This window comes from Flavobacterium sp. MMS24-S5 (genome assembly GCF_050320125.1).
Classification (GTDB): domain Bacteria; phylum Bacteroidota; class Bacteroidia; order Flavobacteriales; family Flavobacteriaceae; genus Flavobacterium; species Flavobacterium tyrosinilyticum.
The window spans coordinates 576714-807399 of record NZ_CP190016.1 but is presented as its reverse complement, the minus strand read 5'-3'; the positions used below and the strand labels follow the sequence as shown (position 1 = coordinate 807399).

The 230686-nt window shown below is 34.4% G+C and carries 182 protein-coding genes, 1 tRNA gene and 17 pseudogenes (2 of these 200 only partly in view); 120 read left to right on the top strand and 80 right to left on the bottom strand.

Going from position 1 to position 230686, the window contains the following annotated elements; genetic code table 11:
- The 9 genes from ACPWTF_RS03450 to ACPWTF_RS03410 all read right to left on the bottom strand — a co-directional run.
- A protein-coding gene (locus ACPWTF_RS03450) for a M16 family metallopeptidase (protein WP_427874415.1) crosses the window boundary here: on the bottom strand, positions 1–2227 show its 5' portion. It extends 587 nt beyond the left edge of the window; 2227 of the gene's 2814 nt are visible here — the first part of the coding sequence; the start codon lies at positions 2225–2227; its stop codon lies beyond the left edge, outside the window.
- An 11-nt stretch (positions 2228–2238) separates the two neighbouring features.
- Positions 2239–3534 carry a Gldg family protein gene (locus ACPWTF_RS03445; protein ID WP_427874414.1) on the bottom strand — a complete coding sequence of 432 codons (1296 nt, stop codon included), beginning with the start codon at positions 3532–3534 and terminating at the stop codon, positions 2239–2241.
- 41 nt (positions 3535–3575) lie between these two features.
- Entirely contained in the window at positions 3576–4505 is a 930-nt protein-coding gene (locus ACPWTF_RS03440; RefSeq protein WP_427874413.1) for an ABC transporter permease, read from the bottom strand.
- A gap of 11 nt (positions 4506–4516) precedes the next feature.
- A complete protein-coding gene (locus tag ACPWTF_RS03435; RefSeq protein ID WP_427874412.1) occupies positions 4517–5464 on the bottom strand; it encodes an ABC transporter ATP-binding protein in 948 nt (315 codons plus the stop codon).
- A 64-nt stretch (positions 5465–5528) separates the two neighbouring features.
- Positions 5529–6899 carry a RagB/SusD family nutrient uptake outer membrane protein gene (locus ACPWTF_RS03430; protein ID WP_427874411.1) on the bottom strand — a complete coding sequence of 457 codons (1371 nt, stop codon included), beginning with the start codon at positions 6897–6899 and terminating at the stop codon, positions 5529–5531.
- A gap of 11 nt (positions 6900–6910) precedes the next feature.
- Positions 6911–7387 (bottom strand): hypothetical protein, encoded by a 477-nt coding sequence (locus tag ACPWTF_RS03425; RefSeq protein WP_427874410.1) that lies wholly within the window; start codon positions 7385–7387, stop codon positions 6911–6913.
- Positions 7377–10292: a SusC/RagA family TonB-linked outer membrane protein gene (locus ACPWTF_RS03420; protein ID WP_427874409.1), complete on the bottom strand. Its 2916-nt coding sequence runs from the start codon at positions 10290–10292 to the stop codon at positions 7377–7379. Before ACPWTF_RS03420 ends, ACPWTF_RS03425 begins: the two co-directional genes overlap by 11 nt.
- Before the next feature lie 179 nt (positions 10293–10471).
- Positions 10472–11515: a FecR family protein gene (locus tag ACPWTF_RS03415; protein WP_427874408.1), complete on the bottom strand. Its 1044-nt coding sequence runs from the start codon at positions 11513–11515 to the stop codon at positions 10472–10474.
- Between the two features lie 222 nt (positions 11516–11737).
- Entirely contained in the window at positions 11738–12325 is a 588-nt protein-coding gene (locus tag ACPWTF_RS03410) for an RNA polymerase sigma factor (RefSeq protein ID WP_427874407.1), read from the bottom strand.
- 340 nt (positions 12326–12665) lie between these two features.
- On the opposite strand from ACPWTF_RS03410, the gene ACPWTF_RS03405 reads away from it, so the two are divergent.
- Complete coding sequence (locus ACPWTF_RS03405; RefSeq protein ID WP_427874406.1) at positions 12666–13868, top strand: M28 family metallopeptidase; 1203 nt, start codon at positions 12666–12668, stop codon at positions 13866–13868.
- A complete protein-coding gene (locus ACPWTF_RS03400) occupies positions 13852–14139 on the top strand; it encodes a M28 family peptidase (protein ID WP_427874405.1) in 288 nt (95 codons plus the stop codon). The genes ACPWTF_RS03405 and ACPWTF_RS03400 overlap by 17 nt, the downstream gene beginning before the upstream one ends.
- Positions 14140–14232: 93 nt before the next feature.
- Here ACPWTF_RS03400 and ACPWTF_RS03395 read toward each other — a convergent pair whose 3' ends face one another.
- Positions 14233–14979, bottom strand: coding sequence for an NrtR DNA-binding winged helix domain-containing protein (locus tag ACPWTF_RS03395; protein ID WP_427874404.1), 747 nt, complete (start codon positions 14977–14979; stop codon positions 14233–14235).
- A gap of 397 nt (positions 14980–15376) precedes the next feature.
- Here ACPWTF_RS03395 and ACPWTF_RS03390 point away from each other — a divergent pair, with 397 nt between their 5' ends.
- From ACPWTF_RS03390 to ACPWTF_RS03345, 10 genes are all read left to right on the top strand, one after another.
- Positions 15377–15571: a hypothetical protein gene (locus ACPWTF_RS03390; protein WP_427874403.1), complete on the top strand. Its 195-nt coding sequence runs from the start codon at positions 15377–15379 to the stop codon at positions 15569–15571.
- An 80-nt stretch (positions 15572–15651) separates the two neighbouring features.
- Positions 15652–15924: a hypothetical protein gene (locus tag ACPWTF_RS03385; RefSeq protein WP_427874402.1), complete on the top strand. Its 273-nt coding sequence runs from the start codon at positions 15652–15654 to the stop codon at positions 15922–15924.
- Positions 15882–17633: a TonB-dependent receptor gene (locus tag ACPWTF_RS03380; protein ID WP_427874401.1), complete on the top strand. Its 1752-nt coding sequence runs from the start codon at positions 15882–15884 to the stop codon at positions 17631–17633. Before ACPWTF_RS03385 ends, ACPWTF_RS03380 begins: the two co-directional genes overlap by 43 nt.
- 12 nt (positions 17634–17645) lie before the next feature.
- Positions 17646–19958: a glycoside hydrolase family 3 N-terminal domain-containing protein gene (locus tag ACPWTF_RS03375; protein WP_427874400.1), complete on the top strand. Its 2313-nt coding sequence runs from the start codon at positions 17646–17648 to the stop codon at positions 19956–19958.
- A 126-nt stretch (positions 19959–20084) separates the two neighbouring features.
- Positions 20085–21125, top strand: a complete 1041-nt coding sequence (locus ACPWTF_RS03370; RefSeq protein ID WP_427874399.1) for a nucleoside hydrolase — start codon at positions 20085–20087, stop codon at positions 21123–21125.
- 13 nt (positions 21126–21138) lie between these two features.
- On the top strand, positions 21139–22029 hold the full coding sequence (locus ACPWTF_RS03365) for an alpha/beta hydrolase (RefSeq protein WP_427874398.1): 891 nt from the start codon (positions 21139–21141) through the stop codon (positions 22027–22029).
- A gap of 121 nt (positions 22030–22150) precedes the next feature.
- Positions 22151–23725 carry a glycoside hydrolase family 3 N-terminal domain-containing protein gene (locus ACPWTF_RS03360; RefSeq protein ID WP_427874397.1) on the top strand — a complete coding sequence of 525 codons (1575 nt, stop codon included), beginning with the start codon at positions 22151–22153 and terminating at the stop codon, positions 23723–23725.
- Positions 23722–24600 (top strand): glycoside hydrolase family 3 C-terminal domain-containing protein, encoded by an 879-nt coding sequence (locus tag ACPWTF_RS03355; protein ID WP_427874395.1) that lies wholly within the window; start codon positions 23722–23724, stop codon positions 24598–24600. The genes ACPWTF_RS03360 and ACPWTF_RS03355 overlap by 4 nt, the downstream gene beginning before the upstream one ends.
- Before the next feature lie 214 nt (positions 24601–24814).
- Positions 24815–25330 (top strand): hypothetical protein, encoded by a 516-nt coding sequence (locus ACPWTF_RS03350; protein ID WP_427874394.1) that lies wholly within the window; start codon positions 24815–24817, stop codon positions 25328–25330.
- Positions 25308–25556, top strand: a complete 249-nt coding sequence (locus tag ACPWTF_RS03345; RefSeq protein ID WP_427874393.1) for a hypothetical protein — start codon at positions 25308–25310, stop codon at positions 25554–25556. The genes ACPWTF_RS03350 and ACPWTF_RS03345 overlap by 23 nt, the downstream gene beginning before the upstream one ends.
- A 222-nt stretch (positions 25557–25778) precedes the next feature.
- Here ACPWTF_RS03345 and ACPWTF_RS03340 read toward each other — a convergent pair whose 3' ends face one another.
- Complete coding sequence (locus tag ACPWTF_RS03340; RefSeq protein ID WP_427874392.1) at positions 25779–27083, bottom strand: MFS transporter; 1305 nt, start codon at positions 27081–27083, stop codon at positions 25779–25781.
- 352 nt (positions 27084–27435) lie between these two features.
- Between ACPWTF_RS03340 and ACPWTF_RS03335 the strand changes: the two genes are divergently transcribed.
- Entirely contained in the window at positions 27436–28167 is a 732-nt protein-coding gene (locus ACPWTF_RS03335; RefSeq protein ID WP_427874391.1) for a hypothetical protein, read from the top strand.
- A gap of 117 nt (positions 28168–28284) precedes the next feature.
- On the opposite strand, the gene ACPWTF_RS03330 is transcribed toward ACPWTF_RS03335, so the two are convergent.
- Positions 28285–28698 (bottom strand): winged helix-turn-helix transcriptional regulator, encoded by a 414-nt coding sequence (locus ACPWTF_RS03330; protein WP_427874390.1) that lies wholly within the window; start codon positions 28696–28698, stop codon positions 28285–28287.
- Between the two features lie 101 nt (positions 28699–28799).
- Here ACPWTF_RS03330 and ACPWTF_RS03325 point away from each other — a divergent pair, with 101 nt between their 5' ends.
- The 30 genes and pseudogenes from ACPWTF_RS03325 to ACPWTF_RS03180 all read left to right on the top strand — a co-directional run bounded on the left by ACPWTF_RS03325 (position 28800) and on the right by ACPWTF_RS03180 (position 73638).
- The gene (locus ACPWTF_RS03325; protein ID WP_427874389.1) at positions 28800–29435 is read left to right on the top strand and encodes an SDR family oxidoreductase; all 636 of its coding nucleotides are present in this window, start codon (positions 28800–28802) and stop codon (positions 29433–29435) included.
- A 147-nt stretch (positions 29436–29582) separates the two neighbouring features.
- The gene (locus tag ACPWTF_RS03320) at positions 29583–30350 is read left to right on the top strand and encodes an SDR family oxidoreductase (RefSeq protein WP_427874388.1); all 768 of its coding nucleotides are present in this window, start codon (positions 29583–29585) and stop codon (positions 30348–30350) included.
- Positions 30351–30433: 83 nt separating this feature from the next.
- Entirely contained in the window at positions 30434–31192 is a 759-nt protein-coding gene (locus tag ACPWTF_RS03315; protein WP_427874387.1) for an NADP-dependent oxidoreductase, read from the top strand.
- Positions 31177–31434: a zinc-binding dehydrogenase gene (locus ACPWTF_RS03310; protein ID WP_427874386.1), complete on the top strand. Its 258-nt coding sequence runs from the start codon at positions 31177–31179 to the stop codon at positions 31432–31434. The genes ACPWTF_RS03315 and ACPWTF_RS03310 overlap by 16 nt, the downstream gene beginning before the upstream one ends.
- A gap of 1073 nt (positions 31435–32507) precedes the next feature.
- The gene (locus tag ACPWTF_RS03305) at positions 32508–34679 is read left to right on the top strand and encodes an alpha-N-acetylglucosaminidase (protein WP_427874385.1); all 2172 of its coding nucleotides are present in this window, start codon (positions 32508–32510) and stop codon (positions 34677–34679) included.
- A gap of 278 nt (positions 34680–34957) precedes the next feature.
- The gene (locus tag ACPWTF_RS03300) at positions 34958–35548 is read left to right on the top strand and encodes a carboxypeptidase-like regulatory domain-containing protein (protein WP_427874384.1); all 591 of its coding nucleotides are present in this window, start codon (positions 34958–34960) and stop codon (positions 35546–35548) included.
- Positions 35532–37970 carry a SusC/RagA family TonB-linked outer membrane protein gene (locus tag ACPWTF_RS03295; protein ID WP_427874383.1) on the top strand — a complete coding sequence of 813 codons (2439 nt, stop codon included), beginning with the start codon at positions 35532–35534 and terminating at the stop codon, positions 37968–37970. The genes ACPWTF_RS03300 and ACPWTF_RS03295 overlap by 17 nt, the downstream gene beginning before the upstream one ends.
- Positions 37971–37989: 19 nt before the next feature.
- Positions 37990–38823, top strand: a complete 834-nt coding sequence (locus tag ACPWTF_RS03290; RefSeq protein WP_427874382.1) for a RagB/SusD family nutrient uptake outer membrane protein — start codon at positions 37990–37992, stop codon at positions 38821–38823.
- Positions 38792–39604, top strand: a complete 813-nt coding sequence (locus tag ACPWTF_RS03285; RefSeq protein WP_427874381.1) for a RagB/SusD family nutrient uptake outer membrane protein — start codon at positions 38792–38794, stop codon at positions 39602–39604. Before ACPWTF_RS03290 ends, ACPWTF_RS03285 begins: the two co-directional genes overlap by 32 nt.
- 320 nt (positions 39605–39924) lie before the next feature.
- On the top strand, positions 39925–42225 hold the full coding sequence (locus ACPWTF_RS03280) for a GH92 family glycosyl hydrolase (RefSeq protein ID WP_427874380.1): 2301 nt from the start codon (positions 39925–39927) through the stop codon (positions 42223–42225).
- Positions 42226–42351: 126 nt separating this feature from the next.
- Positions 42352–44616, top strand: coding sequence for a GH92 family glycosyl hydrolase (locus tag ACPWTF_RS03275; RefSeq protein ID WP_427874378.1), 2265 nt, complete (start codon positions 42352–42354; stop codon positions 44614–44616).
- A gap of 14 nt (positions 44617–44630) precedes the next feature.
- Positions 44631–45197 (top strand): hypothetical protein, encoded by a 567-nt coding sequence (locus ACPWTF_RS03270; RefSeq protein ID WP_427874377.1) that lies wholly within the window; start codon positions 44631–44633, stop codon positions 45195–45197.
- A gap of 397 nt (positions 45198–45594) precedes the next feature.
- Positions 45595–46368, top strand: coding sequence for a DUF4861 family protein (locus ACPWTF_RS03265; RefSeq protein ID WP_427874376.1), 774 nt, complete (start codon positions 45595–45597; stop codon positions 46366–46368).
- A gap of 15 nt (positions 46369–46383) precedes the next feature.
- A complete protein-coding gene (locus ACPWTF_RS03260; RefSeq protein WP_427874375.1) occupies positions 46384–48216 on the top strand; it encodes a metallophosphoesterase in 1833 nt (610 codons plus the stop codon).
- Positions 48217–48268: 52 nt separating this feature from the next.
- Complete coding sequence (locus tag ACPWTF_RS03255; RefSeq protein ID WP_427874374.1) at positions 48269–49126, top strand: ligand-binding sensor domain-containing protein; 858 nt, start codon at positions 48269–48271, stop codon at positions 49124–49126.
- A 14-nt stretch (positions 49127–49140) separates the two neighbouring features.
- Positions 49141–50235, top strand: a complete 1095-nt coding sequence (locus ACPWTF_RS03250; protein WP_427874373.1) for a ligand-binding sensor domain-containing protein — start codon at positions 49141–49143, stop codon at positions 50233–50235.
- A complete protein-coding gene (locus tag ACPWTF_RS03245; protein ID WP_427874372.1) occupies positions 50232–50861 on the top strand; it encodes a triple tyrosine motif-containing protein in 630 nt (209 codons plus the stop codon). Before ACPWTF_RS03250 ends, ACPWTF_RS03245 begins: the two co-directional genes overlap by 4 nt.
- Positions 50845–52305 carry a hybrid sensor histidine kinase/response regulator transcription factor gene (locus ACPWTF_RS03240; protein WP_427874371.1) on the top strand — a complete coding sequence of 487 codons (1461 nt, stop codon included), beginning with the start codon at positions 50845–50847 and terminating at the stop codon, positions 52303–52305. Before ACPWTF_RS03245 ends, ACPWTF_RS03240 begins: the two co-directional genes overlap by 17 nt.
- A 490-nt stretch (positions 52306–52795) precedes the next feature.
- The gene (locus tag ACPWTF_RS03235; protein WP_379795746.1) at positions 52796–53683 is read left to right on the top strand and encodes an inositol oxygenase family protein; all 888 of its coding nucleotides are present in this window, start codon (positions 52796–52798) and stop codon (positions 53681–53683) included.
- A 177-nt stretch (positions 53684–53860) separates the two neighbouring features.
- On the top strand, positions 53861–56998 hold the full coding sequence (locus ACPWTF_RS03230) for a glycoside hydrolase family 2 TIM barrel-domain containing protein (RefSeq protein WP_427874370.1): 3138 nt from the start codon (positions 53861–53863) through the stop codon (positions 56996–56998).
- A gap of 108 nt (positions 56999–57106) precedes the next feature.
- A complete protein-coding gene (locus tag ACPWTF_RS03225) occupies positions 57107–58249 on the top strand; it encodes an acyltransferase family protein (protein ID WP_427874369.1) in 1143 nt (380 codons plus the stop codon).
- 57 nt (positions 58250–58306) lie between these two features.
- Positions 58307–59947: a sodium/sugar symporter gene (locus tag ACPWTF_RS03220; protein WP_427874368.1), complete on the top strand. Its 1641-nt coding sequence runs from the start codon at positions 58307–58309 to the stop codon at positions 59945–59947.
- A gap of 146 nt (positions 59948–60093) precedes the next feature.
- Entirely contained in the window at positions 60094–61623 is a 1530-nt protein-coding gene (locus tag ACPWTF_RS03215; RefSeq protein ID WP_427874367.1) for a glycoside hydrolase family 28 protein, read from the top strand.
- Between the two features lie 214 nt (positions 61624–61837).
- Entirely contained in the window at positions 61838–63277 is a 1440-nt protein-coding gene (locus ACPWTF_RS03210) for a glycoside hydrolase family 28 protein (RefSeq protein WP_427874366.1), read from the top strand.
- 18 nt (positions 63278–63295) lie between these two features.
- Positions 63296–65274: pseudogene (locus ACPWTF_RS03205) on the top strand (alpha-L-arabinofuranosidase C-terminal domain-containing protein).
- Between the two features lie 28 nt (positions 65275–65302).
- The gene (locus ACPWTF_RS03200; RefSeq protein WP_427874365.1) at positions 65303–65536 is read left to right on the top strand and encodes a glycoside hydrolase N-terminal domain-containing protein; all 234 of its coding nucleotides are present in this window, start codon (positions 65303–65305) and stop codon (positions 65534–65536) included.
- A complete protein-coding gene (locus tag ACPWTF_RS03195; protein ID WP_427874364.1) occupies positions 65506–67770 on the top strand; it encodes a glycosyl hydrolase family 95 catalytic domain-containing protein in 2265 nt (754 codons plus the stop codon). The genes ACPWTF_RS03200 and ACPWTF_RS03195 overlap by 31 nt, the downstream gene beginning before the upstream one ends.
- Positions 67771–67855: 85 nt before the next feature.
- Complete coding sequence (locus ACPWTF_RS03190) at positions 67856–70225, top strand: sugar-binding domain-containing protein (protein ID WP_427874363.1); 2370 nt, start codon at positions 67856–67858, stop codon at positions 70223–70225.
- Positions 70226–70335: 110 nt separating this feature from the next.
- Complete coding sequence (locus ACPWTF_RS03185) at positions 70336–71706, top strand: glycoside hydrolase family 27 protein (RefSeq protein WP_427874362.1); 1371 nt, start codon at positions 70336–70338, stop codon at positions 71704–71706.
- Positions 71707–73638: a family 43 glycosylhydrolase gene (locus tag ACPWTF_RS03180; protein WP_427874361.1), complete on the top strand. Its 1932-nt coding sequence runs from the start codon at positions 71707–71709 to the stop codon at positions 73636–73638.
- A gap of 332 nt (positions 73639–73970) precedes the next feature.
- Here ACPWTF_RS03180 and ACPWTF_RS03175 read toward each other — a convergent pair.
- From ACPWTF_RS03175 to ACPWTF_RS03150, 6 genes and pseudogenes are all read right to left on the bottom strand, one after another.
- A tRNA-Tyr gene (locus ACPWTF_RS03175) sits at positions 73971–74051 on the bottom strand.
- Positions 74052–74490: 439 nt separating this feature from the next.
- Positions 74491–74877: pseudogene (locus ACPWTF_RS03170) on the bottom strand (TlpA family protein disulfide reductase); the annotation flags it as partial.
- An 18-nt stretch (positions 74878–74895) separates the two neighbouring features.
- A complete protein-coding gene (locus ACPWTF_RS03165; RefSeq protein ID WP_427874360.1) occupies positions 74896–75411 on the bottom strand; it encodes a hypothetical protein in 516 nt (171 codons plus the stop codon).
- Positions 75365–75658, bottom strand: a complete 294-nt coding sequence (locus ACPWTF_RS03160; protein WP_427874359.1) for a DUF4369 domain-containing protein — start codon at positions 75656–75658, stop codon at positions 75365–75367. The genes ACPWTF_RS03165 and ACPWTF_RS03160 overlap by 47 nt, the downstream gene beginning before the upstream one ends.
- Positions 75659–75920: 262 nt before the next feature.
- On the bottom strand, positions 75921–76361 hold the full coding sequence (locus tag ACPWTF_RS03155; protein WP_095931645.1) for a KTSC domain-containing protein: 441 nt from the start codon (positions 76359–76361) through the stop codon (positions 75921–75923).
- A 354-nt stretch (positions 76362–76715) separates the two neighbouring features.
- On the bottom strand, positions 76716–76961 hold the full coding sequence (locus ACPWTF_RS03150; RefSeq protein ID WP_095931666.1) for a hypothetical protein: 246 nt from the start codon (positions 76959–76961) through the stop codon (positions 76716–76718).
- 87 nt (positions 76962–77048) lie between these two features.
- Between ACPWTF_RS03150 and ACPWTF_RS03145 the strand changes: the two genes are divergently transcribed.
- From ACPWTF_RS03145 to ACPWTF_RS03090, 12 genes and pseudogenes are all read left to right on the top strand, one after another.
- Positions 77049–77591 carry a hypothetical protein gene (locus ACPWTF_RS03145; protein WP_427874358.1) on the top strand — a complete coding sequence of 181 codons (543 nt, stop codon included), beginning with the start codon at positions 77049–77051 and terminating at the stop codon, positions 77589–77591.
- Entirely contained in the window at positions 77591–77737 is a 147-nt protein-coding gene (locus tag ACPWTF_RS03140) for a hypothetical protein (RefSeq protein WP_008467810.1), read from the top strand. The genes ACPWTF_RS03145 and ACPWTF_RS03140 overlap by 1 nt, the downstream gene beginning before the upstream one ends.
- 88 nt (positions 77738–77825) lie before the next feature.
- Entirely contained in the window at positions 77826–78059 is a 234-nt protein-coding gene (locus ACPWTF_RS03135) for a hypothetical protein (protein WP_427874357.1), read from the top strand.
- On the top strand, positions 78031–78429 hold the full coding sequence (locus tag ACPWTF_RS03130) for a YchJ family protein (RefSeq protein WP_427874356.1): 399 nt from the start codon (positions 78031–78033) through the stop codon (positions 78427–78429). Before ACPWTF_RS03135 ends, ACPWTF_RS03130 begins: the two co-directional genes overlap by 29 nt.
- A gap of 106 nt (positions 78430–78535) precedes the next feature.
- Positions 78536–79654: a vWA domain-containing protein gene (locus ACPWTF_RS03125; RefSeq protein ID WP_427874355.1), complete on the top strand. Its 1119-nt coding sequence runs from the start codon at positions 78536–78538 to the stop codon at positions 79652–79654.
- 191 nt (positions 79655–79845) lie between these two features.
- The gene (locus ACPWTF_RS03120) at positions 79846–81309 is read left to right on the top strand and encodes an AAA family ATPase (RefSeq protein WP_427874354.1); all 1464 of its coding nucleotides are present in this window, start codon (positions 79846–79848) and stop codon (positions 81307–81309) included.
- 106 nt (positions 81310–81415) lie between these two features.
- Positions 81416–82270 (top strand): EamA/RhaT family transporter, encoded by an 855-nt coding sequence (locus tag ACPWTF_RS03115; protein WP_427874353.1) that lies wholly within the window; start codon positions 81416–81418, stop codon positions 82268–82270.
- 450 nt (positions 82271–82720) lie between these two features.
- Positions 82721–83047, top strand: coding sequence for a Glu/Leu/Phe/Val dehydrogenase dimerization domain-containing protein (locus ACPWTF_RS03110; protein WP_427874352.1), 327 nt, complete (start codon positions 82721–82723; stop codon positions 83045–83047).
- Positions 83001–83154: pseudogene (locus tag ACPWTF_RS03105) on the top strand (Glu/Leu/Phe/Val dehydrogenase dimerization domain-containing protein); the annotation flags it as partial. The gene ACPWTF_RS03110 and the pseudogene ACPWTF_RS03105, both read left to right, overlap by 47 nt.
- Positions 83155–83166: 12 nt before the next feature.
- A complete protein-coding gene (locus ACPWTF_RS03100; RefSeq protein WP_427875727.1) occupies positions 83167–83721 on the top strand; it encodes a Glu/Leu/Phe/Val family dehydrogenase in 555 nt (184 codons plus the stop codon).
- Positions 83681–84007, top strand: a complete 327-nt coding sequence (locus ACPWTF_RS03095) for a hypothetical protein (protein ID WP_427874351.1) — start codon at positions 83681–83683, stop codon at positions 84005–84007. Before ACPWTF_RS03100 ends, ACPWTF_RS03095 begins: the two co-directional genes overlap by 41 nt.
- Positions 84008–84140: 133 nt before the next feature.
- Positions 84141–85364: a sterol desaturase family protein gene (locus ACPWTF_RS03090; protein WP_095931636.1), complete on the top strand. Its 1224-nt coding sequence runs from the start codon at positions 84141–84143 to the stop codon at positions 85362–85364.
- Between the two features lie 286 nt (positions 85365–85650).
- Here ACPWTF_RS03090 and ACPWTF_RS03085 read toward each other — a convergent pair whose 3' ends face one another.
- Positions 85651–87249, bottom strand: coding sequence for a DUF6377 domain-containing protein (locus ACPWTF_RS03085; protein WP_427874350.1), 1599 nt, complete (start codon positions 87247–87249; stop codon positions 85651–85653).
- Between the two features lie 483 nt (positions 87250–87732).
- Here ACPWTF_RS03085 and ACPWTF_RS03080 point away from each other — a divergent pair, with 483 nt between their 5' ends.
- From ACPWTF_RS03080 to ACPWTF_RS03050, 7 genes are all read left to right on the top strand, one after another.
- Positions 87733–88254: a DUF5004 domain-containing protein gene (locus tag ACPWTF_RS03080; RefSeq protein ID WP_095931634.1), complete on the top strand. Its 522-nt coding sequence runs from the start codon at positions 87733–87735 to the stop codon at positions 88252–88254.
- An 8-nt stretch (positions 88255–88262) separates the two neighbouring features.
- On the top strand, positions 88263–89345 hold the full coding sequence (locus tag ACPWTF_RS03075) for a hypothetical protein (protein WP_427874349.1): 1083 nt from the start codon (positions 88263–88265) through the stop codon (positions 89343–89345).
- A gap of 28 nt (positions 89346–89373) precedes the next feature.
- Positions 89374–92388, top strand: a complete 3015-nt coding sequence (locus tag ACPWTF_RS03070) for a SusC/RagA family TonB-linked outer membrane protein (RefSeq protein WP_427874348.1) — start codon at positions 89374–89376, stop codon at positions 92386–92388.
- 28 nt (positions 92389–92416) lie between these two features.
- Positions 92417–93928, top strand: a complete 1512-nt coding sequence (locus ACPWTF_RS03065) for a RagB/SusD family nutrient uptake outer membrane protein (protein ID WP_095931631.1) — start codon at positions 92417–92419, stop codon at positions 93926–93928.
- A 293-nt stretch (positions 93929–94221) separates the two neighbouring features.
- Positions 94222–94542, top strand: a complete 321-nt coding sequence (locus tag ACPWTF_RS03060; RefSeq protein WP_427874347.1) for a hypothetical protein — start codon at positions 94222–94224, stop codon at positions 94540–94542.
- Positions 94543–94570: 28 nt separating this feature from the next.
- Positions 94571–95467, top strand: a complete 897-nt coding sequence (locus tag ACPWTF_RS03055; RefSeq protein WP_427874346.1) for a glycoside hydrolase family 71/99-like protein — start codon at positions 94571–94573, stop codon at positions 95465–95467.
- 25 nt (positions 95468–95492) lie between these two features.
- Positions 95493–97511 carry a glycoside hydrolase family 97 protein gene (locus ACPWTF_RS03050; protein ID WP_427874345.1) on the top strand — a complete coding sequence of 673 codons (2019 nt, stop codon included), beginning with the start codon at positions 95493–95495 and terminating at the stop codon, positions 97509–97511.
- An 850-nt stretch (positions 97512–98361) separates the two neighbouring features.
- Here the strand turns inward: ACPWTF_RS03050 and ACPWTF_RS03045 are convergent.
- Complete coding sequence (locus ACPWTF_RS03045) at positions 98362–99273, bottom strand: hypothetical protein (RefSeq protein WP_427874344.1); 912 nt, start codon at positions 99271–99273, stop codon at positions 98362–98364.
- 173 nt (positions 99274–99446) lie between these two features.
- On the opposite strand from ACPWTF_RS03045, the gene ACPWTF_RS03040 reads away from it, so the two are divergent.
- From ACPWTF_RS03040 to ACPWTF_RS03030, 3 genes are all read left to right on the top strand, one after another.
- Positions 99447–99923, top strand: coding sequence for a MarR family winged helix-turn-helix transcriptional regulator (locus ACPWTF_RS03040; RefSeq protein WP_427874343.1), 477 nt, complete (start codon positions 99447–99449; stop codon positions 99921–99923).
- Positions 99924–99983: 60 nt separating this feature from the next.
- The gene (locus tag ACPWTF_RS03035; protein WP_427874342.1) at positions 99984–101405 is read left to right on the top strand and encodes an MATE family efflux transporter; all 1422 of its coding nucleotides are present in this window, start codon (positions 99984–99986) and stop codon (positions 101403–101405) included.
- 569 nt (positions 101406–101974) lie between these two features.
- Entirely contained in the window at positions 101975–103141 is a 1167-nt protein-coding gene (locus ACPWTF_RS03030; protein WP_427874341.1) for a hypothetical protein, read from the top strand.
- A 174-nt stretch (positions 103142–103315) separates the two neighbouring features.
- Here the strand turns inward: ACPWTF_RS03030 and ACPWTF_RS03025 are convergent, their stop codons facing one another.
- A complete protein-coding gene (locus ACPWTF_RS03025; RefSeq protein ID WP_427874340.1) occupies positions 103316–103750 on the bottom strand; it encodes a DUF6526 family protein in 435 nt (144 codons plus the stop codon).
- Positions 103751–104050: 300 nt separating this feature from the next.
- Positions 104051–104536, bottom strand: coding sequence for a DNA-deoxyinosine glycosylase (locus ACPWTF_RS03020; RefSeq protein WP_427874339.1), 486 nt, complete (start codon positions 104534–104536; stop codon positions 104051–104053).
- Between the two features lie 160 nt (positions 104537–104696).
- Between ACPWTF_RS03020 and ACPWTF_RS03015 the strand changes: the two genes are divergently transcribed.
- Entirely contained in the window at positions 104697–105722 is a 1026-nt protein-coding gene (locus ACPWTF_RS03015; protein ID WP_250836514.1) for a helix-turn-helix domain-containing protein, read from the top strand.
- A 445-nt stretch (positions 105723–106167) separates the two neighbouring features.
- A complete protein-coding gene (locus tag ACPWTF_RS03010) occupies positions 106168–107121 on the top strand; it encodes a bifunctional helix-turn-helix transcriptional regulator/GNAT family N-acetyltransferase (protein ID WP_427874338.1) in 954 nt (317 codons plus the stop codon).
- A 76-nt stretch (positions 107122–107197) separates the two neighbouring features.
- Here ACPWTF_RS03010 and ACPWTF_RS03005 read toward each other — a convergent pair whose 3' ends face one another.
- The 11 genes and pseudogenes from ACPWTF_RS03005 to ACPWTF_RS02955 all read right to left on the bottom strand — a co-directional run bounded on the left by ACPWTF_RS03005 (position 107198) and on the right by ACPWTF_RS02955 (position 117881).
- A complete protein-coding gene (locus ACPWTF_RS03005; RefSeq protein WP_379801497.1) occupies positions 107198–108397 on the bottom strand; it encodes an NAD(P)/FAD-dependent oxidoreductase in 1200 nt (399 codons plus the stop codon).
- Positions 108398–108404: 7 nt separating this feature from the next.
- Positions 108405–108908 (bottom strand): low affinity iron permease family protein, encoded by a 504-nt coding sequence (locus ACPWTF_RS03000; protein ID WP_427874337.1) that lies wholly within the window; start codon positions 108906–108908, stop codon positions 108405–108407.
- A gap of 2 nt (positions 108909–108910) precedes the next feature.
- Positions 108911–109333, bottom strand: a complete 423-nt coding sequence (locus tag ACPWTF_RS02995; protein ID WP_427874336.1) for a hypothetical protein — start codon at positions 109331–109333, stop codon at positions 108911–108913.
- Positions 109282–111729, bottom strand: coding sequence for an AsmA family protein (locus tag ACPWTF_RS02990; protein ID WP_427874335.1), 2448 nt, complete (start codon positions 111727–111729; stop codon positions 109282–109284). Before ACPWTF_RS02990 ends, ACPWTF_RS02995 begins: the two co-directional genes overlap by 52 nt.
- Before the next feature lie 84 nt (positions 111730–111813).
- The gene (locus tag ACPWTF_RS02985; RefSeq protein WP_427874334.1) at positions 111814–112746 is read right to left on the bottom strand and encodes an MlaD family protein; all 933 of its coding nucleotides are present in this window, start codon (positions 112744–112746) and stop codon (positions 111814–111816) included.
- Between the two features lie 23 nt (positions 112747–112769).
- A complete protein-coding gene (locus ACPWTF_RS02980) occupies positions 112770–113546 on the bottom strand; it encodes an ABC transporter ATP-binding protein (protein ID WP_371611641.1) in 777 nt (258 codons plus the stop codon).
- A gap of 4 nt (positions 113547–113550) precedes the next feature.
- Positions 113551–114309: an MlaE family ABC transporter permease gene (locus ACPWTF_RS02975; protein ID WP_250836507.1), complete on the bottom strand. Its 759-nt coding sequence runs from the start codon at positions 114307–114309 to the stop codon at positions 113551–113553.
- 264 nt (positions 114310–114573) lie between these two features.
- Positions 114574–115206 carry a hypothetical protein gene (locus tag ACPWTF_RS02970; protein WP_427874333.1) on the bottom strand — a complete coding sequence of 211 codons (633 nt, stop codon included), beginning with the start codon at positions 115204–115206 and terminating at the stop codon, positions 114574–114576.
- Entirely contained in the window at positions 115184–116845 is a 1662-nt protein-coding gene (locus tag ACPWTF_RS02965) for a glycosyltransferase (protein ID WP_427874332.1), read from the bottom strand. The genes ACPWTF_RS02970 and ACPWTF_RS02965 overlap by 23 nt, the downstream gene beginning before the upstream one ends.
- A pseudogene (locus ACPWTF_RS02960) lies at positions 116826–117683 on the bottom strand (pesticidal protein Cry7Aa); the annotation flags it as partial. The pseudogene ACPWTF_RS02960 and the gene ACPWTF_RS02965, both read right to left, overlap by 20 nt.
- Positions 117684–117713: 30 nt before the next feature.
- Complete coding sequence (locus tag ACPWTF_RS02955; protein ID WP_427874331.1) at positions 117714–117881, bottom strand: hypothetical protein; 168 nt, start codon at positions 117879–117881, stop codon at positions 117714–117716.
- Positions 117882–118154: 273 nt separating this feature from the next.
- Here ACPWTF_RS02955 and ACPWTF_RS02950 point away from each other — a divergent pair, with 273 nt between their 5' ends.
- Positions 118155–118316, top strand: a complete 162-nt coding sequence (locus tag ACPWTF_RS02950) for a DUF1328 family protein (RefSeq protein ID WP_008467744.1) — start codon at positions 118155–118157, stop codon at positions 118314–118316.
- A 158-nt stretch (positions 118317–118474) separates the two neighbouring features.
- Here the strand turns inward: ACPWTF_RS02950 and ACPWTF_RS02945 are convergent, their stop codons facing one another.
- The 13 genes and pseudogenes from ACPWTF_RS02945 to ACPWTF_RS02885 all read right to left on the bottom strand — a co-directional run bounded on the left by ACPWTF_RS02945 (position 118475) and on the right by ACPWTF_RS02885 (position 132308).
- Positions 118475–118942: a DUF1440 domain-containing protein gene (locus ACPWTF_RS02945; RefSeq protein WP_427874330.1), complete on the bottom strand. Its 468-nt coding sequence runs from the start codon at positions 118940–118942 to the stop codon at positions 118475–118477.
- 29 nt (positions 118943–118971) lie between these two features.
- On the bottom strand, positions 118972–119478 hold the full coding sequence (locus ACPWTF_RS02940) for a DinB family protein (protein WP_427874329.1): 507 nt from the start codon (positions 119476–119478) through the stop codon (positions 118972–118974).
- 181 nt (positions 119479–119659) lie between these two features.
- The gene (locus ACPWTF_RS02935) at positions 119660–119869 is read right to left on the bottom strand and encodes a hypothetical protein (RefSeq protein WP_379801489.1); all 210 of its coding nucleotides are present in this window, start codon (positions 119867–119869) and stop codon (positions 119660–119662) included.
- 13 nt (positions 119870–119882) lie between these two features.
- Positions 119883–120263 (bottom strand): DoxX family protein, encoded by a 381-nt coding sequence (locus ACPWTF_RS02930; protein WP_095931610.1) that lies wholly within the window; start codon positions 120261–120263, stop codon positions 119883–119885.
- Positions 120264–121138: 875 nt separating this feature from the next.
- Positions 121139–121870 (bottom strand): GNAT family N-acetyltransferase, encoded by a 732-nt coding sequence (locus tag ACPWTF_RS02925; RefSeq protein WP_427874328.1) that lies wholly within the window; start codon positions 121868–121870, stop codon positions 121139–121141.
- A 75-nt stretch (positions 121871–121945) separates the two neighbouring features.
- Complete coding sequence (locus ACPWTF_RS02920) at positions 121946–122551, bottom strand: Crp/Fnr family transcriptional regulator (protein WP_427874327.1); 606 nt, start codon at positions 122549–122551, stop codon at positions 121946–121948.
- Between the two features lie 232 nt (positions 122552–122783).
- Positions 122784–123245 carry a hypothetical protein gene (locus ACPWTF_RS02915; protein WP_427874326.1) on the bottom strand — a complete coding sequence of 154 codons (462 nt, stop codon included), beginning with the start codon at positions 123243–123245 and terminating at the stop codon, positions 122784–122786.
- A 409-nt stretch (positions 123246–123654) separates the two neighbouring features.
- The gene (locus tag ACPWTF_RS02910; protein WP_427874325.1) at positions 123655–125073 is read right to left on the bottom strand and encodes a TolC family protein; all 1419 of its coding nucleotides are present in this window, start codon (positions 125071–125073) and stop codon (positions 123655–123657) included.
- Positions 125074–125397: 324 nt separating this feature from the next.
- Positions 125398–128560 (bottom strand): annotated as a pseudogene (locus ACPWTF_RS02905) (efflux RND transporter permease subunit).
- Between the two features lie 12 nt (positions 128561–128572).
- Positions 128573–129790 carry an efflux RND transporter periplasmic adaptor subunit gene (locus ACPWTF_RS02900; RefSeq protein WP_427874324.1) on the bottom strand — a complete coding sequence of 406 codons (1218 nt, stop codon included), beginning with the start codon at positions 129788–129790 and terminating at the stop codon, positions 128573–128575.
- Positions 129791–130037: 247 nt separating this feature from the next.
- Complete coding sequence (locus tag ACPWTF_RS02895; protein ID WP_427874323.1) at positions 130038–130631, bottom strand: TetR/AcrR family transcriptional regulator; 594 nt, start codon at positions 130629–130631, stop codon at positions 130038–130040.
- Between the two features lie 1160 nt (positions 130632–131791).
- Positions 131792–132091 carry a type II toxin-antitoxin system RelE/ParE family toxin gene (locus ACPWTF_RS02890; protein WP_427874322.1) on the bottom strand — a complete coding sequence of 100 codons (300 nt, stop codon included), beginning with the start codon at positions 132089–132091 and terminating at the stop codon, positions 131792–131794.
- Complete coding sequence (locus ACPWTF_RS02885) at positions 132081–132308, bottom strand: DUF2683 family protein (protein ID WP_427874321.1); 228 nt, start codon at positions 132306–132308, stop codon at positions 132081–132083. The genes ACPWTF_RS02890 and ACPWTF_RS02885 overlap by 11 nt, the downstream gene beginning before the upstream one ends.
- A gap of 124 nt (positions 132309–132432) precedes the next feature.
- On the opposite strand from ACPWTF_RS02885, the gene ACPWTF_RS02880 reads away from it, so the two are divergent.
- The gene (locus ACPWTF_RS02880) at positions 132433–132870 is read left to right on the top strand and encodes a cupin domain-containing protein (protein ID WP_427874320.1); all 438 of its coding nucleotides are present in this window, start codon (positions 132433–132435) and stop codon (positions 132868–132870) included.
- 83 nt (positions 132871–132953) lie between these two features.
- Here the strand turns inward: ACPWTF_RS02880 and ACPWTF_RS02875 are convergent, their stop codons facing one another.
- The 10 genes from ACPWTF_RS02875 to ACPWTF_RS02830 form a co-directional block, all read right to left on the bottom strand.
- A complete protein-coding gene (locus ACPWTF_RS02875; protein ID WP_427874319.1) occupies positions 132954–133298 on the bottom strand; it encodes a dimethylsulfonioproprionate lyase family protein in 345 nt (114 codons plus the stop codon).
- Positions 133299–133318: 20 nt separating this feature from the next.
- Positions 133319–133741 (bottom strand): DoxX family protein, encoded by a 423-nt coding sequence (locus ACPWTF_RS02870; protein WP_427874318.1) that lies wholly within the window; start codon positions 133739–133741, stop codon positions 133319–133321.
- A 260-nt stretch (positions 133742–134001) separates the two neighbouring features.
- Positions 134002–134796, bottom strand: coding sequence for a helix-turn-helix domain-containing protein (locus ACPWTF_RS02865; RefSeq protein WP_427874317.1), 795 nt, complete (start codon positions 134794–134796; stop codon positions 134002–134004).
- Positions 134797–134880: 84 nt separating this feature from the next.
- Positions 134881–135216, bottom strand: a complete 336-nt coding sequence (locus ACPWTF_RS02860) for a hypothetical protein (RefSeq protein ID WP_250836490.1) — start codon at positions 135214–135216, stop codon at positions 134881–134883.
- Positions 135217–135481: 265 nt separating this feature from the next.
- The gene (locus tag ACPWTF_RS02855) at positions 135482–135922 is read right to left on the bottom strand and encodes a hypothetical protein (protein WP_427874316.1); all 441 of its coding nucleotides are present in this window, start codon (positions 135920–135922) and stop codon (positions 135482–135484) included.
- Positions 135923–136122: 200 nt separating this feature from the next.
- Entirely contained in the window at positions 136123–139227 is a 3105-nt protein-coding gene (locus ACPWTF_RS02850; RefSeq protein WP_427874315.1) for an efflux RND transporter permease subunit, read from the bottom strand.
- Between the two features lie 32 nt (positions 139228–139259).
- Complete coding sequence (locus tag ACPWTF_RS02845; protein ID WP_427874314.1) at positions 139260–140348, bottom strand: efflux RND transporter periplasmic adaptor subunit; 1089 nt, start codon at positions 140346–140348, stop codon at positions 139260–139262.
- Positions 140349–140373: 25 nt separating this feature from the next.
- On the bottom strand, positions 140374–141660 hold the full coding sequence (locus ACPWTF_RS02840) for a TolC family protein (protein WP_427874313.1): 1287 nt from the start codon (positions 141658–141660) through the stop codon (positions 140374–140376).
- Between the two features lie 97 nt (positions 141661–141757).
- Positions 141758–143116, bottom strand: a complete 1359-nt coding sequence (locus ACPWTF_RS02835; protein ID WP_427874312.1) for a sensor histidine kinase — start codon at positions 143114–143116, stop codon at positions 141758–141760.
- Complete coding sequence (locus tag ACPWTF_RS02830; RefSeq protein WP_427874311.1) at positions 143113–143790, bottom strand: response regulator transcription factor; 678 nt, start codon at positions 143788–143790, stop codon at positions 143113–143115. Before ACPWTF_RS02830 ends, ACPWTF_RS02835 begins: the two co-directional genes overlap by 4 nt.
- A gap of 594 nt (positions 143791–144384) precedes the next feature.
- On the opposite strand from ACPWTF_RS02830, the gene ACPWTF_RS02825 reads away from it, so the two are divergent.
- Together ACPWTF_RS02825 and ACPWTF_RS02820 are read left to right on the top strand one after the other, a co-directional pair.
- Positions 144385–144933 (top strand): type 1 glutamine amidotransferase domain-containing protein, encoded by a 549-nt coding sequence (locus ACPWTF_RS02825; RefSeq protein ID WP_427874310.1) that lies wholly within the window; start codon positions 144385–144387, stop codon positions 144931–144933.
- An 801-nt stretch (positions 144934–145734) separates the two neighbouring features.
- Complete coding sequence (locus ACPWTF_RS02820) at positions 145735–145968, top strand: hypothetical protein (protein ID WP_427874309.1); 234 nt, start codon at positions 145735–145737, stop codon at positions 145966–145968.
- A gap of 56 nt (positions 145969–146024) precedes the next feature.
- Here the strand turns inward: ACPWTF_RS02820 and ACPWTF_RS02815 are convergent, their stop codons facing one another.
- The 9 genes and pseudogenes from ACPWTF_RS02815 to ACPWTF_RS02775 form a co-directional block, all read right to left on the bottom strand.
- The gene (locus ACPWTF_RS02815) at positions 146025–146876 is read right to left on the bottom strand and encodes an IS3 family transposase (RefSeq protein WP_427874308.1); all 852 of its coding nucleotides are present in this window, start codon (positions 146874–146876) and stop codon (positions 146025–146027) included.
- 14 nt (positions 146877–146890) lie between these two features.
- Positions 146891–147319, bottom strand: a complete 429-nt coding sequence (locus ACPWTF_RS02810) for a helix-turn-helix domain-containing protein (protein ID WP_320493932.1) — start codon at positions 147317–147319, stop codon at positions 146891–146893.
- Positions 147320–147424: 105 nt separating this feature from the next.
- On the bottom strand, positions 147425–147835 hold the full coding sequence (locus ACPWTF_RS02805) for a type II toxin-antitoxin system RnlB family antitoxin (RefSeq protein WP_427874307.1): 411 nt from the start codon (positions 147833–147835) through the stop codon (positions 147425–147427).
- Between the two features lie 2 nt (positions 147836–147837).
- On the bottom strand, positions 147838–148872 hold the full coding sequence (locus ACPWTF_RS02800) for a type II toxin-antitoxin system RnlA family toxin (protein ID WP_427874306.1): 1035 nt from the start codon (positions 148870–148872) through the stop codon (positions 147838–147840).
- A 44-nt stretch (positions 148873–148916) separates the two neighbouring features.
- Positions 148917–149786: a hypothetical protein gene (locus ACPWTF_RS02795; RefSeq protein ID WP_427874305.1), complete on the bottom strand. Its 870-nt coding sequence runs from the start codon at positions 149784–149786 to the stop codon at positions 148917–148919.
- A gap of 214 nt (positions 149787–150000) precedes the next feature.
- Positions 150001–151089, bottom strand: coding sequence for an efflux RND transporter periplasmic adaptor subunit (locus tag ACPWTF_RS02790; protein ID WP_320495829.1), 1089 nt, complete (start codon positions 151087–151089; stop codon positions 150001–150003).
- A pseudogene (locus ACPWTF_RS02785) lies at positions 151079–154362 on the bottom strand (efflux RND transporter permease subunit). Before ACPWTF_RS02785 ends, ACPWTF_RS02790 begins: the two are co-directional and overlap by 11 nt.
- Positions 154363–154374: 12 nt before the next feature.
- Positions 154375–155421 (bottom strand): TolC family protein, encoded by a 1047-nt coding sequence (locus ACPWTF_RS02780; RefSeq protein WP_427874304.1) that lies wholly within the window; start codon positions 155419–155421, stop codon positions 154375–154377.
- On the bottom strand, positions 155366–155761 hold the full coding sequence (locus ACPWTF_RS02775) for a hypothetical protein (RefSeq protein WP_427874303.1): 396 nt from the start codon (positions 155759–155761) through the stop codon (positions 155366–155368). Before ACPWTF_RS02775 ends, ACPWTF_RS02780 begins: the two co-directional genes overlap by 56 nt.
- A gap of 174 nt (positions 155762–155935) precedes the next feature.
- On the opposite strand from ACPWTF_RS02775, the gene ACPWTF_RS02770 reads away from it, so the two are divergent.
- The 3 genes and pseudogenes from ACPWTF_RS02770 to ACPWTF_RS02760 all read left to right on the top strand — a co-directional run bounded on the left by ACPWTF_RS02770 (position 155936) and on the right by ACPWTF_RS02760 (position 158272).
- On the top strand, positions 155936–156973 hold the full coding sequence (locus ACPWTF_RS02770) for a sensor histidine kinase (RefSeq protein WP_427874302.1): 1038 nt from the start codon (positions 155936–155938) through the stop codon (positions 156971–156973).
- Positions 156970–157675: pseudogene (locus ACPWTF_RS02765) on the top strand (LytR/AlgR family response regulator transcription factor). The gene ACPWTF_RS02770 and the pseudogene ACPWTF_RS02765 overlap by 4 nt, the downstream one beginning before the upstream one ends.
- Before the next feature lie 123 nt (positions 157676–157798).
- Entirely contained in the window at positions 157799–158272 is a 474-nt protein-coding gene (locus ACPWTF_RS02760; RefSeq protein WP_250836471.1) for a hypothetical protein, read from the top strand.
- A gap of 556 nt (positions 158273–158828) precedes the next feature.
- Here the strand turns inward: ACPWTF_RS02760 and ACPWTF_RS02755 are convergent.
- The 7 genes and pseudogenes from ACPWTF_RS02755 to ACPWTF_RS02725 all read right to left on the bottom strand — a co-directional run bounded on the left by ACPWTF_RS02755 (position 158829) and on the right by ACPWTF_RS02725 (position 166763).
- Positions 158829–159594: pseudogene (locus ACPWTF_RS02755) on the bottom strand (SDR family oxidoreductase).
- A 284-nt stretch (positions 159595–159878) separates the two neighbouring features.
- On the bottom strand, positions 159879–160601 hold the full coding sequence (locus tag ACPWTF_RS02750; RefSeq protein ID WP_427874301.1) for an SDR family oxidoreductase: 723 nt from the start codon (positions 160599–160601) through the stop codon (positions 159879–159881).
- Between the two features lie 212 nt (positions 160602–160813).
- Complete coding sequence (locus ACPWTF_RS02745) at positions 160814–161737, bottom strand: helix-turn-helix domain-containing protein (protein WP_202004485.1); 924 nt, start codon at positions 161735–161737, stop codon at positions 160814–160816.
- A 201-nt stretch (positions 161738–161938) separates the two neighbouring features.
- On the bottom strand, positions 161939–162499 hold the full coding sequence (locus tag ACPWTF_RS02740) for a 2'-5' RNA ligase family protein (RefSeq protein ID WP_427874300.1): 561 nt from the start codon (positions 162497–162499) through the stop codon (positions 161939–161941).
- Between the two features lie 14 nt (positions 162500–162513).
- Entirely contained in the window at positions 162514–164775 is a 2262-nt protein-coding gene (locus tag ACPWTF_RS02735; RefSeq protein WP_427874299.1) for a CocE/NonD family hydrolase, read from the bottom strand.
- A 113-nt stretch (positions 164776–164888) separates the two neighbouring features.
- A complete protein-coding gene (locus ACPWTF_RS02730; RefSeq protein WP_427874298.1) occupies positions 164889–165203 on the bottom strand; it encodes a hypothetical protein in 315 nt (104 codons plus the stop codon).
- A 528-nt stretch (positions 165204–165731) separates the two neighbouring features.
- Positions 165732–166763, bottom strand: a complete 1032-nt coding sequence (locus ACPWTF_RS02725; RefSeq protein WP_427874297.1) for a helix-turn-helix transcriptional regulator — start codon at positions 166761–166763, stop codon at positions 165732–165734.
- Between the two features lie 191 nt (positions 166764–166954).
- On the opposite strand from ACPWTF_RS02725, the gene ACPWTF_RS02720 reads away from it, so the two are divergent.
- The 3 genes from ACPWTF_RS02720 to ACPWTF_RS02710 all read left to right on the top strand — a co-directional run bounded on the left by ACPWTF_RS02720 (position 166955) and on the right by ACPWTF_RS02710 (position 172024).
- Positions 166955–169261, top strand: coding sequence for a TonB-dependent receptor (locus tag ACPWTF_RS02720; protein ID WP_427874296.1), 2307 nt, complete (start codon positions 166955–166957; stop codon positions 169259–169261).
- A gap of 24 nt (positions 169262–169285) precedes the next feature.
- On the top strand, positions 169286–170518 hold the full coding sequence (locus tag ACPWTF_RS02715) for a DUF4374 domain-containing protein (protein WP_427874295.1): 1233 nt from the start codon (positions 169286–169288) through the stop codon (positions 170516–170518).
- A gap of 135 nt (positions 170519–170653) precedes the next feature.
- Positions 170654–172024 (top strand): PepSY-associated TM helix domain-containing protein, encoded by a 1371-nt coding sequence (locus ACPWTF_RS02710; RefSeq protein ID WP_427874294.1) that lies wholly within the window; start codon positions 170654–170656, stop codon positions 172022–172024.
- Positions 172025–172108: 84 nt separating this feature from the next.
- Here the strand turns inward: ACPWTF_RS02710 and ACPWTF_RS02705 are convergent, their stop codons facing one another.
- Entirely contained in the window at positions 172109–172642 is a 534-nt protein-coding gene (locus tag ACPWTF_RS02705) for an alpha/beta hydrolase (protein WP_427874293.1), read from the bottom strand.
- Entirely contained in the window at positions 172609–173046 is a 438-nt protein-coding gene (locus ACPWTF_RS02700; protein WP_427874292.1) for an alpha/beta hydrolase, read from the bottom strand. Before ACPWTF_RS02700 ends, ACPWTF_RS02705 begins: the two co-directional genes overlap by 34 nt.
- A 409-nt stretch (positions 173047–173455) precedes the next feature.
- Here ACPWTF_RS02700 and ACPWTF_RS02695 point away from each other — a divergent pair, with 409 nt between their 5' ends.
- The 8 genes and pseudogenes from ACPWTF_RS02695 to ACPWTF_RS02660 all read left to right on the top strand — a co-directional run bounded on the left by ACPWTF_RS02695 (position 173456) and on the right by ACPWTF_RS02660 (position 183479).
- Positions 173456–174925, top strand: a complete 1470-nt coding sequence (locus ACPWTF_RS02695; protein WP_427874291.1) for an MFS transporter — start codon at positions 173456–173458, stop codon at positions 174923–174925.
- Between the two features lie 98 nt (positions 174926–175023).
- Complete coding sequence (gene kduI / locus ACPWTF_RS02690; protein WP_427874290.1) at positions 175024–175863, top strand: 5-dehydro-4-deoxy-D-glucuronate isomerase; 840 nt, start codon at positions 175024–175026, stop codon at positions 175861–175863.
- Position 175864: 1 nt separating this feature from the next.
- A pseudogene (locus ACPWTF_RS02685) lies at positions 175865–176655 on the top strand (gluconate 5-dehydrogenase).
- A 24-nt stretch (positions 176656–176679) separates the two neighbouring features.
- A pseudogene (gene uxaC, locus ACPWTF_RS02680) lies at positions 176680–178081 on the top strand (glucuronate isomerase).
- 187 nt (positions 178082–178268) lie between these two features.
- Positions 178269–179291 (top strand): PfkB family carbohydrate kinase, encoded by a 1023-nt coding sequence (locus tag ACPWTF_RS02675; RefSeq protein ID WP_427874289.1) that lies wholly within the window; start codon positions 178269–178271, stop codon positions 179289–179291.
- Positions 179292–179304: 13 nt separating this feature from the next.
- A complete protein-coding gene (locus ACPWTF_RS02670) occupies positions 179305–179973 on the top strand; it encodes a bifunctional 4-hydroxy-2-oxoglutarate aldolase/2-dehydro-3-deoxy-phosphogluconate aldolase (RefSeq protein WP_427874288.1) in 669 nt (222 codons plus the stop codon).
- 220 nt (positions 179974–180193) lie between these two features.
- The gene (locus ACPWTF_RS02665; protein WP_427874287.1) at positions 180194–181639 is read left to right on the top strand and encodes a tagaturonate reductase; all 1446 of its coding nucleotides are present in this window, start codon (positions 180194–180196) and stop codon (positions 181637–181639) included.
- Between the two features lie 217 nt (positions 181640–181856).
- Positions 181857–183479, top strand: a complete 1623-nt coding sequence (locus ACPWTF_RS02660) for a UxaA family hydrolase (RefSeq protein ID WP_427874286.1) — start codon at positions 181857–181859, stop codon at positions 183477–183479.
- A gap of 251 nt (positions 183480–183730) precedes the next feature.
- Here ACPWTF_RS02660 and ACPWTF_RS02655 read toward each other — a convergent pair whose 3' ends face one another.
- The gene (locus tag ACPWTF_RS02655) at positions 183731–184759 is read right to left on the bottom strand and encodes a LacI family DNA-binding transcriptional regulator (RefSeq protein WP_427874285.1); all 1029 of its coding nucleotides are present in this window, start codon (positions 184757–184759) and stop codon (positions 183731–183733) included.
- Between the two features lie 288 nt (positions 184760–185047).
- Between ACPWTF_RS02655 and ACPWTF_RS02650 the strand changes: the two are divergent.
- The 19 genes and pseudogenes from ACPWTF_RS02650 (at position 185048) to ACPWTF_RS02560 (ending at position 207366) form a co-directional block, all read left to right on the top strand.
- A pseudogene (locus tag ACPWTF_RS02650) lies at positions 185048–186489 on the top strand (glycoside hydrolase family 28 protein).
- 30 nt (positions 186490–186519) lie between these two features.
- On the top strand, positions 186520–189648 hold the full coding sequence (locus tag ACPWTF_RS02645) for a SusC/RagA family TonB-linked outer membrane protein (RefSeq protein WP_427874284.1): 3129 nt from the start codon (positions 186520–186522) through the stop codon (positions 189646–189648).
- Between the two features lie 13 nt (positions 189649–189661).
- The gene (locus ACPWTF_RS02640) at positions 189662–190660 is read left to right on the top strand and encodes a RagB/SusD family nutrient uptake outer membrane protein (RefSeq protein WP_427874283.1); all 999 of its coding nucleotides are present in this window, start codon (positions 189662–189664) and stop codon (positions 190658–190660) included.
- A 127-nt stretch (positions 190661–190787) separates the two neighbouring features.
- Positions 190788–191336, top strand: coding sequence for a RagB/SusD family nutrient uptake outer membrane protein (locus ACPWTF_RS02635; protein WP_427874282.1), 549 nt, complete (start codon positions 190788–190790; stop codon positions 191334–191336).
- A gap of 99 nt (positions 191337–191435) precedes the next feature.
- Entirely contained in the window at positions 191436–192374 is a 939-nt protein-coding gene (locus ACPWTF_RS02630) for an alpha/beta hydrolase fold domain-containing protein (protein WP_427874281.1), read from the top strand.
- A gap of 424 nt (positions 192375–192798) precedes the next feature.
- A complete protein-coding gene (locus ACPWTF_RS02625; RefSeq protein WP_427874280.1) occupies positions 192799–193989 on the top strand; it encodes a glycoside hydrolase family 88/105 protein in 1191 nt (396 codons plus the stop codon).
- A gap of 9 nt (positions 193990–193998) precedes the next feature.
- On the top strand, positions 193999–195204 hold the full coding sequence (locus tag ACPWTF_RS02620) for a glycoside hydrolase family 88/105 protein (protein ID WP_427874279.1): 1206 nt from the start codon (positions 193999–194001) through the stop codon (positions 195202–195204).
- 22 nt (positions 195205–195226) lie between these two features.
- Positions 195227–196446: pseudogene (locus ACPWTF_RS02615) on the top strand (glycoside hydrolase family 88/105 protein).
- 188 nt (positions 196447–196634) lie between these two features.
- A pseudogene (locus ACPWTF_RS02610) lies at positions 196635–198225 on the top strand (glycoside hydrolase family 43 protein).
- 7 nt (positions 198226–198232) lie between these two features.
- Positions 198233–200233, top strand: a complete 2001-nt coding sequence (gene pelA / locus ACPWTF_RS02605; protein WP_427874278.1) for a pectate lyase — start codon at positions 198233–198235, stop codon at positions 200231–200233.
- 82 nt (positions 200234–200315) lie between these two features.
- Entirely contained in the window at positions 200316–201671 is a 1356-nt protein-coding gene (locus ACPWTF_RS02600; RefSeq protein ID WP_427874277.1) for a glycoside hydrolase family 28 protein, read from the top strand.
- Positions 201672–202037: 366 nt separating this feature from the next.
- Positions 202038–202693: pseudogene (locus tag ACPWTF_RS02595) on the top strand (rhamnogalacturonan acetylesterase).
- 224 nt (positions 202694–202917) lie between these two features.
- Positions 202918–203451, top strand: a complete 534-nt coding sequence (locus ACPWTF_RS02590; protein ID WP_427874276.1) for a YcxB family protein — start codon at positions 202918–202920, stop codon at positions 203449–203451.
- Positions 203452–203558: 107 nt separating this feature from the next.
- On the top strand, positions 203559–204047 hold the full coding sequence (locus ACPWTF_RS02585; RefSeq protein WP_427874275.1) for a hypothetical protein: 489 nt from the start codon (positions 203559–203561) through the stop codon (positions 204045–204047).
- Positions 204048–204248: 201 nt separating this feature from the next.
- Positions 204249–205196 carry a DUF4861 family protein gene (locus ACPWTF_RS02580; protein ID WP_427874274.1) on the top strand — a complete coding sequence of 316 codons (948 nt, stop codon included), beginning with the start codon at positions 204249–204251 and terminating at the stop codon, positions 205194–205196.
- Positions 205153–205539 (top strand): DUF4861 family protein, encoded by a 387-nt coding sequence (locus ACPWTF_RS02575; RefSeq protein ID WP_427874273.1) that lies wholly within the window; start codon positions 205153–205155, stop codon positions 205537–205539. The genes ACPWTF_RS02580 and ACPWTF_RS02575 overlap by 44 nt, the downstream gene beginning before the upstream one ends.
- Before the next feature lie 25 nt (positions 205540–205564).
- Complete coding sequence (locus ACPWTF_RS02570) at positions 205565–206386, top strand: glycoside hydrolase family 28 protein (protein WP_427874272.1); 822 nt, start codon at positions 205565–205567, stop codon at positions 206384–206386.
- A 160-nt stretch (positions 206387–206546) separates the two neighbouring features.
- Complete coding sequence (locus ACPWTF_RS02565; protein WP_427874271.1) at positions 206547–206882, top strand: hypothetical protein; 336 nt, start codon at positions 206547–206549, stop codon at positions 206880–206882.
- Positions 206883–207189: 307 nt separating this feature from the next.
- Positions 207190–207366: a histone H1 gene (locus ACPWTF_RS02560; protein ID WP_427874270.1), complete on the top strand. Its 177-nt coding sequence runs from the start codon at positions 207190–207192 to the stop codon at positions 207364–207366.
- A gap of 204 nt (positions 207367–207570) precedes the next feature.
- Here the strand turns inward: ACPWTF_RS02560 and ACPWTF_RS02555 are convergent, their stop codons facing one another.
- On the bottom strand, positions 207571–208326 hold the full coding sequence (locus tag ACPWTF_RS02555) for a response regulator transcription factor (RefSeq protein ID WP_427874269.1): 756 nt from the start codon (positions 208324–208326) through the stop codon (positions 207571–207573).
- Positions 208327–208548: 222 nt separating this feature from the next.
- Between ACPWTF_RS02555 and ACPWTF_RS02550 the strand changes: the two genes are divergently transcribed.
- Positions 208549–209727, top strand: a complete 1179-nt coding sequence (locus ACPWTF_RS02550; RefSeq protein WP_427874268.1) for a serine hydrolase domain-containing protein — start codon at positions 208549–208551, stop codon at positions 209725–209727.
- A gap of 135 nt (positions 209728–209862) precedes the next feature.
- Here ACPWTF_RS02550 and ACPWTF_RS02545 read toward each other — a convergent pair whose 3' ends face one another.
- Positions 209863–210903 carry a GntR family transcriptional regulator gene (locus tag ACPWTF_RS02545; protein WP_250837173.1) on the bottom strand — a complete coding sequence of 347 codons (1041 nt, stop codon included), beginning with the start codon at positions 210901–210903 and terminating at the stop codon, positions 209863–209865.
- A 389-nt stretch (positions 210904–211292) separates the two neighbouring features.
- Between ACPWTF_RS02545 and rhaT the strand changes: the two genes are divergently transcribed.
- The 7 genes and pseudogenes from rhaT (at position 211293) to ACPWTF_RS02510 (ending at position 220485) form a co-directional block, all read left to right on the top strand.
- Positions 211293–212342: an L-rhamnose/proton symporter RhaT gene (gene rhaT, locus ACPWTF_RS02540; protein WP_379799150.1), complete on the top strand. Its 1050-nt coding sequence runs from the start codon at positions 211293–211295 to the stop codon at positions 212340–212342.
- 26 nt (positions 212343–212368) lie between these two features.
- On the top strand, positions 212369–214513 hold the full coding sequence (locus tag ACPWTF_RS02535) for a bifunctional aldolase/short-chain dehydrogenase (protein ID WP_427874267.1): 2145 nt from the start codon (positions 212369–212371) through the stop codon (positions 214511–214513).
- Positions 214514–214715: 202 nt separating this feature from the next.
- Entirely contained in the window at positions 214716–215990 is a 1275-nt protein-coding gene (locus ACPWTF_RS02530) for a TIM barrel protein (RefSeq protein WP_427874266.1), read from the top strand.
- 138 nt (positions 215991–216128) lie between these two features.
- Positions 216129–217490 carry an FGGY-family carbohydrate kinase gene (locus ACPWTF_RS02525; RefSeq protein ID WP_427874265.1) on the top strand — a complete coding sequence of 454 codons (1362 nt, stop codon included), beginning with the start codon at positions 216129–216131 and terminating at the stop codon, positions 217488–217490.
- 96 nt (positions 217491–217586) lie between these two features.
- A pseudogene (locus ACPWTF_RS02520) lies at positions 217587–218326 on the top strand ((Fe-S)-binding protein).
- Between the two features lie 179 nt (positions 218327–218505).
- Positions 218506–219905 (top strand): annotated as a pseudogene (locus ACPWTF_RS02515) (lactate utilization protein B).
- Entirely contained in the window at positions 219898–220485 is a 588-nt protein-coding gene (locus tag ACPWTF_RS02510; RefSeq protein WP_427874264.1) for a LutC/YkgG family protein, read from the top strand. Before ACPWTF_RS02515 ends, ACPWTF_RS02510 begins: the two are co-directional and overlap by 8 nt.
- A 69-nt stretch (positions 220486–220554) precedes the next feature.
- Here the strand turns inward: ACPWTF_RS02510 and ACPWTF_RS02505 are convergent, their stop codons facing one another.
- On the bottom strand, positions 220555–220887 hold the full coding sequence (locus ACPWTF_RS02505; protein ID WP_379799164.1) for a YegP family protein: 333 nt from the start codon (positions 220885–220887) through the stop codon (positions 220555–220557).
- 145 nt (positions 220888–221032) lie between these two features.
- Positions 221033–221782 carry a DUF1349 domain-containing protein gene (locus ACPWTF_RS02500; protein ID WP_427874263.1) on the bottom strand — a complete coding sequence of 250 codons (750 nt, stop codon included), beginning with the start codon at positions 221780–221782 and terminating at the stop codon, positions 221033–221035.
- 134 nt (positions 221783–221916) lie between these two features.
- Here ACPWTF_RS02500 and ACPWTF_RS02495 point away from each other — a divergent pair, with 134 nt between their 5' ends.
- The 4 genes and pseudogenes from ACPWTF_RS02495 to ACPWTF_RS02480 all read left to right on the top strand — a co-directional run bounded on the left by ACPWTF_RS02495 (position 221917) and on the right by ACPWTF_RS02480 (position 225056).
- Positions 221917–222660: a helix-turn-helix transcriptional regulator gene (locus ACPWTF_RS02495; RefSeq protein WP_320493754.1), complete on the top strand. Its 744-nt coding sequence runs from the start codon at positions 221917–221919 to the stop codon at positions 222658–222660.
- A gap of 61 nt (positions 222661–222721) precedes the next feature.
- Positions 222722–223192: a copper resistance protein NlpE gene (locus tag ACPWTF_RS02490; protein WP_427874262.1), complete on the top strand. Its 471-nt coding sequence runs from the start codon at positions 222722–222724 to the stop codon at positions 223190–223192.
- 148 nt (positions 223193–223340) lie between these two features.
- A pseudogene (locus ACPWTF_RS02485) lies at positions 223341–224464 on the top strand (XdhC family protein).
- Positions 224439–225056: a nucleotidyltransferase family protein gene (locus ACPWTF_RS02480; RefSeq protein WP_427874261.1), complete on the top strand. Its 618-nt coding sequence runs from the start codon at positions 224439–224441 to the stop codon at positions 225054–225056. The pseudogene ACPWTF_RS02485 and the gene ACPWTF_RS02480 overlap by 26 nt, the downstream one beginning before the upstream one ends.
- Positions 225057–225448: 392 nt before the next feature.
- Here the strand turns inward: ACPWTF_RS02480 and ACPWTF_RS02475 are convergent, their stop codons facing one another.
- Positions 225449–226600 carry a cysteine desulfurase family protein gene (locus ACPWTF_RS02475; RefSeq protein WP_427874260.1) on the bottom strand — a complete coding sequence of 384 codons (1152 nt, stop codon included), beginning with the start codon at positions 226598–226600 and terminating at the stop codon, positions 225449–225451.
- A 338-nt stretch (positions 226601–226938) separates the two neighbouring features.
- Here ACPWTF_RS02475 and ACPWTF_RS02470 point away from each other — a divergent pair, with 338 nt between their 5' ends.
- The 4 genes in view from ACPWTF_RS02470 to ACPWTF_RS02455 are tightly spaced (at most 7 nt apart) and all read left to right on the top strand, a layout consistent with a single transcriptional unit that may run on beyond the window.
- Positions 226939–227577, top strand: a complete 639-nt coding sequence (locus tag ACPWTF_RS02470) for a 2Fe-2S iron-sulfur cluster-binding protein (protein ID WP_427874259.1) — start codon at positions 226939–226941, stop codon at positions 227575–227577.
- Positions 227574–228134: an FAD binding domain-containing protein gene (locus ACPWTF_RS02465; protein ID WP_427874258.1), complete on the top strand. Its 561-nt coding sequence runs from the start codon at positions 227574–227576 to the stop codon at positions 228132–228134. The genes ACPWTF_RS02470 and ACPWTF_RS02465 overlap by 4 nt, the downstream gene beginning before the upstream one ends.
- Positions 228109–228555 (top strand): FAD binding domain-containing protein, encoded by a 447-nt coding sequence (locus ACPWTF_RS02460; protein ID WP_427874257.1) that lies wholly within the window; start codon positions 228109–228111, stop codon positions 228553–228555. The genes ACPWTF_RS02465 and ACPWTF_RS02460 overlap by 26 nt, the downstream gene beginning before the upstream one ends.
- 7 nt (positions 228556–228562) lie before the next feature.
- Positions 228563–230686 carry the 5' portion of a xanthine dehydrogenase family protein molybdopterin-binding subunit gene (locus ACPWTF_RS02455; protein WP_427874256.1) on the top strand. Its footprint extends 81 nt past the window's final position, so the window shows 2124 of its 2205 coding nt (coding positions 1–2124); its start codon is at positions 228563–228565; the stop codon falls past the right edge of the window.

Here is a 230686-nt window from a genome sequence, read left to right as displayed (position 1 = left end):
CAATATTATGATCGATAAAAGTTTCTTTTAAAGCTGGATTTGATTTTAAGTTTCCAATATATTTCTGAATTAGATCTAAAGCTTTTTCAGGAATGTTTCCGACGAATACAAAAGTAAAATCAGATGCATTTTTGAATCGATCGCGGTAAATGTTTTCTGCTTTTTTAAGATCAATCGTTTCGAGGAATTTTTCGTTGAAAATAAAAGTACGTGGACTGTGATTTGAATTTGCAAGATCGATTGAATCTTTAAAAGCGCTTCCATTATCTTTTTTAATGGTTTCTAAACGATTTTTATATTGTTCTTTTAGAATATTAAAGATATTAGGGTCAAAACGAGGCGCTTCAAAAGAAAGATAAAGCAATTGCAGCAGGGTCTCGAAATCGGCTTTATTAGAACTTCCTTGAAATCCTTGTGTGTTTTCGCCAATAAATGGGGCAGACTGTGCCACTTTACCGGTAAGTTTTTCTTTTAAACCAATATTATCAAAATTTCCCAAACCTGACGATCTTGCAATTGTCGTAGCGATTTCAGCAGAAGTTAGATCTTCTGTTTTAATTAATGATTTACCGCCCTTTGCAAATGCAGAAAATAGAATCTGATCCTGTGAATGCGTTGTTGGCAAAACTATTACATTGGCTCCATTTTCCAAAGTATATCCTTTTGCATCAGCAATTCCTGTAACTTCAAATGTCTTTTTGATCGCAGCAGGTTTTAATTCTTTGTCTATTAAAGGGGCATTGTTTTCTTTTTTAGTATAAGGTTCTAAAGTCATGCTTTCAACCTTTTTCATTACATTGACAACAGCTTCCTTATTTGGAAAATCATTTTTATCCTGATCGGCTCCCGTAACCAAAACTACCTGATTTGTTGGTTTTTGAATAGTTTTAGCATACGCATTCAATTCCTCCAAAGAGATACTTTTTATAATACCAACAATTAATTTGTAATCATCTTCAGGGGAAAGGAATGGTTTTGCTTTTAAGAAATAATTGGTCAAATTATCTGCCCAGCTATCGTTGTCGACTTTGTCTTTATTGCTTAGAAAATCATCATATGAGCTTATAAAAATCTTTTTTGTTCGGTCTAATTCGGCTTGTGCGGCGCCAAAACGTTTTAGGCGTTCTGCTTCCGTATAGGCCTCTTCAAACGCCTGAATTGTTTTTCCTTTTTTGGCTAAAGCCGAAATATTAAACGAAGTATTTAATCTCGAAATCGGTTCAAAATAAGTTTTGAAATTTAATGCCGAACCTTGATTTTTTAAGATTAATTCTCGAAAACGATTATTTAAAATACTCGTGTAAAAAGAGTTCAGTACATTTTTTCGAGTAACACTACTGTCTTTTACCAAAGGCTCATCTAAAACATATTGAAGTGTAATTGATGTTGAGGACGCTTCTTTGTCAGACGCCGTTCCAAAATACAATTCGTCATGTTTCGGAATTTCGGAATACGTTCTTGCAGCTACTTTTTTGGCTAAAGGAATACCAGAAAATATTGCTTTTACTTTTTGCTCCATAACCTTCACATCAATATCTCCCACAATAATTACGGCTTGTAAATCTGGACGATACCATTTTTTGTAGTAATTGCGCAGTTCAGGATATTTGAAGTTATTGATGATGTTTAAATCACCAATAACATCTCTTTTACTGTATTTTGAACCTTTGTATAAAACAGGATCAGTCTGCATTTTTAAACGAAAATCACTTGTTCTTCTCGTTCTCCATTCTTCTCTAATAACGCCTCTTTCTGCATCAATTTCTTCATTGGTTAAAGAAAGAGAACCAGACCAATCGTGTAAAACCCAAAGAGTAGAGTCAATAAGTTTTTCGTTGGCGACAGGAACCGAACTAATATTGTAGACCGTTTCATCGTGAGCGGTGTAGGCATTGATGTCTTTACCAAAAGTAACGCCATTTTTTTCCAGCATTTTAATGATTCCTTTTCCTTTAAAATGTTCTGTTCCGTTAAATGCCATGTGTTCCAGAAAATGCGCCAATCCGTTTTGATTGTCATCTTCTAAAATAGCACCCACATTTTGAACAAAATAGAAACTTGCTCTATCTTTTGGTTCTTCGTTATGCAGAATGTAATACGTTAATCCGTTTTTTAATTTTCCGGTTGTTACGTTTTTATCCAGCGGAATGTTGGTTTTGAACTGTGAAAATGCGCCTTGAAACGACAAGGCGAGAATCCCAATAATGATATTTTTTTTAGTATTCATTTTTTGTTTTTTTATCTTCTATTTCTTCTAATTAGGATAAAAGCGGCGCTTAGGATAATCAATAAAGGAAACAGTCCTATGAAGACAATTTTACTTATAAAAACTTGATTAGCAGTAAAAGTTATTTTCTTATCGGTATTTTCGGGACGAGTGGTATCGATTGGAAATTCGTAATTGGTAAACCAGCTGAAGATGTCAGTTACAAACTGGAATGTTCCGGAACCGCCTCGGCTTAATTCGGCATTGCCCATAAAATCGGCATCTCCGGCTACAATTATTTTTTGTGTTTTACCATTCACATTTCTTGTTAAAGCAACAGCAAGCGGAACAGAAGTTACTGCAGGTTGTTTTTTCAAATCTTCAGGAATTGAAGTAATGCCAGTCTGCGCTTCCCAAGCCGGCTGTGCATTTGTTTTTAAAAGCGGTGTCACTTTAAAGCCAGTATCTTTTACTGTTTTAATCCCGCTGCTTCCTAAAAATGGGATTGGATAATTATTTCTGGTTTTACTGAATTTAATTACAGTCGGATCAAGATTTTTTGAAATTTCGGTAACCAAGTAATCAGGAGAATTGATTTCGCTTTCCTGTACCAATGCTTGTTTGGTAAAACTCAAGCCTAATTTGTCTGTAACTGCCGCTAAAGCAGAATTAGTTTCCGGTTCAGCCAAAAGCATTAGATTCTTTCCTTCGTTAATGTATTTGTTGATGCGGTCTATAGCACCCTGGCTCAACTGCGTTTTAGGGTCAGCAATAATCAAAATAGTAGTTTGCTCAGGAATATTCTGGGCATTAATGTCTACAGAAGAAACATCAAATCCTTGATTGATAAGTGAATATCTAAAAGTAATTTCATTAAATCCTGTTTTATAATTTTTATCTCCAACTTTATCTACACTTCTTTCCATGTTTCCGGTCGCAAAAACAATTTTAGGACTTGGAACGACCAAACGTTTTAAAGAGGCAGAAATTTCTTTTTCCATCGGAACTTTAAACATATCGTCGTACATCCTTAAGAATGTTTTCTTTCCGTTGTATTCCACAGTTCTTACCACTCTGTTCTGTTCAGATTTTAGATCTATAACCTTTTTAATCTCTTCAGGAGAATATAATTTTTTTAGCTTTAAATCCTGCGTTTCGATCATTTTTTCTGCCAGCTGTTTGTCGTTCAAACCAGGGTTTTGGGCATACAAAGCTTCATTGCTTGAGGTATCATAATAATACACATATTCCATTTCCATCTGGGGTATAAAACGAGTGTATTTTTCAAAACTTGCTATATCCGAATTTTGAGAATAAGGCATCGCCATATAGTAGTTGATATCTAATAAGTTTACATAAGTCGTTAACTTTATTGGCCGTCTATTTTTTTGACAATATCTAAACTGGTTTTGGTTAACGTTCTGTCTTTTGTGCGAGTCATATCGTGATATAACGTAAGTGGAGCTCTAGATGTAATGTACCCAAGTGCCAAAACAACTGTGATCAATAAAGTATATTTCAAAACTCTTTTTGAGATTGTTTGTGCATCTCTCCCAGTTTGCAATTTGTAGATACTCAATACAATAAAAAGACTGCTTACTAAAACGAAGTAAAATACATCTTTACTAATGATAAGTCCTTCAAGCATTTCGTTTGCACGCCCGGCGATGGAGAGGAAATAGGTAATGTCTTTTACAATTTCAACATCTTGCCAAAGCTTTCCAATGAAATTTAAACCCGCCAAAACGACCAATGTACTAATGGCAGCAACGACCTGATAAGAAGTTAAACAAGACATAAAAAGTCCGATTGCAGCATACGTGCAAACTAACAAATACAACCCAATAAGTCCTGAAATAGCAAATTTTAAATCTAAATTTTCAATAGAGAAGTAGGCAATACCAACCTGCAATCCTAGTATTACAATGAATAAAAGGCAATAGGCTGCAATAGCTAAATATTTACCCAGTACAATATCTTTAATTTTAATTGGGGAAGAAAGTAACAGTTTGATCGACCCGCTGTTAATTTCACGGCTTACTAATCCCATTGTTAAAAGCGGAACGTATAAGTATAGATAATTTTGCATTTCGGTATATAAACCGCTGAAGCCTGAAAATATCGTTTGAGTAAGGTTGCCAAGACCTTCGCCAATTTTTTGTGCTTTTTCATAGCGTTCAACTGTACCGAAGAATTTCCAGCTGGACTGGATCGAAAATATTACTAAAACTACCCATGCCACCGGCGAATAAAACATGGTGTTAAGTTCTGTTTTAGCAATTCTATATATTGTTTTCATTTGTTTAGTTTTTAAGAAGGAATAGCGTTTTTAGATGGGGCTTTTTTAGATAATTGGGCGAAGATTTCGTCTAATGAAACTTTTTCGAATTGAATTTCACGTAATTTCCAATTGTTATGAACGCTTAACGAAACGATTTTTTCTGCCACTTCCTGCGTTCCTTCAAATGTTATCTGCACTTTTTTAGGAGAAAGAAATACAGCATTTGTTACTTCCGGAATAGCTGTTAAAGATTCCAATTTTGGCGGATTTTCAAAACTTGCTGTTAATTTATCTGCTTCGATATAGTTGTTGAAAGCATCAAGCGTATCAGCAAAAACCATGTGTCCGTTTTCAATCATTCTGATATCCTGACAAGTTGCTTGAACTTCAGAAAGAATATGTGAAGAGAAAATAACCGCTTTATCTTTGGATATTTTTTTGATTAATTTTCTAACTTCTAAAATCTGGTTAGGATCAAGTCCGTTTGTTGGTTCATCTAAAACTACTAATTTAGGTTCGTGAATAATAGCTTGAGCAATGCCTACACGTTGTCTGTAACCACCAGATAAATTTCGAATTAATCGATGGCTGAAATGTGAAATGCCGCACTGTTCTTTGGCTTTCTCTAAAGCATTTTTTAAATCTTCTTTCTTTACATGACGCAGTTCTGCACAGTGAATTAAATATTCATCTACTGTTAAATCTAAATGTAAAGGTGGTGTTTGTGGTAAAAAGCCAATTAATTTTTTGGCTTCAACTGGGTTTTCTTTCAGGTTAATTCCATCAATAAAAATGCTGCCGCTGGTCTGGTTTAAGACACCACAAAGAATATTCATTGTAGTAGATTTTCCTGCACCATTAGATCCTAAAAGACCTAAAATTCTATTTTCTTTAATTTCAAAACTAATATTTTGTATTGCCCAATCCTTACTGTATTGATGCGACAAATCCTCAACTCTTACAATTGTTGTTTCCATAGTGTTTTTAAAATCGCAAGAATGTATTTTTACTGAAAACACATTCTTGCGTTATTTTTAATTTTTAGTATCCTGAATTTTGGGTTAAAAAGGGATTAGAACGAATAGCAGGTTCTGGAATAGGATATAAACTATCTGTACTTTTCCAGATTTTATCAGATAAAACGGAGAGTGTTTCATCTAGTTTTCCAGTTCTCTTAAGGTCTAGCCATCGGTGTCCGTTTTCTGCAAAGAACTCGCGTTGTCTTTCTAGAGCAATTAAATCTAATAACTGATTGGTATCTGTCAGAGAGGTATTACCCAATAAAGCTCTATTTCGAATAACATTAATATCCTGCTGTGCTCCCGTAATATCATTAGATCTTACTCTAGCTTCGGCTCTAATTAAATAAAGTTCTGCCAATCTCAGGACGGTAGAGCGTTCTACAGGAGAATCTCCAAATCCGTTTTGATATTTATAAGGTGCAATGCCTAAAAATACGCCTAATCTATCTCTAATGTCTACTGTCCAATTTGTTTTTCTAGCATCCCCAGTTTCAAAAAGTGAATTTCCTTTTCTTAATAAAAAAGTACCGCCAGTTGTAAATACAGAAGATCCTTCATAAGTGTACGAAACATTAAAATAAGGTATTTGCAAGATTGCTTCGTCATTATCAGCAATAAACGGACTGTTGTCATCTCCCAAATCAGTAATTATTTTATAAGTTGCTGTCTGGTTTATTACTGTAGTTGCATGGGCTGCGGCCTCGCTCCATCTTCCTAAATAAAGATTTACCCTTGCCAATAAAGCTTCTGCCGCCCATTTTGTAGCTCTGATTCTTTCCTGATCATAATTTTTATAATCTGTTGGAAGATCTTTTGATGCATCTGTTAAGTCCAGCAAAATCTGGGCATAAACAGTTTCTTGAGAAGATTGGGGCAATAGAGCCGACACATCTACATTTGTAGTGAGTACTAGAGGAACATTCCCCCAAAGATTAGTCAGGTAAAAATAAGAATATGCTCTTAAGAATTTGGCTTCTGCAATCCATTGTCTGCTTTTAACTGCACTAAGAGAAGTACTTTTAGAAACTCCTTCAATAACATTATTAGCATTATAAATCGTTTTATATAATTCACCCCAGTTAGTGTTTATCGTTCCATCAGTTTCTGGGATTTCATTCGAACTGTACAAATTGGCAATACCAGTTCTAGGCACTAATTCGTCTGCGGTTTGTCCGAGAAGAGAATGAACTCTGTTATAAAAAAAATCGGTAACCATACTTTGGTAAATTCCATTTACAGCTGCTTCAGCTGTTGGATCTGAGGCATATACGGTTTCTGATGACAGCTGATTACTTGGAAGATCTACATCTAGAGCATCATCACAGCTCGTAATTCCTAATAAAAGAAAAAACGAAAATATATAGGTATATTTAGTTGAAATATTTTTCATGATTTTAAGATTTAAAATGTAAACTGAGTTCCAAATGTGATTGTACGTAATGGAGGCAATGCCAATCCCTGCGTTTCAGGATCAAGACCTTTGTATTTAGTAAAAGTGACTAAGTTTTGTCCTTGAATAGAAAGGCGGATACTCTGCAAGTATTTCTTTGTTGCCTCATCTAAAGGAATTTGGTAAGAGGCACTTACATTTTTAAGTTTAATGTATGATGCATCAACAACAGAAGCAGTTGATCCTAAATAATTGAAAAAACTATTTTGATATCCTGAACTTAAAACATTTCCTTGTGCTAAATAATCATTATACTCATCCACTTGAAAATTTGCAGTACCGTAAGGGTAACCTGGTTGTGCTCCGGTACTTGACATCAGGGTGGTACCATCTTGTTTTACGAATTGAAATAAAAAGTCAAGGGTAAAGGCTTTATAGCTAATGGTGTTAGAAATACCGCCATAATACTGTGGATAGTTACGGACCATAATATTTTCTATCGCCTCTACCAGTATCAGCGTATCCAGTTGAGATTCTTCCGTCTCCGTTTACGTCTTCAAACTGCGCAATACCAGCAGCATTGACACCTGTAAAATTATATAGATATCTAGATCCTAAAGGTCTTCCAACAACGTATTGAGAGTAATAACTGGTGAATTCTATACCTGGAAATGATACTAATTTGTTAGAATTGGTTGAGATGTTAAACGATGTTGACCAATTTAAATTCTTAGTATGAATATTGGTTGTACCAAGGGTAAATTCCCAACCTTTATTTTCAACTTCAGCTGGTAAATTTGCTGTATAAGTTGTAAATCCTGCTTGTGCACTAAGCGTATAATTTACCAATTGATTGCTCGACGTATTTTTGTAATAGGCCGCCGTAAAAGAAATACGGTCATTTAGGAAACTTAAATCAAGTGCTGCTTCAAATTTCTTAGTTAATCCCCATCTTATGTTAGGGTTTGCAATTCTAGCGGCAGCCATAGAAGCATTTCCGTTACCGTAGTTACGCGTGTCAAAAGTTTCGGCATATTGATAATCTCCAATCTCGTCACTTCCAATTTCTCCATAACTCGAACGTAGTTTTCCAAAACTTAACCATGAAAGATTATTTAAGAATTTTTCCTGAGTAAATACCCATGCAGCACCTACAGAACCAAAATTTCCGAAACGATTATTAGCTCCAAATCGGGAAGAACCATCTCTTCTAAAGTTAACATTTAAAATATATCTATTTTGGATATTGTAGTTAAGTCTGCTGAAAAGTGATATATATTTGTATTCTACACTTCCGTTATTAGCCGTTATACTTTCTGCAGTTCCAAGATTTCCAATTAAATTGTCTGCGCTGTAACCACTTGAATTAACATAAGAAGGCATTTCTGATTTTCTATTTTGCCATGAACCTCCAACAAGTGCTGTTAAGTTTCCTTTCCATAATTCTGTTGTGTAATTAAGCTGAGGTTCAACAGTGAAATTATTCGTATTATTGGTTGAAACAGTATAAGATCTTTGAAAGTTTAAACTCTGGTCATTTGCTTCAGCATAAGCATGATTGGTTGCAGATCCTGGCATAAATTGCTTGGTTTGCATTTGAGCTCTTCCGTATCCTAAATCTGTTTTAAAAGAAAGTCCCTTTGCAATTTCATATTGAAGACTAAAACTAGTAATTAAGTTAAGTCCTTTGTCATCTACTCTTTTTTCTAAAGCAGCAAGAGGATTTATATCACTAAAATAGTCTGGTGACCAGTAGTAACTTCCATCCGCATTGTATAACGGACGGTTAGGAGCAGTACCCACAGCATAAGTTGTGATATCAAAAAATGGAAGTTTATTATTGTCTACTGCAAAAATTACAGAAGCGCCTATTTTTAATTTTCTGTCTAAGGTACTGTGATTGACATTAAAGTTAGTAGAGAATTTATCGTAGCTGAAATTCCCAGGTACAACAGTAGTTTCTTTATGATAAGCACCACTTAAAAGAAAACTCGTTGTTTCGTTTCCGCCTTTTAAGGAAGCCGAGTAATTATTAAAATTAGCTGTTCCTCCAATTAATTTTTTCTGCCAATTTGTATAAGCATTCGGGTCCCAATCTGTAATAGCGATACCATTACTATCAACATCAGCAACATCGCCATTATTGTTTAAAGCCGTTTGAAGCATGTTTAGATAAGTAGGAGTATCTAGAGTTTTGGCCATATGTGCTACTTCCGAAACTCCAGAGTTGGTAGTGATAGTAAATTCTGTTTTACCGCCTTTTCCTTTTTTAGTAGTGATAAGAACAACGCCATTGGCACCTCTGGAACCGTAAATTGCTGTTGCATCTGCATCTTTTAAGATTTCGATACTTTCTATATCATTTGGATTAATGATGTTTAATGGGCTTGTTGATTTTTGAGCACCTCTAATAACATTTTGATCTTGCACTTGTTCTTTAATGTCATCTCCAATATATGGTACGCCATCAACAATATAAAGTGGGAGGTTATTGCCTGCAATGAAATTTCTACCACGGATACTGATATTCATATCACTTCCTGCATAACCAGAAGTCTGCGTTACAAATACTCCGGGAGTTCTTCCTTGTAGGGTTTGTAGAATATTGGTTACGGGTTGTTTTTCAATATCTTCAGAAGTGATCTTTACTACAGATCCTGTAGAAGTTCTTCTAGTTGTTGTACCATAACCAATCACGACTATCTCATCTAGTTTAGCTAGATCGGGCTGCATTTTGATAGTAATGGAAGTTTGATTCTGTACCGTCACTTCTTGCGTTTTATAGCCCAAATAAGATACTTTCAAAACGTGTTTTCCTGAAGGCAATTCGATGTAAAACTGGCCATCAAAGTCTGAAACACCTTGTTTATTACCTCCAACTAAAGCAATAGATACTCCAGGCAAAGGTTGTCCGTTTTCATCTAGAACCTTACCGCTAAGCATGTAGTTTGCTTCGCTGTCATCTTCTTTTGCAATGGCTTTAGGAGTTTCTTTTTTGTAGATCACGACATTTTTGTCTACTTGTTTGTAGACTAAATTACTGCCTTGAAATACGGTATTCAAAATATCACTAACACTTCGGCGTCCTCTCGGTGTAGTCACTTTTGGAAAATCTTTTATGATTTGCGGCTGATAAGCAAATAGTAATCCCGTTTTACTCTCTATTGTTTTAAATAAAGTTTTAATATCCTGATTATGAAGTTCAATATCAACAGATATAGACTCTAGATTCTGGCCGCTCATCTCGGTAGCAAAAATCATATGAGTACCGCACGTCAGCAAGAAAATGTGGAATAAACTGATTCGCATAATCATAATGGTTTTTTTTGACAAGTGAAAAAAAGACGAATTCTTTTCACTGTCAAACATGGTTGTTTTACAGCGTAATTTCATAAATTTGCTTGTTTTTTAATGGTTACTGGATTAATTGTTAAAAATCTCGGCCATCTGGTGTAGGAGCTGGATGGCTTTTTTAATTTAGTTTTGGTTAATGGTTCTGTTTTTAAAGGTTAATATTTAATTTTAAGAAGCTTTCTAAGTAGGAGGTTAGTCGGCTTTTTCTCTATCTATTTTTATTCGCAGCCTTTTCCATCAATAGTGATAAATCCAGCTTTGTTATATCTATATTCGGTTTCAATAACACTGCAGATTACTTTTAGAACATGATCTAAATCTTCTTCATTTAAGAAACTTGCAGTTATTCGGCAGTTTTTAATCTTTTCATTATCCAATAAAATCGAAACTTTGTATTTCTGAGAAATTAAAGAAACCGCTTCAGCCATATTGATATCGTCCAAAATCAGATAATTGTTTTTCCATTCGGTTACAATGGCGGCACTAATCGTATTTTGCTGATAGTCTAGAGTAGTTTTATTGACTTTAATCTGCTGGTTAGGAGTAATCACACCATAAATCTTTTCTGTGTCTCCAACTTGAACTTTACCGCGGGAAACCGTAACTTCAATATTATTAGAAGAATTTCGAGCATTGATGTTAAAAGCCGTACCTAAAACTTTAGTCTGCACTTTTCCAGTATGTACGATAAATGGCTTTTGGTCATTGTGTTTAATATCAAAAAAAGCTTCTCCAGTCAAGGTTACTTCACGAGTTTTACCGTTAAAAGAAGTTTGATCGTATTTTAGACTACTGTTGTCATTTAAAAGAACTGTACTGCCATCAGGAAGATGAACTAATTGCTTACCGCTGAAGTCAATTAAAGCATTTTCTGCTATAACTTCTTGTTGAATAGTTGGAGCAGGCAGAGGTGTTTTTTGTTTAAAAAGAAACGAATTACCAATAGCGATCAAAGCGATAATACTAGCTGCGGCAAAGACAAATTTCACAACTGTTTTGCGGCTTCTTTTCTTAGGGTTTAAATTCAAAACTTTAGATTCGCTTTGCGGTTTAGATAAAATGTAATTTAGAATATCATCTCCTTGTTTTTTATCCATTACTTCAGTAACGTAATCGTTTTTCAGCATATCATGAAGTTTTTCTTTTAGAAAATCATCATGGGTTCCCTGCTGAATTATTTCCATCATTTGCTGCTGCTCTGCATCAGATAGATTATTCTGCAGATAGCCTTCAAATAACTCTTCGAATTTTTTTTGCTGCATTGGTTTAGTAAATTAAATTAGTACTTGTTTGTAAACGGTAGATTGGGTTATCTTTTTTTTTTTTTCAGCCCTTCTGATTTTAGGGATAAGAACGTGTTTTAATATGTCTCTTTATTATAAAGACCATTTAAAAAAGGGGAGGGAGTAGTGAAATGTGAAAAAAAGGTAAAAAAAAGGTAAAATAATAGCCAATGAGGCCTTTTTGAGAGAAAAAACTTTAATCTAAAATTTAAAAAATAGAAGAAGCGTCATGAACATATTCATGTACGGAGAAATTTTAAGACGTATAAATTTTAGAGCTTGAGCCATATGTTTTTTAACAGTATCGGTAGAAATGCCTAAACTTTCGCCAATTTTTTGATGACTTAAACCATCCAGTTTAGCCATTTTATATACTTTTTGCTGCTGCGGAGGAAGCTGCTCAACAATCTGATTTAAAATAGTATTGTACTGCTCATCTTTAATTGAAGTATCGGTATCAATAAAGCCGGCATCTTTTAGATTAATTTCTGATGCGAAATTAGTTTCTCTTGCAATTTTTTTGATAGAATTAAACAAATGATTGCGTGAGATAATATAAATGTAATTTTCAAAATGATCTATTTCTGCTACACTTTCACGATTTTGCCATATCTTCAAGAAAATATCCTGAACGGCTTCTTCTGATAAAATTTTTGATTTGGTAATTCTTAAAGCAGTAGAGTAAACAATATTTTTGTACTGGTTGTATACCGTTGTAAAAGCAAGCTCACTTCCTTGAGATAACTCAAAAAGAAGTTTTTTTTCGTCAATATTTGAATTTTGAGCCATGTTTAAGTAACAATCAATTCAGCAATATTATTTATTTTTTTTCAAACAAAGATTATTTATCTATAATATGCCTTCAAAAATACTGTTTTACTATTTTATGAATAAAATATTAAATTATTGTAAAAATAAACGTTTCAATTTTGCATAAGATTCAATCCTGTTTCAGAACTGTATTTAAATTATTGTAGGTTAAGTCTTGTTTTAATTGAGAATTGAATAAAATACAATAAAAAAAGTATTTTATATTAAAGGATATTTATAAAAAGTATAGATTTGTCTTTTTTCAAGCCCTTCTTTTTTTGCAAGAAAATTATCTTAATTCTTTAATTTGATTTTAATTATGAAAAAGAAGTTATTTATATTACTTAGTTTATGTTGCCATGCGGTTTTTTCGCAGACAGTAAAAAAGCCATTAGTTGATGCAATTACGGTAAAAGATCTTAAAACAGATATGTACCAAATGGCAGGAGACCATTTTAATGGACGGGAAGCCGGCACTTTAGACGAATTAAAGGTATCTGTTTGGCTGGCAGAAAAAGCAAAACAAGCCGGAATGTCTCCCGCAGGAGATGATGGCACTTTTTTTCAATTTTTCGATTTGTATAGACATCAGGTTACCAATTACACCAAATTTAAAATTGGACAAAAAGAATTTAAATTATGGACTGACGTTTTAGTAGCCGAAACCACAACCAATAAAGTTGAAGCACCATTGCTCTATTTGGGAAAAATTTCTACAGAAGAAATTAGGAAAATAGAGGTAAAAGGAAAAGCTGTTGTTTTAATAGCTTCGAAAGATGGAATTTCAGATAATATTTCGCTTTTTGACCGACGTTATCCTGGGTTTGTCAAACAGAAATATTATGAAGATTTAGCTCAAAGGGGAGCTGCGGCTTTAATTATAATTGCAGATCAATTTGGTGAAGAATGCTGGTCTCAAGTCGAACCACAGATGAAGAGAGGAGTGTACGGAATTGAAGGTTATCGTGAAAAAATGCCTGTACCTGCTAGAATGCCTGCCTTTTGGGTTCATAATGATCAAATTGATTTTCTAAAAAACACAAAAGATTATTTGTCAGCTGAAGTAATTTCTGAAACTTACAAATACCCATCTGTAAATGTTGTTGGAAAAATAGACGGAAAAGACCCTGCATTAAAAAATGAGTATGTTCTTTTTAGCGGCCACCAAGACCACGACGGTGTACGACAAAAATACGGTCAGGATTCTATTTACAATGGAGCAGATGATAATGCAAGTACCTGTGTGGCAATGCTCGCGATTGCAAGAGCATTTAAAAAACAGCCCGGAAAAAGATCTGCTTTATTTGTATTTCATGGTTCAGAAGAACGCGGATTATTAGGTTCAAACTGGTATGCATCACATACGACAGTGCCTGAAAAAGATATTATTGCAGTATTAAATGGAGATATGATTGGAAGAAATGATATTAATCAAGCAGCACTTTTAGGTTCTACTGATCCGCATCAAAATTCTCCTGATTTGGTAAATGCTGCCAAAAAAGCGAATGACGAAGGTACCTAAATTTGAATTCGATAAACTTTGGGATAGACCAGAACATCCTGAATTCTTTTACTTTAGATCTGATCATGTTCCTTATGCGCAAAAAGGAATACCTGCCGTTTTTTTTACCAGTGTACTTCACAGTCAATACCACACCCCAATGGATGAATCTGAAAATATAGATTTTGCAAAACTGCATAAAATGACAGAGTGGATGTATCGAACAGGATGGATACTATCTAATAACCCAGAAAGACCTAAATTTTTGCCGCCTAAAAAATCAAAACAATAAATTTATTCCAATTTCAGTATCGAAATAAATCATAAAAAAAGTCCTAATTTGATTAGGACTTTTTTTTGTGAAATAAAAGAGGAAAGAATGTGATTACCAGTTTCCTTGTAATCCTTCTTTAAGAGCACTATTATATTTCTCCAAGTCAAAACTATACAAATCGGGCGCTTTATGTGCTCCGCCTTTTCGCGATTCATCTAATTTTGTTAGAATATCATAACGCAAAATTTTTCTATAAAAATTGCCTCTATTTAATTTTTTACCTAAAATACCTTCATATAATTTTTGAAGTTCAGGCATTGTAAATTTCTCAGGGAGAAGGTTATAGCCAATAGGATGATTGTTCAATTGCTCGCGAAGTGTAATTAATGCTTTGTCAAAAATCAGTCTGTGATCCATCATGAATTCAGGAAGATCTTCTATAGAACACCATTCAACGGTACTAGAAAACTCATCAATTACCAATTTTACTTGCGAATGTTCTGCCAAAGCATAATACCCAATTGATATAAAACGCTGTTTGTACCAAATATCATCAGCATATTCAGCGAAAGCGTCTTCAGAACGATTGCGATCTCCAAAAGTATGAAATTGGTGCAGGTAAATATTTTCAGTTCCTGTTCTGTCTTTCAATATACGAACTGCTGCCTCATCGACATTTTCTGTTTTTTTTACATAACCGCCAGGAAGTCCCCAAGATTCCATGTCTTTCATTTTTAAAAGCAAAACATGAAGAGAATTTTGGTGAAAACTAAAAATAACGCTGTCAATAGAAAGTGTCGGAATATATTTTTTCCAAGCCTCTTTAGACTCATTTTCGAGAAACTTTTTAAAATCCATAAGGGTACAATTAGCTTCAAATTTAAACCTTTTAATAGTTACAAGTCAAATTGTTTAAATTTTTTCTGACAGTTTTGGCATCGTCACAAAAAATTAACTATTGGTGATATTTTTTTAAAATTTCTTTTAAAATCATTTTCAAGTCTTTTCTTCTCTTCGATCATTTTTTTCAATAACTACGGCTCTTTACGCAAACGAGGTAGTTTGTTTTAAGTGTTTATTTGACAATTTATGCATATCTCTTTATTTGTTGTTTTTATGGAATTTATAGGCGGGTTTTAATGCGATAATGAAAATAATAGCATCATTAATTTGCTGATTTGAGAAATTGTATTTAATATTGCTTCATTATGAAGCAATGAAAATTTCATAACAAAAAACCTAACTTAAACTACTCATGAAAAAATTAATTATTGCCACAATTTGTTTGGCATTTTATCCAGCTTCTGAAGCTTTTTCACAAGAAGATAAAAAACAACAAGCCACAGATTCGATTAAAAAGACGACCAAAATTGTAGAATCAGACACCAAAGAAGAAAAAAATAGAAACGTAATGCTAAACGCAGCCAACAATACGGGCCGCGTGATGTAAATATTGGTTTACCTTCGACAGTTGGAGGAATTACCATTCAAGAAAATGATTTACCAGTAGTATATTATTTCTGGCCAGAGTTGCCAAACCGTACTTGGAGACAAAGTACAAGTTTGGGGCGAACAGGTTTATTAAAAATCGGAGAAGCTGCAATTACAACCGGAGATTTAGGTTTTGCCGTTAATTCTTATACCAAACTCGGAACAGATAAACTGGAAGTCGTGGGGAATTTTTCAGGTTCAAGTTTCGGATGGATGAAAGGCGACCTAAATGTTTCTGGGCAGCTTTGGCCAAAGGATGGTCGTACACAATGGGCGCCTATGCCAATTTTGATCCAAATTCATTTGATTTAAAATTTGCTAAGTATTCAGACAGAACACAAATTTACAGAGCAGGTTTAACCAAGAAATTCAATAACGGAAAAGGACAGATCAGCTTTTTATATAAATATGCCAACTCAGCTTCTTTAACCAATTATGCTGTTTTTAGATACAAAGAAGGAGGAAAAGTAGAAGAATACAATGACTTTAAAATCGGACGTGATTCGTATATCGTTAATGACGGAATCATGAAGTTTAAAGATATACTAACGGGAGAAACTAAATTTGCTGATATGGGAGGAAGTGACGCTGCATCAACTTCGCATACCTTCGACATTTTAGGAAATTATGATCTGGCAAATGATTGGAAGTTAAATTTCTCGACTCGTTTTCGTTATGCAGAAGCATCTCAGTTAATCGCAATTCCGCTTGGGATTTTTCAAGCTACTGCAGCAGATAATTTCACTTACAAATCAAACGGGAATGCATACGTTGGTAATGTAAACTCAATGTTGGGATTATACACAGACGGAACGCCTACAAAAACGGCTTTATCTCGATTTGAAATTACAAAAAGCGTAGAAAAACACAAATGGAGATTTGGTATTACAGAATACTATTATCAAGTTGATGACTTCACATCGAGTAGATCATTCTTTAACCAAACAGTTAGTGCAAACCCAGATAAATTGGTTCGTAATACGCCAGGCGGCACTTCAAATACAGACGCCGACGGATTTTACAATTACAACGTTGGAGGTGAATACCACAATGGTTTTGAAAATAAATTATCTGGATATTTCTCTGATAACTGGGCCGTTAATGATCGTTTTAGTTTGGCTTATGGTGTTAATTTAAGATACCACAAATTAAAAGGAGACTATTATTTAACACCAAGAACGCCAGATTTAGTATTTGACCCAAGTCAGAAAACCTATTTTGATAACAATTGGTTTCATTTAGGAGGGTCTATAAATGCAGTTTACAAAGTAACCAAAAGAGCAGGAATTCTTGCAGACTTTACCTATACAGAAAAAAATGGACAGTTAGAGAGTTATTCTGGAGCTGTGGAGCCTAATTTGGCAAAAACTAAAAGCCCTTTAGGAGCTTTTGGATTATATTTCAATCATGAAAAATTCAGTGTTGTATCGCAGGCAACTTATTTGACAAGAAATAATTATCAGGCAAGATTAAATTTAGTAAATCCATCAAATGCAAGCCAGTCAGAAGTAGCAACAGTTTTCTATGATATTCAGACTATAGGCTGGACAACAGACATTGTGACTTCACCGTTCAAAGGATTTAATCTGCATTATTTAATTACGTTTCAAGATCCTGTTTATAAAAATTACGATTTCAATGCTTTTGGAAATAGCTATTCTTACAACGACAAAAATGTTCTAGAAATCTCTAAAGTATTAATGGAAATCGATCCGAGTTATACGTACAAAGATTTCAAATTCTGGGCTAGTTTCCGCTATTTCAGTAAACAATATGCGAATCAAACTAATGCTTTGTTTTTCGCACCAAGATGGGAAACTTTTGGAGGTGTAAACTACAAAATAAACAATCATTTTGATATTGGTCTAACTGCGGTAAACTTCTTAAATCAAACAGGAGCAAAAGGAACAATCAATGGAGCGGAGTTAATTACAGATGCTTCGGCTTATTACGATCAGCTTTTGGTTGGATCTTACATCAGACCATTCACTTTAGAAGCTTCTCTTAATTTCAGATTCTAAATTTTATTTCGCATGAAAAAAATAATCATAACTGCCGGTTTCGCTTTTTTTCTAAGCGTTACTATGCAGGCACAGCAAGGAAACTTTACGATTGTAAAAAATAACAAAGGTGCAGATTTGGGATATTCTTCCGAATCTGGCATCAAAATTCTAACCGTTAACGGAAAGAAATTTAAAGATTTAAATAAAAACGGAAAGCTTGATAAATATGAAGATTGGCGCCTTTCGGCAGATGAAAGAGCCAAAGATTTAGCTTCAAAAATGTCGGTGGAACAAATCGCAGGATTAATGCTTTACAGTCGTCATCAAGCACTTCCTGCTCCTGCAGACGGATATAGAGCAGGGCATTATAATGGAAAAGTTTTTGCTGAAAGCGGTGCTAAACCTTGGCAGCTTACAGATGAGCAAAAGTTATTTCTGAAAGATGATAATCTTCGACATGTATTGATTACCAGTGTCGAAACGCCAGAAATAGCCGCTTTATGGAACAATGAAATGCAGGCTTTTGTAGAAGGAATTGGATTTGGAATTCCAAGTAATACCAGTACAGATCCGCGTCACATGGCAAATGTTACGTCTGAGTTTAACGCAGGAGCGGGAGGAACAATCTCGATGTGGCCAGACGGTTTGGGAATGGCATCCACATTTGACCCAAAAATTGTAGAACAGTTTGGACAAATTGCCGCAAAAGAATATCGTGCGTTAGGAATTGCAACGGCTTTGTCTCCTCAAATCGATTTGGGTTCTGAGCCAAGATGGTACAGAATTTCGATGACTTTCGGCGAAAGCCCAGCTTTAACCAGAGATATGGGAAGAGCTTATATCGACGGATTTCAAACTTCATACGGAAAAGACGAAATCAAAGACGGTTGGGGTTATAAAAGTGTAAATGCCATGGTAAAGCATTGGCCAAGTGGCGGTGCTGAAGAAGGCGGACGCGATGGGCATTGGGCGTACGGAAAATTTGCGGTTTATCCAGGAAATAATTTACAACAGCACATTGATCCGTTTATTAATGGCGCTTTCAAATTGAAAGGAAAAACCAGTAAAGCTTCGGCAGTAATGCCTTATTACACGATCACTTTTGATCAGGATAAAAAATACAATGAAAATGTAGCCAACGGTTACAGCAAATATATCATTACCGATTTATTGAGAGATAAATACGGTTACGATGGCGTAGTTTGTACCGATTGGTTAGTAACGGGTGACGAAGGAAAAACACCAAATTTATTTGCAGGAAAACCTTGGGGAGTTGAAAATCTTTCAATCGATCAAAGACATTACAAAGCGATTATTGCCGGAGTAGATCAGTTTGGCGGGAACAATGATAAGAAACCAGTTTTGGCTGCTTATGAAATGGGAGTTAAAGAATTTGGAGAATCTTTTATGAGAGCCAGATTTGAAAGATCAGCAGTTCGTTTATTGAAAAACATTTTTAGAGTTGGACTTTTTGAAAATCCATATTTAAATGTTGAGGAAACAAAAGCGGTTGTCGGAAATCCTGAGTTTATGAAAGCAGGTTATGATGCACAGTTAAAATCGGTTGTGTTGTTGAAAAACAAAGCTGCGGTTTTGCCAGTAAAAGAAAAGAAAACCGTTTTTATTCCGAAAATCTATACGGCTTCAACCAAAGACTGGTGGGGCGTTGCGAGCCAGCCAAAACTGGAATATCCAGTAAATCTAGAATTGGTTAAGAAATATTACAATGTTACAGAAGATCCTTCGAAAGCCGATTTCGCGATTGTTTTTGTAACAAGTCCGCAGAGTTTAGAAGGCGGTTATGATTTAAAAGACAGACAAAACGGAAGCAACGGTTATGTGCCAATTTCACTTCAATACGGAACATACACAGCAACCGAAGCCAGAACAAAAAGCATCGCAGCCGGAGATCAGGTAATTGATCCAACGATTAAAGACAGAACTTATAAAAACAAAACGGTTACCGTTGCCAATACTATGGATTTGAGAACGATTCTCGATACCAAAGATATGATGAATGGAAAACCGGTTATTGTTTCGGTTACGGCATCAAAACCTATGATTTTCAATGAATTCGAAAAACAGGTTGACGGAATTGTGTTGAATTTCGGAGTTTCTTCTCAAGCTGTTTTAGATATTATTTCAGGAAAATCAGAACCTTCAGGATTACTTCCAGTTCAAATGCCAGCGAACATGGAAACGGTAGAAAAACAATTTGAAGACGTTCCTTATGATATGATTCCGCATAAAGACAGTGAGGGAAATATCTATGATTTTGCTTTTGGATTGAACTGGAAAGGGGTTATCAAAGATGCCCGTACTGAGGTTTATAAAAAGAAGTAATTGATTTAATCTCGCAAAGACGCAGAGGCGCAAAGTTTTTTTCTTTTAAGTTTTTAAACTTGGCGTCTTTGCGACTTTGCGAGAAACCACACAAGAGGCATAATCACTTTATTAAAAAGAACTTTTATGAAAAGATACAGACATTTACTAATCCTGATATTCTCATTATGGACAGGATTCGTTTCACAAGCCCAATCAACAGCTAAAAATTCATTTTCAAAAGATTTGGTAGTGCCTAGAATGCGTGTTATTGTCGACAATGATTTTAGCGGAGATCCCGACGGATTATTTCAATTGGTGCATCAAATCTTATCGCCTTCGGCAGAAATTAGAGGAATAATTGGTTCGCATTTAAAACCGGGAGATGGTTTTGATTCTTCTTCAGAAACTGCCACAAATGCGGTTAAAAAAGTAAAAGAACTTTTGGAAGTAATGAAACTTCAAAACGCTTTTCCAGTTTATGAAGGTTCCAATTTACAATTGAAAGATACTAAAACACCAAATATTTCAGAAGGCGCAAAGGCAATTGTAAAAGAAGCTATGCGCGACGATGTAAAAACACCGCTTTATGTACTTTGTGGTGCAGGTTTAACAGAAATTGCAAGCGCTTATTTACTAGAACCTAAAATTGCAAATCGTCTTACTCTGGTTTGGATTGGTGGTCCGGAATACACAGATTTAGCAACGCCACCGCCGGGATATACGCCGCTAGAATACAATTTAGGAATTGATATTACGGCAGGACAAGTCGTTTTTAATGACTCAAAAATTCCAATTTGGCAAATTCCAAGAAATGCGTATCGCCAGACTTTATTGTCGTATTCTGAATTGTTGCTAAAAGTAAAACCGCAAGGAAAAACGGGAGAATATCTTTCAGAAAAAATAGAAAGTCTGATGAAAAGAGTACAGCAATTCAATCTTCATATTGGCGAAACTTACATTATGGGAGACAGTCCGTTAGTTTTATTAACGGCGCTGCAATCTTCTTTTGAGGCAGATCCGAGTTCGAGCTCTTATGTCTTAAAATCTTCACCATTAATTAATGCGCAGGGTCTTTATGAAACGAATCATAACGGAAGAAATATTCGGGTTTACAATCAATTAGATACACGATTGATGTTTGAAGATTTCTTTGCCAAACTGCAACTGTTTAAAACAACTAAATAACAATCAAACTATTATGAAATTAATATACACATTTTTAGCAACGGGATTTCTATTATTAGGAACTTCTGTTACAGCACAAGAAACCATAAAATTATACCAAGGAAAAGCGCCTGGATCTGAAAACTGGACACAAAAAGAAGCTCAAATGTATTCCGATCTTTTTAAAACTGAAGTTGTTTACAATGTAACAGATCCCTCCTTATTAGTTTATCAAGTTCCAAAAGGAGTTAAAAATACAGGAACAGCCATTGTCATTGCTCCAGGCGGAGGTTTTCAAAGTTTATCCATCAATAGGGAAGGAAAAGAATTAGCAGAAATTTTAAGCAAAAAAGGAATTACTGCTTTTGTTTTAAAATACCGTCTTAATAAAACCGAAACCAACGATCCTGCAAGAGAAATGATGGACAAATTGAAAGACAGAGCCGCTTTTGAAAAAAACTCTTTGGCAACTATTCAATTGGCAGCTCAAGACGGGAAAAATGCGCTGAATTATGTTCGAACAAATGCTTCTAAATATGGCATTGACACTAAAAAAGTCGGTATAATCGGGTTTTCGGCAGGAAGTACGGTGGCGATGGAAACCGTTTTGGATAATAAAGCAGAACAGCTTCCAGATTTTGTAGCGAATATTTACGGCGGACCAAGACCAGAGCTTTTGAGTGTTCCGGCACCAGAAAAAAAGATTCCAATGTTTGTATGTGCCGCGAGTGATGACCAATTAAAACTGGCTCCAAGAAGTATTCAAATGTATAATAAATGGCTTGAAGCAGGACAGACTGTTGAGCTTCATATATATTCAAAAGGCGGACATGGTTTTGGAACTGGAAAACAAAATCTGCCAGTTGATTCATGGGAAAACCGTTTTGAAGAATGGCTTTCTTTAGAAGGATTTTTATCTAAATAAATATTGAAGGTTTCACGCAGATTTAAAAGGATTTAAGCAGATAAAGGCAGATTTTTTTAATTAAATCTGCTTAAATCTGTCTAGATCTGCGTGAAAAAAAAGACTTTAAAAACTATATATTATGAAACATAAAATTATAAAAACAGGAAAAATTACGCTTTTGACGGCGTTAGTGCTTTCTAATTTGTCTTGGAAAACTGTTCCGAATGACGAAACAAATCCACCGCTTTTAACTATTAAAGGATTCACATTTACCGATTATAACAGAAACGGGAAATTAGATATTTGGGAAGATACACGTCTTTCGGTTAATCAAAGAATTGATGCCATCATCAAAGAAATGACCAATGCAGAAAAAGTGGAACTTTTGATTGGAACCGGAATGCCGGGAATCGAAGTTTTGACTGGTCCTGTTGGAGATTCTAAACAAGGTTTGGTTCCTGGAGCAGCGGGAGGAACGGCTGCTTTCGAACGTTTCGGAATTCCTGCAACGGTTGTTGCCGATGGTCCAGCTGGATTAAGAATCGCACCAACAAGAGAAAATGATTCTAAAACGTATTATGCAACGGCATTTCCAGTTGGAACGGCTTTAGCTTCAACTTGGAATAAAGCGCTTTTGGAAGAAGTTGGAAAAGCAATGGGGAATGAAGTAAAAGAATACGGTGTGGATGTTTTATTAGCGCCAGCTTTGAATATCCACCGAAATCCATTAAACGGAAGAAATTTCGAATATTATTCTGAAGATCCTTTAATTTCAGGAAAAACTGCTGCGGCAATTGTAAATGGAATTCAGTCGCAAGGCGTTGGAACTTCAATTAAACATTTCGCTGTAAATAATGAAGAAAGTAACCGTTTAACCATCAATGCTCATGTTTCTGAAAGAGCAATTAGAGAATTGTATTTAAAAGGTTTTGAAATCACGGTTAAAGAGTCGCAGCCTTGGACAGTGATGTCTTCTTACAACAAATTAAACGGAACTTACACGTCTGACAGAAAAGACCTTTTAACTCAAGTTTTAAGAGACGAATGGGGTTTTAAAGGAATTGTAATGACAGATTGGTTTGGTGGTTTTCCAGGTTTTGAATCGATTTCGAAAGGTTCAAACTCTGATGTTGTACAGCAGATGATTGCGGGAAATGATTTATTGATGCCAGGAATTCCAGTTCAGAAAAAAGCGTTGTTGGCTGCCTTAGATTCTGGCAAATTATCTCAAGAAGTGGCAAATGTAAACGTGAAAAGGATTTTAGAATACGTTTTCCGTACGCCGACTTTCGCTAAATACAAATACAGCGATAAACCAAACCTGACTAAAAATGCTGAAGTAACCAGAAATGCGGCTGCAGAAGGAATGGTTTTACTTAAAAATACCAACAATGCTTTGCCTTTTGCAGACAAACAAAAAGAGGTTTCGGTATTTGGAGTTACTTCTTACGCTTGGATTACAGGAGGAACAGGAAGCGGAAGTGTGAATAACAAACACACTGTTTCTCTTTTAGAAGGTTTAACTGCGGCGGGTTACAAACTAGATAAAGAGTTGGTTGATTTGTACAAACCGCATGCTGAAAAAGAAGTGGCAGCTGAACTAGAAAACAGAAAAGCAAGAGGAATTTTGGCTTTGCCAGAAAGACTTCCAGAACTAAAAATGGACGATGCTTTTATTGCTAAAAAGCAGCAAGTTCCGAAATTGCTTTCGTGACTTTAGGAAGAAATTCTGGAGAAGGCGGGGACAGAGTTGTCAATAATGATTTTAATATGGCTGATGAAGAAATTCAAATGCTGGATAAAATATCAAAAGCTTTTCATGCTAAAGGAAAAAAAGTAGTCGTTATTTTAAATATTGGCGGAGTTATCGAAACAGCTTCTTGGAAAGATAAAGTAGATGCTATTTTATTAGCTTGGCAGCCAGGTCAGGAAGGCGGACATTCTGTTGCAGATGTAGTTTCTGGAAAAATAAATCCTTCTGGAAAATTGACGATGACTTTCCCAGCGAAATATTCAGATACGCCTTCAGCGAAAAATTTCCCAGGATTTCCAGTTGATAATCCGAAAGAAGTAACTTATGAAGAAGGCGTGTATGTTGGATACCGTTATTTCAATACGTTCAACATTAAACCTTCTTACGAATTTGGATTTGGAAGTTCGTATACAACTTTTGAATATTCAGGAGTTAAATTAAGTTCTCCAACTTTCAAGGATAAATTGACTGTTTCTGTTACGGTAAAAAACACTGGAAAAGTGGCAGGAAAAGAAGTAGTGCAGTTGTATCTTTCTGCACCTTCAAAATCAATTGATAAACCGAAAGAAGAATTGAAATCTTTTGGAAAAACAAAAGAATTAAAACCGGGTGAAAGCCAAACGTTGACTTTGACTTTATCGCCAAAAGATCTGGCTTCTTTCTTAGAAAACAGAAGTGCTTGGATTGCAGAAGCAGGCGAGTATAAAGTACTTGTAGGAGCTTCTTCTTTAAATATTAAACAAACAGCATCGTTTTCGGTTGAAAAAGAAATTACAGTGGAGAAAGTGAAGAAAGCTTTTGAATTAGATTCGAAGTTTACAGAGCTTAAACCATAAATTTTAGTTAGTTATTTCTGAAAGCCGTCTTGATTTTTTCAAGGCGGTTTTTTTTATTTGGTTGAAGCGGGCTTGTATTTTATAATGATCCCGATTCTGTTTTTGTGAATCTCTTCTATCATTTATAACATTTGTTTTTCTATATTTGAAACTCAGCATACAAGAAAAGGAAGTTTTGCATTGGCTGATAGTGAAATCTAAATTTGGTACTATTATGAAATTTAAACTTTTTTCTGCTATTGCGATTTTGTGGATAGCAGGCTGCTACGGACAAGAGATTTCTTCAAATAAAATATTTAAAGAAATCGCTTTGGTGAACGGAATCGAATTTATAAACCCGAAATATGACCAGCCAAAATTTAGTTGTGGCTTTCTTATAAAATATAACAATGAAACATTTGCTGTAACAGCAAAACATATACTTAAGATTATTAAGCCCGAAAAAATGACAACCCTGTCGTTGGAGAGCTATATTAAAAATTGGATATTATACCCATTAAACAATAAGTCCGAAATTGTAATTTGTGATAAATTATTAAATGAAGACAAGTCTGAGTTATTGGAAGCCAAGTCAACTTATGATAATGATTGGCTGGTATTTTCCATAAAGCAAAATTCTTCCAGTATTATACCTTTGGAAATAAGAAATACTCCTTTAATTCAGGGAGAAAAATTATATGTTGTGGGTTGGACCAGAACGATGGAAAATGGAACCTCAAAGGGTATATGAATTTGAATATTATAAAACAATTTCAAATCGCATTTTATTAAAAGATATTCTTGTGCCAGAGAAATTCGGAGGACTTAGTGGGGCTCCATTAGTAGATGAAAATGGTTTACTTGTTGGGATTGTCTCAAATGGAACAGTTGATCCAGATTCAGATAAGAAGTTTTTCTCTCCATGCTCAATAACGAATTTAGTATCTTTTATGGAAAACAGAAAACATGATAAATAGAAAGCCTTTCCTGTAAAAAGGGGGTAGCGCGAGGCTGTTGTTTTTTGACAAACCCGATTGTCAAAATACAACTAAAAAGTGGAAGCTGGCAGTATTCTAGAATAGGTGTTTTTATAAAATAACAAGAGACGGCCATCAGGTCGTCTCTTGTTATTTTAATTAGTAAGAATGATTTTGGCTTACCTTATGTTTAAAATTAGGTTATTATAAAAGAATGTAATTTTATTTAATTTCCAAATTTGTCTCTTTTTTAGATTGAAACCCTGTCGCTTCACTCTCATCAATCATATCAATAGTTTTTGGATGAAGGCTCACCAGCTGTAAAACGATGGCAGTAAGCACTACAAATAACAGTAGAACAAAAACGTGTCTCATTCCTCCATTATCAGCGGCTTTTCCTAAAAACTCTGTAATAATAGCTCCGGCTGAAATACCTGCAAAATTCATAATTCCATATCCCGTAGCCCTGTATCGGGGAGCAACAAACTGACAAAGAATAGGCATATTGTTGGTGTCGTATATTCCAAATCCAAGTCCAAAAAGGACAGCGCCAAAAACAATAGCGGTTATGTCACAGCAATAGCCAAATAAAAATAATGCCGGGATGGTAAGAAACAATCCAATAGCGCTAGTGTAAATTCTTCCTTTAAGATGTTTCATCACCCATCTGTCTGAAATGGCACCTCCAATTAAAACGCCAAAAAAGGAAGACATGGAAATGGTTACCGTTGCAATTGGCCCCGCCAGAGACATGTCCAAATGTAAAGTTTCAGTAAATAAGGTGGGTAACCAGTTTTTGGCCGCCCAGCCTGGTAAACTTGGTGCAGAAAAATAAAAGAGCAAAACCCAAAAGGAGATATTACCGAATAATATTCCCAATCCTTTGAACATCTGCTTGAATTCAAAGCGGACAGATGACTTTTCTCTAGGATCTAAAAAGTAAGTTTTCTTTTCTTGTATAAAAAATATCAGTATTAAACTGTAAAGCACACCGAATAAGCCTACGGAGTGAAAGCTGAAATGCCAGGAAAAATACTTAGAAATAGTGGCTCCAAAACCACCGAGCGCCTGTCCTAAATAAATTCCAGTGGTATGAATCGCAATTGCAAAAGAGCGTGTTTTTTCTTGATGGTAATCTGCTATTAAGGATAAGGCAGCCGGAATATAAAAGGCTTCACTAAAACCCATAATGCCGCGCAAAATATAAATCTGATTGAAAGTTGTGGCATAACCCATTGCCATAGTCACCCCAGACCAAATAAAAAGACTGCCTATAATGATTCTTTTTCGGTTAAACCGATCTGCTATAATTCCAGAAACAGGACTCATAAGCGCATAAATCCAAAGGAAAACTGCCATCAAAAGTCCGAAATTTTCAGCTTTAGCCAATTCAGGAATGTCATCCATCATCGCTGATTTCATAGTGGAGAGCATTTGCCGGTCTAAATAATTCAATAAAGCAACAAACCATAGCAGGCCGACAACAATCCATGGATAGGATTTTTTTTCATTCAATTTTGCAATCATTCTCTTTTTTCAAAATAAAGGCCGAATATACGAATTCAAAAGCAACAGGAAAGAATTGTTTTTCCAGTTAAATTGTTTTCCGTCTGCGTTCATAAGTAAGAATGAATAATCAATATATAACTTTTTCACTTTGCTGAGCATTTTTAAACGGGTAAGCCACAAAATAAAACGGATAAATGTCGAAGCACGTATTGACTTTTCAAATTCTGAAGTGGTGGCCCTGAAATTAAGATTGTTTGGCCCTAGGTTTACTATGTTTAGTGATTTTTATGTGTTATTATAATAGATTAAAAATCAGCCTGCTGTAACATTTATTCCTTTTCGCACACCAACTAACATAAAAATATTCTATATGAAATTTATGAAATCCTTATTTCTTCTTTATGCAGGCCTTTTTTTATTATGTTTTACTGCAAATGCCCAAGAAAAAACACAGTCCCCTGATCACAATGAAATTATTAAGAAACTAATTAAAAATGAAGAGTATGAAATGAATTGGTTTGCAGTTCGTGATACTGCAAAAATTGAAATTGGAAAGGTATTTACTAAAATCGCTAAAACAAAAAACACAATAAAAGTAACCACGACGGTAAAAATGAAAAATATGCCGGACTGGGTTGATGAAACTGTAGCGGAACTTCCTAACTTAAACCCTGTAAAACATACTTCTGTCAACACCCAAAGAGACATAGAGCTTAATTTCGGGAAACAAACAACTGGTTATTATCTCGATAAAAAGGATAACAAAAAAATAGATATTAAAGAAGAAACAATAGGAAGCTTTTTTGACAGCAATATTTATCCTCAAATAATCCGCTGGCTTCCGCTAAAAGAAAATTATAAAACAGAAATAACTATTTTTGACTATAATCTTGTCACAAAAGCTGCAATTCTTAAAGCAAATATAACGAACACCAAAAAAGGTTTCCTTGCTGGAAAATCGGTGTGGATTGTTACTGTCACAGATGGTATTTCGCAAAACAAAACGATAAATACTTATTATATTGATTCCCAAACCAATCAATTTTTGAAACAGGAAATTGATATGGGAAAAAATAAAATGATAATGGAAAAAGTAAATTAATTTCTAATGTTCAATAGTAATCATCTCAATATTTGAGCTGGGTCATTTTTATGCCCCAGCTCATTTAGTATTTTGCAATATAATTGCAGTCAATTCCAATTGCTGATTTTCTTCAAATTAAACCAGAGTTTTCAATTTTTTGGAAAACATTTTTATATACCCTTCCTTATCCTTTTTCACCTCTTGGATTAGTGCCTTTCTTTCAGGCGTGATGCTGCAGTATTTTTCCGCCCATAAATTGATTTCAATCATCAGCGGCAAAAGGTCGATACCTTTCGCAGTGAGTTTGTATAAAACTTTGGATTTACTTTCTGGATGAGGCTCTTTTTTGATAATCCCGCTTTCTTCCAGCATTTGAAGTCGTGAAGCCAATATATTGCTGGCTATTTTCTCGTCTGATTTCTGAAAGTCGCCATAAGTGCACTGTCCAGCAAACATTAAATCCCTCACAATCAGCAGTGACCATTTGTCTCCCCAAATATCCAACGACTGGCTTACGGGACAGTCGGAACGCTTCTTATTTTCTGCCATAAAAAAAAATTTAAAAAATTCGCTTGCAAAACGAAAGTGGTTTTGTATATTTGTACTTGCAATTTGCAAGCAAATTTACAACAATTTAAAGAAATATACAAATGCAGACAAAAGGGAATACAGTATTTATAACTGGCGGAAGTGCCGGAATTGGTTTGGCCATCGCTAAAAAATTAGCCGCCGAAGGCAATAGCATCATCATCAACGGAAGAGACGAAGAGCGTTTGCAAAATGCATTAAAGGAACTGCCCGGTGCAGTCGGAATTCAGGGTGATTTTGCATCTGAGGCAGACAGGATCCGTGTTGCAGATGAATTAAAAAACTATCATTCCGATGTCAATATCATAATCAATAATGCAGGTGCCGCTTTTGCCTATTTATTGAGCGAAACCGCCAATGCCCACGAAAAGGCAAAAATTGAGATGAATGTCAACTATATTGCTATTATTCATTTTACAGAATTGATGATGCCTCATCTGCTGGAAAAAGAAGCTGCGGCCGTTGTGAATATTTCTTCGCTTGCGGTTTATGGAAGCCATAAATTTCTGCCTACCTATGGTGCTACCAAAGCAGCTCTGCACAGTTACACAATGGCTTTGCGATACACCTATGAAGAGCAGAAAAATGTTCAGATCTATGAAGTGTATCCGCCTTTGGTAAATACCGAATTTTCTGCCGAAATAGGCGGGGCTGATGGTATTCCGGCATCAGAAGTAGCCGACGAGCTTTTCTGGTAGAGAAAAACCAGTTTGACATACCAGTAGGCGAAACAAAAAAGTATGCTGCTGCCATAGGCGAGGCAATGGCTAAACTGGCTCAGTAAAAAAAGGATAAGCCGAAATCATTGAAGATTATCCACTTTTTAAGCCATTAAACGTATCAAAATGAATATTCAAAATAAAACTATTCTGATCACTGGAGGAGCATCTGGTATAGGATTGGAAGCTGCAAGACAGTTTCTGGACGCTGGTGCCAGAGTGATTGTTACAGGAAGAAATCAATCAAAGTTGGATGAAGTGTCAAAACGTTATCCCTTAATTAAAGCCATCCAAAGTGATGCGGCAGATGAAACTGATGCAAAAAATCTGTATGACGAAATAGTAGCTTTAGGAGGCATCGATATTTTGTACCATAATGCCGGTGTAGGGGTTCCGCCTGCGAATTTAGGAATTCCGGATAAAAAACATCTGCAAGGTGCAGTGTATGAAATGGATGTGAATTACTTTGGCGTCATCAGGCTCAATAATCTTTTTATGAGTATGCTCAAAAGCAGATCAGAAGCAGCTATCATTCACACGACATCCATATTGAGTATTGTTCCTTCAGCAGCCGAAGCCACCTATAGTTCATCAAAAGCGGCATTGGCATTTTATACGGTTTCACTGCGCAGGCATCTGCAGGTAATCAACAGCAAAGTGAAAGTTTTTGAACTGCTGCCGCCTCTAGTGGATACCGAGATGGTGGCTGGCAGAGACGATAAAAAAATCAGCCCTAAGGAATTGGTAGAGGGTTTGATTAAAGGCATTAAGAAAAATACGCTCACCATTCGGGTTGGTGACAGCAAAGCGGTTTACCTTATCAATAGGCTGTTTCCAAATCTAGCCTATGGGCTTGTAAATAAAAAGAAGGCAGATAGGCTATTACTGTCTTAATCATATTGCATGTTATGTAACTCATTTTTTAATAGATTAGTCTTTCAAGCATGCAGCCATAATTTTAAAAAAAATTAAATATAATGAAAGCATACACTATTAGCCGCTACAGCAAAAAAGACCTTTTAAAGCTGAGCGAAGTAGACAGGCCTGCTATAAAACCAAATGAGGTTTTGATAGAAATTCATGCCGCAGGAATTAATCAGCTCGACGCCAAAATTAAAAGCGGGGAGTTTAAAATGATGCTCAAATACCAGATGCCCTTAGTTTTAGGTCACGATGTGGCAGGCGTTGTGATTGAGGTTGGGGTTGATGTAAAACGTTTTAAAGTAGGAGATGAAGTGTACAGCCGTCCTTCTGATTACCATATCGGCGGATTTGCTGAATTTATAGCGGTTGATCAGGCAGATGTTGCCCTGAAGCCGAAAAACATTTCCATGAATGAAGCAGCGTCTCTACCCTTAGTCGCGTTGACGGTCTGGCAGGCTTTTATGGAAAAAGCACATTTTACAAAGGGACAAAAAGTTTTTATTCAGGCTGGTTCAGGCGGTGTGGGCACGATTGCCATTCAGCTGGCAAAACATCTGGGCGCTACGGTTGCAACCACTGCGAGCAGAGGTAATTTTGAACTGGTCAAAAATCTTGGTGCAGATGTAGCGATTGATTACAGAACTCAGGATTTTGAGAATCAGCTGAAAGATTACGACTTGGTGCTCAACAGCCAGGATAGTAAGACCTTGGAAAAATCCCTTCGCATTTTGAGACCGGGCGGTAAAGTGGTCTCTATTTCAGTTCGCCAAATCCTGCTTTTGCCAATGAAATGGGTATGCCATGGCTATTGAAACTGATCATAGGCTTTATCAGCAGAAAAGTACGAAGACAGGCAGAAAAATTAGGGGTTGGTTATTCCTTTTTATTTATGAAAGCCAACGGACAGCAATTATCCGAAATTACCAAGCTGGTGGAACAGGGAGTTATAAAGCCAGTATTGGACAAGGTTTACCGATTTGAGGAAATGAATCAGGCTTTTGATTATGTGAACAGCGGAAGAGCCAGAGGAAAAGTAGTGGTGCAGGTAAAATAAGCATCCTGTTTAACGCCCGATTTTAATTATGAGCCGGTAACTCTAGCCGAAAATGATGATATTGGAATGGTGCACCGACGTTTTTCTAATATTTAAAAGCCGTCTTCAACTTTTTGTGGGACTTTTGGAGGGAATTCCAACTTAAAAGTGTCACGATTTGCCACAGAAATTTTGTTCGGGTTTAAAAAATATGAAAAGCAGTGTAAAATAGAAAAGCCTACAAATTTTAGGATTTGTAGGTTTTGTTTTTTTAGGAAAAAAAAGTCCTAACCATTAATTAGGACTTTTGTGGGGAGAGCAGGATTCGAACCTAAGGTTTGAAACCGCTTATTTCCTGCATTTTTATTTTATAAAAAACTATAGTGCCACGATTTTGCCATAAAAATAAAACTACTTAGTTTTTGGTGTGTAATGTCTTGATTTTTAATTTATTGAAGTGTTTTTTGATGCTCTAATTCTCTTTGCTGGAAATTTAATGACTTTTTTATTAAAGTTATTGTTTTGTCCTGTTTATTTTACCTGTATTCTCTCTCGAAATAATTAAGTGTTGATTGTATTTCTTTTGAGCATGGATACCATGAAATATTCCTTTGCATTCTTCTATTCCTCAAATCCTCTGTAATAAATAGGTTCAACTATTCATCTATTACTGATGGTATATATTGTTGGCTGGGCACTCTTTGAAAAATAAATAAGCGACATGATTCTGTTATCGGCAATTTTATGCTAAAAAGTTAGTGTAAAAACATCTTTTTTTGCCGATAGGATAAATAATATGCTATTGCAAACTCTTGTTCAAAGTAAATTGCACAAGGATTTTGAAATCTTTCAAACCTTCCGAAAGAATATGTCTATATTTTTGATTGATTAATCCATCCTGAAAAAAAACATTCTCTATAATTTTATTTTCTATAGAAGATACAATTGCTTCTTTGAGTTTGTTAAATAAGATTGTTGGTTAATTAATAAATTTTTTGTTTGTTTTTATTTCAAAGGGAGATTAATGATCTATTTATTCTCCCTTATTTTTTGTTCAAAGTCAGTTAATATAATTTAATAAATATACTATTTATATGAAAAGAGAGAATTTTAGCATAAAGAGAAAAAGTTCTTTAAAGAATGTTATATCGATTTTTATTCTGTTGTTTTTTTGTGTCGTTAAGGGGTATTCCCAAAACAATGAAAATACAAGAAGTGCTTTTGAGGTAATAGAAAGATTAGTAGGCAACCGTGCAGCCGATTTTCAGTTGAGCTTGGTTAAAAGTAAAAATAATCAAGCAGATTGGTTTGAAATCAAAACTACAAACAATGTTGTAAAAATTAAAGGGTCAAACAATACTGCAATCTGTTACGCGGCTTATAATTTTCTTCGCGATATTGGAGCTGCTTTAGCAAGTTGGGAAGGGAATAGAGTGGCTCTTCCTAAAGTTTGGCCAAAATATAGTAAAAAAGGAAATACACCTTTTGAATACAGAGAATATCTAAATGCCTGTACTTTCGGCTACACAACACCTTGGTGGGATTGGAAACGCTGGGAACAGGAAATTGATTGGATGGCTTTGCACGGAATTAATCTTCCAACTGCTATGGAAGGGCAAGAAGCAGTATGGCAGGAATTATGGAAAGAATATGGCTTAACCAATTCGCAATTAGAAGCACATTTTGCGGGACCAGCATTTTTGCCATGGCAGCGTATGGGAAATATCAATAGTCTTGAAGTGCCGCTTCCTCAAGAATGGTTTTTGAAAAAAGAAGAACTTCAAAAGAAAATCTTAGAAAGAATGCGAGCATTAGATATGCATCCTGTTGTGCCTGCTTTTAGCGGTTATGTACCTAAGGCTTTCGCCGAAAAACATCCTGAAGCTAAGATAACAGAACTCAAGTCATGGTCAGGAGGAGGTTTTGCCAGTACTTTTCTACTAGATTCAAAAGATCCACTATTCAAAAAGATAGGGAAACGTTTTATTGAAATTTACACCAAAATATACGGAAAGTCTGATTTTTATCTGGCAGATTCTTTCAATGAAATCGAACCTCCAGTTTCGGAACAGAATAAATATGAAGAACTTTCCAACTACGGAAGCGCTGTTTATGAAACGATTAATGAAGCAGCTCCGGGCGCAGTCTGGGTTATGCAAGGTTGGCTTTTTGGAGACAATAAAGAATTTTGGACAAAAGAAGCTACAAAGGCTTTTTTAAGTAAAGTTCCGAATGAAAAAGTGATGGTTCAAGATTATGCCAACGACAGATATAAAGTGTGGGAAAATCAGGAAGCTTTTTATGGAAAACAATGGACGTACGGTTATGTGCATAACTATGGAGGATTGAATCCTGTGTACGGAGATCTGAATTTTTACAAAGAAGAGTTGACAAGTTTATTGAAAAATCCACACAAAGGAAATATTGTCGGCTATGGAGCAATGCCTGAGGGTTTAAATAATAATTCAATTGTTTACGAATACATATATGATCTTGCATGGAGCAAAGGAGAACAGCCTATAAACGATTGGCTGACAAAATATTTAAATGCAAGGTACGGTGGGACAGTTTCAGAATCTGTTTTTCAAGCCTGGAAATTATTATTGGAGTCGGTTTACAATGTAAAATACTGGGAAACTCGCTGGTGGAATGATAGAGCAGGAGCGTATTTGTTATTTAAACGTCCAACTGCTACAATTACAGAATTCAAAGGAAATCCTGGCGATAAGAAAAAATTGAAAGAAGCTTTGGATCTTTTAAGTAAAGAAGCTAAAAAGTATGATCAAAAAGATTTTGTCCAATATGATTTAATCGATGTTTCAAGACATTATTATTCATTATGTATAGATGAGGATTTAATGGAATGTGTAAAAGCCTATCAGCAGAAAAATATTGAAAAAGGAGATCAATTATTTAAAAAGATAGAAAAACAAGCATTGGATATTGATAAAATAATGGCAGGCCAGCCATTAAACAGTTTAGACCAATGGGTTAAATCGGCTTCAGATTATGGAAGTTCTCCAGAAGTGTCCTCATTATATGTAAAGAATGCCAAAACATTAATTACGCTTTGGGGAGGAGAAGGACATCTTAATGATTATGCTTCGAGATCATGGAAAGGAATGTATAAAGGATTTTACTGGCCAAGATGGAAAATGTTTTTAGAAGCTTTAAGAAAAGCATCAGTTGACAACACTCCTTTTGATGAAAATAAAGAAAGAGAATCAATTAAAAATTGGGAAATTAATTGGACAGAAAGCAAATAAAATATCCAACGATTATAATTACTTCGTATATAAACATAATTTAACTTAATATTTATAAAATAACTTAAAACCAAACCATCTATATGAAAAAGAAAATTCCCGAAAACGTTTTATTAGTAAGTTTTTAATGATATAATTTTCGAAAAAAAACTTTGCAAAGGCTTACTATCATTGACTTTATAGAAATTATCCATGTTTATGAATAACTTGTCCATTTCTTAACATTTCATTAGCACTAATTTCGTCAACACTATTTAACCAATTAACCAAATATCACAATGGAAAAACTTAAACTTTTATTATTAGCCTTCTTCTTTGGCTTCTCAATTAATACCTGGGCACAAAAAACAGAAGTGTCTGGTGTGGTATTAGATGACAAAGGTCTTCCTCTACCAGCTGCGAATGTACTTGAGAAAGGTACAACTAATACTGTAACAACAGATTTTGACGGAAAATTTAAATTTACGGCTTCAAACAAAAATGCAATATTGGTATTTTCTTTTATTGGATTTGAAGATCAGACTTTAAAATTAGATGGGACAAAAACAAATTATTCGATAAAATTACAGTCTACCACAACCAACTTAGAACAAGTAGTTGTAGTAGGTTATGGTAAAGGATCTCGTAAAAACTTAACAACTGCTGTTTCTTCTGTTAAAGCTGAAGATTTGAACAGAGGAGCAATTAGCGATGTGGGACAGCTTTTACAGGGTAAAGTTTCTGGTTTGAATATTTCTTCAAGCGGTGACCCTACAAAAACAGCTTCTGTAGTTTTGCGTGGAGCTTCAACATTAAATAGTTCGCAAGTGACCATTTTATGTAATCGACGGTATTCCTGGTGTAGATATCTCTGTGATTGCACCAGATGACATTGCAACTATTGATGTCTTGAAAGATGCCGCTGCAACGGCAATTTATGGTAACCGTGCTGCAAATGGGGTTATCATGGTGACAACAAAAAAAGGAAGTAAAGGCAGAACGCAAATAGCATACAATGGATATTTTGGTTTAGAAGAAGTTTCAAATAATCTGGATATGATGAATGCAGATCAGTTAAGAGATTTTACAACTAGAAATAATTTGAACTTTACGCCAGAGAATGATAAAGGAGCTAACACGAACTGGCAAAAAGAAATTTTAAGACAAGGACGTGCAGCATCAAGTAGCCATAACTTATCTATGAGTGGTGGTGGAGAACATGGAAATTATACAGCAAGTATTACTTCGATTAATAAAGAAGGGGTAATGTTAAAAAGTAATTTCTCTCGTATTATTGCTCGTTTGTCTGTTGAACAATTTGCTTTTGATGACAAAGTTAAATTTGGTTTAAACGTAACTAACTCTACTACAAAATACCAAAATGTACCACAACGTAACACGGTACTTTTGCAAGCAGCAAGTTACCTTCCGATTTCTCCAGTAAGAAATCCTGACGGAACTTTTTTTGAAAATTTTGTGAGTACGGGATATTTTAACCCAGTAGCTTTAATTGAGCATGGTACTGATGAGACTAAAACGGATAACTTGGTAGGAAATCTTACTACAGAGGTAAAACTTCCGTTTGGAATCACTTATAATTTGAATTTAGCGCATCAAAGATTAACGGCGTCTCATGGAGAGTTTTATGATAGTTATTATTCACAATACAATAGTGCCAACTTTTACAACAATCCAGATCCGCCTTTGACAAAAACATTGGTTAACTTTGGGGTAAATGGTTCAGCATTAAGAAATGCTTACGAAACTAGAAACAACATTATCGAAAGTTTCTTTACTTGGGATAAAACATTTGGAGAGCATAAAATAAAAGCAGTTTTAGGTTATTCATGGCAGGAAAATACTTTAGGAGACGGTTTTCAAGCTACAACGACAAACTTTCCTGTAGACAATGTTGGGTATAACAATTTAGCTTTAAGCAATTATACTTCGGTTAATGGTTATGTTGTAAATTTTGGCGATAGTAAAGCGTATCAAAAAACTCGTTTGATCTCTTACTTTGGTCGTTTAAACTATAATTATAAAGACAAATATCTTTTACAAGGATCCCTTAGAAGAGATGGAGGATCTATGTTTGGAGAGAATAACCAATGGGGGTATTTTCCATCTGTAGGGGGAGCATGGAGATTGGATAAAGAAGGTTTTATGAAAAATCAAAGTTTCTTTAGCGATTTAAAATTAAGAGGAAGCTGGGGAATCACAGGAAACTCTTCTGGATTTAATGCTTACACGGCTCAATTTATATCTGGAAGTTTAGGAACTTTCTATTACAACGGACAACAGATTGGAGCTTATGAACCTAACCAGGCTGCAAATCCTGATTTGAAATGGGAAAAAACAGCTACAGGAAATATCGGTCTTGATTTCACAATCTTAAAAGGAAAACTATCTGGATTTGTTGATGTTTACAACAAGAAAACAACAGATATGATCTTCAACTATAATGTTAATCCAGTATTGGTGCCAGTAGGAACTATTGTAGCCAACGGAGGAACAATGTCTAACAAAGGTATCGAGTTGAGTTTAAATTCTACTCCAGTAAAAACAGCAAATTTCACATGGAATACAAACCTGAATTTGGCTCATAATAAAAATGAGATTGTTAAATTAACTAGTCCATTTTTTGTTGGAGGAGATTCTATTCGTAGAGTACAGCCAGATGGAGGCGGACAAACAGGAAGTACTTTACAGATTTTTAAAGAAGGAAAACCTCTTGGTCAATTCTTTACTCTGAAATATGCAGGAAAAAATGCTAATGGGGTTTCGCAGTATTATGATAAAAATGGAGACTTGACTACTGCACCGCAAATTGGAGTAGATTATCATTATGCAGGAGATGCACAGCCAAAATTATTAATGGGATGGGCGAATACTTTCCAATACAAAAAATTTGATTTGAATATTTTCTTCAGAGGTGTTTTTGGAAATAAAATTTTTAATGCAACTCGTGCCGATTTATTTAGACCAAGCACTGCAATGACTACTAATATATTGGTTGATGCAGGACAAGAATCTCCAAATGACTTAAACGCTTATAAATATTCAGATCGTTTTATAGAAGACGGCAGTTACATAAGATTAGACAACATGACTCTAGGGTACAATTTTGGTAAAGTAGGAAGATACATAAGCAGTGTTCGTCTTTACCATACGATCAACAATGTATTTGTGATTACCAAATACACAGGAATTGATCCAGAGGTAGAACAAGGAGGAACAGCTCCAGGTGTAGATTCAAATAACTTCTATCCAAAAACAAGAACATATTTGTTCGGTTTAAATGTGATCTTCTAAAAACTTAATGCTAAAAATTATGAAAAAGATATTAAAATATTTAGGGCTTCCAGTACTTTTAGCTGGTATGGTATGGTCTTGTGATGATCTAGAGGTGCCTATTACAACACAATTGACACCTGAAGTATTTCCTCAAAACTCAACACAATATATTCAGGCTACAGGCCCAGTTTACGTAGCTTTCAGAGGTGAATTCTCATTTGCTTGGTGGTGGTCACAATCTTTATCAACAGATGAAGCTATTTTGCCTGCAAGAGGAGGAAACTGGTTTGATAATAGAAACTACATTGCTATGCATTACCACGATTGGAATGCTGACAACGGAATCATAGGAAGTCTTTGGGATTGGTCGTCTAAAGTAATTGGAACAAGCAATCAGACGATATCAATTTTAAGACAGACAATGCCAGAAGGGGCGGAGAAAAAAACGCTGATTTCAGAGATTAAAACAATGCGCGCGATTTCTTATTTCATGTTAATGGACAGTTACGGAGATGTGCCTTTGGATACTTTATATGGAGATTTTACTTCTAAGGCTAAAACACCGAGAAAAGAAGTTTTCAATTTTATCGAAAAAGAATTAAAAAGCGCTATTCCTAATTTAAATCCAGCGTCTGGAGTTACTACTTATGGAAGACCAAACAGACAAACTGCAAATGCAATGTTGGCCAAATTATATCTGAATGCTGAGGTATATACAGCAACAGCACGTTATACAGATTGTATTGCGGCTTGTGATGAAGTTATTAATTCTGGATTGTATTCTGTTGAACCAAGAGCGACTTATCTTCAAATGTTTTATCCAAATAACGGAACCGCAGATGAAAGAATTCATTTTTGCTGTTCCTTATGATCCAGCAGCTGTTACAGTTGGTTACAACGGACAAATGTATCACGCACGTTATGATGTGCCACGTTCTGAAAGAGCTAAGTTCGGTCTTCCTTTTACGCCAAGTGCACCTAGAAGTACGCTGCCAGAATTCTATGCTTATTTTAATGATGCTAATGATATTCGTAACAAACAATGGTTAACAGGTCTTCAATATATGAATGACGGTGTTACTCCTGTTATGGTGACGACAACTAAAAAAGGATACGACCAGTTTTATACAGGATCTGATGGAGGAGCAAGCTATACTTATCAAGTAAATTTGACACCAGCTATTATACCTCGTCAAAGTGAAGCTTTATTTGATCTTGGAAATGACGAAATCGCATGGAACATGGGATATAGAAATATTAAATTCTATCCAGACGCGACTTCAACAAATCGTAACCAAAAGAACGACGTTCCTTTCTTGCGTTATTCAGATATACTTTTAATGAAAGCGGAGTCAATTCTTCGTGGAGGAGCTGTAACCTTAGGACAAAGTGCAGATGCATTAGTAAACATGGTTCGTTCTAACCGTACAACATCTGCAATTTTAAGCGGAGTAACTTTAGAAGAACTTTACAAAGAAAGAAGCCGTGAATTTACTTGGGAAGCATGGCATAGAAATGATATGATCCGTTTTGGAAAATATGAAGGATCTTGGGGCTACAAAACAAATACTGATACTTATCGTCGTGTTTTCCCAATTCCAACCAATGCAATGGTTTTAAATCCAGCTCTAATACAAAACGATGGATATTAAACATAAAGTTAGTTAAGTGCTCATGGTAGCAAGTTTTAGTTTGAAAAGGGGAAGAACCTAAAAAATCTTCTCCTTTTTAATAAAAAAGAAAACAGATTGGTTAGTTGCTCAATCATTAGTTTTAGTTTTCATTTTTTGAATGCATACAAAGTTTAATCGAATGCGGTTATTGAAAATCAATGAAAGATTAAGCTTTGTGCCATTCTTTTTATTTTAGAATATTTAACCCGATAATTCTTGGTTAAATCTTGCAAGGTCTTCAATTTAATTACCACAAAAAATCGTTGCCTAATCTTGTCCCCATCAATACAAAAAGCATAATGGAACTGAATAAAATATATAAAATAGGACATATTGCCATAAGTTTAACCCTTATTTTTTTAGTGTCGTGCAATGCGCAACAAACCATTTCTTTACAAAAGAAAAAATTATCAGATATGGTTTACCCGTTGTTGGACACCGAAAATTCAAGATGGTTTTACTTTTCATCAGCAAGCCGTCCGTTTGGTATGGTTAATTTAAATCCCGACACAGAGATTAAAGGCGATTGGGGAGGCGGTTATAAATATACTACAGATACAGTTAAAGGTTTCAGCCATGTTCACGAATGGCAATTATCAGGAGTGTCTATAATGCCAGTAACAATTTCGGAAGCTAATAAAAGTACTGTTTTCAAAGATTTTTATTCCAAATTCAGCCATCAAACCGAAATCATTACACCAGGATATCATTCGTTACTATTAGACAGATATGAGATAAAAGCAGAATTGAGCAGTACGCCTAGAGTCGGGTTTCATCAATATACTTTTCCTAAAAAAGCACAAAAAGCAATACTTTTTAATCTGAACACTATTTTAGGGCCTTGTGACAATTTCGAAGGAAAATTAGAAAAAAACAATGATTATGAACTTTCAGGATCATTAGTTTTAAGTACCAATTTTAGACGCCCTAAACCATTGACGGTTTTCTTTAAAGTCAAAACAAATCAGCCTATTGCTTCTGTCGAAAAAGATAATGCAACAGGCAATTATTTAGTCAATTTTAATGGAAAGAATTCCCGAGTTCTGATGAAAGTTGGTATTTCGTACACGTCAATTGAAAATGCTAATAACAATATTGAAACCGAATTAACCCATTGGGATTTTAGTAAAACGGTTGAAGATTCCAGAAACGAATGGAGTAATTTGTTGGGAAGAATAAAAATAGAAGGCGGATCAGAAACCGAACAAAGAAGATTTTACACTGATCTATGGCATGCTCTGCAAGGGAGAAAAATGATCAGTGATGCAAATGGATCTTACCCTGACAATACAGGGGAAAAATTCAGGGTAGGGCACTTGCCCTTAAACGCAAATGGAAAACCTAAGTTCAATCACTATAATTCTGATGCTTTTTGGGGTGCACAATGGACAATCAATAATCTTTGGGGATTGGTATATCCTGAAATTATGGAAGAATTTGTGTATTCGTTAATGCAGTATTACAAAGATGGCGGTTCTATTCCGCGCGAGCCATCGGGAGGAAATGACACCTATGTAATGACAGGAGCTTCGGCAACACCTTTTATTGTAAGCGCCATTCAAAAAGGAATTGTAAAAGAAGATTTGGAAGACATTTATGTTGCGCTTAAAAAAGGGCATATGACAGACGGAATTATGTCAAAAGCCGGTTATGAGCACAAAACCAATATTGGAGGGGGGTTAAAATATTACTTAGAAAAAGGATATGTTCCGTATCCGCTTCCAGAAGGCAATTTTGGAAGCCATGAAGACGGAGCCAGCCAGACTTTAGAATATGCTTATCAAGATTGGACTTTGGCACAATTGGCGAAAAAATTAAACCATGAAGAAGATTATAATTATTTCATGAAAAGGTCAAAAAACTATCAAAATGTTTTTGATCAAACCATTGGATGGATGCGCCCAAAAAATGTAGATGGAAAATGGAGGGAAAATTATGATCCCTATCAATATGAAAACGGATTTATTGAGTCAAACGGAGCACAGTCAACATGGTTTGTACCGCATGATATTGAAGGTTTAGCGAATTTAATGGGAGGAAGAGAAAAAGCCGTTACAAAATTAAATCAGCAATTTGAAACGGCTAAAAAGCAAAATTATACCTCTGGCACATCTCACGATGCCGAATTGCATCCAGAGTTTAGCCGAATTCCGATAAATTTTGGAAATCAGCCTTCCATGCAGACTTCAAACATTTTTATCGTTTTAGGAAGACCAGACTTAACCCAGTATTGGACGAGAAATGTAGTTAAAGAAACCTTCAGCGGATTGTCTCCATCAACTGGTTATAACGGTGATGAAGATCAAGGATTAATGGGAAGTTTGAATGTTTTGCTAAAATTAGGTATATTTCAAATGAATGGAGGAACAGATAAAGATGCTGTTTATCAAATAGGAAGTCCGATATTCAATAAAATAACAATAAACTTAAATCCGAAATATTATTCAGGAAAAACATTCGTAATAAAAGCTAATAACAACAATCCTGAAAATGTGTATATAAAAGACATTAAATACAACAATAAAGCTGTAAAAGATTTTACACTTTCGCATAAAGAAATTACTAATGGAGGTGAATTGATTTTAGAAATGTCTAAGTAAATATTTGCAATAAGTTTTTTTTGCCACAGATTTAAAGATTAAAATGATTTAAAAAATAATCCAAATAATCTGTGAAATCTGTGGCAAAAAAAAGAGTTCGTAGTTCTTAAAGAAATAAAATAAATAATGAAAATATCTGGTAAAAATATACTTTTAGGAATATCATTTTTGTTTACAATAGCCCTAAATGCTCAAACTGTACACCAATATGTTGACCCAATGATAGGTTCAGAAGGAGTTGGTAGAGTTTTTATCGGGCCGTCATGTCCGTATGGAATGGTGAAACCAAGTCCAGATTGTACTTCGAGTCCCAATAGTGGTTGGCTTCCAATGCCAAAAGAAGTAACAGGATTCAGTCAGGTTCACGTAAGCGGAACAGGCGGAGGTCCAAAATATGGAAACATCCAAATTATGCCGTTTTCAGGAGCTTTGGATAAAATGGATCAGACTTCATTCAGAACCGAGGAAAATGTAAAACTGGGTTATTATGAAACGGTTTTTAAAGAAAATAATATTAAAACAGAGATTACGACAGGAGAGAAAGTATCTTTTTACCGTTTTACTTACCCTAAAAACAAATCAAGAGAATTAAAAATCGATCCAGGATTTTTTCTTGGAGAAGAAAAGATTCCAGAGGCGAGAGAAGCGCAGCAGTTTGTAGGTTCTCAGATTGAAGTCGTTTCAGAAACAGAAGTCAGAGGTTACAGCAGAATTCGAGGAGGCTGGAACAATGGACGTGCTTATACCGTTTATTTCTGGGCAGTTTTTGACCAGCCGATAGCAAAATATGTCACTTTTAAAGACGGAAAATTTTATAATGACAAAGCGCAGTTTGATTCAGGAAAAAAGACTGCAGCTCTGCTCTCTTTCGGAAATGGGAAAGAAGAACTGAAAGTCAAAATAGGAATTTCATTTTTAAGTGAATTAAAAGCAAAAAATAATATAGAAATGGAAGTTCCGCATTGGAATTTCGATGAGGTTTTAAAGACTTTAGAAAGCAAATGGGAAAACCTGCTAAGCAGAATCCAGCTTTCTAAAGATACATCAGAAGACTATAAGAAAATGTTCTATACAGGTTTGTATCACACCATGATTATGCCTGTGAACCGAACTGGGGAAAACCCATTATGGACAAATGACGAGCCGTATTATGATGATTTTTATACCATCTGGGATACTTTTAGAACGTCAAGTCCTCTAATCACTTTAATTGATTCTAAACGAAAAGTGGAAATAATTAATGCCATGCTAAATATTTACAAGCGTGAAGGTTATCTTCCTGAGGGTAGAAGTGGAAACGATAACGGAAGAACACAAGGAGGATCAAATTCTGAAGTTGTAATTGCAGATGCTTTTGTGAAAAATTTAAAAGGAATAGATTACGAATTGGCTTTGCAAGCTATGTTAAAAGATGCTGAAGTGCCACCAGGAGGAAATGAAGAAAGAGAAGGCAGAGGCGGACTTATAGATTACCTAAAATTAGGATACGTTCCGTATGGCACCGACCGCGCAGGAAATCGAACTATTGATTATGCCTATAACGATTATAATATTGCAATCGTGGCAAGAGGACTTGGCAAAACAGATCTTTATGAAAGATACATAAAACAAGCCGACAGCTGGCAAAATTTGTGGAGAGGAGACTACGAAAATAATGGTGCAAAAGGATTTATCATGCCGAAAGATAAAGATGGAAAATGGCTAGATGATGTTGTTTTCGGAGAGTCAAAAATCCAAAAGCCAACTTTCAAATATACACCTGTAATCATTGAGTCTCCTTGGTATGTATGCCATTGGTGCGTTTTCTTTTACGAAGGAAATTCATGGGAATATTCATTAAGCATTCCGCATGATGTGCCAGAATTGGTAAAAAAATCTGGAGGAGAAAAAGCCTTTGAGAGCAGATTGAATACTTTCTTTGATTCAGAACTGTATAATGTTGCCAACGAACCTTCATTTTTGACTCCGTGTTTATATCACTGGATTGGCAAGCCCTATTTAAGCAGCGATAGAATCAGAGCAATTATAAAAAGAAGTTTCAATACTTCACGAGAAGGTTTACCAGGAAATGATGATTCTGGTGCAATGTCTTCTTGGCTTGCTTTTCATATGATGGGATTATATCCAAATGCTGGGCAGCCTTATTATTTGATTAATACACCTTTCATAAAAGAAACAGTTGTAAAATTAGAAAACGGTAAAAGTTTTAAAATCACTACTAAAAAAATGAGTGATAAAAACATATATATAAAATCAGCGCTTTTGAATGGAAAACCGTATGATAAAGCGTGGATTATACATGATGATATCAATAATGGTGGAGAATTGATTTTAGAAATGGATTCTAAACCTTCAGCTTGGGGAACCGTGATTTTACCGCCAAAAAAATAAAAAGGATAAGCAAAATGAAAAATATGATTTTAATGTTTCTTTTCTGCATTGTTTATCAGAATGGAACAGCACAGAATTACGTACCAACAATTAAGAATAATACAGAACTTAATTATGTCTGCAAGCTTCACGGCCAGACTAGGACTTTGACTTTGACAGCTCAAACCGTTGGTGATGGACTAACTTTTAAACTGGAGACGAGAGGTGTAAAAAGTAGTATTGTAATGCTTCCAGAAGCGATAAAGAATGGGACAGAATTGAGTTTCAATCAAGGAGAATACGCTCCAGTCTTAAACTTAAAACCAAGTGAAACTTTTTTTATGATTTCTAGATCGGCTTATCAAGATTTATTAAAGAAAGGTTCGTTTGTTTATAATAATACGACTTACATTTTAGATAAAAGCGAAGATAAAAATAGTGTTTCAATTGACGGAAAAACGATGGAAACGTTACATGTGATTGCTCAGATTGATGAAACGGAAATGTGGATTATCAAAAATCCCGAGTTCCCTCTAATTTGTAAAATCATCAAGAATCCGTTAGGGATAAATCCGACCTTAGTAAAAGTAACAGATAGGTAATATGGATTTATCATAAACACATAGAAACATAGGTTTGTCTAAAAGAGAGTTTTTCAGAAAAACCAGTTTTTACACATAGCTATGTGCATTATCGCAAGTGAAACGCCATTTAAAAGCATTTAAATCTATGTTTCTAGGTGTTAAAGATAATTATAAGCAAAGTTTTTGCAGATAAAGAAAAGGAAGATATCAATTTAAAAAAAATCACATTTTCAGTATAAAATGATAATTTCAGAACATTAGGCAAAATTCTTGGTAAATTGTTGAAAGTTGTTTTTAAATTTACAGGAATTACACTTAAACTTTATTTTTATCAATTATGAAATTATCTATCTTAACCTCTTTACTTTTTTGCTGCATTTGTTTCGGACAAAATAATACAGATACCAGTTTGTATATGAAGTCTGATAAAATTACTTATTTAACAGATATTGGCTCAGAATCAGGAGATTTATATAAAACAATTGGTCATCACGGTTCAGCAGTTGAAAACGAATGGATGGCATTGCGAATTTATTTCAGCGACAAAGTAGCAATTGACGTTTATTCTAAAGCGAAACCAGGTTTAGAATTGAGAAAAGCAAATTGGTACCCAACACCGCAACAACAAAAAGAAGGATGGGGAGCCGATTATTATAAAGTGGCGTCAACTGTAGGATTAGGCGGTGTTAAGCTTTGGGACGGAGATAAATTAGTTCCTTTAAATCCAGTGACAAATCGTTTAGCGCGCGTGGGCAAAACAGATACAACTTCTTGGATGGAAATGATTTCGAGAGGTGTTCCATATAAAGGAAAAAAAGTTGACATTTTAGTTCGTGTTACGGTGTTTTCTGGAAAAAGAGAAGCAAAAGTAGAAGCGGTTTCTTTAACTGGAGAAAAAGTGCAATTTGCAACTGGAATCAATTATTTTAAAGATTTTGGAACTAAAAAAGGGTCTAATTATATCGCAGTTTGGGGAAAACACCCAGAAGACGTAGCAGCAGAAATTGTAGAAATTGGTGCAGCAATTATGTATAATCCAAAAGATTATGAAAAAACTACAGACGACGGAACACAATATTTATTGATTTCAAAACCTGCAAAAACTTTAGAGACTTCAATTATATCTTCGAGTGCGAGAGAAACAGAATTAAACACTTTAGATAAATTGGAGGCATATATTAAAAAATAAACGCATACAAAATACATGTTTAGAATATCGGCTATATTAGTAATATTACTTTCTTTAAATTCCTGCAAATCACAGCAGACTTTTAAAAAAGAAGTTCAAATTGCTTTTATAGCCGATGCTCATTTACAGGATATTTACGCCAAATTTGAAGACAGCGACTATAAAGGCATTCAAAATCCGGTAACGGGCGAATATGCTAATATCAGAACTATGAATGCGCAATTGCATTCTACACGAATTTTCAACGAAAACTATTTTGCTTTTTTAGAAGCCTTAAATGACATTGTAAAAAGAGGCATTAAACAAGTAGTGCTTCCAGGCGATTTTAGCGATGACGGACAGCCTGTCCACGTTCGCGGATTGAGAAAAATTCTTAATGAATATTCCCAGAAATATGGCATTTCGTTTTTTGTGACCACAGGAAATCATGATGTAGTAAAGCCGTTTGCTCAAGATGCTGTCAAAACCGATTTTCTAGGAAAAGATGGAAAGGAACAGATTATCAGCAGTTCTCCAAATAATTTTAGCAAAAGCAAAAGTGAGCTCGAGCCCATTATAACAGCCGATATTAAAAATTGGGGTTACAAAGAAACAATTCAAGAAATGCGCGATTTTGGTTTTTTTCCAAAAAAGACCGATTTATATTGGGAAACACCATTTTCTGATTATACCTATGAACAATATAATTTCGAAAAAGCTCAAAACGAATCTGTTTTAGAAAAAAGAAAGTACCTCATTAAAAACACCAATTTGTCTTTGCCGGATGCCAGTTATTTGGTCGAGCCAGTAAATGGAATTTGGCTTTTGGCTATTGATGCCAATGCATATGTTCCGAATGAGAAATTATCGGGTCAGTCCAATAATCCAAATGATTTTTCAGGAGCTAATATAGGTTACAATAATGTTCTAATTTACAAAAGCCATTTAATTAATTGGGTAAAAAAAGTTGCCTCAGAAGCCAAACAAAGAGGAAAAATTCTGATTGCTTTCAGTCATTATCCACTGGTTGAATTTAATAATAATAATGCTTCATCAGAACTAGAACAGCTTTTTGGTGCTAATAAAATGCAGTTGTCAAGGGTTCCAAGTGAAGAAGTGGCGCAACAATTTGCAGATGCTGGAATTCAGGTTCATTTTGGCGGACACATGCACATTAACGATACAGGCATTCGAACGACAGCAAAAGGGAATACGCTTTTCAATATTCAGACACCATCGCTTGCGGCTTATATGCCAGCTTATAAAATCTTGACGATTCATTCGGATTCAGATCTTGAGGTCGAAACGATTGTCATCGGAAAAGTGGCTAAATTCAATAGTTTATTACCTTTTTACGAACAAGAATATGCTCATTTAAAAGAAATTAATAGCAAAAACATTTGGAATAAAGATATTTTAAAAGCAAAGGATTATGCAGCATTTACAAACTGGCATTTAAAAGAATTAGTTCGATTGCGATTCTTACCTGAAGATTTTCCGGCTGATTTCTTAAAGTCGATAGAAAAACTTTCAGGAAAAGATTTGCTAGAAATAGGCAAAGACACCAAAGAAATTACCAAGGATTTAAAGGAAAATTCCCTTGTGTTTTCTGAATTTGAATCTTGGACAGGATTTGATATGATTTTCGATTTTTACAGATTAAAGAACGCTGATGAACTTGCTATTCCAGAAATTGGAAAGAAAAGATTAAAGGAATACGAGTTAGTATGCAGGCAGTTAAAAAAATCAAATGATGCAAAACTGATTTTATGGGCAGAAATATTTCTTAAAATCATGTTCGGTCAACCTTCAGATCATTTTAAAATTGACTTAAAAAATAGTAAAATTGATAATTTGTCTGTTAAATAATTCCGATATTTATTAATTCAAAAAGATTAAATTGCATTTATAATTTATTTTCATGAGACAAAAATTCTTTTTAGTATTCTTATTATCTGCCGTTTTTTATCATTCTTATTCACAGAGTATAAAATTCGCGCATTATAATGACAATAATGGATTGTCTCACAACTCAGTACGCCATATTGTACAAGATAAAAAAGGTTTCATGTGGTTTGGAACATTTTCAGGACTAAACCGTTTCGATGGTTATCAGTTTAAAAACTACATGAGTTCAACTCCTGGAAAAAATAAATTATACAATGATGATATCACAGCTTTAGAACTTGACGAAGCTTCTAATCATTTGTGGATTGGTACGCGAAAAGGATTGACGCTTTTCAAAATGGATACACATGTTTTTACCACTTTTTTTCATAAAAAAGATGATCCAAACAGTTTGCCAGATGATGAAGTAAGATCGGTTTATGTAGATAAATTCAAAAGAGTTTGGGTTGGTACGAAGACAAAAGGAATGTATCTGTTCTTTTTGAATGAAAATCGATTTGAGAGAATTAAATTAAAAGGGTTTGATTACGTTAAAGAAATTTTCGAAGATAAAAAAGGAAATGTCTGGATTGGAAGTTATGAAAATTCATCTGTTGCCAAAATTACAATGGATGCCAAAGGTGCCATTGTCAGAATTACCAATTATACGCTTTCTGTTCCTTATTCCAATATAAAAAATCCGTACATCAACTTTATTTATGAAGATGCAAAACAGGATATTTTTGTTGGAACTCGTGAGGGATTATACAAATTAGATAAGACTACAAATCAGTTTGTTAATTTATATATTGAAAACAAACAGGTTAGGGGTGCATTAGGCAGCCTTATTTTCTATCTGTTGCTCGTGCTCCAGATGGTAAATATTGGGTAGGAACTTTAGGAGGATTGTTGGTTTGCGACCAGTTAGAAAACATTCAGAATGGAAATTACAAATGGTATTATTCTATTTTGTCTGATGATACTTCGCTTGTCGATAATTTAATTTCAGCTCTTTATTTTGATAAATCTGGCGTTTTATGGATTGGAACTGAAGACGGTTTGGACAAATATGATCCGTACGAAAATCAGTTTACATTAAACAAAGATATTTCGCGTTCTATTGGCAATCAGGCGCCAAGAATTAGAGGATTTGCAAAAACGTACGATCAGAAAATTATTGTCGCGACGTACCACAACGGACTTTTTATCTCGAATACAAAAAGCTCAACTCCTTTGCACAATACTGGAAAAGATATTGCCAGCATTTATTCAGATGATGGAAAGATTTTTTACTGTGGTCTTTGGGATGGAAATGTTTTGGTTTACAATTATGTTGCAAATTCCTCCAGAGAAATTAAAGTTGGTTTTGAAAAGTCGCCTGTTTTTGCTTTTAGCAAAATTGGTAACGACTTAATGATCGTAGGTTCATTTGGCGAAGGTGCCGTAGTTTTAAATACTAAAACACTTCAAGTGCAGGCTTCTAACGAACTTTTGCCTGGTTTTCAGATTAATGCTATCGAGAGAGATGCCAAAAATAATGTTTGGTTTGCTACTGAAACTGGTGTTGTAAAATATAATATTAGTTCAGGAAAAATAGAAACCTATTCGTCGCTTTTCATAAAAGAAAAAGGAGTTCCGCACGACGAAAATGTAAGTGATGTTTTGGTAGACGTTAAAGGTAAAATTTGGGCTTCAACGCGTTTTGGATTGTGTTTGTACAATCCGAAGAAGAATGAATTTGAACCTGTTAAAAATCTAAAAGAGCTTTCTGGTAAATGGATTACCGATATTTTATCTGATGCAAGTGGAAATCTCTGGCTGAATATCAACAACAATAATATTGCTTTTGTCAAATCGAATTTAAAAGATATTAGCATTTATCATGTAAATAGTGGAAACCGATTGGATGTTTTTAGCGCTAGCGGCTTCTTTTATTTTAATAATTCTAATATTTTTCTAGGGGAAAAAACGGAATTATTTCTTTTTCTCCACCCGCAATGAAAAGAAATAATTGGTCGCCATTACCAGTGATTTCAGAGTTTAAAATTCAGAACGAAGAAGTTTTTCCAGAAATGGAAATAAATGGAGAAATTCCGCTTTCAAAAGATCTCAATTATGGAAAAGAAATTGAATTAAGCCATAAAAATCGCAACTTTTCTCTTCAGTTTTCAGCTCCTTCTTTTGCAAACGAAAAATTAAATAAGTTTCAATACATGTTGGAAGGGTTTGATAAACATTGGATTACAGCCAATAGCACTTCAAGAATTGTGCAGTATACGAATCTTTATCCGGGCAATTATACTTTTAAAATCAGATCAAGCAACAGCGATGGATATTGGAGCAAAATAGTTTCTTATAAAATAAAAATCCTGCCTCCATTCTGGCTAACGCCGACTTCTTTTTTAATGTTTTTTGCCATTTTGTTTGGTGTTTTCTATTTTGTTAGGAAAGAAATCAAAAATCGAATTCGCTTAAAGCAAGAACTGCTTACCGAAAAAGTAAATAGAGAGCATGATATCAAGCTGAATAATGAAAAACTGCGTTTCTTTACCAATATTTCTCATGAATTAAGAACGCCTTTGACTCTGATTTTAGGCTCGTGCGAAACAATTGCTGGAAGAAAATAGCCATGCTACAGATTACGAAAAAAGCAGATACAATCTGATTTATCAGAACGCAAGCCGACTATTGAATTTGGTAAATCAAGTATTAGATTTTAGAAAAGCGCAATCGGGCGAATTGAAATTGAAAGTTACGGAGACCAATATTTTGACGTACTCAAAAAATATTTTTGATTCGTTTAAAGAAATGGCTTATAACAAAAAGATTAAACTCAATTTTATCTCTGAAGATGATGAAATAAACGGTTGGATTGATAATGATAAGTACGATAAAATCTTGTACAATCTTTTATCAAATGCTTTAAAATTTACCAACAAAAACGGAAATGTCGATTTGTATATCAGATTAAAAGACACCGTTGAAGATATTTTGGTTATTGAAGTAACTGATGATGGAATTGGTATTCCGTTAAAAAGTCAGGAGAAGATTTTCAAGCGTTTTTATCAGGCTTCAAACAGTAAGGCCAATAATACAGGATCGGGTATTGGTTTATCTTTGGTGAAATCTTTGGTGGCGATTCACAAAGGAAATATTGCTGTAGAAAGCACTCAAGGAAAAGGAAGTACATTTAAAGTTGAACTTCCTATTGATCGTGCTTCTTACGTGCACAAGGAAGTGTTTGAATATGCTATTAAAAATGATAATTTAAGTATGCTTATTCCTGAAAAAGCGGCTAAGAAAATTATTCAAAACACCGATTTAAAAGAGAAAATTCTTGTAATTGAGGATAATAGCGAACTTAGAAAATATCTGGTTGATTATTTGTCGGATTATTATAAAGTGTACGATGCAGAAAATGGTGAGGAAGGTCTAAAAATCTGCCGACAAATTAAACCGATTGTATGTGTTACTGATGTCATGATGCCAATTATGGACGGTTTGGAATTTTGTCGACAGCTTAAAAATGACGAGTTCATTAGCCACATTCCAGTGGTTATGCTTACGGCACTTTCAGAAAATATGGATAAAGTAAAAGGCTACGACACAGGAGCTGATGCTTATTTAGTAAAACCTTTTGAGCCATTGTTGCTTAAAACGGTGATTGAAAACATGATCAAATCAAGATTGGAACTTAAGCAAAAATTCTCTGGAGAAGTTGAAAGCAAAGTAAGTATGCTGACGCATTCTCCTATTGACGAAGAATTTATGGAAAAAGTAACCAATTTGATCAATGATAATTTAAGCGAAGTAGATCTTTCTACCGAATTTCTTTGCGATAAGCTTGGAGTGAGCTCTTCTAAACTCTACAGAAAGATTAAGGAATTAACAGATTTAGCTCCAAACGAATTTATTAGAACGATTCGTCTTAAAAAGTCTGCGGAATTGCTTAAAAGTAAAAAATACAATGTTTCTGAAGTAACCAATTTAGTTGGGTTTAATGATCCATTGTATTTTAGCAGGTGCTTCAAAAAACAATTTGGTTTCCCACCTAGTAAACTGATTAATTAGTTTTTTTTGCCACGACTCGAGCGATAGCGAACTGGCGAAGCAATTACACTAATTTTAACGAATTTATAGGAGATTAATCTTTGTCAAAGTTTAAAACTTTGACAAAGATTTTTTTTAGATTACCAAAAACATAACCCGTGGTTTCAACCACGGGGACACAATGCATATCGACAATCTAATTTTCCTTACAACGTTTCCCGTGGTTGAAACCACGGGCTATATTTGAAATACAAATCTTCAATCTTGTCATCCTGACGAAGGAAGGACCACATTCGAAAATCGACCAACATTGGCAATTTCCTATATAGAAAGTCTAATATAATTTCGACTTCCATAAAATGACAAAAAACAAATATTCAGGTTTTTAGATTTTTTTTTAATGTAAAAATCCTACAATAACAAGAATTATCCATGTTTTTGATGTATTAATCCATTTTGAACGGAATATGTAATTCTATTTTTGTCTTGTAACTTTTAACTATTTATCATTATGAAAAAACATATAGATACAGACAATCCGTTGAACAATTTAGATGACTGGGAAGATGATTTGCTGATTCGATATCCTGATCCTTCTGAAGAAAATGAAAGTGTAAAAGAAAAGCAAAAGGAAGAATTTAGGAATTATGTCGATTCAGAAAGAGTAGAAACAGTTAAGGAATTTTACAGAATAAATCATACTTATCAAACCTATGATTTTGTATGCAGTAAAGAACAAGATTTTCTGCAATTTAATAGAAAAGAAATGTCAATCTGGGAAGCTGTTGATTTTTTGAATACGCTTGTAGACGACAGCGACCCAGATATTGACTTAGATCAAACACAGCATCTTTTACAGACTTCAGAAGCTATCCGTGCCGATGGTCATCCAGATTGGTTTGTATTGACAGGTTTTATTCATGATTTAGGTAAAGTTTTATGTTTGTTTGGAGAGCCGCAGTGGGCAGTTGTAGGAGATACATTTCCTGTTGGCTGTGCCTATTCAGATAAAATCGTGTATTCAGAATTTTTTAAAGAAAATCCGGATTTTACAGACGAACGATTTAATACCAAATTTGGAGTTTATACAGAAAACTGCGGACTGGATAATGTAAAAATGAGCTGGGGACATGACGAATATTTGTACCAGATAATGAAAGATTACCTTCCGGATCCGGCTTTATATATGATTCGTTATCATTCATTTTATTCACAACATAAAGAAAATGCCTACTCGCATTTAATGAACGAAAAAGACATTGAAATGTTTGACTGGGTTAGAAAATTTAATCCATACGATTTGTATACAAAAGCTCCGGTTAAACCAGATGTGCAGGCACTACTTCCTTACTATAAAGAATTAGTTGCTAAATATTTACCAGAGAAATTGAAGTTTTAAAAGTTTATTTTAAACACATAGAAACATAGTTTTTTCTTTTGAGTGTGAAAGATTTATAGAAGAAACTAGTTTCCACGCATAGCTATTTTTTGAAATAATTGAAGCGCTTTTTGATAAAAGAAAAACTATGTTTCTAAGTGTTAGAATAATAATTGCCAGCTATCTAAAACCAAAATAATGCAGAATATCAAAACCAAAATACTTTTATTAAGCCTGCTTGTACTTTCCAATACATTGGTTTTTGCTCAGGAAAAAGTCCGTAACGATTGGGAGAATCCAGAGGTTTTTCAAATTAACAGAGAACCGGCCCGCGCTGCTTTTCTTCCTTTTGCAGATGAAAATTCTGTTATATTGGATAAATATGAAAATTCACCTTGGTACTTTTCTCTAAACGGGAAATGGAAATTTTCTTGGTCGCCAACACCAGACGAGCGCCCAAAGGATTTTTACAAAACGGATTTCAGTACGCTGCATTGGAAAGAACTTCAAGTGCCTTCCAATTGGGAACTTAACGGATACGGCGTGCCAATTTACACCAACATTACATATCCATTCGAAAAAAATCCGCCATTTATCAATCATTGGGATAACCCGGTTGGATCTTATAAAAGAGATTTTGTGCTGCCAGAAAAATGGAAAAACCGTCATGTTTTTCTTCATTTCGAAGCAGGAACGGCAGCAATGTATATTTGGTTAAATGGAGAAAAAGTTGGTTATACGGAAAACACTAAAAGTCCGGCAGAATTTGATATTTCGAAATATCTAAAACCTGGAAAAAATGATATAGCGATTGAAGTTTACCGATGGAGCGATGGTTCTTACTTAGAAGATCAGGACATGTGGAGACTTTCAGGAATTGACAGAAATGTGTATTTGTACAGCACAAATAATGTTCGTGTTGCCGATTTTTTTGCCAAACCAGATTTAGATGCCAAATATAAAAACGGAAGTTTAAGTGTTGATGTAAGTTTGAAAAACCTGACTTCAACTTCGGTTAACAATCAAAAATTAGTTGCCAAACTGGTTGACTCTTCTGGGAAAAATGTATTCGTAAAAGAATTGAATGTCAATTTAGAAGCTTCAAAAAATCAGAATTTAAATTTTACTCAAAATGTATCGAGCCCAAAATTATGGAGTAGTGAGGCGCCTAATTTATACACGTTGATTCTAACTTTAAAAAATGAAAAAGGAGACCTTGTAGAAAGCGTTGGAACACAAATCGGATTCAGAAAAGTAGAATTAAAAGGCAGTCAATTATTGGTAAACGGAGTTCGGTTAATGGTTCATGGTGTCAACATCCACGAACACAATCCAGAAACGGGACATTATCAGGACGAAGCTACGATGATGAAAGATATTAAAATGATGAAGCAGCTGAATATCAATTCAGTTCGTTGCAGTCATTATCCGAACAATATTTTATGGGTTAAATTATGTAACAAATACGGTTTGTTTTTGGTGGATGAAGCCAATATCGAAAGCCATGGAATGGGAGTAGAAGGACAGCCTTTAAAATGGATGAATCCCAAAACGAATCCGGGTTATCTTCCAGAATGGAGAGAAGCGCATTTGGACAGAATTTATAGCCTTGTTGAAAGAGATAAAAATATGCCGTCTGTAATTATCTGGTCATTAGGTAATGAAAGTGCCAACGGACCTGTTTTTCACGAAGCTTACAAATGGATTAAAAAAAGAGATAATTCCCGTTTGGTTCAGTTTGAACAGGCAAAAGAAAATGAAAATACAGATATTGTTTGTCCAATGTATCCAACGATTGAATACATGAAAGAATATGCGGCAAGAAAAGAAGTGAGTCGTCCGTATATTATGTGTGAGTATTCGCATGCAATGGGAAACAGCAGCGGAAATTTTCAAGAATACTGGGATATCATTCGCGGGAGCAAAAATATGCAGGGCGGTTTTATCTGGGATTGGGTAGATCAAGGGTATAAAAGAAAAGATGAAGCGGGCAGGGAATACTGGGCTTATGGCGGCGATATGGGAAGCCAGAATTATTTAAATGATGAAAATTTTTGTCACAATGGTTTAGTTTATGCCGATAGAACACCGCATCCAGGCGCTTTTGAAGTAAAGAAAGTCTATCAGAATATCTTGTTTAAAGCGATTGACATTAAAAACGGTGTAATTGAAATTAATAATGATTTCGGATTTACAAACCTGAATAAATACAACTTTAGATATGAAGTTTTAGAAAATGGAAAAGTAATTAAAGACGGAACTTTTAATGTTGTATTAGATCCGAAAACAAAAAAACAGTTTAAACTTGATTTACCAAAATTAAAGTCAAAAGAAGGAACAGAATATTTGTTGAATGTTTTTGCTTACACGAAAATAGGTTCAGAATTATTGCCTCAGAACTTTGAAATTGCTAAAGAACAATTTGTAATCGAAGACGGGAAATATTTCGAAAAATCAGAAAAATCAAATACAGCAAAAATTCAAGATGAAAAAGATCAGTTTGTTTTGACTTCGGATAATGTTACGGTTAAAATTAGTAAAACGTCTGGATTGATTTCATGCTATAGCTTAAAAGGCGAGGAATATTTTAAACAGTATCCTGAACCAAATTTCTGGAGAGCCCCAACCGATAATGATATTGGAAATAAAATGCAGATTAGAACAAATGTTTGGAGAACGGCTGGGAAAAATACGTCGCTGGAAAGCATCCAGCAAAGCGAAGAAAACGGCAAGAAATACATCATAGCCAAATTAAAATTGAATGATGTTGCTTCTGATTATACCATCAAATACGCATTAGGAAATGATGACGCTTTAGAGATTCAGGCTTTTTATAAAAAAGGAAATAATCTGCTGCCAGAGTTACCGCGTTTCGGAATGATTTTTACTTTAAAAAACACATTAGAAAATCTGGATTATTATGGAAGAGAACCGTTGGAAAATTATCCTGACAGAAAAACATCATCATTAAAAGGAATTTATACCAGTAAAGTTGCAGACCAATATGTGCCTTATACACGCCCACAAGAAAATGGATATAAGACAGATGTACGCTGGTTTAAATTATCAGCGAATAAAGGAAACGGCATTGAAATAAAAGGTCTGCAGCCTTTAGGTATGAGTACTTTAAATAATTATCCGAGTGATTTTGATGGTGGAATTTCTAAAAAGAATATTCATTCCAGCGACATCACACCAAGAGAAGAAGTAGTAGTTTGTGTAGACTTAACCCAACGCGGATTAGGAGGAGACAACAGTTGGGGCGCACCGCCACACGAACAATATACTTTAACCCAAAGCGAATACAGCTACGGATTTATTATTAAACCACTTTAACTTAAATAAGTTCAGTTTTCAGTCTCGGTTTTCAGTCACAGTTAGAACTGAAAACTGCGACTGCGACTGAAAACTAACTGAAACCGAGACCGAAAACTTAAAACTAAAATGAGTAACCCTACAAGCGGAAGATTAATTTCTTTAGATGCACTGCGCGGATTTGTGATGTTTTGGATCATGAGTGGCGAACATATTGTTCATGCTCTGGCTAAAGCGGCTCCAATTCCAATTTTTGTCTGGATGTCATCACAACTCCATCATGCGGAATGGAATGGTATTACCTTCTATGATATGATTTTTCCTGTTTTTCTGTTTGTTGCCGGTGTTTCAATGCCATATTCTTTCGAAAAGAAAATGCAATTGGCAGGTGTGAAATCTCCAAAAGATTTACCGTCAAGCGAAAAGCAAAAAATATATTTATCAATGCTTAGAAGAACTTGTATTTTACTAGTTCTCGGATTTGTAGTAAATGGATTGTTGCGATTTGATGGTTTTGATCAAACGCGTTTTGCGAGTGTTTTAGGAAGAATAGGATTAGCTTGGTTTTTTGCTGGAATCATCTTTCTGAATTTTGATTTTAAAAAACAGCTAATTTGGTTTTTCGGTATTCTGATAGGTTATTACGCAGCGATGAAATGGATTTCAGTACCAGGCTTTGGAGCTGGGGTTTTAACCAAAGAAGGCTCTTTGGAAGGCTACATAGATCGTTTGCTTTTACCAGGAAGACTACACAGTACAGTTTACGATCCTGAGGGAATATTTTCAACTCTTCCTGCTATTGCAACCGCTTTGTTGGGCGTTTTTACTGGCACATTTTTAAAAGCAAAATGTCCATTTTCAATCAATGTAAAATTGCTTTTGATGACTTTAGCAGCTGTAGTTTTAATTGTAACTGGTTTGATTTGGGATATCAGTTTTCCAATAAACAAACATTTATGGACGAGTTCTTTTGTCTGTTTTGTTGGCGGATTCAGTATTTTGTTTTTTGTCCTTTTTTATGTGATAATCGATTTATTTGGTTTTCAAAAATGGGCATTCCCATTGATTTTGATTGGTTCAAATTCTATTCTAATTTACATCGCTGCTGAAGGTTTAGTCGATTTTAAACATACCGCAGATTATATTTTCGGCGGACTTATAAATTTTACACCGCTTATATGGCAACCTTTTTTTGCTGCTTTATCCGTAACAGTTGTACAGCTCACTTTACTGTACTTTCTATATAAACGAAAATGGTTTCTCAAGATTTGATATCAATCAAATTTTGAAATACATCTTACTATCTAACCACACAATAACCACACAATTATGAATGTATTACAAACCGCAGATTACATTGTTTTCTTTATCTACTTTGTTATAGTAACCACCTATGGAATGTATATTTACAGAAGCAAAAAAACTGCAACAACGAGTTCTAACGAATATTTTCTGGCCGAAGGATCGCTTACTTGGTGGGCAATTGGAGCTTCTTTAATTGCTTCTAATATCTCAGCAGAGCACTTTATTGGAATGAGCGGTTCGGGTTTCGCTATTGGACTGGCAATTGCTTCTTACGAATGGATGTCTGCCGCTACTTTAATTATTGTGGCAATGTTTATTCTGCCAATTTATTTGAAGAATAAGATATTTACCATGCCTCAATTTTTGGCTAAAAGATATAGCGGTACAGTAAGTGCAATTATGGCAATCATCTGGCTTTTAATCTATGTGTTTGTTAATCTTACTTCAATTATTTATTTAGGTGCTTTAGCCATTTCTTCTATCGCTCCTGTTAGCTTTCAGTTTTGCGTAATTGGTTTGAGTTTGTTCTCTGTAATCGTGACTTTAGGCGGAATGAAAGTAATTGGATACACAGATATGTTTCAGGTTATTGTTTTAATTTTAGGAGGTTTGGTAACAACTTATTTAGCTTTGACATTACTGTCAGATCAGTTTGGTTTTGGGAAAGATATTCTAAAAGGGCTGGCCGTTATTGCTAAAGAAGCGCCAGATCATTTGCACATGATCTTAGACAAATCCAGTCCGCATTATAATGAATTGCCAGGAATATCCGTTTTAGTGGGCGGAATGCTGATTAATAATTTAGCTTATTGGGGATGCAATCAATATATCGTTCAAAGAGCTTTGGGAGCAGATCTAAAAACAGCTCGAAAAGGAATTTTATTTGCTGCTTTTCTAAAATTATTAGTTCCGATTATTGCTGTTTTACCTGGAATTGCCATGTTTGTAATGCATGAAAACGGAATGTTTCAACAGGAAATGGTTGATGCAGCGGGAGTTTTAAAACCAGATCATGCTTATCCTACTTTAATGAATTTGCTTCCTGCGGGATTAAAAGGTGTTGCGCTAGCGGCTCTTACGGCAGCAATTGTAGCTTCTTTAGCAGGAAAAGCAAATAGTATTTCGACCATTTTTTCTTTAGATATTTATAAAAAATACTTCAATTCTCAAGCATCAGAAAAAAAGCTGGTTCGTACAGGAAGATGGTGTGTTGTGGTTTGTATGATTATTGCAGCTTTTGTAGCTCCAGCATTAAAATCATTAGATCAGGCGTATCAATTTATCCAAGAATACGTTGGATTTTTTTCTCCGGGAGTTCTCGCGATTTTCTTGTTGGGAATGTTCTGGAAAAAAACAACTCCAACAGCCGGATTGGCTGGTGCATTGCTGACAGTGCCAATTGCAGCAGTTTTGAAATTCTTGCCAATGTGGACAGAAGGTGCTTTTCCTGATTATCCGTTCTTAGACCGAATGACTATCGTTTTCTTCATCATCGTATTTATAATGGTTGGAATTAGTTTAGCGAAACCAGTTTTTGAAGAAGAAGAAGCAGAAAAACATCAGATAGAAGTTGACAAATCAATGTTTAAAGTTTCTTCAGAATTTATAGTCGGTTCTTTTATCATTAGCGGAATATTAGTGGCTTTGTACACTGTTTTCTGGTAAGATTTTGTAATTGCCACAAAGGCGCGAAGTCGCAAAGTTTATTGAACGAAAAAGACTTAAAAAAAACTTTGTGTCTCTGCAATATTGAAAGAATAAATAAAAAACTTAGTGTCTTTGTGCCTTTGTGGCATGAAAAAATAAAAAACATGAAAAACAAAATTATAATTACACTGTTTATTTTCTGTATTTCATTAACCGTTTCGGCGCAAAAGATTTTTGATATTAAAAAATACGGTGCAGTTGGAGATGGTAAAATATTAAATACAAAAGCCATTCAGAAAGCAATTGATGCCGCAAATAAAAGTAAAGGAGGAAGAGTTGTTTTTTCTAAAGGAACTTTTCTTTCTGGAAGTATTGTTTTGAAGAATAATGTTGAATTGTTTTTTGAAGACGGAGCCGTTTTGTTAGGAAGCACTAATCCAGATGATTATCCTAAATTTAAAGGAATTAGAGCTTTGATTTTAGCTTACGAATCCAAAAATATTGCGGTAAATGGAAAAGGAATTATAAACGGGCAAGGAAGGGAATTGGCTTTGGCAATTGACAGTCTGCATCATACAGGAGTTCGAATTGATCCAAAATACAATTATAGAAGAATGCGTCCAGAAGATGGAAGAGGAAAACTGATTTCGTTTGTAAAATGCGATTCGATTACCATGAAGCATATTACCTTAAAAAATAGTCCAGGCTGGACACAATGCTTTATAGAATGCAAAAATATTGTTATTGATTTTATGAAAGTGGAAAGCAGAGCATACTGGAACAATGACGGAATTGATGTTGACGGTTGTGAAAATGTTAGAATAACCAATTGTAATGTAAATGCTGCAGATGATGGAATTTGTTTAAAATCGGAAGAACCGGGATTACACAATAATACTATTTATATCGGAAATTGCACTATTAGATCGAGCGCCAATGCAGTGAAATTTGGCACAGGTTCTTACGGAAGTTTCAAAAATGTGACAATCGAAAATATTAAGGTTTTTGACACTTTCAGATCGGCAATTGCAATTGAATCTGTGGATGGAGCAGAAATAGAAAATATTAAAGTTTCAGATATTACGGCTGTAAATACAGGAAATGCAATTTTAATTCGTTTAGGGCATAGAAACGGAGATAAAGTGGGTTATATCAAAAATGTATCGGTTAAAAATGTAAAAGCACAAATTCCGTTTGGTCGACCAGATATTGATTACGATATGCGCGGACCAGAAGTAGATTATTTCCATAATCCGTTTCCCTCTTCAATTGCTGGAATTCCGGGCCATTTGATTGAAAATGTGACCTTAGAAAATATTGAAATCGTGTATCCGGGAAGGGCTTCTAAAGGAATGGCCTATCATCCACTAAGCAGATTAAAAGACGTAAATGAAAACATAAAAGGTTATCCTGAATTTACCATGTTTGGCGAATTGCCTTCTTGGGGATTTTACGTTCGTCACGTAAACGGAATAGAAATGAAGAACATAAAATTGGTTTTAGACAAAGAAGATTTCCGTCCCGCATTTGTTTTTGATGATGTAAAAAATCTGACTATGAATGCTATTGATATTCCTTCGGATAAAATCAATCAGATTATTTTTAAAGATGTTTCATCAAGTAATTTGGACAGCGAATTCTTAAAAAGAAAAATAGAACCAGAGCAAAATAAATTTGAATTGCCAGCACACTAGTAGTTGGCCACAAAGGCACAAAGACTAGAAGTTTTTTTGCCAATAATTGTAAAATTTGTTTCACGCAGATTTAAAAAGATTTAAGCAGATTCAGCAGATTTTTTTAAAGAAATCAAATAAAATCTGCCCAAATCTGCAAGATCTGCGTGAAAAAAAACTTAAAGAAAAAAACTTTGTGCCTTTGAGTCTTTGTGGCATTAAAAAAATAAAAAACATGAAAAAGAAATCTATAATAGCGATACTTATTTTCTGTATTTCCTTAACTGTTTCGGCACAGAAAATCTACGACGTTAAGAAATATGGAGCGAAAGGAGACGGAAAAACAAATGATGCAGTCGCAATTCAGAAAGCAATTGATGAATGCAGCAAAACAGGTGGAAGAGTTTTAATTCCAGCGCCATTTACTTTTCTATCAGGACCAATTGATGTAAAATCAAAAGTAGATTTACATATTGAAGCTGGAGCTAAATTATTGGCAAGTCCAGATGAAAAATTGTATACAAAAAGCGCCTTCAGAACCAATCCGGGAGAAGGAACGATTTGGATTGGAGGAGAAAATATAGAAGATTTTACCATTAGCGGAAGCGGAAAAATAGACGGAAACGGAATTTCTTTTATGGGAGCAGAAGAAGATGATGCTTATGTTTTGAAACCATTTAATGTATTAGATCCAAGACCTCATGTTTTGAGTATTATTGGAGGAAAAAATATCCGAATCAAAGATGTGCATATTGGAAATTCGGCTTATTGGACCGTTCATCTAATTGGCTGTAATGATGTTGTAATTAGCGGAATTACTTTATTGAACAGTTTAAAAGTGCGTAACAGTGACGGAATCGATTTGGATCATTCTAAAAATGTTAGAATTAGCGATTGTTATATTGAAAGTGGCGATGATTGTATTTGTTTGAAAAACAGAAGAGAATTTGAAGAATTTGGCGCCTGCGAAAATATTACGGTTACCAATTGCACCATGACAAGCAGTAGCTGTGCAATTAAAATTGGTTCAGAAAATATGGATGCGATTAGACAAGTTGTTTTCAATAATTGTATTATTAAAAACAGCAATCGCGCTTTAGGAATTCAGAACAGAGATGAAGGAACGGTAAGCGATGTTATTTTTTCTAATATCATTATAGAAAGTAAATTAAACACAGATACTTGGTGGGGAAAAGCAGAACCAATTTATGTTACAGCTTTCAGCAGAGCAAAAGGGAATCATAAAGATGCGAATTGGCGTTTTCCAAAAGGAGCAACAGAAGGAAAAGTGGGAGAAATTAGAAACATCTATTTTTCTAATATTCAATGCACAGGAGAAAACGGTGTGTTTGTAAGCGGCGAATCTAAAGATAAAATCAAGAATATTGTTTTTGATAATGTGAGCGTTTTTATAGATAAAACAACTTCTTTTCCTGGCGGATTATATGACAGACGCCCAGCAAATGTTGAAGGTTTTGTAAAAGGAAGTACTTCTGGATTTTATTTTGATTCGGCAGAAAGCATTAAAGTTCAAAATTGCACTGTTCAATGGGGAAAAAACAGACCAGATTATTTTAAACATGCTGTCGAAAGCAAGAATGTTGATGTTTTAAAAGTGATTAATTTAGATGGAGAATCGGCTTTTCCTGCTAAATTAGAGGCAGTAAAGAAATAACTAGTTCATTCCAAAGCTATGAAAAATACCACCCTTAAGAAATTTACCATTTGCAGTCTGATGTTGAGCAGTTTTTATATGAATGCTCAGAAAACGACCTTAGAAGTTGATGCTTCAAAAACGATTACTAAAATTCAGTCAACGATGTTCGGTTTATTTTTCGAAGACATCAATTTTGCTGCAGATGGAGGATTATACGCCGAAATGATTAAAAACAGATCTTTTGAATTTGATAAACCTCTCATGGGGTGGGAACAGCCAAATACCAAAAGGTCTTCTATGAACAAAGACTCGGGTAGTGCTGTGCCAATTAATTTAGCGGCCAATAATACCAATTTCTGTCGAGTAGAAATTAACAATGACAAAGGTTATGCTTTAATAAATGAAGGGTTTAGAGGAATGGGAGTGAAGAAAGATGCCAAATACAATCTTTCTTTGAAAGCTGCGAATCCAAATGGAGCAATAAAAAAAATTATTGTTCAATTAATAGATAAAGATCAAAAGGTAATTGGAGAAACGAGCATTGTTCCAAAATCGGAAAAATGGACAAATTATACCGCGCAGATTATTGGTACTCAAACAGAAGCAAAGGCAAAATTAAAATTAACTTTTGAAGGAACAGGAACGATTGATTTGGATATGATTTCGCTGTTTCCTGAAGATACATGGAAAGGCAGAAAAAATGGACTTAGAAAAGATCTTGTTCAGCTTTTATATGATGTAAAACCTGGATTTTTACGTTTTCCAGGAGGCTGTATTGTTGAAGGGAGAACACTTTCTGATCGTTATCAATGGAAAAAATCGGTTGGAAATGTTGAGGAGAGAAAAACCATGATGAACCGTTGGAATGTAGAATTCAATCACAAACAAACACCTGATTATTTCCAAAGTTTCGGATTAGGATTTTACGAATATTTTCAGCTTTCAGAAGATATTGGTGCAGAACCTTTACCAATTTTAAGCTGTGGAATGGCTTGTCAATACAATACAGGAGAATTAGCTCCAATGGATGAACTGGATCCATACATTCAAGATGCTTTAGATTTGATTGAATTTGCCAATGGCGCTGTTACGACAACTTGGGGAAAAATCCGTTCGAATATGGGACATCCAAAACCATTTAATTTAAAATATATTGGAGTTGGAAATGAGCAATGGGGACCAGATTACATCGATCGTTACAAAGTTTTTGAAAAAGCAATAAAAGCAAAATATCCCAATATTATCATAGTTTCTGGGAGCGGGCCTTCGCCAAAAGGGGAGCATTTTGATTATGCGATGGCAGAACTTAAAAAGCTGAATGCAGAATTGGTTGACGAACATTATTACGAAAGTCCGAAATGGTTTAGAGAAAATGCCGGTCGTTACGATAATTATGATCGAAAAGGCCAAAAATATTTGCAGGAGAATATGCGGCGCAAAGTGTTTCAGGAGCAAATCCGAATAATAGAAACAATTGGGAATGTGCATTTTCTGAGGCTGCTTTTATGACAGGATTAGAAAGAAACTCAGAAGTAGTTCAGTTATCGTCTTATGCTCCTTTAATGGCTCATGAAGATGCTTGGCAATGGACACCAGATATGATTTGGTTTAATAATTTAGAATCTTATGGTTCAGCCAATTATTATGTGCAACAATTATTTTCGACAAACAAGGGAACAGATCTTTTAAGCATTACAAAAGATGGTAAAGCTTTAATCGGTCAGAATGATTTGTATGCATCGGCTGTAAAAGATGTGAACAGTAAGGAGATTATTGTGAAATTGGTTAATACGGCAGTTTCAAGCCAAGAAGTTAGTCTGGATTTGAAAGGAGTGAAATTAGGATCAAAAGGTACAATTGTAAGACTGGCAAGCGAAAGTACACAAGACGAAAATACTTTTGCTAATCCGAAGAAAATCACTCCAAAACAAAGCGAATATAAAATTACAAAAGGGAAACAAGATTTGAATCTTCCTGCTTATTCGGTAACGGTTTTAAAGCTGAAAATGAACTAGTTAATTGTGAATTATTAATTTAAATAGCATGTTTCATTATTTTTTAAAAAAGACTTTTGTATTTCTTTCCATAATTACTGGGATTTCTAATTATGCGCAGGATTTAAAACTGCAATACAACCAGCCAGCCGTAGAATGGACAGAAGCGCTTCCAATTGGAAATGGTACATTGGGTGCAATGGTTTTTGGAAGAGTAGATTCTGAGTTAATTCAGTTAAATGAAGCTACTTTATGGAGTGGCGGCATGTCCAGAAAAATGTAAATCCGGACGCATTTAAAAATCTTGCTTTAATCAGAGAAGCGCTTACGAAAGAAGATTTTGAAAAAGCCTACAAGCTTACCAAGAATATGCAGGGAGCATATAGTGAAAGTTTTATGCCTTTGGGTGATTTGATTTTAAAACAAGATTTTGGAGGAAAGAAACCAGATTCTTATAACAGAAGTCTTGATTTACAAACGGGATTAGCCGTAACTAATTTTAATGTTGATGGCGTAAATTACAAAAGAGAAATCTTGGCTTCAGCACCTGCACAATGCGTTGTAATTAAACTTTCGGCAGATCAAGTAAAAAAGCTTTCAATAACAATTGATGTAGCGAGTCTTTTGCGAAGCGAAAAATCAATAAACGATAAGTCTTTGGTTTTAAAAGGAAAAGCGCCTTCACATGCAGATCCAAATTATATTGATTACAATAAAGAACCCATTATTTATGAAGACCCAACAGGATGCAGAGGAATGCGTTTTGAATTGATTATTAAACCAATTGTAAAAGATGGAGAAATAACTTCTGAAGGAAATAATTTGGTTATAAAAAACGCTTCTGAAATCTTGCTTTTTGTTTCGGCTGCGACCAGTTTCAACGGATTTGATAAATGTCCAAATAGTCAAGGAAAAGACGAGCATCAATTAGCAGAAAATCCAATTAAAAAAGCTAGTGTCAAAAAGTATAATAATTTAATAAAAGAGCATATTACTGATTTTCAAAAATTATTCAATAGAGTTTCATTGCAATTAAATGAAAATGAAACCAGTAAATCTAATTTGCCAACAGATGTAAGATTAGAACAATATGCAAAAGGAGAAAAAGATGCTGGACTAGAGGCTTTGTTTTTTCAGTTTGGGCGATATTTATTGATTTCTTCTTCACGTACACATAATGCACCAGCGAACTTGCAAGGAATTTGGAACAATAAACTTCGCGCGCCTTGGAGTAGCAACTACACCACAAACATCAATTTGCAGATGAATTATTGGCCAGTAGAATCTGGAAATTTGTCTGAATTGTTTTTTCCGCTAGATGAATTCATCCAAAATGTTGCAGTGACAGGAACAGAAACAGCCAAAAGTTATTACCACGCTAATGGTTGGGTTCTGCATCACAATTCAGATATCTGGGCTACAACAAATCCGGTTGGAGATTTTGGAAAAGGAGATCCGATGTGGGCAAATTGGTATATGGGTGCCAATTGGTTAAGCAGACATTTATGGGAACATTATGAATATACTGGAGATATAGCATATTTAAAGAAAGTATATCCGATCATGAAAGGTGCGGTCGAATTTAGTTTAGACTGGCTTCAAAAAGATAAAAACGGTTATTTGGTAACCATGCCTTCGACTTCGCCAGAAAATAAATATTTATATGATGGAAAAAAAGAGGGAATTGTAACAACGGCTTCTACAATGGATATTGGCATTATAAAAGATTTATTCGAAAATACCATAGAAGCTTCTAAAATTCTAAATAGCGACGCTGATTTTAGACAAGTTGTAAGTGAAGCAGAAAGACAATTATTGCCCTTTAAAATTGGAAGCAAAGGACAATTGCAAGAATGGTACAAAGATTTTGAGGACGAAGATCCGCATCATAGACATACTTCACATCTTTATGCTTTACATCCTGCCAATTTAATTTCGCCATTGAAGACTCCCGAACTAGCGGATGCTGCAAAGAAAACATTAGAATTGCGTGGTGATGACGGAACTGGCTGGAGTTTGGCTTGGAAAGTAAATATGTGGGCAAGACTTTTAGATGGAAGTCATGCATACAAATTATTTAAAAATCAATTAAGGTTAACAAAAGATAACGATCCAAAATACAAACGTCAAGGAGGATGTTACCCGAATTTGTTTGATGCACATCCACCTTTTCAGATTGATGGAAATTTTGCTGGAACAGCAGGAGTTATAGAAATGCTATTGCAAAGTCAGAACAAAGAAATTCATTTGCTTCCAGCTTTACCAGACGCTTGGACAGACGGAGAAATCAAAGGCATTAAAGCAAAAGGCAATTTTAGCGTAGATATAAAATGGAATAATGGTAAAATGAGTCAAGCTAAAATTTTGGCTAACAAGGGAGGGACTTGTACAATAAGATCGGCAGAGCCTTTTATTGTTGAAAAACTGAATGTAAAAAGCGAGATATCGTCTATTGGTTACACTGCAACTTTTGATGCTAAAAAAGGAACGGCTTACAACGTAAAGCCTTTGAAATAGAAATTTATAAAACAAATAAAACGAAAATATTGTGTTTACAAATAAGATTATATTACCCGCACTTCTCTTCTCGTGTTTCTCTGTTATGAGCCAAATTTCGTTTGGAGATTCAAATAAAATCAATGACAATTGGAAGTTTAATCTTCAAGATATTGCTGATGCCAAAAATATTTCTTTCGATGATAGCAAGTGGAAGCAGGTAAATGTACCGCATGATTGGAGTGTCAAAGGACAGCTAAGTCCAACTTTAGCAAGCTGTACTGGATTTCTGCCTGGCGGAATTGCATGGTACAGAAAATCGATTGCTGTTCCGCAAACGAAATCAGGAGAAAAAGTCTATTTATATTTTGAAGGAGTTTACAATAGAAGTGAAGTTTTCATCAATGGACATTCATTAGGGAAACGGTCTAACGGCTATATTTCTTTTGCTTATGATGCTACTGAATTTATAAAATTTGGAGGTGAAAATATAATTTCAGTTCGAGTAGACCATAGCCAGAGTGCTGATTCAAGATGGTACAGCGGGTCAGGAATCTACAGAAATGTTTGGTTGGTTTATGCAAATCCAGTTCATATAGCGCAATGGGGCGTTTACGCTTATCCACAAGTTACAAATGGAAACGGGATTTTGAATGTCGAGGTTGATGTTGAAAACAAATCAAAAGGAAAAGCAAACCTTACAGTTGTAAATGAACTTTTCTCAAAAGGCGGAAAATTAGTTGGTAAATCTTCTTCTAAATTGGATGTTGCCTTAAATGCAAATGGAAAAATTTCAACAAAGATAAGCGTTAAGAATCCGCAGTTATGGGATTTGGATAATCCAAATTTGTATGAGCTGAGAACGACGGTTTTTCAAAATGGAAAAGAAATAGACAAAACAGTTACTCAAACAGGTTTTAGAACTTTTACTTTTGATCCAAATAATGGTTTTGCCCTTAACGGGAAGTGGATGAAAATGAAAGGTGTTTGTCTGCATCATGATGCTGGAGTTTTGGGTTCTGCAGTCCCTAAAGAAGTTTGGAAAACTAGATTAGAAACATTGAAGGAGATTGGAGTAAATGCCATTCGTACAAGCCATAATCCGCAAGCGCCTGAATTTTATGAGCTTTGCGATGAATTAGGTTTATTGGTTTTGAACGAAGCTTACGATGAATGGGAATTTCCAAAACGTAAATGGCTTGAAGGCTGGAATTACGGAACTCCAGGATTTGAAGGTTCATTTGACATTTTTGCTGACTGGGCAGAAAAAGACTTGGAAGATTTTGTACGCCGTGACCGAAACCATCTTTCTGTTTTTGCTTGGAGTATTGGCAACGAAGTAGATTATCCAAACGATCCTTATTCGCATCCCGTTTTAGATCAAGGAAAAAACGGATTTGGACAAGCGGCTTACGGAGGATATAAAAAAGATGCTCCAGATGCAATGCGTCTTGGAGCAATCGCAAAACGTCTGGTTGCGGCTGTTAAAAAATATGACAAGTCACGCCCGACAACAGCTGGTTTAGCGGGAGTTGCAATGTCAAACGAAACCGAATATCCGGGCGCTTTAGATATTACAGGCTACAATTATACGGAAAGCAAATATGGTTCAGATCACGAAAAATATCCTAAAAGGGTAATTTACGGAAGTGAAAATACGCATGATATGCAACCTTGGCTTGCAGTAAAAAACAACAAACATATTTTTGGTCAGTTCCTTTGGACAGGAATTGATTACTTAGGAGAATCGGGAAGATGGCCTTCAAGAGGATTCTATTCCGGTTTAGTTGATTTTGCTGGTGTTATCAAGCCTAGAGGATATTTTCGCCAGTCGCTTTGGTCAGATAAACCAATGGCTTATTTAGGAACGTATCCATTAACAAATGAAAAAGATATTTCCAAAGATGCCTGGGCAATCTGGAATTACGAAGAAGGACAAAAAATACGAGTGGTTTGTTATACCAATGCCTCAAAAGCACGTTTAGAATTGAATGGTAAAGTAGTTGGCGAAACGAAATTATACGATGAAAAAACCGGCATTATCTATTGGGATATTCCGTTTGCATCTGGAAAATTAGAAGCAGTTGGATTGAATAAAAATGATAAAGAAGTAAGTCGTTACACAATTAATTCTACACAACAGCCTTTTGAATTAACGATTGCAGATAAAAATAGTATCATCAGCAAAGACAAAGGGGTTGCAAAAATTATGGTTCAGGTAAAAGACCAAAACGGACTTCCAGTTATGCTTTCAGATAACGAAGTGACTTGTACTATTACCGGCGGAGGAACTTTATTAGGATTGGAAGCGGGAAATAACAGCGACATGACTGATTATACTGATAATGTACAAAGAGTTTTTCACGGACATATTGTTGCGTACATTCAGGCAAATGGAGATTCGATAGCTCCAATAAAAGTAAAATTTACAAGTCAGTGGTTAAAACCTGTAGAGGTTACTATTAATGTGAAATAGCCAAATAAACAAAGGCTCTTCTTGCTTTTAGAACCTATAAGGTCTAATTTCTATATAAAAATAAAATTTCATTATATTTAAAGTGTAAAAACCACACATAAACAAACGCAATGAAAATTACAAACTTACTTACAATGATGGTAGGAGCTTTTTTTCTATCAGTCACTACTAGCGCTCAAAATAAAACATTCCAAAAAGAAGAATTCAAACAATGGGCTCAAACTCCTCCAATGGGTTGGAATAGCTGGGATTGTTACGGACGAACAGTTGAAGAACACGAAGTAAAAGCCAACGCCGATTATATGGCAAAAGAACTAAAGAAATTTGGCTGGGAATATATCGTAGTTGACATTCGTTGGTTTGTAGAAAACGACAAAGCAGGAGGTTATAACCAGACCGATCCGCGTTACGTAATCGATCAATACGGAAGATATTTGCCGGCTGTTAACCGATTTCCTTCAGCAAAAGACGGCCAAGGTTTCAAGCCTTTAGCAGATTATATTCATAAAAAAGGATTAAAATTCGGAATCCATATTATGCGTGGTATTCCTAAAAAAGCTGTTGAAGATAAACTGCCCATAAAAGGAGCAAACGGAATTACAGCAGACCAGGTTTATACCACCGCTTTACAATGCGAATGGCTGAGAGACAATTACACTATTTTGGCAGACAAACCAGGAGCACAGGAATATTATAATTCTATTTTCGAATTATATGCGCAATGGGGAGTAGATTTTATTAAAATTGACGATTTGTCAAGACCGTATCATGAAGCTGAAATCAACTTAATTAGAAATGCAATTGACAAATGCGGTCGTAAAATTGTATTAAGCACATCGCCAGGAGAAACGCCAATTTCAGCCGCTGCTCATGTAAGCACTCATGCCAATATGTGGCGTATGGTGGATGATGTTTGGGATACATGGCCGCACATTACGCATTTAATGGACGTAGCGCAAAAATGGTATCCGTATATCGCGCCAGGAACATGGCCAGACTGTGATATGATTCCGCTAGGACGTATTTCGATAAGAGGAGAAAGAGGAAATGATAGAATGACACGTTTAACCAAAGACGAACAATATACTTTGATTACATTTTTCAATATCTTCAAATCTCCATTGTTTTTCGGTGGAGACTTGCCAAGTAATGATGCTTTCACGTTGTCTTTATTAACAAATAAAAATGTAGTGAAAATGCATAACGAAAGTACAGACGTAAAACAGCTTTTCCAGAAAGATGGAAAAATTGCTGTGACTTCAAAAAATGCTGAAGATGGAAGTATTTATTTGGCTTTGTTCAATATTTCAGATAATGCTTCAAAAAAAGTTGTCGTTGCTCTTTCGGATTTAGGAATTTCAGGTTCAGTTGAGGTTTTAAATATGTGGACAGGAGAAAAATCAAAAATAACTTCAAAAGAAATTGGAACTGATTTAAAACCGCATAGTTCTGTTTTGTATCAATTAAAAAGCAAAAAATAAATGAAAAGGATATTCTTTAGTCTATTGTCATTTTTTACTGTTTTTAATTTTTCTCAAGCGCAGAATAATCTAAAAGGTAGTCCGCCAATTATTGCAGAGAAAGATTTGACGGCTTATCTCTTCGTTTATTTCATTGGAAATAAAGTCGAAGAAGAAGCTGTAAATTATGCTGTAAGCACAGATGGATATCATTATTATGCTCTGAATAATAATAAACCAATTTTAGATAGTAAAACAATCAGTTCAACTGGCGGCGTTCGCGATCCCCATATTTTACGTGGTGAAGACGGAAAAACATTTTATATGGTTTTGACTGATATGACTTCGTCAAAAGGCTGGGACAGCAATCGTGCAATGATTTTGCTAAAAAGCACCGATTTGGTAAACTGGAAAAGCAGTGTGGCTAATATTCAAAAAGCTTTTTCTGGAAATGAAAACTTAAAAAGAGTTTGGGCACCACAGACTATTTATGATGACAAAGCTGGCAAATACATGATTTACTTTAGCATGCAGCATGGCACAGATCCTGATAAAATTTATTACGCTTATGCGAATGAAGATTTTACCGCTTTAGAAGGTACTCCAAAATTATTATTTGTTCCAAAATCCAAAGGGGCTTGTATTGATGGAGACATTATTAAGAAAGATGGCGTTTATCATCTTTTTTATAAAACAGAATCTGGAACTGCCGGAATAAAGGCAGCTACCACAACCGATTTAACTTCTGGAAATTGGAAAGAAAATGATAATTATTTGCAGCAAACCAAGGAAAAAGTTGAAGGTTCGAGTATATTTAAAGTCAATAATTCAGATGAGTATATTTTAATTTATGATGTTTATTCAAAAGGAAAATATCAATTTACAAAAACAAAAGATTTAGAAAATTTCACGGTTATAGATAATGATATTTCAATGGACTTTAAACCGCGTCACGGAACTATTTTGCCCATAACGCGTTCTGAATTGAAACGAATTACTGCAAAATGGGGAATGCCAGGGCAACTTTCAAAAATAAACAATAATCCAGTTTTGGAAGGTTATTATGCCGATCCTGAAATTCTATATTCGAACAAAACAAAAAGATATTATATCTACCCAACAACGGATGGATTTAACGATTGGTCAGGTTATTATTTTAAAACATTTTCTTCTGATAATTTAGTCGATTGGAAAGAGGAAGGCGTTATTTTAGATCTTAAAAAAGATGTTCCTTGGGGAGACAGAAATGCTTGGGCGCCTTGTATTGTGGAGAAAAAGATCAATGGAAGATACAAATACTTCTATTATTTCACGGCTGCACAGAAAATTGGTGTTGCCGTTTCTGATCATCCAACAGGGCCATTTAAAGACAGCGGAAAAGCACTTGTAGCCACTAGACCAGAAGGTATAAGGGATGGTCAGGAAATTGATCCTGATGTTTTTACAGATCCTAAAACAGGAAAAAATTATTTGTATTGGGGAAATATGTACATGGCCGTTGCGGAATTAAATCTGGATATGGTTTCGCTAAAAGAAGGAAGCACTAAAATAATTGCGGCAGACAAAACTTTTCGTGAAGGTACTTATGTAATTTACAGAAAAGGGAAATATTATTTCTTTTGGAGTGAAGACGATACGAGAAGCCCCAATTATAAAGTAAGATATGGAATTTCAGATTCCCCACTAGGCTCTCTTGAAATTCCACAAAATAACATTGTCATTCAGGGAATTCCGGAGCAGGGGATTTATGCTACGGGCCATAATTCGGTTTTGCAGATTCCAGGAAAAGACGAATGGTATATTGTGTATCATAGATTTTCGTATCCATCAGGCATTAAAATGGGACGCGCAGTCGGCTTTCATCGAGAGGTCTGTATTGATAAACTAGAGTTTGATGCTAATGGCTACATTTTAGAAACTAAACCTACTTTTGAAGGTGTAACTTTGAAATAAGTTGATTAAATTCTTTTAGCGAGCCGTTTTTTCTTCTAAGCTTACTTTCTTAAATAGAGAACAATTGATTTTAAATAAAACTCCTTTTTTGCTAATAGCATTAGAAGAGTTTTATTTTTATAACTATAAATTCAAAAAAACGGTAAGATTCAAGTTTAGAAAATAATGTTATCAGATTCTGCCACAGAGATTTTGGGCGGTTTTAAAAAATTTGAAAAGCAGCATAAATAAAAAAAGCCTGCGAATCTTACGATTTGCAGGCTTTACCACGTTCTTTGCGGGTTTTCGAAAAGATTGAAAAACTTTCGTTTTGGCTTCTTTTACCCTTTTTGTGGGGAGAGCAGGATTCGAACCTGCGAAGTTCACACAGCAGATTTACAGTCTGCCCTCGTTGGCCGCTTGAGTATCTCCCCGATCTCAGCTTGTTGCGCTTTGTTGTTCTTAGCGGTGGCAAAGATAGGAACTCTTTGTACATTTCCAAACAAAAAAATGACTTAATTTTAAGTTATTTTAAAGTTATTTTTTAATTCATTGGAATTGAATAAAATAAAAAACTCTCAAAATGCATTTTTTTTTAATTATTTTAGAAAGTAGGATTATTTTTATAGTAATTATTTGGTTTTTACTTTGAATTTAATCTTTGATTAAGGCGTGAGATATTGCTTTTATTGACAAGTTAAAAGAATATTGACTGAGAAATATCTATTTAATATGGCTCTGTGTTCGGCTTAATACTCTTTTTTATATTCAATTTTTTAATTCTTTTTAATAAAAGTCCGTTTTTAAATTTCTAACAGAGCAATAAAAAAATCTCCACCAAGGGAGATTTTTTTATTTTTATAAGAGATAGAATTATTTTGCTAACAATTCTAAGATCTTTGCTTTTAATTCAGCGCCTCTTAAATCTTGTGCTACCACTTTTCCTGATGCATCAAGAATAAAAGTAGCAGGAATTGCTTCAACATTATATTGTTTTGCAATGGGCTCTTCCCAAAATTTTAAGTTAGAAACTTGAGTCCAAGTTAATCCATCTTTTGCAATAGCTTCTTTCCATTTTGCAGCGTCTTTATCTAAAGATACCCCAACGATGTTTAATCCTTTAGAATGAAGTTCTTTGTATAGAGCCACAACGTAAGGATTTTCTTGTCTGCATTGCTCACACCATGAAGCCCAGAAATCTACGATAGTTACTTTACCTAAACTTTCTTTAAGCGATATTACTTTTCCTTCTGGATTTGGAGCCGAAAAATCAGCTCTTCATTTAGCGCTGCCTACCGCTGGAGCTGTAGCACCAACAGATGGCATTTTTGCTTGACCTAATCTAGTTTTGATTTCTTTTCCTGGAGCAGTATTTTTTAAAGACTCATCCAAAGTGCTGTATAAGCTCTCTAATTTTTTAGTGTCAGCTGTTGGATCATTCAATAAACTTTGAATAATTAAAGCTGTAATAAAAGATTTTGGGTGATTTTCAGCGTAAGCTAAATATTTCTTTTTGCTGCCTTCTTGAACTTCTTTTTGTAGTTCCATGTATTGTTTCATCAAGCCATTGATAGTTGCTGTATCTTGTGCTTGTTGAGCTTGCTGCATTTTAGTATTGTTCTTTTTCTGGAAATCCATTAAACTTTTTTGAGTTTTGTTCATGTCTTCCATAAAAGTTACGTACTCATCATTGTTGTAAGTTCCAGAAACTTTAGATTTATGGATACTATCTTTGTCAATAGCAATTTTAATTTCTCCTGTTTCTAGGATGAATGGGATAGGTTCGGTTAGCACCTTGTAATATTAATGTGTGGAAAGCTGGCTCAGTAACTTTTCCTTTTATTTCAAATTTTCCGTTTTCAACTTTTACTGTATCAAGAGAAACAGGCATTCTTGTAGCAGGATCTGCACCTTGTAAAATGATTGTTTTTCCGTTTTCAATCCCTGTAGCAGTACCTGTAATAAGGTATTCTCCATCTTTAACTTTGCTGCAAGAAATGATAGCTGCAGAAGCCGTAAGTACAAAAAGTATTTTTTTCATTATAAAAAATTAATTAGTTAATTGATTTGTGCAACAAAAGTATCTAAAATTATAAAACTTACAGAATTTTGCAACCTAAAATTTTGTTATAGTTTTTTTTGGCTTAAAACCCATTAAATCAGCGTGTTTATTGGCTCGATTTGATCAAATACTCTTAATAAGATGGTTATTTGAGCGACCCGTGTGCAAATATTTGAACTTAAGGCATAAAAAAAGCACTCTTTTTATAGAGTGCTTTTTTGTAAAATATAGTAGTATAAAACTATTCTTGATTTGTTTTCTTTCTCCAAGTAAAAGAGTTTAAGATATGTCTTTTTGCAAATCTTGCTGGAGAATCTGCATTTACCATTTTCACGTAAGTTGCTTTTGGTACGCTAATGTACTCGTAAACGCTTCCGTTAGAAAAGTCAATAATTAAACGACCTTCAACAAATTTATAATCTGTGATAGAACAAGTTGAAATTGTTTCTGTATACTCAGGTAAATTAAGTTTGATTGTATCAGGGTGAATACTTACTAAAAAGTGGTAAGCTTCGATAATCGTTTTACTTTTTTCTTCAGCTTCTTTTAAACCAGCTTCATTTCCCACAAATTTATCAGGATGAGATTCTTTCATCGCATTACGATAAATTGTCTTTAAATCTTTTAACTCTGCAGTTTTTTCTACGTTTAGTAACTTGCGGTATTCAACTATTTTTTTCATAAATAAAAGGTAACTACTTGTCTATTAGTTTGAAATCGTTTTGTTTTAGTTCAAATCGACAAATTTTTTGCAAAGGTACACTTTTTTTTAACTTTTCAGTTTTGATCGAAAAAATATTGATAAAAGTTAACTGTAAGTTTATTTAGTAGCAAAGGATTTTTTTAACCGCAAAGTGCGCAAAGGTTTACGCAAAGAACGCAAAGAAATTGATTTAAGATTATATATAAAACCAAAGTTCGCAAAGCTTTGTATAAATAAAACTTTGCGAACTTTGCGTAAACCTTCGCGGTCTTTGCGGTAAAAACTTAACCGTTCCAACAAAACTTGAAACCTGAAACCTGAAACAAAATAAACCTATTCCGGCTTATGATTCGCTTTATCGAAGTTTCTTGATTTTTTAGGATATTTATCGTAGCTGATGTCGCTTGGATTTTCAATAACAGATTTTATAGTAATCCAATCTCCAACCTCAAATTTGGCTTGAACCATTTTATAGTCTAAAAGATATTCTCCACAGAAATAATTATTATTTTCATCTTTTTCGATAATGCCTGTAAAAACTCCTTTTTGAGGCATTTTTTGTTCTAAATCTTTAGACATGATTTTTTTGTTTTGAATTAAAGGAGCAAAGGTAAGCAATTTAGGTTTGGTTTGGGGAGTTCGCTGTAATCTGAGTATATTTGCACAATGCAAAAGAACTTTAAACCACATCCTAATTCTTTTAAAAATACGTTTTGTGCTTTTAATGAAGTACTTCCAGATTCAATTCAAGGATTGAAAAAGCAATTTGAAAGCAAAGCGGGAAGTGCCTATTATTATACGGAAGAAGGAATGTACCGTGTTTCGAATCATTGGGGCAGATTGGCCAATAGTAAGTGGCGTTTAATTGCTCGAAACCCAGAAACAGAATCGAAAACTAAAATTGGTTTTGCAAAATGGGAAGAGTTTTATCCAGATAATGCCGAAGAAAAATTATATTACATAAAAGCTGATTTCGAAAATAATCTTGCCAATTATGAGCACAAAAATAATCCCGAGTATGACGGAAAAGCAGTTTTAAGAACAAGTTTTGAAACCGCAAAAAGATTAAAACAGATTAGAAACTTACAGCAGCTGACCAATTGGGCAAAACATTTTGATTATGACGATATTGATGAATTGCGAAAACAAATCATCAACGAATTGATTTTTACTGAAAAAACGTTAGAACAAATTAAAAGAGAAGTGTAATGGGCCGTAATAACGAAAAGAACATCAAAAAACATAACGATAAATTGCATAAAGCTCAGGCAAAAGCCAAACAAGCTGAAATTGCTCGTAAAGAAAAATTAAAAGAAATCGTTAAGAAATTCAACGAAAGTAAAAACGAAGAGTAGATAAATAGTTTCAAGTTTTAGGTTTCAGGTTCCAAGTTATTGTTGTGAACGTGAAACCTAAAACCTGAAACCTGAAACAAAAAAAACAATGAATAGTAAATTCGAAGAATTAAAAGCAAACGTACAAGAGATCATTGATTTGATTGCGGCGAAAAACGACAGAGAAGCAAACAATAAATTATTGCAAGTAAGCGAAACATTAGACGAAATGATTGATTTTGCGGAAGAAGATGAAGAAGTAAGAGAAATAACTCGTTATCAAGTTTTATTAAATCAGCTTCACGTTAAAATTAATGGAGAAGAACCAGTTGATGGAGAGTAAAAAATGCTTCTGTGACACAGGATTGCTTTTTGAAAATTGCTGCGGTTTATATCTGAATGACAATCAAAAAGCACCTTCGGCATTAACTTTAATGCGGTCAAGATATTCGGCCTATGCAACTCACAATGCAGATTATCTTATGGAAACAACTTATATTTCAGAAAGAAAATATTATTCGAAATCTGAAATTTTAAGATGGGCCGTTTCTAATAAATGGCAGAAATTGGAAATTTTGAGTTCTTATGAAAACACAGTTGAATTCAAAGCTTACTTTTTAGATTCAGATAATAAACCTCAAACGCATTACGAATTTTCGACTTTTAAATTCGAAAATGGTGCATGGTATTATCTAGACGGAAAGTTTGAATAATTATTATATCTAACACTGTTAGTTGAGATTTTTGTTTAAATATTTTAACTAAAAATTAATAAACGATTCGTTTTTCATAAATCTAAAAAGATGTAATTTTAGATTTATGAAAAACGAATTTAAAAAAGGCTTTTATTTTAAGACTTACGAAGCTCCTTTTCAGTCTCCGTTTGACAAACTTTTTACGATTTTTAAAGAGTTAATCACCCATACTTCGGGCGATTTTGATGAAGCCATAAACTGGCTTCGGGAACTGGACAAAGAATACAAACTTACCGACGAAAATTATACTATTGACGATTTTATCGAAGACCTGAAGAAAAAAGGATACATTCGAGATGAAGTAAAAGGAGATGGAAGTTCTGGTTTCGGAATAACTGCAAAAACAGAAAGAGCAATAAGACAGCAAGCTTTAGATCAGATTTTTGGAAACCTGAAAAAATCTGGGAGCGGAAATCATAAAACAAAATATGCTGGAAGTGGCGATGAACACACAGGAGAATTCCGTGAATATAATTTTGGCGACAGTTTAGAAAGAATTTCTTTAACCGAAAGTCTTCGAAATGCTCAAGTTAATAACGGTGTCGAAAGTTTTATGCTGACTGAAAATGATTTGGTCGTAGAAGATGCTCAATACAAAGCACAGATGAGTACTGTCCTGATGATTGATATTAGCCATAGTATGATTTTATATGGGGAAGACCGAATTACTCCTGCAAAAAAAGTAGCCATGGCTTTGGCAGAATTAATTACAACAAGATACCCTAAAGATACGTTAGATATTTTGGTTTTCGGAAACGATGCCTGGACAATTCCGATTAAAGATTTGCCGTATTTGCAAGTTGGCCCTTATCATACGAATACGGTTGCTGGTTTGCAATTGGCAATGGATATTTTGCGTAGAAAACGAAATACCAACAAACAAATCTTCATGATTACCGACGGAAAACCAAGTTGCGTTCGTGAGCGTGATGGTTCTTATTATATGAATAGTAATGGTCTGGATGAATACATTGTCGATAAATGCTACACTCAGGCACAACAGGCAAGAAAACTTCATATCCCAATTACGACTTTTATGATTGCCAGAGATCCGTATTTACAGCGCTTTGTGAATCAGTTTACAGAAGCTAATCAAGGAAAAGCATTTTATACCGGAATTAAAGGTTTGGGTGAGATGATTTTCGAGGATTATGAAGCGAATAGGAAGAAGAGGATTAAGTAAGTTGCTAAGGTTTTGAGATTCTAAGTTTCTAAGTTTCTGAGATGCTAAGACACTAAGGTTTCTTTGCACCTGAATAGACGCTCTGGATTCCGTTCGTATATCGTAGAGACGCACTGCAGTGCGTCTAACACATGGCAATGACACAATATATTGTCATAAAAAAATAAATAAACAATCTATATTTCAACACAATGGAAATAAATACTATAAAGACATTAGGTCAATTAAAAGCCACTGGATATAAAAGTACAAGCATTAAAGATGAGTTGCGAAATAATCTTCGCGAAAAAATCAAATCAGGAAAACCTGTTTTTGAAGGTGTTCATGGATTTGAAAATACTGTTATTCCTGAATTAGAAAGAGCAATTTTATCTCGTCATAATATTAATTTGCTGGGGCTTCGCGGACAGGCAAAAACGCGTTTGGCGCGCAAAATGGTCGAGTTATTAGACGAATATATTCCGTTTGTGGAAGGTTCAGAAATAAACGACGATCCGTTAAACCCGATTTCTCGTTTTGCGAAGGATTTAATTGCAGAAAAAGGAGATGAAACTCCGATTTCTTGGTTGCATAGAAACGATCGTTTCTTCGAAAAACTAGCAACTCCAGACGTTACGGTTGCCGATTTAATTGGAGATGTCGATCCGATAAAAGCAGCAAATTTAAAATTGTCTTACGCAGACGACCGCGTAATTCACTTCGGAATGATTCCGAGAGCGAATCGCTGTATTTTTGTAATCAACGAATTACCTGATTTACAGGCAAGAATTCAAGTAGCATTATTTAATATTTTGCAAGAAGGCGATATTCAAATTAGAGGATTCAAATTAAGAATGCCTTTAGACATGCAATTTGTTTTCACTGCAAACCCTGAAGATTATACCAATAGAGGAAGTATTGTAACACCTTTGAAAGATAGAATTGGTTCTCAGATTTTAACGCATTATCCTGAAAGTATTGAAATTGCGAGAACAATTACGGAACAAGAATCTAAATTAGATCAAAATCAGACCGATGTGGTTTATGTTCCAAGTTTAGCAAGAGATATTTTGGAACAAATTAGTTTTGAAGCTCGTGAAAGCGAATATATTGACAACAAAAGCGGTGTGAGTGCGAGAATGAGTATTACGGCTTTTGAAAACTTGATTAGTACAGCAGAGCGTAGAGCTTTGATTTCTGGAGTTGACAAAACCTCAATTCGTTTATCCGATTTTATCGGAATTATTCCAGCCATAACAGGAAAAGTCGAATTGGTTTACGAAGGAGAGCAGGAGGGAGCCGATGTTGTGGCCGAAAGTTTAATTGGATCTGCGATTAGAACCTTATTCCCTGAATATTTCCCAAAAATAGAAAAATTAGAAAAACCTGATGAAAAAACACCATATTCAGATCTTGTAGAATGGTTTTTTGCTGAGAGCGGTTTCGAGTTGTTAGATGATGCTTCTGATAAAGATTATAAAAACATTCTAGATGAAGTAACTCCATTAGATGAATTATTGAAAAAATACCAGCCGCAATTAGCAAAAGAAGATGTCTATTTTATGAAAGAATTCATTCTTTGGGGATTGGTAGAATATAAGAAACTGAGCAAAGATCGTTTTGCAAAGGGAAGTCAGTTTAGAGATATTTACGGAAGCTATATCAGTAAATTCTAAAAAAAAAAGAATACAGATAAAACTTAATCTGGTCTAGCTGGTTTTTTAAAACCGGCTGGACTTTTTTATTTTGCAATACTTACTTTTACAGTTCTAAAATAAATTTATGTTATTCCTTATATTAAGTATTCTTTGCAGTGTTATTGTTGGTGTTATATTTAAGATTTCTAGAAAATACAATGCTAATCCGTCACAGATTATTTCGTTCAATTACATCGCTGCGATAACGCTTTGTTATTTTACTTTTACGCCAGATCTAAATGCGTTAGACAATAATGCGCCATTAGAAATTTACACTTCTGTTGGAATTTTGCTTCCGATCTTATTTTTATTCTTGGCACTTTCGATAAAATTTATGGGGATTGCGAAAACAGATGCAGCCCAAAGATTGTCCTTATTTATTCCGATTTTGGCAGCTTGGTTGCTATTTAATGAAGGATTTAATACTTATAAGGTTATTGGAGTTTTAATTGGTTTTGCGGCACTTTTATTCATTTTAAAAAAGCCCTCAAGCCATACAGAAAACAAATGGATTTATCCAGCTGCAGTTTTGTTTGGTTTTGGAATTATTGATATTCTTTTTAAGAAAATAGCTTTATATACGGTCGTTCCTTATACCACATCGTTATTCTTTGTTTTTCTAATTGCTTTTGCTGTTTCTATTTTAATCGTATTGTATAAGCTGTTTGTAACCAAAGAAAATTTTGTTTTAAAAAGTATTCCTTTTGGGATATTGGTTGGCGTTTTCAACTTCGGAAATATATTATTCTACTTAAAAGCGCACAAAGCATTTGCAGAAAATCCATCAACAGTTTTTGCTGGGATGAATATGGGCGTAATTATTTTAGGAACTCTTATTGGTGCTTTTTTCTTCAAAGAAAAATTATCTAAAATCAATATTTTAGGTCTAGTTTTGGCATTGGTCGCTGTCATTTTTATTGTTTTGTCGCAATTAAAGTAATTTTTTTTAAGCGGTAACCCTTTTATTTTCAATTGATTTAATGTTTAAATTTTAATTAACTAAAATAAACTCGACTAATTCTATAGAATTTATAAATATATTTTTGTAGCTTTGTCTCAACAATGAAAAACTATAGCCGAAATATTATGACGTCTTTTCCATGCAGCTTTGCGATGTGCTGTATGATGAATCACGTTTTGAAATGGCGTTAATAGAGAAAGTACTTGTTAGTTATTTTTTTTTAGCCTTTCATTGCACCATGAAAGGCTTTTTTTTGAATCATTAAAAATCAAGATATGAGAACCAACAGAAATATGAAAATTTTGATGCGCCGTTGCCTGATAAAAATTCCGTGTTGCATTTAGTTTGAAGATTAAAAGAGAAAGTAAATCTTCTTACGAGAGAAGATAATAGACATTAAAAGTAACCCAAACCTAAAAACTATATATTATGAGCTCAGAAATTATAAAACATAATCCGTTTCAATCCATGATTGATCGCTTTAATATCGCTGCTGATATTTTAAAATTGGATGATTCTATCAAACAAAAATTGCAGCGCCCAGAAAAACAAATCACAGTAAATTTTTCTATTACTTTAGATAATGGAAACGTTCAGAACTTTGAAGGATACCGTGTAATTCACAATACGGCTTTGGGCACCTTCAAAAGGCGGAATTCGTTACGACACCGCTGTAAATCTGGACGAAGTAAAAGCACTTGCCGCCTGGATGACCTGGAAATCTGCTGTAACTGGAATTCCATTTGGTGGAGCTAAAGGCGGCATTATTTGCGATCCGAGAAAGCATTCTAAAGCAGAATTAGAAAAAATTACAAGAGCTTATACCAAAACTTTGGCTGATATTTTGGCCAGAGAAAGATGTTCCTGCGCCAGATATGGGAACAGGACCAGACGAAATGGGCTGGCTGATGGATGAGTTTTCACTATTGCATGGAAGACCAATTCATGCGGTTGTAACCGGAAAACATCTTCATTCTGGCGGATCTTTAGGCAGAGTAGAAGCAACAGGAAGAGGAGTAAGCATTATTACACTTCTAGCTCTTGAGAAACTAAAAATAAGACCGGCAAGAGCTACTGCTGCAATTCAAGGATTTGGAAACGTTGGTTTGCATTCTGCGTTATTTCTGCATGAAAAAGGAGTGAAAGTTGTGGCGGTAAGTGATGTTTCAGAAGCATTTTATAATCCAAACGGGATTAATATTCCAGAACTGATTTTGTACTATAACTTAAATAATAAAACCATAAAAGGCTATCCAAATTCGGTTGCCATAAAACACGAAGATTTATTGCTTTTAGATGTCGATGTATTGATTCCTGCGGCAAAAGAAGATGTTATTACGAAGCATAATGCAGGAGAGATTCAAGCCAGAATTATTGTTGAAGGTGCCAATGGACACTGTTTCTTCAGATGCAGATCAGATTCTGCATGATAAAAATATATTAGTTGTTCCTGATATTTTGGCCAATGCGGGCGGTGTTACCGTTTCTTATTTTGAGTGGCTTCAGAATTCGCTTTTGGAGTCATGGAGAATCCATCAGATAAACAAACGTTTGGAGGATATTTTAGAAAAAGGTTTTGATACTGTTTTTAGAGTTGCAGTAAAACATAGTGTAACGCCTCGTATTGCGGCTTATATAATCGCTTTGAAAAAAGTGGCCGAAACGCAGTCAGTTAAAGAAGTTGCCTTGGAAGCGCCTTTATTTAAACAGAATTAAAAATCAGGTTTACTTCGTAAAAGATCATTTTCGTTAATTACGTTTTTAGCGCTCTTAAAAACGTAATTGATGGAAGTGTCTTTTTCGTTTGAACTATTAATTATAATATTTATAATCGAAAAGTATCAAATAAATGAAAAATATCAATTTTCTAGCATTTGCCATGCCGGCCTTTTTTCTTTTTTTGTTTTTGGAATATAAGCTTGCTCAACGCAGAAAAAAGCCTGAAATTTTTAACTATGAAAGTTCTGTTTCCAATATTTCCATCGGAATTGCAGAGCGTTTGATTAACTTATTTGTTGCAGCCAGTTTTTATCAGCTGTATTATTTAATTTATGATGATTATAGACTTTTTGATATTCCGAGTAATGCTTTGGTTTGGTTTGCCCTTATTCTTGCAACCGATTTTGTCTGGTATTGGTATCATCGCTTAGGACATGAAGTCAATTTTTTCTGGGCAGCGCATATTGTACATCATCACAGCGAAGAGTTTAATTTTACTGCGGCAGCGAGAATTACTACTTTTCAAGCTATAATTCGAACGGGATTTTGGTGCGTTTTGCCATTTGTTGGTTTTCATCCCAGTATGGTGATTACCATGCTTATTGTTCATGGCGCTTATTCTTTCTTTACCCATACACAGCTTATCGGTAAAATAAAATGGTTGGAATATGTTTTTGTAACCCCTTCTGTTCATGGAGTTCATCATGCTTCTGACGAAAAGTATTTGGATAAAAATTACGGTGATATGTTCACCTTTTGGGATCGCCTTTTTGGAACTTTCCAAACCGAAGAGGAAAAACCCAAATATGGATTGACGCATCCGCTAAAAAGCTATAGTTTCTTGTGGCAACATTTTCATTATTATTTCGAAATTTACGAATTATGGAAACGCTCAAGCGGATTCAAAGCGAGATGGAATGCTGTTTTTGGAAGCCCAGCCGATATGGATCAGGATATTCGTCCCATTCTGGAAAAGCGTTTTTTGCAGGATAAAGCAGCTCCAAACCAGAGACTTCGATTTAAAAATTATCTTTATATACAATTAGGAATCTGTACTTTGATTCTGACAGTTTTTACCTATTATTTTGATTATTTAGAATTGTATGATAAAGTATTTGTACTTTCTTTAGTAATCATCACTTTAATCAATTGCGGTGCTTTATTAGAACAACGCAAATGGATTTACTATCTAGAATATACTCGTCTGGCGATGCTTTCGACTTACTTTTTATATGAAGAAGGTTTGCTGGTATTTTTCTTTGTTCCAATTGCAATAATGATTTTTGCAGAGCAATTGTTTTCATTGAGTAAGATTTATCAGAATACCATTTTACAATTGGAAACTTCAGAATAGAAAATGACAATTTTAGAGTATAGTCCCAGAGGGACTAAATATTTATAGAAAAGAAATTTGTTATACAAAAGAGCTCCAGCGGAGCGACATATTTATTAATATTTAAATTTATATGTCGCTCCGCTGGAGCTTTTTTGATTGTCGTTTGAATTGCATTCTATAAATATGCCGCTCCTCCGGAGCTGTGATATTAAAACATAATTCGTTAATTGCTTTGCCAGTCCTTATAGCTAGAGTCGTGGCTAAAAAAAACTTAGAACCTTAGCATCTCAGAACCTTAGCAACTTTAAATAGTTTTAATCTCCATAATCTTCTGCTCAAAAGTATCTTTAAAATCAGATTTGCTTTTAATTCTGGTTTTGTACGTATAAATTGTAGCTACAGAAAGTTCTAAGAATTCTGCCATTTGACTGCTGTCTTGAATGCCCAATCTATACAAAGCAAAAATTCGCAATTCGGTATTTAAAAGCTCACCTTTTTTGACAATGCATTTATGATCGTTTGGGAATAAATTATTGAAATCTGTTACGAACGTTGGGAACAATTTCAAGAAGATTTCGTCAAACTGATGAAACAGATTTTCGCGTTCTTCCTTTACATTATAGCGCTTTAAACTCGCGATAACTTCATCTGTTTTTTTGGTAATGATTTTATGCAGTGTACTTTTTTGAATATGGTCTATTTTATTAATGAAAGCCGAAGTTGCTTTGATAAAATAGGTAATATATTCTTCTTTGATGGCATTGGCTTCGCTTAAACTTACATTCATTTCCTGCAACTGCAGGTACGAATCGGCCATGATTTTTCTTGCTTTATTCTTTTCTTTTAATTGTTTGAAAATGATGCCGAGGAAAACGAAAATGATAACGGTAAGAATCGTCAATAGAATAATGATCTTCTCCAGTTTGTCATTTTTATCCTTTACATTATTTAACTGCGCTTTTTCTATAATTGGTAAAATCGACGAAATCTCAATCTTTCGATGCCTTGCATTATAAAAAGTGGCATCATCCATTGCAATATTGATGTATTCGTTTGCTTTATCCAAATAGCCCATTTTAAAAAGTTCATTGGCCAAATTTCGAAGCGCAACAGTTTCTTTCGTAGCATTTTTAACATCGGCAATTGCGGCAAGAGCTAAATATTGAATCGCTTTTTTGGTATAACCCCGTTCAGAATAAATATAGCCAAGACTTGAAGTGGCGATTCCGTAATAATCAGGAGGCAGATTGTAGTTGTTGATCCAATAACTGAAAGCAAATTCGGCCCCGCGCCAGTCTTGCTGTTTCAATCGTTTTAAACTTTCTGCAGCCCAATATTCATTCGTATTGGTTCCGATTAATTCTAAAGCTTTCTTTAAGAAATGATTTCCTTGCTGTACATAATGAATATTAAAACGCTGATCACGGTTATAATCGGCTAGATCATAATAAGCACGAGCTTTAATGTTATAGTATTCAAATTTATTTCTTTGATCCAGTTTAGTATCATCAATAACATTTAGCGTGTCAATCGCTTCTTTAAAAAGCCCAGAAGATAAAAGCACAAAACCTTCCTTGATTCGACTTTTAGATAAATACTTCGGATCTTTTAGGATTTTAGCTTTGATTTTAGATTGCTCTAAATAGTAATAGGCAGAGTCATATTTAAAAGATTTGTATTCATCAAACAATGACATATAACAATTGTACAATTCTTCATTATTTTGACTAAGCGTAAACTTAGATACATTTTTCTTTAAAGATTCAATTTTTCGATATTTCTGTTTCAGGTAAATCTCTTTTTTCAAGAGTACCTGATCTAATTCTTCTAAATATGGATTCGTCTCTTTCGCAGTAAGAGAAAAACCTCCTAAGAAGAAAAGCAGCATCAATATTCTTTGCATGATTGGGTTTTGGTTTAGGGAAAAGTGGGTTGATTGATATAGTTAGTTAATTCGATTTAAAATTAAGAATAAGTTTGAGATTAAGCTAAGCCTGTTTTTTTTAGAATCTTATAAAATGTTTAATAACATAGCTTTAAAAGGTGATTTTCGGAGTGAAAATGAGTTGTAAATGTTAAAAACAGGCAATTTATTTGCAATTATACAATAAAAACTGGTTATAAATATGCATAGTAAAAAAAATATGCTTATTATTTTACATATTGTCATTTTTACCATATTAAAACGGCTTGTTTTTATCTAAACAGCGTCTTGATTTTTTACTCCTGTAAAAACCAATAAGGTATTGATTGTTAGTTGTTTAATGTTTTTTATGTGTGAATTTCATCTTGATTTTTCTCAGATTTTTTTTTTAGGATTTATTTAACGTCTAGTTTCGCTGTATCCTTTTGAAGGGTATAACAAACTAACGAAAACCAAAAATTTATGAAATGTAAAAGTCTTTATTGGCTAGCTTTTATGATGTGTTTATTTGCTATCGGATGCGATAACACAGATGACGGAAGCTATGTAGAACCGATTACCCTTTATGAAAAAGTAAATGGAAATTGGGGATTAACAAATCTGAAAATGGTTGATGAAGTTGCGAAAGCAAATAAGATCGAACCAAACGAAGAAAACTTGAGTACTTATTTCAACTACGAAGATTTTAAAATCAAATTTAACGTAGATGGAAATAACAATCCTACAAGTTATGAAGTAACTGGAGATGTTCCTCCTTTATTTGCTCCTAAGGGGTATTGGGCACTTAGCTCAGCGTTTCAATCTACTACTGGTGTTGGAACAAAAATCTATCTGTACAGCGACGCACAGAAAACGCAAAAAACAGATGAACTTAGATTGATTTCAGTTCCAGGTAAAAGCAAAGAAATGCAGATTCAATTGGCGCATTCTTCTGGTGGTGTAGATTTCGTGTCTTATGTGTTTAAATTAAATGCTATTAATTAAAAAGTAATATGAAAAAGTTTATATATACAATTTTACTTGCCCTGTTGATGGCTCCTAATTTTATTCAGGCACAAGAAGCTGCAGGAGCTGTAGGTCCAATTTCATCATTTCCTGTTGTTTACAAATATGATGAAAAAGTTACATGGTACTTTGATATGTCGGCATCAACATTTGCTGAAACAGAAGATTTATATATCTGGATCTGGTCTCCATCTGAACCAGATGCTGGACACTGGGAAAACTCATCAGATTTTGCAAAACTGAAATACGAAGGAAACAAAATCTGGAGTTTTACGCTAACTCCAACGCTTTATTTTTCTAAAACTCCAGAAGAAATAGCGAAGAGTGATGGATTCTGGTTTCGCTTGAAAAACAAAAACGGATCTAAACAAAGTGATGTTGCCAATGTGGCTTATATTGATTTTTCATCTTTCTACACTTCAGGTGAATTATTTAGATCATATCCATCAAAACCATTAATCGATAAACCGGTAAGTATTGTTTTTAATGCAAATCTTAATCCTGCATTTGCTGGCACTCCAAGTGTACATATGCATGGTGGTTTGAATGACTGGGCTATTCAGCAAATGTATGAAGCTGCAAAACCAGAAATTGCCGAAAAAACAAAATTAAAAGATTTAGGTAACGGTTTTTATAAAATGGATTTTGTTCCTAAGCAGTATTTCAATGCTCCGGATGATTTTGTAATGGAAAAAATAAACTTTCTGATGGTAGCAGAGAATTGGACAGCAAATTCTGGAGATCAGGTTATTTACGCAGGAGAATTTGTTCCGCCGCCACCGCCAAGTTTTGCTTTCTTTCCATCGCAAATCAGTCAAAAAGATTTTCTTGGAATGTCAAGAAAAAATAACGAAGCAGGTGTAAACAAATTAATCTACACGATTACAGCTGGTACAAAAACAATTTCGGGTGAGTTTACTGGAGGAACTGCAGAAATTAAAGGTTTTGTCAATCTGGTTTCAGAACTTAATGGAGTTCCAAGCTTAAGCGAGATCCATGTTTTGGTAAAAGACAATAAAGACAAAACGATTTCGGATACGACCATTCCGCTAAAAACTTTAGATAAATAATCACTATTAAATTAAAACACCAATTCTAATGAATAGTAAAAATACAAAAAGCGTCCTGCATCAAATGTGGACTGCTAAGGCAGCGGTATTGATGATTTTTATGCTTTTTCTTACTGCCAATTCTTTCGCGCAGACGAAAAAGATATCAGGAACTGTTTATGACAATACAGGGAATGTATTGCCAGGAGCTTCTATCATTGAAGTAGGAACTAAAAACGGAACTACAACAGATTTTGATGGTAAATTTAGCCTGAATGTAGCCGTAGGAAGTGTAATCGAAGTTTCGTTTATCGGCTCGACAACACAAAAAGTTCAGATTACAGCCAATACTTCTAATTATGAAGTGCGCCTGCAAAATGACGGATATGCATTGGCAGAAGTACAAGTAGTTTCTGTAGGTTACGGAAAAGTGAAAAAATCAGATTTAACTGGAGCAATTTCTACAGTTGGAGCAGATGAATTGCTAAAAGGAACTATTGGTTCTACAGAGCAGGTTTTGCAAGGAAAAGTGGCGGGATTAAGCATTATTCGTCCTTCTGGAGATCCAGCTGCAGCTTCTACAATTCGTCTTCGTGGAGGAACTTCTTTAACAGCAAGTAACAGTCCGTTAATTGTGGTAGATGGTATTGCGGGAGTTGATATTAACGTAGTTCAACCTTCAGATATTAAATCGGTTGATGTTCTTAAAGATGCTTCGGCAACAGCAATTTACGGTTCTCGTGGAGCAAACGGAGTAATCATGATTACTACAAAATCGGGAACAAAAGGTGTTTCTGTTGTTTATAATGGACAAACGGGTATCGGTTATGTCAATAATAACTTAGATCTTCTTTCGGCAAATCAGTGGAGAGGATATGTACGCCAGAATCAAATTGCAGATGCAGTAGATTATGGTGGAAGTACAAACTGGCAAAAAGCAATCGAGCAGACTTCGATTTCTCAATCGCACACGTTAAGCATTAATTCTGGTAAAGCAGACAGCGGTTTTAGAACTTCACTTTCGTACTTAAATAATGAAGGGGTTATTAAAAAATCTGGATTGGAAAGATTAAGCGGTAATGTTAGCGCTTACCAATTTCTTGGAGACAACAAAGAAGTGAAATTTGATATGGGATTATTTGCAAATATTGACAAATGGCACCCAATAGATTACAGAATTTTTGAAAGAGCTTATAACTTAAATCCAACCATTCCTGTTTACGACTCAGAAGGGAATTTTAGTGCAGTAGTAGGAAATATTTATCAGAATCCGGTTGAGATTTTAACAAACAGAACTTTTGATAATGAAAGACACAGACTTTTAGGGTACTTTAAAACAGATGTGAAATTTTTGAATGACTTTACTGCTACAGCAAATATTTCGTTAGAACACAATGCAGTAAAAGCGGGTACTTACAAACCATCTTATGCGGTTATGGAAGGACAGACAGAAGGCGGTTTTGCACAAAGAACTTATGCAGAATATACAAATGCACAAGGAGAACTTTATGTAAATTACAGCAAAGTTATAGACAAACATAACATTGGCGCTTTAGCTGGATATTCTTATCTAGAAAATATCTATCAAGGTTTTGGAGCACAAAGAGGTGGTTTTGTTACAGATGCTTTTAGTTATAATAATTTAGGTGCGGGTTACAACTATCGTTTGACCGACGTGTATTCATACAAAGGAAAATCAAATTTAGTATCTTTTTATGCTCGTGCTAATTACGGTTACGATGGTAAATATTTATTGACAGCGACCGTAAGACGTGATGGATCAAGCCGTTTTGGAGAAAACAATAAGTGGGGAACTTTCCCATCTGCTTCTGCCGCTTGGAGAATTTCTAACGAAGAATTTATGGAATCTTCAAAAGGTTGGTTAGACAACTTAAAATTGAGAGTTGGTTATGGAGTTACAGGAAATCAAGATGGAATTGGAGAGTATAAATCACTTTCTATTTTAGGAGTTGGAAGCGACAGTTATTACGATCCAGTTACTAAAACTTGGAGTTTGGCTTATTCTCCAAAACAAAACCCAAATCCTGATTTGAAATGGGAATCTACAGAGCAAATTAACGTTGGTTTTGATTTCGGACTTTTCAATAGAATTACAGGATCTTTTGAATATTATTCTAAAAAAACAAAAGATTTATTATACACTTACGAAGTGCCTCAGCCACCTTATTTAGTAGGAACAATGTTGGCTAACGTGGGCGAAATGTCAAACAAAGGGGTAGAGTTAACTTTGAATGCAGATATCATTAAAGGAGATAAATTCAACTGGAATGCTAATTTGACACTTGGACATAACGTTCAGAAAATTGAAAAACTTTCTAACCCAACCTATAAAACAGACGTGATCTACAGTGGATCTCTTCATGGTTTGGCAGGGATGTCTGGACAATATTCTCAAATTATTGCAGAAGGATATCCAGTTGGAACTTTCTGGGGATTTAAAAATGCTGGTTTAGATGCCGATGGGAAAATTCAATACTACAATGCTGCGAATGAAGTAGTCGCTGAAAGTGCTTTGGTTGATGCTGATAAAAGAGATCTAGGGAATATTCAGCCAGATTTAACTTTAGGTATCGGAATGAATTTTACTTACGGAAACTTTGATCTTGGATTTTCTGGATACGGAATGTTTGGACAAAAAGCATTAAATGCGACAAACATGATGCTAAATGATCCTAACAGATTGCCAGCTTTTAATGTGCCAGATTCTTTCTTAAGCAGCGGTATTACTTCGTCTCCAAAATATTCAGATTACTGGATCGAAGATGCTTCTTTCTTCAGACTTCAGACATTGACTTTTGGTTATACTTTACCATTGAAATACAAAAAATCTAAATTTAGAATGTATGTAATGGGCGAAAACTTATTTGTAATTACAGGCTACAAAGGTGTAGATCCAGAGATTGGTTTAAATGCTCAAGACGGAATTAATCAGACTGGAGTAATGGATCAAACTGGTTTGGCAGCTCCTGGAATTGACAGATACAATAATTATCCTCGACCAACTACAATTTCTGTTGGATTAAATTTTACGCTGAATAACTAAGCGAATTGATAACCATAAAATATTAACAATGAAAATCAAAATAACAGCAGCAATACTTTTAAGCATGCTTTTTACGGTATCCTGTACTGATTTGGACGAACAGTTGTATGATCAGGTAGAAGATGGAAATTTCGGAAATACAACCAAAGAGATTGATGCGTTGGTAGGTGGAGCTTATTCTTCGTTAAGAGGATTCTCTGATGCAATCTCAAATAATTTTCCAACTTGTGAGTATGTTTTCTTTTTGAATGAAGTCGTTTCAGATGAAGCAACAATTCCGACAAGAGGTACAAACTGGTACGATGGCGGACAATATCAAGACGCGCAAAAGCATACTTGGAAATCGGATAACAGAATGATTCTTTCGGCTTGGCGTTACAATTATACTGGAATTGCTAAGATTAATGCAATCATTTATCAAATCGATAAATCATCTCTTAGCGATAAATCAAAAGAGCCAATTTATGCAGAATTAAAAGCGCTTAGAGCCTATTACTACTACAATCTTTTAGATTTATTCGGAAATGTGCCAATTGTAACCGATTTTGAAGATACAGCTCTTCCAACCAATTCAACACGAAAAGAGGTTTATGATTTTGTTGAAAAAGAATTGACAGACGCTATTCCGCATTTAAATCCAAATGCAGTGTATTCTAAAATGACTAGAAATGTTGCGTATTCTATATTGGCTAGATTGTATCTTAATTCAGAAGCATTTATCGGTCAGCCACGTTGGCAAGATTGTATCAATATGTGCCAAAAGGTTACTGGATACAGTTTGACACCAGATTTCTTTTCGAATTTCGTGACAGAAAATCAAACTTCGACAGAAATTATTTTCGCTATTCCTTACGATTCAAAAGCAGGTACAGTTGGAAACTACATGAACTCAATGTCTTGTCATTATAATCAAAAATTAGCGATTTCTGCCATTCCAAACAATTATCCTTGGAGTGCAAACGGAATGTGTGCACAGCCTGGAGTTTATTCTGCATTTGCAGACACAGACAAGAGAAAAAAATGTATGCTAGAAGGCGATCAGATCAATCTTGCAACAGGAACTGTAATTATGATGGATAATGGAGAGCCGCTTACTTATACAGAGAACCTAACAAGTCTGGAAGATGCAAAAGAGAACGAAGGAGTTCGTTTACATAAATATGAAATGAAAGCAGGAGAGCAATGGGAGCGTGATCACGATTTTGTATTAATTCGTTATGCAGAAATCTTGATGATGCAAGCAGAATGTTACGTTCGTTTAGGTTCGCCAGATTTAGCACGACCATTTGTACAGCAAGTAGCATCTCGTGCAGGCGAAGAATTGCCAGCAACCATTGACCTTGCATTTATAAATCAAGAATTGTTGAAAGAATTTACATTCGAAGGAAGAAGAAGAACAGACAATATTCGTTTTGGAACATTCTTCGAACCATGGTGGTCAAAAGGGACAACAGAGAAATACAGAGCAATTTTTCCAATTCCAAGTACTGTTTTAACCACAAACAAAAACCTTAAACAAAATCCTGGGTATCCAAATTAGGTTACTAGAATGTCAGTCTTCCATGTTGGTTAGTCGTGGAAGGCTGACATGTTTTTAATTTTTTTAGTAACAGATTCTAAAGATTAGAAACTGAATTAGAGGATTAAAAAAAAGATTTTGTTTCACGCAGATTCTGCAGATTAAAGCAGATTTGATTTTAAATGTAAAAAAAATAATCTGCGCATATCTGCTTAAATATTTTTAAATCTGCGTGAAATAAATTAATCACAATAAAATCCTTTTTAATCTTTTAATCTGTGGCAAAATATAAAAATAACAAACAGTACATCAATATGAAAAGATATATCACATCGTTGGTTTTTGGTTTGATGAGCATTGCGATGGTTGCCGGTTGCAGCAGCGATGACAAAGGCTCAGACAAACCTGTAGAACCAGAGAAAACAGACCCTGTTGCGATTGAGAAAACCAACAGCACTAAAATTTATATGCATTACATGCCGTGGTTTGAAACCAATGAAAGTAGTGCCGATAAAAAATGGGGATATCATTGGACAATGGCCAATAAAAATCCGAACAACGTAGGAGCAAACGGAAGAAGAGAAATTGCATCGTACTATTATCCGCTGATTGGCAGCTTATCACTCAGGCGATAAAAATGTGATCGAAAATCATTTATTGTTGATGAAATATTCAGGAATTGATGGAATTCTGATTGATTGGTACGGCACTTACGATGTAAACGATTACGGAATGATCAAAGAGAATACAGATCAATTAATCGAAATGCTTGATAAAGTAGGTTTAGAATATGCTATTGTATACGAAGACCGATTTTTGACCAATGTGGTTAATGCAGGAAAAGCAATTTCGGTAACCGGTGCAGCAAAAACAGATTTGGCTTATGTAGAGAAGAATTATTTTTCTGATGCCAATTATATCAAGATTAATGGTAAACCGCTGTTAATGAATTTTGGACCAATTGTGCTACAGACACCCGCTGAATGGACAAATGTCTTTAATACTTTAACAGCAAAACCCACTTTCTTGACACTTTGGGATCACTCTTCAATGGCAGGAGAAAATGCTTCTGGCGAATATGCATGGGTATACAAAGACAATAGTTACTTAACTAATTTTTACACCAATACCAAACCAAAATTGGGTGTTGCAATGGGTAGCGCTTATCCTGGTTTTAAAGATTTTTACGCTCAAGGCGGAGGCGGAGCAGCGATTGGATGGACGATCGAACATAACAATGGTGCAACATTGGATGAAACTCTTGTCTTAGCTAAAAATGCCAATGTAAATTATCTGCAGCTGATTACATGGAATGATTTCGGAGAAGGAACCATGATTGAGCCAACAGTTGAATTTGGATATTCTTTCATTGAAAAAATCAAAGCTTTTGCTGGAGTAAAAAATACAGAAAGCGTATTTCCAGAGATCAGCAAATTGTATGATTTACGCGTACAGAAAAAAGGAAATGTCGAAGCCCAGAAAAAACTAGATCAGGTGTTTAATTATTTTGTTTCTATGCAGCCAGTAAAAGCAAAACAAACATTAAGCGAAATAAAATAGAGCTGTAATTAATACAATTTAAATAATGAAAAACAGAAAATATAGATACTGTCTAATAGCTTTTGCCACAATGGTCGTTATGGCTTGCAGTACTAAAAAAACGTATAAAATCAGTTCTCCGGAAAAGATCTCTGAATTAACTTTTGAATTAACGCCTTCTGGACAGCCTCAATATAGTTTTTCTTCTAACGGAAAATCGGTTATTGAGCCATCTCTTATGGGATTTGAATTTCAAGGTTTAGCTAAAATGACAGATGGATTTGAAGTCGTTTCGACCGAAGAAAAATCGGCAGATGAAACTTGGGAACAGCCTTGGGGCGAATTCAAAAAAGTTAGAGATCATCATAACGAACTGATTGTTCATTTAAAAGAAGCAAAAGGCGAGGAGCGCTTGGTGGATATTATTTTTAGAGTTTTTGATGATGGAGTCGGATTTCGTTACGAATTTCCAAAACAGCCTCATTTAGGAAAAGTGAAAATCTCTAATGAAGTGACACAATTTACTTTTAAAGACAATAACGAAGTTTGGTGGATTCCAGTTCACCGTGAAAACAGTTATTACGAAAGTGAATACCGTAAAACGTTAATGAGCAAAACGGATACGATCAATACGCCAGCGACTTTTGAAACCAAAGACAAATTATATGTCGCTATTCACGAAGCGAACTTAACAGATTTTGCCTCAATGACGCTTTTAAAAACTACAGACAAGCAATATAAAAGTGATTTGGTGCCATGGGCAGATGGTGTAAAAGTATATGCAGAAACACCTTTTAAAACACCCTGGAGAACTATTGTGGTTGGGAAGAATCCTGGACAAGTAGCAACTTCGACCATTATGCTGAATCTAAATGAGCCTTCAAAAATTGAAGATTTATCTTGGATCACACCTTCAAAATACATTGGAATCTGGTGGGGAATGCACTTAGAAAAATATACTTGGGGACAAGGCTCAAAACACGGTGCAACAACCAAAAACACAAAAGAATATATTGATTTTGCTGCGAAAAATGGTTTTGACGGAGTTTTAGTTGAAGGATGGAATGAAGGTTGGGATGGCGACTGGACTGCAGATGGTTCTGCATTTAGTTTTGTAAAAGCTTATCCAGACTTTAATTTGGAAGAAATTACCAAATACGCGGCTGTAAAAAATGTTCGTTTAATTGGACATCACGAAACGGCTGGTGCTACTAAAAACTATGAGAACCAGTTAGAAGAGGCTTTTAAACTGTATCAAAAAATGGGCGTGAATTCGGTTAAAACAGGTTATGTAAATAAATATTTGGATAAGAAAGAATGGCACGACAGCCAGTACGGAGCACGTCATTACAGAAAAGTAATCGAAACGGCGGCTAAATATCATATCATGATCGATAACCACGAACCAATGAAAGGAACGGGGTTACAGCGTACGTATCCAAACTTTATGTCGCAAGAAGGCGGACGCGGACAAGAATATAATGCATGGTCTGTAGATGGAGGAAATACGCCAGAGCATTTAACAACTTTGCCTTTTACCAGAATGCTTTCTGGACCGTTTGATTACACACCAGGGAATTTCAATTTTGATTATAAAACGCCATCTGGAGCAAAAGTGCAGACCACTTTGGCCAATCAATTGGCCTTGTACGTAATTATTTTCAGCCCACTGCAAATGGCATCTGATTTACCTGAAAATTATGAAGGAAAACCAGAATTTCAATTTGTAAAAGATGTGCCTTGCACTTGGTCGGATACTAAAGTTTTAGATTCTAAAATTGGAGAATACACTACAATTGCCCGTAAAGATTGGGACGAGAAAAACTGGTATTTGGGTTCGATTACAAATAGAAATGCAAGAGACTTAAAAGTAACGCTTTCGTTTTTAGACAAAAACAAAGAATACGAAGCAGAAATTTATGCGGATGGAGAAGGGGCAAATTATAAAACCAATCCGTATCCAGTTACAATCTCTAAACAAAAAGTAAACAACAAAACTGTTTTAAATATCAAATTGGCAGCTGGAGGAGGAACAGCAGTAAAATTCACTCCAATCGAAAAATAGTTTTTTAAAGATTCTAAGATGCTGAGAATATGAGTTTCTAAGCTTCTGAGATTCTAAATTTATAAAGTTTTATTTTGAGTTAAGTAAGTTTAAGTTTGGTAATAAACCTGATAGCTGGAGAGTTATCGGGTTTATTTTTTTGTTTCAGGTTTAAGGTTTCAGGTTGGAGATACTTTGAGCATGATTTTACCGCAAAGAGCGCAAAGTTTTTTCGCAAAGTTCGCAGAGATTTTTTAAGGTTGATTTTTTTAAGATTGCAATGTTCGCAAAGCTTTTTGATGAAATTTTAATCTCGCAAAGACGCAAAGTCACAAAGAATATAAAAAACTTTATGACTTTGCGTCTTTGCGAGAATATTCCATTCAGCTAAAAAATCTTAGCGAACTTTGCGTAAATATTTGCGCTCTTTGCGGTTAAAAAAACTCATAGCTTTTTTCCGCACAGCTTTGTATTTAAACTTTGCGACTTTGCGTCTTTGCGAGAATATTTCATTCAGCTAAAAAAAACCTTTGCGAACTTTGCGTAAATCTTTGCGCTCTTTGCGGTTAAAAAGAACTCAGAGCTTTTTTCCGTACAGCTTTGTATTTAAACTTTGCGACTTTGCGAGAATATTCCATTCAGCTAAAAAAAAACTTTGCGAACTTTGCGTAAATATTTGCGCTCTTTGCGGTTAAAAAAAACTCAGAGCTTTTTTCCGCACAGCTTTGTATTTAAACTTTGCGACTTTGCGTCTTTGCGAGAATATTTCGTCTAGCTAAAAAAAAAACCTTTGCGAACTTTGCGAAAAATCTTTGCGCTCTTTGCGGTAAAAAAAAACTCAGAACCTTAGAATCTTAGCACCTCAGAACCTTTATCTAGTAACTTTAACATGCTTACCGAAAGTGTAAACCGCTGTTATAGTTAGTTCGTTATATCCCCATTTTAAGAAACCGTTTAATCGGTCTTGAACAGTGTCTATTCTAAAGTTCAAACCAGTATAACCTGCAGTAAGACTAAAGTTGTCTACAACATTATATAAAACCGATAAATTGTAGCTTATGATTCGGCCGTCGGTTTCATCAATTTTTACGGCAAGATAATTTACGTTGGCATATAAACCCCAGCGTTTTCCGAGAACAAATTCGCCCCAAATTCCAACGTCTGGCAGTGGCGCAGTAAAATCAAAAGTATCACGATATTCTACACTTTGTGTATTAGCTTCTAATTTTAATCCTAAATCTGCGAAAAGAACATGCGCCCCAATCAATAGACCAGCTTGATATTTAGGTTTAGATAAAATAGCATACCCATAAGCAATTCTAGCGATCTGTACATTAAAAGTACCCTGAACCCTTCCGTCCAATGGGTAAGTATGGTCTCCGAAATTAATATCTCTTTGCAGTGTTTTTGTTGCAGTTCTGTCTAGTACAAAATATTCAAAACCTAATCGAGACCTTTTGGATATGCGCCAATCAAATGTTCCTAGAAAGGATACAGTCGATTTAGAAAACCCTAAATCATTTTCAAGATCAATCTCAGTTCCTATATTTCCGTTGTTGCCTTCAACTTTAACTTGCGTGTTATTTACAGGAAAAAAAGCGCCGGCAGTAACTTTAAAGCGTCTATTGTGCCAGGGCAGATCATCTACAGTACTATCTTGAAAATCGTCTTTTTCAGTTTTAAAAGTTGTTAAGCTATCCTCTTTACTGGCTTCAGCAACAGTTTGAGCGTTTAACGGAATCCAAAGGAGCATCATTACCAAAAAAATAAATAATTGTTTCATCAGATTAATTTTTAAGTTTTTATTAGGCAATATTTAACATTTAAAGTTAGTAAAAATAATCGTTCATTTTTCTTTTTTAACCGAATTATTTTAGTGAACGAATTGTATATCAATAAAATAAGAATTTGTTTTAAAAATAGTTGACATGTCAATCTTTTTTGTAATTTTGCATCATGGAAAAAAAACATACCGATAAAGAAAGTTTTTCAAATTTTTGGAAAGAAGAAATATCAGATAGTTTCTTCTTTCAGATTCATCGTATCAAACGTGCAATTTTCAGACGTACCAATGCGTTAATGAATGAAGCCGGAATCACATTACAGCTAGAACAGTTGCCATTGTTGATGATTTTGCATCATAAAAGTCTTTCGCAGAGGGAATTGTCAGATAAGACAATGCGCGACAAATCGTCTATTTTAAGAAGTATATCAGCACTTGAAAAAAAGAATCTCGTTGAGGTTGTAAAAGATAAAATAGACAAACGTAAAAATATTGTAAGTCTTACAGATGAAGGAATTTCGTTGGCAAAAAATATTCGCTTGCTGATGAAAAGGGCAGAAGAAGAAGTAATGTCTGTTTTTTCTCCAAAAGAAAGAATTGAAGCGTTGAATGCGGTACGATCTTATGCAGACAAGTTAGAAACTCTTTAATTTTTTTTGAATTTTAAAAGTTGATATGTCAACTGATTTTTGAATAATTATTTTGAATAAATGAAAAAAAATGAATTATTAGAAGGGCCAATCCTTTCTTCATTATTAAAATTAGCCGTTCCAATTATGATAGCTAATTTATTACAAGCCGCATATCAGTTGGTAGATGCTTTTTGGGTTGGGCGTCTGGGCGGTGATGCCGTTGCGGCGGTCTCGATAAGCACGCCTGTAATATTTTTAACCATTGCTTTAGGAACTGGATTGGCTATTGCGGGTTCTATTTTAATTGCTCAATATTTTGGAGCAGGAAATGAGAAAATGGTCAACCACGTGGCAGCACAGACTTTGTCTATGGTGATTATTGTTTCGGTTTTCTTGTCTATTATAGGCTATATTTTGAGTCCGTATTTTTTATATCTGTTAAAGGTAGAGCCTGCAGTTTATGTAGATGCTTTAGGTTTTATGCGAGTTGCTTTTGTAGGTTTGGTTTTTAGTTTCGGATTTATGATTTTCCAATCGATTATGCGTGGAGTTGGGCGTGTAACACTTCCTGTTTATATTGTTTTAGGAACCGTTATCTTAAATTTTGCCTTAGATCCGCTGTTTATTTACGGATGGAAATTTATTCCAGCTTTAGGTGTTAAAGGTGCGGCTTTGGCAACTTTATTTACACAGCTTCTGGCTATTATAATTGGATTTGCCATTTTGTTTAGAGGAAAACACGGAATCCATCTTCGCATTGCCGATTTTAAACCTGATTATAAACATATCAAAAGAGCGTTTGAAATTGGTTTTCCGTCTTCAATTGAGCAGTCAATGCGTGCTTTGGGAATGATGGCAATCACATTTTTGATTGTCCGTTTTGGTACATTGACCGTTGCTTCTTATGGTGCGGGTTCCAACTTGATTCAGCTCATTCTAATTCCCGCTTTGGGGTTATCCATGGCGATTGCAACTCTTGTTGGGCAAAATATTGGAGCTGGAAATGTTGAGCGTGCTGCTGAAATTTCAAAGTTAGGAGCGTATCTAGGTTTCGGATTATTGACTGGTCTCGGAATCATTGCTTTTATTTTTGCACCGTATTTAATCGCATTTTTTGTTCCAAATGATCAAGCCGTTATTGAAGGTGGAACGGAGTTATTGAGAATTACTTGTCTCTCTTGGGGATTTTTAGGTATACAGCTTTGTTTAACTGGTGTTTTTCGAGCTGTTGGAAATACAAAATTGCCTATGATTCTAACTTTGGTTTCGCAATGGGTAATTCAGTTTCCGCTGGCTTTTATTTTGTCTCATAATACTTCTTTAGGTAAAATTGGAATCTGGTGGGCTTTCCCGATTGCTTCTGTTGTAACGGCTTTAATTACGATTCTCATATACGTAAAAGGCGATTGGAAAAAAGAAAGACTTACGGGTAAAACCAATAAACTGATTGATAAAGTAGAAAGCGAAATAGTAAAGGAAGGGTTTGATATTTCTAAGTAAGGTTCTAAGATGCTAAGATACTAAGGTTCTAAGTTTTTTTCTAGCGAAATCAAATTCTGGCATACTGTAGAGATGAACTGCAGTGCATCTAACCAAAGATTGGCAGATTACGGATATCCTGTGTTTTAGGCGCACAGCAGTGCTTCTCTACGGAAAATCTTTTGCGATTAGCAAAATCAGATTTCTGTATCAGAAAACTTCTTTTTACAAAATACAAATACCTATAAAACCTTTGTCTCTTTGCAACTTTGTCCCTTTGCAACCAAAAATTGGCAGAAATTCATTGTCGATTGGGATTATTGTGACTAAATGTTTCGGGAAGTTGTTTTGAAACCGTGATTGCGTGAGGGATGGGAATAAGCTGCCGAAGCAGCATGGACAGCCCGACAGCATTATGAAAAAAGGGCGAATATGCGTTGCTATTATTTGCCCTTTTTTTATAATGGTGGCACGCCCAGATTATTTTTCTTTTTAATTTTGTAAATATATTTTTATGAAAGGCAAGATAAATTTTAAGTATATTAGAACCTTAATATCTTAACATCTCAGAACCTTAGCACCTTTTAAAAATGACCCAAAATCTAAAACGTTATTTAATAAAATCTTTTATAGTATTAGCCTTAATTCATTTAGCTTACTTTTTATACGGTTATTTTACTTTTAAAGGACTAAAGAATATTAATACCTACACGGAGTTTTACCGATTCAAATTTTACGATGACGTTTCGATTTCGCACTTTTTTGTAAGTGGTTTGTTTTTGCTTTTCTTTTTGTTTTTTCTGATTCGAAATCATTCTAGAGAAGGTTATAAAGGAGGGAATCTGCTTAAAATCGTGGGTTGTTTGCTTTTTATTTCATTTCTGACTTTTTCGTTTTTTATTAGCTACAGTTTCGGAATGAATGCTAAACTGAAATCAGAATTGTCTGAAAATAATTTTAATAATGACAAAAAACTGCTCAATGTTTTAAATCCGTTTTTATACGCATACACTTCCTATAGTTCTGAAAAACTATTTAATTATGAGAATATTTTATATCCAAAACCTTATCCGGTAATTAAGGAAGATGATACAATTGTACCTGGCGAATTTCCGATTATAGAAACCAATTATTATAGCATTGACACCATAAAAGCTTTAACGAGCACTTTTGATAAAACGAAAAGTAAAGCAGATAGTATTTTTGATATTATTGGTTTTGATAAAGAGGAATTGCACAAAAGAGTTATCTCAAAAAGAATTGTGGGAGATAGCACAGAAATTATTTTTAAGAGTGTGTCGGTGCGTCCAGAACATGATGAAGATATTTGTATTTTCTTAGAAAACAACTCTCTATTTAATCCTGTAAAAGGAGATTCTGTAGATAAACAAAAATATAATGCAGCTGTAGATCGCTATAAATTGCTCTATAATGCTAAAAAAGATTCGGTAACGTATACTTTTCAAAGATTAGATACACTTTTAAGAAAATACAATATAGAAACAAACCTGATTCCGAAGTTACTGACTCAAGATGTATATCACTACAGAGATAATAAAGATGAACCGCTTAACGGTATTAGAAATAATTTTGATAGAAAGGCTTTAGCAGAAAAATTTAAAAAACTAAATAAATTATTTTATGAGCCAAACTATTTGCATCCCAATATAGCTGCAATCTATTTTGCTGTAATTGTTGCAGTTGGCGTATTGCTGTCTCTATTTTATCTTATTTTCAATAAAAAGAGAGTTCAATAACAATTTCAAAAATCAATAGCAATAACAATGGCAAAAGTCAATGTCAAAATTCAATGGCAATGGTAAAAATCAATGTCAATGGTAAAATTCAATAATTAATTTTAAAAATTAAAAATTGATATTATTATTGAACTTTGCTATTGTAATTGCTATTGACTTTTGCCATTGTTATTATTAAACCCTATGATAATCTGCTTTCCAGTGCACAATTGCTTTTTTGATTGCATCGCCTGTTAAGCTATTTTTTAAAGTATCTTCAACAAGCGGAACCAATTCGTTATCTGGTGCAAAACGTAAGGCAAAAATCTGATCGTCTGTAAGTTTGTATTCAAATTCTTCGAATCTTTTGCCTGTCAAGGTAAAATAGCGGTAGCGCATTTCTAAGCGTACAATTCTGTTTTGCAGTGTCAATGCATAATGTTGGCGCAGCATATAAGCGAGTGCAAAAAGAAACACAAAAGCCACGCTAATAAATGCCCATATTAAATGATCTTCTGTTGTAACGGCCAAATAAATACTGGAAGCCAATAATAAAATTAAAATGGGATAATATATAAAATGATGCGGTGTATAAAACCGTATATGATTATAATAGGTCTGAATTTTCATGTTTTTATCTTTTAATGGTAGCCTATAAAAACAAAACTACTCTATATTTCTATAGAGTAGCTTTTTCCCAAAAATAAACTAACATAACCAATGTTCTCTTTATAGACTAAACTTTTTACAGTTTGCTTTGTCAATTTTAATAAGAAGAAAGCCTTTCCATTTCGTTCATTAAATCTTCACTATGGCTTATTTTTCTTTGATGTAAAATTAGATTGAGAGTGGATGATTTTTGTTATACTTTAAAGCGAAAAAGTTACATGATTTCAATATTTGCATTTTAATTGTATAAAATGCTGGTGTTTATAATAAGGTTTTAATGATATTCCATTCGTTTAATTTATCCTGAAAAGTCTTGCCAGCATTGGCGGGACTTGTTGATGGAAGTGTGAATGTTTTATATTCTTTTGTTAAGTGAACATATTTTTTAAAAAACGCGGCTGCTTTTTGCCCGTTAAAAAGAATACTTTCTATTTGAGGATGTGTTTCCAAAAAATCTTCAAAGTCATTTGCTATTTCGTTTTTAATCGCACTGTCCAAACTTCCAACTCGATCGCAAAATTGTAAGACATCCCAAAGCGCAATATTGTTTTTGATTAATAAGTTTTTTCGCGTTTCGTAATCAGTAGAAAACTCTTCTCCTAGAATCTGAAACATAAACTTCCAAAAGTTATTCTGATTATGACCATAATACTGATTCAGCTCTAAAGATTTTGTTCCAGGCATTGTGCCTAAAATGAGAATTTTAGAAGAGGGAGAACTAATAGGGGCAAAGGAAAAACTTTTCATGCTGGATAAATAGATATGTTAAAATAAACATTTATAAGGAATTATAAAACAAAACCAAAAAATTATATAACATTTTTGGTGTGTCTTTAACCGAACTTTGAATTTCAGATTTCTAGAAAATAATCTTTTTAGCAAATTATAATTTTAAATCCGGCAAACCATGAAAATAGTTACTATAAATACAGAAAAAACTCAAAATATATTTGATGAACTTCAGACTAGTTTTGGCGGAAAAGTGAATTTTGATTTAGATGAATATGCACTTGAAGTAGAAAACAGTTTTGCAGAAGGTTCTATTATTGGAGCTTCCTTTAATGATAATATCTCCTATGTTCAGTTTGATATGACATTTTCTGCAGATGTGAGATTGGATTTTTTAAATGTAAAATCGTCGCCTATTTATTTTGCTTATTGTTCTAAAGGAAACCTTTCGCATAGTTTTGGATTAAATGGTGAGGAACGAAAATTAAAAACTTTTCAGACCGCAATTGTAACATCAAAACAAAACCAGGATAATGTTCTCTTTTTTGAAAAAGGTAAAAAAACAAAGCTTACCTTAATTATTGTTGGTACTCAGATTGATGCTGCTAATCAAACTCATTCTTTGAATCAGCAGGTAAAAGATACTTTTTTTGAAAATAATCAAGTAACAGATTTCTTTTATATTGGTTCGTATAATTTGCAGATCGCAGAAAAAATAGAACAGCTTAATTCCATCACACAAAAAGGAATTGTAAGAAATTTGTTGAAAGAAGGCATCATGAGAATTATTTTGGCAATGGAAATCCAACAGCATTCAGATGATTTGCATGCTTTTGCAAATGAATCAAACGGATTAACTTTAAGAGAAATGGAAGAAATAAAAGAACTGTCAGAGTTTATTAAAACAAGTCCAGAAGAGGCATTTTCTATTAAGGCCTTAAGTAAAAGATCTGGTTTGTCTCCAAATAAACTTCAAGAGGGTTTCAAAATGATTCATAATCGTACAGTAAACGATTACATCACACACATGCGTGTTCTAAAAGCCGAAATTCTAATTAGAACATCTGATTTAAATATTTCAGAAATTGTATACTGCATTGGTTTCACCAGCAGAAGCTATTTCTCTAAAATATTCAAACAAAAATTCAACTGCAGCCCAAAAGAATATAAGTTTAATTTGAATTCGTTGGCTATTACGGCCTAACGGCCGGAGTTGCTAAGGTTCTGAGATGCTAAGATTCTAAGTTTTTTTTTTGAGAAAACTTATATTTCACCATCTTAAAAATAAATACTGTCGTTAGCTTAAAAGCATAATATATTTAAGTTGCTAAGTTTCTAAGCATTTTTAAGGAAAACTTAGAACCTCAGAATCTTAGCAACTTAGCCTCTCAAAAAAATACTGTCGCTAGCTCTAAAGCACAATATATTTTAAGTTGCTAAGGTTCTGAGTTACTAAGATTCTAAGTTTTTTTTTAAAGGAAAACTTAAATCCTTAGAATCTTAATAACTTAGCCTCTCAAAAAGATAAACGCTAAGGTTCTAAAATTCTATAGTTTGAAAAAAAAACTTAGAATCTTAGAACCTTAGTTTCTTAGTATCTAAAAAAAAACATATATTTGTATAATTAGTTATATAATTGATTATTTATTATGGAATTTTTTGATAAAGTTGGAAAAGCGGCATTAGGAAGCCGTTTGCGTTTAATGACTGCAGTTGTTACAGATGATGCTGCCAAAATATATGAATTGTATGGGGTTGAATTTGTACCGAAATGGTTTCCTGTATTTTATACTTTGGCAGAAGAACGCGAAATTACCATTACTGAAATTGCTAATGAAATTGGACATTCTCAGCCTTCTGTCAGTAAAATTATTCAGGAAATGATTGGTGCTGGGTTGATTGAAGAAAGCGCAAAAACTGAGGATAAGAGAAAGAATAATGTCGTTCTTACTGAAAAAGGAATTTTGATTTCGAAGAAAATCAAACAGCAGCTAGAAGATATTGATGTTGCAATTGAAGGAATAATTGCAGAAAGCAAACACAATCTGTGGGCTGCACTGGAAGAATGGGAGTTTTTGTTGGAGCAAAAATCTTTAATTAAAAGAGTTAGCGAACAAAAGAAAAAGAGAGAAAGCAAAGACGTAAAAATTGTAGAATATAAATCAGAATATCAGGAAGCCTTTAGAGCGTTAAATGTAGAATGGATTTCAACTTATTTCGAAATGGAAGAAGCTGATTATAAAGCGCTTGATAATCCTGAAGAATATATTCTAAAAAAAGGAGGAAAAATTCTTGTGGCTCTGTATGAGAATGAACCTGTAGGTGTCTGCGCTTTAATAAAAATGAATAATTCTGAATATGATTTTGAAATGGCAAAAATGGCTGTTTCTCCAAAAGCACAAGGAAAAAGCATTGGCTGGCTTTTAGGTAAAGCTATCGCAGAAAAAGCAAAAGAATTGGGAGCAAAAAAAATATATTTAGAAAGCAACACCATCTTAAAACCTGCAATAAATCTCTATTATAAATTGGGTTTCGAAAAAGTTTTCGGCCTAGAAACTCCGTATAAAAGATGTAATATTCAGATGGAGTTGGTGCTTGGTTAAGTTACTAAGGTTCTAAGATGCTAAGACTCTAAGAAAAAAACTTAGCAACTTAGTATCTTAGAACCTTAGCATCTTTCTATCTTCCAAATCTATAATAATCTAAATCTGTATTTTTTTTATTATTAAGTGAATCTAAGATTGAATTCATTCCAATGACGCTGAAAGTAATTCCGTTACCTCCGAAACCTAAAATGTAATGTTCGTTTTTTCTCGGATTAGGTTTTCCGAAATAGGGAAGACCGTCTTTGGTTTCTCCAAAAGTGCCTGCCCAGGAATAATCAATTTTAAAATTTAAGTCAGGAAATCTTTTAAAGAATTGTTTTAAAAGATAGGTTTCTTTTTTAGGGAGCAATTTATCTCGTTTCGCTGCGTCTTTAAAATCCTCATCTCCTCCGCCCATTATGATGCGATTATCATCTGTAGTTCTAATGTAATGATAAGGAGATGCTGTATCCCAAAAAATCGTGTTTTTAAAATTCTCTGGAAGATCAGACTGACTTTCAGAAGTGATAACGTAAGTGCTTTTTAAATCCACCACTTTTTCTTTTAGCATTTCTGTGCTTTCATAACCTGTGCAATGTATGATATGATCTGCTGTGATAGAACATTTATTGTCAGTGGTTGCAATAATTTTGCCTTTTTGATGCTGAATAGAAGCGATATTGGTTCGGTCAAAAATCTGCATTCCTTTTTCATGGCAATGAAACAGAAGATCGGTTGCCAATTTAAACGGATCCATAACAGCAGCGGTTTTAGATTCTACGCCAGCAATTGCATTCAATCCCATTTTTTGCAATTCTGATCTGCTTAACCAGCTGATTTCGAAACCATGCTGTTTTCTAGCTTTAAATTCATTTTTTAGATAAGGAACATCTTTTTTTAGTGTAGTAAAATAGACGCTTTTTTTAAACTCAAAACCACAATCGCATCCCACAGTATCAATTATATTTCGAAGATCGAAAATGGCTTTTTTTCCATTTTGATAACTGTCTATGGCACATCTAGCGCCACGTAGTTTTATCAGCTGATGCAAAGGAACATCAATTTCATATTGCAATAAGGCTGTACTGCCAGAAGTGCTTCCGCCACAGACATCTCTGCGGTCTACAAGAACAATTTTTTTTCCTTCGTTTAATAATTTGTAAGCTGTTAAAGCTCCTGTTATGCCTCCACCAATAATCAAAATGTCGGTGTGGATATCAGAATCTATTGAAGGATAACTTTGTTTAATGGCATTTTTTAATGGCCAATACGTTTCAGTAGAGCTCAATTTCATTTTTTGGTTATTTTTTTAGAGGTGTTTTTGGTATTATTTTTAGTGTTATTTGGTTTACCTTTTTTCTCTTTTTGCGACTATGAACTTCTTCTGCTTCGGCAATAGAATGCGATGTTCTAATCGTTTTGTCTTTTTTTGCCAACTGGCTTAAGTGATGGTAATATTTCTGAATAATCTTCATCTCTTCTTCGGTCATATTTTCGACATCAACAAGGCTATTGCTCGATAAATCGTTGGATGCCACTAGCTCGTTTAATTTTAACTGAATGGCAAGAGAATCTTTATTTTGTGCTTTTTGAATCAAAAAAACCATTAAAAAAGTGATAATCGTTGTGCCTGTATTGATTACCAATTGCCAAGTTTCAGAATAATCGAAAATTGGCCCTGAAATAGCCCAGGCAATAACAAGAAAGAGAGCTCCAATAAAAGCTGGTGTGCTTCCAGCGGCTTTAGAAACTTTTGAAGCAAACTTCTCGAATGAACTGTTTTTATGCTGAGATTTTGAATTCATTTCTATTTTGTTTTGGATTTGCTAACTTTTTCTTTTCGAATTACCTTATTGTTTTTTTCATCGTAAACAGCCGGATTAATTTCTTGTCCTGTTTTACTGAATATTTTAATTTTTGGAGCGTCGTGTGTTCCAGTAATTACAATTGGAAAACCTATAATTCCGAAAAGCGGAAGTCCTAAACGCATTCTTAAATCCAGAAGTCCGTCAAAGCTTGTAGTTCCTTTAATAGTGGGCCTAAAACTAGCTACGCTAAAGGTAAATGGCTCAATATTTATAAGATTCTTATCTATAGTCGATTTGATTTCAATTCCTTTCATGTCAGGATTGTTCAAACCATTTTGTCCTGTTTTGGAACTAATTCCGTCAAAAAGTTTCAGACCCTTAATTTGAACATCACGTAAATTAATGGTTCCTCCGCCGTGCATAGATTCGTAAATTGGCCCATATTTCCGTTCAAATCTCCTTTTACTTTATAGTCAACAGAGATTATTCCGTGCGCTTTTTCAGCGGCGGTAACCATATCATGAAACATCGGGATTTCTTTGTAAGCTCGTTGTACATCAAAGTCTTTTGCTGTAAAATGAGCATCAAAATGGGCCGAGGTCGGAGACTCGTCTTTATACAATGCATTAATCCCTAAAACACAGTCAATGATATTAAAGGTAATATTTTCTAAGTAAAATCCTTCTTTTTTTACACCTATTTTTCCATTCAGTTTGTTAAATGTCAATTTATTGAATTCTATTTTGTCTGCATTTGCATTTAAAGTGACATTTAGGTTTTCTGGAATAATGACCACGCCGCTCATTTTCGGATGGTCTTCTTTAGCATATTCAACTTCTAGGTTTCGATCTTTATTTTCGCCTTCTTCAAGCGCCATAAATTCATCTACATTAATCAATTTTGATTTTAAGTTGAAATTGCCGCTCAAAGTCCCTTTTGATTCTAAGAAATAATTGATGGTATTGAGCAGATAACCGTTGATGTCAAAATCGGATTTTCCATACGAAGCATTGAATTTTTCAAACCACATTTTTTCATTCTGAAAACGGAAATTCCCTTGTTTGATATAGAAAGCTTTCGGAAATAATTCTGAAGTTGCTTTTATGTTTTTTAGCAGTAATGTTCCTCTGTTGTCCAGTTTATCGTACTGACCCGTCGTAGCATAACTTTGTTTTCCTTTTAACGAAAGATCTGCTTTGGCGTAGCCTGTTAAGTCAAGCCCTTTTTGAGAGAAAACCTGATAGATTCTGCCTACATTCAGTTCGCCTTTAATTTTGGCATTATAAGCCAAATCGCTAAAATCGGATAAAGTGGCATTGACATAAACCGGATTTCCTTCAAAAACAAAAGAAAAAGGCGCTACAGCAACAATCAAATCCTCATAAGTTCCCGCTTTATTCAGCATATTAGCTATAAAAGTGATATTGGTAATAGGATTGGGATAATATTTTGTTTTAAGCCATCCGTTTCGCAAAGAAATGCCTCCAATCGTTTTTGGAAATAATTTTTTTGTTGTGCTAAAAACGCCTCGAGCCTTAATATCGGTTTTTAGAATTCCTTTCAAATCCATATTTTCCAATCCTAAAGCAGCATCAACAACAGCAAGGTCTAAAGCGCCTTTCACGCTTGCATTAATCGACATTTCGCTTAAACCTTTGCTGTGAAGATAAGCACTAAAATAATCTTTTTCGCCCACTTTAAATTTTAAGGTTCTCAAATTAACCAGCAATTGTTCCGTATCTAAAGATGGAAGCATAGCATTTAGATCCATTTGGAAATCGGTTAAAGGAACTGGCGCATTTTTATAATTTACCGAGCCTTCATTAATTTTTAAATTGAAAGCTAAGTTTGGTTTTTGTTTTTTCTGAACGTTATAGTTTCCTTTAAAAGTGAGCAGTAAATCACTACGTCCTGAAATCTCTGTTCTTTCCAGCCACGTTAAATATTCGGGTGGCATTACAGACAATAAATCTTTTACCGTTGTATTCTCTGAAGCCGCTTTAATATTGATTTTATACCCATCTCTTAAAATGGAAAAAAGACCAGTAAACTTTAAAGGGAGTTTATTGATATGAAGTTCATTTTTTTGTAAAATAAAAGTAAGTGCGTGTGTATTGATTCGGGTAATTAAATCGGCACTGACTTTTTTCTTTCTTAAGTAGCCAGTTCGATCATAATAAAAATCCAGTTCGTCAATTTTAGCATCGGTTGCCAAGTCAAAAATATCTTCGCTCAAATTTCCTTTTCCGATATAATTAAAGCCTTTTGCATCAACTAGAATCTTTGCCGAACGGTCGTTATATTTTACGTGGCAGTTTTGTAAATCGATGCGTTCCAATCGAATTGCTGTTCCTTCTTCTGGAGCATTCGGATCTTCTTTTTTGTTTCGATCTTCGGGTGCTACATAAATATTATAATTGGCTTGACCTTTTGTGTTGACCATTACATTTATTAAAGCATCGGAAACATACAGTTTATTGATTTTAACTTCGTTGTCAAAAAGTAGCCTTTTGATATCAATTCCAAATGCAACCTGATCGGCTCTTAATAAAGTATCATTGCTGAAAGGTTTAGATCCTGTTAACGATAAATCGTCTAGCGAAACAGTCAAGGATGGAAAATGCGTAAAAAAGGAAAGTTTAGATTTTGTAAATTCCAATTTGGTATCCAGACGCTCGTTGGCAATTTTCTTCACTTCCGAAGCAATTTTTCCAGGAAATAGCAACGGAATGATAAACAGCAAAAACAAAATTACCGCAATCGTAATTCCAGTAATTTTTAAAACTTTTAAGGCGGTATGTTTGAATTGACTTGGCATATAGTTTTAATTGTGAATTGTGAATTTTGATATACTAGGCTTTTCAAAATATTTGTCCTCCTGAGCCAAGTCGAAGGACACGTCCTAAGAACGCAAAGAATAGATTAAACATGCGATCCTTCGACTTCGCTCAGGAAGACATAAAATGAGAATTGGAATTTGGAGTTTAAAAATTTGGAATTTAATTTTTAGTTTCTGCCTTTTTAGCGTCTTCCTGTTTTTGCTTTTCTTCTTTCTCTTTTTGCTCCTTTTCTTTGGCAGCTTTTTCTTCTTTCTCTTTTTTAGCTTCTTCTTGCTTTTCTTTCTTTTCCTCTTGTTTCTCTTTTCTTTCTTCTTGTTTCTCTTTTTCTCTTTTTCTTTTTTCTTGAAATAGCCTCTAAATAGGAAATTGCTTTTTGCCGCTTCCATATTTTCACTGAAACCTTTTGTACCTGTTTCTAGATTAGAAAGCGTATTCGAAACGCTGTTAGCCATTTTATCATCTTTGACCAATCTTGCTAAAGCGCCGTTTCCGTTGTTCATGCTGTGGCTAAAAATGGCTATTTCGTCTGAAATCACACCTATATTATCGACGCTTTTCTTAACGCTTTTCATTATATCGTGCATTTCAATTCCGTCAACAGAAGCAATCTGCCCGTTGTCTTCAATCTCTTTTTGGGATTTAGCACCTGGAGAAATGGTTAAAACTTTATCGCCCATTAAACCATCTGAACCAATACTGGCCGTGGCGTCCGTTTTAATGAATTTTCGAACTTCTTCTTTCATGACCAAAACAACTCGTACTGTCGAGTCATTTTTTAACTGAATTTGTTCTACTGTTCCAACATTAATTCCAGAAAAGCGAACATTATTTCCGACTTCTAAACCGCTTACAGTTTTAAACTGAGAACTAATATGAAAGGTTGAACCAAAAAGATTTTGCTGTTTTCCGATAAAATATACGGCCATTATAAAAAGCAGTAAACCTATCGTTACAAACATTCCTAATTTCCAAGTATATCCAGATTCCTTTTCCATGATTTCTATTATTTTATTTTGCTTTATTCAAAAAATGAGCGTACCCATTCGTCTTCGTCTTTTTCTAATTCTTCGTATGTTCCTTCGGCGTGAATAACTCCTTCTTTTAAAACTACAATTCGATCGGCGGTCATTTTTGCGCAGGCCATATCGTGAGTAATAATGATGGAAGAAGTTTTTTGTTTGTGTTTAATATCCAAGATCAATTCGCTGATTTCTCTTGAAGTTATCGTGTCCAAACCTGTTGTGGGTTCATCGTACAAAATAATTTCTGGTTTTAAGATTAGCGTGCGCGCCAAACCAATTCTTTTTTTCATACCGCCCGAAAGTTCAGAAGGCATTTTGTCAACGGCATCGGCTAGTCCTACACTTTCTAATGCTTCCATTACTTCATTATCAACTTCTTCTTGGCTTAAATCGCGTTTGTGTTTGGTCAAGGTAAAAGCGAGATTTTCTCTAACGGACATCGAATCGTAAAGTGCCCCGCTTTGGAACAAAAATCCGATTCGGACTCTAATTTCATTCAGCTCGCTTTTTGAAATATTAAGAACGTTTTCATCAAAAACTTTGATTTCGCCTTTGTCTGGCTCAATCAATCCAACGATACATTTTATCGTGACTGATTTTCCAGAGCCTGAACGTCCTAAAACCACTAAATCTTCGCCTTTATTCAAAGTAAGATTTACGCCCTTTAAAACGGCATTATCTTTTCCAAAAGTTTTATGAAGATCTTTAATCTCGATAATGGGAGTTTTATCTTTCTCTTTTGTTTTGGGTTCTTTATGTAGTTTTTCTTTCATCATTTTAAAAGAATAAATCGGTTATTTGAACAGCAACCATATCTATAATAAAAATGCTCAACGACGCTGTTACAACAGCAGAATTGGCAGCCTGACCCACACTTTCTGTTCCGTTAGAAGCATTAAAACCTTTATAACAGCCAATCATTCCTATAAAAAATCCAAAAAAGAAAGTTTTAATAGTGGCTGGAAAGAGATCTAAGAATTCTAAGGATTGAATGATCTGGGTTAAAAATCTATAGAAGTTGACATCGCCATGAATATTAATGCCTACATAACCGCCAATGATTCCGACCGCATCGGCAAAAAAAACTAAAAGAGGCACCATCAACGTACAGGCTAGCACTCTTGTTACCACTAAATAGTTATACGGATTAACGGCAGAAACTTCCATAGCATCAATCTGTTCAGTTACTTTCATTGATCCTAATTCGGCTCCAATTCCAGATGAAATTTTTCCGGCACAAATCAATGCAGTAATTACGGGTGCAATTTCTCTTATCAGCGAAAGCGCCACCATTCCAGGAAGCCAAGATTCTGCACCAAATTTTACCAACGTCGGACGCGATTGCAGTGTAAGTACCAATCCCATTATAAAACCGGTAATTGCTACCAATGGCAGAGATTTGTATCCTATAACATAACATTGTTTTAGAAACTCCTTGGTCTCATAGGGCGGAATAAAAACCTCCTTAAAAAACCTTTTGGCGAATAAGGTGGTCTCTCCAATTTCGGCGAATGTATTTTTAATAGCAACGATCAAAATGTTTTGGTTTTAAGGTGAATGATGTGAAATGAAAATCAATTATTTAACACTTTTTTCAAATCATTAAATTATATAGGAAAGTTAGCTCAATACTTGTTAAAATATATTACACAACTTTTCATCAGCCTTATATAATTTTCATAAGCTCACAATAATTAAAGCACTTTGACGTTAGTGTCCGCAAACAAAAAATCCCTTTCATTAAGAAAGGGATTTTCAGGGTTTAAAAATGAAGTATTTGGTTAGCTCCAGTATTTTTTCTTATAAATTTATAGCAATGCCGCTTCTTGATTTTTGTATCGGAATAACACGCGATTGTGACATGGCTAGTTTTTCCATTAATAATCTTGCAGTTAAGTAACAAACCGTCGATTCTGCACCTTGGTTTAAGTTTACATTGTGTTTCTCAAGTCCGTCATAACCCCCGCCGCTTACAGGATTATACATAATCTGATTTAAATGATTTTTACCTAAAAACCAGTTAAACGCCGCTTTCATTTTCTTTTTATATTCTGGTGTTTTAAAGGCATTATAAAATGCATTTAAAGTTTGAATTGTGTAAGTAACATCAATGGGCTGTTCACCATATTGATCAGGCTCTGAACCTTTATGATGCCAGCTTTGGTTAGAAATGGCTTTAAAGTTTCCATCGACAAATGTTTTAGAAATTAAGAAGTCTAATGAATCTAGTGCTACTTTTTTATACACTGGTTTATTGGTAATTAAATAAGCATACAACATTGATTCTGGTAGAGTTCCGTTTCCGTAAGTCAGATAATTTTCAAACCATTGCCAATCTTCTGTTGCGGTATCTTCATAGTTAGCCAAAAGTTTAGCATTCAATTTATTGATGATTGCGGCAACGTATAAATTAGGAACTGTAGTATGGTACAAATACAAACCTTTTGTTGCAAAACCAATAGAACGTGGCGACTGAATAGTTTCGGTTAGATTTTAAAGAGTTCAATAAACATTTTGTTGCTTTTTTGGTAATAGCTTCAGGAAGAATGTCTGACATAGAGACTACAGTTCCCAGTGCCCAAATGGCTCTTGCATTAGAATCTTCTAAATTTACTTCAGCATTTTGCTCTACATGTTCGCGGTTTTCCTGATCAACATAATTGATAAAGTCTCCTTTTGGTTTTTGACAACGTTGAATAAAATCTAAGTATATTAAAATATAAGCTAGATCGTCTTTGTCCTGAGTTTGTTTGTAATGCATACAGAACGCAATTAAAGCTCTTGCATTATCATCTAAAGTATATCCTGAATCTAAATCTGGAATAGAAATTTTACTGAACTGAATAATTCCTAATTCTGTAGTTAGTTTTTTGATATGTTTTAACTGAATAGGAGGATAGCTGTATTTTATTTCTGACGGATTTTTGATCAGGTTTTTATACGTATTCATATGAGTTATTGCAGCATTTTCCCAAGAAGAGGCACGCATTTTTGTAAAAGAATTGATGCCCATTTCATGTCTCAAATTCTCATCGCCGATCAATTTAATTGCGGCCTCAGCAAACTGATCGACATTTCCAATATCAACTAAAATACCAGAATCTGGAGTTAATACTTCTTTGGTATGCGGAATTTTGGAAGCTACAATCGGACATGCGCAACTCATTGCATAAGCAAAAGTGCCGCTTACTGCCTGATTCGGGTCTTTGGATGTAAACATATAAATATCTGTTGCTTGTAGATATTCTAAAAGTGCATCTGTATCTAAATATTGATTGACAAAACGAACATTATCCTGAAGGTTCAATTCTTTCACTATGCCTTCTAATTTGTCTCTGTAAGTATCGACACCGTCTTTTATTAAATTAGGGTGTGTTTTTCCAATAATTAGATATAAAGCATTTGGAGCCTTTTCGATAATTTTTGGTAGAGCCTGTAAGCCTGTTTCTATATTTTTACCTTCACCCAAAAGGCCGAAAGTTGAAAGTACTAATCTGTCCTGAATATTTAATTTTTCTTTTGCCTTTTCTGGAGTTTCATATATTACAATATGAGTTCCGTGGGGTACGCAAGTAATTATTTCTTCATCAATTTCATAGTCTTTAATTAGAATTTCTTTAGATTTATTAGTCATTACAAAAACCGAATTGCTGTAGCTCAACAATAGCTTTACGAATGTTCTCAATTCGTCATTCGGATTCGGAATTACACTATGAAAAGTATAAGTAACAGGGGCTTTAATAACATTTAAAAACTCTAAAAGATCATCTCCGTAATTTCCTGAAAACAAACCAAATTCATGCTGAATATGAACTAGTTTCACAGCTTCATCCTTATTGATTTCTTCTGCTACTTTAGCATATTCTGCTTTATTTTTTGTGTTTAAGGTATAGGCCTGTGTCGGATGCTCCTTTGGTTCATTAACCAGTTCGCATATTTCACATTTTATAGATTTACCGTAAACGTCTGTAATTCCTTTTATGGTATCTTGCGTATAAGTTGCTATGCCGCATTGTGTTGGCGGAAAAGTAGATAAAAAAACTATTTTTGATTTATTTGATATTGTCTTCATGAGAATTCTTTTTTAGCTCGGTTAATAACTCGTTCAGGTTCAAGGAGGCTACCGCAATCTTATCATCGGCAGCGCCATAGTAAATATATAGTTGGCCGTCAAAAATGGCTGTTCCTGTCGGGAAAACCACATAATTGACATAACCATGTCTTTCATAATATTCAGAAGGAGTAATAATGGGTTTAGGCAGTCGTGCTATAACTTTTGAAGGATCTTCTAAATCCAGTAAAACAGCGGCGGCATGATAAACCAATCCTTTTTCTCTTCTTTCGGCAGCATGATAAATTAAAAGCCAGCCATCTGCTGTTTCTATTGGCGGGGCTCCTGAACCAATATGACTTGTTTCGTGATCATATTTAGGTTCCATTACAATGTAATCTGGAAGATTTTTTAAATAGTTTTTCCAAAAATCTTCTGTTAATTCTGATTTCTTTTCAAACGAAAAAATCTGAATCGATGGAAATATACGATGCAAGGCAACAAATTTTCCATTGAATTTTTTCGGAAAAAGAACTACATTTTTATCCCAAACAAACAGATTCTCTTTCATAGTTTCTGTCAGCGGATAATTTCTTTCGGTATTAAAAGCCAAAATCTTAGCGATACTTGGATTCTGTAAATGCTTACGAATCAAATTTGTAAATTCGTGAAGCATAAATTTTGGCGTTATAATTCCTTTCTTTTTAAAAACTTTTAAATCTTTTGAAACTGCCAATGCAGCACAGGCGTTAATTCCGTCATAAGTAACATAAGTCATGTAAAACCTATCGTCAATCTTGGTAATCCTCGGATCTTCTACACCATGAATTTCATAAATATAATCTGGTACAAAAATGGGCTGTGAATTTCTTTCGACTAAAGTGGTTAGTCATTCAAAACGGCAGTAACCAATGGTCGAAAAATTCCCTCTTTTTGCAGCTCTGTAAAACATGTGAACAGTATTTTCGTCTTGATAAATTGCAGGATTTAAAACACCTAATTCTTCAAAAGTTCGATCTGTTTTTTCTAAAATGACTCCATGTTTTGTAGCTTCCATCGTTATGGTTAAAAATTTTATCTAAAATTACTTTAGTATAGAAGCGGCAATTAATCCAATCGATCAAAAAATTAACTCAAAAGCTTAAACATGGTAATTCTGTAAGGCTTGCAAATAATAGTGAAACTGTTGTGTGCTCTAGCTTTAGTTTAATTTTATAGGGATAATAATTAAGCGTATAGAGTTAATAAGATTTGTAAGAATAAGAGAACTTTGAATCAAACAAAAAAGGCTTATAAAACAGTCATATTAAGAACTTAAAAAATCACTACTATGTTACGTTGGACAGTTATATTTATAATTCTTGCTATTATAGCTGGAATTTTTGGTTTTGGCGGTATTGCTGCTGGAGCTGCAAGCATTGCAAAAGTTTTATTCTTCATTTTTTTAGTCCTGTTTATCATTTCATTAATTACAGGAAGAAGAAAAGTTTAATTTTTTTTATAAAGGTTCAAAGGTTCAGAGTAGCAAAGTTTTGCCTTTGAGCCTTTGTCACTTTCGACCTTTTTTTTAATGCCATTTTTTATAAAGGTTCAGAGGTTCAAAGTACCAAAGCTTCAAAGTTTTTAACCTTTGGGCCTTTGTCACTTTTTCTAATACCATTTAGCGTAATACTTTCTCGTTATAAAAGCAATTGGTATTCCTACGCAGCAAATTACGATTATAATTGATAATAAAAGGGGAAAGTCTAATTTCTTTTCTGGTAAAACAGGAAATACAATGGGCAGAACAACAAGATTCATGATGACCCAAATAAAGAACCCGTATGAGACTCCCGACAGTAAAGTATTTATTTTAAAAAATGGGATATAAGGGAAAATCTTAAAATAAAACCAGGCAAAAATAAAAGCAATTAAGAAATGAAGTCCTAAACCCACAAAAGTCATTTCTGTACCTGCCGTGTAGGCTTCTTTTTTAAAAATACCGCTTGCAATAGATTGTAAAATTTTTTCTGCTGTTGTTTTATGTAATATTCCTGCATAAATCAAAATAGCGGCAGTGATGTCTAATGTTCCTGCAACTAAACCAGATGAAACAATGGTTCTAACTTTTGATCTCATAAAAATAGTTTTAGTTAAATACTGCTCTATTATTTTTTAATGTATTCGTAAATCGATTGTAACTGATGCGTATGTCTCTGCGTATGTACAATGGCAAAATGAAGCCATTCATAAATGGTGAAATGTTCAAATCCAGGTATTTTAGCGTCCAGACAAGTAAGCGTTAAATCGTATGTTTCTGCTGCTTCAAACAAATCATTTTGTATTTTTTTGATAGAAGCTAACAGAGTACCTTTTTCATATTCTATATCTGGGGGCTTTATATTTTCGGGTGATTGGTATTTGGTAGCGAAGTCTAAAAATATAGCGTCTAGAGCTTTTACGTTTTCATCAGGTTCTCTAGTTGTTTTTTCTGTTTTTCCTGCAAAAAGCATAGTCAAACCAGAGCAGGCCAGAATAATATGCTGTGTGGTTTGACCAGCAGTCCAGCTCCCTTCAAACGGAACAATGTTGATTTCTTCTTTTGAAAAAGAGGAAACTAAATCGTGCAATTTAGTGTAGGTTTCCAGTATGGTATTTTGAATAGCGCTCTTCATTTTTTTTAATTTTAGAAATAGAAAATTCGACAGTTTATGTTTACCGATTGGTTTATTATAAAACCTCAGTACATTATCTGTGAAATTTAATTTATAGAATTAGGGAAACTGGTACTCTTTCAAATATACAATAAAAAATATTAAAATACTATAAATCAAGTATTTGAGAAGTGTTAATTTTTTAAGGAAGGGCTTCGCAGAAGTAACCGTGCGAATTTAAAATATCGATAATTTTTGTATTCGAAAAATCGGGTGCATGAATACGGAGGATTTTGTCGCAATCTTCTAAATCGAAGTTGATCGAGCTGTCTGGATAATGCTCAAGAAGCTTCTCAATGATGATCGAACATTGAGTAGCTTCTTGAACATTTGTTTTAAAAACTTCAATCATAAAGTTTTGGTTGTTAGAGTGCTATGTTTTTATAACGATGTATTCTATGATATGTTACATACGATACAATTAAAACGGCAAAAACGATTAGAGGGAAGAATCCTTGAAAACCGATTCCGTCTACCGCAAAATGACTTATCGAAGCAAAAATAAAATCGAAAGCAAATCCTGCATACGCCCATTCTTTTATTCGTCCCGGAACTTGTGGAATAATTAAAGCTAAAACTCCGAGAATTTTAAATACAACTAATGCATTTCCAAAATACTCTGGATATCCTAGATGTTTGATTCCTTCCTTGGCCAATTCAGTTTGAGAGGTTAAGGCTGGCATAACGCCTTCGAATAGAAAGATTAAAATAGTAGTAGTCCAAAAAATAATTTTTGTTGTTTTCATTGGGTATTTGTTTTAAATGGTTGTTAGTTAATGTATTACAAATATACTATTCTTATTTTTTCATGAAATACCTATTTATGACTATTTTGGGGGCATTTGGGACAAGATTTTGATTTTGGATTTTAGAATGTAGATTTTAGAATATAGAATATAGAATATGGATTTTAGATTGAAAATAGTTCTCGCAAAGGCGCGGAGTCTCAAAGTTTAAAGGTTCAAAGCTACAAAGGGTTACAGGTTTTTAGTGTCTTCCTGAGCGAAGTCGAAGGATCGCATGCTGAATCTATTTAGTGTGCTTAACTGTGCGAGTGCTTCGACTTCGCTCAGCATGACATTAAATGAGGAAAAAAATGGGTGAGAAGTATTTGCAAAGTAATTCAGTTTGTCATCCCGAGGAACGAGGGATCTCCGCAAGTAGCTCGACAAAGTATTGTCTTCCTGAGCGAAGTCGAAGGATCGCATGCTGAATCTATTTAGTGTGCTTAACTGTGCGAGTGCTTCGACTTCGCTCAGCATGACATTAAATGAGGAAAAAATGGGTGAGAAGTATTTCTTGCAAAATAACCAGTCTAGTTTGTCATCCCGAGGAACGAGGGATCTTCGCAAGTAGCTCGACAAAGTATTGTCTTCCTGAGCGAAGTCGAAGGATCGCATGCTGAATCTATTAAGTGTGATTAACTGTGCGAGTGCTTCGACTTCGCTCAGCATGACATTAAAAAATGAAGAATAATAATTAAAATTCAATAAAAATAGCTCACACAAAGACGCGAAGTCGCAAAGAAAAATAACTTAAAAAAGTAAACTTTGCGACTTCGCGTCTTTGCGAGAGAATTAATTTGCTGATAAATTGGAATTTGGATTTTAAAATTTGGAATTTAACTCAGTTGGTAATTCGTAATAGTAAACAAATCCTCAAAACCTAATCTGGTATAAATGCCTTTTCCTAAAGCAGAAGCTTGTAGTTGTGCATATTCACAATTGGCATCAATGGCTTCGTTGATGGCGAATTTCATGATTTCTTCTGCAAAACCTCTTTTGCGCATTTCTGGAATAACACCAACGCCGTGAATTCCCATTGTTTCTCCGGTTTGAAAAAGTGTCAGTGTTCCAATCGCTTTTCCTTCAAAATGCACCAAATAAAATTTGACATTTTCATAATTATGAACCAGTGTTTCTTTGCTAATAACATAACTAAAAGATAGCGGATAAATATCTGACCAGGTTTTGGAATCTTCTTCATTTAGAACTCTTTTGAAAGCAAGGTTGCTTTGAAGAGGAAATTTTCCACCTAATTTTAAAGCCATTGCTACAAGCTGAATACGGATATTAAAGCCGTTTTTTTCAAAAAATGATTTTGAATTGCTGCCAAAAATATCCCAGTATGGAATAACCAAACCTGGATTTTTCTCCATGATTTCCATAATCTGCGGAAAGTTTTCTTCGGTAATATCTTCTCGAAACCATAATCTATTGGGCCAGCCTGAATTTTTTATTTGACTGAATTGGAATGGATCATTTTTATGATAAGAAAGGAGAGGAGTTGCAACAGTTTTCCAAAGTGTGGTAAGATTGTCAATATTGTCTTTGATGAGATCTGTATTTTTCATTTTTTTTGGATATCGAATTTAAATCTAAAACAAAGATAAAACTAGCTTTCCTGAAAAACCTTTACATATGTTGATTTACAAATCTTTTTCTAGACTTTTTCTAATTCGGCTTAACTGCGTTGGAGTAATGCCTAAATGCGATGCAATGTGCAATAGCGGAACACGATCTGCTAGGTCAGGATGTTTTTCAAGAAGTGTGATATATCTTTCTGTGGCATTTTGCATAACGAGTGCGACTTCTCTTTGTTCTTTTTCGATAATCCAATGCCTTTCTAAGTGAGCGATATAGAAGTTTTTAAGATCGTCGGTTTCGTTAATGAATTCCATGTATTTTTTATAATTGATATTGATTACAATGGAATCTTCTAAAGCTTCGATAGTAAAATTGGAAGGTGTTTGAAGCATCAATGAAACTTTAGAACCCGCAAGATAATTTTCGAGAAAGAGGTTTTTGTTATAGAAATTTCCTTCTTCATCGGTTATAAAAGCTCGCAAAACTCCTTTTGCAATAAAATGAAGATTTTTGGCAATTTCTCCATTTCGTAATAGTGATTCTCCTTTTTTAAGCGTTTGAAAACTGGTGATACTTTCAATTAGTTTCCAAGATTTTTCGGAAATAGGATAATAGCTTTCAATAGTCTGTTTTAGATTATTTAGGTATGTTTCTTTATTGAAAGTCATTTTTTTTAGGGTTTGCAGCGAAGGCGTTAGGACACAAAGTTTTTGTTGCCACGAATTTCACAAATTTCCACGAATTATTTTTATAAATGTTTTCGAATAAAAAAGAAACTGAAAATTAATGATCAGCATAGAGAAATCTTTGAGACTTAGCGCCTTTGTGGCAAATAAAAAAAACCGCTAAAAAAACAAAAAGCTTTATAGCGGTTTCTCAAAAGAATAGTAATTATTAGCATTAATCAGCATAATGATAAATACTTCTTTTAACTGTATTATCTATTTTTTCTAGCGTCACTTCGGTTACACCACCTGCATAATTCATCGTAATCGCTACTTTGTTTTTAGTTATTTCATAATCAATAGACATTAATCCGTCTTTATTTACTTCAATAGATTTTTTTTCTGTTGGAAGAGTGGTCAAATAGTACTCTGACTCATCTACTTCTTTATTTTTAATGATATTTTGGTAAACCTGGTTAATATCTGTATCCTTTAGAATACATTCTCTTCCAGATCCCATTTCAACTTCTATATCTTTACAATCTCCTTCTTCTGGACTTTCCTCTTTTATTTCTTTTTTGGCTACGGTAATAGTATCAGCTTGGGTTTTAGCTGATTCTAATTCTTGTTCTGAACTGTTTTGTTTGCAACTTGTAAATAGTAAAGCTAAAAGCGCAAAAAATGCTATTTTCTTCATTAGTTTAAATTTGTTTAATTGATATTTTCTGCCACGAAAGCGCTAAAACACTAAGTTTTATTGTTCAAAAGTAAGAAAATAAGTTAAGATTTATTGTTTTTTTCAGAAAGAGAAATCGCACGAAATGAGGCAAGAGGATTTAATTGCTGTTTAGAGCTTGTAGAGCAGATTTATCGTTTCTAGCGATTACTTTTCATCTCCTTTAGCTGCACTCAAAAGGACACAAATAAGATAAAAATCCGTTTAATGTCCAATCCCGAAAGCATTGAGACTACAAGAAATTTAAAAAAAACTTTGAGCCCTAGCGCCTTCGTGGCAAATAAAAAAAACAAAAAACGCCATGAAACCCAAAGGTTCCACAGCGTTTTCATCTCAAAAAATAAATAATTAACGGGTAATGTAACAGGTATTATTTCCAGCCTCCGCCTAGAGCGCGGTACAAATCTGTATTAGCTGTAAGTTGTTGTCTTTTGATATCAGCAAGTTCCAATTCGCTTTGCAATAAATTGGCCTGCGCAGTTAAAACTTCAAGATATTCTGCCATACCATTTTTGAATAAAAGGTTAGCATTTTTAATTGCTTGCTGCAATGTTTTTACTTTTTCTTTTAAGAAAGTTTCCTGTTGTTGTAATTTCTCTACTTTAACCAAAGCATCCGAAACTTCGCTTACAGCAACCAAAACTGATTGTCTAAAACTTAAAACCGCTTTTTCTCTTTCCGCGACAGCGATATTATATTGTGTTCTCACTCTTTTGTTATTTAAAAGAGGTTGAGTTAGCCCGCCTGCAACAGTTCCGAACAATGAAGCTGGAATGTTGAACCAATTGCTGGTTTCGAAAGAGTTTAAGCCGCCTTGAGCCGTAATTCTGAGAGCTGGGTATAAATCCGCTTTCGTGATACCGACATTTGCATTAGCCGCTTTAAGAGCCAATTCGGCACTTTTTACATCAGGTCTTCTGCTTACTAAGGCAGATGGAACTCCAATTGCTGTATTGTGTTTTACTTCAATTGCACTTAATTGAATAGATCTTTCTTTAGAATTTGGAAAAGAACCTGTTAAAACACTCAAAGCGTTTTCCTGAATTGCAATATTTTGTTCCAATAACGGAATCAATTGTGCTGAGTTTAATTTCTGTGCTTCCGATTGTTGAATCGCCAAAGTGGTTACCTGACCCGCATCGTATTTTAATTTGATAATATTCGTTGTACTATCATTTAAACGAAGGTTTTGTCTGGCAATATCCAATTGTGCATCCAGCATCAAAAGATTATAATATCCTCTAGAAACATTAGCGACAATATTGGTCTGCAATGCTTTTTTTACTTCTTCAGATTGAAGATATCCTGCGTAAGCCCCTTTCTTTTGGTTTCTGATCTTTCCCCAAATATCAGCTTCCCAAGAAAGAGAAGCTCCAGCAGAATAGTCGTCAATATGTTTAGCTCCAATTGCCTGATTTAAGTTCAATCCCGTAAAACTATTGTCAGACGGATTGCTTGTACTTGCGTTTACAAATAAGTTAACCTGAGGTACATTTCCCCATTTTGACTGCGTAAAACGGTATTGCGCAATTTCGATGTTCTTTTCGGCAATCTGAAGGTCGTTGTTTCTCGCAACGGCACTGTCAATTAATTTTATAATATCTTTTTCTGTAAAGAAATTTTTCCACTCCAAATCGGCAATACTGGTTGTATCACTCGAAACCGATGCATTCCTGAAATTCTCAGGAAATGCATCTTTTGGAGTTTCAATATCCTTTGAGACTTTACAGGATATTAAAGTCGTGATCAGAATGGCGAAGGTCACGATTTTGGTTATATGATTTTTCATTAGTGTTTTTATTAAATTTTTTATCCGTTGGGTGTTGTTTTTTTAAACACATAGAAACATAGTTTTTTGAAGGTTTTAAAAGAGGCGTTTCACTAGATTAAATACACATAGTTTTGCTATGTGTGGAAACTAGTTTCTTTTATTCTCTTTTTTTGACATAAAAAATCTATGTCTCTATGTGTTAAAACATTTTTTCATCCCTGAAGGTTAAATTTCTGTACAAGTATCTTTTCTAGTTTCTAGATCTCTTGAGATTCTGTACGATATATATCCGATGCCAAATATGATGGCGACAAGAATGGTTGTTATATAGTTTTCCATTTATTATTTTTCTTCGTTATGAATTACAGCGATTGGTTTTCCGCTCACTTTTTCTTGTAAATGCTGGAAGATGATAAATAAAACAGGAATAATAAATAATCCTAGAATTACTCCCGAAAGCATCCCTCCAGCTGCCCCAATACTGATGGAGTGGTTACCTTGTGCAGATGGGCCTTTGGCACTCATCATTGGCACTAAACCTACCACAAAAGCAAGAGACGTCATGATAATTGGTCGCAAACGTAATTTTGCTGCCATGATTGAAGCTGCTACTAAACCTTGTCCTGATCTTCTTCGCTGCGCCGCAAATTCTACAATCAAGATGGCATTTTTGGCGAGAAGCCCGATCAGCATGACAAGAGCAACTTGTACGTAAATATTGTTTTCAATTCCAGTTAAACCAATAGCAACGAATACTCCAAAAATACCTGCAGGGATCGATAAGATAACGGCTAGAGGAAGGATATAACTCTCATACTGTGCAGCAAGTAAGAAATAAATGAATATCAAACACAGTAAGAAAATTGTAGCCGATTGCCCTCCGGAAGAAATCTCCTCACGAGTCTGGCCAGAATTCAAACCCGTAACCTGCAGGTAATTGTTGTGCTGCTACTTCTTCAATGGCTTTAATGGCGTCTCCAGAACTAAATCCAGGTTTCGGAATCGCATTAATCGAAATCGAATTAAATAAATTGTATCTAGAAGCGGTTTCAGAACCATAAATACGGGTTAGTTTAACTAATGTATTTATTGGCACCATTTCGCCTGTTTTGTTTTTTACAAAAACTCTGTCAATTGCTGTAGGATCTGCTCTGTCTTCGATATCGGCCTGAACAACCACACGGTAATATTTACCAAATCGGTTAAAGTCAGATGCCTGTGCACTACCAAAGTATGCTTGCATGGTTTGTAAAATGTCTTTTACATTAACACCCAATTGATTCGCTTTTTCGTCGTTAACTTCTAATTGCAATTGTGGATAATCTGCTTTGAAAGAAGTAAAGGCAACTGCAATTTCTGGACGTTTCATCAATTCGCCGATAAAGTTTTGAGAAATACCGCTGAATTTATCCAGTTTTCCTCCTGTTTTATCCTGAAGAACTAAATCTAAAGCCTCAACGTTACTAAATCCTGGAACAGTTGGGAAACTGAATACGAAGAAACTTCCGCCAGAAATAGCGCCCAGTTTACCGCGAACCTGATTCATGATTTCGTCAATGTTTTTTACTTCTCCACGTTCTTCGTTTGGTTTAAGCAATACGAAAACTACTGCAGAAGATGGACTTGTAGAGTTGGTCAATAAGTTGAAACCTGAAATTGCGGTTACAAATCGTGAAGCGTCTAATGCTTTTAAAGTATTCTCAGCTTCAGTCATTACTTTTTGAGTTCCGTCCAATGATGTTCCAGATGGCGTATTTACTGCAATCGCAATAAATCCTTGATCTTCTGTTGGAATAAACCCTTGAGGAGTTGTTTTTACCATTACCACTGTTGCCAATGTAATTAAAGCCAATCCGCCTAAACTCAACCATTTTCTTCTGATTAAGAATTTAAGTCCGCCTGTGTAACGGTTTGTCAACGATTCAAAACTACTGTTGAAAGCGCTAAAGAATTTCTCTTTAAATCCTTTTTTTACATAAGGCGTGTCCTGATCGTGAGCTCCGTGATTATCTTTTAAGAATAATGCCGCAAGCGCCGGACTCAATGTTAAGGCATTTACTGCCGAAATTACAATTGCAATTGCCATTGTAAAGGCAAACTGACGATAGAAAACTCCTGTAGAACCTTCCATAAAACCAACCGGCAGGAATACAGCAGCCATTACCAGCGTAATCGAGATAATAGCACCCGTTATTTCGTGCATTGCTTCATGGGTTGCGACTTTTGGAGACAAGCGTTTATGCTCCATTTTCGCATGCACCGCTTCGACTACCACAATGGCATCATCGACCACAATACCAATCGCCAGAATTAATGCGAAAAGTGTTAAAAGGTTGATCGAAAATCCGAATAACTGCATGAAGAAGAACGTTCCTAAAATTGCTACAGGTACAGCAATGGCCGGGATTAATGTTGATCTAAAATCTTGCAAGAAGATAAATACCACAATAAATACCAGTATAAAAGCTTCTATTAACGTATGTTCAACCTGTTCGATAGATTGGTCAAGAGATACTTTTGTACTATAGAAAATATTGTGTTTGATTCCTTTTGGAAAATCTTTAGAAGCCTTTTCCATCATTTTGTTAATGGCAATCTGAATATCATTTGAGTTAGATCCAGCTAACTGAATAACCCCAATTACAATTCCTTTTTTACCATTTAAACGAGTTAAACTGTTGTAAGAGTAAGCACCCAATTCAACTCTCGCTACATCTTTTAAGCGAAGTACTGAGCCATCTGCATTAGAACGTATAGCAATATTTTCATAATCTTCTGGTTTAGTTAATTTCCCTTTGTATTTAATAACGTATTCAAAAACTTCTTTGCTTCGCTCTCCAAATTTCCCTGGAGCCGCTTCCAAACTTTTGTCTTGAATAGCACCCATAACCTCACTTGGAGTCACTTTATAAGTTGACATTTGTGTTGGATTCAACCAAACACGCATAGAGTAATCTTTTACACCACCAAAAATACTAGCAGAACCCACACCTGGTATACGTTTTAGTTCCGGAATAATATTAATCTGTGCATAATTGGCCACAAACGTCTGATCGTATTTTGCTTCATCATCAGTGTACATACCAATTGCCATGATGAAACTGTTTTGCTGTTTCGCCGTCACAATACCTTGTTGTACAACCTCTGCAGGAAGCTGGCTGGTTGCCTGAGCAACACGGTTTTGTACGTTTACCGCAGCCTGATCGGCATCTGTACCCAGTTTAAAGAAAACTGTAATAGCCAAAGTACCGTCGTTACTGGCTGTAGAACTCATGTACGTCATGTTTTCTACACCATTTATAGATTCTTCGATAGAAGGTGCCACAGAACGCAAAACCGTTTCTGCGTTGGCTCCCGGATATACCGCCGTTACCAAAACCGATGGTGGCGCAATATCAGGAAACTGTTGTAAAGGCAGTTTAGTTAAACCCAATACCCCCAGAATTACCAATAAAATGGAAATTACGGTTGCCAGTACAGGTCTTTGTATAAATATTTTGAACATTATTTCTTCTGATTATTTTTTGTTAGTTACTTCGGCAACTTTAGTTGATTTTTCAGGCTGAATCGCTTGGCCGTCCTGAAGTTTGTCAATACCGCTTAACACGATTTGGTCGCCAGTTTTTACACCTTCTTTAATTAAATAATTGGTTCCGCTTTTACCTACAACTGTAATAGGCATTTTAGTTACTTTGTTGTCTTTGCCTACTGTGAAAACAAATACTTTGTCCTGCATTTCAACTGTAGCAGACTGCGGTACTAAAATCGCATCGTCATGGTTTAATCCTAAACGGATTCTTCCTGTGTTTCCAGAACGTAACGTTCCGTTTGCATTTGGGAAAGTTGCTCTAATTGTGATGGCTCCTGTAGTTTTATCAAACTGACCGTCAACCATATCAATTTTTCCGGTTTGAGGATAAGCGTTGTTATCAGCTAAAATCAAAGTAACTGGAGGTAATTTTTTGATTTTATCACCAAGAGAACTTCCTTTGTATTGCTCTTTAAAGTTGATGAAATCAGTTTCACCCAAAGAGAAATAAGCAAACACTTCGTGTACATCAGATAAAGTAGTAAGTGCTTCAACATCAGAAGCAGAAACTAAACTTCCTTGTTTTTTAGGCAGTCTTCCTATGTAGCCGCTTACTGGAGCAGTTACGTTGGTATATCCTAAATTGATTTTAGCAGAACCTACCATTGCTTTTGCCTGTTCGATATTGGCAGCAGCAATTTTTTGTGAAGCTTTAGCTGTTTTTAACTGATAATCAGAAACTACTTTGTTCTGAACTAGCGGAGTCAATTTGTCAACTTCTAAATTAGCGTTGATTAAAGCCGCTTCTGCTGCATGAAGACTTGCTAAAGCATTGTTTAACTGCTCGCGAAACGGACGCTCATTGATTTTAAATAAAGTTTGTCCTTTACTTACATAAGCACCTTCGTCAACAAAAATTCTGTCTAGGTTTCCGCTTACTTGAGGACGAATCTCAACATCAACAGTTCCTTGTATAGAAGCAGGGTATTCAGCATCAGTAGTGGTATTGGCACTTGTGATTGCTAAAACTGGTAAAACCGGTGGAGGTGGAGCAGTAGGCGCTTGATTTTTGTCGCCACAGCTGCTTAATACTAAGGCCAGAATAAAACTGGTTATAATTACATTTTTCATTTTCATAGTGGTTTTAATTGGTTGAACATTTTCTCGGATAAAATTCTTTGGTATTCTGGCATTCTCGGGATTCATATTTAATTGAATTAAATTATCTAACGTTGTTAAGTAAAAGTGCACAAATTTCCATACAGTAAGCCTTTCCAATTCTATTTCGAATCAGTATTAAATTATCTAACGATGTTAAGTAAAAGTCTAAAAAAAGAGCTTTTATTACCTTTATTAAATTTTCTAACAGTGTTAAGCGAAAGTTATAAAAAAAAGGATTTTATATTATCCCGTTTAAATTATTTTACACTGTTAAGTAAAATTGGAAAATTTTTTATTGTATAGATTTTATGATACCACCAATGGCATCCTTCAAAATCTGAGCATTTATTGTTTCTAAAATATCACTCTTGTTAATGATGTTGATGGCGATTAAACCATGAATAACAGAAAAGAAAGTAAAATATTTTTGTTTAATGATATCTTGACTCGGATTACTGTCTTTCATTACTTCAGCAATAACCTGAGTGAATAATTTGTAAGGTCCCTCTTGAGCCGAACATCGCTGTGCGCAACACGTCATTTGAACACCAAACATCAGTTGATATAATTCAGTATTAGTAAAAGCAAAGTCCCAGTAAGTCATCCACATGGCTTCTAATTGATCTTCGGGTTTTTCAAACCTATCAATTGCAATTTGCAGTTCTTTTGTCAGTTTGATAAAACCTTTGCCTGTTAGTTCTTCTAATATTGCTTCTTTATTCGAGAAATATTCATAAATAATAGGAGCAGTATATTCGATTCTGTCGGCAATTTTACGCATACTCAAACCATTCCAGCCTTCTTCTTTTACGATATCATAAGCCGCGCCAAGGATATTATTCCTTGTCTCTTCTTTTTGTCTTAAAATTCGATCTTTGCTAGCCATTGTATTCAAGTATTAAATCGTTTAACACTGTTAGGCAAATGTATGGCAGATTTTCGAATTTCAAAATATTTTTATCATAATATTTTCTTATCGTACAATAAGTGTTTTTAAAATTCTTTTCGAGGTCCTTATTTTATTGAACTTTTAATTGATGTATTTTTTTTTGGAGCAGATGTTTTTCGACTTTCAAGACCATTTGTCCTGCTCTTCACTATATCTTTTATGCCGAACCCCGGCATAAAAGGATGCCGTTTCGATCAGGGCTAGGAGAGAACATGTATTTTTCGTTAGAACTTTGATAAAATTTCAAACTTTGACAAAGTTGACAAGAACGATTCTCTTCCCATAAAATTCCGGAGGAATGAAATATTTATAGATTGTTGGATACGCGGTTTACAAAAAAGCTCCAGCGGAGCGATATATTCATTATCGTAAATCTAAAAATGTTTCGCCCTGCTAGGGCTCTTTTAAAAAGGGAATCAAACCATCTATAAATATTTCGTCCCTCTGGGACTTTTTTAGAAAATGATTTTAATGTTGATTTTGTCATCCTGAGGAACGAAGGATCACACTCACAAGTCGACAAAGATTAGAATTTCACAAATAAACAAAACACAAAATTCTCATCCCGTGTAATTCTGGAGGAATGAAATATTCATAGATGGTTTGATACGCGGTTTACAAAAAGCTCCAGCAGAGCGACATATTCATTATCGTAAATCTAAAAATATTTCGCCCTGCTAGGGCTCTTGTAAATTGAGAATCATTATTTCTATAAATATTTCGTCCCTCTGGGACTTTTGTAGAAAATGATTTTAATGTTGAGTTTGTCATCCTGAGGAACGAAGGATCACACGCGCAAATCGACAAAGATTAGAATTTCACAAATAAACAAAGCACAAAATTCTCATCCCGTATAATTCAGGAGGAATGAAATATTTATAGGTTAATGGATACGCGGTTTAAAAAAAAGCTCCAGCGGAGCGACATATTCATTATCATAAATCTAAATATGTTTCGCCCTGCTAGGGCTCTTGTAAAAAGGGAATCATTATTTCTATAAATATTTCGTCCCTCTGGGACTTTTGTAGAAAATGATTTTAATGTTGATTTTGTCAGGCTGAGCGAAGTCGAAGCCTCGCAATGATAATCGACAATTCTTATTTTACAGGATATTTTTCTGGATTTTGTGAAGTATGAAAAACAGCATTTAAAAATACCATTTTTGATAATTCATCAACTATAAAAAATGCTACGTATGGAAATTTGGTAAATGGAAGGTAGCGATAATTATTATCGTGAAATTGATAAAAAGGATTTATCTGTAAGGCTTTATAAGCCTTTTTATAATCATTAAGAAAATTCAGGGCAACTTTTTTGCTAACTTTTAAAATACAATATTCTACTGCTTCCTCAATATTTTTTAATGCAATTGGAGAAACAATAATCTTATAATTCATACTTCTTTTTTAAATCGGTATAAACAGAGTCAGCATCAGTGTAAAGATTTTTATCTGAAATAACTTGATCATTTAATATATTCTGTTGTTCTTCAGATAAGTCATATGGTTTTACATTTGCTATCTCAAATTTGATCTTTAGTGCTTTCATAAAAGCTTTTACAGCTTCAATTTGAGAAGCGTCTTCTGTATACGCTGTGATGTTAATTGCTTGCATGATATTATTTACTAAAGTTAATCAACAAAGTTAAGACAAAAGTCTAATTTCCATGTTAATCTCTATGATTTATTTATTTCTTTATTACTGTGAATTGCATTTTTTCGTAACATTACAACAAAAAATGATGAAAACGCTAACTATCCTAAAAACCACAATTGCAGTTTTATTTTTCCAGCAGACTTATTCTCAGGAAACCAAAAAAGAAACTACAGCACCACAATACACAATTGAAAACTGTGTCAATCATTTTGATATAAACAAAGCAACCAAAACGAAGGTTGGTTATCAATATTGGTTTGCCAATAAAGATTTCACTCAGGAAAACACTTTAAAAATGAGCATTGTCGAACCTGGAAAATCGACGCACGCACCACATCATCATCCGGAAGAAGAATTTTTCTATATCTTAGAAGGGACAGCTGAATTCTTTTTGGACGGAAAAACCGTTACAGCTGTTCGAAATACCAGTTTCTATTGTCCGCCAAATGCCGAGCACGGAATTAGCAATGCAGGGAAAACAGATTTGAAATATTTGGTCATTAAAAAAGATTTGAGGTAAAAAATCTTTTGTAATATCTTTTAACAGCTGCGCAAATGTCTCTGACTTTACGCAGCTGTTCGGGAGGCTATTGAATATTTTATTTACTTCAATACCACAACTTCTTCTGGAATCATAAACAAAAGCGTACAGCCAGTTCTAGAAAATACAGAATGCGCGCTTCCTGGAGGCATGTACAAATAATCGCCAGCTTTTAATTCGTCTTTTCCAGAGCGTACTTCGCCTTCTAGAACATAAATTTCCTCGCCAGCGGGATGCACGTGATTTGGGTACGACGCGCCGGGCTCAAATTTTAAAAGAAAAGTAGGTGGACGGTTAGTAGCTGCATCAAAGCGCAATACTTTAGCATAAATTCCGTCTGTTTTTACACCTTCTTCTTGAAGTGGTTTCCACTCTAATTCATTGCTTTTTGTGATTTTAGTTTCCATAATTATTCAAATTTAATTAGTTAATTTTTCAAAAGATATTCATCCAAACTCCATCGGTATTTGTCGGCGGTTGCTAAGAGAAAAGCGCTCATAGAAAAGACAAATACAGAATAATCAAGAGGATCTTTTATTCCGAAAGAATAAGTCATTGCCAGCGCAAATAGAAAAGTTAAGATAGAAACGCCAATGGCAGTTTTTCTGGTTTGATATCCAATCAGCAATAAAACAGCAAATAAGGTCTCCAGAAAAGTGCTGATAATTGCAATTGACGGAATAAAACTTTTAGGTAAAAAAGAATTTACTTGTTCGGCGTACGCCAGAAAATTTTCCCATCCCGAAGATTGTTTCCCTAATAAACCCAACCGACTCGAAACCGCAGACAAAAATCCAATTGCCATTACGATTCGTAGAAGCAAAATGGCATAATCCTGATATCTTTTCATAAACTATTTTATTAGTAATTAATCAGATACAAAGATCAGGCAGCAACTCTTTTTAAAGAATAGAGAATCTTGGAAAAAGCATGTAATGGAACATTCTGTGCGATTTATTTAAACACATAGAAACATAGAATTGTAGTCGTAAAAAAAGGCGTTTCACTTGTTTAAACAAACATAGCTATGTGTTGAGAAACTAGTTTCTCTTTTATATTCTTTTAAGCGCATCTAAAATCTTATGTTTCTATGTGTTAAAAAAACAATCGCTACAATTGAACAACTTTCTCCTTATAAGATTTAGGAGAAATATTCGTGTGTTTTTTAAAGAAGTTTGAAAAATAGAAAGGATCATTAAAACCTAAAGCATAAGCGGTTTCTTTTACCGATAATTTCTCATAAGTAAACAAACGTTTTGCTTCAGAAATTATCAGTCCAAAAATGATATTTTGAGCTGTTTTATTGCAATGCAGTTTAGAGAGTTCGTTTAGTTTGGCTTCGGTTGTGCCGATTAAATTGGCAATTTCATTTACCGAAAGATTTTTGTCAAAATTCCCTCGAATGGCTTCAAGGAAATGAAGAAACAAAGCATCTGGTTTGTAGATTTCTTCTCCTAGTTTTATTTTCGAACGATTGATTTCGATTAAAATCAATTGAATTCTAGAATGAATAGAGATGAGGTATTGATACGGTTTTTGTGCAATTTCCTGCTGAATAAGCTGTAAAGCATCGACAACCAATTTGTCGTCATCTACTTTTATCACTTCATTCATTGCAAAATGGCAGAACAAACTGTTGTGGAAAATAAGCTCGATGTCGTTATCATTTTTGCAGAAAAAATCATAGGTAAATTCGAGAACAAATCCGGTTGCGTTGTTGCTGTTTTTTATAAAATGAATTTGACCAGACGTTATCGTTAAGACCGAATTTTTTGTGATTAGATATTCGTTTTCATCTACCGAAAGCGTTATTTCGCCAGATGTACAAAAAAGAAGGACATATTTTAATACACGCCGAGGATGTTTTAAATCTTCTGCCTGTTCAAACGTCTTTATATCAATCATTTGTTTTTTTATTTAATCGCAATCGCGATAGCTATCGATAGCTAAAATAGTATTTTGAGAATTTATTTTACTTCTTTCGTAATATCAATCTGCATGCCTTTCAAAATAATTAGAAGCCATTTCTACAATTGTCTCCTTTGTTGTAAAACTGTACTGTACTCCGTGATTAAGTGTATAGGAATCTCCAAGCTCTGGATGATGTTGTTTTCCGTCTATATGAAATGAATCTAGAACTGACAGCCAGAGATTACGCTGCTGGTCTCTAAAATAGAATTGGTCTCTATCTGAAACAACTAAGATTGTCCCGTTGTCATTGTCGAGAATCGAAGTATTGTTGCTGCCCTCATAGTCACCCATAATAGTAATATTGGTGCTGTATTTTTTGGACGTTAATTCTGTGATTTTTTTTGTTAGTGGCATAAGAGTTAGAATTTGATTTGTCTTTGAAACAGTAAAATTAAAATTACACATTTTACTAATAGTATTCTAAAAGTTTTTTTAAAAGTTAAAAGTTTTGAATAAAAAGAGTAGTTTTCAAAAAAAGCAAATAAAAAGGACAGCGACCAATGAGGTGCTGTCCTTGAGTAAATTGCAAAAAAAAATAGAATTGATATTTCTAAGAATGTGTAAAGTAATTTGTAATCTGCCAGAAAGAAAACATAATAAAAGTCATTCGTTTACAACATCATCTTTCATAGTCTCTTTGCTGACAATTTTGTCTATTAATATGAATAATAATAGGATTTCTGCCATCTAAATCTCTTTTTCCGCGACCTGATAAACCAATGGTTATTGTATCTGGCTTTTTAGATTTTATTTCTTTCGGACTTACATACGTATACATTCCATATCCATGTCCAGAAACAATCCAGCCTTCTGTATTTTTTAAATCGGTGACATCAAAATCTTCTGATCGTTCTGTGTAAACGGGACCAAACTCTTTTATCAATTTTAATGCTTTACGCTCTAAATTGGAAATTTCATCTGCATGTTCAAAAATGATATACGTTCCGTTTTTAAACAAAACCCAATCCTGAAATTTCGGATTGATACTAAGTCTGACATGATGCAGTAACTCCGTTTCTGTTATTTCGCCAGCTTCTTTATGCTCAGCTTTCTGTTTCATAAAAAGAAAATTTAAAAAAGAATACTATGGGTTTTAAAGCACTTAATTGATGTTTTGTAAAATGTGTTTTTTAAATAATGCGCCCTTAAAAGTTTTAATTGTATCATTTTAGGGTATTTTTACGATTCGTTGTATTTCAATAAAAGCACCTTATAAACCAAATGTCTAAAGGTGCTTTTTCAATTTATATAGAAGTAAGATTAAGATCCTGTGTTGCTTGGATCTTTTTTACGGTAAAACCAGTAGAATACTTGCGGTAAAACGGTAAGTGATAAAATCATACACGTTATTAATCCGCCCACAATCATAATAGCTAATGGTTTTTGTACTTCAGAACCCATTCCGGTGGATAACGCAGCAGGCAATAATCCTAAAGATCCCATAAGGGCAATCATCACAATAGGTCGAATTCTGCTGTGAATTCCGTGCGAAATTGCGTCTCTTAAATGCATTCCGTTTCGCATATTTTCCCTAATCATTCCAATGAGGACAATACTGTCGATCGCGCTCACTCCAAAGAGAATAATAAAACCAATTCCCGCCGAGATTCCGAAGACAGTTCCCGTTACCCAAAGCGACAGGAATCCGCCGATAAAAGCATAAGGCATCGCAGTTACAGCAATCATGGTGTCTTTGAAATTTCCAAAGTTGAAATACAGCAGGCATAAAATTAGAACCAAAACCACAGGAATAATCATCGCCAATTGTTTGGTTGCTCTTTCTTTACTCTCAAATTCTCCCGCCCATTTCATCACATTTTCCTTAGGAAGTTTGACTTCGGCAGCAACTTTTTTCTGTGCTTCGTCAATCGTACTCCCAAGGTCTCGTCCTTCAATACTAAATCCTACGGCAATATAACGGCTGTTTCCTTCGCGATAAATAAAGGTTGGACCTGTTTTATAATCTACCGTTGCAATTTCTTTTAAAGGCACTTTTTTACCATTTAGGGTTGGAATAAGAATGCCCTCGATCTTTTCTTTAGAATCACGATATTCTTTTTCAAAACGTAAGGTGATATCAAATATCTTTTCGTCATCATAAAATTTGGTTGCCGCTTGTCCGCCAATTGTCATTCTGATTACGGCTTGTGCATCGGCAGTGGTAACAGCGTAACGTGCCATTTTTTCGTCGTCAAGCTGAATTCTTAATTCGGGTAAACCAATATTTTTGTAGACATTTATATCTTCAATTCCTTTTACATCTTTGATTGAATTGGCCACTTTTGTTGCCATTTCTTCCAATTGGAAAAGATCGCTTCCAAAAATCTTAATCGCCAGCGGACTTTTGACCCCTGCTACATATTCTTCCACATTATCCTGAATGGGCTGACTGAAACCAAAAGCAATTCCGGGATATACATCGAGTACTTTTTTGATTTCAGCAATTAATTCTTCTTTACTGATATCGTGTTTCCATTCGTCTTTATGTTTTAATTCGATATGAAATTCGATATTAAAAAATCCCGTTGGATCTGTTCCGTCGTTTGGTCTTCCGGTTTGCGAAAGAACAAATTTTACTTCTTCAAACTTTCTAATCTTGGCTTTCATTTCCTTAGTTAATCGCACCGATTCGTCGAGATTGATACTATTTGGAAGCGTCGCTCTTACATAAATAGCACCTTCATTCAGTTTCGGTATAAATTCTGATCCATAAAAAGCAAACTTTGCACAGCAAACCGCTAATAAAGCTAAAAAGGCATAAAAAGTAGCTTTACGATGTTTGGTACTCCATTGAAAAAGTTTAAAAAGATTTTCTCTAAAGAAACGCGAAATCATATTTTCTTTCTCAACAATGTTTTTGGTCAGCATGACTTTACACATTGCAGGAACGTAGGTAAGCGATAAAAGCAATGATCCTAATAGCGCATAACTTAAGGTAAAGGCTAGGGGAGAGAACATTTTTCCTTCTACTTTCGTGAAAGAGAAAATAGGCATCAAGGCCACAATCAAAATGATTAAGGCAAAGAAAATATAAGTGGCTACACTGCCGACACTTTTCTTGATTAATCCCATTTTGCTCATGCTGTTAAAGCGTTCCATGCCCACTTTGTGCGCTTTCTTTTCGAGCGAGACAAAGACTTGTTCGACAATAACGAGCGTTCCTTCGAGCAGTAATCCAAAGTCTAAGGCACCCATCGAAATTAAATTGGCAGGTAATCCCTGAATTCTCAGCATTACAATAGCAAACAAAAACGAAAGCGGAATTACAGAAGCCACAATCAACGAAGTTCTCCAGTTGTAAAGGAAAATAAACACGATTAACGATACCAGTAAAATACCCTCAACAAGGTTTTTAGTAACCGTTTTTACGGTTGTATTGACCAATTCGGTACGATCGATAAACGGAACAATTTTGACATTGTCTGGTAAAACTCTTTCGTTAAGTTCAGTCAAACGTTCTTTAAGTTTTTTAATTACTTCACCCGGATTTTCTCCACGAAGCATTACGACAATTCCTTCTACAACATCATCATTGTCATCTAAACCGACTTGTCCCAATCTTGGTTTTGCCGAGATCGAAACTTCGGCTACGTGTTTTACTAAAACGGGAGCTCCGCCTTTGGTTTCGATTAAAATATTGCCAATATCTTCGACTTTATTAACTAACCCAACGCCACGAACGACATAAGCCTGATCGCCACGCTGAATAACATCTCCGCCCACATTGATATTACTTTTTGAAACCGCTTCGTAAACATCTAAAGCCGAAAGATTGTAATTTTCTAACTGCGTTGGATTAATTTTGATTTCGAACATTTTTTCTTCACCACCAAAACTCACCACATCGGCAACTCCGGGAACGGCTACCAATTCTCTTTCGATAACCCAATCCTGAATTGCCTGAATTTCTTTTATAGGCAAATCACTTTTAATAACATATCTAAAGATCTCGCCCGTTGCTCCAGAAGGCGGATCGATTTCTGCATCGGCTCCTTCGGGAAGATCAAGTCCGCTCATACGGTTTGAGGCGTATTGCTGCGCGTAGAAATCCTCAACGCCATCATCAAATAATACCGTTACAACCGATAATCCAAAAAGCGAAATAGAACGGACTTCGGCTTTTTTCGGAATCGTATTCATTTGTTTGGAAATCGGAAGTGTGATGAATTTCTCCACTTCTTCGGCACTTCTTCCTGGCCATTGTGTAATAATTCTTGCCCTTGTATTGGTTACATCGGGAAAGGCTTCAATTGGTGTGTGAATGTAACTCACGATACCGGCGACTAGTAATATGGCGGTCAGGAAAAAAACGATGAGCGAGTTTTTTAGCGAGAAAGCAACTAATCCTTGTACAAATTTTTTCATGTCTTGTATTGTATTTATCCGTTTGGGGATAATTAGTTTTTTAATCTTTCGTGAATCAAAAGCTGATTTTTGGTGATCACCATTTCGCCTTCTTTAACTCCGTCTTTAAAATAAACCCAGTTGTTGTTTTTAATAACTGGATTAATTTCTCTGGTTTCGATTGTACAATCGTTTTTATAAATCAAAATATGATCACGGTTGTTGTCAAAAATCACGGCTTTTGCCGGAACAGCTTCTAACATATCTCCGCCTAAACTTTTATTAATAATGATATCGGCTGTCATTCCTGGTTTAAGTTTCAGGTTTTTGTTTTCCATTACAATTCTCGCTTTCAAAACATGTTCGTCGGCATCAAAAACTTTGGACATCATTTTTATTTTTCCTTTAAAAATTTCTCCCGGATACGCTGGAGTCGTAACATCTACAGGCATATTTTCTGAAACATTTTTTAAATTACTCGTATACACATTCACCAAAACCCAGATTTCTTTTAAGTCAGAAATGGTAAAAAGCGGTTCACTGCTGTCTGTAATCTGCATTCCTGGACTTATGTTTTTGTCTACGATATAACCTTCTGTTGGCGCTTTAATTAAAAAAACAGATCTTTCGCTGCTAGCGCTAAACATGGCTAGATTGGCTTTTACATTTTCTAAAGAAGATTTTAAAACATCAAGTTCGCTTTGCGCTTGCAGTAAATCTTTTTGTGACGAAATTCCATCTTCAAACATTGATTTTGCAGCTTGTAAATTGCGTTGTGCCACAGTGATCTGCGATTGAAGCGATTTGCTTTCAGACTGCATGCTGTTTAATTCGGTACTTTTTATCTCGGCCAGAACTTGTCCTTTTCGAACATAATCGCCCAATGAAAAAGTAGTTTTGGTAATAATTCCTTCCACGAGGCTATTAAACTGAACAACATGATCGCCGTTATACGTAATGTTTCCCGTAAGGTTTATAGATTCGCTTACGGAACGTTTTTGAATTGGTTCGATGGTGATTTTTTCTTTTAAATCTTTATCGATGCAAAACTTTTCTTCTTTCGTTTCTTTAACTTCTTCTTTTTTGCCACATCCGTAAACGAGCATTAACCCCAATATTGGGAGTACAATATATTTCTTCATTTGTTTTTGTATTTGAAAATTAGATTTAGTTGATTTCCTGACCTGAGATATAGCGCAGTTCTTCCAGATTTTTATTCAGATCCATTTTAGAATTCAGCAGTATTGATTTGTTGTCTAAATATGCATCAACAAAATCAAGATATTCTAGCATGCTGGTATTTTTTTGAAGGAAGTTCTTGCGATACGCTTCCAGAAGTTTGTCCAAATCTCCTTCATAATCGGCTTCAACACTGTCGTACAATTTTTTGGTCACCAATAAATCTTCATAAGATTGTAATACTTCAGATTGTATACTGATGGTTTTTTCTTCTGCCAGTAATTTTCCCTGATCAATTGCCAGTTTTGCTGCTTTTATATTTCCCTGATTTCGATTAAAGAACGGAAGATCAAGAGAGAAACCAACTCCTACAAAATCATTCATTAAACTCGCTCCACGGTCATAACTTACACCAAGTGTAACATCTGGAGTTCGCATCGCTTTTTCATATTTGTATTTGTTGTCGTTATAATCGTTTCCGAGTTTAAGAACTTTCATATCAGGACGGTTTTCTACAGCCGAAGCCATCAGATTGCCTAAGTTTATGTTTTCGATATTTTTATTATCAGGAACAAAACCTTCATCGGTAAGTTTGATATAATTTGTGGCAGGAAGATTCATTAAAACCTTAAGCTCTTTCTGCAACGAATTATTTTCCTTTTGCAAATCGGCTATTTCTTTTAAGAATTGAAGTTCAGTTGCTTTTAGCCTGAAGTATTCGCCTTTACCCACATTGCCTTGTTTTACCTGATTTCCGTAAGCTTTTAGTAAAGTCTGCATAGAAGAAAGCTGTTTTTTATAAATCGCTTCTTGTGCTTGATTGTATTGCAGTTCAGTAAGATTACTTCTGAATTCAATTTTCAGATTACGTAAAAAAGTTTTGAAATATTCTTTGGCGATGTCAACGCCTACTTTTTCCATCGCAATCAATTTTTTTCGCTTTCCAGCTGTCTGAACAAGCTGTTCCAGTTCGGCATTGACTTGCGAAGTTTTTCCGAAATTTCCCCATAACGGCGGCAATTGCTGTGCAGTAGCATTGTTCCAAAGATTGATTTCGCCGATAGTCAGCGTAGGGTTGGGCCATAATTTTGCCTGAATCACTTGTGCATCGGCAATATCGATGTTCAGTTTTTCGGAAATAAGAGAAATATTCTTTTCCAAAAACAAAGCCTCGGCCTGTGTTCTGGACAGCACAATTGTATCGTTTATGGCAGCAATCTGCGCCATACCTTTGTGCGATACAATAACGAGTAAGGTTAAAAGTAAACGTTTCAAATTAAGTAGTTTTAATGATGTCGCAAAGTTATTGGCGACATATTAGCCCTTAATTTGAGGTGTGTTATAAGACGGTTAGAGCAACATTAGAAAACGATTAGAGTCTCGGAAATAGTAGCGTTACCGTTGTTCCATGGTCTTTTTTGGATACAATATTAAAATCGATATTGTTTTGTTTGAAGATAATATTGGCCAACGAAAGTCCGACACCGCTTCCTTTTATATCTTTTACGTTTTTGCCTCTGTAAAAGGTTTGTTTAATGAAAGTTAAGTCGTCTTCGCTAATTCCAGTTCCGCGGTCTTCAATGACAATTTTAAGCTGATTATTCTGTTCCAGCAGACTTATTTTGATAGGATTTCCGTTAGAATATTTTACGGCATTTTCTATAATGTTGTATAAAGCGATTTTGATTTCGTTGCTATTTCCTTTTATCGAAAGCAGTTTGTCATTTGTCACTTCGAGAACGATTTGTATCGGAGCATTTTTTAAATCGTAAATAGCAGGCAATTGATCGTTAATGTCCCAAACCAATTCATCAACCCTGAAAATTTCGTTGAGTTCTGTATTGTTTCGCAAGCCAGAAAGCATCATCAAAGTATTCATGGTGTCTTCGATCTGATAGACATTTTCTAATACTTTTTCAGACATTTCTTTGTATTCAGCGCTTGATCTGTCTTTTTGGGCAAACACTTCTAAGTTTCCAGAAATAGCGGTTAAAGGCGTTTTAAATTCATGTGAAACATAATTGATAAAGTTCTTTTGGATGATAAAAGTATCCGATAATCGGGTAAACAAATTATTATACGTTTCTACCAACTCCTGAATATCATCTTTGGAATTTGGAGTAACAATCTGGCGGTCGAGCGACGAAGCCTGAATTTCGTTTACTTGATCGATAATGTTTTTTATCGGACTGTAAGCGAGATTAGAAAGCACACGACTCACAATATAAATCGTAATCAATCCGATGATTAAAACCATAATCATAATGATTTGCAGTCGGTCGGTCATGGTTTTAAATTCAACGTCATTTTTCTTTACGAAAACCACAAAATCACCTTGGTTGTCATGGTAATAACTTCCGAAATAAAAATGATGTTTGGATTTGAAACTAAGCTTTCGGTTTTTCCGAATATAGTCTAATCTTTCGGCATTGATATTATTGTCGATCGTTTTGTCGCCGTATACAATCTGATTTTTATTGTCGTATACACGCGTAATGATTTCAAGCGAATTTTCCCTGAATTGCTGACCGATTAACAAATGCTGATTTTCGGGCAATTCGTCTTTTTCGAGATAGAAAATCCCCGTCAATAAACACGTTTTTTGCAGTTCGTTATATACAATCTTTTCCGAATAGCTGTAGAAAGAAAAATACGTGATAAAGGAAGCAATGACAAAGACAACGCTAAACGTAAGAGACGATATTAAAGTAAATCTATTGCGTATTTTCATGATTCTTCTTTAAGCATATATCCTGTTCCTTTTATGGTATGGATAAATTTATGGTTTTGCTCAATTTTGTTTCTTAAATAAGAAATATAAACATCAACAACATTCGTATTGTTATCGTAATTAATGCCCCAAACGGCATTTAAAATCTGTGTTCTCGGTATTACTTTGTTTCGGTTTTCTAATAAATACAAGAGCAGTTTATATTCTCTTGGTGATAAATCGATGAGTTTGTCATTTTCGGTAACTTTATGTTCTTCAGGATTTATGGTTAAAGTTCCTAATTTGTATAAGGTTTCTACTTTGTCGTAGTTGAATTTGGTTCTGCGTGTAAGCGCGTTGACTCTCGAAATTAATTCTTTAAAATGAAACGGTTTCACCAAATAATCATCGGCGCCAGAATCTAAAGCGGTTACTTTATCATCAGTATCGCTCAAAGCGCTTAACATTAAAACAGGTGTATGATTTTTTTTGAAACGCATAAGTTTCACCAACTGAATTCCGTCAATTCCCGGAAGCATAATATCCATTAAAATAATGTCCCAAATATCCTGTTGAATGAGGTCTCTTGCAATCTCGCCCGTTTCGGCCAGATGCACCGTAAAGTTGTTTTCCTCCAAACCTTTTACTATAAATTCGCTGATGCGTTTATCATCTTCAATGAGTAAAACATTCATAAATGGTATATTATAATGGTTGCTGTTTTGATTAAAACGGAAATGCTTTAATCTTCTGATAAGTTGTTTTCAAAAAATAAGGATTACCAAAAATAGCAATTATTTTTTTGAACCATATAAGGTCATATAAGTTATTGAAGTTTTTTATTGAATTGCCTCCTGCTTTAGCTGGAGGTTTGAAAGATTTTCATCCTAATAGGGCTTTAGCCAAAATGCGTATTTTTTGGCTAAAGCCATTTTTGTGCTTGATCAAATGAATCTCCATCTAAAGATGGAGGCAATTGATTTTTTAAATCTGCAAAAGAGAATTCCGGAGGAATGAGATATTTATAGATTCATAAAACATACCGTACCAAAAGCTCCAGCGGAGCGACATAATTTATACAATCATTTCTTCAGCTTTCACGGTATAAAATAATAAACCAAATTGATAGGAGTTTTATATAATTTCAGTTTAATCTTTAATAAAAATTTGATTTTCAATTAATTAACTTTTATTAAAGAAAGCTTTAACAGCGTCTGTTTCCGCTGGCTGTTTGAAATAACTAATTTTAACTTAAATCAAAATTAATAACGTTTTAAATACTTAAAATTATGAAAAAGAATATCGCCATAATAGCAACAAACGGTTTTGAAGAATCAGAATTAGCATCACCAAAAGCCTATCTGGAAGAGCAAGGTTGGAATGCAGATATCGTTAGTTTGAAATCTGGAACAATCAAATCTTGGAAAGACGGAAATTGGAGCAAGGAATACAATGTTGATGTCGTATTAGATCAGGCAAATGAGGCAGATTACGATGCTTTGGTTATTCCAGGAGGAGTTATAAATCCAGATTTATTGAGAAGAGAAGAAGCTGCAGTAAATTTTGTACGTTCCTTTTTTGAAAGTAAAAAACCAGTAGCCGCTATTTGTCACGGGCCTCAAATTCTGGTAGATGCTGATGTTTTAGAAGGTCGAAAAGTAACGTCGTTCTTCTCTATTAAAAACGATTTGAAAAATGCCGGAGCACAATGGGAAGATTCAGAAGTAGTCGTAGACAACGGATTAGTAACCAGCCGAAACCCAAATGATTTACCCGCTTTTAATAAAAAAATGGTGGAAGAAATTAAAGAAGGAATTCATGAGCGCCAGAGAGTCTAAAAAAGAAATTTCTATTTAGATTTATCAAATTATAGAAAAATGCAGGATCATATTTTGGTCCTGCATTTTTTATTAAATAGCCACTAGTTTTAACTAGGGGATTAAAAGATTCAATAGTAGTAAGGCTTTAGCCAAAACACGCATTTTGGCTAAAGCCTTACTATAGTTCCTTATTTATACCTCCAGCTAAAGCTGGAGGCAATTGATTCTTTTAATTAATTGAGGATCAATCTTTGCGTTCCTCTGGTTGAAACCAGAGGCTATGTTTTAAAATGATTGTGGAGTTTCGACTTCGCTCAACCTGACAAATGTTTACGTGCAGTTTGTCATCCTGAGGAACGAAGGATCACACGCGCATATCGACAAAGATTGTCGATTTAGTTTGCGGGGCTTCTCCCGAAGCCTCGGGATCGCTCAGCCTGACAAAGGCGTTCAATTTGTCTATTCGTTTAGTTTGTCATTTCGACCGAAGGGAGAAATCTCAACAAGTAGCTCGACAAAGATTGGCGATTTAGTTTGCGGAGTTTCTCGCGAAGATTTCTCCTTACGTCGAAATGACAAAAATGCGATAAATACCTCCTGAAATATAGATTTCTTATATTTGATAAAAGCAACATATTAATTGAAAGAAAAATCTTTCTTTTTAAAAAGTTTTCTTACATTTGAAGTTCTTAAATCTTCACATTAAGACAACATAAAATTTGCCCTCGTGCTATGTAGTAAAGCTCCGAAAGGACTTTGACGCCGTGAAGAAGCGTAAGACTACTAAGGCATGAGGGTTTTTCTTAAATTCTTCACTTTATGAAAACAAACACCCTTTCCCAAGAAGCCGAAACAAGGCTGATTGATTTTTTTAACCATATTATAGATCCCGAAGATATGGCTAAAATCTTAAGACAAGTAAATTGCATTTTAGCTCTCGGCGTAATGCGACAACACGAAACCCTCCAAATTGGACTAACCAATTTTGAAGACAATTATTATTGGCTCAATGAATTGGCGGAGATTTTGAATCCTTATTTGAGTGAGGACTAGGATATGTCTAGTCCTGAAAAAGTGATACAGGATTAATAAAAAATAAAAATACAATTTTAGACAGTAGTAAACTCATGTTTACTGCTGTTTTTTGTTTTATAAGTCCTCATTTTAATTAAATTTTGACTGTGCATCTGATTTGGAGTAAGCATATAGTTTGAATAATGAGGTCTGATTTCATTATAAATGTTAATAGCTTCTTTTACAAGTTTTTTCATGATCTCTACTTTTTGACTGTATTTGTCAATGGTAAACTCCTGTTTTAAAATTCCATTAACCCTTTCTGCAACTGCATTTTCATATGGGTCTGAATTTTGTGTCATACTACATATGATCTGGTTTTTATTAAGTTGTTTTTGGTATTCCTTAGCACAATATTGAATACCTCTGTCGGAATGATGTATTAGTGGCAAATTTTTGTTGTTTCTATTACAAAGAGCCATTTTTAAAGCCTTCAGAATGCTTTCTGTATTCATGTTATCAGCAACATTATAGCCCATGATCTTTTTAGAATAAGCATCTGTGACTAAACTCAAATAACAGGGATTATCTCTTTTTCCTATATATGTGATATCAGACACCCAAACTTGTTCTGGTCTGCTAATTTCTAAATCTAAAAGCTGATTTTGATATTTCCTAAATCTATGATGTGAGTTAGTTGTTACATGATACTTTCGTTTTGGCTGTATCAATAAATGATTGGCTCTAAGTATATCAAAGAATTTATCTCTTCCTATTTTCATTAATTGAAGCTTATCCAGCAAAAGATAATATAGTTTTCGAGCACCTATTCTGGGCATTATCTCTCTGATATTATCTACCATCAAAATGACTTGCCTGGCTTTGTTTTCTTTGGATGCTCTTCTTTTGATTTTTCGATAATAAACCTGTCTGTCTATCCCGAACAAATAACAGGTAAATGCTATTGTTTTTTGTTCTTTTGCTCTGAAGTTGTCGATTGTTCGGGTGGAGAGTTTTTTCGTATATCGATATGATATTCTTTCTCCGCTAAATCAATCATCATATCAAACAAGATCGCTTTTTTGTCTGCCACATATGCTTGCTTCTCCAAAAAAGCCTTTTGCTTTTCTAATAACCTGACTTGAGCTTCAAGCTCCATGATTTTCTGTTCTGCTGTCTTTGGCATATTTAAAAGGGATTGGTTCTCCCAATCAAAGTTACCAAATTTACGTAACCATACTACAACAGTTTTTCTGCATTGGATGCCATATTTCTTTGTGGCTTGAGTGGCTGTGAGCTGTCCTTGTTCTATTGCTTGGACAATTTGTAATTTAAAAGACATAGAATAGTCTTTTTGAGTTCGCTTCACATAATTTGAGCTTTCTTCCATAACGATTTTTTTTATGTATCGCTATTTCAGGACGGGACAATATTTAAAATGAAAAACCTCGATTTTTTAAGGTCGAGGTTTTTTTAGTTAATTCTTTTTAAAAATTCAATATTGAGAGATAATTTTCCCAGAATTTTTTTTTACTAGATTTTGAAGATTTTTGAAAAGATGTTTTTTGTATTCTTTTGTAAAAAATAAATCTTCAAATAAATAATCATTATTTAAATAATATAAAGAAGAAATACAGACTGTCTTACTATCGATATCATTATTTTGAACTTTTGATAAAGTATTTCTAATAAAGCAATTTCCGTCAAAATAACATTTATAAAATCGGTCATCAATGTTGTTGTTTAAGAGTAAATCAAAAAGTATAAAACTTTTTATTTTATAGTCTCTTAATTCAGTTTCAACATTTGAAATGTATTCGTGAAGTCTTGACATATCAGTACTAATCAATATAAAATTATACTGATTGTCATTAATCTTTTTTAGTATGTAATTGTTATTCTCCATTACTAATTTAAACAATCATAACAATCATCAATTATTGCTAAAGATGTTGCTATAATATTGTTTGCTTCTTGCAAAGATACAACTTTTGAACTAATTATATCTTCATCAATATGAAATAGACTGTGTCTGTGTATATTATAGTATTTATAGAGGTTGCAAATTTTATTTGCGATTCCAATATTATTAAGCTCTTTTTCAAATTCTGTCTCTAAAATATATCTCCCATTTTCTTTGACAATAAATTTGCCAAATCCTTCTTTATAATCAACTATTTTACCATTTTTTAAAAATATTTGCTTTAGTATGCCTTCAATTGCTCTTAAAATTGGATATGCAAAAGTTGAATAATCTTCTAATTGCACATCTATTTTTTGTAATGCAAGACAAGGTGTAATAATAATCTTTAATTTGTCTTCAATTAAATGAAATGCATTTGGGAGTTTAGCTTCTAGTTCACCTCTTATATCAGCTGTTGTGAGGTTAGTTTCGTAAAAAGTTAATTGTTGTTGTATGATTTCGTCAAAAGCCATAAACTCAGATAATACTTCTATTATTTCGTTAAACAATAACATTGGCTTACCTTGAACTTGAAAAGCATTATTAGAATGTTTAGTAATAACAATTTTGTCGCCTTGTTTTCCTCTTATTTTAATGATTGTTTTTTTACCGTCAGTAATTTCTTCATCTATAGCATTGCCGTATTCAATTAATATCTCAACCAGAGCTTCAAAATCTTCATTTCTTATAGATTTTATATAAAAACTATGGGATTTAAAATCTTTAATTGCACTTATTTTTACAATTTCCTCAGCTATTTTTTTTGATAGTTCTTGATTTTGACCAACTCCAAAAAATAAGGTAGTTGTTCCATCATTATTTTCGTAAATATTTAATTGAGCCTGTTTTTCTCCGGTTTTTATAAATTTACAAATTTTTAAATTACCTGGCTTATCTTCTACTGTATATCCATATATTTTAGATAAATCATTTGTAATGTAGTTTCTGTACGATTCTCTGTTTAAATTGAGTTTTTTCATATTTTTCAATATTATCTAATAATATATTTTTCTAAAGAATTGATTTAAAATTTAGTGAATTTTATTGCTTTTAGAGGGATGTATTCCTCATTACCGTTGTTATATACTATTTCTGTACGTTTAGCTTCTATTGTAATAGGAAAAAGTTCTTCTTCTGTTTGAAATAATATATTAAAAGGAGCGTTTTTCAATCGGAATATTATCTTTTCCCTTAAATCTTCAGGGACAGCATCAATAAACTCATTAAATTGAGTGGAGCTAAAATCCAACGACACACTAAATTCTTGATCAAAAGAGACAACTGAAAAAATGGTATATAAATCATCGTTAATTTTATGGATTCCTTGAACCATTGATGGAACGAAAAAATAAGGCGTTTCTAGATCATTATCTAGTTTTGAAAGATGTATTCCTAAATCAGGAATAAAAAATTTTAAGAAAGGTTTTTCTAAATGTAAAGGGCTCAAAATTTCTTGAACACTCGCCCAATTTTGATCGATATCTTCAATATTAATACTTAATAATGGTTCTGTCTCACTTATATGAAAAACTGTTAATTTTCGTCCATTACATAAAGCATATATTTTACTTCTAATTTCTGGATTTATAGCATAACTATATGCTTGCTCTACGTTCCCACTCTTTAAAATATTTTCATTTGGAGATTTAGCATCTAAAATCCATTGAAAGCCATTTTCTGTTTCAAGTATATAGTCTGGAACAATGTTTATTTTTCTTTGTGTTGAACCTATATTAACGAATGGATGAATTAAGGAAATTCCTCTTCTAATTTTATTATTTCCAGTTGAGCTATATCCTAATCTTTTTAAAATAGGCATTATTATATCTTCTCTTACGGAATCTTCTTTATAGTCGGAATTATTTAAAATTTTAAAATCTAAGTTGTCAAACATAATTCATTTTAAGTTGAGATGGTGAAACTATTTTCCAAAAATATTATTTTACATATTTCAACAACCACGTATTTTTACCTGATTTATTAAACAAAAAAAAAGGACAGTCCTTCCAATTAAAGAAGAACTGCCCTTTTAGGCAAATTTTTAAATTTGCATTCCTTAAGAATGCGTACAGTTTTTGGTAATCACTAAAATGAAGACTAAACGCAGGTTATTCGTTTATGACATCGCCTTCCTTAGTTTCTTCGCTGGCAATTTTTACCAGTTTATCGTTTGGAGTTAAATCGCCGAAAATTTCAATTTTATCTTCGATTTCTCTTCCTTTTTTAATGTCAACTCTTGTGGCTTTGTGGTTTACCACTTTCACCACATATAAACCTTCAGCAGAATTTACCACCGCCGATTTTGGTACTACAAATGTGCTGTCTTTCGCGTTAAGCGGTAAAAGAACTTCGGCAACCATTCCAGGCAATAAATTTCCTTTGGTGTTGTGAACGTCCATTTCGACTCTTTCAGAACGAAGTTTTAAATCTAAAGCGCCAGACATTCTGGTAATTTTAGCGGTAAAAGTTTCTGGTAACGATTTTACATTAAAACTCATTTCGTCGCCTGGGTGTAAATATCCTGTGTACAATTCCGGAACCGAAACCGCCAAACGCAATTTGCTTTGCTCCTGAATCGTTAATAAAGGCAAATCTGATCCTTTTCCTGCTGGGCCAACAAATGTACCTAAATTCACATTTCTAGCCGCTACAACACCATCAAATGGCGCACGAATTTCAAGATAACCTCTCATAATCGCAATTTCTTTATGAGCCGCAATTGCCGCTTGAAGTTGTGCGTAATCAGAATTCTTTTTACCGCTTGCCATTTCTAAGTCGTTTTTAGAAATCGTTCCTTCAACCTTGCTCGTTTCATACAAACGGTTGTAAGTGCTTTTGCTGGTTGCGTAAATCGCTTCCATAGATTTCAATCTCGATTCGGCAGCAGCCAATTGCGAACTGATTTCTGGTGCTTCTAAAACGATTAAAAGCTGTCCTTTTTTTACTTTCGTACCAATATCAACTTTCAATAGTTTTACGAAACTGCTCACTTTTGCGTACAAATCAACTTGTTGGAAACCGGTTAATTCGGCTGGTAAACGCAATTCTGTTGTTAGTTTTTCTTTCGCTAAAGCGAAAGTTTCTACTTTAGGTTCGATTTCCGCTTTAACCGTTTCTTCTTTTTTAGAATTACAGCTGTTCAGAAAAAATACTGCTGCTAGAAACAGCGGGCTATATTTTATAATTTTAGTGTTCATTTTTTGGTTTTAATGATGAGATATAATGGATGCTTTCTTCGTCTTCAGGATCTAAAGAAACAGATTGTGTCGATGTTTTTTCTTGTGCCCACGCAAATATCTGCGGAAGGATTAATAATACGGCAAAAGTAGAAAATAATAATCCGCCAATAACCGCTCTTCCTAACGGAGAAACCTGATCGCCTCCTTCGCCGTGACCAATTGCCATTGGCAACATTCCCGCAATCATCGCAACCGAAGTCATGATAATGGGACGAAGACGCAACGCAGCCGCTTCACGCGCAGATTCTAAGGCATTTCCGTTTATTTTTCGAAGCTGTTCGGCATTCGTAACCAAAAGAACGGCGTTGGCAATAGAAACTCCAACCGACATGATGATTCCCATATACGACTGTAAATTCAACGTTGAACCTGTAAGCGTAAGCATTAATAAAGATCCTAAAACTACGGCAGGAACTGTTGTTAAAATAACCAACGAAACTTTAAACGATTGGAAATTAGCGGCCAACATTAAGAAGATTACGAAAACGGCAACCAATAACCCCGTTTGCAAACTGCTTAATGTTTCAGTCAATACAGTACTTAGTCCAATTGGCGTGATAAACAAACCACGAGGTAATTCGCCCAAGGCACTAATTGTTTTGCTCACATCTTTTGATGCCGTACCTAAATCGGTTTGGTAGATGTTTGCCGTAACGGTAATGTATGGCATGGCCCTAAATTGTCATTTTCACCGCTTACAAATCCCGGTGTAATTTTGGCAACGTCGCTTAAAACAGGACGAAGGGAGTTTTTTAATACCGGAATTTCTCCAATATCAGTTTTGCTTTTCATTTTGTTTAATGGTACTTGAACCTGAACAGAATACGACAATCCTGCTTTTTCATCAACCCAGTTATTTTTTTCGGTATAACGAGAAGATGAGGTTGAAGCCACCAATGAACGTGAAATATCATTCATATCAACTCCTAATTCAGCCGCACGAGTTCTGTCAATATCAATATTCATTGCTGGATAATGAATTGGCTGACCAATCTGTACGTCTCTGAAATACGAAATCGCTTTTAACTTGTCTACAATTTGAGTCGCGTATAATTCGTTTTTCTTTTTGTCTTTTCCGGCAACTCGAATCTCAATTGGAGTAGGAGAACCTTGGCTTAAAACTTTATCCGTCAATTCGATTGGCTCAAAAGAAAGTTTCGTATCAGGCAATACCTTTTTAAGTCTTGCTCTAAACTCATCTTTAAAATCGTCCATGTCTTCATGATAGTCTTTTAAACTCACTTGGAAAACCGCTTCGTGAGAACCTGCCATGAACAAATAAATCGGGTTGATCGAGAATAGAGAAGGGTGTTGGCCGACATATACAGATGTGATTCCGATATGATCTTTACCCACCATTTTCTCCAATTCTTTTAAAACAACTCTGGCTTGTTCTTCGGTTCTTTCCAAACGCGTTCCGTCAACCGCACGCATTCTCAACTGAAACTGACTTGAATTGGTTCTTGGGAAAACGTCTTTTCCGATAAAAGTAAGAAATACAATCGCCAGAATAATTGATCCTGTTAGATAAATAATAGTCGTTGCTTTTTTATGAACAAACAAACGATCTAAAGTTCGCATGAAACGATTTCTGAATTTTTCGAAACCGCTTACTTTTCCGTCGTTGTTGAAATCTTCTCTTTCAACCAAATCTTTTTTCTGACCAATTAAATTTTGCTCAGACTCAGGTGTCAATCCGCAGGCGTTAAATTCTGCTTCGTCGTCTGTGATATTGGGTGCATGTTCGTGTTTTTCATGACCTTTCATCATCCAGTTTGCCATTACAGGAACAAAAGTCTGCGAAAGCAAGAATGAAATAACCATTGAGAATCCAATCGCCAAAGCCAAAGGCAAGAACAATGCTCCCGGAATTCCGACCATGGTAAAGGCTGGCGCAAATACGGCTAGAATACAAAGAAGGATCAATAATTTAGGTAAAGCAATTTCTTGACACGCATCCCAAATGGCGAGTGCCTTGGGTTTTCCCATGTCGAGATGCTGGTGAATATTTTCGATGGTTACGGTACTTTCATCCACCAAAATACCAATTGCCAAAGCCAATCCTGAAAGAGACATTAAGTTAATCGTCTGTCCGAATAATTTCAGGAATAAAACTCCAGAGATAATAGAAATCGGAATCGTCATAATTACGATTAATGCTGCACGGCGGTCACCCAAGAATAATAAAACCATTAAACCAGTTAGAACCGCACCGATAATTCCCTCTGTAATCAAACTTTTAACCGAGTTGATTACATAAACCGACTGGTCAAATTCGTACGTAATGTTTACATCTTCAGGAAGCGTACTTTGAATTTTAGGAAGCTCTTTTTTCAATTTCTGAACCACATCCCAAGTCGAAGCGTCACCCGCTTTTGCAATACTGATATAAACCGAACGTTTTCCGTTTACTAATGCGTAACCTGCCGTGATATCGGCACCGTCTTTTACATTGGCAACATCGCCTAATTTTAAGTTCTGAACTCCGCCTTTGAATAAGGGAATCTGTTCAAAATCTTTAATTTCTTTAATCGTATTATTGGTTGGCGTAATATAGTTTTTGTCGCCCATACGTACGTTACCAGATGGAGCCGTTTGGTTGTTTAAACGAATCGCTTCCACGATTTGATCTGGCGTCATATTATGAGAACGCAATAAATCTGGATCTACGTTTACCTCAATAGTTCTTGGACTTCCTCCAAATGGAGCTGGAGATAATAAACCAGGAATCGAAGTAAAAGAAGCACGAACATAAACGTTGGCCAAATCCTGTAATTCGTTGTTTGAACGTATTTTACTGCTCAAAACCAATTGTCCGATTGGCAGTGAAGAAGCATCAAAACGAATGATAAACGGAGGCTGTGTTCCCGGAGGGAAAACCGCTTGGATTCTGTTGGAAAGCGCACTTAACTCGGCAGCCGCCTGAGCCATGTTGGTTCCTTCATAATAGGTTAATTTCATAATCATTAACCCTTGAATATTTTTAGTTTCTACCGATTTGATACCATTCGAAAAAGGTAAAACGTTTACGTAGTTTTTGGCAAAATAAGCCTCCATCTGGTCTGGCGTGTAACCTCCAAACGGATGCGCGATATAGATAACCGGCAAATTCATTTTGGGCAGAATGTCTACCTTAATGTCTTTGATGGCACCAATTCCGAAGAAAAATAGACCCGCAACCAATACTAATATGGAGATGGGTTTGCGGAGTGCAAAACGTATTAAATTCATTAGGATTTATAATTAAAATTCATTTATAAATAAGTCAAAATTTCCTGTTGCAGCGACTTTCAATAAGTACGATTGCCACACATTGTTATTGACAATATCTCGATCGATTTCAGCGCGATTTAAAACATACATCGTTTGTGTTAAATCAGTCAAATCAGTTAAACCGTTTTTGTATAAAGTCGATTTCTGTACATAAGCTCTTTTTGCCGCATCAACTTGAATAGGCGCTTCGGCATAATTTTCTAAAGTAATTTTGATCTTATCTTCGGCAAAATTCAATTGCGATTTCAATTCTCTATCGGCCTGATTGTATTCTTCCTGCAATGCCTGAGAAACAAATTTCTGAGCGCTAACTTGTTTGCTTGATCTAAAAGGAGTGGTTAAATTCCATGTAATTCCAACACCGACCAAATAATTAGTACGATCCGGATTTACGCCATCCCAATAATTTCTGCTAAAAGCATTTTGGTCTGTAGCATAAGTATTTTCAAATCCTGAAGCTCTGGTTTGCAAAACACCAAAAGCACTCATGGTCGGATAATAAAATCTCTTATACAATTTAACCTGCTGGTTGCTGTAATCGATTTTCGTTTTATAGAATTGCAATAAAGGATGAAGACTATCTGTAGAAGCTTCTTTTGTTACTAATTCCTTCGGAATCTGAGTTACAAATAAAGTATCTGTAACGAAATCCTGAGGCGCAACGCCCATTAAATCAACTAATTTGTTGTTTTGTTCTTTAACGAAGTTTCTAGCAAGGTTTAAAGCAATTTTAGCTTTAGAAACTTCGGCTGTAGCCAAAGTAGAATCGACTCCTGCCAATAATCCGTTTTTAACTCTCGCTGCAGCAGTCTTTTTGAAAACTTCTGCACGATCTAAATTCTTTTGCTGTGAAATCACTAATCTCTGGCTCGCCAATAGATTGAGATAAGCAGCCGAAATTTTGATTTCCTGCTGGAATTTTTCCTGCTGTAAATCTTTTTCTTTAGCCTGAACATCAATTTTAGATAAATTGATTTTTTCCTGTGTTTTTCCGAAAGTGAAAAAATCCCAGTTCATGTTGACTAAATAAAGTGCGCCAAAAGCCGAGTTCCAGTTTTGTTCTGGTAACGGAAGTCCTGATGAAGCAACTCCTAAACCTCCAAAACCATAAAGCGGTTCCGTTTTGTCCGTTTACAGTTCCGTAATCCTGCTGTGCCGATAAATTTAAGTTCGGCAGATAATCACGTCGAGATTGTTTTAGAGTCTCTTTTGATGCATTGGTGTAATTGTTTTTTGCTCGGATAGAACCGTAGTTTTCAAGACCTATCTTTAATGCTTCTTTTAAAGACAGGGTTTGAGCATAACCGATTGAGGCAAAAATCAATAAAAATAATAAGGTAATTTTTTTGAAATACATAAACTCAAGGTGTGAATAGAAATGTTTTTGAAGCAACAAATTTATTTCTCTTATACTGATAAAAGTCAGGTTAAGTGATGTACTGCACTAGTAAATGACGAATTGAATTGGTCATTTTTTGAAAAAATTAATTAAATATTTGTTCGTACTTTGTAAACTATTTCAAAATTAAGAATGAACAAAAAAATTGATAACATACTGGATAACAAATGGTGGCAGGAGGTTGCTGTTGTCCTTTTCTCCTTTACAATATATACCCTAAAAAATGATTGGATGTTATTTAGTTCATTCATTTCTATTGCAATGGGTATATTTTTCTATTGCGTTTTGTACATGCATGCCCAGTTTAATCGCTTTTTTCTGCTTCCTATTTTATTCAAAGCAAACAAACCTTTTACCTATATCATTTTAACGCTTTTTGGAGTTTTTGTATTTTCTGTCATTTTGTATGAAATTACAAGGATGGATATGTTTGCCAAATGCCATTTGTATCAAAACTCGCATCAGAGAAGTTATGCGTACCAATTGGCGAGTGTTTTAGGAACTTTGGTCTGCATTCTGAGTCCGATTATTGTCTTTAAGTTTTATCGTATTCACAGAAAACAAACCGATGCGGCTTTATTGTTCAATCAAATGCAATTAAATTCATTGAAAGGACAATTAAATCCGCATTTTTTGTTCAATACTTTTAATACACTGTACGGTATCAGTCTGGAATTTCCAGACAGAACGCCAGATTTAATTATGAAGGTTTCGCAGTTAATGCGTTATCAATTAGAAAGCAATAGTAAACAATGTGTTTCTTTAGAAGACGAACTCGAATTTATAAACAGTTATGTTCAGTTGGAAAAAGAACGTGTTGGTTATCGCTGTGATATTACTTTTGACAGTACGGTAGACAAAGATTATACGTATAAAATTTCGCCAATGCTTTTAATCGCGTTTATAGAAAATGCATTTAAACACGGAACTTGCGCTATTGAAAACTGCTTTGTAAAAATTGCTATTAAAGTTGAAAATGGATTGTTGCATCTTCATGTTACCAATTCAATTCCGAAGAAAAATGATGTGATTTCGACTAAAATTGGTTTAAAAAACACGATCGAACGTTTGAATTTAATTTATGGAAAAGATTATAAATTAGATATTCAGGACGATAAAAAGACTTACATTGTTGATTTAGAAATACAGCTAAAAAAGTTTGTAGGATGAGAGAAGCAAAAAGATGTATTATAATTGATGATGAACCCGCTGCACATTATGTTCTGGCTAATTACATTAAACAGAACCCGCAGTTAGAATTGGTTTTTCAAGGCTATAACGGCATTGAAGCGATGAATTACCTCAGAGAGAATTCAGTCGATTTAATGTTTCTGGATATCAATATGCCTGAAATTTCAGGAATGGAATTGCTTAAAATTCTTCCAACGCATCCCAAAACTATTTTAACTACAGCCTATTCTGAATTTGCATTGGAAAGCTACGATTACGGCGTGATTGATTACTTATTAAAACCAATCTATTTTCCAAGATTTCTAAAAGCAATTGACCGTTTTTTTGCTACCGAAAATTCAAAGCAAAAGACAGAAGAAACTGTAAACTCAGTAAGTGTAAAAGTTGATGGTTATTTAATGGAAATTGAATTGGAACCAGCTTTTGTATGCGCAGAGTTTTGGTAATTACGTAAAACTTCACACCATCAAAAGAACGTATCTGGCTTCTATCACGACAACAGAGTTTGAAAAATGTCTTCCTGAAAAAAGTTTTATGCGCATTCATAAATCGTACATCGTAGCGCTGGATAAAATTGATGCAACAGAAAAAGATTTTGTGGTCATTAAAAACGAAAGAATCCCAATCGGAATTACGTATAAAAGAGAACTAACAGACCGATTAAAAAAGCTAGAATTGTAATCTAAAGCTTTGATTTTAAAGGCGTTTTTCGTACAGATGAAAAATGTTAATTTCTTCATGTTATCTTAATGAAAAAGTAGTACTTTTAATACGTTATTAAAGTCTAATTTAAAAAATGAAACTATGAAAAACGTGCTTTTGTCTTTTACTTTTTTATGCAGTAGTTTTTTAATTGCGCAGGAGGGAACCAATATGAAAAAAGTGGTCACGCCTCCAGAAAAAATCCGATTTGCTTTTGAAAGGGAATATCCGGGAAAAGTACCAGTCTGGTCGGAAGAATATGTTGGTGACGACGCAGATGAGATCAGGTATGAAGCGCGATACAATGTAGATGACAGAACCAAAGCAGTAGCGATTTACGATAATCTCGGAAACATGAAAGCGTATGAATTGCAGATCCCGTTTAAACAGCTTCCTATAAAAGCACAGTCGTATTTAAAAAAAAATTATAAAGCAAAAGCGATTCTAGAAATTGCAATGGTGGTAGATGATAAGAAAAAAACAACCTACGAAGTCGGTGTAGAAAAAGATACTAAATTTTATGATATTGTTTTTGACGCAGAGGGAGGTTTTAATGTCTCTGTAGAAAAAAACTAAAACGCTTTACTAATTCAAATATTATTTGAAATGACAAACCCGATGAGTTTTTGGTTACTTATCGGGTTTTGTTTTTTTTTAGGTTTCAAGTTTCAAGTTTGAAGTTTCAAGTTTCAAGTTGATATTCTTTGTGTGTTTTAACCGCAAAGAGCGCAAGGTTTTTTCTAAGCTTTATGTTATATAAACGCAAAGTTCGCAAAGCTTTGTCTATAAAATTTGCGAACCTTGCGTAAACCTTGGCATTCTTTGTGTGTTTTAACCGCAAAGAACGCTAGGTTTTTTTCTAAGTTTTATGTTTATATAAACGCAAAGTCCGCAAAGCTTTACGTAAAAAACTTTGCGAACCTTGCGTAAACCTTTGCGCTCTTTGCGGTTAAACCTGAAGCTTGGAATTTGGAATAACCGCAAAGAGCACAAGGTTTTTTCTAAGCTTTATGTTATATAAGCGCAAAGTTCGCAAAGCTTTGTCTATAAACTTTGCGAACCTTGCGTAATCCCTAGCGTTCTTTGCGGTTAAATCTGAAGCTTGGAATTTGGAATTTTAAATTTGGAATTTTTATAACATCATTCCTCCAGAAACTTCAATTCTTTGAGCATTTACCCATCTTGCATCTTCGGTACATAAAAAGGCAACAACACCGCCAATATCATCAGGAAGACCAACTCTTCCTAAAGCCGTTACAGAAGCAATTTGTTGGTTCATTTGCTCATTGTCGCGAACAACTCCGCCACCAAAATCAGTTTCGATAGCGCCAGGAGCCACAACATTGGCTCTAATTTTTCTTGCACCCAATTCTTTTGCCTGATATTTGGTTAAAGTTTCAATAGCTCCTTTCATAGAAGCATAAGCTGCATAACCAGGAAATGAAAATCGTGCTAAACCTGTTGAAATATTTACGATTCCGCCACCATCATTCATCACGTTTAATCCTTTTTGAGTCAAGAAAAATCGAACCTTTAAACTGAATATTAGTCAATTGATCAAATTCAGCTTCGGTTGTTCCAATGAAAGAATTGTGAATTCCAATTCCTGCATTGTTTACTAAAAAGTCAAATTTGTCTGTTTTGAATGTGTTTTTTAAAGTTGCTTCTACTTCTTTAAAGAAAGAATCAAAAGTTCCAGATTCCGCTACGTTCAATTGCAATGAAGCCGCTTTTTGACCTAAACTTTCAATTTCTTTTACTACTAAATCAGCTTCTTCTTTTTTACTGTTGTACGTGATAATTACATCAAGTCCTTTTTTTGCAATTGCAATTGCCATGTTTTTCCCTAAACCTCTGCTACCGCCTGTAACTAGAGCTATTTTTGTATTTACTGCCATTTTTTTAATTGTTAATTGTGAATGGTTAATTGTGAATTATTTACTGTTTGTTGTCAGTCTGAGCAGAGTCGAAGACCTTTTAAGGTAATAATGTCCTTCGACTTCGCTCAGGAGGACAAATCGTTGAGTTTATTATTTAAACACATAGAAACATAGATTTTATTTCTCTTTTAAAAGACTATAAAAAGAAACTAGTTTCTAACACATAGCTATGTGTTTTATTAAAAGTGAAACGCCTTTTTATTAACTCCAAAAATCTATGTTTCTATGTGTTTAAATTAAAACTACGGATGCATTGCATTAAAATGATTTCTCAATTCTTCTGCGCTTGCGTTTAATCTGGTTTCGCTTGTGCCGAAGGTCAATTCCTGTTTGCCTTCTTTTAGCTGTTCGAAAATAGATTCGATGAAACTGCTTACGCTTGGATGTGCATCGTGAAGACCGATTCCGCCTAAATCGGTATTTAAAGCTGGTGGAATAATTTCTACTACTTCAATATTTTTTTCTTTTAATAAATGACGAAGCGAAAGTGTAAACGATCTTAAAAATGCTTTTGTAGCCGAATAAACTGGAACTTTTGCAAAAGGAGAAAAGGCTAATCCAGAAGTTACATTCATCACTGTTTTTAGCGATGGCAACTGAATAAATAAGGAAGTTAAATGCAAAGTAGCTTCAATATTGGTGCTGATTTCAGCTTTCATACTTTCGTAGAAATTAGCATCAGTAACCGAAACCCATTTTTGAATTCCTGCATTATTGATTAAAACGTTTAAATCAGGATGATTTGCAGCAATCCATTCGTAAAGAGCGATTCGTTCTTGTTCTATAGATAAGTCGCATACTTTAGTAATAATAGAAGGAAATTTTGCTTTTACGTCGTTTAAAACCGATTCTCTTCTGCCGCAAATGATCACGATATTGTTTTCTTGAATAAATCGTTCGGCAAGTCCAAGTCCGATACCGCTTGCACCGCCAGTAATTAAAATTTTGTTGTCTGATAAATTCATCTTTTCGTTCTTTTAATTTGATGAGACAAAGGTAGGAGCGAAGTAGAGTTGGGGAGTTGTAAATATCAAATGGATGTTTGCGAAATTCAAATCACGAGTGATAAATTCCAAAATTCAAATTCCAAATTCCAAAACGTTGTGTTAAACTTTGTCAAAGTTTCAAACTTTGACAAAGTTCTACGAAACCTGAAACCTGAAACCTGAAACAAAATTTAAGCTCTAAAAGCAATCGGCGTATAAGAAGTTTGTTTTTTAAAGAAATTAGAGAAATGCGCTAATTCTTCAAAACCAAGCGAATAAGCGATTTCAGAGATATTCCAATCGGTTTGTTTTAAAAGTATTTTGGCTTCGTTTGTCAGTCGGTTGCTGATTAATTCTGTCGTGGTTTTTCCGGTGTTTTCCTTTAGAACCTTATTTAAATGATTCACATGAACAGATAATCTTTCGGCAAAATCTTTCGCTGTTCTCAATTCTAATCGCTGATTTGGAGACTCAATAGGGAATTGTCTTTCTAATAATTCAGCAAACAAAGAAGAAACTCTTGCTGCCGAATTGTGTTTAGAATATAAAGCTGTAATAGGCTGTAATTTTTGTCCGAAGTGAATTAACTCCGCCACATAATTTCGAATCAAATCATACTTGTAAATATAATCCGAGTTGATTTCTTTCTGTATTTTGTTGAAAATCAATTCAACTTCTGAAACTTCTTCATCAGAAAGCTGAAAAATCGGATAACCGTCTGAAGCAAAAATTGGCAGTTCATCCAGATCAATTCCGCTTTTGTTTTTAGATAAAAATTCACTGGTGAAAACGCAAAATTGTCCGCCTTGATTGGTGTCTTGTGGTAAATAGTTATACGGAATTTTTGGAGTTGCAAATAGCAATCCCTGTTTTTCGATTTCGATTACTTTATCGGCATATTCCGCTTTGTTGTGACCTCTAATTAAACTTATTTTGTAATAAGCTCTTCTGTCATAGGGCATTCCAGGTTTTCCTTTCATACGTTCCAAAAGTTCTTTGATATCAAAAACATTAAAATGCCCGATTTCTTTCTGAATGTCGTTTGGCAATAAAGAAGTAGGATCAACAGTTGAGCCTTCGGTAATATCTTGGTAAAAGGAATCTAGGGATTTCATATTTGTAAATTGCGAAATTCAAATATACGAAAAAATGTTATGCGAATTTTTGCCACAAAGTCGCTAAGTCGCAAAGTTTTTTATGTTGTTGTGGGATTTGATTTGTATTGCGTTCTGGTTGAAACCATTAATTGCGTTTTTTTGCACTTGAGAAAATTATTAAAAAAATCTTTGTGCCTTAGTGCCTTCGTGGCAGAACAATTAAAACAAACTCCCCTGCACAAACTCAGGTTCTGGATTACTTCCAAAAGGAAAAGCATCAATCACAAAAAACTGTTTCACTTTGGGATCAAATTCTCTTAAAACAATTTCATTGCATTCAAATTGAATATCAATTGTGGTAAAAAGCTCAGAAGCAATTTTAAGATTTTCGGGAGTTAATCTTCGTCCTATTGATAGATGCGGGTTGTCGCTTTTTTTGAGTTTTAAAAACTTCAAAGTTTCATGAATCTTTTTCATAATCGGAACAAGATTTTTTTCTGAATCTTCGGTTACACCAATAAAAAAAGCGCCAGCATTCGGAAAAGAATCAAAGTGATTTAAAGACACTTCAAAAGGCGTAAAAGTATCCGAAACTTTTGAAAGCTTCTGCTTGATAGAATCGAATTGAGACTCGTCAATTGTAAACTCACAAATCGTAATATGCGCTTCAGAATTGCAGCTGTTGTACCAATCGATTTTGCTTTTCAAAAAGTCTTTCAATTTTTTAACAGGCTCTACTAATCCTTTAGAATAAAATACAACCGAATATGTTTTTTCCATAACTGAAAAATATTTTACAATTTTAAAATCGGAATTATGATTTTGCTGTCAGAATACCATTTTATTTGTAAAGGTTCTTTAGCATCAGCAATGGTTTCATCGCTCACATTTTTACCGGTACCGTAATTAACTTCCCAGTTTGGATTTTTGTTAGCTCCTAATACGATTACAATCGAACTTCCTTTTTCTAATTCTTTAGAAATTATAAAAGTTTGTTCAATGTCAATTGTTTCTATTTTATTAGGAGTCAATAATTGTCTTTTGGTTCTGTCTTTTGCAAAACTGGCTCTTTGCAAATTGTTGGTTAAAGCAAAATATTGACCTTTGGCTGTTTTTTCGTAAAGCTGTATTTCGACATCAATGTCTTTTTTGTTGATGCTTATTTTTAACGACGTTTTTAAGGAACCGCTTATTATAGTTGCATTTTCAAGAGGATCACTTTCAAAAACCAACAGATGTTTTTCGGGTTTAAAAATCGAATCTATAACTTTAGGAAAACCATTTACGTAGTCATCATTATAGATATTAATTTCAGATCGATCTGTAAAATCAACCGTTTGATTAATAGCAACGGCCTTTTTAGGAGCTGTTTTTTGTAAGGAGTATTTCGAATTGTTGCCGCTTAAATAAAAGGTTAGATTATCATTGTGCATTTTGTCTAACGAAGAAACACTTTTCCATTCATTTTTGCCCATAATTTCAAAGTTTACTTTATCCTTCAAAATTTCAGGACGTTTTGCACCTTTCAAAATATGGTCAAACCATTGAAAAATAATGGCATTAATTGGGATATTTGCCGCCTCATCGATAGTGTAACCTCCTAATTCTTTTCGAGGAGTGCCTTGCGAACCGCCATGATCATACGGCCCGATTATAAGATAATAATTATCGCTTTTATTATATTTTTGGTATTGATTGTAGTAATACATCGCCCCAAGCTGATCGTCATCGTAATAACCAGTTGTGCTTAAAATAGGAATATTAATATTAGCAAAAGCTTCTTTTTGAGGCGTCATATTCTGCCAGTAGCTATCATAAGCAGGATGTTCTAGCCATCTTTGAAACAAAGGGCAAGGATTGCCTTCAATTTTGTCTAAGGAACGGAAACTGGCTCCGGTTTTATAATATTGCGTAAAAACTTCGTCCCATTTTTTGCTGTTCAAAAAGCTATTGAGATCTGTTAATTTGGTATTGGCAACCAGATGAATCCATTTTAAAGCATAACTCATAAAAATGCCATTTTGCATCGGAAAATCAATTCCTGCACCAACAGAAACTAACGGTACAATTGTTTTTAAAGCAGGATGTACTTTTTTTACCGCGCTCCATTGGCTAAATCCTAAATAACTACCGCCGTATAATCCGATTTTACCATTGCACCACTGTTGTTTGCTAACCCAGTCCAAAATATGATACGCATCGTCGCCATCGTGTTCATAAGGTTCTATTGGATCATTGCTTAAACGTTTGCCGCGTGTATTGGCAACAAAACCCACATAGCCCATATTCGCAATTTCTTTGCAGTCGCTAACTTCATTTCCTGCATAGATATTATATTTCATTACCACAGGCTGTGGTTCAGATACATTTTTAAGTCTAACCATCGTAGCAGAAATTGTACTTCCGTTGGGCAATGTAATAATGATATCGCGTTCTATTATATAAGTATCGGCTTCGATTTTTGCAATTATTTTATGAGCAATAGAAAGTGTTTTGCTTAAAATCAAATAGCGAGAATATTGTCGGCACAATTGCGCTGCATTTTCTACACTTATGCTGTCATTATCTTGAACCGCTTTAAGCTGTGTTTCAAAATCTTTTTTAATGTCGGATAATTTTAATTCATAATATCCTTCTGCCCAGCTTTTTCCATCTGTATTTAATGTGTTGTATAATTTGTAAAACTCAGTTGTAAAAACTTTTTCAAAATCAGCTTTTGTTTTAGGTTCTTTTGATGCTGTTTTTCCATAAATTTTGTAAACAAACCCTAAAGGTCTATTGGCAATACTATCGCCTAAAATTTCCTGCGAATAGGTCACAAAAGTTTCATGCATTCCTTTAAAATCTCCTGCTACAGATTGTATTCTGGCATAATTATCTAAATAGGAAGCTTTGCTTGGATTTTTATAAAGTGGAAGTGCTTTTTTCGCAAGAAGCGGTATGCTTTTGCTAAGAGTTATACTGTCTTTGTAATTGCTTTTTTCGAAATAGATTTTTTGTGAAGTTCCTATTTGAAAGGAAAAACAAATTAATAAAAGAATGATGCTTTTTTTCATCTTAAGAAACTTACTTTTTGAGGTGTTGGTTTAAATTTGTGTTCTCAAAAATAGCATAAATTTCTTATAATCAATAAGTGGATTTTATTATATTTAAAAAAGAAAAATGTATGCTAAATCTTTCCTTTTAGATGCAATCGATGTAGAATTTCAGATTTCAATAAACCGCTTCCGCCACCAAAATGCTCAATGACTTCAACATTTGGCTGATTTTTTAAGCAGAAAGAAGTAAATTCTTTTTCGACATGATCTTCAATAGCAGAACTCAAAAGAACAATATCAATGGTATTATTTTGAAAGTATTCTTGTGCTTCTTTTTCATTATTAAAAGCTACGGCATTCCAGTTTTCATCTGCATTAACGAGACGAAGTAAAATAGCCAAAATAGCTTCGTTTTTTCCGAGTAATAAAAATTGCAGTTGTTTCATTTTTTTGAGGTTCTAAGATGCTAAAGTTCTGAGATTCTAATTATCTAATTAATCAATTACATACAAATGTAGGGAGGGTTTTGGAAAAAGAGACTTAATCTAGGATAAGAAATATTTTTTTTCGGCTCTTTTTTCAGGTTTTATGTATGAATTCGATATTTTATTATGCTAAAATTTCGTTAAAGTATATTTTGACAATATTTTGCAGTACAATAACTTAAGGTTTTTAATTGTAAATAATGTTGTTAATTTTTTGATGCAATGAGGAAAACCGTAAGGTATTCTCTTTTTAGGGCTTTACTTTTGGCATGTTGAAATTTAAAAACAAATGCTGTTTTTACCTTTTTTAGAATATCATTTTTTAGATTTTAACTAATTCATGTTTTTTGGAGAAACATTTTTTTTGAATTAAATTTTGACATATTCATTTGATCGTGGGTACTTGTATAAAAGTTTAGATTATACATTAATGTCTTATTTTAAGGGTTTTAAGAGGAAGTCGACGGACTGAATTTTAAAACCCTTTTTTTAGCATATAAATGAAAAGGCGAGAAACCAAAACTGAAGGATATCGGTATTGATTTTAAATTTCTGAGGAGAAAATCCGTAATAGTTTTTAAACGCGGCCGAGAAATGAGAAACGTCTTTATAACCGCATTTATACGCCGCTTCGCTTACCGTAAAGGCTTTGGCTTGAAATAATTCTTTGGCGTGCTCCATTCTAAGTTTAATGATGTAACTTTTTACAGTTGTTCCAAAACAAGCTTTAAAGCCTTTTTTTAATTTGAATTCGTTTAGAGAAATAAGTCTGGAAAGTTCAGGAAGAGTAGGGGTGTTGCGATAATCGTTTTCTAGTATTTTTTTTGCTTCTAAAAGTTTGCTGTAATCTTCTTCGTTGATATTTTCTGCTGGTAAAGGCTTGATAATTAATGTTTCGAGCTGATGAATAAGGAGCTCTTTAATTTTACTTTCGATATAAATTCTTTTTAAAAGACCTTCTCTTGTACAATTTTTTATCTCAGAAGTTACCCACTGAATTGCTGGTGTAAACGGAAGATATTTTGAGATTAAATAACCGGATTGCTTCTGAAGAATTTTTTTTGAAAATTTTTCATGCAGCTGCCAATCTTCGTTAATGATGTTATAATAAAACTCTTTAGAAAGAATAATCGAAAGATAGTTTACATTTTTGTGAGCTGGAATCTTAAATGATCCTTTAAAATTATTGGTGTAAAATATATTATGAGTATTTTCTTTAGAATACTTTTCGCTTTCCAATTGATCGATATGCGCTTCTATGTTACTGCTATAAATGAAATTCATAACAATTGATTCTTCGTCAATTTCAAAAAGAATAGTTTTAGAATTGGAGAAGTACAATTGCGTATCCAATAGAACTAATCCTTCGGTGATGAAATGGCGACTAATTATTTTTTCCGAATGGTCATTTTCAATATGAACATTTTCTTCGGTTAAAATACTTTTCGGATAATATTTATCTCCAATTTGAATTTTAATGATGGGCGTTTGAGAAGTTAGAAGAGTGGCTTTGATTTTCAAAATATAATCCGTTTTTACAAAATAATAATCCGTTTTTCCCTATCTTTTTTGGAGACGTTGATGGTACTTTTGCAGCAAAGTTATTTATAATTAGTCTAATTAAAGATATGTCAACTCAAAAATTTTTATGTGCCAGTTTATTTTTTCTAACCACGTTCTTATCATTTTCCCAGCAAAATCAAGGCTTCACAGTGTCTGGAAAAGTTGTTGAAAATTCTGGAGAAACAATTCCGTTTGCAACAGTTATCATCGAAAAAACAGGTTTAAGTGTTATGTCAGATGAAAACGGAAACTATATTTTAAAAAATGTACCATCAGGAAAACATACATTAAAAATCTCTGCAATGGGATTTGCAGTTCAGAAAAAACAGATTGAAGTTTCAGGCAATTTGGATGTTTCCATTAAAATGGAAGGCGAATTGCAGGAGTTAGAAAGTGTAACCGTATTGGGAAGATCTCAAACGGATAAAGTAAATAAACAATCTTACAGTGTAACTGCCATTGATGCTAAAAAACTACACAATTCAACTCTAGATTTATCACATGCTTTGGACCGTGTTTCTGGTGTGCGTAACCGTGAAGCGGGTGGAGTAGGTTCTAGATCGGAGCTTTCTATAAACGGATTCTCAGGAAATCAGATTAAAGTTTTTATTGATGGAGTTCCGATGGATAATTTTGGTTCTTCTTTTCAGATGAATAATATTCCGATCAATCTTGCCGATCGTGTAGAGGTTTACAAAGGTGTTGTGCCAATTTGGCTAGGAGGAGATGCTTTGGGTGGAGCAATAAATATTGTAACGAATAGTAAACCAAGAACTTTTGTAGATGCTTCTTATTCCTTCGGATCTTTTAATACGCATCGTTCAAGCATAAACGCGGGTTATACGGCAAAAAGCGGTTTTACAGCAGAAATTAATGCTTTTCAAAACTATTCAGATAATAATTATTGGGTAAATGTAGATGTAGCCGATTTAAATACGGGGGCTTATTTCCCAAATCAGAGAGTGAGACGTTTTCACGATAAGTACCGTAACGAAACCGTGATTGTAAATGTTGGAGTAACGGGTAAAAAATATGCTGATAAATTAATGCTTGGTTTTACTGGCGGAGAAAATCAAGCAGATATACAAACCGGTGCAAGAATGGTAAGTGTTTTTGGAAAGATTTACAGAAAAGGAAGCATTGTAATGCCAACTTTAAAATATCAGGTAAAAGATTTGTTTACTAAAGGCCTTAATGTAAATGTAACAGGTAATTACAATTTTGGTTACGAACAGAATATTGATACTGTTTTTAGAAGATACAATTGGTTTGGCGATTACAAACAATATGAAGGAGCAGGAGGAGAAAGAAGCCGAACGCTTCGTAAGTTCTATAACAACAATGGTATAGCAACAGCCAACGCGACTTATACGCTTAATGACAGACACTCTTTTATGGTCAATAATACGTTTAATACGTTCGATCGTAAAGAAAGTGATGAGTTGGTTCCTGAATCATTGGTTTATAAACAGCCTAAAAAAACGCAAAAAAATGTTTTAGGATTGGGGTATAAATTAGATTACAATGATAAGTGGAGTACTTCTGTATTCTTAAAAGATTATTCATTAAAAACTACTTATTCAAGAAGTTACAATCCTTCAGGAGCTACAGGAGATATTGCTTATCAGAAATATGTAGACCATACTTCTACAACTGGTTATGGAGCGGCTACGAGTTATTATTTAAAACGTAATCTGCAGATTAAAGCTTCTTATGAAAAGACGTATAGATTGCCAAGTCCTGAGGAAATCTTTGGTAATGTCAATGATAATTTAGAAGGAAATCTTGCTTTGAAACCAGAATCTAGCGACAATTATAATTTAGGAGCAAGTTATCAAACGAGTTTCAGCGAAAAGAACGCGTTATCATTTGATGTAAATCTTTTGCATAGAAATGCAGTAGACTTTATTCGTCCGACATTGAATAATAATCAAACCATGACAACCAATGTCAATCAGGGAAAAGTGACGAATTATGGTATTGATGGTGAGGTAAGATATTCATACTCGAATCGTTTTACGGCTGGTTTCAATGCTACATACCAGGACATTAGAAACAAAACAATGTACGAGCCTAATCAGAACTATGTATCTCCTTTTTATAATGACAGAATTCCGAATATGCCTTATTTATTTGGTAATGCAGATGCGACAATGTTCTTTAATAATGTTTGGAAAAAAGGAAACAATCTTTCTGTTGGTTACAATCTGCTTTATGTGCATACGTACTATTTGTCTTGGCCAAGTATGGGAAGCAAAGATAGCAAACTGGAAATTCCACAACAGTTTAGCCATGATTTAAATGCAGTCTATACTATGGCAAACGGAAAATACAATATTGCTTTAGAATGTAAAAACCTTTTAGACAATAAGCTTTACGATAATTTCTCCTTACAAAAACCAAGTAGAGCTTTTTACATCAAGTTGAGATATTACTTCAGTAAATCAAATAATTAAATTTAATACAAACACCATAATACAATGAAAAAAAGTACAACATTAGCTTTATTATCAGCTGTTTTAGCTTTTACAGCATTTTCTTGCAGCAGTGATTCTGATAAATCAGGAGGTGAAACTGGCGGAGGAAACGATACAGGAAAAACGAAATATATTATTACTGCAACAACTGGTGCAGCAGGAATTGCAGATTATTTATTAACTGCAGACGATGTATCTGCTGGAGTTATCACAACTACAGGAAACGGATTAGAGCAAGACGGAACATATCGTTATTACATTACAGCACAAAACAATTTTTTTAGTTTACTTTACGGACAAGGAAACCCAGGAGCTGTTACCACTTATAACTTAAATGCTGAAGGAAAACTAGTTAAGAAATCTGATTTTCAAGCAGAAACGGTACACGTATTTGCTGCTGTAAACCAAGATATTTTAACGATTAAAGTTCCAAGAAGTGGTGCTTCTATTGCTTCTATGTACAAAATTGATGCAACAAAATCGCTTATTACAGGAGAAGCACAACAAGATACTAAAGTATTGGCTAAAAATGGAGAAAGAGCTTTCTTTACTTGGGCAACTCAAGTGGGAGATAAAGTGTATATGCCTTATATGAGTATTAAAGGAGACGGTGTAGACAACTTCGGAACTGCAAATCCAGATAGTACTTGGGTTGCTGTTTACAACTACCCAGAATTGAAGTTAGAAAAAGTAATCAAAGATAACCGTACAAGTTATTTAGGTGCTTATTTTACAAACGGATTATTCCAAGATGAAAATGGAGATGCTTACGGTTTCTCTGGAGCGATTGCTACAAGCAATGCTGTTATGACTTCTACAAAACCGTCTGCGGTTGTGAGAATCAAAAAAGGAACTACAGAGTTTGATCAATCATACTTCTTTAATGTTCAAGAAAAATCTGGAGGATATAAAATTTCTTCTACAAGCTACATTTCAAAAGGTAAATTCTTATTGTTAATGTACGGAAATGTTGGAAAAAACAACGGTGCAGTTAAAATGGCAATTGCAGATGTTTACAACCAAACATTTACTTGGGTAACAGGTGCTCCAGAAACATTAACTTCTGTAACTAGCCGTTACAACATTACTTCAGAAGACGGAAGCTCTGCAATTGTAGGTATTAATACTCCTGACGGAAACTGGATTTACTCAATCAACGGTACAAGTGCTGTTGCAACAAAAGGCATGAAAGTTGAAGGCGGACAAATTACTGCAATCCAAAAATTAAAATACTAATATTTTTTTGCCGTAAGTCCTTTTTTATGAGGACTTGCGGTTTTTTTATTTATCCTATTTATCTATCCAATTATGTTTTCTTCTTCAAAACCAAATAATAAGAAAAAAAGTAAAAAGTCGCTTTTTAAGCGCATCATGGCTTGGCTGCACTTGTGGCTGGGTTTGGCATCTGGAATCATTGTAGTTATTGTCAGTCTTACCGGCTGTATTTATGTTTTCGAAAATGAAATAAAAGATTTTCTTGAAGACTGGCGTTTTGTAAAACATCAGAAAGAAGCATTTTTACTGCCATCGCAATTGGTTTCGATTGCAGATAAAAAAATGAAAGATAAAAAAGCTACCAGTGTAACTTTCGGTGCAAAAGATGAAGCTGCGATTGTAGGTTATTTTGTTGAGAAAAAAGAAGAAGGCGAAAGAGGTGGTCGTGGTGAAAAAGGAGAACAAAAAAGAGGAGAAAGAAGAAAAGATCTAGCCCAAAATAAAGAAAAGGCAAAATCGGAACTGAAACCTCAAGGAAAACCTGGAGAAAAAGGAAAGGAAAAGAAGGGTAAAGGAGGAAGAAGACAAGGAACTTTTATAAGTGTTTATATGAATCCGTATACGGGTGAAGTGTTAAATGTGAAGACTTTTTCTAGAGGAGACTCACCAGATTTTTTCAGATGGATTTTAAACGGACACCGTGCATTGTGGCTTCCTTATGATATTGGAAGACCGATCGTTGGAGTTGCAGTTTTAATTTTCGTTGTATTATTAATTTCGGGCATCGTTTTATGGTGGCCAACAAAATGGATTAAGTCCATTATAGATAAAAGTTTTAAAATTAAATGGGATGCCAGCTTTAAACGTGTCAATTATGACATGCATAATGTATTTGGTTTTTACAGCTGTATTTTCCTGTTTTTTATTGCCGTAACAGGCTTAGTGTGGAGTTTTGGATGGTGGAGTAAATCTTTGTATTGGGTAACTTCGGGAGGAAAACCATTGGTTGAAAACCGCGAATCTCCAAAATCTGATACAACCAATGTAAAAGAGTTTAATATCACAACAGCGGATAAAGTTTTATTGAATTTAAGAAAAGAAAATCCTCAGGCAGCCGGAATCATGATTAGTATTCCAGGAAAACCTGCAGATCCGATAGGTGCTTTTGTTTACAAACAGAAACACACTTTTTATAACATGGATCGTTATAGTTTTGATCAGCAAAGCTTGAAGGAAATTTCGATTAAAACTCCTTTTTCAGGAAAGTATATCGAAGCGAATATTCCAGACAAAATCCGACGTATGAATTACGATATTCACGTAGGAAGCGTTCTTGGACTTACGGGTAAAATTATTGCATTTTTGGCCAGTTTAATTTCTGCCAGCTTACCCATTACAGGATTTATTATCTGGTGGGGGAAACAGAAATTTGGCAAAAAGAAACCTGCTGCAAAACCAAAAGTGGCAAGTAAAGCAATTCCCGCTCCTAAATTGAAAAATACAGCAGAACAAGAAATTACTGCTTAAACATATTAAATCGGTTTTTATAATTCCTTTTTTTTTTTTTTTTGATAAAAGGCAAAACTTGTAAAAGTTTTGCCTTTCTGTTTTTTAATTATATCCGTTTGCTTTGAGCCATTCAGCACAATCTCTAGTCCAGAATTTACTAGTGTCAGCAACACCTAATCCAAATCCGTGACCGCCTTTTTCATAGATATGCAACTCTACTGAAACGCCATTTTTCTTTAAAGCCAAATAGTAATTAATACTGTTTTCTGGTATAACAACCGTATCATCTGTAGCATGAATTAAGAAAGTAGGTGGCGTTTTAGAAGTCACTTTCTTTTCGTTCGAAAAAGAATCTATTAACTCTTTTGAGGTATTTTCTCCAAGCAGATTGGTTTGAGAACCTTTATGCGTAATTTCATTTTCCATAGAAATCACAGGATAAATTAGCAATGAAAAATCAGGACGTGCACTTACTTTATAAGCAGATTCATAAACTTTATCATCATAATGAGTGGATGCTGTTGAAGCCAAATGTCCTCCAGCAGAAAAGCCTAAAATCCCAACCTTATTAGGATCAATACTCCATTTTGCCGCATTTTGTCTTACGTAGCGAATGGCTTCCTGAGCATCTTGCAAAGGCCAACGTTTTTGTTCTTCATCGTTAAATCAGTCGGCATTCTGTATTTTAAGACAAATGCCGTAATACCTAAGCTATTAAACCATTCAGCGACTTTTGTGCCTTCTTTATCAAAAGCCAAATGCGTGTAGCCGCCGCCCGGACAAATTACAACAGCAGTCTGATTTGGTTTTGTCTCTTTCGGAATAAAAATGCTCAAAGTAGGAACAGAGACCTGACTTGTACTTTGTACTTTTCCGTCTTTTAGTTCTGGTTTTTCTTTGTAATTGGCTGCTTTAACTTCATCTGGAATTTTATCCCATAACGGGATTACTTGATTTTGTGCACTCATAGAAAATAGCCCTGAAAAAAGAAGAAAACTCAACGTGATTCCTCTTGAAAATTGTGTTCTTGTAGTTTTCAATTTAATTTATAATTATTTGGTTTGTAATATGATAGGTTTTTTGTTTCAAAAAATACAACCGATGGCCTAAAGTACCCAAAATTGATGAAAAATTCTTTTTTTAATTGTGAATTTCAGGACAATTTTACCCCTTAAAAAGGATGAATTTCACCTGTTAGCTTTTAACAAATATATTGTTTAATGTGTAATTTTGTATTCTTTTTTTTATGTAATATATTTATTTAAGGAGCTAAAATAATTTTTTATACAATATTATTTGGATTGTACAGATTAAAAACTATATTTGTGCAATCGATTACATTATTTTTCTTTGAAGGTGTTAATTTATTGATTTTAATATTTTTAGAAAGCAGTAAATATAGTCTTTTAAGATAACCAAGAATTTCAAAAACTATAATACCCACTTACTATGAATCAAACCGAAACTGTTGCAGTAAATCAGAGTGTAAAAACCACTGGAAAATACCGTTGGAGTATTTGCGCATTGCTTTTTTTTGCGACTACAATCAATTATTTGGATAGACAAGTGCTTTCCTTAACTTGGAGTGATTTTATTGCGCCAGAATTTCACTGGACCAATAACGACTACGGAAATATTACCGCTTTATTTTCTATTTTTTACGCAGTATCATTATTGTTTGCAGGAAGATTTGTAGATTGGTTAGATACTAAAAAGGGATTTCTTTGGGCAATCGGAATTTGGTCTGTAGGAGCTTGTCTTCACGCTTTCTGCGGTATCGCAACTTCAGGAATTATTACAGGAGAATGGTTTGTAGGGTTTCACGGTTCAAAAGAAATAATCAGCACAATAAGCGATACAGCATTGGTAATCAATGTAAGTGTGGCTTTGTTTATTTTTGCTCGTTTCGTTTTAGCAGTGGGAGAAGCAGGGAACTTTCCTGCGGCAATTAAAACTACAGCAGAATATTTCCCTAAAAAAGACAGAGCTTTTGCAACTAGTATTTTCAATGCAGGAGCAACAGTGGGAGCTTTAGCAGCACCCATTACAATTCCGTTTATTGCAAAATCTTTCGGTTGGGAAATGTCTTTCATTATCATCGGAGCTTTAGGATTTGTCTGGATGGGATTCTGGATGTTTATGTACGATAAACCAGAGAAACATGCTAAAGTTACACCAGAAGAATTGGCTTATATTCAGCAAGATGATATTGCCGACAGTAAATTAGTTGGTTATGTTCCAGAAACGACTTCAAAAGTTTCTTTAATGGAATGTTTTAAATACAAACAAACGTGGGCTTTTGCATTTGGTAAATTCATGACAGATGGGGTTTGGTGGTTCTTTTTGTTCTGGACTCCAGCATATTTGAGTTCTGTTTACGGAATGGATTCTACAGAAGCTGCACTTCCTTTATTTGTGTTATATATGATCACATTATTGTCAATTATTGGAGGATGGCTTCCAACTTATTTCGTAGAGAAAAAAGGAATGAATCCGTACGAAGGAAGAATGAGAGCGATGCTAATTTTTGCATTTTTCCCATTGTTGGCTTTAATCGCACAGCCTTTAGGATATATCAGTTACTGGGTTCCGGTAATTATTATCGGAATTGCAGGTGCGGCTCACCAATCTTGGTCAGCAAATATTTTTACAACAGTAGGAGATATGTTTCCTAAAAAAGCCATTGCAACCATTACCGGGATTGGAGGTTTAGCAGGTGGGCTTGGTTCTACATTGATTAATAAAGGATCGGGTGTTTTGTTTGATTATGCAAAAGATACGAATATGGTTTTTATGGGATTCAAAGGAATTGAGGCTGGATATTTCATCATTTTCTCCATTTGTGCTGTTTGCTACTTAACGGGTTGGATTGTAATGAAATCGTTGGTTCCAAAATATAGTCCGATCACTAATTTATAAAGAAAAATGAACAGAATTGAAATATTTTTTTCGTTTCAATTATGCTATTTAAATATAAAAATATAATTTTGTGCAATCGATTACATTAATTTAAAATTATGACAAAATATAGTTCAAGATACGCGTCAAGCCCTGAAGCTGTTAAAAAGTATGATACACAGCAATTGAGAGAAGAATTCTTAATTGACGACTTAATGCAGGAAGATGAAGTGGTTTTGGTTTATTCACACTACGACAGATACATTGCAGGTTCTGCAGTTCCTGTAAAAGGCGATTTAGCTTTAGAAACTATTGATCCGCTAAAAGCTCCTTATTTTTTAGAAAGAAGAGAATTAGGGATCATCAATGTTGGAGGAAGCGGTTCGGTTGTGGTAGAAGGAACAACTTATGAGTTAGGTTTTAAAGATGCTTTGTACATCGGAGCTGGAAATAAAGAGGTGGTTTTTAAAAGTGATGACAAAAGTAATCCTGCTAAATTCTATTTAAACTCTGCACCAGCACATACCACTTATCCTACTAAGAAAGTAAGTTTAGCTGAAGCTAATAAATTACAATTAGGAACAATGGAAACGGCAAATCACCGTACGGTAAACCAAATGATTATTGGAAGCGTGGTAACCACTTGCCAATTGCAAATGGGTATGACAGAATTAAAACCAGGAAGTGTTTGGAATACAATGCCAGCGCACGTTCACGATCGTAGAATGGAGGTTTATTTCTATTTAGATATTCCAGAAAATCAAGCAGTTTGTCACTTTATGGGACAGCCGCAAGAAACAAGACATATCTGGATGAACAATCATCAGGCAGTAATTTCTCCGCCCTGGTCTATTCACTCAGGTTCAGGAACTAGCAATTACACATTTATCTGGGGAATGGCTGGGGAAAACTTAGATTACGGAGATATGGATGTTTGTAAAATCACTGATTTAAGATAAGATGACAAATTTATTTGATATAAAAGGAAAAGTTGCCTTGATCACAGGAAGTACGCACGGACTTGGAATGGCAATGGCAAAAGGATTAGGTCAGGCGGGTGCAACAATTGTGGTGAATGGAAATTCTTCTCAAGAAAAAATTGACAATGCTGTAGCAGAATTAAAAAGTGAAGGCATCAATGCAGTGGGTTACAAATTTAATGTAACAGAAGAACAGGAAGTTAAAGCGGCTGTTGCGAAAATTGAAAGCGAAGTTGGACCAATCGATATTTTAATCAATAATGCAGGAATTATCAAAAGAATTCCGCTTTTGGATATGGAAGTATCAGATTTCAGAGAAGTAGTTGATATCGATCTTGTAAGTCCGTTTATTGTTTCTAAGCATGTTGCAAAAGAAATGATTGAAAGAAGACAAGGAAAAATCATCAACATTTGCTCTATGATGAGTGAATTAGGACGAAATACTGTTTCTGCTTATGCTGCTGCAAAAGGTGGTTTGAAAATGCTAACTAAAAATATGGCAACAGAATGGGCAAAATACAATGTTCAGATTAACGGAATCGGCATGGATATTTTGCAACAGAACAAACCAAACCAATTAGAGTTGATGGGCATCCGTTTAATGATTTCATCATCAGCAGAACTCCTGCAGCAAAATGGGGAGATCCAAGCGATTTAGCTGGAGCAGCGATATTTTTATCATCAAAAGCGAGTGATTTTGTAAACGGTCACATTTTATATGTTGATGGAGGAATCTTAGCAACAATCGGAAAACCTTCAAACGAAGAATAATTTTCAAATTATATTTTAAAAGACATGAGCCAGAAATTCATACACGATAATTTTTTATTAGAAAATAAATATGCTGAAGAGTTGTACCACAATTACTCTAAAAATCAGCCGATTATTGATTACCATAATCACTTAAATCCACAGTTTATTGCAGAAGATAAAATCTTCGATAATATTACGCAAGTTTGGATTAATGGTGACCATTACAAATGGCGAGCAATGCGTACTTTAGGAATTAACGAGCAGTTTGTAACTGGAAATGGTTCAGATAAAGATAAGTTCTTAAACTGGGGAAAAACGGTTCCGTATACTATGCGTAACCCTTTGTATCACTGGACGCATTTAGAATTGGCTCGTTATTTTGATATTTATGATTTATTGAATGAGAAATCTGCAGAGAAAATCTATATCGAAACTTCAGAAAAAATAAATTCTCAAGCGTACAGCACACAAAACCTTCTTAAAAAAGTAAATGCTGAATTGGTTTGTACTACAGAAGATCCAATTGATTCGTTAGAATTTCACCAAAAATTCGCGAACAATTCGACTGGAATCAAAATGAGTACGGCTTTCAGACCTGATAAAGCCATCTTAATTGCTAATGATGGTTATAATGCATATCTGGACACATTAGGGGATGTGTCCGGTATTGCAATTAACACTTACGCTGATTTACAGTCTGCTTTAAGAAAAAGAATCGAATTCTTTAATGCAAACGGATGTAAATTAAGTGATCACGGATTGAATCAAATTGATTTTGAGAATTTTACTGAAAGTGAAGTAAATGCTATTTTCAAAAAGAAAAGAGAAAATGGCGAATTGTCTCCAGAAGAAGTTTTAAAATTCCATAGTGCCATTTTAGTTTTCTTATCAGAAACTTATCATGAGTTTGGATGGGTGCAACAATTTCACTTAGGTGCATTGCGTAACAACAATGCGCGTATGCACAGAGTCTTAGGTTCAGGATACAGGATGGGATTCTATTGGAGATTATCCGCAAGCACAAAAATTATCTGCTTTCTTAAATGCTTTAGACAGTAAAGATAAATTGACTAAAACGATTATCTATAACTTAAATCCTGCTGATAATGAAGTTATGGCAACGATGATTGGAAACTTCAACGACGGAAGCGTTCGCGGAAAAGTGCAATTTGGTTCTGGATGGTGGTTTTTAGATCAGAAAGATGGAATGACAAAACAATTGAATGCGCTTTCAAACATGGGTTTAATTAGCTGTTTTGTTGGAATGCTAACAGATTCTAGGAGTTTCTTATCGTTCCCAAGACACGAATATTTCAGACGTATTTTATGTAATCTTTTGGGAGACGAAATCAAAAGAGGAGAACTTCCAAACGATATGGAATGGATTGGGAAATTAGTTTCTGATATTTCATACAACAACGCTAAAGAATATTTTAAATTTTAATTTTTTTTAACCATTAAGGCATTAAGAAAATTAAGAAAATTAAGTTTTTGGTTTAATAAATAGTTACTTAAATAATAAAGATAATTAAGCGAGTGGGCTTAATAAACTTAACCTTTAATAGCAAAGAGAACATAAAGTAAAGCTTAATTTTCTTAATGCCTTAATGGTAAAATTTAAAAAAGATGATATGAGTAGAGTAGTTGCATTTGGAGAAATCATGCTGCGTTTATCGACAGAAAGACATTTACGTTTTTCGCAATCTACAGCATTTGGTGCTACGTATGGTGGCGGAGAATTCAATGTATGTGTTTCGTTGGCTAATTATGGCGTAAATGCTGAATTTGTTACCAGACTGCCTGAAAATGAAATTGGTTTTTCTGCATTAAAAGAAATCAGAAAAATGAATGTCGAATCTAAAAACATTGTTTACGGAGGAGAGCGTTTAGGAATTTATTTCTTAGAAACTGGAGCAGGAACTCGTGGAAGTAATGTCGTTTATGATCGTGCTCACAGTGCTATGTCAACTATTCAAAAAGGACAAGTTGACTGGGAAAAAGTATTGGAAGGAGCTGAATGGTTTCACTGGAGCGGTATTACACCAGCGATTTCAGAAAGTGCAGCAGAAGCTTGTTTAGAAGCGATTAAAGTCGCTCATAAAAAAGGAATTAAAATTTCATGCGATTTAAACTATAGATCAAAACTTTGGCAATACGGTAAAACGCCAAGCGAAGTTATGCCAGAAATGCTAAAATATAGTAATGTGATTTTAGGAGATATTGATACGGCTTATTTCATGTTAGGAATTCCGAAAGTAAATCCGAATTATCAGGACGAAAAATCGCTTCCAGCTGTATATGATAAATTGTTTGAATTGATTCCGAATCTACAGATTGCAGCGACAACACTACGTTATTCTGTAAGTGCTTCGCACCAAAGAATTGGCGGAATTTTATTTGATGGAAAATCAATTTACAGTGCAAAAGTAAAAGAAGTTACACCAGTTGTTGACCGCGTAGGAAGTGGAGATGCTTTCATGGGCGGATTAATTTACGGTTTATTGGAATATCAAAACAATAACCAAAGAGCATTAGATTTTGCAGTTGCAGCTTGCTGTTTAAAACATACCATTGCAGGAGATTACAACTTGGTTACCTTAAAAGAAGTTGAAAATATGATTGATGGTGATGGTTCTGCATTAGTATCAAGATAATTTTAAAATAAAAATGGCAAAATATTCAAGAATTGAAGTAGCTCAGACAATGAAAGAGAATGGTATGGTTCCGTTGTTTTTTCATTCTGATATTGAGTTGAGTAAGAAAGTTTTAAAAGCCTGTTACGACGGAGGTTCCAGATTAATGGAATTTACAAGCCGCGGTGATTTTGCTCACGAAGTTTTCGGAGCTTTAAATAAATATGCTTTGGCCGAACTACCAGGAATGATTCTAGGAGTTGGTTCTATTACAGATGCAGCTTCGGCTTCATTATACATGAGTTTAGGAGCAAATTTTATTGTAACACCGGTTTTTAGAGAAGATATAGCTATAGCTTGTAATCGCAGAAAAGTGCTTTGGTCACCAGGCTGTGGTACTTTGACAGAAATTGCTAGAGCAGAAGAATTAGGCTGTGAAATCGTAAAATTATTTCCAGCTGATACTTACGGGCCAGAGTTTATTAAAGCGATAAAAGGCCCATGTCCATGGACAAACATTATGCCGACAGGAGGCGTTTATCCAACGGTTGAAAGTTTGAGTTCATGGTTAAATGCCGGTGCAACTTGTGTTGGTTTAGGTTCGCAATTAATCTCAAAAGATATATTGGACAACAAAGACTTCGAGGGACTAACTGTAAAAGTGAAACAGGTTCTTGACATTATAAAAGATATTAGAAAATAGATTAAGGGGTAATCATGCCTAACTCCTTATTTTATAAGTTTTTTTTAGATTTTTAGAGATTGTAATAGAGCATTGCGCTTGAAAAATGGAGTCCGCCATTCCTCACAGCAGATTTTATTTTACTCAATCGAGTGTGATGCTTCTTTTACAATTTTAAAGGCAGAAATGAAGAAATAAGGTTTGTAAATGGTTATTTATAACGCATTAAAGAAAATTTAAAATGAAAAAATTAAATAGAATAAATACAGGATTAGAAAAGTTACAGCCAATTAAGGTAGTTCAGTTTGGAGAAGGTAACTTTTTAAGAGCCTTTGTTGATTATGCTTTTGACAAACTAAATAAAGAAGTTGATTTTAATGCCGGTATTGCAGTAGTTCAGCCTTTGAAAGACGGTATGGTAAATATGATTAAGGATCAGGACGGTCTTTATACCTTGTTTATGAACGGAATCAAAAAAGGTGAAAAGATACAAGATATTCAGTTAATTAATAATATTGTAAAAACTATAAACCCATATACTGAATTTGCAAATTATTTGGCTTTAGCCAAAGAAGAAGAACTTCAGTTTATTGTTTCTAATACTACAGAAGCTGGAATTGAATTTATTGAAAGTGATACTCCAGACATGCAGCCACCAGTGTCATTTCCTGCAAAATTGACGGTTTTATTGTATGAAAGATTTAAACATTTTAATGGAGATGCTTCTAAAGGAGTTACAATAATTCCTTGTGAATTAATTGATTATAACTCTGAAACGCTTAAAAAATATATTTTGCAATATGTTGATTTATGGAAATTAGAGGATGCGTTTAAAACTTGGGTATCAGATGCTTGTACGTATCATAGTACTTTGGTTGATAGAATTGTTCCTGGATATCCAAGAGCTGAAATTGAAGAATACAATAATAAATTAGATTATGAGGACAATTTAATTGTTGCCGCTGAACCTTTCTTCCTTTGGGCTATTGAAGGTGGAGATGATCTAAAAGCAAAATTGCCTTTTCACAAAACAGATTTGAATGTAAAAATCGTTGATGATATACGTCCTTTTAAAATGATTAAAGTTCGTATTTTAAACGGTGCGCATACAGCAATGGTTCCTTTTTCACTTTTGCATGGTAATAAATTAGTCATGGAAACTGTTAACGGAGATTTTACAGGAAAATTTGTAAATAGCGTTATTAGTGAAATTAGTGAAACTCTTGATATGGACAAAAACGAAATTACGGCCTATTCTGAGGAAGTAATGGACCGATTTAAAAATCCATTTATCAAACATGCACTTGCTGATATCGCATTAAATTCTGTATCGAAATTCAAAGTAAGAGTTTTGCCTAGTTTATTAGGATATTATAAGGCAAACAAAGAATTACCTGTTAATTTGACTTTTTCATTAGCGAGCTTAATTCGTTTCTACAAAGGAACTTGGAATGGTCAAAGTTTACCAGTTAAAGATGGTGAAGATATTACAACATTCTTTAACGGACTTTGGAAGTCTGATGATTACGAGAAAATTGCTCGTTTAACATTACAAAACAAAGGTTTCTGGGACCAGGATTTAACTGAAGTTCCAGGACTTACAAGAGCAATTACAATTGCTTTAGAAGAAATAGATTCCAACGGAATTGAAACTGGTTTTGCTAAGTTTCAAGAAAGAATAAAATAAATCCGTTAGATAAAAATCTAATTTGATCTGCTAAAATCTTTTTAAATCTGCGTGAAATATTTGTTAGACATCGATTTTTTCACGCAGATTTATACAGATCAAAGCAGATTTACACAGATTTAAATCTAAGTCATGAGTAAAATTTAGAAGAAAGTAATTTTGCTCAACGAGTTAAAAATAAGAGAAAAACAAAAAGAACAAAGAACAAAGGTTAATTATGGCAACGCAGAAAAAATTAATAAAAGTTCACCCAACCGACAATGTTGCGGTTGCTTTGGTGGATCTTACTGCAGGCGAAGTGATTGATTTTGAAGGACAATCAATTACCGTAGAGTCTGATGTAAAAATGAAACATAAGATTGCAATGGTTCCTTTTAATGTAGGGGACAGAATCATTATGTATGGTGTTTTAGTAGGAAAGGCAAGCTCTAGAATCGAAAAAGGCGGGTTGCTTTCTACTGCAAATGTAAAACACGAAAGCGATAAAGTTACAGGTAAAACTGAAACTATTGGCTGGAATGCTCCAAATGTTGACAAGTGGAAAGACAGAACGTGGCAGGGCTATCATAGAGAAGATGGTCAGGTTGGAACAGAAAATGTATGGTTGTTTTTTCCATTAGTTTTTTGTGAAAACAGAAACATCGAAATTTTAAAAGATATTTTTGAGAAAGAATTGATGAAGCCTAAAGAGAATGATTATCAGTTATTGTTACGTTCTTTGGTGAAATCAGAAACGGGTGGAGCAGGAAATCAGGAAGCTTCAAATGACGCTAATTTATTCAATAATATTGAAGTGAAATTCATTACACACCAAGGTGGATGTGGTGGAATTCGTCAGGATTCTCATAGTTTAGCGAAGCTTTTGGCTGGTTATGTAAATAACCCAAACGTGGCAGGAGCAACGGTATTGAGTTTAGGATGCCAGAATCTTCAAATTTCAATTTTCAAAGAAGCTTTAGATGCCATTAATCCAAACAGTAAAAAACCTGTTTTAATTTACGATCAGCAATCTATTGGAACAATTGAGACGATGTTGAGCAGTGTGGTAAAAGACACTTTTGAAGCTATTAAAAAAGCAAATGAAATTAAGAGAGAGCCAGCTCCATTATCTAAGCTAAGAATTGGTTTAGAGTGTGGTGGATTTGACGGATTCTCTGGAATTTCTGCAAACCCAACATTGGGAGTATTATCGGATCATTTAGTTGCTTTGGGAGGAACTACAATTCTTTCTGAATTTCCTGAATTATGTGGAGTAGAGCAGGAATTAGTAAATCGTTGTATAGATGATGAGGATGGGAAACGTTTCTTAGACTTAATGAAATGGTACGAAAAAACAGTTGTTGATGCAGGTTCAGGATTTGACATGAATCCGTCTCCAGGTAACATTAAAGACGGTCTGATTACAGATGCTATGAAATCGGCTGGTGCTGCTAAAAAAGGAGGAACATCGCCAATTACAGGTGTTTACGATTATGGAGAATATATTAACGAACCAGGCTTTACATTGTTGTGTACGCCAGGTAATGACGTAGAATGTACAACTGCAATGGTAGGTTCCGGAGCGAATATGGTATTGTTTACAACAGGATTAGGAACTCCAACAGGAAACCCAATCGCGCCGGTTGTGAAGATTTCTTCAAACACACAATTAGCAAACAAAATGTCTGATATTATTGATATTGATACGGGTGGAATTATCACTGGAGAAAAATCAATTGATGAAATGGCTGACGAAATGTTAGAATTTATTATTGATGTTGCCAGCGGTAACATTAAAACAAAAGCGGCAATTTTAAATCAGAACGATTTTATTCCTTGGAAAAGAGGGGTATCGCTTTAAATTTTTAGGTGCTAAGGTTCTAAGGAGCAAAGTGACAAAGGTTTATATAGAAGACGCACAATATAGTGCGTCTTTTTTTTTGAGAAAGCTTCGGAGAAGCGAAATATTTATAGCAAAAGATTAACCGGTTGCAACATAAGCTCCAGAGGAGCGACATGTATTTAGGTTAAAAAAAAATTTCGCTTCTCCGAAGCTTGTATAAAAAAAGCCCATTCTAAAATGAGCTTATATAACTTATATGGTGAAAAATATTAAAAATTAGTTCGTGTAGAAGATTTGCGAATATGTAATTCTGGTGCAAGAACAACTTTCTTTTCAATTTTAATAGTATCTGTTTTGTCTACCTGTTCTAAGAAAACACGAGCAGACATTCTTCCCATTTCCAGTGGTGACTGATCTACAGAGGTAATCGATAATTCCATGAATTTTGTAAAAGGCTCGTTACTGAAACCCGCAACACAAAACTCACTCGGAATACTGATATTTCGTTCTTTTAACTCCTGTATTGCTCCTAAAGCGGCAAAATCACTCGAAGAAAAAATAGCATCTGGAGGAGTTTGCAACTGTAAAAGTTTATCGACAGCATCTTTACCAGCCTCTACGCTACTTTTAGTAAAAATAACATACTCTTCATTAAAAGGAAGTCCGTTATCCAATAAAGCTTGTTTGTATCCTAAAAACCTGTTTTTGAAAATGTCTAACGATTGATCTCCAGAGAAATGAGCAATATTTCTGCAGCCTTCATCTATTAAGTGTTTAGTTGCTAAATAACCGCCTTTAAAGTCATTAATGGTTACAGAACTTACGCCATCAATATGTTTGCTTCTATCAAAAAAGATCAGCGGTACATTTTTTTCTAATACATTTCTGAATGCACTATCATTCTCATCTGAAATACCAGTAACCGACATCATAATACCGTCTACTTGTGCATCTACTAATGTATGAAGGTTTTCGTTTTCTCTTTTAATGCTTTCATGCGTCTGACAAATGATAACTTGATAGCCATGAGGATAAAGCTCTTCTTCGATTCCTCGAATTACAGAAGCGAAAAAATTGCTGTCAATACGCGGAACAATAACTCCGATATTATTACTTCGACCGCTTTTTAAAGCTAAAGCAAGTTTGTTTTGCTTATAGTTCATCGCAGCAGCAGTTTTGATTACCAACTCTCGCGTCGCTTCCTTAATTTTAGGATTATTGTTTAACGCTCTGGAAACAGTTGCAGCAGTGATGTTTAATTTTTCAGCAATATCGTAAATAGTTACTTTTTCACTCATTCAAAAAAAGTTTTTCGGATTATTTTTAGACAAAAGTACATTTTTTTTCATTACTTAATAAAAATTGTTATCGATTACCGTATTGAAAAACTCAAACGTTTTAGATTTTACAATGATAATAAATTATCTAATTTTTTGCATTAAATGTAATTAATTTTTGTAATAAAAATTAAATATATAATTTTTTTCTAAATTAATTTGGTCTCTTAGAACAATTTTTCTACTTTCGTGTAATCGATTACATAAAACCTCATGTTTTTGATATTCAAATAAGAAAAATCTGTGCAAATGACTACAAATAAGATAATCACATTTAAAAAGATTCTTTTTTTAGCTGCTTTAGGGCTTTTGATAGCATCGTGCGCTAGACATTCTTCTTCAATTTCTTCAGAGAATCCATGGAAAAGAATGGATTTAGTGATAAAAAGCATTCCTCAAACACATTTCTCAGATAAAGTATACAACATAAATGATTTTGGTGCTATTGCAGATGGAAAAACGTTAAACACTTTGGCTTTCCAAAAAGCAATACAAGAATGTTCAAAAAATGGTGGAGGAAAAGTTTTGGTTCCAAACGGAAAATATTTAACGGGAGCTATTCATTTAGAAAATAATGTCAATCTGCATTTAGAGGATCATGCTGAGATTCTTTTTAGCTTAAATCCAAAAGACTATCCTATTGTTCATACTTCGTGGGAAGGAACAGAATTAATGAATTATTCTCCTCTTATATACGCAAAAAACAAAACCAATATTGCCGTTACAGGAAAAGGAACTTTAAACGGTCAGGCAGACAGCACCAATTGGTGGATTTGGTCTGGCGGAAAAGGTTATGGATGGAAAAAAGGTATTCCGTCTCAAAATGATCCGACAAATCGTGAAGTTTTGGTTGATATGGCAGAAAAAGGAATTCCGGTATCAGAAAGAATTTTTGGTGAAGGACGTTATTTACGACCAAATTTTATCGAGTTTTTTGAATGTAATACGGCTTTAATAAAAGATGTAAAAATTATTAATTCGCCTTTTTGGATTTTACATCCTATAAAAACAAACAACATGATTATTGATGGAGTAACGGTTAATAGCCATGGTTGCATAATAATGATGGTTGCGATCCAGAATATTCGCAGAATATTTTAATAAAAAACTGCACTTTCAATACAGGGGATGATTGTATTGCTATTAAAGCAGGACGTGACGGAGATGGGAGAAGAGTGGCAATACCAAGTAAAAATATCATTGTACAAAACTGCAAAATGATCGATGGCCACGGCGGTGTTGTAATTGGAAGCGAAATTTCGGCAGGAGTAAATAATGTTTTTGTCGAAAATTGTGTTATGGATAGTCCGCATTTGGATCGTGCCATTCGTATCAAAACCAATTCGAAAAGAGGTGGAGTCATTGAAAATGTATATGTGCGAAATCTAGAAGTGGGAACTGTAAAAGAATGTGTTTTAAAATTAAACATGTTTTACAATGTATACGGATCTCAAACAGGAAACTTTATTCCAGTAATCAGAAATGTAAGCTTAGAGAATGTAACTGTAAAAAACGGTGGAAAATACAGCGTTTGGGCAGAAGGTTATGCAGCATCTCCAGTGGAGAATATTACACTAAAAAATGTAAAAATCCAGAAGGTAGATTCTGTCTATTTATTAAAAAACGTAAAAAACATAAATTTTATAAATACCTATATTAATGAGAAAAAAGTAGAATCTATCAACAATTAAACACTATCAATTAACCAAACTTTAAACCACATGAGTATTAAACAATTATCTGAGAAAAAAGATAAGTACTTTGTATTTTTCTTTTTCCTGAATTTTTTGCTGTGCAGTTCTATTTACGCACAGTCAACAACAATTGAAGGGAAGATTACCGACGCTACAGGTATGTCGCTGCCAGGGGTAAACATTAATGAAAAGGGAACAAAAAACGGAACTTCGACAGATTTTGAAGGAAGTTTCAAAATTAATGTATCAAACAGTAAAGCGACTTTAATAATTAGCTATTTAGGATTTCAGACACAAGAAGTAAATGTTGCTGGAAAAACTAAAATCAATGTAAGTTTAGCAGAACAATCAAACGCATTAACAGAAGTTGTGGTTGTAGGATACGGTTCTGTAAAAAAGACAGATCTTACAGGATCTGTTAGTACTATTAGTGCTGCCACTATCACCGAAAGAAATACTATCAATCCTTTAGAGGCTATTCAAGGTAGTACGCCTGGGGTTCAGATTTCATCTTCATCGGGACGTGCGGGAGATGGATTTAAAGTAGTAATTAGAGGTAATAATTCCCTAATTGCAGATTCAAATAACCCAAGTGTGGTTGGTTCTTCGCCTTTATACGTTGTAGATGGTGTGCCAATGGATGGAATTGATTTCTTAAATCCGCAGGATATTGCCAGAATGGACGTTTTAAAAGATGCCTCTTCTGCTGCAATCTACGGTTCTAGAGGATCAAACGGGGTTATTATCGTTACAACAAAAAGCGGAACGAGCGCAAAAGCAGGAATCAGTGTAACTTTTGACACTTCTTACGGAAATAAAATTGCGACTAGATTGCCAAAAATGATGACCGGAGAAGAGTGGTGGAAATTCCATCAAGTTGCTTACATGAGTGCAACTCCTCTTACACAAACGCCAGCTCAATTAGCATCTTTAGCTGGAAACCAAAGTCCATTATTGGTTTCTCGTGCCAATAGCGGTTACAATTTTGACTGGTATGATGCTGTACTGAAATCAGGAATGACAGAGAATAATTATTTAAATATTTCTGGGCGTTCAGATTCTGGTTTAAGCTATAACTTAGGATTTGGAATTCAGAGTGATCGTGGTCTTATTGAAAATGATGCTACAGATAAATACTCTTTTAAATTAGGGTTAAATCATAAAATAAATGACAAGTTTTCTACAGGAGTAAATGTTACAATCGCAAGATTAGATAACCAATTAGGAAGTGATTTGGCAATGCAAGATGCATTTAGATTAAGTCCATTAATGTCTCCTTGGGCAGTTGATGCACAAGGAAATGAAAAAATTGGAACTTTATTTTTCTTGCCTGGAAAATTAACGTATCCTGATGGTTCTTGGGCAATTAACAAAACTTCTACAGTCAACCCTTTAATGGAGATTGCAAATTCTTCTCAAACAGAAAAAACATGGCAAACTGTAGGAAACGCGTATTTCCAATATCAGCCACTAAAATGGCTTTCGTTTAAAACAACATTTGCTGCAGGAATTATGGATACTCAAAATTCTAAAGCTTACACTGCACAAACAAATGCAGGGGTAACCTTAAACGGAAAAAACTCAGCAACTTTAGAAAACATAAACAACTTCAATTATACTTGGGATAATCAAATCGATTTGAAACATACTTTCAATGAAGTTCACGATGTAAGTGTTTTATTATTGCAAAGTTTGTATTCAAATACAGATGAAAACTCTTATATGTATTCTAATAATCAACCTTTTGATGTTGGAACAGATAATATGGGTTCTGGTGCGCAAACGAGTTATGTAATAAGATCGGCTTTTGCGAAAAATACCTTAAACTCTTATGCAGTACGTTTAAACTATGCTTTTAAAGACAAATATTTGATTACTGCTTCTTCAAGATGGGATGGTTCGTCTGTTTTATCTGAAGGTAACAAATGGGAAAGTTTCCCATCATTAGCCTTAGGATGGAAACTTAGTAAAGAATCATTTTTAGCAAACAGCTCAGTTGTTTCAGATTTGAAATTACGTGCTAGTATTGGTTACACAGGAAACGATAACGTAGCTCCTTATACCTCTCAGGCACTTTTAAACCAACAGACATTCTATGCACAAGGTTCAAATGTTATTCCAGGTTGGCAGTCAGAAAATTTGGCAAATCCAAATTTGACTTGGGAGAAAACAAGAGAATACAACTTAGGTCTTGATTTTGGATTCTTAAAAAATAGAATTTCGGGTACAATTGATGTTTACGATAGATTATCAGATAATTTGATCTACAAACAGCAATTGCCATCAGAAACAGGTTGGAAAAATACGTTTGCAAATGTTGGATTTGTTAGCAATAAAGGTATAGAAGCTTTATTAACTACAAAAAACATTAAGTCTGGAAAAGTAACTTGGGAAACGACTTTTACTTTTACTAAAAACGTAAATAAATTAGAGTCAATTTACAATCAGGACAAAGTAAGTGATATTGGAAACAAATTAATTCTTGGCGCTCCGTTAAACCCAAATTACAATTATGTTTATGATGGAGTTTGGCAAGAAAGCGAAGCGGCTCAGGCAGCATCTTACGGAATGGCTCCTGGACAAGCAAGACCAAAAGATTTAAACGGAGATGGTAAATTTAATCAAGATGATAGAACGGTAATTGGAAATCCAAATCCAGAATGGCAAGGAAGTTTATATTCTAAATTAGTTGTTGGACAATTTGATTTTAATTTCTCAGTCTTAACAAGCCAAGGGCAAACTGTTTTAAGTACTTTCCACCAAAACTTTGCCGATGTAAGCGATAGAGGACGCCAAAAAATAGCAATGGATTACTTTATTCCAACAAATGGTACAGGAATCGAGGCTAATGCAAATACTACAAACCCAAGACCAGGGCCTGTTGCAACAGGTGCAGGAGCCTATTGGTCTTCTCTTTTTGGGTACTATAGAGATGTTTCTTACGTGAAAATCAAAAATATATCTTTAGGTTACACTTTAGATTCTGAATTATTGAAAAAACTAAAAATTTCTAATTTCAGAATTTATGTGAATGTTCTAGATCCATTTGTGTTTACAGATTTTGATGGTTACGATCCAGAATGGGCAGCTTCTCCTTTTGGAGTAAACCGTCCAGCGGCAGTAACTACACAATTAGGATTAAGTGTTAAATTTTAATAAAGATATTCAAATGAAAAAAATATTAGTAATGATAGGAATAATTGCTGCAGCTGTAAGTTCTTGCAGTGATTATATTGAAGAAGATAGCCGCTCTTTTGTACCGGCAGACGCAACATATAAAACAGCATCAGGATTTCAGTTATTGGTTAACACAAACTATGCTTGGTTAAAAGGAATTTATGGCGGAAACCCATGGCTTTTTGAAGCAGGAACCGATATGTATGCTGAAGGAAGAACTCCAGAACCAGCAGGATTAAGCCAGTATACGCTTTTAATTCCTTCGTCAGATAACGTAGCGGATTTGTATACTTCTTGTTATCAGCAGATCCAAGCGGTAAATAAGACGGTATATTATTCTACAATTACAGAACAGACACCAAATTTAAATACACTTGTTGGTGAGGCACGTTATTTAAGAGCAAATGCTTATTTCTTATTAGTGCAGACTTATGGTGGTGTGCCAATTGTTTTGGATAATATTACCACTCCAGTTTTATCTTTTACAAGAAATACTGCTGAGGAAGTGTACACACAAATTATTGCAGATTTAGATTTTGCTTTGGCGAATGTTGGAACTACGGCTTATGGTACTACAGGAAGAGTAAATAAAAGAGCAGTAAACGATTTGTTGGCAAAAGTGTATTTAACAAGAGGATATGAAACTTTCGGAAAAGCAGATGATTTCTCTAAAGCAGCAGCTTACGCCGATGCAGCAATTGCAGGTCAAACTTTAGCAATTGCATTCGACCAGCTATTTAAACCAGGAAATGATTTGAATGCAGAAACGATTTTTTCTGTACAATACGATAAAGCCTCTACAAGTACAAATCCGACAAAATTGGGGAACAATCAGTTTTACTATTTCAGTTCTTATTTAGGAGGAGCAGAAACAGGAGCTCCATTAAGAAGTTACAATTTATGTCCTACCGATTATGCTTTAGGCTTATATGAAAAAGGGGATGCTAGATGGAATGCTACTTTCATGACTGAAATTTTAGAAGTGACCTGAAACAACAAACGGAGTTACAAAAACTATTTTATACTATCCGTACTACAGAAGCTCAAATCCATCTTCTCTAAAAATAAGACATTTTTACGAGCCAAAATGGTTTACAGCGGCAGATAAAGCGGCTTATATGACAACTAATGCTTCTAGATTAGCTTCGACATTTGTTTACCATCCTTGGGGAGAATATTCTGCAGCTCATACGTTAATTAAGAACTTAGACTGTTATACTATTCCAGTTAAGAAATTTGACAATCCGAATCCAACTACTCCATCAAGTACAGGGCCAGTAAGTACAAGAGATATTATTGTTTCTAGACTTGGAGAAACGTACTTAGTTGCAGCAGAAGCTTATTTAAAAGCAGGAAATCCAGGAACAGGATTAGCTCGTTTAAATGAAGTAAGAAGAAGAGCAGGTGTTGCCAATGCAACTGCAGCTCAATTTAATATCGACTATATCTTAGACGAAAGAGGACGCGAACTATTAGGAGAATACAAACGCTGGTTCGACTTAAAACGTACAGGAACTTTAGTGGCAAGAGCTTCAGCTCATAATTATAAAATTAAAGAAGCAAATTTTGTTGGTATAGACGGAAAACTTAAAATTTTAAGACCAATTCCACAATCAGCTTTAGATTTGAATCAGAATAAAGATTTTCCTCAAAATCCTGGTTATTAGTAATTTGTTAGTTTTTTGAGAACTATGTTTTTTGAAGTAGTTAAAAAGGAGTTTGACTATAGTCGAACTCCTTTCTTAACTAAAAAGTAAAGATTAAAAATGCAAAAATTTAAATTAATCTTAGTGTTGTTTTTTAATGTCCTTGTAATGCAAAGTCAGCAGTACCAAGTAGATACGTCGTATACCATAAAAAGCACTTACGCTAAGTTAATTAAGAAGCATCCGTTTATTACAATTCCAGAAATAAAAGCAAATCCAGATGTCAAAGAAACGTTTGATCTGGTTTACAATCAAGAGCAAGATCGTGTTTTGCATTTTGATGCTTTCATAAATATTAAAAAGAAAAAAAATCCGGCAGTGATCATGATTCACGGCGGAGGTTGGAGATCGGGAAACAAAAACCAAATGCAGTTTATAGGAAAAGAAATTGCAGCAAAAGGCTATTCTTGTTTTGCAATCGAATACAGATTATCATTAGAAGCAAAATATCCTGAAGGTGTTATTGATGTCAAGAATGCGATAAAATTTATTAAAGATAATGCGGCTAAATTTAATGTAGATCCAAACAAAATTGCGGTTTTAGGCTGTTCTTCGGGAGGGCAAATGGCAGCTTTGATTGGTACAACAAATAATTATCCGCTTTTTGAAGATAAAAATTTTAAAAGCCGTTCTTCTTCAAAAGTCCACGCCATAATAGATGTTGACGGCGTTTTGGCATTCAAGCATCCAGAATCATCAGAAGGGGATATGGCAGCATTTTGGTTAGGAGGAAAATCAGATGAAATACCAGAAAATTGGAAAAATGCTTCTGCACTAAGTCATACCGACAAAAATACACCACCCGTATTATACATCTGCAGCAGTATTCCGAGATTTCATGCAGGAAGAGATGATATGATCAAGATTTTGAACAATTATAAAATCTATAATGAAGTACAGACGATTCCAGATTCGCCACATTCATTTTGGTTTTACGATCCTTGGTTTACGCAAACGATCACGTACAGCGTAGGATTTTTAGATAAAATTTTTAAATAATTTAGAATACAGAAATGAAAGCAAAAATCACGTCAGAAATTTTATTTTTCGCGGGTTTAACTGCCATAAAACGCGCAGAAATACGATATTAAAAAGAACAAAACTTACGCCGAAATATCTGTAAAAACAGATGGAAAATAGAAAGGGAGAAAGTATAAAGACGGAACTGTTTAAAAAAAAATGTAAATTGTTTTTTTCCACAGATTAAAAGATTAAAATGATTTTAAAAAATCTGCTCAATATGCCGACTCTCCGTGAGATTAATTTCAACAAATAGTAACATAGAATTTTATATGTGTTGATGTAAGTGAAGCGCCTTTTATTAAGTTTTATCCTGATCGTTATCAGGACTATGTGTTAAAAAAAAAGCAACCAAAGAATAATCCAAATAATCCATTAATCTGTGGCAAAAAGAAACATAAATATGAAGTATAGAAAAACAGTCCTATTATTATTTCTGCTTTTCAATGTTTTTGCAATTGCACAAAATCAGTCTGAAACAGTAATTCCGTACGATCTAAAATGGTCGGAACGAACAGCACTTTCTATTTTGAATAAATATCCGAATGCTTGGCAGCTTGACGGAAATGAAAAGCCAAAATGGGATTATAAAATGGGTTTTGTATTGTCGGGATTTGAAAAATTATATCAAAAAACAAACAATAAAAAATACCTGAATTACATCAAAGAATATGTTGATGGAATGATTGACAGTACAGGAAATATCAAAAAATATGATATTAAAGAGTATAATATTGATTGTTTAAATCCGGGAAAACTGCTGTTTAATTTATATGATATAACAAAAGATTCTCGCTATCTGAAGATTATTGGGCAGCTTAGAAATCAGTTAGAAAGTCAGCCGAGAACACCAAGCGGAGGATTTTGGCACAAACAGATTTACCCAAACCAAATGTGGATTGACGGTTTGTATATGGCAGAACCTTTTTATGCGCAGTTTACAGTTAAGTACGAAAAGGGAAAAAGTCTGGATGATATTGCCAAACAATTTGAATTGGTTCAGAATCATCTTGTAGATCAAAAAACAGGTTTGGTTTACCAAGCTTGGGATGAAAGTAAAGAGATTGCTTGGGCAGATAAACAAACGGGAACTTCGCCTACAATCTGGGGAAGAGGAATTGGATGGTACATGATTGCGCTGGTTGAAACGTTAGATTATTTCCCGAAATCGCACCCAAAACATAAAGTTCTGGTGGAGTATTTGAATCAGATTGCCAAAAACGTGAATCAATACAAAAGCGAAAACGGACTTTGGTATCAAGTAGCCGATAAACCAGAATTGTACGGAAATTATGTAGAACCATCGGCTTCTGGAATGATTATTTATGCTTTTGCAAAAGGAGCTAATAAAGGCTATTTAGCTTCAAGCTACAAGACAACAGCTAAAAAATCATTTGACAGTTTTGTAAAAGAATTTGTGAAAGTAGATAAAAAAGGAGAAGTGAATGTTTTGAACGTTTCATCAAATGTAGGTTTGGGCGGAAAACCATTCCGCGATGGAACAAACTATTATTATCTAGTTTCTAAAACAAAAGAAAACGGTGCAATTGGATTGGGCGCATTTTTATTAAGTGCAATCGAATTGGATAAATAAATGTTTTTTATGGATAAAAAGAAGAAATATTTTGGTTTACTGCTTGTAGTGTTTGGTCTGCTATTTTCATCTATGAATGCAATAGCTCAAGAAAGCACAATTTTGATTTCCAAAGACTTGAAGTGGTCTGAAAGAATGGCACTTTCTATTATGAAGCGTGACCCAAAAGCTTGGCAGATTGACAATTACGAAAAACCAAAATGGGATTATAAGCTTGGTCTTATTATGACTGCTTTTGAGAATCTATACAATAAAACACAGAATCCAGTTTATTTCAATTACGTTAAAGAGTATTACGAAACAGTTATAAACGATTCGGGCGATATTCTAAATTATAAACTAGAAGATTACAATATTGATTATATAAATGCTGGCAAAGGACTTTTTGAAATTTATAAACAAACCAAAGAGGATCGTTATCTTAAAGCGTTGCAGCTTTTAAGAAAACAATTGGAAACGCATCCAAGAACAAATTCGGGAGGTTTTTGGCATAAGAAAATTTATCCAAATCAGATGTGGCTGGATGGATTGTATATGGGAACTCCATTTTACGCACAATATACAGCTGAGTTTGAGCAAGGAAAAAGTTTTGATGATATTGTAAAACAGTTTGAGCAGATTCATCAGCATACTTTAGACCCAAAAACGGGTCTTCTTTTTCATGCTTGGGATGAAAGTAAAAAAATGGATTGGACGAATAAAGAAACGGGAACATCTCCCAATTTTTGGTCTCGATCTATAGGCTGGTACATGATGGCTTTGGTTGATGTTTTAGACTTTATGCCAAAAGAACATCCGAAAAGAAAAGAACTTATCCAGTATTTGAATGAGATTTCGAAAGCTGTTGCAAAATATCAAGATAAATCAGGATTATGGTATCAAGTTACAGATGCTGGAAATAGAAAAGGAAATTACCTTGAAGCATCTGGTTCTGAAATGTTTGTTTACGCATTTGCAAAAGGAGTAAAAAAAGGTTATTTGCCAAAAAACTATAAAAAGTTAGCAGAAAAAGGATTTGACGGAATTACAAAAAAACTCGTTACAGTAGATCCAGACGGAGAAATACATATTACTCAAGTTTGTGCTAGTGCAGGGTTAGGAGGAAATCCTTATCGTGATGGATCTTATGAATATTATATAAGCGAAAAAATAAAAGTGGATAATTCGCATGGATTAGGGCCTTTTATTTTAGCGGCAGTTGAATTAGAAAAATAGTAGAATTTAAATAAATTTTGAAATGAGAAATAGTAGAAAGCAAAGTTATTTTATGTCGATTTTGATGGCTTGTTTTATGACCATTACGAGTTGTAAAGTAACATCGCAGGAACCAGCAAAAGAGATTGTGATTGGAAAGAATGCAAAATGGTCTGATAAAATGGCCTTGACATTGATGAAACGCCATCCAGAATCGTATATGATCGACGACGCTAAAAAACCAAAGTGGGATTACGTTCACGCTTTAGTTTTACATTCAATAGAAGAGCTGTACAAAAAAAATCCAGATCCTAGATATAAAGCTTATGTAAGAAGTTATGTCGACCAATTTGTACAGGCAGACGGAAGCATTACTACGTATGAATTTGAAAAATACAATATTGACTTAGTATTACCAGGACGTCTTCTTTTTGATGTATATGCTAGTTCAAAAGAAGATAAATATTTAAAAGCGTTGCAATTAATTCGTAAACAGCTTTCAGAACAGCCAAGAACACAAAGCGGCGGATTCTGGCACAAACAGATTTATCCAAATCAAATGTGGTTGGATGGTTTGTACATGGGAGAACCATTCTACGCAGAATACACAGCTAAATTTGAAAACGGAAAAAGCTTTGATGATATCGCAAAACAATTTGAAGTGATTCAGCTTAAAGCTACAGATCCAAAAACTGGATTATTATACCACGGTTGGGACGAAAGCAAACAAATGCCTTGGGCAAATAAAGAAACAGGAAACTCTCCAAACTTCTGGTCTAGATCTTTGGGCTGGTATGTAATGGCTTTGGTTGATGTTTTAGATTACATGCCAAAAGATCATCCAAAAAGAAAAGACTTGATTCAGTATTTAAACAATGTTTCTGAGGCTTTACTAAAATTCCAAGATAAATCTGGATTGTGGTATCAAGTTACCGATAAAGGCGGTCAAAAAGACAATTATTTAGAAGCTTCTGGATCTGCAATGTTTTCATATGCTTTTGCAAAAGGAGCAAACAAAGGATATTTGCCATCTAAATTTAAAAAGCAGCCAACAAAGCGTTTGACGGATTAACAACTGTATTAATCAAAAAAGTAGATCAAGATGGAGGAATTACATTAACAAACTGTTGCCAAGTGGCAGGTTTAGGTGGGAATCCATATCGTGACGGATCTTACGAATATTACGTAAACGAAAGAAAAAAAGACAATGATCCTAAAGCTACTGAACCATTTATTTTGGCCGCTTTGGAATTGAATAGATAATTTTTTTAAAGTTATGAGTTTGGAGTTATGAGTTATGAGTTATGAGTTATGATGCTCCGCTTTGTCTTGCTGAACGATCCCGAGGCTTCGGGAGAAGCACTGCAAAGAAACTCCTCACAGAAAAAACAAGTGACAAACCCTACAGGTTTTAAAAACCTGTAGGGTTTAAATAAAAAGAACAGTTAAAAATGAAAAATATAAAAATCATCCTATTTCTTCTTTCCATTTTTTGTTTCCAGAAGAATACCGCACAAGTCTGGACGCCAGATAACGGAGATGGAACATTCACCAATCCGATTATTCATGCCGATTATTCAGATCCAGATGTTGTTCGCGTAGGCGATGATTATTATATGACAGCTTCTTCTTTTAATTGTATTCCGGGGTTACCGATTTTACATTCAAAAGACTTGGTAAATTGGAAAATTATAAGCTACGCTTTGGCTAAACAGCCTCCATTTGAAACCTACAATAGTGTACAGCACGGAAACGGAGTTTGGGCGCCAAGCATCAATTATCACAACAACGAATTTTACATCTATTATCCAGATCCAGATTTCGGAATTTATATGATAAAAGCTAAAAAAGCAGAAGGCCCTTGGTCTGAGCCACTTTTAGTTAAAGCAGGAGTTGGATTGATAGATCCGAGTCCGCTTTGGGACAATGATGGCAAAGCTTATTTGGTGCATGCTTTTGCAGGAAGCCGCGCTCAGATTAAAAGTTTGTTAGTTGTATGTACTATGAATCCTGAAGGAACGGTAGTGAATAATGATGAAGTTATGGTTATTGACGGACACGAAAGCGAAGGCACAATTGAAGGTCCAAAATTTTACAAACGAAATGGATATTATTACATTTTTGCACCAGCAGGAGGAGTTCCAACGGGATGGCAGACTGTTTTAAGATCGAAAAATGTTTTCGGCAGCTTATGAAAAGAAGAAGGTTCTAGAACAAGGTTCGACCGCAATAAATGGGCCGCATCAAGGCGCTTGGGTAACAACTCAGACAGGCGAAGATTGGTTTTTCCATTTTCAAGATAAAGGCGCTTATGGACGAATTGTGCATCTGCAACCAATGAAATGGGTGAATGACTGGCCGGTTATGGGAGAAGATTTTGATAAAAATGGAATAGGCGAGCCCGTAACAACATACAAGAAACCAAATGTTGGCAAAAAATATCCGATTGAAGTTCCAGCAACTTCAGATGAATTTAATGAGCCAAAATTAGGATTGCAATGGCAATGGCAGGCAAATAAACAGACCAACTTCGGTTTTCCAACTAGTTTGGGTTATTTGAATTTGTTTTGCAATACCACAACCAAAAATATTTTTAATGCTCCAAATTTACTCTTGCAAAAATTTCCAGCAGAAGAATTTACGGCGACTACAAAACTGACTTTTAACGCAAGATTAAATGGAGAAAGTACAGGTTTGATCGTTATGGGGCTAGATTATAGTTATCTGAATTTCAAAAATGAGAACGGAAAATTATATCTGAACCAGAAAACAGGAACTTTTGATAAAACGGTTTCAGAGACTGAAACGAAGCCTGTATTAATTGAGCAAAACACAATTTATTTAAGAGTAAAAATTAGCAAAGGGGCTATTTGTAGTTTTTCGTATAGTTTAGACGACAAAAATTACCAATCGATAGGAAAAGATTTTACTGCTAAAGAAGGAAAATGGATTGGAGCCAAAGTCGGACTTTTTGCTTTGGGTGAGATAATTAAAAATGATTCTGGGAATGTTGCTGTTGATTGGTTTAGAGTAACAAAATAGGTTGGAAATGATACAGTTTAAAAAACAAATAATGCTTTTTTTATGCCTTTGCAGTTTTGCTGTAAATGCTCAGAATACATATAAAAGATGGCCAGAAATTATTCGTAAGAGTGATGCCGCTTGGTTTGCAACCGCAGACGCAAAAAGAGTAGCAGAAAATGTACTGCTCTACCAAAGAGATATTGGAGGCTGGCCAAAGAATATTCAAATGCAGGATGAGCTGACCGAAAAGCAGAAAAAAGATTTGATTGCTCTTAAAAAAACTGCAGTCGAAACGACTACAGACAACGGAGCAACTTGTCAGGAAATGCTTTTTATGTCTAGAATGTATGCGCAGGTCAAAGACGAACGTTACAGAGAATCTTTCTTAAAAGGCTTAAATTATCTGCTGGAGGCTCAATATGCAAACGGAGGATGGCCTCAGTTTTATCCGTTAAAAAAAGGATATTATACGCACATTACTTACAATGATGATTCAATGGTTAATATTATGAACGTAATAAAAGCCGTAGCAGACGAATCGGATTATTACAGTATTAAACCTTCAAAAGAAATTGTGGATAAATGCAGAAAATCATTTGATAAAGGAATCGATTGCATTCTAAAAACACAATACAAACAAAATGGTGTTTTAACCGCCTGGTGCGCTCAGCATGATGAAGTAACTTTGGCTCCAGCAAATGCAAGAGCTTTTGAATTGGCTTCGTTAAGCGGTTATGAATCGACAAAAATAGTATTGCTTTTAATGTCGATTGACAAACCTTCAAGAGATGTTGTTATGGCTGTAAAAAGCGCTGTAGAATGGTTCGAAAAAACTAAAATTACTAATTTAGAGGAAAAAAGAGTTTTAAACGACGCGGGAAAAATTGTAGATAAAAAAATGATTCCGGTAGCAAATGCCAAACCAATCTGGGCGAGATTTATGGATTTGGAAACCAATGAACCTTTCTTTTGTGACCGTGACGGAATCAGAAAAAAAGCATTGGATCAAATAGGATCAGAAAGAAGAAATGGCTATTCATGGTACTCAGATGCACCTCAGGAAGTTTTAAAAAGATTTCCAGACTGGGCAGTTAAAAACGGTACAAAAGTAGGGGCAGCCGAAAAGAAAATTATAGATTATATTACTGTAGCACAAGATGGTTCGGGAGATTTTACCAAAATTCAGGATGCAATTTATGCAACACCGGCTTTTCCTTATGAGAAAGTAACTATTTTTATTAAAAACGGAATCTACAACGAAAAAGTTCGAATTCCAGAATGGAATACTCATGTATTTCTGAAAGGTGAAAGTAAAGAAAATACCATTATAACTTTTGATGATAATTTTTCAAAAATAGCTTTAGGAAGAAATAGTACTTTTTATACCTACACACTTTTGGTTGAAGGAGACGATTTTACAGCATCAAATCTAACGATTAAAAATACTTCTGGCGAACACGGACAAGCGATTGCTTTATCAGTTGTAGCTAATCGCGCTAAGATTACGAATTGTATACTTTTAGGAAATCAAGATACTTTGTACTTGTCTGGAAAAGATGCCAAACAATATTTTAAAGATTGTTATATTGAAGGAACAACCGATTTTATATTTGGAGGCGCAACAGCTCTATTTGAAAATTGCACTATTCACAGTATAAAAAGTTCTTATATCACAGCGGCTTCAACGCCAGAAGGAACTCCATTCGGTTTCGTTTTTAAAAACTGTAAACTCACGGCAAATCCTGAAGCAAAAGATGTTTACTTAGGAAGACCTTGGCGCATTTATGCAAAAACGGTTTTTATAAATTGCGACATGGGTAATCAAATTAAACCTGAAGGCTGGGAAAATTGGTCAAAACCAGAAGCAGAAAAAAAATCTTTTTATGCAGAATACAATTGTAGCGGAGAAGGATTTCAGCCATCAAAAAGAGTAAAATGGTCTTATCAGCTTTCAAAAAAAGAAGCAACACAATATTCGATAGAAAATATCCTTAAAGATAAGATTGCGAATTGGTATTCTCTTTAGTCCCAGTCCCAGTTCTCAGTCGCAGTTTCAGTCGGCACTGAAAACTGGGACTGTGACTAGCACGCACTTAAAATAAAAAAACATGAATTTCAAATACTTCTTTCTAATCTTCCTTTCGTGGGCATCATTTGCACAGAATAGCGATTTTCCGTCAGCTAAAGTGGATTCTATTGTGAAACGAATTCAGCTTCCAATAATAACTTCCTATCGGATTAATATTTTGACATTAGGTGCCAAAGGCGATTCTATTACAGATAATAAAAAGGCTTTTGATAAAGCAATGGCTTTGTGCAAAAAAAATAAAGGCGGAACAATTATAGTTCCAAAAGGAATTTATAAAATCAACGGACCGATACATTTTGTAAGCAATGTAAACCTTAGAATTGAAAAAGGGGCTAAAATAAAGTTCAGTGATAATCCGAAAGATTATCTTCCAATGGTTTTAACAAGCTGGGAAGGGACGATGTTGTATAATTACAGTCCGCTTATTTATGCTAATAATTGCACGAATATTTCCATTTCTGGAGAAGGAACAATTGACGGAGAAGGAGGAAAGACTTGGAAAACTTTTAAAGCAAAAGAAAACGAAGGCAAAAACCGAAGCCGTGAAATGAATCACAATAACACTCCATTAGAAGAAAGAAAATTTGGAGAAGGCTATTTTTTAAGACCACAAATGATTCAGTTTTTAAATTGTAAAAACATTTTAGTCGAAAATATCAGAATCGAAAATTCGCCATTTTGGTGTCTGCATCTCTTAAAATCAGAAAGCATTACCATTCGCGGGATAAGCTACAAATCATTAAATCACAATAACGACGGAATCGATCCAGAATACGCAAAAGACGTTTTAATTGAAAATGTCACTTTCGACAACGGAGACGACAATGTTGCCATAAAAGCAGGAAGAGATCATGAAGGAAGAGCCAATGCAGCAACGCCTAGCGAGAATATTGTAATTAGAAATTGCAATTTTAAAGGACTTCATGGAGTAGTAATTGGGAGCGAAATGTCGGCTGGTGTTCAGAATGTATTTGTAGAAAATTGTAAAACGGCAGGTTATTTAAAAAGAGGCATTTATTTAAAAACGAATGCCGATCGCGGAGGCTATATCAAAAATATATTTGTTCAAAATATTCAATTAGATCAAGTAGAAGATTGTCTATACATTACATCAAATTATCACGGAGAAGGCAAAGGTTATCAATCTGATATATCAAATGTATATTTTTCTAATATCACCTGTAACAAAGCGTCAGAATCTGGTATTGTAATTCAGGGATTTGCAGATAAAAAAATCAAGAACATCTCTTTAAAAAACATAGAAATCAAAGAAGCCAAAAATGCGCTCTCGAATGAAAACGCAGAAAACGTCTTGATGACAGATGTTTTTATAGGTAAAAGAGCAACAGTGCCTACAGCAGTTTCAAAACATTAGAGTTTAGCCGTTTTTAACCGCAAAGCACACAAAGAAATCGCAAAGTTCGCAAAGGTTTAATAAAAGGAGGAAAAGGCTCAAAGATTTAGAGATTCAAAGATTTTTCGTAGAGGTGCACTGCAGTGCATCTACATAAAGAATATCCACAAAGCTTTGTGTCCTCATTGACAAAGTAAATAGATAATAAAAAACTTAGTGAACTTTGCGTAACCTTAGCGCACTTTGCGTTAAAAAAACACTTCGCAATAAAACCACTCAGCATTAAAAAAACAAAAGAAAATGAAAAAATATATCTTTCTAGCATTACTTATCACCACAGTAAGTTTTGCCCAAAATACATCCCTGTATTGCATTGGAGACTCTACAATGGCAAATAAAAAAGATCCGGACAAAAATCCAGAACATGGTTGGGCTCAGGTATTGCAGCCTTTTTCAAAGAAAACATAACAGTAATCAATAAAGCGGTAAACGGACGAAGCACGAGAAGCTTTATCAATGAAAAACGCTGGGATTCTGTTTATAACAAACTTAAAAAAGGAGATTATGTTTTTATAGAATTCGGACATAATGATCAGAAAATAGAAGATTCAGCACGTTTCACCAATCCGCATACAGCTTACAGATACAATCTAATTCGTTTTGTAAAAGAAAGCAGAGAAAAAGGTGCTATTCCGATATTATTAACTTCCATTTCAAGACGTAACTTTAACGAAAAAGGAGTTTTGGTGCCAACTCATGGCGATTATCCTTTAGAAACCCGATTGGTTGCACAGGAGTACAATGTGCCTTTTATAGATCTAGAGTACTACACTGAATTATTAGAACAATCTTACGGGCCAGAAAAATCAAAACAACTTCATCTCCATTTTAAAGCGGGAGAAAATGCTTTTTATAATACAGATAAAGCTGATGATACGCACCTTTCCTTATTAGGAGCAAATAAAATTGCTGAAATTGTAATTAACCAAATCAAGCTTTCGAAAGACGCTTCGCTAAAGAATCTTAAAAGCGGAATTAAGTAATACATTTTTAAAATTAAGACAATGAAGAGTGAGGGAAATTAGTATTTCCCTTTTTCTTTTTGTTTCCTCTTTTGTTTTTTTCTAATATAAAAGAAGATAAAGAAAGTTAAGATTAAGAAATAAATCTAGCCCTATTTTAATATTATAAAAGCTTCTAAGTCTAATTTGTGCTTTTTTGTTGACATATTTTTGCCTTGAATAATGTACCTAAGAAAACAAAAACTATGAAAGCGGCTAATTTTTCATTAGAGTTTCAGTTAAATATTTCTGAAATTAGAAAACTTAACAAAATGTACTTTGAGCACTTGTTTAAAGAGCGTCTAATCTATGTTTTTTTCGTCGTTGCATTAATTGTGCTTTTTCTTGATTTTATTAATGAAGCTGATTTTTTTCAATGGCTGATAAGTTGTCTCGTTACACTTGTTTTTTTAGTAGTCATTCAATTCTTTTTTCTGGACGCTATTTCTAGAACGATTTTCTGCCTAACAAAATGGCTTATCCAGTATAACAAATTTTATAGTAGATATAAACTCACTTTTACCTATTCTGATGTTTGCGTTCGATCTCCGTTAAGAGACTTAAAACATAAATGGACAAAAATTGAAAAAGTTATTTCGACTAAAAATTTCCTTTTTCTCTATGTAAAAGAAAGAAATGCTTATATAATTTCTATTTCAAAGAAAGATCACAATTGTCAAAAGATTGAAGAGTTGGTTTCGTTTGTTGAAAATCATGTCATGCATGTGATAAAAGTCTAATGCATTTTTAATAACCACATCAAAAAATACCTTATTCTGATTATTTTATGGCTTATTGGAGCTAATGAATTGTCTATGCAACTCTAATTTTGCTACATATTTTAGCAGTGAATCCTTCAATTAATCAAGGGTTTGCTCTTTTAAAAAACAAAAGGATGCAAAAGGAGCGAGTTTTAGTGGTTGATAATCAAGGTTTTTTTCTAAAAATGTTTAAAAGAAAACTTAAAGATGAGTTTGATTTTTTAGAAAAATCTTTTACTGATCAATGTGAAGGGACAAAAAATCAATATGATCGAACTATTTATGTAGTTTACAGGAGAGAAGAATTGCTTAGTTTTTTACAAGAGGAAAAAAGAGCAAATACTCTGGTTTGTTTGTTTAATGGGCAACTTTACAGGAGCTTATCTTTTCTAGAGGGAATCAATAATTTGATTTTGTTTGATGAATCAAAAACGAGTCGTGAAATTTTTAAAGAAGTAAGGCTCTTTTTGAAAAAGAAATTAGATTTCAAAAAAGAAAAAAAGACAGTGAGGATATCAAATCCATCACAATCAAAGTTTAATGAATATTATAAAGCGATGTATTTTTTAATGTGAAGTAATTTATTTTATTTTTTATATTTTTTCGATCATATTATTTGATAATAATGTGTTTAAATTGCAGGGTAATTGTTGTTCGTTATCCTGCTTTTTATTTTATTCTACTTTTTAGTTTTATTAAAAGTTTTTGATTTTTAAGTGTTATTATAACAATTAAAAATCTTAAATTGTTCTGAAAAAATAAAGAATAAAGAAAGTATGAAAAAAAGAGTTTTATTTTATCTTCCAATTACTTTAGTTACAGTATTATTAGCGAGTTGCAAAGTTTCTCAAAATGTATCAGAAAAAACAATTGTTTTAAAAAATAGTAGTTCTCTGGCGCTCTCGCAAAAAGCAATTTCTATTAAAAGAGAGAATATAGGAGAAAGCAATGTAAAAGGAGGTTTCCCTATTTTGCTTTCAAAAAAAGATACAATTCCAGCGCAGACAAACGATCTTAATGGCGATGGAAAATGGGATGAACTTTTCTTTACAACAGATTTTTCGCCAAACGAAGAAAAAGTCATTCAGTTAAAATGGTCTGATACAGATCCAAAGTTTACAATAAAAACTAGTGCACGTTTTGGAAAAAGAGAAGGAAAGGATCTTCCTGTTCATCCAGATACACAAGAAGTTTTAATGGCAAATCAGGTTCTTAAAAAATTAGGTTATCAAAAATACCAGACAGACGGGCCAACTTGGGAGAATGACAAAGTTGGTTTTAGACATTATCTAGACGGAAGAAATTCTAAAGATGTGTTTGGAAAAAAACTTCCGAGAATAACGCCAGAAAACGTGGGTATAAACAGCAAAGGAGCGGTTGAAGATAATTATCACGTGATGTACGATTGGGGAAGAGATATTTTTCCAGTTGGGAATTCTGTTGGTTTAGGCGGTTATGCATTGCTGATTGACAATAAAATAAACCGACTTGGAATTTTAGGCAATGACACGATAAATAATGTAGAAAAGACAACTTTTAAAATTGTAGCAGAAGAGCCGGTAAACTCTGTTTTAAGCTACCACTATCAAAACTGGAAAGCCTCTGGAAATCTTTATCAAGTACAGGAAACAACTTCTATTTGGCCTGGAATGTATGGTTATAAAAATACAGTTTCAATAGATGGCATTAAAGGCAAAGAAACATTTTTGGTCTGCAATTTCTAATTTGAATAATAAAAATCCGCTACAGGTTATAGAAGCGGGAGATTGGGTATGTCTAATTCAGCACGATTATTTGACTTATGAACGCCAATGGATTTTGGGAACAGCGATTTTAGTTCCTGCAAATATTTATCAAGGTTATATTGAAGCTCCTAAAACAGGACAGCTGACTGATTCGTATTTGGCAAAATTAAAAGTTGATAATAAGAAAGAAATTAGTTATTATGCGATTGCAGCTTGGGAATTGAGTGCCGATAAAGGTTTTAATGATTCTGCATTTTTTACTAATTATGTGACCAATTTAGCCAAACAGCTTTCTGCTAAAATAAAAATTGAAGTAAAGTAATTTGAAACGATAGGCTGTTGTACAAATGAGAGAGTTTTTAATTGTTTTAGCTTTTATAAGCGGATTGAATTTTTCTTTCTCGCAGCAGGTAACTGATGTTTTTCCTGATGGCACCCCCATCAGCAGCTGGTTTAAAAATGATCAGAAATTGCAATTAAAGGATTTAGGAAAGCAATATCGTATAACAGATTTTGGAGCTAAAAAAGACAGCACAATAATCCAAACGCAAGCCATTCAGGCAATAATTGACCTTGCATCGGCAAATGGTGGCGGTGTAATTGTAGTACCGAAAGGTGTATTTTTGAGCGGCGCTTTATTCTTTAAACCTAAAACGACTTTGTATTTAGCCAAAGGAGCAGTTTTAAAAGGTTCAGATGATATTATTGATTATCCAATTATGGCTTCAAGAATGGAAGGACAAAATCTGGATTATTTTCCCGCCTTGGTGAATGCTTATGGGGTAGATCATTTTTCTATTTCGGGAGAAGGAACAATAAACGGAAATGGAAAAAAGTTTTGGGAAGCTTTCTGGAAAAAACGTGGTGAGAATCCTGATTGCACGAATCTTGAAGTCTCTAGGCCAAGATTAATTTTTGTATGGAATTCAAAAAATGTTCAGTTTCAGGATGTAAAATTGATTAATTCAGGTTTTTGGACGAATCATTTTTATAAATGTAATAATGTAAAACTGCTGAATCTTTACATCTTTTCACCACATATTGAAATTAAAGCGCCAAGTACCGATGCCATTGATCTTGATGTCTGCGAAAATGTTTTGATAAAAAACTGCTATATGTCTGTAAATGATGATGCCATTGCCTTGAAAGGAGGAAGCTTACGCAGATAAAGATCCAAATAACGGCCCTAATAAAAACATCATAATTGAGGATTGTACATTTGGATTTTGCCATTCGGCTTTAACCAATGGAAGTGAAGCGATTCATAATCGAAATGTAATTTTTAGAAATAGCCAAATAAAAGGTGCTTCTAGAATGTTGTGGCTAAAAATGAGACCAGACACGCCACAGCGATACGAATATATTTTAATCGAAAATATTCAAGGCGAAGCAGAAACTGGACTTGCCATTTTTGCCTGGCGACAGTTTTATGATTTGAAAAACCGTCAAGATATTCCGTTATCTTATGGCGATCAGATTACTTTAAAAAACATCAATCTTAAATGCACTAATTTTTATGGTGTGGAAAAAGATCCCAATGTGAGATTGAGTAATTTTAGATTTGAAAATCTAAATATAGAGTCTGTAAAAACTAAGATGGATAAAAGCATTATTGACGGACTTGTTTTAAAGAATGTTTACCTAAACAAGACTCTTATTGAGTAAAATTTTCCTTTTTTGAGGAATTTTTCCGCTCAAAAATTAACAAATAGAAGAGGTATAAGCCATCTTTTTGGATGAAACTAGTTTTAATTTGATACTTTCTGCAGCGTATTAAAACAGTTGTTGTAAAAACACTTTTAAAGTAAGTGGTTGATTGCTAATGTATTGTATTTGCTGGTTTTTAATAAAGAACAGAAGTCAATTTATTGTAAAGGAAATGAATGAAAAACTGCATTAAATTTAACAGCAAAATTGTTGTAACTATCACACAAACTTTTATTTTTGTGGCTTAATTTAACAATATATAAGCATGAAAGATTTATTAGTAAAAATCAACGCCGAAATTGAAACATTCAAAGCTGAAGCTGAATCTTTGACTGAAAAAGGAATTAAAGCTGCTGAACCAAGAGCACGTAAATCAACTTTAGAAATTGAAAAACTTTTAAAAGAGTTTAGAAAAGTTTCTATCGAAGAATCAAAAAAATAATACAACTAAAACCTCGTCAATCGACGAGGTTTTTTTTTGTAGAAAAGTTGTTGAGAGTTAAGAATTAAGAATTAAGAATTAAGAATTAAGAATTAAGAATTTCTCTTAACTTCTAAAAAAACTTTGAACCTTTGTTCCTATGCAACTTTGCACCTAAAAAAACTTAGAATCTTAGCGTCTTAGAACCTTAGTATCTTAAAAAAACTATATCCACTTTAGCTTCGTGGCAATGGAGCATGCTTCAACGGTATTATTAACTTTCATTTTCTCCAAAATATTTTGCCGATGACGACTTACAGTATTGATGCTAATAAATAGGAGCGTTGCAATCTCTTTACTTTGTTTTCCTGCTTGAAGCATTTTAAGAATTTCTTTTTCTCGTGCAGAAAGAAAGAATTCATTTTCTTTCACATTCTGTTTTACAATATTTCCAGTTGCAGTATTTATTATTGCACCTTCATAGTCAAGGGCTAGTGAAAAATCAAAATTATAAAAACAAAGTGCCAATTCTACATCTTCGTACTGATTTGAAAAATAGAACATCTTGTGTAATAAAGATTTCCCTGCGGTTTCGTCATTCATTCTTAATTTACTGATTACACAAAAGTTTCTTCGTTCCTCAGTCGGAATCGTTTTTATGAACTGAAAAAAATGAAGTTCTAAAAGATATTTTTGCAGTACATCATCTGAGTTTAATTTGCCAAAAAGCTCTTCTTCCCAAATACTCTCAATTTCTTGCACTTGATCTTCTTTGAAAATTTCAAGTTCTTGAGCAATTTTGCCCGAATAGATGTAACTTTTATTGTTGTATAAATCGCTTAAAACGGCAATGCCATTTTCTAAATCAGCAAAATTCTGAGCCATTTCCTGACACGTTTTTAAAACCTTTTTATTATTTAAGTTTCCTGAGTTTTTTTGCTCCAAAAGCTGTTTGCTCAAATCATCTTTTATGTTTTTCATAAAAATGGTTATTTATAAGTATTGTCTTATGCTTTTCTGCCGAATATATTTGTATGATTATATGGACTGAAATATAATAAAAAATGGGGTTTAAAATAATTATAAAATTCTTAATCATTTTACTTGACTTATTATCAAGTTGTTTGAGGTAAACATATTGCTCAAAAGGCTTTGTGTGAAAGTTGAGTGAATTGATTAATTAATGCTTAATAAATCAAAATCATGAAAAATCTTCTTTTAATCATTTTTTTTATAAGTATAATTGCCGTTCAAGCACAAAATTCCACCATAAAAAGGCTTGACGGAAGTACAATTTCTACCGATAGTTTGACCGCCACTATTGAAAACCTGATGAGCAAAGCCAATGTGAAAGGATTGGCTATAGCCGTGTTTAATGCCAAAAAACCTGTTTACATGAAGACTTTTGGCTTTAGTAATGTCGAAACCAAAAAGAAGTTAGAGCTGCAGACCAATCTTTATGGAGCTTCTTTGAGCAAAGCGGTTTTTGCTGTTTTGGTTATGAAACTAGCAGAAGAAGGAGTCATAACATTAGACAAGCCACTTCAGGATTATCTTCCGAAACCAATTTATGAATATGATTTTAAAGTATGGCACGAAGATTTTACAGAATTAAAATCATATCCAGAATATAAAAAAATAACTGCTAGAATGTGTCTCGATCATACTTCTGGCTTGCCGAACTGGCGTTGGTTTGAATCTGATGAAAAGCTCAAAGTTAAGTTTGAGCCAGGAACAAGGTACAGTTATTCGGGTGAAGGGCTTACCTATCTTCAAGTGGTTTTGGAAAAAATTACTGGAAAAACCTTAGAAGAAATGGCTCAGGAAAGAGTATTCAAACCGCTGGGAATGTCAAATTCGAGTTATAAATGGCAAGAGAAATTCGAAAAAGATTATGCCTACGGATATGATGAAAACGGAAAAATGCAGGAAAAAGACAAAGACAATGCGCCGAGAGGAGCAGGAACGTTAGAAACTACGATAGAAGATTATAGCAAGTTTATAACCGCAATTTTGAATAAAAAAATATTGAATGCTAAATCATACAAAGAAATGTTTAGTCCGCAGATTCGCATTCATTCTAAAAATCAGTTCGGACCAGGAGCATTAGAAGATGGAAACTGGAATGACCAAACAGAGCTTTCATACGGTCTAGGCTGGGGATTAGTAAAAAGCCCTTATGGTTATGGCGCTTTTAAAGAAGGGCAAGGTTCAGGTTTCCAACATTACGGAATTGTTTTTCAAGATAAAGGAACTGCAATGGTTATCATGTCGAACAGTTATCCAACGGGAAAAATAATTAAGTATTTACTGGAAACAGGAATAAAAGACACCTATACACCATGGGAATGGGATCAATATATTCCATATGATAAAAAATGAGTTTCTAAGTTTCTGAGTTTCTAAGTTTCTGAGATGCTAAGCTTCTAAAGCGCTAAGAAAAAAAACTCAGTATCTTAGTATCTTAGTATCTCAGTATCTCAGTATCTCAGTATATTAGAAGCTTAGCATCTTAGATTAAATCGAATTTCTATCAATAAAATTAAAAGGCACTTTTACCTGACCTTTTTCTTTGTTCAAAATCATTCTTGCGGCAGTTTCTCCCATAACATTAAAATCGGTTGACATTACAGTAATGCCAAGCAAATCTTTTAAAGGAGTATCGTTGTATGATATGACACCTATATCTTTTCCTAAAACAAACTCTTCATCGCGAATCTGTTTTACTAAATTTACCAAATCAGATTCTTCGATTGTAATAAACAAATCTCCTTTTTTCAGAATCATATCATCGTAAACTTCACTCAGAATTTCAAAATTGATTTCGTGTTCCACACAGAATTTTCTAAATCCGTGCAAAATTCTTCTCGGATAAGGATAGACCGCTTTATCAGGATATACTAGAATTAAACGCTTGTATTTTGATATTTTAGAAAGACCTTCTTTTAAGGCATTATAAATGTCATTTTCAAAATCTTGGTAAATCTTAATAACATCGTTACCTGTTCCTAATTTTATATTATCTAAAACTACCAGTTTTTCTTGTGGGATTTTTTTAATGGCATTTACCACATCATCAGTAAAGCTCAAATGTTTTAATTCATCTGTTTTAAAGTGTGTTGTAATAACATAATAATCGTAAGCACCTTCAAACTTATCTAAGATATTTAAGAATAAAGTCTCATCACAGTGATAAATCTGTAGATCAACATGTGCATTTGCGCCTAAAGTATCAATAAATGAGCTGTAGGTTTTCATTTTATACGAACTCAATTTATTGGTCAGAAATAAAATATTAACCTTAGATTCTAATTTTGTTCGAGTAATGTAATAGCCTTTTCCTCTAATGGAAGAAATGATTTTTCGCTCTTTTAAAATATTATAGGCTTTCTCAACAGTATCACGAGACATATAGAATTCTTCGCTGAAACTATTTATAGAAGGAATTTTTTGATTGATTTTTAAATTTCCGTTGGCGATGTTCTGAAGAATAGAGTCAACAATTTGTTTGTATTTGGGAACTCGAGAGTCTTCGTCTATTTTAATAAGTTTAATCATGTTCATTGTGAGGAAATTTATTTCGCATTTTAGCGAAACTCATTTTAATTCTAAATAATTTTTTTAAAAATCTCTTCTTTCAAAAAGAATCTAATTCACAGAATCATTTTGGTCATAAAAAAGAGAATTCGTCAAGGCTTGTAATCTTTTTTTTATGATTTCTAAATTTTGACCTTAATGCAGAATCAATAATTACGAAATCGATTGCTAAAATAGCCATTTTAAATTTATTTACCCAATAATTACAAGTCGTTATTTCTAATAATCCTTAGTTTTAACAAAAAATATGAAATACGTAAAGGATAGTACAGGACAGTTTTGTTTTTGACATTCTCTTATTTTACAAAACCAAATCACTATCTAACAAACCAAAAACTAAAATTTATTAAATGGAATCATTATTAGGAATCATTTTTCATTCTATCGGAGGATTTTCTTCAGGTAGTTTTTATATGCCTTTTAAAAAAGTAAAAGACTGGGCTTGGGAAAGCTATTGGCTTGTAGGAGGATTTTTCTCTTGGCTGATCGTGCCACCAATTGCAGCGTACTTAACGATTCCAAATTTTACAGAAATTATTGCGGCAGCTTCTCCATCAATAAAAACCTTCACTTTTACAATGGGTTTAATTTGGGGAATTGGCGGTTTAACTTATGGTTTGGGCGTTCGCTATTTAGGAATGTCTTTAGGAAATTCAATTACGTTAGGATTCTGCTCTGCATTTGGAGCTTTAGTGCCATCCATTTATTATGATATTGTTCCAACAGAGGGTAAGATTTCATTTTCTCACATGCTTACGAATACTGGCGGTCAGATCGTTTTATTGGGTGTGGTGGTATATCTAATAGGAATTGCCATTTCTGGAAAAGCAGGAATGCTGAAAGAGAAAGATTTTGCAACAGGTCACGAAGATAAAGATAAAGATTTCAACTTAGTAAAAGGTTTGATTGTAGCCGTGATTTCAGGAATTTTAAGTTCCTTCTTTAATTACGGAATCGAAGCTGGAAAATCTATGGCAGAACATGCTGTAGTAAATGGTGCAAATCCGTTATTTCAAAACAACGTGACTTATGTGGTTTTGCTTTGGGGAGGGTTAACGTCCAATTTTATCTGGTGTCTATATTTGAATTTTAAAAACAAATCAATTAAAAATTACACCGACAAATCGACTCCAATTACTAAAAATGTCTTGTTTTCTGCTCTTGCTGGAACCATGTGGTTTTTACAGTTTTTCTTTTACGGAATGGGAGAAAGCAAACTTGGAAATGGTGCCAGTTCGTGGATTCTGCATATGGCAACCATTATTTTAACAGCAAACTTTTGGGGATTTTATTTGAAAGAATGGAAAGGAGTTTCTAAAAGAACTTTAAGAACTTTTTTCTGGGGAATCGGACTTATTATGCTTGCAATCGTTTTGGTAGGAATTGGTAACTCATTATAAATACAAGAAATAATTTAAAATACTATATGTCGAATACAAACACAATTAATAATATGAATTTTAAGCATGTAAGCTACCTTTGGGATGAAGCTAAGGCAGCAGCACTAGCAGGTGATGAAGTAGCGCTTTTTATTTATCGTTCTAACTTGTTAGGGGCTGATTTAAGATTGACCAACTACGGAGGTGGAAACACTTCTGTGAAAATTACAGACAAAGATCCTCTTACGGGAGAATCTTCTGAAGTAATGTGGATTAAAGGTTCTGGCGGTGATATTGGAACGTTGACAAAATCTGGTTGTGCAGCTTTGTATTTGGACAGACTTCGTAACCTTGAAAATGTTTACAGAGGCATTGAGTTTGAAGATGAAATGGTAGAATTGTTCAACCACTGTATTTTCGATTTAGCGTCAAAAGCACCTTCTATTGATACGCCTTTACATGGTTTTCTTCCGTTCAAACATATCGATCACTTACATCCAGATGCGGCAATTGCTATCGCTGCTGCTAAAGATGGAAAGAAAATCACAGAAGAATTATTTAACGGAGAAATTGGTTGGGTAGGCTGGCAGCGTCCAGGATTTGATCTTGGTCTTCAGTTGAGAGCTTGTTTGGAAGAAGCAGAAAAAAACGGTAAAAAACTACGCGGAATCATGTTAGGTTCTCATGGTTTATTTACTTGGGGAGATACTGCGTTTGATAGTTATATTAATACGCTGGAAGTAATCGAGAAATGTGCTTCTTACTTAGAAGATAATTACGGAAAGAAAAGTCCAGTTTTTGGAGGTAAAAAAATCGACAGTCTTCCAGAAGCAGACCGTAAATTAAAAGCAGCGAAAGTTGCTCCAATTTTAAGAGGTTTCTGTTCGTCAGAGCGTCAGATGATTGGTCATTATACAGATGATGCAAGAGTTTTGGAATTCATTAATTCTAATGATCTTTCAAAATTAGCTCCATTAGGAACATCTTGTCCAGATCACTTTTTGAGAACTAAAATCAGTCCATTGGTTTTAGAATTAGATCCAAACGAAGATTTGTCTGATGTTGCCGCTGTAAAAGCAAAATTAACTCCTGCATTTGAGGCTTACCGTGCCATGTACAAAGACTATTACAATGCATGTAAAAAATCAAACTCACCAGCAATGCGTGACCCAAATCCAGTTGTGATTTTATATCCTGGAGTCGGTATGTTCACTTTTGCTAAAGATAAAACAATGGCGCGTTTGGCATCTGAATATTATATCAATGCAGTAAACGTAATGAAAGGCGCTGAAGCAGTTTCAGAATATACTTCTTTACCGCACCAAGAAGCTTTTGATATTGAATATTGGTTACTAGAAGAAGCAAAATTACAGCGTATGCCAAAACCAAAAGCATTGTCTGGAAGAGTAGCTTTAATTACTGGTTCTGCGGGCGGAATTGGTAAAGCTATCGCTAAAAAATTCGCTCAAGAAGGTGCTTGTGTGGTAATCAACGATATTAACGAAGAGCGTTTGCAAGGTGCATCTGCTGAGTTTATTAAAGCTTTTGGTAAAGATGCCGTTTCTAGCACTTTATTGAATGTTACAGACGAAGTAAGCACAGAAAAAGCACTAGACGAAGCTTGTTTAGCTTTTGGAGGCGTTGACATTGTAGTGAATAATGCTGGAATCAGTATTTCTAAATCTATTGCAGAACATACTCTTGAAGAGTGGGATAGATTATATGATATCTTGGTAAAAGGACAATTTATTGTTTCTAAAGCAGGAATCGAAGTAATGCGCAAACAAGGTTTTGGAGGAGATATTGTAAATATCGTTTCTAAAAACGCTGTAGTTGCTGGTCCGAATAATCCTGGTTATGGTTCGGCAAAAGCAGCGCAAGCACACTTAACACGTTTAATGGCTGCAGAACTTGGAGCTGACAAAATTCGTGTCAATACAGTAAATCCTGACGCTGTAATTTCAGACTCTAATATTTGGTCTGGCGGATGGGCAGAAGGTCGTGCAAAAGCATACGGAGTTACAGTTGAAGAACTTCCGGCTTACTATGCAAAACGTACGTTATTAAATGAAATCATATTGCCAGATGATATTGCTAACGCTTGTTATGCTTTTGTTGGAGGTTTACTTGGTAAATCTACAGGAAACGCATTAAACGTAGACGGTGGCGTAGCCATGGGCTTTTATAGATAAAGATTGTTTAGGTTTTTTATATAAGTTTGTTTAAGCAAAAGTGGTTTTTTGTGGTCTAGCGTTCGATTCTTTCGAACGTTAGATTTTTTTAGCATATAACAATTCGCTTTAACAAAGAAAACTTAACAAAAAAGTGAAGTAAAACAGGAGTTCACAGCTTATAAAGTTATATCTTGTAAACTCTATTAAAATATCAATAACTATGTTAATCGGATCAAACCACATCGAATCTCATAACGAAGATTTAATCAAAAAACACCAGAATAAATTAGTTTTTACAGCCTCAGAAATTAATGGTACAGAGGCAATTATTCAAAAATTAATCGATTTTCAAATTGCAATTCCATCTTGGGCTTTAGGAACAGGAGGAACAAGATTTGGACGTTTCGCTGGAGGAGGAGAACCTCGTTCTTTAGAAGAAAAAATTGAAGATGTTGGTTTGCTTCACAAATTAAACAATGCTTCAGGAGCCATTTCACTTCATATTCCGTGGGATATCCCGACTGATTATAAAGCAATCAGAACACTTGCCAATCAGCACGGGTTAAAATTCGATGCTATGAACTCGAATACTTTTCAAGATCAAGCAAGCTCTGAGCACACTTACAAATACGGTTCTTTACAAAATGTAAACAAAGCGGTTCGCAAACAAGCAATTGCTCATAATATTGAAGTTATTAAACACGGAATCGAATTAGGTTCTGAGTCTTTAACCATTTGGTTAGCTGACGGTTCTAACTTTCCAGGACAGTTGAACTTCAGAAAAGCATATCAAAATACTTTAGAAAGTTTAGAGGAAATCTACGATGCATTGCCTTCAAACTGGAAATTATTTTTAGAATACAAATGTGCTGAGCCTAACTTTTATTCTACGACTGTAGCAGATTGGGGGCAGTCTTATTCGTATGTTAAAAAGTTAGGCGACAAAGCGCAGACTTTAGTCGATTTAGGGCACCATCTTCCAAACGCTAATATTGAGCAGATTGTTTCTTTATTATTGATGGAAAACAAATTAGGAGGTTTCCACTTTAATGATTCAAAATACGGTGATGATGATTTAACAGCTGGAGCTTTAAAACCATATCAATTATTCTTGATTTTCAATGAATTGGTTGAGGGAATGGATGCCAGAGGAATGAATCACGCCAAAGATTTAGGTTGGATGATTGACGCTTCTCATAACATCAAAGATCCATTAGAAGATTTACTGCAGTCTGTTGAGGCAATTATGATTGCTTACGCACAAGCACTTTCTGTAGATAGAAAAGCATTGGAACAAGCGCAAGAAGAAAATGATGTGGTCAAAGCACAAGAAATTCTTCAAAATGCTTTCCGTACAGATGTTCGCGCATTAGTTGCCGAAGCGCGTCTTCGTTCTGGAGCGGCTTTAAATCCTGTAGCATTATACCGTTCGATTCAAGTAAGACAAAATCTTATTGAAGAAAGAGGTTTAAAAACAATGGCCACTGGGTTGTAGTTATAAGTTATGAATTATGAGTTATAAGTCGAGTCTTTTTGTGTTTTGTACTAAAAACATAAAAAGACTTAGCTTAAACATAAAAAATCATAATTCAAGAACTCATAACTTATAACTCATAACTCATAATTAGAATAAATGAATGTAGTTGCGATTTTTGATATTGGTAAAACAAACAAAAAGGTTTTTTTATTTAACGAAAATTATAAAATTGTCTGGGAGAAATCGGTTAATCTGGAGGAAACCAAAGACGAAGACGGATTTCCGTGTGAAGATATCGAAGTACTTAAAAATTGGATTTTAGATCGATTATCTGAAATAAAAGAGCTTAAAGATTATGTTTTAAAAGCCATCAATTTTAGCACTTACGGAGCAAGTTTTGTTTATATAGACGAAAACGGAAAAGTTTTAACTCCTCTGTATAATTATTTAAAAGATTATCCAGAAGAATTAAAATCTCATTTCTATGAAAAATACAAAGGAGAAAAAAAGTTTGCTGTAAAAACAGCTTCTCCTGTTTTGGGCAGTTTAAATTCGGGAATGCAGATTTACCGATTGAAAGAAGAAAAACCCGAAATTTTTGAAAAAGTAAAATACTGCTTGCACTTGCCGCAGTTTTTAAGTTTTCTTTTAACGAATGAAGCCTACGCTGATATTACCAGTATTGGCTGTCACACCAATTTGTGGAATTTCAAAAAAATGAAATATCATAAATGGTTGAAAGAAGAAGGTATTTCAGATAAAATACCACCAATTCATTTTGGAAAAGATGTCATTATGACTCGCGATAATCTGGCAATTGGAGTTGGTCTTCACGATAGTTCATCGGCCATTATTCCGTATACAATCAATTTTACAGAACCTTTTGTATTGTTGTCTACAGGAACTTGGAGTATTTCTTTGAATCCTTTCAATAATAAACCTTTGACTTTTGACGAATCGCAAAACGATTGTCTGTGTTATATGCAGTACACAGAGAAACCTGTAAAAGCGGCTCGTTTATTTGCAGGAAACGAACACGAAGTGCAAACCAAGCGTTTGGCGCAGCATTTTAATGTTCCAGTTGATACTTACAAAGAAGTTTATTTTGACAAGAAAATCGTAGCCAATTTAAGAGCGCTTAATTATCAAATTTTTTATCCAAAAAAATACAATTTTGATATCTTGAAAGAATGCCCTTTTCAAAAAAGAGATCTTTCACATTATAAAAATTACGAAACAGCCTATCACCAATTAGTGCTGGATTTGGTAGAACAGCAGGTTTTTTCTACCAATTTGGTCATTCATAACAGTCCTGTAAAAAAGATTTTTGTAGATGGCGGTTTCAGTAAAAATTCCATTTATATGAATTTATTGGCAGAAGCTTTTCCAGATATTGAAGTCTATGCTGCTTCGATGGCGCAGGCGAGTGCTTTGGGTGCAGCTTTGGCTATTCACGATAATTGGAATCCGAAACCAATTCAGAACGATTTAATTGACTTGAAATTCTATAAACATTAGGTAAAAACGATCTGTATGTTGTAAATTTGCTGAGAAACGTATTTTTTACATTTTTACAGTACACGCCAAAATGAACAACACACTAAATACTACAACATGAAAATTGGACTTTTTATACCTTGTTATGTCGACCAATTTTATCCTAAAGTAGGAATCGCAACCTACGAATTACTACAAAAATTAGGTTGTGACGTCGAATTTCCGATGGGGCAAACTTGCTGCGGACAGCCAATGGCTAATAGCGGTTATGCGCATTTAACGAAAGGATGCGACGCCAATTTTATTGCCAATTTTTCTGGATTTGATTACATAGTTTGTCCTTCTGGAAGTTGTGTTTTGCATGTAAAAGACCATTTGCATGACGAAAAAAAGAAGAGAAGGCAACAGCAATTCGAAATACAGTTTACGAACTTACGGAGTTTATAACCGACGTTTTAAAAATTGACCACATTGACGGTAGATTTCCTTTTAAAGTGGGAATGCACGTAAGCTGTCACGGTCAGCGCGGATTAAAGCTTTCGCAAATGTCTGAATTAAACGCACCATTTTTCTCTAAGCCTGAACAATTATTACACAATATTGAAGGGCTTGATTTGGTGGCTTTAACGAGAAAAGATGAATGCTGTGGTTTTGGAGGAACGTTCTGCGTTACCGAAGAAGCAGTTTCTGTAAAAATGGGGCAAGATCGTATTAAAGATCACGAAAGTCATGATGTGGATTATATTACGGGTGGAGATATGTCTTGCTTAATGCATTTGGACGGAATTCTAAAAAGACAAAAAAGCAGAATCAAAACCATTCACATTGCTGAAATATTAAATTCACTCGAAAACTAATTTTTTTTCTACCATTAAGATATTAAGTAAATTAAGTTTAGTGTTAAATATTTATTGGTAAAAAAATAAGAGATTTAAGTAAGCTTAATTTTCTTTTCACCGTTAAGAAATTAAGTTCATAAAGTTTAGCTTAATTTACTTAATGCCTTAATGGTAAAACAACTTTTAACCGACAAAAGATGTCATCAGAAAAAATAATACCGCACAGCGAATCCGCAGCAAAATTTAATAAAGACGTAGAGCGTGTCAATTGGCATGATGAAACGCTATGGTTTGTGCGTGCTAAAAGAGATAAATCAGCACATCAAATTGAGGATTGGGAACTGTTACGTGAAACCGCTTCTCAAATTAAATTTAATGTGCTTTCTAATATTCATGATTATTTAGTTGAATTTGAAGCGAATGCGCAACGAAACGGAATAATTGTACATTGGGCAGCTGATGCCAAAGAGCACAACGAAATTGTGCATTCTATCATGGCTAAACACGATGTAAAGCAAATGGTGAAATCCAAATCGATGCTTACAGAAGAATGCCATTTAAATGATTATTTAGCCGAAAAAGGAATTGAAGTTATTGATTCTGATTTAGGTGAATATATCGTGCAGCTTCGTAAAGAACCACCGAGTCATATTGTACTTCCGGCGATTCACTTAAAAAAGGAAGATGTAAGCGAAACTTTCCACGAACATTTAGGTACAGAGAAAGGAAATTTCAATCCGCAATATTTGACAGAATCTGCTCGCCATAGTTTAAGAAATACTTTCTTGACTAGAAAAGTAGCTTTAACAGGAGTCAATTTTGCGGTTGCGGAAACAGGGGAATTTGTGGTTTGTACCAATGAAGGAAATGCCGATATGGGCGCGCACTTAGCAGACGTTCATATCGCTTGTATGGGATTCGAAAAACTGATTCCGAAAAGAGAACATTTAGGTGTTTTCTTAAGATTATTGGCAAGAAGCGCAACTGGACAGCCTATTACCACTTTTTCAAGTCATTTTAAGAAACCAAGAGACGGAAAAGAAATGCATATCGTAATTGTAGACAACGGAAGAAGCACACAATTAGGAAGAGAAGATTTTAGAAATTCATTGAAATGTATTCGCTGTGGCGCTTGTATGAACACTTGTCCAGTTTACAGACGAAGCGGGGGACATAGTTACCATAATGCGGTTGCAGGCCAATTGGTTCTATTTTGGCCCCAAATTTAGATATGAGCAAAAATGCCGATTTGCCTTTTGCAAGTACGCTTTGCGGTTCTTGTACCAACGTTTGTCCGGTGAAAATTGATATTCACGATCAATTATACAAATGGCGTCAGGTTTTGGTAAAAGAGGGGCATACACCAACTGCCAAAACGGTTGCAATGAAAACGATGGCGACGGTATTGGCGAATCCAACAGTTTTTAATATTGCTGGAAAATCGGGAAGATTTGTAATGAAGAACGTTCCAGGAATGGTCAATAATAAAATGAATAAATGGTACGATCAGCGCGAAATGCCAGATGTTCCAGAAGAATCTTTTAGAGAATGGTACAAGAAAAAGTCGAAAGAATCTAAAAATAAAAAGAATGAGTAGTAAAGGCGAAATTTTAAAAAGAATAAAACTGAATCAGCCTAATGAGGTTGCAGAACTGCCTGATCTAAATCTTTTAGGTTCTGAACAATTTGATGTATTAGAAACCTACAAAACAGTTTTAAAAGGAATTGGAGGCGATCCTGTAGAAGTTGCTGATTATAATGAAATTATCAATTACATTAAATCCAATTACAATCTGGAGAAACGATTAATTACAACACTTCCAGAACTTTCTGAAATTGCTTCTTTAGATTGGAAAACAGTAGATCCGCATTCGCTTCAAGATGTTGAATTAACGGTTGTAAGAGCACATTTTGGAGTTGCAGAAAACAGCGGACTTTGGGTAACTGATGCTATTTTAGGACAGCGAGTTGCACCTTTTATCGCGCAGTATTTAGCGATTATTGTTCATAAAAAAGATCTTGTGCCAACGATGCAGCAAGCGTATCAGAGAATTGGAAACATGGAATATGGTTTTGGAACTTTCATCGCAGGTCCGTCAAAAACAGCCGATATTGAGCAGTCTTTGGTTCTTGGTGCACATGGAGCAAGAGGGTTGATTGTATTTTTATTGGATTAATAAACCACATATTTATAAAGAAAAAGCGAGGAATGTTCCTCGCTTTTTTATTTCTAAAACAGTTTTTAATTAAGCTGTCTGATCATCAATTGTTGCATCTGGAGCATTTTTCTTTACAGATTCGATTCCATTTTCTCTTGCAGATACGCTTTCGTACATTTCGCTAGAACCAATGATTTGTCCGTTTCCTGCTTTTAAATTAAAATAAGGTTTTCCGCTTTTAGATTCTAATCTATCATAACGATCATCGTCTGGGGCATTTTTTTTAACAGATTCAATACCATTGTTGCAGGCCGCTTTTGTAGTATAGCCTTCACTTGTTAAAATAGTTTGGCCATTACCAGCTTTTAGATTGAACTGGAACTCTCCATTAGCTCTAGTAGTGATTACAAATTTTCCCATGTAGTTTATTATTAAAGTTAGGTAATATTTATTTTGCTATAGATAAAAATACAAAACTTAGTAATATAAATCATACGTCAATTTGAAAAAATAATTATGTTAACAATAACAATTTGTTTTTGTTCAATAACTTAAAAGATCAAGATTAGATTCCTAAGCGAAAATCAGAAACACTTTTTTCTTCCAGATTAATTTCTTCAAAAATACTTTGTGTTCCTTTGTCTACTGGGCATTGTGTGCTAATTCCCATCCAGATTTTTTTAGGATAATTGTTTTTGTATAAACGAACCATTTGCCAATTCTTTTTATCTAACGAATAATAACTGGCAACTGTTTTTGTGTCAGAAGAAATTTTCATGTAAACAAAAGGCTGTTTTACAATATCGTGATTGTTATCATCAGAAGTTCCCATGGTACGAACCGTTACAATTCTGTGATTGCCTCTTTCGTCCTGTTCAAAACAAAATTTCTGATAAAAGCTATCATTCACATAAATATATAAAACTCCAGCATTGTACAATCCTTTTTCTGTAAACTCAGGCGTAACTTTCGCGGTAAGCGTAAAAGGTTTCGTATTGTCTACTTCAGATAAAAGCATTGGCGCTGTCGTGTTCGACAATTTCCCGTCTGGATCAGAAAAATAATCTGATTTTTCGCCAGCTTTAAAAATGACTTTTTCATTAGCTTCAGTTTTTATTAGTGTATCAGCACCGTTAACTGCTTTTGTAAAATGTATTGAAGATAATTTAATATCGCAATGAGAACCATTTACAAATGCAGAATCTGTTTTTGTTTCTTCTTTCATGGCTGTTTTTGCAGTTTCGTTTTTAGTATTGCAGCTCGTTAAAGCAGAAAGACCAAGGAGGATAATGGCGTGGTAAAAAAATGTTTTCATAGATTATTTTTTTGGGATAGAAAGTGATATTTTTAGTTTTCCAAAAATAGAATGGCTTCAATAAAGAGGCAATACCTAAAATTAACCAATTATACTTTCCAATGCCTCAAAATTCTTCAATAGAAAACCAATTAATGACTACGTTTTTAGAACAAAAATTTGAAATTGGAGAATCAAATGATATCGAAATGTACAAACAATTTGTTATCAATTATGTCAAAATAGAACAATGTGTAGCCGTTTTATCCGATTATCAATCCGACAAAAGTTATATTTATGCTGGAAGTTTCGGCTCTATTTTCGGACTTCCAGATGAAAATGCTGTAATTGATTCTGCTTTTGAAGAATGTATTTTTACTAAAATCAATTCAGACGATTTGGTTGAGCGTCACGTTTTAGAACTCAATTTTTATCAGTTTTTAAAAGAAATTCCAAAAGAAGAATATAGTAATTACAGTACTTTAAGTCGTCTGAGAATGAAAGATTCTAACGATAAAATTACGTATATAAATCACCGTACAATTTATTTGAACACATTTAATAACGGAAGTATTTCTCTTGCATTGTGTTTATATCTGCCATCAACAGATTTGCAGCCTCGAACTGGAATTGACGGAAAAATTTTTAATATTCAAACAGGCGAGGTAATCGAACCAGAAAAGTATAAAAACAATACAGAAAATATACTTTCAAAAAGAGAAATAGAAGTTTTGACGAGTGTAGCAAAAGGAAATAAAAGCGAACAAATTGCGACAGAAATGCATATTTCGGTTTACACTGTAAGACGCCACAGACAAAATATTATTGAAAAATTAAAAGTAACCAATACCGCCGAGGCCGTACAGACTGCTATTATTATGGGAGTGATATCGCTGTAGATTTTAAGTTTAAAATTGATACACAAGTAAGAATATTCCTTATATTTGAAGAAAAATTATTATGAGAAAAATAATTATTCTTGCTTTTGCATCGGCTCTTATAGCATCTTGTAATTCTAAAAATAGTAAAGATGAAAATAATGCTGTTTTGACAGATACTATAGCTAGTAATGAAAAAAACGAACCAGATGATACTATTTCTGTTTATGAAGGAACGCTGCCATGTGCAGATTGTGAAGGAATAGAAACTGTTCTAAAAATTGATATTGCAGATAATACATTTCAATTATCTAGTACATACAAAGGGAAACAGCCTGAAAAAGACTTCAAAGAAAAAGGCAATATCAATACCGAAAGAGGTTTAGAGAAAGATCCTGATGGAACAATCTATATTTTAAATTGGGACAAGCCAGAAAAAGATCAGGTTTATTACGGTTATTACAGTAAAAATCCTGAAAAACTATATCTGCTAGACCGAAACAAAAAAATAATAAAGTCAAATCTGAATTATTTTTTAGAATTAAATGAATAAAATAACATAGGCAGTTTAAAAAGGACTTTTCAAAAAAAGAATATTACAAACTTAAATGACTTGCAGTGTTTAAGTTTGTAATATTTTTTTACTTTTAGGCAAATAAACAATGTCATCAATATTAAGTTTCTGTTGATGAAGAGTACCTATGAAAGAAATCAACGAAATTCTTAAAGCCTATTCGCAAGCAAAATCCGAAGGAAAAAAAACAGCTCTAGCAACGGTCGTTAAAGTTGAAGGTTCGTCATATCGACAACCTGGCGCTCGCATGCTGGTTACAGAAGATGGAGAATTGACCGGCGCAATAAGTGGCGGTTGTTTAGAAGGCGATGCGTTACGAAAAGCACTTCTTTCAATCCATCAAAAACAAAATAAATTAGTTACTTACAATACAAATAACGAAGATGATGCAGAAGTGGGTTTACAGCTCGGATGCAACGGAATCGTTCATATTCTTTTTGAATATATTGATGAAGAGATTTCGAATAATCCAATTCAGCTTTTGCAGCAATTGGAACTAGAAAGAAAAGAAGCTGTAATTGTAACCGTTTTTTCTTTGAAAAGAAATGCTTTTCAGATTGGAACAACTTTGTTTTTTAGAAAAGACAGTCCTGTTTTAAATCATAATAACGAAGTTTTAAATTTAATTTCGGATGTAAAAGAAGTGCTGAAAACTAAAACTTCTGTAGTGAAAAAACTTCAGGAAGAAAATGACAACGAAGCTTTAATCGAATACATAAAACCTTCTATTTCGCTTGTAATTGCTGGCGCAGGAAACGATATTCAGCCTTTAGTAAAAATGGCTTCAATTTTAGGCTGGAAAATTACTATTGGCGAAGGACGCGCAACACATGCAACTAAAAAACGGTTTCCTAAAGCCGATCAAGTTTCGGTGGTAAAACCAGAACAATTTTTAGAGAATATTGTTATTGACAATCAGACCTATTTTGCTTTAATGACGCACAATTACAAATATGATTTAGCTGTTTTAAAAGCGCTGTTAAAAACCGATTTCCATTATATCGGAATTTTGGTCCGAAGTCAAAATTCAACCGAATGCTGGACGATCTTTCTATCGAAGGAATTACAGTAAGCGAAGAGCAGATGAAAAGAATTCATACTCCAATTGGGCTCGATATTGGCGCAGAAACATCAGAAGAAATTGCTTTGTCGATTGTTTCGGAAATTAAAGCCGTTGCATCTGAACGTATAGGAACGTCGCTGAAATATAAAGAAGGCAAAATTCATGATGAAATTCATTATGGAGAATAGATATCAAAATAAAACAGGCATTATTATTTTGGCCGCTGGTAATTCTTCCAGATTAGGCAGACCCAAACAATTGCTGGAATATAAAGAATCTACTTTGCTGAAAAATACCGTTTCAGAAGCTTTAAAGGTTGGAAATTCGTTTGTAATAGTAGTGACGGGTTCAAACCATGATTTAATCGAAAAAGAGCTTAATTTGCCTGAAATCACATTTGCATTTAATTCGGAATGGGAAAACGGAATGTCTTCTTCAATTGTAAAAGGAATTAGTGAATTATTGCTTTTAAATCCAAAATGCGAAAAATGCATTTTAGCAGTTTGCGACCAGCCTTTTGTGACGCATACTGTTTTTGAAAATTTAATTACTGAAGCCAATAAAACTAAAAAAGGAATTGCAGCTTCCGCTTATTCTGAAACTTTAGGAACTCCGGTTTTATTTCACAAAAAATACTTTCACGAACTTCTGGAGTTAAAAGGGCAGGAAGGCGCTAAAAAACTCATTAAAAAATATACTGAAGATGTAGTTTCTGTTTTTTTCGAAAAAGGGAATATTGATATTGATACCGAGGAGGATTATTTTAAGTTGATTTCTTGAAGAAAGGGACAAAGGTTCAAAGTTGCAGAGTGACAAAGTTTTTTTACACGGCTTTTCTAGATCCAGTTTGTCATCCTGAAGAAAGGGACAAAGGGACAAAGTTGCAGAGTGACAAAGTTTTTTTACACGGCTTTTCTAGATCCAGTTTGTCATCCTGACGAAGGAAGGATCACACACGGGAGTCGACAAAGATTATTCATGAAATTTAATTTGAATTGCGTCCAGCTTCAGCTGGATGAAAAAAGACAGCTTATAGAAAAGGCTTTAGCCAAACTAAGTCTTGTTTGGCTAAAGTCTTCAATTCTATTTAAATATCATACCTCCAGTTAAAACCGGAGGCAATTCATAAAATCTTTGCGTCTCTGCGACTTTACGAGATTAAAAAATAAAACTTAGCGCCTTAGCGTCTTCGTGGCAAACTGCCTAGCGAGACTCAAAACACGCTCAATAGCAATATCAATTTCCTCAGAAGTAGTAAATCTTCCCAAACTAAAACGAATCGAACTCAAAGCCTCTTCATCAGACAAGCCCATTGCTTTTAAAACGTGAGAAGGCTTAGAAGTAACTGCAGAGCAAGAAGCGCCATTCGAAACAGAAATATTTCCCAAAGCCAGAATCAACTGTTCTGAATTCACGCCTGGGAAACAAATATTAGAAGTATTGTAAATTCGGTTTTCTGTATTTCCATTTACAAAAGAACCTTCAAATTGCAACAAACCTTTTTCAAGTTTGTCTCGTAATAGAGAAATTCTATTTTGATCTTTTTCTAATTCATTTACAGCAATTTCCGATGCTTTTCCTAAACCTATAATTCCGGGAACATTTAGCGTTCCGCTTCGTAATTTTCTTTGTTGTCCGCCTCCAAGAATTTGAGGAGATAACTTTATTTTGGCTTTCGCCGAAACATACAAAGCACCAACGCCTTTCGGACCGTAAAATTTATGTGCGGATAAAGTCGAAAGATCAATTCCGAGTTTTTTTACATCAACAGGAATTTTTCCAACCGCCTGCGTAGCATCGCACATAAAAAGCACATTTTTAGCTTTCAATATTTTAGAAATTGCACTGATGTTTTGTATGACACCAGTTTCGTTATTAGAAAACATTCCTATGAAAACCAGTGTTTTATCTGTAATTATTTCGTCTAAAAATTGAAGGCTTATAAGTCCGTCAGAATGAGTTGGAAGATAAGTTACTTCAAAACCAATGCTTTCCATAAAGTGACAGGTTTCCAGAACCGCTTTATGTTCGGTCTGAATGGTAACGATATGTTTTCGGTCTTGATCGGCTAAACCTTTAATTGCGAGATTAATTGCCTCAGTCGCGCCCGAAGTAAATATGATTTCTTCTGCATCGGCATTTATTAAATCTGTTGTTTGCCATGCTGCGTTTTCAATAGCTTCTTTTATCGTTAATCCCGCCAAATGCGTTCCTGTTGAATTCGCATACAAATCAGTAAAATACGGAAGCATTGCATTCACAACACGCTCATCAACACGGGTCGTGGCATTATTATCAAGATAAATGATTTCTTGTTGTGGCATAGCTTGGGCTTAATATGGTAAAAATACAATTTTATAATCTCGCAAAGTCGCAGAGACGCAAAGTTTAATGCAAAAAATGACCATATAAGTGATGTAAGAATTTTAAGTTTTCTCTTAATTGAACTTATAATACTTATATGTTTTAAAAAACTTTGCGTCTCTGTGACTTTGCGAGATTTCTTCTTTTTGAGCCTTTGCGCACTTTGCGTTAGAAAAAAACAAAATTGTAATTATTCTAAATAAGAGTAATGTTTGAATTTTATAATTTTTTCTTACATAAGATCGCTAAATTTGTTAGAATGACAAAAGCGAATTTGCTAATTTAACAAATAGATTGAATGGCTTCTAAAAAAACAAATCAGAATAAAGTAACACCCGAAGATTCCAATTCGCGTCGTGACTTTATAAAGAAATCAGGACTTTTTACCGCCCTTGCCCTGACGCCGCCTTCGTTGGTTATGGCTACAGAAAAGAAATGGGATGAAAAAATAGCGGAATATTTAGAAACAGTACCGCTTTCTATTGAAGTAAATGGCACAAAACACAATCTGAATATTGAGCCAAGAACTACGTTATTGGATTTGCTTCGCGAACAGTTACAGCTTACTGGAACCAAAAAAGGATGTGACCACGGACAATGTGGCGCGTGTACGGTGCATGTAAATGGAACTAGAATTTTGTCGTGTCTGTCTTTGGCAACGATGCAGCAAAACGCACAGGTAACTACGATTGAAGGACTTTCGAAAGTAAAAAAACTGCATCCAATGCAGGAAGCTTTTATCAAGCATGATGGTTTTCAGTGCGGCTATTGCACTCCAGGACAAATCATGTCGGGAATTGCTTGTATCAAAGAAGGACATGCCAATAGTAGAGAAGAAATCAGTGAATATATGAGTGGTAATATCTGTAGATGCGGTGCTTATCATAATATCGTTGACGCCATAACGGAAGTGAAGGAAGGAGGAAAGGAGATATGAAAAACTTTCAGATAATTAAAGCTTTGTCATCTTCTTCGGCAATTACAGGAAAAGCAAAAGATGATTCTTCTATGTTTATTGCGGGAGGAACCAATCTGGTGGATTTGATGAAGAAGAATATCGTCGCTCCAGATAAATTAGTAGACATTAACGGATTAGACTTAAAGAAAATAGAATTTTTAAAAGGAAAAGTTTCGATTGGTGCATTGGCAAAAAACAGTCAGGTTGCCGAAGATGTTTCTATTAAAGAAAAATATCCTTTATTAGCGTTAGCATTAGCTGCTGGAGCTTCTCAGCAAATTCGTCACATGGCGACAGTTGGAGGTAATATGCTGCAGAAAACGAGATGTTCTTATTATTACAATACCGATATGCCTTGCAACAAACGTGTTCCAAAAAGCGGATGCGGTGCGATTGGCGGTTCTAACCGAATGGCGGCTGTTTTTGGAACTTCGGATAGTTGTATTGCCGTTCACCCAAGTGATATGTGTGTGGCTTTGGCGGCGCTCGATGCAACAGTTTTGGTAGATCGTGCCAAAAGGAAAACGAGAAATTAAGTTTACTGATTTTCATAAACTTCCTGGGAATACACCAGAAAAAGACAATACACTTGACAGCAGAGAATTGATTACTGCTGTTGAAATTCCAGATAATAATTTCACTAAAAATGTGCATTATCTTAAAGTTCGTGACAGGACGAGTTATGCTTTTGCATTAGTGTCTGTTGCTGTGGCTTTAGATATAAAAAATAATACCATAAATGATGTCAGATTGGCTATGGGAGGTGTGGCACATAAACCATGGCGATTGACTGAAACAGAAAAATTCCTGAAAGGAAAAACAGTTTCTGAAGATCTATTTAAACAAGCAGGCCATTTGTCTATGAAAGGTGGAAAAGGATTCGGGGATAATAATTTTAAAATAACGCTTGGAGAGAATGCAGTAGCAGAAGCACTTACAATAGCAGCATCAAAATAATTAAATTATGAGCAAGACAAGTAATATTAATAGAGTTGACGGATTTGCTAAAGTAACGGGTTCAGCAACTTATTCGGCAGAATATAAAACAGCAGGCGTTGTTTATGCCTGTTTGGTAGGAAGTACGATTGCGAAAGGAAGAATTAAAACCATTGATACTAAAAAAGCGGAATGGGCGCCAGGAGTTTTGGCGGTGATTACGCATTTAAATGTGGATAAACCTTCTGGCTACGAAAAAGCAAAAGACAAGCATAATTTTGGTCAGCCCTTGCAGATTTTTAAGGATGATTCGGTTTTGTATTACGATCAGCCGATTGCTTTGGTAATTGCGGATACTTTTGAACGTATGCGATATGCAGCGAGTTTAATTAAAGCGGATTATTTTAAAGAGGAACATTCGACAGAACTTAAAAAAGCGGCTGAAAAAGAAAAGAAAGTCGAAACCGATAAAGGAAATGATTATCATCGCGGAGAACATGATGGTTATAAAAATGCTGAGGTTGTTCTAGAAACCGAATATACGATTCCAACCGAGGTGCATAACCCGATGGAGTTGGCGAATATCATAGCCAAATGGGAAGGAAATAAACCCATTTTATATACCAAAAGTCAAGGTGTCGAGGGAACGCGTAGAAGTGTTGCCGGAGTTTTTGGAGTGCCTGTCGAAGATGTTGAAGTTCATGCTGAATATCTTGGCGGTGCATTCGGAATGGGATTGCATACTTGGCCGTATGAAATAGCGGCTTTAATTGGAGCTAAAAAACTAAATCGTCCAGTTAAATTAGTACTGCATCGCGAACAGATGTTTACCAATGTTGGTTTCAGACCTTACACGATTCAGAAAATGGGGCTTGGGGCAACTAAAGATGGAAAACTGACTGGATTAACGCATGAAGCGGTTGCAATGACTTCAAGCTATGAGGATTTTATGGAAGGTACCGTAAATATGTCCCGATTTATTTATGATTGTGCCAATGTTTCAACACGTTACAGAATTGTGCCTTTGGATACGTGCACGCCAATCTGGATGCGTGGGCCGGGCGAGGCGACAGGTTCTTTTGCCTTAGAAAGTGCAATGGATGAAATGGCTTATAAATTAAACTTAGATCCGATTGAATTTCGCAAGCTGAATTATGCCGAAAAAGATCAGGAACAAAATAAACCGTGGAGTAGTAAATTTCTTTTAGAATGTTACGAAGGCGGAATGGAACGTATTGGCTGGAAAAACCGTAAAAATGAACCGGGTTCTGTTAAAGAAGGAAACTGGCTAGTGGGTTACGGAATGGGAACTGGAACTTTCGGCTGTTATCGAAGCCCAACTTCTGTAAAGGCAAAATTTTTGGCTAATGGAGATTTGGTATTGCAATGCAGTGTAAATGATATGGGACCCGGAACGGCAACTATGATGACTGCTATTGGAGCTGAAGTAATTGGTTTGCCAGCTGAAAATGTGGTTATAGAAATGGGAAAAAGCGGATTGCCAAAAGGCCTAACGCAAGGTGGTTCGGCAACGACTTCGTCTGTTGGTTCGGCGGTTCATGATGCTTGTAATTTATTGCTGAATAAAATAATTGAATTGGGAAGTAAAAATTCTGCTTTAAAAGGAATCGCTCTAACAGATTTAACTTTTGAAAATGGTGCAGTTTCTTCTAAAAAAGACAAATCTAAATCGGTTACATTAGCGGCGCTCTTAAGTAGTAATAAATTGGAAGATTTTGAAGTAGAAAATCTTTCTAAAGCCGCGGAAGAAGCGAAGAAATATTCCATTTATTCGTTTTCGGTTCATTTTGTAAAAGTATTAGTGAATCCGAATTTGGGTAAAATAAGATTGGCTCATGTGGTTTCTTGTGCTGATATTGGAACCGTAATCAGCCAAAAAACTTCTGCAGGGCAAATGTTTGGTGGAGCAGTAGGAGGAATCGGAATGGGATTAATGGAAGCTTTAGAAATTGATCATCGTTTTGGTCGCCCAATCAATAATAATTTCGCTGATTATCATGTTCCTGTAAACGCAGATATTGAAAAACAAGAAGTTTTCTTCGTCAATAAAAAAGACCCAATAAGTAATCCAATGGGAACAAAAGGTCTGGGAGAAACAGCTTTAGTAGGAATGGCACCTGCAATTGCAAAC

Excerpts from the sequence above, each read along its gene's own strand:
- ACPWTF_RS03145 (WP_427874358.1), top strand. The coding sequence starts at position 77,049 with ATGCAAAAGAACTTTAAACCACATCCTAATTCTTTTAAAAATACGTTT.
- ACPWTF_RS03090 (WP_095931636.1), top strand. The coding sequence starts at position 84,141 with ATGAAAAATATCAATTTTCTAGCATTTGCCATGCCGGCCTTTTTTCTT.
- ACPWTF_RS02980 (WP_371611641.1), bottom strand. The coding sequence starts at position 113,546 with ATGAAAGAAAAACTACATAAAGAACCCAAAACAAAAGAGAAAGATAAA.
- ACPWTF_RS03430 (WP_427874411.1), bottom strand. The coding sequence starts at position 6,899 with ATGAAAAATATTTCAACTAAATATACCTATATATTTTCGTTTTTTCTT.
- ACPWTF_RS02625 (WP_427874280.1), top strand. The coding sequence starts at position 192,799 with ATGAAGTATAGAAAAACAGTCCTATTATTATTTCTGCTTTTCAATGTT.
- ACPWTF_RS02510 (WP_427874264.1), top strand. The coding sequence starts at position 219,898 with ATGAGTAGTAAAGGCGAAATTTTAAAAAGAATAAAACTGAATCAGCCT.
- rhaT (WP_379799150.1), top strand. The coding sequence starts at position 211,293 with ATGGAATCATTATTAGGAATCATTTTTCATTCTATCGGAGGATTTTCT.
- ACPWTF_RS03415 (WP_427874408.1), bottom strand. The coding sequence starts at position 11,515 with ATGCAGCAAAAAAAATTCGAAGAGTTATTTGAAGGCTATCTGCAGAAT.
- ACPWTF_RS02795 (WP_427874305.1), bottom strand. The coding sequence starts at position 149,786 with ATGTTTGACAACTTAGATTTTAAAATTTTAAATAATTCCGACTATAAA.
- ACPWTF_RS02860 (WP_250836490.1), bottom strand. The coding sequence starts at position 135,216 with ATGCCACTAACAAAAAAAATCACAGAATTAACGTCCAAAAAATACAGC.
- ACPWTF_RS02830 (WP_427874311.1), bottom strand. The coding sequence starts at position 143,790 with ATGAATGTTTTACTCATTGAAGATGATAAACGCATCAGCGAATTTATA.
- ACPWTF_RS02695 (WP_427874291.1), top strand. The coding sequence starts at position 173,456 with ATGAATCAAACCGAAACTGTTGCAGTAAATCAGAGTGTAAAAACCACT.
- ACPWTF_RS02935 (WP_379801489.1), bottom strand. The coding sequence starts at position 119,869 with ATGATTGAAGTTTTTAAAACAAATGTTCAAGAAGCTACTCAATGTTCG.
- ACPWTF_RS02565 (WP_427874271.1), top strand. The coding sequence starts at position 206,547 with ATGAGACCAGACACGCCACAGCGATACGAATATATTTTAATCGAAAAT.
- ACPWTF_RS03290 (WP_427874382.1), top strand. The coding sequence starts at position 37,990 with ATGAAAAAGATATTAAAATATTTAGGGCTTCCAGTACTTTTAGCTGGT.
- ACPWTF_RS02775 (WP_427874303.1), bottom strand. The coding sequence starts at position 155,761 with ATGTATTTCAAAAAAATTACCTTATTATTTTTATTGATTTTTGCCTCA.
- ACPWTF_RS02925 (WP_427874328.1), bottom strand. The coding sequence starts at position 121,870 with ATGAAAAATACAGATCTCATCAAAGACAATATTGACAATCTTACCACA.
- ACPWTF_RS02915 (WP_427874326.1), bottom strand. The coding sequence starts at position 123,245 with ATGAAGAAAATAGCATTTTTTGCGCTTTTAGCTTTACTATTTACAAGT.
- ACPWTF_RS02545 (WP_250837173.1), bottom strand. The coding sequence starts at position 210,903 with ATGATTAAACTTATTAAAATAGACGAAGACTCTCGAGTTCCCAAATAC.
- ACPWTF_RS02985 (WP_427874334.1), bottom strand. The coding sequence starts at position 112,746 with ATGGAAAAGGAATCTGGATATACTTGGAAATTAGGAATGTTTGTAACG.
- ACPWTF_RS02875 (WP_427874319.1), bottom strand. The coding sequence starts at position 133,298 with ATGGAAACTAAAATCACAAAAAGCAATGAATTAGAGTGGAAACCACTT.
- ACPWTF_RS02535 (WP_427874267.1), top strand. The coding sequence starts at position 212,369 with ATGTCGAATACAAACACAATTAATAATATGAATTTTAAGCATGTAAGC.
- ACPWTF_RS03340 (WP_427874392.1), bottom strand. The coding sequence starts at position 27,083 with ATGATTGCAAAATTGAATGAAAAAAAATCCTATCCATGGATTGTTGTC.
- ACPWTF_RS03080 (WP_095931634.1), top strand. The coding sequence starts at position 87,733 with ATGAAATGTAAAAGTCTTTATTGGCTAGCTTTTATGATGTGTTTATTT.
- ACPWTF_RS02600 (WP_427874277.1), top strand. The coding sequence starts at position 200,316 with ATGAATTTCAAATACTTCTTTCTAATCTTCCTTTCGTGGGCATCATTT.
- ACPWTF_RS03015 (WP_250836514.1), top strand. The coding sequence starts at position 104,697 with ATGAAAATAGTTACTATAAATACAGAAAAAACTCAAAATATATTTGAT.
- ACPWTF_RS03085 (WP_427874350.1), bottom strand. The coding sequence starts at position 87,249 with ATGCAAAGAATATTGATGCTGCTTTTCTTCTTAGGAGGTTTTTCTCTT.
- ACPWTF_RS02735 (WP_427874299.1), bottom strand. The coding sequence starts at position 164,775 with ATGAAAAAAAGCATCATTCTTTTATTAATTTGTTTTTCCTTTCAAATA.
- ACPWTF_RS03245 (WP_427874372.1), top strand. The coding sequence starts at position 50,232 with ATGAAAAGAAATAATTGGTCGCCATTACCAGTGATTTCAGAGTTTAAA.
- ACPWTF_RS02990 (WP_427874335.1), bottom strand. The coding sequence starts at position 111,729 with ATGCCAAGTCAATTCAAACATACCGCCTTAAAAGTTTTAAAAATTACT.
- ACPWTF_RS02885 (WP_427874321.1), bottom strand. The coding sequence starts at position 132,308 with ATGCAAGCAATTAACATCACAGCGTATACAGAAGACGCTTCTCAAATT.
- ACPWTF_RS02525 (WP_427874265.1), top strand. The coding sequence starts at position 216,129 with ATGAATGTAGTTGCGATTTTTGATATTGGTAAAACAAACAAAAAGGTT.
- ACPWTF_RS02505 (WP_379799164.1), bottom strand. The coding sequence starts at position 220,887 with ATGGGAAAATTTGTAATCACTACTAGAGCTAATGGAGAGTTCCAGTTC.
- ACPWTF_RS02730 (WP_427874298.1), bottom strand. The coding sequence starts at position 165,203 with ATGAAACAACTGCAATTTTTATTACTCGGAAAAAACGAAGCTATTTTG.
- ACPWTF_RS03305 (WP_427874385.1), top strand. The coding sequence starts at position 32,508 with ATGAAAAGAGAGAATTTTAGCATAAAGAGAAAAAGTTCTTTAAAGAAT.
- ACPWTF_RS03135 (WP_427874357.1), top strand. The coding sequence starts at position 77,826 with ATGAATAGTAAATTCGAAGAATTAAAAGCAAACGTACAAGAGATCATT.
- ACPWTF_RS02810 (WP_320493932.1), bottom strand. The coding sequence starts at position 147,319 with ATGGAAGAAAGCTCAAATTATGTGAAGCGAACTCAAAAAGACTATTCT.
- ACPWTF_RS03330 (WP_427874390.1), bottom strand. The coding sequence starts at position 28,698 with ATGGCAGAAAATAAGAAGCGTTCCGACTGTCCCGTAAGCCAGTCGTTG.
- ACPWTF_RS03260 (WP_427874375.1), top strand. The coding sequence starts at position 46,384 with ATGTTTAGAATATCGGCTATATTAGTAATATTACTTTCTTTAAATTCC.
- ACPWTF_RS02715 (WP_427874295.1), top strand. The coding sequence starts at position 169,286 with ATGAAAAAAAGTACAACATTAGCTTTATTATCAGCTGTTTTAGCTTTT.
- ACPWTF_RS02850 (WP_427874315.1), bottom strand. The coding sequence starts at position 139,227 with ATGAAAAAATTTGTACAAGGATTAGTTGCTTTCTCGCTAAAAAACTCG.
- ACPWTF_RS02950 (WP_008467744.1), top strand. The coding sequence starts at position 118,155 with ATGTTACGTTGGACAGTTATATTTATAATTCTTGCTATTATAGCTGGA.
- ACPWTF_RS03335 (WP_427874391.1), top strand. The coding sequence starts at position 27,436 with ATGAAATTTATGAAATCCTTATTTCTTCTTTATGCAGGCCTTTTTTTA.
- ACPWTF_RS03275 (WP_427874378.1), top strand. The coding sequence starts at position 42,352 with ATGAAAATATCTGGTAAAAATATACTTTTAGGAATATCATTTTTGTTT.
- ACPWTF_RS02560 (WP_427874270.1), top strand. The coding sequence starts at position 207,190 with ATGAAAGATTTATTAGTAAAAATCAACGCCGAAATTGAAACATTCAAA.
- ACPWTF_RS03035 (WP_427874342.1), top strand. The coding sequence starts at position 99,984 with ATGAAAAAAAATGAATTATTAGAAGGGCCAATCCTTTCTTCATTATTA.
- ACPWTF_RS03265 (WP_427874376.1), top strand. The coding sequence starts at position 45,595 with ATGAAGTCTGATAAAATTACTTATTTAACAGATATTGGCTCAGAATCA.
- ACPWTF_RS03440 (WP_427874413.1), bottom strand. The coding sequence starts at position 4,505 with ATGAAAACAATATATAGAATTGCTAAAACAGAACTTAACACCATGTTT.
- ACPWTF_RS03435 (WP_427874412.1), bottom strand. The coding sequence starts at position 5,464 with ATGGAAACAACAATTGTAAGAGTTGAGGATTTGTCGCATCAATACAGT.
- ACPWTF_RS02675 (WP_427874289.1), top strand. The coding sequence starts at position 178,269 with ATGAGTAGAGTAGTTGCATTTGGAGAAATCATGCTGCGTTTATCGACA.
- ACPWTF_RS03120 (WP_427874354.1), top strand. The coding sequence starts at position 79,846 with ATGGAAATAAATACTATAAAGACATTAGGTCAATTAAAAGCCACTGGA.
- ACPWTF_RS02865 (WP_427874317.1), bottom strand. The coding sequence starts at position 134,796 with ATGATTGATATAAAGACGTTTGAACAGGCAGAAGATTTAAAACATCCT.
- ACPWTF_RS02475 (WP_427874260.1), bottom strand. The coding sequence starts at position 226,600 with ATGCCACAACAAGAAATCATTTATCTTGATAATAATGCCACGACCCGT.
- ACPWTF_RS02640 (WP_427874283.1), top strand. The coding sequence starts at position 189,662 with ATGAAAAAAATATTAGTAATGATAGGAATAATTGCTGCAGCTGTAAGT.
- ACPWTF_RS03300 (WP_427874384.1), top strand. The coding sequence starts at position 34,958 with ATGGAAAAACTTAAACTTTTATTATTAGCCTTCTTCTTTGGCTTCTCA.
- ACPWTF_RS02710 (WP_427874294.1), top strand. The coding sequence starts at position 170,654 with ATGGCTTGGCTGCACTTGTGGCTGGGTTTGGCATCTGGAATCATTGTA.
- ACPWTF_RS03425 (WP_427874410.1), bottom strand. The coding sequence starts at position 7,387 with ATGGTCCGTAACTATCCACAGTATTATGGCGGTATTTCTAACACCATT.
- ACPWTF_RS03065 (WP_095931631.1), top strand. The coding sequence starts at position 92,417 with ATGAAAATCAAAATAACAGCAGCAATACTTTTAAGCATGCTTTTTACG.
- ACPWTF_RS02530 (WP_427874266.1), top strand. The coding sequence starts at position 214,716 with ATGTTAATCGGATCAAACCACATCGAATCTCATAACGAAGATTTAATC.
- ACPWTF_RS03320 (WP_427874388.1), top strand. The coding sequence starts at position 29,583 with ATGAATATTCAAAATAAAACTATTCTGATCACTGGAGGAGCATCTGGT.
- ACPWTF_RS02855 (WP_427874316.1), bottom strand. The coding sequence starts at position 135,922 with ATGAAACAGAAAGCTGAGCATAAAGAAGCTGGCGAAATAACAGAAACG.
- ACPWTF_RS02820 (WP_427874309.1), top strand. The coding sequence starts at position 145,735 with ATGAAAACAAACACCCTTTCCCAAGAAGCCGAAACAAGGCTGATTGAT.
- ACPWTF_RS02465 (WP_427874258.1), top strand. The coding sequence starts at position 227,574 with ATGAAAAACTTTCAGATAATTAAAGCTTTGTCATCTTCTTCGGCAATT.
- ACPWTF_RS03395 (WP_427874404.1), bottom strand. The coding sequence starts at position 14,979 with ATGGATTTTAAAAAGTTTCTCGAAAATGAGTCTAAAGAGGCTTGGAAA.
- ACPWTF_RS02660 (WP_427874286.1), top strand. The coding sequence starts at position 181,857 with ATGGCAACGCAGAAAAAATTAATAAAAGTTCACCCAACCGACAATGTT.
- ACPWTF_RS03195 (WP_427874364.1), top strand. The coding sequence starts at position 65,506 with ATGGAGTGGCGGCATGTCCAGAAAAATGTAAATCCGGACGCATTTAAA.
- ACPWTF_RS02480 (WP_427874261.1), top strand. The coding sequence starts at position 224,439 with ATGATGAAATTCATTATGGAGAATAGATATCAAAATAAAACAGGCATT.
- ACPWTF_RS02495 (WP_320493754.1), top strand. The coding sequence starts at position 221,917 with ATGACTACGTTTTTAGAACAAAAATTTGAAATTGGAGAATCAAATGAT.
- ACPWTF_RS02655 (WP_427874285.1), bottom strand. The coding sequence starts at position 184,759 with ATGAGTGAAAAAGTAACTATTTACGATATTGCTGAAAAATTAAACATC.
- ACPWTF_RS02940 (WP_427874329.1), bottom strand. The coding sequence starts at position 119,478 with ATGAAGAGCGCTATTCAAAATACCATACTGGAAACCTACACTAAATTG.
- ACPWTF_RS02490 (WP_427874262.1), top strand. The coding sequence starts at position 222,722 with ATGAGAAAAATAATTATTCTTGCTTTTGCATCGGCTCTTATAGCATCT.
- ACPWTF_RS02555 (WP_427874269.1), bottom strand. The coding sequence starts at position 208,326 with ATGAAAAACATAAAAGATGATTTGAGCAAACAGCTTTTGGAGCAAAAA.
- ACPWTF_RS03140 (WP_008467810.1), top strand. The coding sequence starts at position 77,591 with ATGGGCCGTAATAACGAAAAGAACATCAAAAAACATAACGATAAATTG.
- ACPWTF_RS02800 (WP_427874306.1), bottom strand. The coding sequence starts at position 148,872 with ATGAAAAAACTCAATTTAAACAGAGAATCGTACAGAAACTACATTACA.
- ACPWTF_RS03020 (WP_427874339.1), bottom strand. The coding sequence starts at position 104,536 with ATGAAAAGTTTTTCCTTTGCCCCTATTAGTTCTCCCTCTTCTAAAATT.
- ACPWTF_RS03000 (WP_427874337.1), bottom strand. The coding sequence starts at position 108,908 with ATGAATTCAAAATCTCAGCATAAAAACAGTTCATTCGAGAAGTTTGCT.
- ACPWTF_RS02870 (WP_427874318.1), bottom strand. The coding sequence starts at position 133,741 with ATGAAAAGATATCAGGATTATGCCATTTTGCTTCTACGAATCGTAATG.
- ACPWTF_RS03375 (WP_427874400.1), top strand. The coding sequence starts at position 17,646 with ATGAAAAAAATAATCATAACTGCCGGTTTCGCTTTTTTTCTAAGCGTT.
- ACPWTF_RS02920 (WP_427874327.1), bottom strand. The coding sequence starts at position 122,551 with ATGACTTTCAATAAAGAAACATACCTAAATAATCTAAAACAGACTATT.
- ACPWTF_RS02575 (WP_427874273.1), top strand. The coding sequence starts at position 205,153 with ATGGCATTAAAGGCAAAGAAACATTTTTGGTCTGCAATTTCTAATTTG.
- ACPWTF_RS03315 (WP_427874387.1), top strand. The coding sequence starts at position 30,434 with ATGAAAGCATACACTATTAGCCGCTACAGCAAAAAAGACCTTTTAAAG.
- ACPWTF_RS02955 (WP_427874331.1), bottom strand. The coding sequence starts at position 117,881 with ATGGAAGCTACAAAACATGGAGTCATTTTAGAAAAAACAGATCGAACT.
- ACPWTF_RS02900 (WP_427874324.1), bottom strand. The coding sequence starts at position 129,790 with ATGAATCCCGAGAATGCCAGAATACCAAAGAATTTTATCCGAGAAAAT.
- ACPWTF_RS03420 (WP_427874409.1), bottom strand. The coding sequence starts at position 10,292 with ATGAAATTACGCTGTAAAACAACCATGTTTGACAGTGAAAAGAATTCG.
- ACPWTF_RS02780 (WP_427874304.1), bottom strand. The coding sequence starts at position 155,421 with ATGAACTGGGATTTTTTCACTTTCGGAAAAACACAGGAAAAAATCAAT.
- ACPWTF_RS02835 (WP_427874312.1), bottom strand. The coding sequence starts at position 143,116 with ATGAAAATACGCAATAGATTTACTTTAATATCGTCTCTTACGTTTAGC.
- ACPWTF_RS03405 (WP_427874406.1), top strand. The coding sequence starts at position 12,666 with ATGAAAAAGAAGTTATTTATATTACTTAGTTTATGTTGCCATGCGGTT.
- ACPWTF_RS03235 (WP_379795746.1), top strand. The coding sequence starts at position 52,796 with ATGAAAAAACATATAGATACAGACAATCCGTTGAACAATTTAGATGAC.
- ACPWTF_RS03350 (WP_427874394.1), top strand. The coding sequence starts at position 24,815 with ATGAAATTTAAACTTTTTTCTGCTATTGCGATTTTGTGGATAGCAGGC.
- ACPWTF_RS03410 (WP_427874407.1), bottom strand. The coding sequence starts at position 12,325 with ATGGCTCAAAATTCAAATATTGACGAAAAAAAACTTCTTTTTGAGTTA.
- ACPWTF_RS02645 (WP_427874284.1), top strand. The coding sequence starts at position 186,520 with ATGAGTATTAAACAATTATCTGAGAAAAAAGATAAGTACTTTGTATTT.
- ACPWTF_RS02790 (WP_320495829.1), bottom strand. The coding sequence starts at position 151,089 with ATGAACACTAAAATTATAAAATATAGCCCGCTGTTTCTAGCAGCAGTA.
- ACPWTF_RS02620 (WP_427874279.1), top strand. The coding sequence starts at position 193,999 with ATGGATAAAAAGAAGAAATATTTTGGTTTACTGCTTGTAGTGTTTGGT.
- ACPWTF_RS03045 (WP_427874344.1), bottom strand. The coding sequence starts at position 99,273 with ATGAAACAATTATTTATTTTTTTGGTAATGATGCTCCTTTGGATTCCG.
- ACPWTF_RS03345 (WP_427874393.1), top strand. The coding sequence starts at position 25,308 with ATGGAACCTCAAAGGGTATATGAATTTGAATATTATAAAACAATTTCA.
- ACPWTF_RS03070 (WP_427874348.1), top strand. The coding sequence starts at position 89,374 with ATGAATAGTAAAAATACAAAAAGCGTCCTGCATCAAATGTGGACTGCT.
- ACPWTF_RS03200 (WP_427874365.1), top strand. The coding sequence starts at position 65,303 with ATGTTTCATTATTTTTTAAAAAAGACTTTTGTATTTCTTTCCATAATT.
- ACPWTF_RS03190 (WP_427874363.1), top strand. The coding sequence starts at position 67,856 with ATGAGCCAAATTTCGTTTGGAGATTCAAATAAAATCAATGACAATTGG.
- ACPWTF_RS03150 (WP_095931666.1), bottom strand. The coding sequence starts at position 76,961 with ATGTCTAAAGATTTAGAACAAAAAATGCCTCAAAAAGGAGTTTTTACA.
- ACPWTF_RS03270 (WP_427874377.1), top strand. The coding sequence starts at position 44,631 with ATGAAAAATATGATTTTAATGTTTCTTTTCTGCATTGTTTATCAGAAT.
- ACPWTF_RS02760 (WP_250836471.1), top strand. The coding sequence starts at position 157,799 with ATGAAAAACGTGCTTTTGTCTTTTACTTTTTTATGCAGTAGTTTTTTA.
- ACPWTF_RS03110 (WP_427874352.1), top strand. The coding sequence starts at position 82,721 with ATGAGCTCAGAAATTATAAAACATAATCCGTTTCAATCCATGATTGAT.
- ACPWTF_RS02880 (WP_427874320.1), top strand. The coding sequence starts at position 132,433 with ATGATGAAAACGCTAACTATCCTAAAAACCACAATTGCAGTTTTATTT.
- kduI (WP_427874290.1), top strand. The coding sequence starts at position 175,024 with ATGACAAAATATAGTTCAAGATACGCGTCAAGCCCTGAAGCTGTTAAA.
- ACPWTF_RS03095 (WP_427874351.1), top strand. The coding sequence starts at position 83,681 with ATGGACACTGTTTCTTCAGATGCAGATCAGATTCTGCATGATAAAAAT.
- ACPWTF_RS03225 (WP_427874369.1), top strand. The coding sequence starts at position 57,107 with ATGAGTAACCCTACAAGCGGAAGATTAATTTCTTTAGATGCACTGCGC.
- ACPWTF_RS03055 (WP_427874346.1), top strand. The coding sequence starts at position 94,571 with ATGAAATATTCAGGAATTGATGGAATTCTGATTGATTGGTACGGCACT.
- ACPWTF_RS02500 (WP_427874263.1), bottom strand. The coding sequence starts at position 221,782 with ATGAAAACATTTTTTTACCACGCCATTATCCTCCTTGGTCTTTCTGCT.
- ACPWTF_RS02805 (WP_427874307.1), bottom strand. The coding sequence starts at position 147,835 with ATGGAGAATAACAATTACATACTAAAAAAGATTAATGACAATCAGTAT.
- ACPWTF_RS02910 (WP_427874325.1), bottom strand. The coding sequence starts at position 125,073 with ATGAAAAATCATATAACCAAAATCGTGACCTTCGCCATTCTGATCACG.
- ACPWTF_RS03370 (WP_427874399.1), top strand. The coding sequence starts at position 20,085 with ATGAAAAGATACAGACATTTACTAATCCTGATATTCTCATTATGGACA.
- ACPWTF_RS02890 (WP_427874322.1), bottom strand. The coding sequence starts at position 132,091 with ATGAATTATAAGATTATTGTTTCTCCAATTGCATTAAAAAATATTGAG.
- ACPWTF_RS03125 (WP_427874355.1), top strand. The coding sequence starts at position 78,536 with ATGAAAAACGAATTTAAAAAAGGCTTTTATTTTAAGACTTACGAAGCT.
- ACPWTF_RS03210 (WP_427874366.1), top strand. The coding sequence starts at position 61,838 with ATGAAAAAGAAATCTATAATAGCGATACTTATTTTCTGTATTTCCTTA.
- ACPWTF_RS03280 (WP_427874380.1), top strand. The coding sequence starts at position 39,925 with ATGGAACTGAATAAAATATATAAAATAGGACATATTGCCATAAGTTTA.
- ACPWTF_RS03100 (WP_427875727.1), top strand. The coding sequence starts at position 83,167 with ATGGGAACAGGACCAGACGAAATGGGCTGGCTGATGGATGAGTTTTCA.
- ACPWTF_RS03380 (WP_427874401.1), top strand. The coding sequence starts at position 15,882 with ATGGGCGCCTATGCCAATTTTGATCCAAATTCATTTGATTTAAAATTT.
- ACPWTF_RS02750 (WP_427874301.1), bottom strand. The coding sequence starts at position 160,601 with ATGAATTTATCAGACAACAAAATTTTAATTACTGGCGGTGCAAGCGGT.
- ACPWTF_RS02550 (WP_427874268.1), top strand. The coding sequence starts at position 208,549 with ATGAAAAATCTTCTTTTAATCATTTTTTTTATAAGTATAATTGCCGTT.
- ACPWTF_RS02740 (WP_427874300.1), bottom strand. The coding sequence starts at position 162,499 with ATGGAAAAAACATATTCGGTTGTATTTTATTCTAAAGGATTAGTAGAG.
- ACPWTF_RS03060 (WP_427874347.1), top strand. The coding sequence starts at position 94,222 with ATGAAAAGATATATCACATCGTTGGTTTTTGGTTTGATGAGCATTGCG.
- ACPWTF_RS03325 (WP_427874389.1), top strand. The coding sequence starts at position 28,800 with ATGCAGACAAAAGGGAATACAGTATTTATAACTGGCGGAAGTGCCGGA.
- ACPWTF_RS03215 (WP_427874367.1), top strand. The coding sequence starts at position 60,094 with ATGAAAAACAAAATTATAATTACACTGTTTATTTTCTGTATTTCATTA.
- ACPWTF_RS02635 (WP_427874282.1), top strand. The coding sequence starts at position 190,788 with ATGACAACTAATGCTTCTAGATTAGCTTCGACATTTGTTTACCATCCT.
- ACPWTF_RS02770 (WP_427874302.1), top strand. The coding sequence starts at position 155,936 with ATGAACAAAAAAATTGATAACATACTGGATAACAAATGGTGGCAGGAG.
- ACPWTF_RS03130 (WP_427874356.1), top strand. The coding sequence starts at position 78,031 with ATGGAGAAGAACCAGTTGATGGAGAGTAAAAAATGCTTCTGTGACACA.
- ACPWTF_RS02745 (WP_202004485.1), bottom strand. The coding sequence starts at position 161,737 with ATGAAATCCCTAGATTCCTTTTACCAAGATATTACCGAAGGCTCAACT.
- ACPWTF_RS02895 (WP_427874323.1), bottom strand. The coding sequence starts at position 130,631 with ATGGCTAGCAAAGATCGAATTTTAAGACAAAAAGAAGAGACAAGGAAT.
- ACPWTF_RS03390 (WP_427874403.1), top strand. The coding sequence starts at position 15,377 with ATGAAAAAATTAATTATTGCCACAATTTGTTTGGCATTTTATCCAGCT.
- ACPWTF_RS03180 (WP_427874361.1), top strand. The coding sequence starts at position 71,707 with ATGAAAAGGATATTCTTTAGTCTATTGTCATTTTTTACTGTTTTTAAT.
- ACPWTF_RS02670 (WP_427874288.1), top strand. The coding sequence starts at position 179,305 with ATGGCAAAATATTCAAGAATTGAAGTAGCTCAGACAATGAAAGAGAAT.
- ACPWTF_RS02845 (WP_427874314.1), bottom strand. The coding sequence starts at position 140,348 with ATGAAGAAATATATTGTACTCCCAATATTGGGGTTAATGCTCGTTTAC.
- ACPWTF_RS03230 (WP_427874370.1), top strand. The coding sequence starts at position 53,861 with ATGCAGAATATCAAAACCAAAATACTTTTATTAAGCCTGCTTGTACTT.
- ACPWTF_RS03050 (WP_427874345.1), top strand. The coding sequence starts at position 95,493 with ATGAAAAACAGAAAATATAGATACTGTCTAATAGCTTTTGCCACAATG.
- ACPWTF_RS03285 (WP_427874381.1), top strand. The coding sequence starts at position 38,792 with ATGAAAGAATTCATTTTTGCTGTTCCTTATGATCCAGCAGCTGTTACA.
- ACPWTF_RS03030 (WP_427874341.1), top strand. The coding sequence starts at position 101,975 with ATGACCCAAAATCTAAAACGTTATTTAATAAAATCTTTTATAGTATTA.
- ACPWTF_RS03185 (WP_427874362.1), top strand. The coding sequence starts at position 70,336 with ATGAAAATTACAAACTTACTTACAATGATGGTAGGAGCTTTTTTTCTA.
- ACPWTF_RS02590 (WP_427874276.1), top strand. The coding sequence starts at position 202,918 with ATGAAAGCGGCTAATTTTTCATTAGAGTTTCAGTTAAATATTTCTGAA.
- ACPWTF_RS03075 (WP_427874349.1), top strand. The coding sequence starts at position 88,263 with ATGAAAAAGTTTATATATACAATTTTACTTGCCCTGTTGATGGCTCCT.
- ACPWTF_RS02825 (WP_427874310.1), top strand. The coding sequence starts at position 144,385 with ATGAAAAAGAATATCGCCATAATAGCAACAAACGGTTTTGAAGAATCA.
- ACPWTF_RS03025 (WP_427874340.1), bottom strand. The coding sequence starts at position 103,750 with ATGAAAATTCAGACCTATTATAATCATATACGGTTTTATACACCGCAT.
- ACPWTF_RS03365 (WP_427874398.1), top strand. The coding sequence starts at position 21,139 with ATGAAATTAATATACACATTTTTAGCAACGGGATTTCTATTATTAGGA.
- ACPWTF_RS03360 (WP_427874397.1), top strand. The coding sequence starts at position 22,151 with ATGAAACATAAAATTATAAAAACAGGAAAAATTACGCTTTTGACGGCG.
- ACPWTF_RS02995 (WP_427874336.1), bottom strand. The coding sequence starts at position 109,333 with ATGCACGGCGGAGGAACCATTAATTTACGTGATGTTCAAATTAAGGGT.
- ACPWTF_RS03445 (WP_427874414.1), bottom strand. The coding sequence starts at position 3,534 with ATGGCGATGCCTTATTCTCAAAATTCGGATATAGCAAGTTTTGAAAAA.
- ACPWTF_RS03040 (WP_427874343.1), top strand. The coding sequence starts at position 99,447 with ATGGAAAAAAAACATACCGATAAAGAAAGTTTTTCAAATTTTTGGAAA.
- ACPWTF_RS02930 (WP_095931610.1), bottom strand. The coding sequence starts at position 120,263 with ATGAAAACAACAAAAATTATTTTTTGGACTACTACTATTTTAATCTTT.
- ACPWTF_RS02580 (WP_427874274.1), top strand. The coding sequence starts at position 204,249 with ATGAAAAAAAGAGTTTTATTTTATCTTCCAATTACTTTAGTTACAGTA.
- ACPWTF_RS03005 (WP_379801497.1), bottom strand. The coding sequence starts at position 108,397 with ATGAAATTGAGCTCTACTGAAACGTATTGGCCATTAAAAAATGCCATT.
- ACPWTF_RS03400 (WP_427874405.1), top strand. The coding sequence starts at position 13,852 with ATGACGAAGGTACCTAAATTTGAATTCGATAAACTTTGGGATAGACCA.
- ACPWTF_RS03255 (WP_427874374.1), top strand. The coding sequence starts at position 48,269 with ATGAGACAAAAATTCTTTTTAGTATTCTTATTATCTGCCGTTTTTTAT.
- ACPWTF_RS03310 (WP_427874386.1), top strand. The coding sequence starts at position 31,177 with ATGCCATGGCTATTGAAACTGATCATAGGCTTTATCAGCAGAAAAGTA.
- ACPWTF_RS03160 (WP_427874359.1), bottom strand. The coding sequence starts at position 75,658 with ATGAAAAAAATACTTTTTGTACTTACGGCTTCTGCAGCTATCATTTCT.
- ACPWTF_RS02965 (WP_427874332.1), bottom strand. The coding sequence starts at position 116,845 with ATGAAGACAATATCAAATAAATCAAAAATAGTTTTTTTATCTACTTTT.
- ACPWTF_RS02470 (WP_427874259.1), top strand. The coding sequence starts at position 226,939 with ATGGCTTCTAAAAAAACAAATCAGAATAAAGTAACACCCGAAGATTCC.
- pelA (WP_427874278.1), top strand. The coding sequence starts at position 198,233 with ATGATACAGTTTAAAAAACAAATAATGCTTTTTTTATGCCTTTGCAGT.
- ACPWTF_RS03155 (WP_095931645.1), bottom strand. The coding sequence starts at position 76,361 with ATGAAAAAAATAGTTGAATACCGCAAGTTACTAAACGTAGAAAAAACT.
- ACPWTF_RS03220 (WP_427874368.1), top strand. The coding sequence starts at position 58,307 with ATGAATGTATTACAAACCGCAGATTACATTGTTTTCTTTATCTACTTT.
- ACPWTF_RS03010 (WP_427874338.1), top strand. The coding sequence starts at position 106,168 with ATGGAATTTTTTGATAAAGTTGGAAAAGCGGCATTAGGAAGCCGTTTG.
- ACPWTF_RS02630 (WP_427874281.1), top strand. The coding sequence starts at position 191,436 with ATGCAAAAATTTAAATTAATCTTAGTGTTGTTTTTTAATGTCCTTGTA.
- ACPWTF_RS03115 (WP_427874353.1), top strand. The coding sequence starts at position 81,416 with ATGTTATTCCTTATATTAAGTATTCTTTGCAGTGTTATTGTTGGTGTT.
- ACPWTF_RS02665 (WP_427874287.1), top strand. The coding sequence starts at position 180,194 with ATGAAAAAATTAAATAGAATAAATACAGGATTAGAAAAGTTACAGCCA.
- ACPWTF_RS02945 (WP_427874330.1), bottom strand. The coding sequence starts at position 118,942 with ATGAGATCAAAAGTTAGAACCATTGTTTCATCTGGTTTAGTTGCAGGA.
- ACPWTF_RS02570 (WP_427874272.1), top strand. The coding sequence starts at position 205,565 with ATGAGAGAGTTTTTAATTGTTTTAGCTTTTATAAGCGGATTGAATTTT.